Source organism: Halorarum salinum, from assembly GCF_013402875.1.
GTDB lineage: Archaea > Halobacteriota > Halobacteria > Halobacteriales > Haloferacaceae > Halorarum > Halorarum salinum.
In genome coordinates, this window is sequence record NZ_CP058579.1 from 3567578 (window position 1) to 3791832 (window position 224255).

Consider the following 224255-nt stretch of genomic DNA (forward strand, 5'->3'; position numbering starts at 1 on the left):
CGCGGTCGAGACGGTTCCGAGCCCCAGGACGACGGCCCAGCCGAACCGGGTCGTCGGGAGCGAGAGCGTGCCCGTGAACGCGCCGGCGAGCCCCGTCGAGACGGCCGCCGCGGGCGCGACGTAGGCGGTCAACACGCGCTCGTCCGCCGTCCGGAGCGCGACCCGCGAGGCGGTGATGTAACAGGCGTACAGCACCGCGGCCGCGAGCGTCGCCGCCGCGCCGAGCGGGTCGAACGCGGCGGTCCCGGTCCACGAGACGAGGGCCACGCCGGCGATGGTGAGCACCGCGGCGAGGACGGTCCGCCCGCCGACCCGCTCGTCGAGCGCCGTCGCGGCGAGCGCGACGACGAACAGCGGATACGTGTACAGTAGCACGGCGGCGAGACCGGCCGACGTCCGCTCGACGCCGACGAAGAAGCCGTAGCTGACCCCAGCGTAGCCGAGCGCGCCGAGCGCGGCGGCGACGAGGCCGTCCCGCGTCGGGAGCCGGAGCCGCGGGTGCGGCGGCGACGCGAGCAGTCGGTGGGCCGCCAGCCCGAGCCAGACGACGAGCCCCCCGACGAGAAACCGGAGCGTGAGCGCGGCCGGCACCGACAGCCCCGCCCGGAAGGCGAACTCGCCGAGGATTCCGAGCGTCGCGAAACAGACCGCAGAGAGGAGGACGAATAGCGTGCCGACGGTCCGCTCCTCGAGACGACCCATTCGTCGCCCACGAGGCGGGGGCAGGCTAAATCCCTCGCGGTCCCGGGACGCGTTACCGCGACCGGCCGTGGCGTGGCTACTCCGTCGAGTCGGCACGATCCCCGCAGAATCCCCCTACCCCAGGAGGGAACCGAACTGGCCCACGCGCCGCTCCAGGTCGAAGTGGGGATCCACGTCGGCCCCGACCACGCGGTCGAGCGTCAACTCGACGTCCACCCCCGCGCCCTCCGCGGCCTCGCGGAGGGCCGCGATCGAGTCACGCTTCAGGGTGAGCTTCGGGAGCGCGCCGAGCAGGAGCGCGACGGCGATGCCGCCCTCCCCGCGGGGGAAGGCGTCGTGGACGCGGCCGAACTCGGGGTCCGTACCGGCCGGTCCGGTCGCCTCCCGCGGGGTGACGCGGAGACAGCGCGGGCAGATCGCGGCCGCCGCGGCGCCGTCGGGGGCGTGTTCCCGCAGCGCTTCCGGGACGGCGAAGGCGACGAGTTCGACGTCGCAGTGGGGGCAGGTCGGCATGGAGTGTGGTCGGCGGTGGGGGAACGAAAAGGCGGGGGTCGGACGTCGGTCGGTAACGGACCAGTTCAGTCGTCGGCGTTGACCTGTCCGGGTTCCCGTACCTCCTCGGGGTCGCGGACGGCCTCCTCCTCGGCCTCTTCGGCCTCCTTCTCCTCCTTCTTGGCCTTGATCTTCTTGAGGCGGAAGATCTCCTCGCGCTCCTGCTCCTCCAGTTTCTGCTCGATGAACTCCTGGTTCTCGTACAGGGACGGCAGCAGCGTGAACTCCAGGGCGTTGACCCGGCGCTTGGTGGTCTCGATCTCGGTGAGCATCTTCTTCATCGCCGTCTCCACCTCGGCGGCGAGGATGATGCTCTCGAGGAGTTCCTCGTACGCGTCGGCCGCCTCGTCGATGCGGGCCGAGGAGCCGAGCAGGCCGTAGCCCCGCTCGTCGAGGCTCTTTCGCACCTTCGAGGACTCGATCTGCGGGACGACGACGCCCATGATGTTCTTCGACTGGGTGGTGATCTCGGGGTGCTCCTTCAGCGCCGCCGCCGCGCCCCGGACCGCCACGTCGCCCTCCATCGCCCGGGCCTTGTCGATGGTCTCCTGGGCGTCCTCGTAGTCGGCCTCGAGCTTCGAACGGACGTCCTGGGCCTGGTCGAGGATGTCCATGAACTCCATGATGAGCCCGTCACGCTTCTGCTCTAGCGTGTCGTGGCCCCGCTCGGAGAGTTCGATGCGGTCCTCGATCTCCATCAGGTTCTTGCGAGTCGGCTTGACGTCCTCGGCCATGGCTCTTGGTCGGAAGTTGCCGGCGGAGGGTGTTAACCCTTGTTAGTCCGTCCGCGATTCGCGGGAGTCGGAGCCACGACCGCGGTCAGTGCTCGGTCGGTGACTACTTCGAAAGCCCCCGGGCGCTCGACCGTCCGCGGTACGCTCTGTGCTCCTCGTCGCTCGCGTTGCTCGCTCCTGCGGTGCTTGAGGCACCGGGGCCGGATCGAGCGCCCGGCCCCTTTCAGTCCCGCCCGGTGGGACGGTCGGTCGCCATCGCGGTGGCTCCCCACGCCTCCCCGGCGGGCGCGGCTCGCTCCCGTTCGGTCGCTCGCGTGTGCGCCCGCCGCATCCCGTCGACCGTCGGCCTTCGGCCAGCGACGGTTGAGCAGTGGATCCGGCGAGCGGTGGCTTTTCGGCCCGGCCGCGGGACGTCACCCGTATGACCCCTCCACCTCGCCTGGTCCACCTCTCGGACCTGGAGACGCTGTTCGACCGGCCCGCCGACGCCGGTCGACTCGCCGGCGCCGTCGGGGAACTCCGGGACGGGCGGACCGTCGTCGTCGGGACGGGCGACACGACCGCGCTCGGGGCGCTCGCGCTCGCGACCGAGGCGGGCCGCGGCCACGGTCGCCCGTTCCTCGACGCCGTCTCGCCGGTCGCGAGCACCTTCGGCAACCACGACTTCGACGAGGGGCCGGCCCGGGCCGCCGAGTGGGCGCGCGACACGCCCGGCACGCACCTCGCGGCGAACCTCGAAGGGCTGGACGGCGACGCCTACGAACCGAGCGCGCTCGTCGACGTCGCCGGCACGCGGGTCGGACTCGTCGGCGTGGTCAACCCGGAGACGCCGGAGATGTGCCACGCCGTCGAGTCGCTGGCGTTCACCGATCCCGTCGCGGCGGTCCGCGGGGAGGCGGCCGAACTCCGCCGACGGGGTGCCGAGTTCGTCGTCGTCCTCTCCCACTGCGGGGACGGCGACGCCGACGTCGCCCGCGGGACCGACGTGGACGCGGTGCTCGGCGGCCACGACCACGAACTCGTCGCCGAGCGGGTCGACGGGACGCTCGTCGCGCGCACCCGCGGGGGCCAGGCCAACGAGTACGAGGTCGTGACGCTCGGCGGGGAGCCGACGGCGGACGTTCGGACCCCGACCGACGCGCCGGTCGACGCGGCGATCGAGGCGGAGTACCGCGAGCGCCGGGCGGCCGCCGGCGTCGACGAGTCGGTGCGTTCGTTCGCCGGGCCGCTCTCGACGGCGGAGGTCGGCCGCGCCGCGGCGGCGGCGTATCGCGACCGCGGCGGGGCGGACGTCGGTCTGATCGCCGCCGGGTCGGTCCGGGCCGGCCTGCCCGCGGCGGCGACCGTCGGCGACCTGCTCGGCGTCGTTCCGTTCCCCTCCCACCTCCACACGCTCGCGGTCCGCGGCGGGGACCTCGCCGCCGCGGTCCGCCTCGGTCGGGACTCGCCCGACGACACGCACGGACACGTGTTCGCCGTCGGCGCGTCGGTACGTGAGGACGGGACGGTCGCGGTCGACGGCGAGCCGGTGTCCCCCGACCGGACCTACCGCGTCGCCTGCACGAGCTACCTCACGGAGGTCGCCCCGCTCGCGGGGTTCGAACCGGACGCGGTCGTCGACGACCGGGGGCTCCAGTACGAGCACCTCCTCGCGCACGCGCGGGACGGGGAGTTCGGTCGCGACGCGGGGTGATCGGCGGCGAGCGATCGTCTCGCCCGACTGCCGACAGTGGGGGCGAGCGGTAGTCGGGCTACGTCGCCGAACCGAGCTACCGGCGGGGTGGGAACGGATGCCCTCGCGGCCGTGCGGTCGCCACCACGGTACTCGCGGCGCTGTCCACGAGAGAGGAACCGACCGGAATCGACGAAAACTCGAACCCGACTAGTCCGCGGTGACTTCCTCGGCCGACCCCTCGCCCGAGACGTCCTCGCGGTAGTGCTCCTCGATGAGGTCCTCGCCGATGCGGTTGAGTTCCTCCTTCGGCAGCGTCGAGAGGAGGTCCCAGCCGATCTCGAGCGTCTCGTCGATGGTGCGGTCCGTGTCGTACCCCTGCTGGACGAACTCCGCCTCGAAGCGGTCCGCGAAGTCGAGGTACTTGTTGTCGCGCTCGGAGAGCGCCTCGCGGCCGACGATGTTCACGAGGTCGCGCAGGTCCTCGCCCTCCGCGTACGCCGCGTACATCTGGTCGGAGACGTCGCCGTGGTCCTCGCGGGTGAGGCCCTCGCCGATGCCGTCGTCCATCAGCCGCGAGAGGCTCGGGAGCACCTGCACCGGCGGCTTGAGACCCTGACTGTGCAGGTCGCGGTCGACGTAGATCTGCCCCTCCGTGATGTACCCCGTCAGGTCGGGGATGGGATGGGTGTCGTCGTCGCCCGGCATCGTCAGGATGGGGATCTGCGTCACCGATCCCTCCCGGCCCTCGATCCGTCCGGCGCGCTCGTAGAGCTGCGCCAGGTCGGTGTACATGTACCCGGGGTAGCCACGCCGCCCCGGAACCTCCTCGCGGGCCGCCCCGATCTCGCGGAGCGCCTCGCAGTAGTTGGTCATGTCCGTCAGGATGACGAGCACGTGGTACCCCTTGTCGAACGCGAGGTACTCCGCGGTCGTGAGGGCCATCCGCGGTGTGACCGTCCGCTCGACGGCGGGGTCGTCCGCGAGGTTCGTGAAGACGACCGAGCGCTCCAGCGCGCCGGTGCGCTCGAAGTCCTGCATGAACTCGTTGGCCTCCTCCTGGGTGATGCCCATCGCGCCGAAGATGACCGCGAACTCGGATGCCTCCTCGCCCTCCTCGGCGGCCTCCTCCGGCACGGTCGCCTGCCGCGCGATCTGGAGCGCGAGGTCGTTGTGCGGGAGCCCCGACGCCGAGAAGATGGGGAGCTTCTGGCCCCGCACCAGCGTGTTCATGCCGTCGATCGACGACACGCCCGTCTGGATGAACTCCTCGGGGTACTCCCGGGAGACGGGGTTGATGGCGGCGCCGACGATGTCGCGCCGCTCGTCCGGGACGATGTCCGGGCCGCCGTCGATCGGCTGGCCGGAGCCGTCGAGCACCCGCCCGAGGAGGTCCTCGGTGACGGGCATCTTCAGCGTCTCGCCCAGGAAGCGGACGGACGCGTTGCGGTCGATGCCGGTGGTCCCCTCGAACACCTGGATGGCGACGAGCCCCTCCTCGCTCTCGAGGACCTGGCCGCGCTTGGTTTCGCCTTCGGGCGTCTCGATCTCGACGATCTCGTCGTAGCCGACGGGCTCGTCGACCTCGGCGTACACCAGCGGGCCGCTGATCTCCGTGATGGTTTGATACTCTTTCATTGGTCTAGTAGAGCGCCTGGAGCTGCTCTTCGATCTCCGCCTCGAGTTCCTCGACGTACTCCTCCCAGTTCGCCTGGGTGGCGATGCGGTTCAGCCGCGGCGCGGCGTCGATGCTCTGGATCTCCTCGACCGGGACGCCGGCGTCGAGGGCGTCGAACGCCTCGTCGTTGAACGTCTGGATGGCGGTGAGGATCGCGTACGTCTTCTCGGGGGGACAGTACATGTCCTCGTCGACGAACGCGTTCTGCTGGAGGTAGCCCTCGCGGAGGTAGCGGGCCACCTCGAGGGTGAGCTGCTGGTCCTCCGGCAGGGCGTCCTTCCCGACGAGCTGGACGATCTCCTGCAGTTCGCCCTCCTCGTCGAGGGTGTCGACGGCCCACTGGCGCTTGTCGGGCCAGTCCTCGGCGACCTCCTCCTGGAACCACGGGTCGAGCTGGTCCTGGTACAGCGAGTAGGACTCGTTCCAGTTGATCGCCGGGAAGTGCCGGCGCTCGGCCAGGTCGGCGTCCAGCGCCCAGAACGTCTTCACGATGCGCAGCGTGTTCTGGGTGACCGGCTCGGAGAAGTCGCCGCCGGGCGGCGAGACCGCCCCGATGACCGAGACGGAGCCCTCCGTGCCGTTGATGTTCTCGAAGTAGCCGGCGCGCTCGTAGAACTCCGCGAGGCGTGCGGCCAGGTACGCGGGGTAGCCCTCCTCGCCGGGCATCTCCTCCAGCCGGGAGGAGATCTCGCGCATCGCCTCGGCCCACCGCGAGGTGGAGTCGGCCATGAGCGCCACGTCGTAGCCCATGTCGCGGTAGTACTCCGCGATGGTGATGCCCGTGTACACGCAGGACTCCCGGGCCGCGACGGGCATGTTCGACGTGTTGGCGATGAGGCTCGTCCGGGCCATCAGCGGGTTTCCGTTCGCCGGGTCCTCCAGTTCGGGGAAGTCCTCGATGACCTCGGTCATCTCGTTGCCGCGCTCGCCGCAGCCGACGTAGACGATGATGTCCGCGTCCGCGAACTTGGCGAGGCTGTGCTGGGTGACCGTCTTCCCGGAGCCGAACGGCCCGGGGATGGCGGCCGTCCCGCCCTTCGCGATGGGGAACAGGCCGTCGAGGATGCGCTGGCCCGACACCAGCGGGGTGCGCGGGGTGCGCTTCTCGAGGGTCGGCCGCTGCTCGCGCACCGGCCACTCCTGGTGCATCGTGATCTCCTCGCCGTTCTCGAGGGTGACGACCGGTTCGTCCACGGTGGACGGACCGGACTCGGCGCTCTCGACGACGCCGCCCTCCGAGCCGGGGGGCACCATCACCTTGTGGTCGATGGTCACCGTCTCGGGGACGATCCCGACGACGTCGCCGGGTTCGACCTCGTCGCCGGCCTCGACCTCGGGGGTGAACTCCCACTCCTTCTCAAGGTCGATGCCCGGGGCGTCGACCCCCCGGTCGAGGAACGCGCTGTCCATCTTCTCCTCGAGCACGTCGAGCGGGCGCTGCACGCCGTCGTAGATGGCGTCCAGCATGCCCGGGCCGAGGTCGACCGAGAGCGGTTCGCCCGTGTTCTCGACGGGCTCGCCGGGGCCGACCCCCGAGGTCTCCTCGTACACCTGGATGGTCGTGACGTCGCCTTCAATCTCGATGACCTCGCCCATCAGCCCTTCGTCGCCGACGTAGACGACGTCGTTCATGCGAGCGTCGAGGTCGACGGCCGTCACGACCGGACCACTCACGCTGTTTATGCGTCCGGTCCCTTCCGTGACTTCCGGTTCGGTTGCTTGACTCATGTGTTAGTTGTCCTCGTCGTCGTCCTCCGCCATCAGGTCGATCCCGATGGCGCGTTTGATCTGTTCGCGCAGGCCGCTCCCGGCGCCGCCGCCGAGCGTGACGAGCACGGGTTCGACGCTCCCCTCGGCGGACTGCCGAACGGACCGCGAGAGGTGGTCGAGGTCCTCGTCGCGCATCACGACGATGCCGACGTCCTCGGCCGCGAGCGTGCGCTCGACGGCGTCGTCGAGCGACTCGTCCTTCTCGTCGTCGGCGACGTTCTCACACCGCCGCACGCCGGCGAGCCGGAAGCCGGTCGTGAACTCGGGGCTGCCGATGACAGCGATCTCCTGACTCATAGGATCACCAGTTCCTCCTCGATCTCCTCCTCGGAGAGGCCGGCCTCCTTCCCGCGGGCGATGGCGCGGATGTTGTCCACCTCGCGCTCCTTGGCGAGGATGTACGACACCACGGGCGTCACCGACAGCGGGTAGACGTGGCCGAGCGAGTCCGCGTACTCGAGCAGCGCGGCCTCCAGCGCGTGTTCGAAGGCGATGAGGCTCTCCGCCTCCTCCAGCTCCGTCAGCGCCGACGAGAGGTCCTCGCCGTAGCGGCTCTCGCGGATGCGCTGGAGCAGCTCGTCGCGGTTGCTCGCGAGCGCGCGCAGTTCGTCGGCCGAGAACAGGACGCCGCCCTCGATGAAGTACTCCGAGGGGTCGACGTCCGCACCCGACCGGGCGAGCCGGAGCGCGTTGATCGCGTTCCGGAAGTCGATCTCCGACTCCAGGAACTCGCGGTACTCCGAGAGCGCCTCGCCGGAGAGGTCGCTCGTCGAGAGCAGTTCGTAGTACGCGCGGTCGACCGCGTTCTCGAGCGGGACCAGCACGCCGGTGGACTCGTAGTCGCCGTACGCGTCCTCGAGGCCCGGACCGAACGGCGTGTCCGAGAGCACCTCGACGGCCTCCTCGATGGAGCCCGCGTCGAGCAGCCGCCCGATGCGGCGCTCGTCGAACTCGCCGGCGCGGATGAGGTCCGCCTCCACCGACTCGCGCTCGGCGTCGGCGTAGAGCCCGCGCAGGACTGTCTTCACGTTCCACGCGTCGAACTTGCGCAGGTAGCGGGCCACCTGCTCGTACAGCCGCCCCTCACACCAGTCGAGGATGTCCTCGAACTGCTCCGCCAGGTTCCGGTTCAGCGCGTACTCGATGAGGTCGACGCCGGAGTAACGGGCGCCCAGCTCGTTCACCTGGTCCTCGTAGGCGGACTCCTCCATGAAGCGGGCGATCTCCGCGGGGCTCATCCGGACCAGCTTCCGGTAGTCGTCGTCGTCGTACAGCGCGCCGCGTCGCGAACGGACGCGGGCGTTCACGTACTCGGGGTTGGACGTGCCGGCGCGGCTACTCATCGTCGAACAGTCGGTCGCTCAGCTCCTTGAGGTTGTCCTCCCAGACGCCCTCGAGGACCGAGTCGAACGTGTTGTTGACCCGGACGCGGGACTCCTCGCTCTCGACGATCACGCCGCCGAGACAGTCCCGTTCGCCGGCGAACGACCAGCCCTCGTACCCCGAGAGCAGGTCGGTCAGCAGTTCCTCGTCCTCCGCGCGGCCGTAGACGGCGACCGACTCGTCGTCGTCGAACTCCCCGGCCGCCTCCTCGAGCAGCGCGCGGGTCAGCTCCTCGCGCCGTTCGCCCTCCAGCCCAGCGATCGCCGCCTCGACCTCCTCGTGGACGGTCTCGAGGGCGTCGCGTCGGGCCTCCAGGCGCTCCTGTTTGGCCTCGAGCTTCGCGCTGGAGAGCGACTGCTCGCGCTCCTGGGCGATCTTCCGCTCGACGGTCGCCTCGCGCTCCTCGCGGACGCGTTCGGCCTCCGCCTCGGCCTCGGCGACGATCTCGCCGGCGCGTTCCTCGCCCTCTTCGCGGATTTCCTCCGCACGCGCGCGGGCTTCCTCTCGAATGTCCTCGGCGACTGTTTCCAGACTCATTGATGAAAGAGGCGGGGCGGTCTTAGCCGACCAGGAAGATGGTGACCAGCGCGAGGATGACGAGCGTCTCCGGCAGGACCGTGAAGATCAGGCCGGTGACGAACAGGTCCTCGTCCTCGGCGACGGCGCCGACCGCCGCCGAACCGATGCCGCGCTCGGCGTACCCCGCGCCGAACGCCGCGAGACCGACCGCGAGCGCAGCGGCGGAGTTCTCCGGGATCGCCGGGCTACTTTCCTGCAGTACAACGTTGGCCAGCTCTGGAATGGTGTCGATCATTGGTTTCTAACGGCGGTTGCCTTGTCTCCGGACAGTCGAAATTTGCACCTACGGAGGCCATAAAGCTTCCCAATCGCGCCGACCGAGACGGCCGAATACGCGGGTCTCGCGGCCCGCTGCCCGTGCGAGAGAATACCAAATGCCGCCCGTCGGGGCTACTCCTCGACGGTGTGTTTCCGCTCCCGACCGAACGGGGTGTACGCCGTGCCGCCGCCGTCGAAGAACTTCGAGAAGAACTCGTAGTACTCGAGACGGACGGCCTGCAGGCCGGCGGAGGTGACCCCCAGCGCCAGCACGAGCAGGTGGCCGATGACGAGGATGACGAGCCCGCCGACGAGCGAGCCGATCCCCCCGTGCATCAGGCCGCCGAACATGACCTCGGTCACCTCGTGGCCGTGGTACATCTCGCCGACCTCGTACATGTGGGTCGTGCCGAAGTGCCACTCCGCGCCGTCGCCGGAGCCGGTGACGAACACGCCGAAGAACAGGAGGTTGACGACGAACGCCATCCCCGCCTTCGCGAGCAGCACCGCGGCGATCCGGGTGTACGAGAGCACGTTCACCAGCACGTCGAAGATCTCGAGCAGTTCGGCCGGTTCGGCCGTCGCGAGCAGCACCGCGCCCAGGCCGAGCATGCCGAGCCCGAGCCAGCCGACCGGCTCGGAGAAGCCCGAGAAGCCGAGCTGGAACGCCGCGCCGTGCCCGGAGTCGAACACCTGGAACAGGAAGCCGGGCTTCTTGCTCTGGAACAGCGTGCTGAACACGAACAGCCACATGCCGTTCATGCCGAGGATCCACGAGCCCTTCTCGGTCAGGGCGGTGCCGAGCCCGTGGAACTCGAGCTCCTCGAGGAAGCCGAAGACGTAGCCGACGTTGAGGTGGAGCAGCGCGAGCAGCGTGCTCACGACGAGCCACGTCTGGGCCCAGTAGACGTCGGCGGGCTGGAGCCCCTTGTGGAGGGGCGCGCTGCCGCCCCAGAGGGCGTCCGCGATCAGGTGGAGCCCGAAGAGCTCGCCGTAGAGGACGCCGAACAGCATCGTGAACAGGCCGGCGGCGATCGTCACCCCGCCCATGCTCTTGAACGCCTGCGAGTCGAAGTTGCTGTAGAGGTAGTAGCCGATGAGGGTGTAGAGGATCCCGTAGCCGAGGTCGCCGATCATGAACCCGAAGAACGCCGGGAACGTGAGGAACAGGACGACGGTCGGGTCGAACTCCGAGTACTTCGGCCGGCCGACCGCCCGTACCAGCACCTCGAACGGGCTGACGATGCCGGGGTTGTCCTGCACGACCGGCGGGTCGTCGTTCCGCATGACGACCGTGCCGCCGGAGCCGTCCGCGACCGCGCGCTGGGGCTCCTCCTCGGCGGCCTCCTCCGTCTCGTCGTCGGACTTCGGTTCGCCGGCCTCGGTGGGCACGTCCTCCCGGACCTGCACCTCGCCGTCCGCGCCGAAGGCGGCCCGCTCCAGCTCCTCGACCTCGGCGTGGCTCCCGACCGCGTCCTCGATCGCGCCCGCGAACTCGGCGTAGCGCTCGGTGGGGATCCACCCCTCCGCGACGAACGCGTTCTCGGTCGTCGCGAACGAGAGCGGCGCCTCGGTCTTCTGGACCTCGATGGAGAGCTGTTCCTCCGCGGCGAGCAGGAAGCCGGCGGCCTCCTCCTTCACCGATTCGAGTCGCTCGTCGAGGTCCGCGAGCTCCGTCTCCAGTTCGGTGCGTCGGGACTCCAGGTCGTCGAGGTGGCCCTCGGGGCTCACCCGTTCGCCCTCGACGGCCGGCACCTCGACGGCCGCGAACTCGGCGCTCACCAGCGCGTCGGTCAGCGCGTCCGCGTCCGCGGCGGGTTCGGGCCGGGCGAACACGGCGAGCGTGTCGTCCTCGCCCTCGTACACCTCGAACTCGCCGAGCGCGTCGACCTCGCGGACCGCGCGCTCGACGGCGTCCCGGTCGCCCTCGCCGACGGCGACCTGCAGGCTGTCGTACCCCTGCAGGAGGTCGAGGTCGATCCCCAGGTCCGCGAACGGCTCGACGGCGTCGATCCGGTCCTCCACGTCGCGGAGTTCGGACCGGATCCCGTCGCGCCGGTCGTCGAGGTCGTTCACGCGGTCGCGAACGTCGGCGAGGTCCTCCCGGAGGGCCTCGTCGGTGAGCACGCGGGCCTCGCCGGCGTCGTCCTCGTCCACCTCGAGGATGGACTCGATGGAGCGGACGGTGACCAGCTTGTCGGCGGCGTCCTCGGCGCCCTCGATCGGGTTGCCGGGCCGGAAGCCCTCCCAGGAGCCGTCGTAGTCGGTGACGTGCAGTAGGTTCAGGTCGTGGACGGCCTCGATGACCGGCTCCATGACGCCGCGGGAGCCGGTCACCGACACCTTGCTCATCCGTTCAGGTCTGAGCATGTACCCCCTCCTCGAACCGTTCGACGGCGAACTCGACGGCCTCCCCGGTCCGCTCCTCGGCCTCCTCGACGAGCCGGGCGCGCTCGCGTCTTCCCTCCTCGAGGATCTCCTCGCGCCGTCGTTCTATCTCCTCGCGGGCCTCCGAGAGCCGGGCCTCCTCCAGCTCGTCGGCCTCCCGCTCGGCCTCGGAGACGATCTCGTCGGCGCGCTCGCGGGCCTCGGAGATCCGTTGCTCGCGGTCCGCCTCCGCCTCGGCGACGATGGCTTCGGCGTCCGCTTCGGCCTCCTTCACACGTTCGAGAACTTCGGGTCTCGGCATAGATACTCGTCGTCTCGAATTGTACTACCTGCGTATAAGGTGTTTGCGGAACTCCGCGAAGGGACGGCGACGGGGGGAGTCGGACGGGACGAGTCCGGGTCGGGTGTCGAGTCGATTCTGATTCGTGAATCCCGATGGTTTCGGAGACGGTCCGGTCGTCGCGGAGCAGTTCTCGGAAGCCCCCGCGGCTCATCGACCGAGTTGCCCGCCGCAGCACAGGTGCCGAAAGTCCCACCCGCAGCAACGGCAGCCACACGCCTCCCAAACCGATTTCGCCCCTCGACTCGCTCGCTCACTCCGTTCGCTCGGCTCGCCTGCGGTGCTCATCCCTCGCGCGCATCCGGCGGGCACGGAGGCCCGCCGGCACGCGCCACCGCACTCGGCCGGTCCACGCGGCGCGCGGCGGCCGCGCGGAGCGCGGCCGCTCGTGCGAGGGACGAGTTCGCGACCGGAGGGAGGGAACTCGTCGGCTGGGGAGGGCGTGGCTGCGGTCGGGCAGGACTGAAAGGGGCCGTGGTTCTCGGCGAACGCGGACCCGGCAAGCACCGCAGGAGCGAGCAACGCGAGCGGCGAGGAGCGCAGCCGTGGTCCCCGGAGCCGAGAACCGCGGGGGCTTTCGAAGACTTCCCCACGACGGCCGAATCACCCACTGACACCGACGGCTGCGGAGGCTTTCGGGACACGATCGCACGGCGCGAACGAACCGACCGAAACGGACGAATACGATGCTCTGCCGTCGGAAAAGCCGACTGGGAGCAGGGGAGCCGACCGACTCAGCCCCACCGCCCGCGAACGCCCTCGACGGCCTCGACGACGCGACCCCGGGCGAGCGTGAGTTCCGCGAGCCCCCAGCCGAGGAGCACCAGCGCGCCCGCCGCGGCCGAGGCGAACGCCCACGGCCCCATCCACGCCGGGCGGATCCACGGCGTGACGTGGGCCCAGGTCGTCGCGAACTCCGCCGCGAGCCCCGCCAGCGGCGTCCCCGCGAACGTGTTCTGGACGGTCGCCGCGAACGTCGACGAGTCGCCGGTGCCGGCGATGAGCCCGGCGCTCCCGTACACCCGATAGCTGCCACGCACGCCTTGGTCGGACATCGTCGGGCCGTTCGAGCCGCCGCCGTGGGCGACCCGCTCCGCGTCGTACGGCCCCCAGGTCGCGTAGTACTCCCACACGATCTCGCCCTTCGGGGTCACCTCGATGACCCGGTGGTTCAGCGAGTCGGTGATGAGCGTGTTCCCGTTCGGCAGGCGATCGGCGTCACGCGGCCACGAGAGCTGGCCGGCGCCCACCTCCCAGACGAGTTCCCACTCGCCGTCGCGCCGCTCGTACTCGACCACGCGGTCGTTCTCCGAGTCGGCGACGAGGATGACGGGGTTCCCCTCCTCGCTCACCAGCCAGTCGGGGTTGTGCTGTTCGTTCAGCGTGTCGTGGTCGTCGTCGGAGCCGAGCCGGTAGTCGATCTCGTCCGTGGACCGGTTGATGACGATGGCCTGGTCGAAGTTGCGCGGCGAGACGAGGTACTGGCCCTCGTCGATGCGCTCGACGTCGTTGACGTGGGTCCAGTCCTCGCTGTACCCGCCGTCGGTCGACTCGGGGTAGTGGTCACGGAAGTGCCACTCCCAGTCGACCTCGTCGGTGCTCCGGTTGTAGACGAACACCCGGTCGTCCGACCGGCCCGCCGACTCGTTCCACTGACGCATGTTCGCGATCAGCAGGTCGCCGTTCGGCAGCTTCTCGACGTCGTGGGTGTCGGTGAGGTCGAACCGCTCCTCCCAGACTCGCTCGCGGGTGTCCGGGTCGAGTTCGAAGACGACGGTGCCGTCCGGGTTCGTGGAGACGACGAGGAGGTTCCCGTTCTCCAGCGGGTCCACGTCGTAGAACCAGTTCGCGCCCCGCTCGGTGCCGTTGTACACCCACTCTGTCGTCCCGTTGGCACTGGTGGAGACGAGGCGGGCCGGCTTCTTCGTCGACCCCTGCCCCTCGAAGTGGAAGCCCTGGATGCCGACGACGGTGGAACCGTTCGCCTCCGACTCGACGGTCCCGGGTTCGAGGCCGACCGTGCCCGGCGTCCCGGCGTCGCCGGGTGCGACGGCCTGGCCGAGCGCGGGGAGGAACAGTCCGAGCACGCAGAGGAGCGCGAGCGTTCGCGCGAGACGGCGGCGGGAGACCGTGGAGGCGTCCATCGTTTCTCCGACGGAAGCCGCCGGATGAAACTCTTGTGCTTGCCGCTCAGAGCGTCGCCCTGAGGATGCCGCCCGTCCGGACCACGAAGTAGGCGACGAACGCGGCCGCGAGCACCCAGTGGCCGGGCCGCACGTCCTCGAACTCGCCGGCGGCGGCCTTGACGATCGGGTAGGAGATGATGCCGGCGGCGATGCCGTACGCGATGGAGTAGGTGAACGGCATCACGAGCATCGTCAGCCCCGCGGGGACCGCGTGGGTGTAGTCGGCCCAGTCGATCTCGACGAGGTTCCGCAGCATCAGCACCGCGATGACGACGAGCGCGATGTGGCTCGCGTACAGCGGGACCGCCGAGGCGAGCGGGACGATCGCGAGCGAACCGACGAACAGGATCGCGACGACGAGCGCGGTCATCCCGGTTCGCCCGCCCTCCTCGACGCCGGTCGCCGACTCGATGTACGTCGTGACCGTCGAGGTGCCGAGGATGCCCCCGACGGTCGTCCCGATCGCGTCCGCCATCAGCGGCTTGTCGATGTCCGGCAGGTTGCCGTCCTCGTCGAGGAAGCCGGCGATCTGCGAGACGCCAGTGAGCGTGCCGGCGGTGTCGAAGAAGTCGACGAAGAAGAACGTGAACACGACGAGCGCGAACCCGAGCGCGTCGACGTTCTCGAACCCGGAGAGGAACGCCCCGACCAGCGGCGAGATGTCGTACCCCGCCGCGGAGTAGGTGAGCGACTCGACCGACGGCGCGAGCGACGCGTCCGCGATGGTGACGCCCATGTTCTCCTGCAGTCGCTGGGGCGAGTACGCGGAGTACCCGAGCCCCGAGACGACCGCCCCCAGCACCGAGGTGCCGAGGATGCCGAAGACGATGCTTCCGGGGATGCCCCGGGCGTAGAGCGCGAACGTGAACAGCAGGCCGACGACCCCGACGACCGCGACGGGGTCCTGGGCGAACACGGGCGAGAGCTGGATGTACGTCACCGGCTCGGAGGCGATGACCCGCATCGCGTCGAGCCCGATGATGGCGAGGAACAGCCCGATCCCGCCCCCGACGGCGAACTTCACCGGCTGTGGGAACACCCTGATGATGTACTCACGCGCGCCGGCCGCCGTGAGCAGCATGAAGACGACCCCCTCGACCACCACCGCCGCGAGCGCGGTGTTCCACGGGATGCCGAGCCCGAGCACGACCGTGAACGCGAAGAAGGCGTTCAGCCCCAGGCCGGGCGCCTGTCCGAACGGCCGGTTCGCGTACAGCGCCATGACGAACGTCGCCACCGCGGCCGAGATGAGCGTCACCACCGCGAGCATCTGCTGGACCTCCGCGAAGCTCCGCCCGACGTCCGGTCCGGGCCCCTCGACGATGGCCACCGCCAGGATGCTCGGGTTCACGATGACGATGTAGCTCATCGTCAGGAACGTCGTTACCCCCGCGAGCAGTTCCGTGGGCAGGTCGGTGCCGTGTTCCTCGAAGCCGAAGTAGTTCGACAGCGAGTCTGTCAACCCCATACCGCACGCTCGTGTACACCATTCTTAAGCGTTGATGTATGCATCGGGCAACAATACACAGGCGTGCTCAAAACACCCGTCACGTTTCACCTGAACCGGCAGGGAACGGCACGTTCGTGGGTACCCACCTCCGACCCCGACGCCGGCTACTCGAACTGGGCGAGCGCGCCGACCGGGGCGTCGGTCATCGCCTTCGCGCGGTCGGTCCCCTCCTCGCCGACGGCGATGAGCGCGAACACGCCCACGACGTCCGCGTCGGCCTGCGTGGCGATGTCGAGAAGCAACTCCTGGGTCTCGCCCGACCGGATCAGGTCGTCGACGACGAGGACGCGATCGCCGGCGTCGAGCGCCCCGGCGGGGAGGTAGTAGGTGAGTTCGATGCCGGAGGCGAGCCGCTGGCGCGACTCGATGAACTCCTCGACGGCCGTCTCCTTCGACTTCTTCGCGTACGCGAGTCGCGCGTCGAAGTGCGACGCCATCGCGGCGCCCAGCGTGATGCCGTCCGTCGCGGCCGTGAGCACCACGTCGGGCGCCTCCAGGTCGAGCGACGCCGCGGCGACGGGGCCGACCAGGTCGAGGAACGGCTGGTCGAAGACGACCCCCGAGTTGTCGACGTACCCCTCCTCGTCGAAGGTGACCCGCGCCTCCAGTTCGTCGGCGAGCGCCTCCCGACCGACGCCGCGGACGACCTCGTTCGCCCGTTCGGCGCCGGGGAGGACGTGGCCGTTGACGTAGCGGTTCAGGTCACCCGCCGGCAGGCCGGTGACCTCGGCGAGTTCCTCGTAGGTCCGCGTCTCCTTCAGCGTCCGGAGGACGGCGACCGCCTGTAGCTGGAGGGCGGCCTTCTCGGCTCTGTTCATGGAGATATGCTAGTTCGTGCAAGTATGAACACTTCGAAATCGGGTCGGATATAGATGGGCAGAATTGTGGAGCACCGGCCCGCACGTCCGGGCCGTCGGCCCGGACGCCGCGCTCGCGTCCCGTCGGACCCGCGACCCGTTCCCTCGTCCCGTCGCGGCGTCAGTCGTCCGCGTCCGCCAGCAGTTCGGAGGCGGTGAGCAGCGCCTCGAGATCGACGTCGTGGTCCGCGAGCAGGTCGCTCGCCCCCTCCTCGCGGTCGACGACGACGAGCACGCGGTTCACGGTCGCGCCGGCCTCCCTGAGCGCCTCGACGGCGTCCAGCGCGGACCGGCCGGTCGTGGCGATGTCCTCGACGACGACGACCTCCTCGCCCTCCGCCAGTTCGCCCTCGATCCGGTTCCCGGTGCCGTACTCCTTGGCCGCCTTGCGCGCGATGACGTACGGCAGGTCGGCCTCGACGGCGGTCGCGGCCGCGAGGGGGACCCCGCCGAGCGCGACGCCGGCGAGTTTCGTCCCGTCCGCTCGCCCGGCGAACGCCCGCGCGATCAGTTCCAGGCACCGCGGGTCGGTCTCGAAGCGGTACTTGTCCACGTAGTAGTCGCTGGTGCCGCCGTGGGAGAGTTCGAACTCCCCGAACAGCACGGCGTCGGCGTCCCGGAGCGCCGCGAGCAGGTCGGATCGGTCGGCGTCGGTCATGTCACGACTCCCGGCGGGACGGGGCGAAAAACTGCCGGTCCGTGCCGCTCACCCCGCTGCCTCGCACCGCTCGACGACGCTCGCCGGGATGGGGGCGTCCACCTCGTAGGTGCTCACCGTCTCGGTCGCACGTCTGTCGTCGAAGACGACCGTGTAGGTCGCGCCCTGGCGCGGGCACGCCAGCGCCGAGTCCCCGGTCACCGCGGCGGTCCCCGGGCCGGTCCGAACCGCCTCCCAGGTGACCTCGTTGCCCGCTTCGTCGACGACGAGCACCCGGTCGGCGTTCGGGACCGTCCCGTCGTCGTGGATGATGACCACCGCGGGCGTGTCGCCGTTCCGGTCGACCGTGAACGAGAAGCCGTCGGGGGCGACGTAGGACGACTCGCCCACGCCGGTCGCGACCGCGCCGCCGATTGCGGCGACGGAGACGGCCGAGGCGAGCATGAGTCCGAGCGCGAGTGCCGGGAGGTTGGCGCGCGCGCGGCCTCGCAACGAGACCTTGGACTCGTCGTCCTCCCCTTTCTCGAGGTCCCACTCCTCCTCCATGCCGGAACGGGGGCGGTCGGTGGCTAAAACTCGTCGCCCCGGCTCTCACGGCTGAGAACTGGCGGCCGGCGGACGTCGACCCCGCGAGCCGAGCGCGGTCACCACGGTTCGGCCTTCAGCCCGGCCGCGTACGCCAGGACGTTCGTCCCGACGTGGAGCAGCGGCGTGACCACCACGACGACCGCGATGCGCGCGAACGAGAACGTCTCCACGAACCACGCCGGCGAGAGGAGCGCCGCGAGCGCGAGCGCGCCGACGACGAAGTCGAGCTGGTCGAGCAGGGGGAACGAGGCGCCCCGCTCGCGGCCGGTGCGTCGTTTGAGGAACGATGCGGCGATGTCGCCGAGCATCGCCCCCAGCGCGAGCCCGACCGCGGCGGCGAGCGGGACCCCCGGCAGCTCGATGCCGAGCGCGGCTCCGGTCGGCCCCGCGACACGGTCGAGCAGGAGCGCGAGCGCGACGCCGGCCAGCACCCCGATCGCGGTGCCGCGCCACGTCTTCCCGTCGCCGAGGAGGCGCCGCCCCCGCCAGGTCCGCCCCCCGTCGATGGGGCGACCGCCCCCCGCGAGGACGGCCGCGTTGTTGGGGACGTAGGCGGGCAGCATCGCCCACAGCGCGCCCGCGACGAGTTGGAACATGGTCGACGTGTCTCCGTAGTTGGGTTTTGTCTCTTCGGTTTCCCGCGGGGCGGGAGGGTCGTCCGAGGCGGACGATCGGCCGAAGCGGACGACCGGCCGAAGCGGACGACCGGCCGAAGCGGACGATCGATCGGACCGGACGACGGGCCGAAGCGGACGACCGCACGGGCGGCCCGGTACGCCTTTGCCGGGCCACCCCCACCCCGACGTATGGTCACGGACCCCCAGCGGGCGTGTTTCGAGGCGGGCATCAAGTTCGGGTCGCTCTACCACCAGTTCGCCGGGACGCCCGTCTCCCCCGACAGCGCCCGGTCGCTGGAGCGGGCGATGGCCGAGGCGATCGAGAACCAGCCGTACTGCGAGTCCGTCACGGTCCGCATCGACGACGACGCGGTGGTCGAGGCCATCGACCACGAGAACGGGTACGCGGAACTGACGGGCCGCCTGATGGACGTCGAGATGCGTATCGAGTACGGGGGCGTCGCCGTCCGGACGCGCATGGAGATGGAGGACGGCTACCCCCTGATGAAACTGGTCGGCGTGGACGACGATGACGGCTCCGAGACGGCCTGAGCCCGCGCGCTTCACTTTCACTTTCGGGCGACCGTTTAAACGCGAACGGCCCGAACCGTTCGACATGGGACAGACGACGTTCGACGACGACGAGCTGTTCGGCGAGGCGGCCGACGAGGCCCGCGCCGACGTCGAGGAGCACCTCCGGAACGCGAAGGCGACCCTCCCCACCGCCGACGCCGTGTGGGACACCGACGCCGACAACGTGCTCGGCGCGCTCAACGGCCTGCGGTCGGCGCTCGACACGGGCGACGCGACCGAGGAGCTCCGCCAGGCGAAGAAGCGCTACGTGATGGCCGAGCGCGCCGGCGCGTTCGAGGACGACGAGGAACTGGCCGGCGAGATCGAGGAGGTCGCCGACCTCGTCGGCACCGTGGAGGACGCCCACGAGCAGGTCGGCGAACTCACGAGCACCGTGCCGGGGCTCCGGGGCCGGTTGGAGGAGATACACGCCGAGGGCGCCGACGCGGACGTCGACGACGCCGACGGCGAGGAAGCCGAGGCGTAACGACGGACGCCCGGAGCGCGACCCGGGGCCGCGCTCCGTCTACCGCTCCCGGACGGCCGCGAGCACCTCGGCCAGCGCGTCGCCCGCGCGGTCGAGCAGCTCGCCCCCGAGTTCGTCGTCCCCCGCGCCCGGGTCGCCGACGACCCCGTTCCCCGTGAACTCGTCGCTGTCGTGTGCGAGGTTCACCCCGCGAACCCACTCCCCCCAGCGGTCCGACCCGCCCGCCCGCGCCTCCGCCACCCTGTCCTCCCGCACGAGGTTCGGCGCGACCCGCCGGAGCAGCGCGGTCTCCAGTTTCCCGCCGTGGCCCATCTCCGAGGAGTGCTCGCCGACGGCCTCGAACCAGGTGAACGCGACCACGTAGGCCGTGGTCCCGGCGTCGCGGGAGACGCGGCGGGCGACCTCCGCGAGCGCCTCGACGTTCCCGCCGTGGCCGTTCACCAGCACGACGCGGTCGACGCCGTGGTGGGCGAGGCTCTCGACCGTCTCGCGGACGTACGCGCGGAAGGTGTCGGGCGACACCCAGAGCGTCCCGTCGAACGCGCGGTGCTCCTCGGCGACGCCGACGTGGACCGGCGGCGCGACGGCGACCCCCTCCCCCGCGAGGTCGGCTGCCGCCTCGGCGACGGCGATCGCGTTCAGCGTGTCGGTGCCCAGCGGCGCGTGGGGCCCGTGCTGTTCGGTGCTCCCGACCGGGAGGAGCGCGGCGTCGGGGGCGGCCTCGCGGACGTCGGTCCAGGTCGCCTCGGTCAGCTTCATGTGTGGCTCTGTGACCCCGGGCGACTTGTAGCCCGGCGGTCGCTCCGGGTCGGTACGCCGCGCCCGGTCGGCACGTCACGCCAGGTAGGTACATCACACCCAGTAGCGTACGTCGTGCTCGCGTCCCCCACCGCGCTCGGACCGTCCACTCTCGTACCGTCCAGCCACCGGGTCGCGGACGCCGTTCGCCCGGGGGTCGCCCAAACCCGTTGGGATTATGACCGGCCGGGGAGAAGACGAACCGATGGGAATCCTCGAGGACAAGGCGCGGGCGCGCCTCTTCTACAGGTACTTCTCGAAGATCTACGACACGGTCAACCCCTACGTCTGGGACGACCGCATGCGGAACCGGGCGCTCGAGTGGTTCGACGCCGACCGCGACGACCGCGTGCTCGACGTCGGCTCCGGCACCGGCTTCGCGACCGAGGGACTGTTGAACCACGTCGACGAGGTCCACGCGCTCGACCAGTCGACGGGCCAGATGGAGCAGGCGTTCCGGAAGTTCGGCAAGCGCGGAAAGGTCCGGTTCGTCCGCGGCGACGCCGAACGGCTTCCGTTCGCGGACGACAGCTTCGACAAGCTCTGGTCGTCGGGCTCCATCGAGTACTGGCCCAACCCCGTCGACGCGCTCGCGGAGTTCCGCCGGGTCACCAGGCCCGGGGGCACGGTGCTCGTCGTCGGCCCCGACTACCCGAAAACGAAGCCGTTCCAGGTGCTCGCCGACGCGATCATGCTGTTCTACGACGCCGAGGAAGCCGAGCGAATGTTCCGCGAGGCGGGCTTCACGGAGATGAACCACTACATCCAGCAGCGACACAGGGGCGCCCCCCGCGCGATCACGACCGTCGCTACCGTCCCCGGGGACGACGCGGCCGAACCCGGGGAGCCGGTCGAGGCGACCGAGGCGGCCGAGGTAGAGGCGGCGGAAGCGGGGGGCGCGGACGCCCCGTCCGAGGACTGAGGGGACCGATCGGCACCCTACCGGGCGTCGGCCCTCGCTACCCGACTCAGCCGACGGCGGCGAGTCGGACGAGCCGTGCGTCCCCCGCGTACACGCCGACGGTCACGCGGTCGCCGGGATCGATCGCCGGCGAGTTCGTACCGGCCGGTTCGAGGCTCGCCCGCTCGCCGGCGGTCCACCGCGGGTCCGCCGCCCCGTTGAACGGGCCGGTCGGCCCGGGGACGAACCCCCGCGCGGAGAAGAAGGGGACCGGCGGCTGGTGGGCGAGCGCGTCGCCGTCGACGCGCACCCGGAGCCGTAGCTCCCGGACGTCGAGCGCCTCCCCGCCGCCGTGTTCGAAGACGAGCGTCCCGTCCTCGATCGAGAGCGACAGGCTCGCGGACGGGGGTGGGTCCCCGACCGAGTCCGCCGCATCGAACGCGGCCGCGCCGACGATCGCCGAGAGGCCGACGGCCACGACCAGGAGGAGGGCGACGCCGACCGCCGGCGCGGAGGCACGCGAAGACACGGGGGGACTGGTCGCCCCATCCGCGAAAAGGGTTGGCGTGGCGACCGGGTTGCACGGTCGAGTGTCGCCCCGACCGGTTCGACGGCGTCCCGCCGCGGACGGTCCGCTACGAGCCGTTCTCGGTCCCGTTCGGGGCGTACGCGTCCTCGACCGTCAGGGGATCCCCGGAGGTCAGTTCGATGGTCGCGAGGTCCTCCGAGTGCTCGTCGATGGCGGTCACGACGAACGTCCCCCGGGGGGCCACCGTCCAGAGCACGCCGTCCGCGCCGGTGGTGCCGATCTCGCTGCTCCCCTCGCCGCTCCGGGCGATCCGAACGGCGGCGTCCACCGGCTCGCCGGAGTCGGGGTCGACGACCTCGACGCGGAGCGGTCCACCGGCGTACGTCCGGTTCACGCGGATCGTCAGGTCGATGGTCCGCTCCCGCACGTCGCCGGTCGAGACGTTCCCCAGATCGATCCGCTGGTACTCCTTGAACACGCGTTCGCTCCCGCCGTCGACGAACGCGGTGAGCCGACCGCCCGGGAAGGGCACGTCGAACACGAACGTCGGTCCGGAGCCCTGGCCGTTCGCGTTCGTCTGGACGTCCCAGATCTCGGGGTAGCTTCGCGCGGTCACGTTCTGGGCGATCTCGTCCGCGGGACCGCCGCCGTTCGGACGGAGGTCCGCCCGGTACACCTCCCGCACGTACTCGTCCTCGACGACGGTCGTGAGAACGACGCTCTCACCGCTCGCCGCGGCATACACGCGGGTCGGGGGGGCGTCGCCGCGAATCGCCAACGTCGCCCGCTCCCGGACCGGGCCGCCGAACGTCCGGAGGTCGTACCGGAGCGCCTCGACGCGGCTCCCCTCGAGTATGCCGTCCTCGGTCCCGTCGGCTAGCTGGTCGAGCGTGTCGAGTCGCCGCTCCAGCGCCTCGGCCTCGACCTGTACGCTGGCGAGCCGAACGTACAGCGTCCTGGCGTCGATCTCGCCGGCCGCGTACGCCGAGATGGCGATCCGCTGTTCGGTCCGGAGGGTGACGACGCGCTTCTCCAGTTCGTTCATCCCGTCGAGGATGCGGCGCTGTCGTTCGTCGGTGGTCTCGGCGGCGGTGACGTGCTGCCGGAGCGCGATGGTCTCCATCCGCTCGGCGGAGACGTTCACGTCGATCCCGACCGCGACGCCGGCGTCCAGGCGGACCTGGTCGATGTCCGCGCTGGACGCGCTCCCGTTCGGCAGGCCGAGGACCCGGTTCGCGCCGCTGACGTTGGCGGCGTTCGCGGCCGGGCGGGCAGCGTTCGGCGCGGGGTGGTCGACGTCCGATGCGCGCTCGTCGGCGACCGCGCCGGGTTCGCCCGGCTCGGTCGTCGGGAGGGCGTCCGGCCCGCCGGCGGCACCGGCGCCGGCGACCGCGGCGCAGACGAGGAGGAGGGCGGCGAGGGCGGGGGCGGCTCTCATCGGGGCCGGCTTTCGCCGCCAGGGATAAAAAACCGCGCGACACGACCGTTCGTCCGCCGCGGCATGGAAAGCGTTTTGCCGGGGCGCCGTGACCGACCCCACGAATGCGGCACGTTGCCCTCCTCCTCGCCGCCATCTGTCTTCTCGCACCGCTCGCGGGTGCCCTCCCGGCCACCGGGGCCGTGGACCACCACGGGAACGGACAGCCTGCCGTCTCGACGCCGTTCGAGGACACGCGAACGACCTTCACCGTCTCGCTGCGGGAGAACGGCGACGCGCGGTGGACCGTCGCGGTCGCGTACCGTCTAGAAGACGATCGAAGCCGTGACGCGTTCGACGCCTACGCCGATGCGTACGAGACCGAGGGCTCGACGACCGGCCCGACCGTGGACATGTTCCGGAACGCCGCGTCGGCCGCGTCGGACGCCACCGGGCGCGACATGACCGTCAGGAACGTGAACCGAACGGCCGGCTTCGAGAACGAGACCACGGGCGTCCTCCGGCTCCGCTTCACGTGGACGAACTTCCTCCGGTCCGAGTCCGAGGGGGTCCTCGTCCTCGACGACGTGTTCCGGGCCGCCCCGGAGGAGACGTGGTTCAGGACCCTCGAGCCGAGCCAGCGGCTCGTCATCGAGCCGCCTCCGGGCTACGACGCGACCAGCGTCGCCGTCCCCCGTAACCGGATCGTGAGCCAGAACATCATCGTCGACCAGCCCGCCACGTTCGCATCGGGCGACATCTCCGTGACGTACGAGCGGTCGGAGCTCTGGTGGGAGGACTCGCAGGTCCTCGTCGGCTCCGCCGGCCTGCTCGTCCTGCTCGTCGCGGCCGCGTACCTCGTCTCCCGACGGCGAACGGACGGTGCCGACGCCGCGGTGACGTCGCTCCCGCCCGCCGGCTCCTCCGGCGCCGGCGTGACTCGCGCGGGCGTCGACGGGGAGGCGGGCGACGAGGAGACGGAAACGGAGACCGGTCCGTCGACGGTCGGGAGCGTCGGGCCGGCCGACCCCGAACCGAACCTGGACCTCCTGTCGGACGAGGAGCGCGTCGAACGCCTCCTCGAACGCAACGGCGGCCGGATGCGGCAGGCCGACATCGTGTCCGAGACGGGGTGGTCGGACGCGAAGGTGTCCCAGCTCCTCTCGGCGATGGCCGAGGACGGCGACGTCGAGAAGCTCCGGCTCGGCCGGGAGAACCTCATCTCGCTCCCGGACGACGACGGGACGGACGGCGGGGACGGCGGTTCCGGAGGCGATGGCGACGGGGACGGCGACGGATCCGGGAGCGGACGCCGCTTCGGACTCTGAGTCGGCCCCCGGGTGCTGGAGGGTCGTCGCTCGCCCGTCGTCGCGCACCGACCCGAACCCGCGCGTGAGGGGTTTCGAAAGGATTTACCGCCGACCGCGGCAATCCACCGGCGATGAAGATACTCGTAACCGTCAAGGAGGTCGGCGAGGCCGCCGACGACTTCGAGATCGAGGGACTCGACGTCGGCGAGCGGTTCCTTGAGTACGACCTCAACGAGTGGGACGACTACGCCATCGAGGCCGGCGTCCAGCTCGCCGAGGAGTTCGACGACGTCGAGGTCGTCTCCGCGACCATCGGCCCCGAGCGGAGCGAGGAGACCATCCGCATGGCGCTCGCGAAGGGGGTCGACCGCGCGGTGCGCGTCTGGGACGACGACGTCGCGGCCGCGGACCTCGACGTGGCCGCGAAGACCCGACTTCTCGCGGCGGTCGTCGAGGAGGAGGAGCCGGACCTCGTCCTCTCCGGCGTCCAGGCCAACGACGACAACTTCGGCGCGACGGGCGTCTCGCTCGCGGACGAGGTCGGCTTCGAGTGGGCCGCGGTCGTGAACCACCTGGAGATGGCGGAGGACTTCTCGACCGCCAGCCTCCACCGCGAACTGGAGGGCGGCATCGAGGAGCTGACGGAGGTCGATCTCCCGGCCGTGCTCACCATCCAGACGGGCCTGAACGAGCCGCGGTACGCCAGCCTGCGCGGCATCCGACAGGCGCAGTCGAAGGAGATCGCCCCGAAGACGCTCGCGGACCTCGGGCTCGACGCGAGCGCCGTCGAGTCGCCGATCGAACGCACGGCGATGTACGAGCCCGAGAGCGAGTCGGACGCGACCTACTTCGAGGGGGACGCCGACGAGCAGGCCGCACGGTTGGCCGACGTGCTCCGGGAGAAGGGGGTGGTCGGGCGATGAAGCCCGAACCAGTCACCGACGGCGGCGAGGCGGAGGGAGACGTGCTCGCGGTCGCGGAGCACCGCCGCGGCGACCTCCGGGACGTGAGCTTCGAGGCGATCACCGCCGGCCGGCAACTGGCCGACGACCTGGGCGGGGAGCTCCACATCGCGGTGATCGCGGGGAACGTCGACGGCTTCGCGGAGACGCTCAACCGCGAGGGCGTCGACACGATCCACACCGTCGACGCCGGCGAGGAGTTCAACCACGACCTCTACGCGGGCGCGGTCGAGTCGCTGTTCGAGGAGGTCGAACCGGCCGCGCTGCTGGCGCCGAACTCGGTCAACGGACTCGACTACGCGCCGGCGGTCGCGAACGCGCTCGACCTGCCGTACGTCGCGGACGCGGTCGACTTCGCCTACGACGGCGGCTTCGAGGCGACCCGTGAGATGTACGGCTCGAAGGTCGAGACGACCGTCGCCGTCTCCGAGGAGCCGTTCGCGGTCACCGTCCGCGGCGGGGAGTGGCCCGGCGCCGAGGGCGCCGGCGACGCCGCGGTCGAGCCGTTCGAGTACGAGTTCGACGGGGACGCCGCGGGTTCGCGAGTGGTCGGCTTCGAGGAGGTCGCGGGCGGCGACGTCGACATCGCCGAGGCGGAGTTCCTCGTCTCCATCGGCCGCGGTATCGAGGAGGAGGAGAACCTCGAACTCATCCAGGAACTCGTCGAGGTCACCGGTGCGACGCTCTCCTCGTCGCGGCCCATCGTCGACAACGGCTGGCTGCCGAAGAACCGGCAGGTCGGCCAGTCGGGCAAGCAGGTGACCCCCGACGTCTATCTGGCCATCGGCATCTCGGGGGCCGTCCAGCACGTCGCGGGGATGAAGGGCGCGGAGACGATCGTCGCGGTCAACACCGACCCGAACGCGCCCATCTTCGACATCGCGGACTACGGCGTCGTCGGCGACCTGTTCGACGTCGTCCCCGCACTGATAAGTGAATTCAAGTGAACACAACGTGACCCCCGTTCGATAGGGGCTACGACGTTAGTATTGGTCTTAATTACGGAGTAGTGTCCGTATCTGGGTCAAGCGTAGGAGATGGCTCAACATGGAAAACTCGTACAGAAGACGACGGGGACACGCCTCTTCTGGTAAATGAAGACCAGGCAGATCCGGATCGTGGGGGTGTCACCTAAGTCTTCTACGTTTTCACTCGTTTCCCGTTGTGCTGAACGACGATTTCGTCTATTTGATTATTACCCTCACCGACGTCAATTTCTGCGGTATACTCAACTATTAGCGAGCAATCTTTTGGAGATTCGGTGTTTGGAATTGTCTTGATGGTAATATAGAGCGTCGTACTGTCCAGTGCAACGTCCCCTAACTTCGCCGTTCGTCGTGGTTCCCCGTCCGATATCGCCCCTCGAACGCGTATCTGTGACCCCGTTTGTTCGAGTCCGGCACTGTTGCTGTCCTCCACGTCCTCCCCGTCGAGACATTCGTACCCGCGAACGGTGAACTCCGTATCCCATCGGGAATCTTCACTTCGATCCCCTCCACAGCCAGCGAGGAAGAGCACTCCCAACCCCCATCGTCTCAGTACTTGTCTTCGATTCATGATGAATTGTTAAAAAGGGACGGATTAACCTTTTCTGCTGTCGATGGAACGACGAACCGAATGCTCGTCCGTCGGTCGTGACTCTCCGTCCGAGGAACGCCGACCTCCACGCCGGAACACGGTGGAGCGGACGGTCGCATTCGGTACCCTCTTTGGGCCCCCACCCCGACGCGGGTGTAATGGAGTACCTGGAGCGCCGGGTCGCGATGGTGAACGACCGGCTGGCGGAGGTGACCGGCTCGGTCGAGCCCGCGGAACTCTCCGCGGAGCTGGAGCACGTCGCGCTCGCCGGCGGGAAGCGCGTCCGCCCGACCGTCACGCTCCTGGTCTGTGAGACGGCCGGGGGCGACCCCGCCGACGCGGTGGACTTCGCGGTCGGCGCCGAACTGGTCCACAACGCCTCGCTCGTGGTCGACGACATCATCGACCGCTCGGACGTCCGGCGTGGCACCCCGAGCGCCTGGGCCGAGTTCGGCTACGGGCCCGCCATCGTCGCCTCCGACGGCCTGCTCGGCGAGGCGTTCGGCCTCTTCTCGCGGAACGAGCGCGCGATGCAGGTCGTCGCGGAGGCGATGGTCGAACTCGGCGAGGGCGAGGCGACCGAACTCGTCGCCCGGCCGACGAACGAGGCGGAGTACATGGAACTGGCCCGTCGGAAGACCGGGGCGCTGTTCCGGGCCGCGGCGGAACTGGGCGCGATCGCCGCAGGCGCGGACGCGTTCACCGTCGAGTCGTTCGGCGAGTACGCCGAGCGCGTCGGCGTCGCCTTCCAGATCCGCGACGACGTGCTCGACGCGACGGCGGACGCGGCGGAACTCGGCAAGCCGACCGGCCAGGACGAGGCGGAGGACCGCCCGTCGCTGCTACAGGTGACGGACCTGTCCCACGAGGAGGCCGACGAGCGGGCACGCGAGGAGGCCGACCGCGCGCTGGAGGCGCTGGAGACGGCGACCATCGAGGACTCCGAGGCGTCCGGCTACCTGCGGGACCTGGCGGAGTTCGTGGTCGTTCGGGAGCGGTAAACGAACCTCTCGCACGAACCTCTTTTGCGGGGGCGTGTCCTCGCGCGTCGGCTCCGCCGACGCGCTGTGGCCAGACCCCCGCAAAACCCGTTCATGCCAAAAGCCGCTCGCTCGGTACAACCACTGGTGTGACGATGGGGATCCGGCTATCGTAGCGATGGATGCTCGTCAGCCGTCGTGTGCCACGGCGGGTTCTCCGTGAATCGAGGTGCTGGAGCGGGGGTATCGGGTGCAGACGTTCGGTCCTCCGGCCGAGAAGATAGTGGGAGAGCAGCTGGCGAGCGACGAACCCCGACCAGGAGATCAGTCATTCCGATACCCACCGCGAGCGAGGGAGGCGTGGCGAAGCCACGCCGACCGTGGCTCGCGGCCTTTTGGCATGAACGGGTTTTGCGGGGGTTCGACGAGCGAGGGCGGCCTCCGGCCGCCCGAGCGAGGAGCGACCCCCGCAAAAGAGGTTCCTAGTAGAACTCGCGAACGAGGTCCATCGCGCCCTCGGGGGCGCCGTCGTCGACCTCGTGCATCGGCGAGTCGAGCCCGTGCTGGGCCTCGTACGGGACGGAGTCCTCGTCCTGATAGAGGACGCCCATGTACTCCTTGTCCGCGTCGAGAACCCTCTCCTTGGCCGCCTCGCGGTCGGTCGGGTCGTAGTCCTCCTCGTCGAGGTCGACCAGCGAGTCGCGGAAGTAGTCGTAGGTGTCCACGTCGTTGAACGTCACGCACGGAGAGAACACGTTGACGAACCCGAAGCCGTCGTGCTCGACGGCCCGCTGGACGATCTCCTGGTGGCGGAGCGCGTCGCTGGAGAACGACTGTGCGATGAACGTCGCGCCCGAGGCGAGCGCGAGCGCGAGCGGGTTGACCGGGGGCTGCTTGGGCCCCTCGGGCGTCGTCGCCGTCTCGAAGTCCTCGCGCGAGGTCGGGGACGCCTGGCCCTTCGTCAGCCCGTAGATGCGGTTGTCCATCACGACGTAGGACATGTCGACGTTCCGGCGGACGGCGTGGACGAAGTGGCCCGCGCCGATGGAGTAGCCGTCGCCGTCGCCGCCGGCGACCATCACTTCCAGTTCCGGGTTCGCCATCTTGACGCCGGCGCCGACCGGGAGCGCCCGGCCGTGGACGCCGTGGATGGCGTAGCTGTGCATGTACGTGCCGATCTTGCCCGAACAGCCGATGCCGGCGACGACGAACGTGTTGTCGGGGTCGTTCCCCGTCTCCGCGAGCGCCTTCATCATGCCGTTCATCGTGCCGAAGTCCCCGCACCCGGGGCACCACGTCGGCTGCTTGTCGGACTTGAAGTCCGTGAATCTGACCTGGGAACTCATGCGCTGAGGGTCTCCTTGATGTCCGTCGCCAGTTCGTCCGCCTTGAAGCGGACGCCGTTGTACTTGTTGATTCGTTTCACGCGGGTAAGCGTGTCGTGTTCGAGCACGTCCGCGAACTGCCCGGTCGCGTTGCACTCGACCACGACGACCTCCTCCGCGGCCTCGAACTCCTCCGAGAGGTCGGGTCGCGGGAAGATGTACGGCACGGAGAGCACCCGCACGTCGACGCCGTCCTCCTCGAGGAACGCGAGCGCCTCGACGAGCGCGCCCTCGTTCGAGCCCCAGGAGACGACGAGGTTCTCCGCGTCGGGGTTCCCGAACTCGCGGGGACTCCAGTCCTCGCGCTCCCGGGCGGTCGCGACCTTCCGGTCGCGCTTGTCGACCTGCTTCACCCGCATCTCGGTGTCCTCGGTTCGGCGCCCGAGTTCGTCGTGTTCGAGGCCGGTTGACATGTGCGCGCCGCCAGCGGTTCCCGGGAACGCGCGCGGGCTGACGCCGTCCTCGGTGAGTTCGTGGGGCTTGAACTGCTCCTGTTCGGTCTGGTGGTCGCCGATCGACTCCTCGTCCACGACGTTGCCGCGCTCGATCTCGACCGCGTCCATGTCGAACGCGTCCGGCTCGAACGTCTGTTCGGTGACCGCGAGCGCGAGGTCCGAGGTGAGGTACACCGGCGTCTGGTACTGCTCGGCGAGGTTGAACGCCTCGACGGTCTTCCAGAAGCACTCCGCGACGGTCGTCGGGGCGAGGATGAACCGCGGGACCTCGCCGTGCCCGCCGTGCAACAGGGTGTTGAGGTCGCCCTGTTCCTGCTTGGTCGGCATCCCGGTCGAGGGGCCCGAGCGCATCACGTCACAGATCACCAGCGGCGTCTCGGAGGTCGCAATCAGCCCGAACGTCTCGGTCATCAGGTCGATGCCGGGTCCGGAGGTCGCGGTCATCGAGCGGGCGCCGGAGCGGGCCGCGCCGAGCGCGAGGTTGATGGCGGCGAGTTCGTCCTCGGCCTGCACCACGTGGCCGCCGAACCGCTCGATGCGGCCGGTCAGGTACGTCATCACGTCGGTCGCCGGCGTGATGGGGTAGCCGGCGTAGAACTTGCAGCCGGCGGCAATGGCGCCCATCCCGATGGCCTCGTCGCCGTTCAGGAGGACGTAGTCGTTGTCGGTCGTGTCGAGGTCGTAGCCCAGGTCGTCCTCGTCGTACTCCTCGGTGACGTAGTCGAGGCCCTTCCGGGCTGCCTCCTTGTTGTTCTCGACGATCGCCTGCCCCTTGTCGCCGAAGCGCTTCTTCAGCGAGGAGTCGAGGTTCTCGATGGGGAAGCTCGTGACCGCGCACGCCGCGCCCAGCGCGACGACGTTGCGCATGATGGCCCCGCCGGCCTCCTCCGCGAGCCCCTTCAGCGGGACGTCGAGCCCGACCATCTCGTCGGGGATCTCGACGTCCTGCATCGTGGTGCGCTCGCCGTCGTAGATGATCACCGACCCCTCGTGGAGTTCCTCGAGGTTCTCGTCGATGGTCCGCGGCGTGAGCGCGATGAGCACGTCGAGGCGGTCGACGACCGACTGGACCCGGTCGACGGAGGTCCGCACCTTGTAGGCGGTGTAGCCGCCCCGGATCCGGGATGCGAAGTCCTTCGAGGTGAACACGTGTCGGCCCGCCCGGGAGAGCGCCTGCGCGAAGATCTTCCCGGTCGAGTCGATCCCATCGCCGGCCTCCCCGCCGATGGCCCAGTTGAAGTCCGCTGGCATACTAGTCGATGGTTCCCGCGGTCGGAGGAAAAGCCTTCTGAAAGGGGGACCGTCGGCCTCCACGTAGACGTTGCCACTCGACGGAATACCGGCCGGTTCGTCGTCATCCGTCGAATCACCCGTCCCACGGGGGGCCGAAAACCGAACGTTCGTCGGCTTTTTCCGCGTATGCGCGCAAACACGCACGCGTAGACGCATTCGCGAGCGTCGTCCGCCCGTCCGCCACCCGGAATTCTCCGGAACCATCGGCTCCTCCTCGCTTCACGCTCGATCCGTTCCCGTTCCGTATTCGACCCGTCCCGCACGGCAGCCGTTCTGTTCTACCAGTTCCCGCACGACACCGATCGCTCCCCGTGTGGTACCGTTCCCCCTCCGGTGCACCGAAGCACGCGTCCGCGCGAGAGCGACACCTTCCCGTACCCCCGGTCCGAATTGGGGGCATGGACGCCACCATCACGGTCCGCTCGGTCGAGGACGTCGGCCCCGACACGGTCGCAGTCGTGTTCGACGCGCCGTCGGAGTTCGACGCGAAGCCCGGACAGTTCGCCCGCCTCACCGCCGAGGTGGACGGCGAACCAGAGTCGCGCTTCTACACGGTCTCCTCGCCGGACACGGAGGGGACCTTCGAGACGACCGTGGGCCTCGACGGCGGCGACTTCTCGGCGAAACTCGCGTCGCTGGAGTCGGGAGACACCGTGGAGCTTTCGGGTCCGTTCGGCGACGACTACTACGAGGGGGAGCCGCGCGCGCTCGTCCTCGCCGGCGGGCCCGGGATCGGTCCCGCGGTCGCCATCGCGGAGGCGGCGCTCGACGCCGGCAACGAGGCGGCGGTGGTCTACCGCGACGACGATCCGGCCCACACGGAGCGGCTGGACGCCATCCGCGAGCGCGGCGCCAGCGTCGTCGTCACCGACGACGGGATCGAGGACGCCGTCGCGGACGCGGTCACGGGCGTCGAGGGGGAGCGCGCGTTCGTGTACGGCTTCTCGGAGTTCGTCGACGAGGCCTCCGAGGCGCTTGTCGCGGCCGGCGTCGACGTCGCGGACGCGAAGGTCGAGAGTTTCGGGTAGCACGCGGTTCGTACGGAGGGGCCGCCCCTCGAAGGACGACGGTCGGGAGCGTCGGGGGTACTGTTGTGACGACCTCGAAAGCCCGGCCCCTTTCAGTCCCGCCCCGTGGGACGGACGGGCGAGCGTCACGGTGTGTCCCCAGGCCTCCCCGGCGGGCGCGGCCCGCTCCCTTCGCGGGACTCGCTCCGCTCGACCCGCGTGCTCTCGTTCGCTCCGCTCGCGAGAACTGCGGTCGCTCGCGTGTGCGCCCGCCGCATCCCGTCGACCGTCGGCCGGCAAACGCACGAGAGAGTACCGACGGCGGTCACGATTCGAAACCGACGAACGCAGCTAGCTCAGACCAGCGAGGCGCCGTCGAACTCCGTCCGGCTGTACTCCAGGTCCATCAGCTCCAGGATCGTCGGGGCGATGTCGAGCAGGTCCGCGTCGGTGACGGTCGCCTCGGGGTCGTCGACGAACAGCGTCGCGTTGTCGAAGCTGTGCATCCCGTTGCGGGGCCCCTGCGAGAAGACGCCGTCGTCGTGGGGCTTGAACTTCGACTTGAGGTCGAAGCCGTCGTTCGGGATCACGACGAGGTCCGGCGCGATGTCGTCGTGCTCGCCGCGGAACGCCTCCTCCTTCTCCACGACGCGGGCGGCGACCTTCCTCCCGTTCGGTCCCTCCAGCGCCTCGAGGTCCGCCTTCAGTTCCTCGCGGGTCGCCTCGTACTCGGACTCGGGCACCGACCCGCGGGGCTCGCGCCCCTCGAGGTTCAGGTAGAACCGGCCGGGGATGAGCGAGTACGCCCGCGCGTCGTCGGCGATGTCGCCGAGTTCGTCGTGGTCGTCGTCCTCGAACGAGAGCCATCCCTCGTCCTGGAGCCACCGGTTCAGTTCGACCTCGTAGTCCAGCGAGGTGAACCCGTGGTCGGAGGCGACGACGAGCGTCACGTCGTCGGCGAGCGCCTCCCGGATGCGGCCGACGTACTCGTCGATCCGCTCGTAGAACCCGATGAACTCGTCGTGATACCGGCCGTCCTCCTCGTAGTCCTTGAACAGGAAGTGGTTCACCCGGTCGGTCGTCATGAACACGCCGAAGAACAGGTCCCAGTCGTCCTCCTCGATGTAGTGTTCGAACGCCTCCATCCGCGCCTCGACGGTCTCGTAGGCGTTCTCCAGGAACTCGGACTTGTCGTCCCTGTGGCCGAGTTTGGCGTTCGTGTCGATGCGGTAGTTCGTCGATTCGAGGTACTCCCTGAGTTCGTCGGGGTAGGCGGCCTTGTCGACGCCCGGCGAGAGGAACCCCGAGACCATCCGCTGGACGTTCCGCTGGGGCGGGAACGTCACCGGCACGTTCATCACCGTGGCGTCGAGCCCCTCCTCGGCGACGCGGTCCCAGAGGCGGGTGGCCTGCACGTCGCGGCCCATCGGCACGTACGTGTCGTAGGACCCGACTTCGCGGTCCTGGAACCCGTACACGCCCGTCTCGCCCGGGTTCACCCCCGTCGTCAGCGCGGGCCAGCACGCCGAGGACTCCGGCGGCACGATGGAGTCGATGGCGCCGCTCGACCCCTCCCTCGCCAGCGCGGCGAAGTTGGGGAACTCCTCCGGGTGGTCGTCGAGCAGCGAATACGGCACGCCGTCGATTCCGACGAACGCGACGCGCGGGTTGTCGGCCCCGCGAAGCCGGTCGAACAGTCCCATACACCCCGCCTCTCCCCCGACGAATAAAGTCCTTCAGGTTCGATGCGAGATTAGGCGGCGGTTAGCGCCGTCCGAAACGGGGCGCCGGGCGACCGACCCGCCCCCGGGTCGCCCCGCCGCGATCCGAACCGTTTACGCGACCGGAGCCGAGGCGTCGGCTTCGGGGCCGTCGCCACCGTCGCCCAGCACGTCCTCTACGACGCCTCGAACGACTCGTCCGGCGAGTCCCTCGGCGACGTCGTCCACGGCGTCTCGCCGGTCGCGGCGTTCGCGAGCGCGACCGCCGTGGGGCTGGTGGGGACGGGCGACGACCTCTCCGGGGCGAGGTGTTCGCGGCGTACGCGTGAACGACGAGGCTTTGGGGGCTCCCGCACAACGCCCGCCGTGAGCCGAAACGTCCCGGAGACGCCCGTCGACGGCGGGGGAGAGCGCGACGACGGCGACGCCGACGCCGTCGACCGGCCCCCGCGGGCCGCGATGCTCGAGGCGCTGTCCGTCAGGCGGAACGCGCTGGTCGGGGTCGGCGTCGGACTGCTGTTCGCGCTCGGCGTCTATCTGGTCCGGACGTTCGAACTGCTCGGTCCAGTGGTTGAGACGCGCGAGTATCCGGTGCTCGGCCCGGAGGGGTACTTCGTCCTGCTCGCGTTCGTGCTCGCGGCCGCGGTCGCGATCCTCGTGGCGACGGGGCTCACCGTCGTCTCGCTCGTCCTGCTCGTTCGCAGGGAGACGTAAGCGCCGGCTCAGTCCTCGAACTCGCGGGGGTCGCCGACCAGCGCGGAGAGTCGCTCCGCGCCGGCACGGGTCCCCTTCGCGAGCACGACGTCCCCGGGCACGAGTTCGGTGTCCGCGCTGGGGGAGACGACCCACTCCCCGTTCCCGTCTTCGTCGTTCCCGCCCTCGCCGTCCCGCCCCTCGTCCGCGTCGCCGGCTGCGGCCCCTCGCGGGGGGCGGCGGACGGCGATGACGCGCATCCCGGTCTCCTGCTTGACGGTCCGCTCGCCGAGCGTCGCGCCCGCGAGTTCGGCGTTCGGGGCGACCTCCAGCCTGACGATGACCTCGTCGGAGGCCTCGACCGCCTCGGCGACGACGGGGTGTGCGTCCAGCCCCCTGAGCACCCCCTCGCTGATCTCGAGGGCGGCGTCGCTGATGACCTCCGTGGCCGACGCGAGGTGGACGAGCCCCCTGAGCGACACGGGGTCCTCCACGCCCGCCGCCGCCCGGAGCGTCCACGCCTCGAACCGGGACTTGAGCGCGTCGACCTCGGCCTCCAGTTCGACGACCTCGCCCGCGACCGCCTCGCTGTCGAACAGCACCGAGCCGTACGCGAGGTCGACGGCGAGTTCGCTCATGTTCTTCATCAGCACCACGGAGTCGACGGCGCGTTCGAGGTCCTCGACGCTCGGCGCCGGCGGTTCGGGCCGCTCGTAGGCTCGCCCCGTGGCGACCTCGAACACCTCCCCCAGCCCCTCCTCGACCCCGCGGAGGAACAGCGTGTCGCCGGCCCGGAGGACGGTCTCGGCGCCCGGGTTCAACAGCCAGTCGGAGCCCCGCCGGACCGCGATGACGCGGACGCCGGTCTCCGTCTCGACGTTGGCGTCGGCGAGCGTCCGCCCGGCGTACGCGGAGTCGGGCGAGAGCTCCGCCCGAACGAGCGTCTCGACCGCCTCGGGGAGCGCCGCGCGGATCGCGTCCGGGAGGCCGACCTCCTCCAGCACCACCTTCGCGATGTCGCCGGCCGCGTCGCTGATCTTCTCGGCGGCGCCGACGACGCCGAGCACCGGCGCCAGCACCTCGACGTCCTCGGGGGAGCGCGCGGCCATCATGACGCTCATCCGGGCCTGTAGCTGGAGTTCGTCCATCCGCGACTCCAGTTCCAGCACCTCCGCGGCCAGGTCGTCGCTCCCGTGCAGGACCGCCGAGTACGAGAGGTCGATGAGTAGCTCGGCCGTGTCCTTCATCTCGGCCAGCACGGCCTTCACGCTCGTCGGCTCGTACTCGACGCGCTCCTCGGGAGTCATCCTTCGGGGAGGAGTTCGGCGGGCGGGTGGAAAAGGGTTGCTCGCGCGACCACCCCGGCCCGACCGCGGTTCGCGGGCCGGCCCGCGGACGCGAGCCCCGGCCGGGGACGCGGGGCTAAACGCCACGCCGTTTCCCGCCCGCGACTTTTACGTGACCGTCCCCTACCCCCTCCGATGGCACCGGAACTCTCGCTCGAGGCGGACTGGAACGGTCTCTACCTGAACGGCGAATGGGTTCCCTCGGAGGGCGGCGAGGGGATCGCGGTCGAGGACCCGTCGACCCGCGAGGAGATCGCGCGCGTCCCGTCCGGGGTCGAGGCGGACGTCGACGCCGCCTACGAGGCCGCCGCGGACGCGCAAGCCGAGTGGGCCGACGCCCCGCCGGCCGAGCGCGAACGGGTCGCACAGGCGTTCGCGCGGGCGCTCCACGAGCACGAGGACGAGATCGTCGACCTGCTGGCCCACGAGGCGGGCGGGTCGCGCGTCATGGGCGAGACGTCGGTTCGGATCGCGGCCGACCAGGCCGCGGAGGCGGCGACGTTCCCCCGCCGGATGAAGGGTGAACAGGCCGGCTCCAACGTCCCCGGCAAGGAGAACCTCGTCCGGCGCGAACCGGCGGGCGTCGTCACCGTCGTCTCGCCGTGGAACTTCCCGCTCAACCTCTCCGGGCGGGCGGTCGCGCCCGCCATCGCCGCCGGCAACGCGGTCGTGCTCAAGCCCGCGACGAACACGCCGATCACGGGCGGGCTCCTCATCGCGAAACTGTACGAGGAGGCCGGGCTCCCGCCGGGCGTGCTCAACGTCGTGACCGGCCGCGGCTCGGAGATCGGCGACCGCGTCGTCGGCCACCCCGAGAGCGACGTCGTCGCGTTCACCGGCTCGACCCCGGTCGGCCGCGGCGTCGCCGCGACCGCCGGTGAGAACCTGGCGTCCGCCGCCCTGGAACTGGGCGGCAACAACGGACACGTCGTCACCGCCGACGCCGACGTCGAGGCGGCGGTCGACTCGGCCGTCTTCGGCTCGTTCGTCCACCAGGGCCAGGTGTGCATCTCGATCAACCGCCACATCGTCCACGAGGACGTATACGACGAGTACGTCGACCTGATGACCGAGCGAGCCGAGTCGCTCCCCGTAGGGAGCGCCCACGACCCCGACACGGTCGTCGGACCCATCATCGACGAGTCCCAGCGCGACGAGATGCTCGGCTACGTCGAGGAGACGGTCGAGGCGGGCGCGACGCTGGAGACCGGCGGCGAGACCGTCGGGATGGACGGGGTCGACGACTCGCTGCTCGTCGCGCCGACGGTGCTCTCCGAGGTGACCAACGACATGTCCGCCGCGTGCTTCGAGCACTTCGGACCGATCGCCCCGGTCATCCCGTTCTCGGACGTCGACGAGGCGGTCGAGATCCACGACGACACGGAGTACGGCCTCTCGGGGTCGGTCCACGCCGGCGACGTCGGCACCGGGCTGGAGATCGCGGAGCGGCTGGAGACCGGCATGGTCCACGTCAACGACCAGCCTGTGAACGACGAGGCGCACGTCCCGTTCGGCGGCACGGACGCCTCGGGGGTCGGCGGCTACAACAGCACCGACATCCTCGAGGAGGTTACCGAGAAGAAGTGGATCTCCCTCCAGCACGAACCGCGGGAGTACCCCTTCTGAGCGGGCGGTCGCCCCCTCCGGGGCGCCGGCGTCGAGGCGCCGAATCCCGACCCGTCGGCCGCCGACGGGCCGAGGTCCGACCCGCCGGCCGCCGGCGCCGTAACTCGACGCGGCCGATCACCGTCCCTCGACGCGAGACCGGGCTCGCGACCGCCGTCGTAGCAAAATGTTCATGCTTCGTTCGTCGGTAGCTCTCCCCATGTCAACGACCGTCGGCGTCCACGGCTCCGTCGGCGAACTGTTCCCGCCGGCCGTCCTGCGCGACGCGCTCGACCCGTCCGGCGAAGGTGACGACCCGGCGTACAAGCGCGCCCTCTCGGACGTCCGGGTGGTGGAGACGGCGGACGAACTCGCGGGGTGTGACGCGCTCGTCACCTTCGCGTACGACGACTCGTTCCTGACCTCGGACCTCTCCTGGATCCACTCGATCCAGGCCGGGGTCGACCGGTTCCCGTTCGAGGAACTCGAGCGACGGGGGATCAGCCTCACTAACAGCACCGGCATCCACGGCGACGCCGTCGGCGAGACGGTCGCCGGGTACATGCTCGAGTTCGCCCGGCGCCTCCACCGCCACCGGGACCGGGAACCTCGGCGCGAGTGGCGCTACCCCGACTGGGACGAGGCGTTCACCCTCTCGGGGGAGTCGGTCTGCGTCGTCGGACTCGGAACGCTCGGGCGGGGAATCGCGGCGCGCGCGGACGCGCTCGGCGCCGACGTCGTCGGCGTCAGGCGGACCCCGACCCCGGTCGAACACGTGCGAACCGTCCACACGCCGGACGGGATCCACGACGCGGTCGCGGACGCCCGGTTCGTCGCGGTCGCCACGCCGCTCACCGACCGGACGCGCGGGCTGGTCGGGGCCGACGAACTCGCGGCGATGCGCGAGGACGCCTACCTCCTGAACGTCTCGCGCGGCGGCGTCGTCGACGACGCGGCGCTGCTCGACGCGCTCCGGGACGGCGGGCTCGCGGGGGCCGCGCTGGACGTCTTCGAGACGGAGCCGCTCCCGGAGGGCTCGCCGTTCTGGGACATGGAGAACGTGATCGTCACGTCCCACGCGGCCGCGGCGAACCGCGACTACTACCGGCGCGTCGCCGCGCTGGTGCGCGAGAACGTCCGGCGGCTCGCCGCGGGCGAGCCGCTCGCGAACCGGGTGCTCTGAGGGCGGGGACCGGTCGGGCGAACCGCCTCAGGAGAAGCCGTCCTCGAACGCCTCGACCTCCTTCTCCCTGTCCGCGCGTCGGTCGGTCCGGTCGCGGTCGTCCGGGGCGGGCCCGTCGGTCCCGGAGTCGGACTGCCCGATCGCGACGGCGACGGCCAGCACCGCCGCGCCGAGGAGACCCGCCGCGTACCACGCGTACGCCGTCCCGCCGACGAGGAGCAAGCCGAGGCCGAGCAGCAGACAGGCTGCCGCCGCTTTCCCGAAGACGTTGAGCCGTGGAGGGTCGTCGGTCGACATGCGTTCACCTCCCTCCCGATCGGATAAATATCTTGTCGGCGTCGCTCCACGAACCGTACTCCGCTCCCGACCGCCTCACGAACCGTCTCCCGCCCGTCGACGCGCTTCAGTCCCTGAACAGCCGGTAGGAGGTCCGCCCGACCGCGACGTCCTTCTCCTCGCCATCCGGGTCGACGCTGGAGACGACGGTGTCGGTGTAGCCCATCGACCCGCCCGCCCGGAGCACCTCGGCCTCGACGCGGAGGTCGTCGGTCGCGGGCCTGAGGTAGGTGACGTTCAGGTCCGTCGTCGCCAGCGACCCCTCGACCGGGTCCTCGAACGTGGAGCGGAGCGCGAAGCCGGAGGCGGTGTCCACGAGCGTCGCGGCGATGCCGCCGTGGATGGAGCCGACCGGCGAGCCGGGGTTCACGAGCTTCTCGTCGTACGGGACGGACATGACGATGCGGCCGCGGTCGAGGTCCTCGACCCGCAGGTTCAGCCACGAGAGGAAGCCGTGGCTCTCGATGAACGACTGGAGGAGGTCCACGTCGTCGGCGTCCATCCCGGGAAACACGTCGTCGCTCATGCCCGAACCGGGGACCGCACGCTACTTCACGGTTCGGAAACCGCGTTCGAACGCCCCTCCGCGTCCCGGTCGGGGGCCGGCTAGTCGTCGCCCTCGCGGACGTCGCGCTCGCCCGATTCGTCGCCGCTCGCCCCGGCGGGGTTCGTCCCGCCGACGCTTCCCTCGCCGCTTCCGTCCTTGGCGTCCCCCTTGCCGGTCCGTCCGAAGGTGCTCGCCACGCTTCCCGGCCGCTCGTCCCCCTCGCCGAACCCGGCCGAGAGGATGCGGGTGAGCGCGTCCTCGACGCGTTCGTCGGTCTCCGTGACGTCGTCGGGGTCCGCCTCGATGACGAAGCCGGTCGTGATGTTGGGCGCCGTCGGGAGGAACACCACGTCGCGGCCGTCGGCCGTGGTCTTGCCGGTCTTGAACGCGGTCATGCGCATCCCGTCCCACGGCTCGATCCTGACGGGCTTCTGGAGCTCCTCCGTTCCCGTCAGGGCGGTCTCGACGGCGAGCTTCGAGGCGTTGTACAGCACGCGGATGATGGGGACCCGGTTGATGGCGTCGTCGACCACGTCCTCGGCGAACCGGCCGGCGGTCGTCCGCATCATGTACCCGGCGGCGAACACGACGAGGACGAACACCGTGAGCACGATGACGACCTGGAAGAAGTTGACGACGACGCTGATGAACCAGTCCTGCATCCAGTTCGGCGGGTTCGTCCACTCGATTCGGGGGACGACGGGCAGGCCCAGTATCTGGAGGTAGAGCCAGTTCGCGACGAACAGGATGACGAGGAGCGGGAGGACGACGACGAGCCCGCTCGCGAAGTCCCGCTTCCACGTGGACATTGTTGGTCTCGACTTCGAATGGGGTACGGGGGCTTATCATCCCTTCTACATTCGGTCGCGGCGCCGGCGGAGTCGTGGACTCACACGCCCGCTACGGCCCGGAGCGCGAACAGCAGGTTCTCCTTGCGCTCGCGCACGCGGCGGTAGAAGTACGAGAGCCACTTCCCGCCGTACGGGGCGTACTGCCACACCTCAACGCCCTCGCGGGCCAGGTCCCGCTGTGCGTCCTCGCGCACGCCCATCAGCATCTGCACCTCGAACTCGCTCCCGTACTCGGCGTGGAGTTCGCGCGCGTAGGCGACCATCGCCGGGTCGTGGCTGCCGACCGCGATGCCCGCGTCGCGCCGCGAGAACAGGAGCTCCAGCCCCTCGCGGTACGCCTCGTTCACGTCCGCCTTGTCGGTGTAGGCGATCGAATGGTCCTCGTCGTACGCGCCCTTCACGAGCCTGATCTTTCCGGGAACGTCCACGAGGCGGTCGAGGTCCTGCCTGGTGCGCCGGAGGTTCGCCTGGACGCAGAGACCCACGCCGCCGCCGTGCTCGCGCGCGAGCCCCTCGAAGGCGTCGAGCGTCGCGTCGGTCGTGGTCGCGTCCTCCATGTCGCACCAGACGAACACGTCGTGCTCCCGCCCGGCCTCGACGACGCGTCGGTAGTTCTCGCGGAACACGTCCTCGCCGACGTCGAGCCCGAGCTGGGAGGGTTTCACGGAGACGCAGGCGTCGAGGTCGGTGCCGCCGATGTCCGCGATCAGGCGCTCGTAGGCGGCCGCGTCCTCGTCGGCGGGGCCGCGCTCGCGGTAGTGCTCGCCGAGCAGGTTGAGGATGAGATTCACGCCGTCCTCGTTGCACTGTCGGGCGTGTTCGAACGCCGCGGCGGCGGTGTCGCCCGCGACGAACCGACTCGCGATGGGCGGGATCATCTGGTCGCACGCTTGCCACCCTCCCGTCTTGAGTGTTGGCGGTCCGCGATTCGCCTGCGGTGAGATCGTGTTTCGCGCGCTACGCTCGGGGCCGTCTCGAGGGACGAACTAGCCTCGACGCCGGAGTCGCGCGGCGATCGGTCCCGACACGACCGGGCGCCGACCGACCCATATTTACCCCCGCCCGCCCGACTGCCGACCGAATGGACGACCCGGTGCTGCTCACGGGTGCGGGCGGTCGCGTCGGCCAGGCCATCCTCGCGGGGATCGGCCCCGACTACGACTGGCGCCTGCTCGACCGGGAGCCCCTGAGCGAGGACGAACTCCCCCACGGCGTCGCCAGCGACGACGTGGTCGTCGCGGACGTCACCGACGAGGAGGCCGTCCGGGGGGCCGTCGAGGGGGTCGGTGCGGTCATCCACCTCGCGGGCGACCCCCGTCCGAACGCCCCCTGGGACTCGGTGCTCCGGAACAACATCGACGGCACCCACGCCCTGTTCGAGGCCGCGGTCGACGTCGGCGTCCGGAAGGTCGCGTTCGCCTCCTCGAACCACGCGGTCGGCGCCTACGAGACCGACGACCGGACGCCCGGGATGTACCGCCGGGACGACGATTACCGGCTCGACGGCACCGAACTGCCCCGCCCGTCGAACCTCTACGGCGTCTCGAAGGCCGCCGGCGAGACGCTGGGACGCTACTACCACGACCACGACGGCCTCTCGGTCGTCTGCGTCCGCATCGGGAACCTCACGAAGTCACACCCGCCCAAGGAGTACGAGCGGGGCCAGGCGATGTGGCTCTCCCACCGGGACTGTGCGCACCTGTTCGACCGCTGTCTCCGCGCGGAGTACGGCTACGAGATCGTCTACGGCATCTCCGACAACGACCGGAAGTACTACTCGCTGGCGCGCGCACGCGAGGTGCTCGGCTACGACCCCCAGGACAACTCCGCCGAGTACACCTTCGAAGGGGAACCGCGCGGCGGCAACGATCTCGAAGATTGATCTCCGAGTCGGATCGACGACCTCCCGAACCGTCGCCGGAGTCCCGACTGACTGCCGCGCCGCGGGGCATTGACGGGACCGACGGCTATCCCGCCGTCGGCACGCGAGGACCTGTCGGCGTGTCGTCCTCGTCCGGATCGCCGCGGTTGAGGATCGCGTCGCGGACGCGCTCGAACGCCGACCTGTCCACACTGATGATCTGGTGACGCATCCGTACGCCCATGTTAGTAGGTAGCACACTTGGGTCTTGGGGAGCGAGACTCGAGGGACGAGTTCGCCGTCCCAACCGACCTCGGCGTCGTCTTCGGAATCCCGCTACCCGTCCACGTCCCGTTCCTCGAACAGTCCGGCCACGTCCTCCGCCTCGCGCCGCTTCCGCTCGACGTGGCCCTCCAGCCGGTCGAACACGAACGCCCGCGTCGGCTCCCCCGCCAGGAAGTCGTACAGCATCGCGGCGAACCGGGAGCGGCCCGTTCCACGTTCCTCGCGGGCGTAGTCGATGGCGTCCGCGAGGACGCCCTCGTCGAACCCGTACTCCTCTGCGAGCACCTCGGCCGCGACCGCGGCGGCGTCGAGTTCGAGGTCCGGATACGCCAGCACCTCGCCCTCGTGGGTGAGCGGAACCGGCGGCGCCCGCTCGATCCGCTCCGGGTCGCGCTCGAGCGCCCGGAGGAACGGCCGGACCGTCGCGAGGTCGATGCCGCGGTACTCCCCCGGGAGGGAGTCGAGATATCCCAGCGCGCTCCCCGCGAGCCCGACCGCGCCGCTCCAGTTCCGGTTTCGCGCGTGGTGGACCGCCGCGGTCAACTGGACGAGGCCGTGGAGCAGCCGTTCGTCGTCGCTTCCCCCCTCGAGCGGGAGCCAGACGGCCTCCCACGGGTCGTGGGCGGCGTGGAACTCCCCGGCGTCGTACAGCGCGACGCCCGCCCGGAGCGCGCGGCGGAACTCGGTCACCCTCGGCGGTTGGTCGGGGACCGCCATATGCGTGTCCCCGGGCGGCGTCCTCGACCCGGTTCACGGCGGTTCGGCCCGAAAACCGACGCGGCCGACTCGCTACGCTCGTCGGCGTGGCGTCGGTAAAACGGAACGTCCCGACGGAGATTTGAACTCCGGTCACTGGCTCCGCAAGCCAATAGGATGGTCCACTACCCTATCGGGACTCGTCCCTTGCTACTCCGGACCGACTTAAGACCGTTACGATACGGGGGCCCCGTGCCCCCGAGGCACAAACGACCCTTTGTGCCAACGGGGTTGTTTTCTCGGTGGCGACCCTCGGAACGGACATGTATCGACGAGGCTTCCTCTCGGGAACGGTGGCGGTGAGCGTCCTCGGCGCCGCGAGCGGCTGTCTCGACGGCGGGACCGGCGGGGGGGTGGACGACCCGGACGACGGGGACGGAACGGACGCCCCCGCAGACGGAGGGAATTCCACCCCCTCCGACGACGACTCCACCCCCGCGGAAACCGGGACCGACGGGTCGACGCTCACCATCGCCGACCGCGAGTTCGTCCCGACGGGCGACTGCGGTTCCGACGACGCGGGGACGGCCCGGGTCGAGTTCGACGGGAACGAAGCAACCGTCACGGGCTGTATCACGGGGAGGAACGGCTGCCAGCGGGCGACGCTCGGCGACGTCGAGTACGACGCGGAGACCGACGCCGTGACCGTGGTCGTCACGACGACGGCGGGCGAGGAGACGCCGGACGCCTGTACCCAGCAACTGGTCCATCGCGCGTACGAGGTCACGCTCTCGTTCCGCGAGCGGCTACCGAGCGAACTCGTCGTGTTTCACGAGTCGATGGACGAACGGACCGAAGCCGGACGCGCGACGAGCGACTGACCGACAGGGTACCGACCGAGGGTTTATGCCCGAGGGCGCGACCACGGTCGGCCATGCTCGCGTCCCACCCCCGGCGTGACTCCGACCCCCGTCGTCCCCGGACCGGATCGGCGATCCTCCGATTCGGCCCGCGGACTCCCGGGATCCGTCCTCCGATCCGCCGGACCAGTCCGAGGTTCACGCGGACGAATCCCCCGCCCGACCGTGGCGTCGAGAACCCGGTCCGTGACCGGGTCGACCGTCGCGGGTACCCGCCCGGGACCCCGGCGGCACCGGCCGAACGGCAACCCTTAAGCGACGCGTCCGCCCACAACGGGACAGGATTATGGGCGACATAGAGGACGTCTACGAGGACGTGGAGACCGACGTCCCCTTCGAGGAGTTCGAGGCCGCCGTCGAGGACAAGGTCGAGCAGATGGGCGGGCTGGCCGACGAGGAGACGGCCGCGATGCTCATCGCCCACGAACTCCGCGACGAGGAGGTGAACTCGATCGCCGACATCAAGCCGGGGATGGACGACGTGAAGTTCCTCGCGAAGGTGATGAAGGTCGGCGAGGTCCGCACGTTCGAGCGGGACGGCGAGGACGATGACGGCCACGTGCTCAACGTGGAGGTCGCCGACGAGTCCGGCCGCGTCACCGCCTCGATGTGGGACGGGATGGCCGTCGACGCCGCCGAGACGCTGAGCCAGGGCGACGTGCTCCGGATCATGGGGCGACCGAAGGAGGGGTACAGCGGCCTGGAGGTCGCCGTCGACAAGGCCGAGCCGGACGAGGACGCCGAGGTCGACGTGGAGGCGACCGACGAGTACCGGGTGGAGGACCTCTCGCTCGGCGTCTCGGACGTGAACCTCCTCGGGAAGGTGCTCGACACCGACTCCATCCGGACGTTCGACCGCGACGACGGCACCGAGGGCCGCGTCGCGAACCTCACGGTCGGCGACGAAACCGGCCGCATCCGGGTCACCCTCTGGGACGAACGGGCGGACCGGGCCGAGGACCTCGACGCCGGAACCGTCGTCGAGGTCGTGGACGGCTACGTCCGCGAGCGCGACGGCTCGCTGGAACTCCACGTCGGCAATCGAGGCGCCGTCGAGGAGACCGACGCCGACGTGGAGTACGTCCCCGAGACGACCGACATCGCGGCGCTCGAACTGGGCGACACCGTCGACGTCGCCGGCGGCGTCATCGAGACGGACGAGAAGCGCACCTTCGACCGTGACGACGGCTCGGAGGGGCAGGTCCGGAACGTCCGCATCAAGGACGAGACGGGCGAGATCCGCGTCGCGCTGTGGGGCGAGAAGGCCGACGCGGGGATCGACCTCGCGGACCGGGTCGTCTTCACCGACGTCGAGATCCAGGACGGCTGGCAGGACGACCTCGAGGCGTCGGCGGGCTGGCGGTCGACCGTCTCGGTGCTGGACGGCGACGCGCCGGCCGCGCCGTCCACGTCGCGCGGGTCGGCCGGCGGCGGTGCCGACTCCGGCTCCGGGGACCGCGACGCCGGCCAGGGCGGGCTCTCCTCGTTCGCCGACGAGGCCGCCGCGACGGACGCCGCGTCGGCCGACTCGGCGGCGGCCGACGCCGATGGAACCACCGACGGCGGCGACGCGGTCGCCGACGGAGCCGACGGGGGCGGCGGGGGCGGCGTCGTGGAGTTCACCGGGACGGTCGTGCAGGCCGGCGACCCGGTCATCCTCGACAACGGTTCGGAGACGCGGAGCGTCGACACGGGTGCGAAGCTCCGGCTGGGGGAGGAGGTGACCGTCCGGGGGACCGAGCAGGACGGCGCCATCGACGCCGAGGACGTGTTCTAGCCCTCCCGGACGCCCGGAATCCGGACGGGATCCGGACCGTGTCAACGGAAAGCGTTATACTGGCCACAGACCGGCGTATGTGTATGAGTGTCGAGCTTCCGTTCGCGCCCGTCGACGAGGTCATCCGCCGTAACGCGGGCGACCTCCGGGTGAGCGCCGACGCCGCCGAGGAACTCGCCCGGCGCATCCAGACGCGCGGCGCGGAACTCGCCGTCGCCGCCGCCGACCGGGCGGACGAGGACGGGCGCAAGACCTTGATGCCGGGCGATTTCGGGGTCGAACGGCTCGTCGATCGGGAGGAACTCACGCTGCCCATCGCTCCGGTCGACCGCATCGCCCGGCTCGACATCGACGGCGCATACCGGGTCTCCATGGACGCCCGGGTCGCGCTCGCGGACATCCTCGAGGACTACGCCGACAACGTCGCGCGGGCGGCCGCCATCCTCGCGCGCCACGCCGACCGCAGGACCGTACAGGGCGAGGACATCGAGACGTACTTCGCGCTCTTCGAGTAGATGCGCTTCGGCTACAGCGAGACCTGTCTCGACCACGACACCGGCGCCCGCCACCCGGAGAACCCCGATCGCCTGCGGGCCATCCGGGAGGGGCTGAAGCGGAAGCACGGCGTCGAGTACGTCGAGGCCGACCCGGCCTCCCGCGAGGCCGTCGGAGCGGTTCACGAGGAGGAGTACGTCGAGGAGGTCTCGTCCTTCTGCGAGTCGGGCGGCGGCAACTGGGACCCCGACACGGTCGCGAGCGGGAACACCTGGGCGGCGGCGCTCGCCGCCGCCGGACAGGCGCAGTGGGCCGGCGAGCGCGCGCTCGCCGGCGAGGACGGCCGGAAGACCCCGTTCGCGCTCGGCCGCCCGCCGGGCCATCACGCGGTCGCGGACGACGCGATGGGCTTTTGCTTCGTGAACAACGTCGCCGTGGCGGCCCAGTCCGCGCTCGACGACGACGACGCGGACGCGGACCGGATCGCCGTCTTCGACTGGGACGTCCACCACGGCAACGGCACCCAGGACATCTTCTACGAGCGGGGCGACGTGTTCTACGCCTCCATCCACGAGGACGGGCTCTACCCCGGCACCGGCGACGCCGCCGAGACCGGGATCGGCGACGGCGCGGGCACGACCCTGAACGCCTCGCTCGGCGCGGGCGCGGCCGACGCGGACTACCTCGCGGTCGTCGAGGACGCCGTCGGGCCGGCCATCGAGCGGTTCGACCCCGACCTGCTCCTCGTGAGCGCGGGGTTCGACGCACACCGGCACGACCCCATCTCGCGGATGCGCGTCTCGACGGAGGGGTACGCGCTCATGACCGACCGGATGCGCGGGCTGGCCGACCGGACCGGCGCCGGACTCGCGTTCGTGCTGGAGGGCGGCTACGGGCTCGACACGCTCGCGGAGGGGGTCGCGACCGTCCACGAGACGTTCGACGGCCGGCCGCCCATCGAACCCGACGAGGGGCCGAAGGAGGGAACGGAGGCGGTCGTCGACGACCTCCGGGACCGGCTCGACCTCTAGACGCGGGCTTCTAGACGTGCGGCTCGAAGTACGCCCGCAGCTCGTCCCCGAACTCGCCGTCGAGCCCCGCGAGTTCCTCGCCCGCGAGCACGTCGTAGCCGGCGCGGAGCGCCGTCTCCACCCGGGCCCCGAGGGCCGCCTCGAACAGCAGATCCGAGTCGAGCAGCGCCGCCGCGTCCCGCTCCTCGCGCTCGCGCTCGACCACGTAGCGGCCGTCGGCGACGAACGGGCCGTAGGCGTCGGCGTCGGCGTACTTCCGGTAGAACCCCTCGGCGTGGTCGCGGACGTGGACCGGCGGCCCCTCGTGGCGCTCGACCGCCGGCAGGGTCCGGTGGGCCAGTTCGAACAGGAGCAGGGCCCGCCGGCCGTCGTCGGGTTCCGTCGCGGCGGTCGTCGACCGGACGACCTCGAACCCCCGGCCGGACAGTTCCCGTTCGAGGCCGTCGAGCGACCGGCGGAGTTGCGGGTAGAGCTGGTCGTCCACGACGTCCGGGGCGTCGAAGGCGACGGCGACCGGCGCCGTCCCGCGGCGTCGAACGTGTTCGTGCACCTCCTCGGCGGACATCGGCGGGCGCTCGGGCGGGAAGAAGACCGACTCGCGCGGGTCGGCGAGCAGGTCGCGGGCGTGGTGCTGGAAGCGGGCGAGGTTGTCCCGCGAGAGCACGGCGGCGACGTTGCGCTCGGGGTCGGTCGGGTCGACGACGACGAGCGGGTCGTCGAAGGAGGCGCGGCCGTGGCCCTCCGGGTCGAACTCGACCGGCGGCGTCCAGTCGGCGGCGGCCCCGACCGTCGCGCGGAACGAGCCGTGTTCGAGCACCAGCAGCTCGGCGAGGTAGCCCGAGAATCCCTCCGTCCGCAGGTCGCTGCCGTAGACGCCGATCCCCTTGAGGAATCGTTTGAACGCCCGAACCTCCCCCGAAAGGGCGTCGTCGAGCCTGGCGGCGAGGTAGGCGTTGTGGAACGGCGTCCGGTCGACCGACGAGCGGATGTCGGCCGCGCTCTCCACGTCGTAGCAGGGGACCAGGTCGACGTCGAACCCCTCGTACTCGCCCTTCACGTACGGGTGTTCGGCGTACTCCTCGCGTCCGTCGGGGAGCGTCGCGTGGCCGACCCGGAGGCCGTACGTCTCCAGGTCGGAGGTGGGGATCGAGGTCGGGAAGCGGACGAAGACGTCGATGTCCCGGTCCCCGGCGAGCCACGTCCCCCGCGCGGTCGAGCCGACCTGCAGCACGTCCGCCTCGTCGGCCGGTTCCGGGAGGTCGGCGACGGCGGCCGTCGCGCGGGCCACGAGGTCGCTCGCGGCCGCCCGCAACCGCTCGCGCTCGGCGGCGTCGGGCGTCACCCGCTCGCGTACGCGGGTGACGAGCGCGTCGAGGTCCGTGTCGGTCATGTCCCCCCGTTCAGGCCCGGCCGTTACGAGCGTGTCGGTCCCATCGGGGGGAAACGAAAGCCCTATCAAATGCAGCGCGGTACGTGAGAGTGCCTGCCGAAGTAGCTCAGCTGGTAGAGCACCTCGCTGTTAACGAGGTTGTCCCAGGTTCGAGTCCTGGCTTCGGCGCTTCTCCTCACGGTCGCGGTGTCGAGCTATGCCGACGTGTTCGAAGAGGGCAAGGTACTTGACCGTCTCCGCGGAACTGCCGTACCGAGGGCCCTTAGCTCAGTCCGGTCCAGAGCGCCCTGCTCATAACGGGGTGGTCGAGGGTTCGAATCCCTCAGGGCCCAGTTCTGCGGTCCCCTTGACCGACTGATCGCTTCAAGCCGTCGTCCGATCCGGGGCTAGAAGTACGTGTCCCGGACCGTCCGCGCGAGCAACCCGTCCCGCTCGAACGCGACGTAGACGACCACGAACGCACCGTCGGCGGGCCGCAGGACGAACACCTCGCGTTCGGGCGGATGCTCGGCCCCGTCGTCCACGTCGTCCGCGTCGTCCGCGTCGTACCCGCCTCCGCCGTCCCCGTTCGCGTCCTCGATCGCCCCCTCGTTCACCCGCTCGACGAGCGGTTCGATCGGCGTCGTCCCGTTCCGGAACTCGGCCAGCAGGTCCCGCGCGCCGGCGTCGGCGAAGACGTACAGCGCCCCGTTCGTCTCGCCGTCCGTGTTCCGGGTCACCCGCGAGCCCATCGCGTCTCCGGCGGCGCGAGCGTCCCGCCACGCGTCGCGGGCCGCCTCGAAGAGGTTCTCCACGTCGTCGGCGTACCAGTACCGGTCCCGCCGGCGGACGGAGACGGATTCGAACCGCGCCTCGCCGCCGGCCCAGGCGAGCTCCGCGTCCACGACGAAGCCCGGTTCGAGCGCGGCGACCGCGTCCGCGAGGCTCCCGCCGTAGTCCGTCGCGGCCACCTGGACGGGCTCGTAGGCGTCCGCCGGGTCCTCGACTGGCGCGAGGTCGGCCAGCGTGACCGCCCCCTCCCCGCGCGAGAGCACGCGGTATCGTCCGTCCGTGGTCGCCTCCATGCCACGACCGAGCGGCCCGGGGCACAAGCGCGTGTCGTTTCGAACCGAGGGGAGGCCCCGACGCGTCGACGCCGACCGCGAGCGACACGGCTTACCGTCCGCGAGGACACGATGGAGTCGTGCCGTCGTTCCGCTTTCGCGACCGCGCCGTCGTCGTGCCCGCCGCCGACGCGATCGTCTGTGCCGACCTCCACGTCGGGCGGGGCGAGGCCTCCGACGTGGAGTACCCCGTCGGGGAGACGGCGGACCTCCGCGGACGGCTCCGGGAACTCCTCTCCGAGCACTCGCCGGGCGAGGTGGCGTTCGCCGGCGACGTCCTTCACCGGTTCCGTCGAGCGTCGGTCCGGACCGATCGGGCGCTCTCGGCGCTCGCCGACGCGTGTCGGGACGCGGGCGCGAGGCCGGTGCTGGTCGCCGGCAATCACGACGCGATGCTCCCCGAGGTGTGGGACGGGCCCGTCCACGACGCGTACGCGCTCGAGGCGGACGGCGAACGGGTCGTCGTCCGCCACGGCCACGAGGCGCCGCCCCCCGACGAGACCGCCGACTGCTACGTCGTCGGCCACGACCACCCGACAATCTCGGTCGAGGGGCACCGACGGCCCTGCTTCCTGTTCGGCCCGGAGCAGTTCCGGGACGCCGACGTGCTGATGCTCCCGTCGTTCACGCGGCTGGCCCCGGGCGTCCAGGTGAACGGCATGGGGACCAGCGACTTCGACTCGCCGTTCGTGACCGACGCCGACGCGCTCAGGCCCGTCGTCCGTGACCCGGACGCGGGCGAGACGGTGACGTTCCCGCCGCTCGGGGCGTTCAGGCGGATGCTGTGAGTCGCGCCGAGGGTCGCGGGCCGACGGGCGGACCTGGCGACTGCGGCGAGTCGAAGACCTGACGGCCACGGCGAACCGTGCCGATTGCAGCGACCGGAACGGATACGGAGCACCCGCCGCATGCTCGGGTATGACACGGGCCGAGGAGGGGGACGCGCCGGCGGACCCGATGGGGGACGTGTACCGCGTGCTCGACCGGGACGGGAATCCGGTCGAGCAGGTGCCCGACGTGGACGACGCGACCCTTCTCGACGTCTACCGCGACATGCGGGCCGCCCGTCGGTTCGACGAGCGGGCGGTCAGCCTCCAGCGGCAGGGACGCATCGGAACGTACGCGGCCATCGCCGGACAGGAGGCCGTCTCCGTCGCGGGCACCCACGCGCTCCGGTCCGACGACCCGGTGTTCTACCAGTACCGCGAACACGGCGCGGTGATCGCCCGCGGGTTCCCGCCGGGCTATCTTGCGTACTGGATGGGCCACGAGGGGGGGACCGCCGAGCTCGCGGACGTCGACGTGTTCCCCCTGAACATCGGCGTCGCCGCGCACCTCCCCCACGCCGTCGGCGCGGCGATGGCGTTCGACCACCGGGACGAGGACCGCGTCGTCGCGGCCCACTTCGGCGACGGCGCGACCTCGGAGGGCGACTTCCACGAGGCGCTCAACTTCGCGGGCGTCTTCGACGCGCCGAACGTCTTCCTCTGTACGAACAACCAGTGGGCCATCTCGGTCCCGCGCGAACGACAGACCGCGTCCGACACCATCGCCGAGAAGGCCGTCGCGTACGGCTTCGAGGGCGTCCGCGTCGACGGGATGGACCCGCTCGCCGTCTACGACGTGACGCGGCGCGCGGCGGCGAAGGCCCGGGCGGACGACGGGGACGCGGACCACCGCCCGACGCTCGTCGAGTGTGTCGCGTACCGCTTCGGCGCACACACCACCGCCGACGACCCGTCGGCGTACCGGGAGGAGGCCGAACTCGACCGGTGGAAACGGTGGGACCCGATCCCCCGGTTCGAGGCGTTCCTCCGCGGACGGGGACTGCTGGACGACGAACGGGTCGAGGCGATCGGGGCCGACGCCGACGAGCGGGTGGCCGAGGTGATCGAAGCGGCCGAGTCGGTCGAGGCGGACCCCGCGTCCATGTTCGAGCACGTGTACGCGGAGCCGACCCCGGAGCTTCGGCGCCAGCGCGACGAGTTCCTGGACGCCCTCCAGCGTCACGGCCGCGACGCCTTCGAGCGGGAGGGCTGAGTCCGGACGGCCGCCGGTTCCACGACCGCGCCGGCTCACCGCGGGCGGGCGCCGAACGGAAGCCACTATGCCCGGGGCGCCGAACGCCGCCGCATGGAGACGACGCAGGCGTTCCGCGGGCTCGACTGCACGGGCTGTGGCGCGTCGTTCGACGCGAACGAGCACGGGCGCTGTCCCGAGTGCGGAGGGTCGCTCGACCCGGCGTACGACTACGACGCGGTCGAACCCGGTGACCTCCTCGGCCGGACGTCCGACGACGGTCCGGGACACTGGCGGTACGACGCGCTGCTCCCGTTCCCGGCAACGGGCGGCCTGTCGGCGAACGAGGGCGACACGCCGCTGGTCCGGACCGATCGACTCGCCGAGGAGCTCGGCGTCGCGGCCGCGTACGTGAAGGACGAGGGCCGAAACCCGACGGGGACGGTGCTCGACCGCGGGATGAGCGTCGTCGCGACCGCCGCGGCCGACAGGGGGCTGGAACCGCTCGCGCTCGCGGCCGCCGGCAACGCGGGACAGTCGGCGGCGGCCTACGCCGGGCGGGCCGACCTCCGATCGTACGCGTTCGTCCCCTCGCGAACGGCCTTCTCGAACAAGGCCATGGTGAACGTCCACGGCGGCGACATGCGGGTCGTCGGCGGGCGCTACGCCGACGCCGCCGCGGCGGTGGACGACCAGCTGGAGACGGAGTACCACTCGCTCCAGGAGTTCACGACGCCGTACCGCCACGAGGGGGCGAAGACGATCGCCTTCGAACTGTTCGCGGACGTCGGCGTCCCCGACGCCGTCGTCGTTCCGGTCGGGACCGGCGAGTTGCTCGTCGGGGTCGTGAAGGGCTTCCGGGAACTCCGGGCGGTCGGCGCGACGGAGTCGCTCCCCTCGGTGTACGCCGTCCAGCCGGAGGGCTGCGCGCCCATCGCGACCGCGTGGCAGGCCGGCGCCGACGCCGTCGAGGCGTGGACCCGCCCGGACACCATCGTGGGCGAACTGGAGATCGAGGAACCGGCGGGCGGTGACCGCGCGCTCGCCGCGCTCGCGGACGCGGACGGTGACGCGTTCGCGGTCCCCGACGCCGACGCGCTCGAGAGCGCAGTCACCGTCGCACAGTCCGAGGTCCTCGAAGTCGGCGGCCCCGGCGGAGTCGCGCTCGCCGGCGCGTGGCGACTGGCCGAGGAGGGGGATCTGGACGCGGCGGAGGAGGTGGTCGTCGTGAACCCCGACGCCGGCGGAAAGACGCCCGACGTGTTGCGCAGCCACCTGATGGGGAAGGGCATCTGAGCCGTGCCCACGGCCGCAGCCGACTGCCCCGGCCGCTCGTCGTCCGCGGGTCGACGGTCGGCCGACCCCGCCGTTCGGTCCGCCACACATAAGGATTAGACCCGACTAATTCGGGGTATGCTGAGCGACGTGATGGAGGACTACCTCAAGGCGATCTACGTCCTCCAGACGGAGGAGGGGCCGCCGGTTTCCACCTCCGCCATCGCCGAACGAGTCGGCAAGACCCCGCCGACGGTGACGAGCATGCTCGACACGCTGGCCGAGCGAGGCCTCGTCGAACGGGAGAAGTACAAGGGTGCCGAGCTGACGGCCGAGGGCCGGACCGTCGCGCTGGAGGTGATCCGCCACCACCGGCTGCTGGAGGCGTACCTCGCCGAACACCTCGACTACTCCTGGAGCGAGGTACACGAGGAGGCCGACGCCCTCGAACACCACATCAGCGAGGAGTTCGAGCGGCGGGTCGCGGAGGCGCTCGGGAACCCGAGCGTCGATCCACACGGCGATCCGATCCCGGGCGTCGACCTCGAACCGCCGGGGGACGCCGAGACGCACCCGCTCACCGACTTCGAGGTCGGTGACCGTGTCGTCATCGCGCGGGTGAGCGACCGCGACGACGAGGAGCTCGAGTACCTCGACCGGGCGGGCATCACCCCGGGGACCGTCGTCACCGTCGTCGACGTGGCGCCGTTCGGAATGGTGACCGTCGACGTCGACGGGGACGAGCAGAGCCTACCCGAACCGATCGCCACGTCGGTTCGGGTACGGACCGACGCCCGTGAAAGCTCCACCCCGAAGACGACCGACGCGTGACCGGCTACCCGGAACTCGTCGTCGTCGCGGCGATCGCACAGCTCGCGGTCCTCCCAGGCGAGAAGGTGCAGTTCATCATCGCCGGGCTGTCGACCCGGTACCGTCCGGCTATCGTCGTGGCGGCCGCGGCGACGGCGTTCGCCGCCTGGACCGCCGTCGAGATCGCCTTCGGCGCGGCCGTCCAGGAGGTGCTCCCGCCGGTCGCCCTCGACGCGGTCACAGCGGGGCTGTTCCTCCTCTTCGCGGTGCTGCTGCTCCGATCGGCGCCGGCAGCCGACGCCGGACCACACGCCGCGGAAACCGACGGCGGCGACGCGGCGCTGCCGAGCGTCGACGGCGGGACGACCGTCCTCGGCCGCGAGGTGTCGGGGCGGGTCGGGAGCTTCGTCTCCATCTTCACCCTGCTGGCAGCCGGCGAGTTCGGCGACAAGACCCAGCTCGTCACCATCGGGCTCGCCGCCCAGTACGGCGCGAGTTCGGCCATCTGGGTCGGCGAGATGCTCGTCATCGTCCCGGTGAGCCTCGCGAACGCGTACCTCTTCCACCGGTTCTCCCACCGGTTCGACGTCCGGAAGGCCTATCTGGTCGGCGCGATGCTGTTCGCCTTCTTCGGGTTCGACGCGGTGCTGACCGTCCTCACGGGGTTCTCCGTCTGGGAGACGATCGTGGGCGGCGCATCGCAGGCGGTCCTCGGCCCCCTGTGAGTGCGGGTCGCGCCGCTTAAGTCGGCGGTCTCCGTCCGCCGTGACGTGTCGGTGACCGCCGTCTCACTGCTCGCGGGTGGCCTCTTCGGGCTGGCGCTGGCCGCGCCGCCGGGACCGATGAACGCCGTCATCGCCGAGGAGAGCGTCGTCCGGGGGTGGGCCGCCGGGGCGAAGGCGGGCCTGGGCGCGGCGACGGCGGACGGCGTCTTCTTCCTCCTCGCGCTCGTCGGCGTCGTCGGCGTCGTCGAGCGATACCCGGCGCTCCGCGGGGTCATGGTCGGCGCCGGCGGCGTCCTGATGTGCTACTACGCGGTCGGCGCGGCGCGGTCGCTCCGGAGCTCCTTCGTCGACGGAGACTCGGCGTCCGACGCGTCGGCCGGGTTCCGGAAGGCGTTCGTCCTCGCGCTGACGAACCCCTACCAGGTGCTGTTCTGGCTCACCGTCGGCGTCGGACTGCTCGAACCCGGAACGGTGGACGTGTTCGCGGAGGCCGGCGTCGCGTCGCTCGCCGGGTCGGTCGTCGTCCAGACCGGGAGCCCCGCGCTCGTCGTCGGCTTCTTCGGCGGCATCGGGCTGTGGATCGTCGGCTTCCCCGCCGCGCTAGTGGCCGCACGGCAACGGGTCGAGGCGCTCGCGCCGGCCGTCGCCGGGCTCTCGGCGCTGGTGCTCGCCGGGTTCGGCGTCGCGTTCCTGCTCGACGCGGCGGGGACGCTCGGCGGGGTCGTCGGGTGACGGGCGGCGTCGCCGGGACGCCGTCGGGGCGCTGGGGCTGACAGGCGGCGGTCGTCGGTCCGGACGCGCCTCGACCGCGCAACCGCGTGCGGCGCGCCCGGCGGTTCTCATCGCATGGGCCGTCTGGTTCGGTATCCGGTTTGAACCTTCGGCGATTCTTCAACGCTCGGCTGCCGTTCGGTTCGGTCGTCGTTGAGCAGTTCCCGACAGCCGCGGCCCCTTTCAGTCCCGCCCGCACCGCCGCCTCACCCTCCCCAGCCTCCTGCGCTCCTCGCGTTCGCTCGCTACGCTCGCTCACGCTCCGGTTCTCGTCCCTCGCGCGTCGTTGGCCGCGCACGTGGCGCGGCCGCCGCGCGCCGTTCGTGGGAGTCCCGAGTCGCCTCGTCGGCGGCACAGTCGGAGACCGTGAGCCGAGAAGCCCCGTCCGCGGACGGGAAACCCTTTGGCCGGTGATTGCGAGGTGCCGGTATGTTCGGGAAAACGACGTGGATCAAGCTCCCGCGGAACGTGCTCGTGGGTCACGGCGTCGTGGACCAGGTGGGCGCGGCCGTCGAGGAGCTATCGCTCGCGGGGCGCCCCCTACTGGTGACCAGTCCCTCGCCGGACGACATCGCCGGCGACCGCGTCCGCGCGCAGTTCGAGGACGTCGCCACGACGACCGTCGACGAGGCGGGCTTCTCGGCGGTCGGCGAGGTGATCGAGGCGGCCGAGGCGGCCGACGCGACGTTCCTCGTCGCGCTCGGCGGCGGCAAACCGATCGACATCGCGAAGATGGCCGCCGACGAACTCGGCCTGGGCTTCGTCTCGGTCCCCACGGCGGCGAGCCACGACGGCATCGTCTCCGGGCGCTCCTCCATCCCGGAAGGGGACACCCGCCACTCGGTCGCCGCGGACCCGCCGCTCGCGGTCATCGCCGACACCGAGCTGATGGCCAACGCGCCGTGGGAGCTGACGACGGCGGGCTGTGCCGACATCATCTCCAACTACACTGCCGTGAAGGACTGGCGGCTCGCCCGACGGCTCAAGAACGTCGAGTACTCCGAGTACGCGGCCGCGCTCTCGGAGATGACCGCGGAGATGCTCGTCGACAACGCCGACTCGATCAAGCAGGGGTTGGAGGAGTCGGCCTGGGTCGTCTCGAAGGCGCTCGTCTCCTCGGGCGTCGCGATGTCCATCGCCGAGTCGTCCCGCCCCGCCTCGGGGGCCGAACACCTCTTCTCCCACCAGCTCGACCGCATCGCCCCGGGCGCGGCGCTCCACGGCCATCAGGTCGGCGTCGGCTCCATCGTGACCGAGTTCCTCCACACCGGCGAGAACGGGGCCTGGCGGGACATCCGCGACGCGCTCCGTGCCATCGGCGCACCCACCACCGCCGCCGAACTCGGCGTCGACGACGACACGGTGATCGAGGCGCTCACCACCGCCCACGAGATCCGGGACCGCTACACGATCCTCTCGGGCGGGGTGAGCGAGGACGCCGCGCGGGAGGTCGCCTCCTTCACCGGCGTCGTCTGAACGGGCCTGCCGCGCCCGCGTTCTCGGCGCGGCCGGACGGCTCCCCCTCGCCGGCGCGTCCGCACAGCCGTTCGATCCGCGAGGCCAGCGACGGGTGCCGCGAGAGCCACCCGCCGTCGGTGACGTGGCCCTCGTCCGCGAGCGCGACGAGCGCGGCGGCCAGCGCGGCGCCGTCCCCGCGCTCGCGGGCGAACCGGTCCGCGTCGTGTTCCGTCCAGCGCGAGACGTGGACCGTGAGGGCCGCCGCCGGGGGAACGAGCGCCACGCCGACCACGAAGCCCGGGTCGGACGAGAGCGTCGCGCCGACCGCCCAGGCGAGCGCGAACGCCACGGGGACGACGACCCGCAGCGGGACGTGCCGCCGCGCGAGGTGTCCGTACTCGTGGCTGACCACGCCCGCGGCCTCGTCCGGGTCGAGGTTCGAGAGGAGTCGCTCGGAGACGAACACCCGGCCGCGAGCCGGAGAGAGTCCCGCCGCGAACGCGACCGGGCCGCGCCCGCCCGCGAGGACGCGAACGCGGTCGGCCGGGACTCCGGCGCGAGCGACCGCGTCGGCGACGGCCCGGTCGAGCGCCGGGTCCAGCGACCGGGTCGGCTCGGTCCGGCCGACGACCGCGGGCGTGATGCCGGTCCCGACGACGCCGGCAAGCACGAGCGCCCACAGCTCCCACCACTCGAGGACCCACGCGGCGACGGACGCGAGCGCCGCGATCATCGGCCGACGGGGACGGAAAGTCCTGGCCGGAGAGACGACACGCGGTGGAGTCGCGCGGGCGACGTTGTAGGCTTTTCCCCGCTACGGCGGGAAGATCCCGACCGCCGGTACAGCAGTTCGTCGGGGTGTTCGTGGATCCAGCGCGCGTCGGCACGCGGTCCGTTCAACGGACCGGATGCCGGAGCGTTTCGCCGGCGACGGCCCGTCGCCCGTTCGGCCGGAAGACCGGAACCCGAAGACGAAAGGCGCCCCGTTCCATATCGCCGACAATGGCAACTACCGACGTCGGTGGACTCCGCGGCGCGGTGAAGGCCCACCCCCGGACGTTCGTCGCGGCGGTGTCGATCGTGGGATACGGGCTGGTGATCGGCACCTTCGCGGGGGTCGTCCCGGCGTCGGTGTTCCCCTCGCTCACGCGGGGGGAGGTCGACCTCCTCAGCCACGCCATCGCTGCGGTGAACACGGTGACGACCGTCCTGCTGGCGCTCGGCTGGCGGTGGATCCGCGCGGACGAGGTCCGAAAGCACGCCGCCGCCATGACCGCCTCCTTCGGGCTCATCATGCTGTTCCTCGTCCTGTACCTGACGAGGGTCGGCGGCGGGCCCGGGGAGAAGCGGCTGGTCGTCGAGTCGGGAATGTTCCTCGGGCAGTTCGCCGGCCTCGTAAGCGGCGCGTACCTGGCAATGCTCGCGATCCACATCCTCCTCTCGGTCGTCTCCGTCCCGGTGGTGCTGTACGCCATCACCCTCGGACTCACCCACTCGACCGCCGAACTCCGGGGTACGCCACACGCCCGCGTGGGGCGGATCGCGGCCGGGGCGTGGATCCTCTCGCTCGTGCTCGGAGTGGTGACCTACCTCCTGTTGAACTGGGTGTACGCCTACGAGTTCGTGCAGGTGTCGTACTGAGGCGTCGTGTAGCCGGGGGTGGTCGGACTCAGGCGCGGCGGAGGTCCTCGACGTCGGCGGCGGTCGGGACGCCGTCCTGGGGTGCGCGTTCGGGGAGGACGATGGCGTTCTCCCTCCCGACCGTCACCCGGACGATGCGTCCGTCGTCCTCCAGTTCCCCCAGGATGCGGCTGATCGTCGAACTCGACAGGTCCGTGAACTCGGTGAACGATTTCTGGGGGAGCGCGCCGTCGTGGTGCGCGACGAGGCGGGGGAAGAACTCCTCGGGGGGCATGCCGAGTTCCACGACGAAGTCCCGCCGGGAGGACAGCGCGTCGGGGTCGTACTCGGGGAGCGGGGCCCCGAATCCCGCGTCGCGCCCGTTCGACGAGCGAGCCCGGCTCCCGACGGAGTCCGTCGTACGGGCGGCCGGCGCGGTCTCCGTCGAGGACGTTCCGAACACGATTCGCCGGATGCTGTCCAGCGGGGATTCCATCCGTCCTTCCCGTGTCCGTACGCCCGGTAGTAGGTTACTCCTAACCAATTAGGGACGCGGTTACCCGGAGCTCCGGACCGGCTCCCGAAACGCTTTCCGTGGCGACGCGGAGCCTCACGCGATGACCGACCTCTCGACGCGGCCGGGCTGGATCGGCGAGACGTTCACGAGCGACGCGGGCTGGGACCTCCTCGAGGAGCTGGTCGACCTCGGCAACCGGATGGCCGGACGGCCCGGCGAGCGTGCCGCGCTCGAACGCGTCCGCGACGCGCTCGAGGGGGCGGGCTGCCGGGACGCGAGGATCGAGGAGTTCGACCTGCAGGGCTGGGTGCGCGGCTCCTCGCGCATCGACGCGCCCGGCGGCGAGCAGGACTGCATCTCCCTCCCGCGCTCGTCGGCCGGCGAGGCGACCGGCGAGTTCGCCGACCTCGGCTACGGCCTCCCGGACGACTTCGCGGACGCGGAGCTCGACGGGAAGGTGGCGATGGTCTCCTCGACGGTGCCGGACCACTACGAGCGGTTCATCCACCGGCGTGAGAAGTACTACTACGCGGTCCAGGCCGGCGCGGCGGGGTTCGTCTTCCGGAACCACGTCGAGGGCTGTCTCCCGCCGACGGGGTCGGTCGGCACGCCGGACGCCCCCATCGGCGACGTCCCGGCGGTGGGCGTCTCCGCGGAGGTCGGCGCGCGACTCGCGCGGCGCGCGGAGGGCGAGGACGTCACGGTCGCCGTCGACTGCGAGACCCCGGCGGCGACGAGCGGAAACGCGATGGCCGAACTGGGACCCGACACCGACGACGAACTGCTGGTCACCTCCCACGCCGACGCCCACGACGTCGCCGAGGGAGCGATGGACAACGGCGCCGGGACCGCGACGATCGTCGAGGTCGCGAACGCCCTCGCGAACCACGAGGACGCGCTCGACACGCGCGTCAGGTTCGTCGCCTTCGGCGCCGAGGAGGTCGGGCTGGTCGGCTCGTCGGTCGAGGCCGACCGGACGGATCACGACGCCGTGAAGGCGGTCGTCAACGTCGACTCGAACGTCTTCGGCCGGACCCTCAAACTCCACACCCACGGGTTCGACGACCTGACCGCCGCAGCGGATCGCGTCGGGGAGCGGTTCGATCACCCCGTCGAGGCCATCCCAGAACAGAACCCCCACAGCGACCACTGGCCGTTCGTGCAGGCGGGCGTGCCGGGCTACATGGTCTCGGGGAAGACGGAGGGGCGCGGCCGGGGCTGGGGCCACACCTTCGCGGACACGCTCGACAAACTGGAGGTCAGGAACCTCCGCGAGCAGGCCGTCCTCCTCGCCGCGCTCGTCGCCGACCTCGCGGACGACGACACCGACGTCGCGAGGCAAGATCCCGCCGACGTCGCCGCCGCGGTCGAGGCCCAGGACCTCGCCGAGGGTATGAAGGTGACCGGCGACTGGCCCTACGACGCGGACGGGAACCTGCTGGGGTAGCGACCGGTCGACCGTAACTGCGACGTTCTCCCGACGTTCCGCCCGACGACGCTCGACCGACCATCGCCACGGGCGGGAGTGGAAGGGGCCGCGGCTGTCGGGGAAGGCGCGGACCGACGAGCACCGCAACCGAGGGAGCGAACGGAGCGAGCGACCGAGGTGAGGAGCGCCGCGGCCGCACCGAGCCGACAGCCGCGGGGGCTTCCGCGGTCGTCACCTGCCGGGACCGAACCGCCACGCGGTCTGATCCACCCGTGAACGAGACGCGACGAGGGAACCGGACCCACGCCGATTTAAGTCCCGGCCCACGAAACGGCCGACGATGAGCGAACTCCGGGTCGCGCTCGCCGGCGACGACGGGACGGTCCGCGACGCCGTCGAGGCGGCGGGCGGGGCGGTCGTCCCGTCCGACGAGGCCGACGCGCTGGTGACGTTCGGCGAGCGCGCGCTCGTCGACGCCGCGCTCGCCGGGCCGGCGGCGCCGCTCTTCCCGGTTGCGGGCGGGGAGGGCCGCCACTCCGTGCCGAAGCCGGAACTCGCCGCCGCGCTGGACGCGCTGGCCGACGGCGACGTTCGGCGGGAGTCCCACCCCGCGCTCTCGGTGAGGGTGGGGGGAGACGAAACCGCCCGCGCGCTGCTCGACGCCTCGCTGATGACCAGCGAACCGGCCCGCATCTCCGAGTACTCCGTCCACGCCGCCGGGGAGGAGGTCGACCGCTTCAGATCGGACGGCGTCGTCGTCGCCACGCCCGCCGGGTCCGCCGGCTACGCGCGGGCGGCCGGCGGGCCGGTGCTCGCGCCGGGGACGGGCCTCGGCCTCGTGCCGGTGTCGCCGTTCGCGACGAACGCGGAGACGCGGGTGTTCGACGGCGACGTGACGCTCGTGGTCGAACGCGACGAGAGCGACGTGAGCCTCGTCGCCGACGACCGGGTGGTCGGGTCCGTCCCGGCCGCCACGCCCGTCGAGGTGGCCGCCGACGGGGCGGTCGAACTGCTCCGGGTTCCGGGCGTCGGCACGTCCAGGTAGTCCCGCCGGGCCACGGACGCCGAGCGGAGCGGGGCGAGACGGGAGGAGGGGCCGTTCCGGGCCCCCCGAGCCGGCCGTTCCGGGTCGCCCGGATTGGAAACCTTCTAATGAGTCGTCCCCGCAGTACCCCGTATGCAACCGCTACCGCTGGAGTTCCTCGTCCCGGTCGGGGCGCTGGAGGTCGTCGCGGGGGTCCTGCCGTTCGCCGTCCTCGTGGTGGTGCTTGCGAACCTCCTGACCCGGGTGCTCGCCCAGCGCACGTACGTCAGGCAGGCAGACGAGGGCGAGGACGACGAGGCCGTCTCGCGGTACCTCCCGCACGAGGCGACGAACGTCCTGCTCGTGGCGCTCGCGTTCGCCATGACGATCGTCCAGCCCCACGGGGGGCTGGTGCTGGCGACGCTCGTCGTCGGCCTGTTCGTCTCGGACTTCTTCGAGTTCGAGGCCCGCCGCGTCGAGGCGCGCAACGGCATGGAGATCGAGAAGCCCAAGAGCGCCATCTTCGCCTCCGCGCTCGTGCTGGCGTACGCCGCCTTCCAGGCGCTGTTCTTCCTCGTCGAGCCCTACTGGGGACAGGTCGTCTGAGCCCGTCCCGCGATTCCTCCGTTCCACCCCACGACTCTTCGGTTCCGTCCCCGCGTCCCCGGCGAACGGGTCGCCGACCGCGACCGTTTTCCCCGGCGCTGACGACGTCGTCGTATGACCGACTCCGCGCTCGTGATCGGCGGCACGCGCTTCATCGGCCGACACGTCGTCGAGGACCTGCTCGAGCACGGCTACGAGGTGACCACCTTCAACCGCGGGAACCACGGGAACCCCTTCGCCGACCGCGAGGCGGTGGACCGCGTCGAGGGCGACCGCAGGGACGACACCGACCTCCGGACGGCGAAGCTCTCGGTCGAACCCGACGTGGTCGTCGACTGCGTGGCGTACTACCCAGCGGACGTCGAGGCGGCCGTCGACGTCTTCTCGGACGTGGACGGCTACGTGTACGTCTCATCGGGATCGGCGTACGCCGCCGAGGAGGTTCCCAAGCGCGAGGGGGAGACGGAACTGTGTGACTGTACGCCCGAACGGGCCGAGGACGACTCGATGGACAGCTACGGGCCGCGCAAGGCCGAGGGCGACCGGATCGTCGCCCGGGCGGGCGGGGACGGCGTGAACGCGATGGCCGTCCGGCCGTGCGTCGTCTACGGCCCGCACGACTACACCGAGCGGCTCGACTACTGGATCGACCGGGTGCTCACGTACGACCGGGTGGTCGTCCCCGGCGACGGGCAGCACCTCTGGCACCGCGCGTACGTCGAGGACGTCGCCGCCGCGCTGCGGGTCGTCGCCGAGGGGGGCGACCCCGGCGAGGCGTACAACGTCGGCGACCGGCGGCTGGTCACGATGGAGGAGATGGTCGACGTGATCGCCGAGGCGGCGGGGACCGGGTGCGAGGTCGTCCGCGCGAGCGAGCGCGAACTCTCGGCGGGCGGGCTCTCCACCTCCGACTTCGTCCTCTACCGGGAGTACCCGCACGTGCTGGACACGAACAAGTTGGCTGAACTCGGGTGGGAGTCGACGCCGGTGGCGGAGGCGATGGCACGGACCGTGGCCGAGCACCGCGAGTCCGACCGCGACGGCGCCGAACACGACCCCGGGCGGGAGGCGGAGGAGCGCGTCCTCGGCGTGCTGGACACCGTCTGAGCCGCCGGCCGGCCGGCCGCGACTGCGGGTGACGAGCGGGCGGCACGGGAAATCCCGTACCGAAACTTACATGATACGCATCGGTGAATTCACTCCCGATACCGATGCGTCCACGGCGAGCCCTCGCGTCGTTCGTCGGCGCCGCGGCGATGGTCCTCGGCCTCCTCGACGCGCTCGGTCCCCCCTTCTCGCCGTCGGGGGCGGCGCTGTTCGTCGCGGGGGTCGTCGGCTACCCCGACACGAGGGCGACGCTCGAGGACGCCGTCGGCGTCGAACTCGGCGCGTGGACCGTGACCGCGCTGTTCCTCGCCTGCTGGCTCCTCAGCGTGGGCCTGCTCGTCGTCGGCTAGGCCGTTCCGCGCGAGCGGCGTCGCCGACCTCGCGAGGCGCCGCTCGTGGCGTCGTTCGGCGCGGGTCCGGCGTCGGCCGCCTCAGGAGGACGCCGCGTCCTCGCGCTCCCAGTCCATCCCCGTGACCTCCTCCTCCAGCCACTCGCGGAACCAGCGGACGCGCTTGAGGCGCTCGTGGGCGATGGACTCGGCCGTGTCCGACTCGACGCGGGCGACGTGGTCCTCGCCGCGTTCGAGCACCCGCTGGACCATCTGTGCGGCGTCCATGTGCGTCCGGGCCTCGTAGCCCATCCGGAGCAGCATCAGCGCCGTGCCGTTCGCGCCGACCTTGTCGAGCAGGTCCGCCTCGATGAGACACCGGGCCTCGAGCGAGAGGTCCGAGAGCGGCCCCTGGTAGGAGTGGTCCGTCACCGCCGTGCACACCTCCTCCACGAACGACTCCGGGAAGTCGCCGTGGCTCGTCAGGTACTCGCGGGCGACGCGGGCGCCCTCCTCGGCGTGGACGTCCTGGTCGGCCTCCAGTTTCGACACGTCGTGGAACAGCGCGGCGACGCGCACCACGTCGGCGTCGGCGCCCTCGCGCGCGGCGATGCGCCCGGCGAGCGCGACGACGTTGCGGATGTGGTTGAACCGGTACTCGGCGGAGTGCCAGGGGTACCAGCGCATCCGCCCCCCGTCGTCCTCGGACTCGACGGAGGCCGAGAGGTACTCGCGGACGAACCGCTCCATCGCCTCGAACTCCTCGTCGGTGACCTGCGACCCCTTTATCTCGACGCCCACGGCGGACACCTCCGTGCTCGCGGCGGGCCCGTACGGACGAGCGTAGTTCTCATTACGCGTAAGTGAGGTGTGTTTCGTTCTTAGGCGTTACGACACTCACGGTTCCCGCCCGCGCGGGCGGCTGCCGCCGAGCGAACCCCTAAATAGCAGGCCGGACTCCCCTCGGGCGTGACCGAGCAACGCTACCTGGCGGACAGCACGGTCCGGACGTTCGAGGCGAGCGTGGAGCGTACCCTCGAGGACCGGGTCGTCCTCGACGGCACCCACTTCTACCCGACGGGCGGCGGCCAGCCGAACGACACCGGGAGCCTCTCGTTCGAGGGCGGCGAGGCCGCGGTGGTCGACGTCCGGAAGCAGGACACGATCTACCACCGCCTCGACGGCGACGTCCCGGCCGAGGGGGCCACCGTGACGGGCGAACTCGACTGGAACCGGCGGCACGCCCACATGCGGTACCACACCGCCCAGCACCTGCTCTCGGCGGTGCTCCTCGACGGGTTCGACGCGCAGACGGTGGGCAACCAGCTGTACGCCGACCGCGCGCGACTCGACGCCGACCACCCGAAGTTCTCGGAGACCGACCTCGCGGACGTGGAGGCGCGCATGAACGAACTCGTCGAGGACGGCCTCGCCGTCGACGCGTACACGATGGACCGCGACGTCGCGGAGGCGGAACTCGACGCCGAGCGGACCCGCATCGACCTGCTCCCGTCCTCGATCTCGGAGCTGCGGATCGTCGAGATCGGCGGCGACGGCCCGGACGACCCCTTCGACCGGACCGCCTGCGCCGGCACCCACGTCGCCGACACCGGGGAGGTGGGCGAGGTGACGGTGACGGGGCGGACGACGCAGGGGAGCGACACGGAGCGCGTCGAGTTCACGCTCGGGTAGCCCGGGACGACGGCTTGTTTTCACGCCTGATAGGCGGGGGCGAACCCATATATGTCGGTTCGGGGAAGCGACGGGTAGCGGCACAGGGAGTGCGGACGAACAGGATGCTCAACCCGAAGGACTACGACCGGACGGAGTTGCGGGCGCTGGCGGGAGCGACAGCGCCGCCGCGCGACGGCCCCGCGGAGGACCGGTGGGCGACGCCGGACGACTTCCTCGTCGGGGCCGACGCGCGCGTCAGGCAGGGGCAGCTCGAGGACGCGTTCGTCCTCGCGGCCGCCGGCGACGGCGCGGTCAGGCCCTACCTGACGGGGCTGCCCGACTCCGGGGTCGGCACGCGGCTCGCGCTCGACTGGCTCCGGTTCCTCGTGACCGTCGGCGGTCGCGAGGGCGCCCGCGAGGCGCTCGCCTACTACGGACGGGTCGACTGGCTGGGCGCCGACGCCGAGGAGGCGCTCGCGACCCACCTCGAGGCGTTCTCCGGCGGCGAGAGCCGCCCGCTCGGTCCCGGCCACCATCGGACGAGCCTGTTGTTCCTCGCCCGCCTCGCCGCGCTCCGATAACCATGGCAGCAGAATCCGACGCGAACGACGACGGCATCGAATCGGACGAACCGACCCCGGTCGGCGTGAAGCTCGGCTCCACCCGGACGGTACTCACGTACCCCGACGGGAACGGCGGCGTCCACGCCGAGCGCTCGCTCACCTGCCTCGCGACGTACGAGGACGCCATCACCGGCGACGAGAAGGCGCTGTTCGGCGAGCGCGCCGCCGCGGAGTACCCCGACTGCGTTGAGTACATGCTCCGCTCGGGGCTCCCGGAGGACGACGAGCGCGCGGCGCTCGCGGACCGCTACTTCCGCGAACTGCTCTCGGCGAACGGCGTCCCCGAGGAGAGCGCGGTGGTGTACGCCGTCCCGACGATGGAGAACGACGAGGGGCTCGAGAACCTCACCGACGTCATCGAGTCCTCGCCGATCGGCGCGGCCGGGATGCGCTCGTACCCCGAGTCGCTCTGCGGGGCCATCCCCGCGCTCGGCGACGGCGTCGAGGCCGTCGACGAGGTGTTCCTCGCGGTCAACATGGGCTCGACGAACCTGGAGGCATCGGCGTACCGCCGGGGCGACCAGCTCGTCCCGTTCTCGACCGGCTCGGTCACCGGAAACGACGTGGACCGGCGCATCGTGGCGAACGTCGAGGAGGAGACGCAGGGGAGGGTCCACGTCGACCTCACGACCGCCCGCGAGTACAAGGAGGAGCACGGCGACTTCGAGTCCTTCGAGCCGTTCTCGGACGTCGTCCAGCAGCCCGGCGGCGGCTCCCACGAGTTCACCATCGAGGACGGCGTCCAGGACGCGCTGAACTGGTACCTCGACGCCGCGGTCGACGCAGTGGCCAACGAGTTCCTCCCGGACCTCGCGAACGACTTCATGAAGCCGTACCAGCTCGCGCTCGCGAACCCCATCGCGCTCACCGGCGGGATGGCCTGCATCCCCGGCATGACCGGGGAGTTCGAGCGTCGCCTCTCGGCCGAACTGGACCGCGAGGTGGCGGTGGTCTCGCCCGACGAGCCGGACCTCGCGGCCGCCGAGGGCGCCCACCGCATCGCCGAACGGCTCGCCGGCCGCTAGGCCGATGCCCGGGGCAGTCGGGTCCGGCGACGCGGACCGGGGGCCGGACGCGGACCCGAACCGGGACCGGGAGCTCGCGGCGCTCCTCTACGACGGCGAGTCCGTCGAGGCGGCGGTCCCCGTCGAGGACGGCCGGCTGGTTCGTACGAGCCACCGGCTGCTGGCGCACACGCCCGAGGGGGACGGTCGAACGCTGGCCGTGGTCCAGCGGCCGAACGTCGAGGGCGTCACGGTCGCCGCGTCCGGCAGCGGCTGGCTCGTCTCGCCGGCGGTGAAGACGCTGCTGGCCGGCGGCCTGTTGCTCGGCGCGGGCCTGACCGTCCCCGTGGACGGGTTCGCGGACGCCGCCCCGTCCGGGTCCGGCGCGAACGCCGCCGGGCTCGGCGGGACGATGGCGGTGCTCGCCGGCGTCCTCGAGGCGGTCGCGCTCGTGGACGAGGCGCTCCGGGTGCTCGGCGCGACCACGCTGCTCGTCGGGGTGGCGCTGCTGGGGCTGTATCTGCGGTCGCGGGAACGGGAGTTCGTCGTCGCGGTCGCCGGCGGTGACGACCTCCGCGTGCCGGCCGGCACGGGGTCGGAGTCGGACGCCGGACGGATCGAGCCCTGAAAGCAAAGAGGGGGACCGCCGTGCCGTCGGGCGTCGCCGGGCCGGCCGCCTACAGTTCGCCCAGCTTCCGGAGGAGCTGGCCGCGGTAGCGCTCGTCGGCCACGACGCCCTTGATCTCGAGGACGTTCCGCTCTAGCTTGTCGAGCGCGACGTGGAAGGCGTGCTCCGCGCCGTACCCCTCGCCCGAGCCGGCGACCTGCCCGTGGGTCGTCCGCAGGCGGATTTGACACTGGATGAGCGGCGTGCCCCGGAGCTTCTCCTTGTGCTCGTGGAAGCGGACGTGCGCGTGGAGCACCCGCATCTCCTGGTACTTCTCGGCGACCTGCCCGATGGACTCGCGGACGTCCTCGCGGGTGATGGTGTCCATCAGGTCGACGCTCGTGATCTGGACGTCCATCGCGTCCTCCTCGGTGAACGTGAGCGCGCGGAGCACGTCCGTGATGGTGACGACGCCGGCGACCAGGCCGTCCTCCCCCTCCGGGGTGACGACGAGGCCGCTCACGTCCTGCTTCCGCATCGTCTCGACGGCCGAGCGGACCGACGTCCCCGGCGTCGTCGTGAACACCGGGCTCGACATCATGTCGTAGACGGGCAGGTCGAGCATCCGGTCGAGGTCGCCGCTCCTGTCGCCCTTCCCCTGTCGCTCGTCCTCGCGGACGACGAAGTCCACGATGTCGTGGGTGGTGAGGATGCCGGAGAGGTTCCCGTCGTCGTCGACGACCGGGAGCCGGGAGATGCCGTGCTCGCGGAGGCGGTTGATCGCCTGCCCGACGTGGGCGTCCTCGGTGACGGTGACGACGTCGGTGGTGTAGATGTCGTCCACGTCGAGCGCGACGAGGTTGTCGAGCACCGCGTCGAGGATCGCGTCGGCCGTGACGATGCCGTAGCGGCGCTCCCCCTCGTACACGGGCGCGACCCTCACGCCGCCCTCGACGAGGACGCGCGCGACCTCCCGCACGTCCTCGCGGCGGTCGACCTCCGGGGCGTGTTTCATCAGCGCACCCGCCTTCGTGTCGTCGTCGACGCGCGAGCGGACCAGGTCCCGCTCGTCGATGATCCCCACGTACTCGCCGTCCTCGACCACGACGATGCCCTTCGGGTTCTCGCGTTCGAAGAGGGAGCGGATCTTTCCGAGTCGTTCGTCCGACTCCACCTCGACGAACTCCGGCACGGCGATGTCTTCGATGTCCATAACTCCGTCGTGGGGGTTGGCTCGCCTCCGTCTTGAAGGTTGGTCCGGCGCCGTCCGTGGCGTACGGCGGCTCAGAGCCAGCGACCCGGCCCGCCGACGCGACGGCGCCCGGCCGAGCGGACGTGGGCCACGACCGCGGCGGGGACCCCCCGGCGGGCCAGCGTGACACAGAGCGCCGCGAGCAGCGCGCCCGCGACGACGTCGGTCGCCCAGTGGATGCCGAGATACATCGTCGCGACCACGATGCTCCCCGCGAGCACGGGCGCGACGACCGCCCAGGCCGGGTAGGTGTCGCGGGTCCGGACCGCGAACGCGGCGACCGTGAGCGACAGCGAGGTGTGCAGCGACGGGAACACGTTCGTGTTCGTGTTCACCTGCGCGACCAGTTCCATGTACTGCGGATACGTCGAGTACAGCAGCGGCTCCACCTGGTCGGCGAGGAGGTTCCGCGGCCCGTAGGCGACGAACACCGCGTAACAGACGAGTCCGATGACGTAGTTCAACCCGTAGGCGACGGCGAGCTCGCGGAGGTGGCGCGGGTCCGGGTGGAGCAGGTACGCGAGCAGCGGGAAGACGAGCACGAACGTGTAGCCGAACACGTACGTCGCGGAGAAGTACGCCGTCGCCGCCGGCGTGGCGAACGTCTGGAGCCACGGGACGAACCCGCCCTCGATCGCGTGGATGTAGCCGGTGATGTTCACGCCGACGAGCCACGCGACCTTCGGGACGTGATCGCGGACGACCGCGTTGACCGCGAGCGCCGCGCCGAGCGCGACGAACGCCGGGGCGACCTCGTGGACGCGGGCCCGCCCGTCGCGACGAAGCAGTTCGAGCCTGCCGCCCCTGACGAGCATGGCCGCGCCCCCGATACACAGCACCGTCACGACGACGACCACCTGCAGGAGGACCGTGGTGAGGATGCTCATCAGTCCCGGAGTCGACCCTCCTCGTCGTAGCGGAAGCCGGCCTCTCGGAAGGCCTCCTTCGCGCGCTCGACGTCCAGTTCGCCGCCCTCGCCGAAGAACTCCGCCTCGCGCGTCTCGGCGTCCCATCGGAGTTCGGGCGCCTCCCACGCGGTCCCGGCGAGCGGGGTCGCCGCCGGGACCGCGTAGCCGCCGAACTGGTCCGCCACCACCCGCCCGGAGTCGAGCAGGTCCGACACCGTCCGTCTGAACCGGGTGTTCGACAGCGGCGACCGGCGCACGTTGAACCCGAGGTGATAGAACGACCACGACCGCGAGGAGACGAGGCGCACGTCGCCCGTCCGGCCGATCCGCGGCACCGTGGCCGGTCGGAGCCGGGAGATCGTGGCGTCGACGTCCCCCGCCGTGACGAGCTCCACCGCGGTCGAGTCCGACGGGGCTCGCTGGACGACCAGTTCGTCGAACGCCGGCTTCCCGTGGAACCGCTCCGGGACGTCGGCCGGCGGACGCTCGGCGGCGAGGAAGTGGTCGGGGTTCCGCGAGAGCGCGACCGACTCGCCCCCGCTCGCGCGTTCGAAGCGGACGGGGCCGCTCCCCACCGGCTCCGGGTTCGCCCACACCAGCGCCTCGGTGACCCCGTCGGTGTCGAGCCCCGGGACGTTCACCTCGTTCGCCCGTTCCTGCCAGACGTGCGCCGGGAGCACGGGCACTGTGAGCGCCCGGACCGCGACCGACCGGCTCGGGGTGGCGAAGCCGAGTTTGACCGTCCGGTCGTCGAGCGCACCCGCCGACTCGACGAGCGACGCGCGCCCGCGGAACCGGGGGGCGGGGACCGGCGAGTCCAGGTTTCCCATCGAGGTGTCGGCGAGGAAGTGGTAGGTGAACGCGACGTCGGCGGCCGTGATCGGCTCCCCGTCGTGCCAGGTGAGCCCGTCGCGGAGGGTGACCGTCGCCGTCGTCGCCGGCCCGTCCGTCTCCGTCCCGCCGCCCGATCCGGCCGTCCCGCCGCTTCCCCAGTTCCAGTCGACCGCGAGCCACGGGTTGAACTCGCCTGCGTACTGCCTCGCGAGCGGGTCGTAGAGGAGCCCCGTGAACGTGCCCGAGCCGCGGAACTCCACGGCGATGGGGTTCCTGTTCTCCGTGATCCGGCCGTCCGTCGTCGCGAGCGTGAACCGCGTCGGCTCCTCGTTCCCGTCCGGGGACTCACCCGGGTCGTCGGCGCCGCCGTCGCCGTCGGTGTCGTCCGACTCCGACGACCCCACGCCGGTCCAGTCGCCGTCCGTCCCGTCATCGGTTCGATCGAGACTCAAGAGCCCGAGCGGCGTGTCGAAGCCGCCGGTCGTCCGAAGCCAGCCCTCGTACCTGCCGGCGCGGACCGCGGAGAGTTCGTCCGGGAACGCGAGCACGGAGAAGGGGGCGATCTCCGAGAGCGTGTGCTGGAGTTCGACGGCCGCATCGAGGCGGTCCTCCCCCGTCGTCGTGCGCTGCCGCTCGAGCAGTTCGTCGACGGAGGGGTCGCTGGTGCCGAACGGGTTCTGCCAGCCCGGTTCGCCGAAGAACCGCGAGTGCAACAGCGGGTAGAGGTCGTCGGGGTCGACCGCGTTCCGCGTCGGATACTGGCCGACGTAGACGTCGAACTCGTTGTTGATGAGCACCTGCCGGTACAGCTCCTCGACGGCGACGGGCGTCACGCGGGCGCCGACGCCGGCCGCGTCGAGGTTCTCCCGGAGCGCCCGGGCGATCCGGATCGCCACGGGGTCCGCGTCCGCCGGCGGCGCCTTGATCTCGAGCGAGAGCCGTTCGCCCGCGTCGCGGCCTGCGGCACCCCTGATCTGGTCGAGACACCCGGCCGCGGACGTGACGCCGCCGGTGGCGGCGACCGCGGCGAGGAATCGGCGGCGCGTGGACCTCGGAGAGACAGGCGACATCGCGTTGTCGGACTGTTGCCGGCAGAGGCGTTTAATGATTCCGTGACCGGTTCGCCCGAATCCGGCGGGCGGCCAGGGTGCGATCCCATCCCGGACCCGGTTCGAGGCGTCGTTGCGGTCGACGAGGACCGCGGGTCGACGTTCGACGGCGGTCGCGCGGGCAGCCCGCCCGCTCCGCGCCGACTCCATGGGTCAGACGTTCACGAGTAGCGTGGTAAGCCGAACGTAGTCACAAGCGTTTTTCCGTCAGTTCGCAACTGTACCGACGATGAACATCGACGACCGGCGTCGGGTGGTCCTCGCGACGGCGACGCTGCTGGCGGCCGCGGTCCTCGTCGGGGGGTTCGCGTCCGCCCAGCTCTCGGGCGACGGGGTCCGCGGCGATCCGGCGGTCGAACAGGCGTTCCGTTCCGGGGACACGGGACAGGTCGTGGCCGAGCGCGACGACGTCACCGTCGTCGGGACCGACTCCACCGCGTTCGTGGGCGACGAGGGGTCCGGACCCCGGAAGCTCGCCGAAATCGTCGCGTTCGCTCCCGACGGGAGCATCTACTACTACGACAGGAGGCACACGCGCTACTGGGACGTCGATCCGGTCGAGGGGACCGACGCGACCGTCGAGTTCGTCTACTCCGACCACCTCGACGCCGACGAGTGCGGGTCCGAGACGGTGTGTACCAGGAACGGCGTCGAGCGAGTGAACCTCACGACCGGGGAGCGGCGGTCGGTGTACAGCCGCATCACGCCCGGGAAGCACTCGACGCGGTGGCACGACGTGGACCGCATCGACGACGAACGGCTCCTCGTCGCGGACATCGACCGGGACCGCGCGTACGTCGTCAACACCACGACCGGCCTGGTCGAGTGGGAGTGGGACGCCCAGGACCGGTTCGACCCCGAGAGCGGCGGCCCGTACCCGGATGACTGGACCCACATCAACGACGTCGAGTACGTCGAGATCGACGGACGGGAGACGGTGATGGTGAGCATCCGGAACCACGACCAGGTCGCGTTCGTCGACGTGGAGCGCGGATTCCGCGAGGACTGGACGCTCGGGAGCGACGACGACCTGGACGTCCTCTACGAGCAGCACAACCCCGACTTCATCCCGGCCGACCGGGGCGGGCCCGCGGTGCTGGTCGCCGACTCCGAGCGCGGTCGGGTCGTCGAGTACCAGCGGGAGGACGGCGAGTGGGAGCAGTCCTGGCAGTGGTCCGACCAGCGGCTGACCTGGCCGCGCGACGCCGACCGCCTGCCGAACGGCCACACCCTGATCACGGACTCGAACGGCGACCGCGTGCTGGAGATCGACCGGGAGGGCGAGATCGTCTGGAGCGCGGACGTCGGCTTCCCGTACGAGTCCGAGCGGCTCGGCACCGGCGACGAGAGCGCGGGCGGCGAGAGCGCCGCGTCGCTCGGGCTCGAGAGCCGGCAGCCGCCGGCCGCGCGCGGCGAGGGCGACCTCGTCTCGCGGGCCGCGGCGACGCTTCCGCCGTCGGTCGTGAACGCGATCGCCTACGTGCTGCCGCCGTGGGTGGGCATCCCCCAGGTGCTCGCCGCGCTGGTGCTGCTCGTGGCCGCACCGTGGTGGCTCCTGGCCGAGTACCGCCGGAGTTCGTACGATCTGTCGCTCCGGTCGCCGCTCTCGGTGCGGCGACGATGAGCGACGACTCCACGGGGACGGGCGACGGTTCGTCGCCGACCGGCGACCGATCCGCGGTCCGCCCGCTCCGAGCGTTCGCCGGCGCGCGCCGGCTGCCCGAGGCCCCGCTCACGCGCGCGGACGCGCCGTGGCTGGGCGGCGTGCTCGTGGTGGGGGCCGCGGTCGCGGCGACGTACGTGCTCACGAACCCCTACCCCGCGTTCGGCGCGGGGCTCTTCACGGTCATCGCCGACGCGATACGCGAGTCCGGGTACGGCCTCCCGACGAGCGTCCCGGGGTACTCCGAGGAGCCGGTCCCGGTGGCGTACCCGCCGCTCGGGTTCTACGCGCTCGCGGTGCTGCGGGACCTCGGCGCGGATCCCTTCGCCGCTGCTCGGTTCGTCCCGCCGCTCGTCACCGCCGCCGCGCTCGTCCCGGCGTACCTGCTCGGGCGCGACCTGCTCGACGGGCGGGCGCGGGGCTGTGCGGCCGCCCTGCTGCTGGGGGTCAACTCGCAGGTGCTGAAGTGGCACGTCTCGGCCGGCGGGGTGGTCCGTGCGCCCGCCTTCCTGTTCGCGCTGGCGAGTGCGTACGCCGGGCTCCGACTGTTCCGCGACCGCGAGGCCGCGTGGCTCCCGGTCTCGGTCGCGACGTTCACGCTCACGGTCCTGACCCACCCGACGTACACGCTGTTCGTCGTGCTCACCTACCTGCTGTTCTGGGTCGGCTACGACCGATCGCTCGCCGGACTGCTCCGGGGTGCCGCCGTCGGCTTCGGCGGGTTGCTCCTCTCCGCCCCGTGGTGGCTGTCCGTCGCCGGGCGCCACGGGCCGACCGTGTTCGCCGCCGCCGCGGGCACGCACGGCGGGATCGGCGGCGGGCTGCTCGAGGCGATCACCCCCTGGTCGCTCGTCCCGGTCGCCGCCGCCGTCCTGCTGGCGCTCGCCGGGTGGCGCGTGCTGCCCGCCTGGGTCGTCCTCGCCAGGATCGCGTTCGCCCAGTCGCGGTTCGTCTACGCCGTCGGCGCGTTCGCGCTCGTCGCCCTCGCGGTCGAACTCGCGCCGCGGCTCCCCGACCCGTTCCCCGGCCGCCCCGGGGCGCGAAGGGCGGTCGCGGTCGCGGCGCTCGTCTGCATCGCGACCGTCGGCGTCGGCGGGCTGGGCTACTCCTTTTCGAGCGCCGCCGACCCGACCACCCCCTCGTTCGTCGACGACGACGACGTGGAGGCGATGGAGTGGGCCGCCGCCGAGACCGAACCGGACGCGACGTTCGTCGTGCTCGGCGACGCCGCGGAGTGGTTCCCCGCCGTGGCCGACCGGACCATCCTCGTCGCGCCGTGGGGCGCCGAGTGGCGAACCCCGGAGACGTACGAGCAGCACCTGGGGGCGTTCGAGAACGCCTCGGCCTGCGGGACCGCCGCCTGCCTCGACTACCACCTCTCGGCGGTCGAACCCGAACCCCGACCGGACTACCTCTACGTCCCCCGCGGCGGCTACACGATTCGGGGGAGCCGCACCGTCCAGTTCGGGACGCTGGAGCGGTCGCTCGAACACGCCGGCGGCTACGAGCGGGCGTACGCGAACGACGGCGTCGTCGTCTACCGCGTCGTGAACGGGACCGACTGACCGGACGGACCGGCCGGGCGCGACCGGCCGACCGGACGCGCCGGGACGCCGTCCGTCGACGGTTCGCCGACGGGGGCGCCGCCGATCGCCCGAGACCCCACCACGGGTCGCCGGGGCTCGACGGTGGAGCGGGCCACGACCGTTTCGAGGGGAAACCGCGCGTAAGGCGTTCCTAACGCCCGGGATGGCTACAAACGGTTATCCGCTCCGGCGGCCTACGTGGAACCAGTAATGGCACCCTCGTCGCACGACACCTGGTTCAAGAACGCCGTCGTGTACGCGCTGGACGTCGAGGCGTTCAACGATTCGAACGGGGACGGCGTCGGCGACTTCCCGGGGCTAATGGAGAAACTCGACTACCTCGACAGGCTCGGCGTCTCCGCGCTGTGGCTCCTCCCGTTCTACCCGACGCCGAACCGGGACAACGGCTACGACGTGAAGGACTACTACGGCGTCGACCCCAGGCTCGGCACGCTCGGCGACTTCGTGGAGTTCATGGACGAGGCGGACGCCCACGGCATCCGCGTCATCGCCGACCTGGTCGTGAACCACACGTCCGACGAGCACCCCTGGTTCCGGAAGGCGCGCTCGGACCCCGAGTCGCCGTACCGCGACTACTACGTCTGGATCGACGAACCGCCGCCGGAGGACCCCGAGCGGGGCACGGTGTTCCCCGGCGAGGTCGAGGACGAACGGGTGTGGACCTACGACGAGGAGGCGGAGGCGTACTACTACCACCGGTTCTACCCGTTCCAGCCGGACCTGAACCTCGCGAACCCGGACGTCCGCTCGGAGATCTACCGCATCATGAAGTTCTGGCTCGAACTCGGGGTGGCCGGCTTCCGCATCGACGCCGCCACGCTGATGATCCAGCCGAAACCCCCGAGCGTCGAGAAGCTGGACGACCCCCACGAGGTGCTGCGGAGCCTCAAGCGCCACGCCGTCTCCCGGCGGACGGACGCCGTCCTGCTCGCCGAGGCGGACGACGCGCCCGGGGAGCTGGAGTCGTACTTCGGGGACGGCGCCGAGATGGACCTGCTGATGAACTTCGTGCTCAACGCCCACATGATCGCCGCGCTCGCGACCGAGCGGGCGGCGCCGCTGGTCGAAGGGCTCGAACGCCTCCCGCCGGCCGACGTCGGCCAGTGGATGAACTTCCTGCGCAACTACGACGAGCTCAACATCGGACGGCTCCCGCCGGACGTGCGGGCGGAGGTGTTCGACCGGTTCGCGCCCGAACCGAACATGCGCATCTACGGCCGCGGCATCCGCCGGCGGCTCGCGCCGATGCTGGAGGGCGACGAACGGCGGATCAAGCTCGCGTTCAGCCTGCTGTTCTCGATGCCGGGGACGCCGATGCTGCTGTACGGCGACGAGATCGGGATGGGCGAGGACCTCTCGCTGCCCGGCCGGACGTCGGTCCGCACGCCGATGCAGTGGACCGACGAGGAGAACGCCGGCTTCTCGACGGCCCCCGCCGAGGAGCTCGTGCTCCCGGTCGTCTCCGGCGGCCCGTTCGGCTACGGGACGGTGAACGTCGCCACCCAGCGCGCCGAGGCGGAGTCGCTGCTCAACTGGATGGAGCGACTCATCGCGACCCGGCGCGAGAGCAGGGAGATCGGCGAGGGAACCTTCTCCGTCATCGGCGCCGAGAACCCGTGTGCGTTCGCCCACCGCTACGACTACAACGGGAACTCGGTCGTCTGCGTGCACAACCTCGCCGACGAGACGTGTTCGCTCGAGTTCGACCTGGAACTCGTCCAGGGGGACGCGCTGTACCCGCTGCTCGGCACCGCCGAGCACACCCGCCACGACGACGGGACCTGCCGGGTCACCCTCGACGGCTACGGCTACATCTGGCTCAGGCTCCACCGGACGGGCGCAGGGTCGAGCGTCACCCCGCCCGGGTAGGACGGGCGAGCGGCCGGGTGGTCGGACCGGGGCCGCCCGGGGCGGAAGCCGGACGGAGCGGGGTCACTCGAGCCGATAGACCCTCGCCTCGTACGGTCGCAGGTCGAAGCCGTCGGGCCCCTCGGGGCGCTCGACCTCGTAGTTCGAGATGAGCAGTTCCGCCCCGTCGTACGCCACGGATCCGGGCAGGTCGAACCGGGGCTCGCCGTCGAAGAAGTTCAGGACGACGAGCGCCCCGACGTCCTCGAGGGTCCGCCGGTAGGCGTAGATCTCGGGGTGGTCGGGCAGGAGGGGTTCGTAGTCGCCGTAGACGAGCACCGGCGCGTCGTGGCGCAGGTCGATCAGGCGGCGGTAGTAGTGCCACACCGAGTCCGGGTCGGCCCGGGCGCTCTCGACGTTCACCTCGGTGTAGTTCGGGTTGACGGTCAGCCAAGGCTCCCTGTCGGTGAACCCGGCGTTCGGGGCGTCCGACCACTGCATCGGCGTGCGGGCGTTGTCGCGGCTCCCGTACCGCACCGCGTCCCCGATGTCCTCGAAGTTCTCCACGTCGTCGCGTTCGAGCATCCGCTCGACGTACCGGAGCGTCTCCACGTCGACGAACTTGCCGGCGCTCTCGAACGGGACGTTCGTCATGCCGATCTCCTCTCCCTGGTAGACGAACGGCGACCCGCGGAGCGTGTGGAGGAACGTGGCGAGCATCGTCGCGGACTCGACGCGGTACGCCTCGTCGCCGAACCGCGAGACCATGCGGGGCTGGTCGTGGTTGTTGAGATACAGCGCGTTCCACCCCTCCCCGGCGAGCCCCGTCTGCCAGCGCGTGAACGTCTCCCTGAAGTCGTCGAGCGACCAGTCGCGGAAGTTCCACGGGTCATCCGGTCCCTCGTCGAGGCGCATGTGCTCGAAGTGGAACGCCATGTCGAGGGGGCCGTCCCGGCCGACGTACTCCCGCGCGTCCTCGACCGAGATTCCGGGCATCTCGCCGACGGTCACGACGTCGTACTCGGAGAGCACCCGCTCGTCCATCTCCCGGAGGTACTCGCAGGCGTGGGGTCCGTTGATGAAGTGCTCGCTCCCCGTGACGACCGCGGAGGGGTCGCCGTCCGGGAGCCCGTCCGCCTTCGAGATGAAGTTGATGACGTCCATCCGAAAGCCGTCGATGTCCCGGTCGAGCCACCAGCGCATGATCCCGTACACGTCCTCGCGCACCGCCGGGTTCCGCCAGTTCAGGTCCGGCTGTTTCCCGTCGAACAGGTGGAGGTAGTACTCGCCCCGGCGCTCGTCGTAGGTCCAGGCCGGCCCGCCGAACAGCGAGTCCCAGTTGTTGGGGAGCGCGTCCGGGTCGTAGGGGTCGCCGGAACCGGCCTCCGGATCGCCCTCGCGCCAGATGTAGTAGTCCGTGTACGGGTCGACCTCCCGCCGTGACTTCTCGAACCACTCGTGCTCGTCGGAGGTGTGGTTGACCACGAGGTCCATGACGAGCCGCATGTCCCGCTCGTGGAGGCCGTCCCGGAGCCGTTCCCAGTCGTCCATCGTGCCGTACTCGTCGAGGATGTCGCGGTAGTCGCGGATGTCGTAGCCGAAGTCGGCCTGCGGGGAGTCGTACACCGGCGTCAGCCAGACGACGTCGACGCCGAGGTCGTCCAGGTAGTCCAGTTTCCGGACGATTCCGGGGAGGTCGCCGACGCCGTTGTCGTTCGAGTCGTAGAAGCTCCGCGGGTAGATCTCGTAGAACACTGACTCCTTCCACCACGTTCGTTCGCTCTCTGCGACGCTCGCGGTGCTCGTGGACGTCGGGGAGGACGTTGAGTTCATTCGACTCCGGTTACGGGCCCGAGACACGAAAGCGTTGAGTCGGCCGCTCGGTCCCGCGTTCCGGAGGTCGAAGGTGCCGATGTGGTCCGGGTCGGGCCCCGGAAGCCAACCTGGGACGCGTCCGCGTCTCGCCCGATCAGCCGTTCCGCACGAACGTCGCGGATCCGTCCTGTTCGACGCTGACGCGGTACCCCTCGTAACTGAACGCCACCTCCACATCGGCCCCCGGCCTGGGCGGGTCCGAGAAGACGCGGTCGAGGACGTGGTCGATGCAGTCGTAGATGGCCTCCAACTCGTCTACCTCCTTCCCCTCCAGTTCCGCGATCACCTCGGACACCTGTACCGCCGGATTCGCCCCGTCCCGCTCCAGTTCACGTCGGACGACGTCGCTCTCGGCGTTCTCGCGCATCGCCACACGGTTTAACGGAGTCGCCAAAACGGATGTCGGCACGATAGCGACCGGGTCGTGACCGATCGCGGACGGCGGCCCCGCGGCGCTCACTCCGTGGAGATGACGACCTCCTCGGTCGCGGTGGCCCCGTCGTCGTCGGTGACCCGCAGCGCCATGGACAGCTCACCGCAGTACGACAGCGACGCCTCGACGGTCTCGCCGCCCTCCTCGAACTCGTCGGTGCCGTCGACGTCCCACTCGTAGCGCACGATCTCGCCGTCCGGGTCGCTCGATGCGGACGCGTCGAGCACGACCGTGTCCCCCTCCGAGAAGTCGACGTCCTCCGCGTCCGCCGGGTCCGTCCCGATGACCGCCTCCGGGGGTTCGTTGTCCGCCCCGTCGTCCTCGCCGTCCGATCCGTCTTCCTCGTCCCCGTCGTCACCGTCCTCGCCTTCGTCACCGTCCTCGTCGTCCCCGTCGTCGATCGCCGATTCGTCCAGGAGTTCCTCCCAGAGGAGGCTCCTGACGATCCGCCTGTGCCACCGGATCCTCGTCGAGAGTTCCGGCTCGCTGGAGACGGTCTCGGCCAGGAACGCGACGGCGTCGGTGTCGCGTGCCGCCTTGTGGACGAGCATGTTCGGCGTCTCGCTGGGCGGCAGGGAGAACGGTGCCACGGTGAAGTCGTACGCGGAGTCCGAGACGTGGTTCTCGTTCAACTGGTCGGCCGCCTCCTCGGCCTCCCGCTCGGCCTCGGCGTCGCGCGAGTGGAAGATCGCCTGCCCGACGCCGTCCTCGACGTCCCCGTCGTACAGGTTCCGGGACTCGTGGAGGTCGATGACGACGTCCGGCTCGAAGCGTTCGAGGACCCCCCAGATCGCCCGCGCGAGTTCGGTCGTCGGCTCCTCGCCGGTCGGGAACTGCCGGTTCAGGTCGGTCCCGTCGTCCCCGATCCGTGACCCGCTCTCGATGGCCGTGACGTTGGCCCGCGGGACGGTGACGAGGCGACCTCGTACGATGTCCATGTCCGACACGCTCGCTGCGGCCTCGTAGCCCGCGACCTCGTTCCCGTGGAGCCCCCCGACGACCAGCACGGTGGGGCCGTCGGCGTCCGCGGTCCGGACGGTCCCGGTCGTCTCGTACTCCGTCCCCTCGAGAATCGTGAACGAGTCCTCGGAGGTTTCGGCGTTCGCGCGGTCGGATGCGCCGACGATACCCAGTCCGCCGAGGGCGACCCCCGCGGCCGCGGCGAGCAACGGTCTCCGCTCCGTCTCCGGTTGCATGACGGGTACAGGAGGGGACGTTTAGCGATTAACTATACGCCGTGTAACGACCACTTAACGCCGTATTAAGCCGGGGCTAAACGCGTACGGCGTCCCGGCGCCGGCGGGGGACCGACCGTCGACGCCCACGCGCGAGCGCGTTCGCCGGCCGTGGCGGACCGCGTCCGCCGGCGTACGGGCGACGGTGGAGGGGCTAACAAAGTACGCCCCGCGTGTGGCGTCCGACGATGAACGCACAGGACGTCGAGACCCGCTGTCGAGCCATCGTCGACGAGCTCTCGCGGACGGTCATCGTGGACGACGAGGTCCTGCGGACGGTGCTGACCGGGCTGCTCGCGGGCGGTCACGTCATGCTCGAGGACGTCCCCGGCACGGGGAAGACGCTCACCGCTCGGACGCTCGCGGACGCGCTGGGGCTCTCCTTCTCGCGCGTCCAGTTCACCCCTGACCTCCTCCCCTCGGACGTCACCGGGACCGACGTGTTCGACGAGGGGAGCCGGGAGTTTGAGTTCCGGCCCGGGCCGCTGTTCGCGAACGTCGTGCTCGCCGACGAGATCAACCGCGCCTCCCCGAAGACCCAGTCGGCGCTGCTGGAGGCGATGGAGGAGGAGCAGGTCACGGTGGGCGGCGAGACGCACCCGCTCCCGACGCCCTTCTTCGTCGTCGCGACGGGCAACCCGGTGGAGTCGGAGGGCACCTTCGAGCTCCCGGCGGCACAGCGGGACCGGTTCATGCTCGAGACGAGCATCGGCTACCCCGACATGGACGGCGAACTCGAACTGATCGACAGGCGGGCGAGCCGGCGGGCGACGCGGCCGAGCACGGAGCAGGTCTGCACGGCCGGGGAGGTCGAGGAACTCCGCGAGGCGCCCGAGGACGTCCACGTCGAACCGCCGGTGAGGCGGTACGTCGCCTCCGTCACGCGGGCGACGCGCGAGGACGACCGCGTCGCCACGGGCGTCTCGCCGCGCGGGACCGAGCGGCTGTTCGAGGCCGCGCGGGCGAGGGCGGCGATCGGCGGCCGGGAGTACGTCTCCCCCGACGAGGTGAAGGACGTGGCCCCGGCCGCGCTCGCCCACCGGCTCATCCTGACCGCCGAAGCCCGCATCGAGGGCGTCGGCAAGCGGGAGGTCGTCGACGACGTGCTCTCGACGGTCGAGGTGCCGAAGCTCTCGGGGGCCGAACGTCGCTGAGCGGAACGTCCGAAACGTCCGTCCGACGGGGCGCCGCCGAAACCGCACGCTCACTGGCGGAGCGCCAGGACGAGCACGAGGCCGGCGACGAGGAGGGCGGTAAAGCCTGTCAGCGAGAGCTCGCGGATCCCGAGCCGGTCGACGCCGAGCGCCGCGAGGAACGCGCCGACTCCGACGGCCAGGCTCCCGCCGCCGTGGACCAGCTCCGCGCGGTACGTGCTCGCCCCTCGCCCCACCTGGGCACCCAGCGAAACCGCCTGCTCCCCGAGGTCCCACGCGAGGACCGCCGCCAGACCGGCGAGGAGTAAGGTCCCGAGCGTCGCGCCGTGAACGACGCCGCTCGTGAGCACGCCGACGAACAGCAGCGCCGTCCCGGCCGTCACGAGCGTGCGCTCCCTGCCCGCTCGGACTGGGAGGAGGCCGGCGAGGAGCACGGCCAGGCCGACCAGCCCCGGCGCGAGTTCGAGCCGGTGGATCATCGCCGGCGGACGCGTGAGCGCGACGGCGACCGCCGTCGCGATCAGCGACGCGCCGACGACCGCGAACAGTCCCCCGACGACGCCCGCCGGCGCCCCGTCGACCCGGGAGCGACGCCGCCAGGCCGCGTACCCGGCGGCGACGAACACGATGCCGGCCACCTCCACCAGCAAGGCCTGCCACTGCTCGGGGGTGTCGATCAGGAGCGCGACGGACGCGACGCCCGCCGCGACCGCGAGGACGCTCCCCGGGACGGTGGGGCGGAGGTCCGGCCGCTCGACCGGACGGTCGGCCGAGCGCGGGGCGGACGCGGTCACGCCGATCCCCCCGCGGCCGCGGCCAGCGCCGTCCGGAGGTCCTCGCCGGCCGCCCAGTCGACGACCGGCACGCCGGTCCGCCGGAGCGTCCGGAGCCGGCGCGAGCGCTCGACGCCCGCCAGCCGGGTTCCGACCGTCTCCGGCGCGGTGGTGTCGGGGCTGACGACGTACACGGGATGTCCGGCGGCCTCGAGCGATCGAACGGCGCCGAGGACGCCGTCGTCGGCGAGCGGGCTCACCAGCGTCACCTGGGTCCCCGGGTCGAGTCGCTCCCGCAGTTCGGCGGCCTGGCGCCCGCGGGCCCCCCGGGCGGTCCCGTCCCTCCGCCCGCCGTCCGACAGCGTGGCCACGCCGTCGGGGAGCCGTGCCGGGCTCGCTTCCTCGTCCGACCCGCGGTCGCCGCTCCGGTTTCCGTCCACCCCGCCCGTACGTCCGGCGTTCTCCCCGGTGGGCCACCCGTTCCGACCCGCACGTCCCGGTCCGCCGGGGCTCGATCCGTCCCCGGGGCCGTCCGCCGTGCCGAACGCCGGGTGCGTGTCGAGCGCGTGCCGGAGGCGGTCGAGGTGGGCGGTCCCGCCGGACGGCGGGATCCAGCAGTGACGGTCCCCGAGCGTCGCGAGCCCGACCTCGTGGTTCGCCGCCTCCAGGGCGCTCGCCAGCCTGTCCGCCGCGAGGACCCCCCGGGCGAGCGCGTGGGGGTTCGAACGCGCGTCGACGTCCGCGGTCGGATCGACGTCGGAGCCGGAGGCCGGATCGGTCGACCCCGAACGCCCGTCGGGGGCGTCCGGCCCGCTCGCCCCCGCGGCCGGCGGGGAGCCGACGTCGAGACAGAGGACCACCGAGGCCGACCGTTCCTCCCTGTACTCGACCGTCGCCAGTTCGCCCGTCCGGGCGAAGCGCCGCCAGTCGACCCGGTTCATCGGGTCGCCCGGCCGGTACTCCCGCGTCCGGTGGAACTCGATGCCGCTCCCGCCGTCGTCGGTGACGAGTTCGCCGGGGCGGTTGCGCGTCAGTTCCCGGAGCGCCGCGGCGGGTACCGGCGCCCCGCAGTCGACGACCGTCGGATGGGCGGCGGCCGTCCGCAGTTCGGTCGCGCCGCTGGCGTCCCGCGAGACGACGGTCGCCGGCTCGAAGCGGTGTTTCCCGGGCCGCGCCTCGACCGAGTAGCGGAACGTCGCCTCGCCGCCCGGGGGCAGCGCCGTCGCGTGTCGCGGCGTCCCGTCGACCACGGGGAGCAGCGACGGCACGCCGTCGACGACCCGGAGGTCCGGGAGCGACCGGTCCCCCTCGTTCCTGACGGTCACCGTCACGTCGACCCGGTCGCCCTCGGCGGGCGAGTCCGGGGCGGTCGTCCGCTCGACGGCGAGGTCCGGCTCCGGCGACGGGGGGACGAGCCGCGGGTAGGCCGCGAACCCGACGCCGAGCGCCGCGAGGAGCAGCACGTCGGGGCGCTGTGCCAGCAGGCCGACGGCGCCGGCGAACAGGGAGACGGCGACGACGCCGCGCCAGCGTCCCGTCGCGGACGGCGCGGTCACGTCCGATCCCCCTCCAGCGACTGGAGCGCCGCGACCGCCGTCCGGACCCGCCGCCGGAACCAGTGGTCGCCGGCGAGGAGCGTCCCGAGCTTCCGCTTGAGCGGCGGGTCCTCGAGGGTCGCCGTCGCGAGGAACGCCGCCGCGTCCGCGTCGTCGGTCCACTCGCCGCGTTCCACGCGCTCGCGGGCGGCGCTCCGGGAGCACCGATCCCGCTCCGCGACCGCGCTCACCGCGGCCCGTCGGAGCCGCCCGTGGACCCGCCCGTGTTCCGCGGTCGTCCGGAGTGGCGGGAGCGCGTCGAGCGCCGCGTCGACCTCCCTCCCCATCGACGCGGGGGCGACGCCCTCGACGGCCGGGGGGGTCGCCTCCGCGACGCCGGTGGCGGCCCGCGCGAGCAGGACCGCGACGGTCGCGGCGAGCGCGAACGCGGCGAACGCGGCGACGAGGAGGTAGTCGTTTCCGAGCCGCGCGACCACGGCCGCCGTCGGGACGAGGTCCGCGACGACAGGGGAGACGAGGACGAACGCGGCGAACGCGAGCGCGGCGAACGCGAGCGCGCGCGAGACGGGCCGTTCCGGGGTCATGGGCTCCCGCCCCCGCGGTCGTCGGCGTCGATCGGAACGTCGAGGCGGCGGCCCGTCCGCCTCGCGACCCGCTCGTGTCGCTCCGTGACCGGCCGCCCGCCGTACCGCACTTCCCGGAACGCCTCGGTGAGCGCGTCCACCGCGTCGGGGTCGAACCCGGCCCGGACGGCCGCGGCCGCACACTCGCCGGGGGTCATCGCGGCGGGGCGATCGGGGTCGAGCGTGCGGACCATCCCGACCCAGGCCCGGTCGACGGCGTTCGACGGCGGCCCGTCGAGCCAGTCGTCGGTCGCGGAGCCGTCCTCGACCGCCGGATCGGGGTCGGCGAGGAGGGCCCGCAGTCGATCCCGGTATCGGTGGACGAGCCAACCCGCCGCGAGCAACGCGGCGAGGAGCAGGAGGTACGGGAGGAGCGCGAGGAGGCGCCCGAGGAGGGAGAGGTCGCCCGGCGTCTCCCCCGGGAGGCCGCTCGCGCCGCTGCTCCCGTCGGAACCGCCGCTGCTCGACTCCGAGGCCGCGCTGCTTCCGGCCGGCCGGGATCGGTCGTCCGCGGAGTCCCTCGGGCGATCGGCGGCGACCTCCTCGTCCGCGTCGGAGCGCCCCGGGTCGGCCGCCTCGTCGCCGTCTGGGTCGGACCGCTCGGCGGCGCCGTCCGAGCCGTCGGGGTCGCCGGCGCTCATCTCCCGAACGATCGTCGCCGCGTCGTCCTGGCCGATCGGGAGGCGGTCGTAGTCGAGGTCGATGACGTCGTCGGCGTCCGTGCTCGTCGCCGACTCGAACGTCGTCGCCGCGACGCCGAGCGCGCCGATCGCGACCATCGCCATCGCGAGGTTCAGAATCGCGTCCCTGTTCATGGTGCGGAGGAGCGTCGCATCGTCCGATGGTAACTCCCGGCCGGGGATTTGTTATGGAGCACCAAGGTCCGGCGGCGGGGCGGTTGGCCGAGGCTTCGGGGGCGGGCCACGCGCCCGAAGCAGGTCGGGACTTCAGGGGACCGACGTCCCGGTCCGCCGGCGTCGCCCGCGTCGTGTGAGCCCGGGGACGGCCGGGTCGCGGTCCGGGCGGTAAGGATCGACCTTCTTCCCTTTACCCGGAGGTAACCCCTCCCTAGCGGGGCCGACGGCGAATCCGACGTGGAAAACGGGACCCGCGCCCACGCGGGGTGCGCGGTTTCGACGACCTCCCAGTCCGTCGACGGCCGGCCAGGTCGCGTGCCGGCCGCCCGCTACTACGGGGCGGTCGGCGTCGCCCCTTCCTCCCGGAGGAGGTCGACGAGGTCCGTGACCGGGAGCGGGTCGACCGGGACCAGGTCGCCGTCGTACGTGTAGTGGACGTGAGCGTCGACGGTCCGGTCCGTGAACCACTCGTCGAGCACCCGGTGGTAGACGCTGACCTGCTTGCGGTACTCCCCGTGGGCCCGTCGGGTCGTGTCGGTCTTGAAGTCGACGACCTCGACCGTCCCCGGTCGGACGTGGACGAGGTCCGCCAGCCCCGAGAGGACGACGCGCTCCCCGTCGACCTCGAGCGGCAGGACGATCTCCTCCTCCGGGCGGAGTTCGCCCCCGAGCGAGTCGAGGAGGTCGACGACGTGGCCCGCGTCCGGCTCCAGCCGGGCCGGCGGGTCGTCGGTCTCGCCCAGCGCGTACCGCTCCGCGAACTCGTGGACGTCGGTCCCGTAGGCCGCGCCGCGTCCGTCCGCCGTCCCGGAGAACGCCTCCTCGCGCATCAGCGTGTGGGGCGTGTACCCGACCGGTCCCTCCGGCGTCGGCACGGAGAACCCGAGGGTCGCCTGTTCGGTCCCCCCGGCGTCGGCGCGCCGGACGGTCGGCTCGACCGTCCCGATATCGACCGGCAGTTCCTCGAGGAACGCGTTCGGCTCCCCGCCCGCGGCGAACACGAGGTGCCGTTCGGCGCGCGTCAGCGCGACGTACAGCAGCCGGCGCTCCTCGTCGTACTCGGTCGGCAGACAGCGCCGCAGGGCGTCGGTCCGCCAGTCGTGGTAGACGTGCGGGTGGCCGTGGTCCTCGGCGTACACCCGCCGAGCGCGGAGGCCGAGGGGATCCTCGAACGTGATCGTCCCCGCGCCGCCGCCGCCCGGGGGGAACCGGTTCGCGTTCATGTTCGCCAGCACGACGATCGGGTGTTCGAGCCCCTTCGTCGCGTGAATCGTTCTGACCGTCACCGAGTCGGCGCCGGCGCCCGCGCTCACCTCGCGGGTGGCGCCCGACTCGACGCCCCGCTCGAGGAACCGGATCAGGTCCCCGCGTGTCATCGTCGTCGCGGCGCGGACCGACTCGACCGCGTCGAGCACCGTCGCCGCCACCCCGCCGTCGTACCCGTACCGGGAGAACACCCGCCGCGCGACGCCGCCGACGCCGTTGGCGCCCGCGAGTTCCGTGCGGAACGCGCGCATGTTCCCGGGATAGGTCCCCTCCTCGAGCACGTGCCGGACCTCCTCGAAGGAGTAGCCCGCCTCCTCCAGCACGACGGCCCAGCCGCGGTCGGCGTCCGACTCGAGGATCCGGAGCCAGGCGAGGAGGAGCTTCGCCTGGTCGGTCCGGAACAGTTCGACGCCGCCCTCGTAGGCCATCGGCAGGTCGTACTCTCGGGCGACCTCCAGGAGCTCCCGGCCGTAGTCGCGGGTCCTGGTCAGCACCGCGACGTCGCCGTACCCCGGGGCCACCAGTTCCCCGTCCCGCTCGATCGCGTACGCCTCGTCTCCGACGATGGACTGGACCTTCGCCAGCACCGCCTCGTGTTCGTCCTCGTGGCTGATCGCCTCGATGCGGGAGTTCCCGAACGCGGCGTTCGACTCGAGCGGGACGATCCGGTCGCGGACGGCCGCCGGGTCCACCTCGTCGCCACCGGTCGCGGGCGTCACCAGCGCGCGTTCCGCGAAGTCGATGATCGCCTGCGTCGAGCGGTAGTTCTCGACGAGTTCCAGCCGGGACACCCCGTCGATCGGGAGCCCCACCCGCTCGCGGTCGTCGTTCAGTTCGGCGGCGAACCGTTCGAGGCGGGCCTCGAACTCGGCCACGTTCTCGACGGCGGCGTACTGGAACGAGTAGATGCTCTGCTTCCAGTCGCCGACCACGCAGAGGTTGTCCGTCCCCGCGAGCAGCAGCGCGAGCTTGAACTGGATCTCGCTGGAGTCCTGGAACTCGTCGACCATCACGTGCTCGAAGGCGAGCTCCTCGCGGAGGTCGTGGTCCTCGCACAGCAGGACGAACGCGAACAGCTGCAGGAAGCCGAACGTGAGGTAGTTCCGTCGCAGCGCGAACGCGAGGTAGCCGCGGTAGACGTCGTGGACGAACGACTTCAGGGCCTCGCGGTCGTCCTCGAACAGCAGTTCCGCGGTCCCGTCCGGGACCCGCTTGGTTCCCTCTCCCCTGAGTTCCGCCCGCGACGGCGCGTCGGCCCTGTAGCACTTCCCCCGCCCGTAGCTCCCGAGCCGCTCGCGGATCCGGGACTGCTTTCCCCCGCCGTTCCGTGGCCGGTTCCCCGCCTCGAACGTCTCCGCGAACGCCTCGAAGTCGCCGTCGAGGTGGCGCTCGCCGTTCCGGTACCAGCCCTCCTCGGTCGGGAAGACGCCCTTCGCGGCCAGCTGGTTCACCAGCCCCAGCAGCTCCGTCGGCTCCTCGACGACGCGCAGGAACGGCTCGTGTTCGGGGTGGTCGTCGGCGAACCGGCCGTAGAACTCGCGGAACAGCTCCCGCTCGACGGTCTCGTCGTCGACCAGCCGGGTCGCGCGGGTGATGCGGTCGTCGATGCCGAGCAACGTCGGCGCGTGGACGCCGTGTTCCAGCAGGACGTCGTGGCAGAGGCCGTGGAACGTCCCGATGGGGGCGTCCCGGAGTTCGCGCACGCCGTAGTCGCTGTGGGCGACGATGCGGTCCCGCATCTCGGTCGCGGCGTTGTTCGTGAACGTGACGAGCAGCACGTCGTCGGGTTCCACGTCCCCGCCGTCGACGAGGTTCGCGTACCGTCGGGTGATCGTGAACGTCTTCCCGGTTCCGGGGCCGGCGTCGACGAGGTGGACCCCCTCCGTGCTCTCGATCAGCCGTCGTTGCTGGCCGTTGGGTTCGGTCATCGGTCCCCCAGGAGCAGGTCGCGGTGGCTCAGGCGGCGCTCGTTCGGCTCCGGGCCCAGGTCGTGGACGGGGAACCGCTCCTCGCCGGCCCGCCGGCGGTTCAGTTCAGCCAGCCGCTCGTCGACGAACGACTCGAAGGCGTCGAGGTCGTCGGCGAAGTAGTTCCGGGCACGGAGCCGGTACAGGTGCCGGAGCGCCTGCTCACAGCCCTTCTCCACGTACTTGTAGTCGCCGACGGCCCGCTTCGTCGCCTCGGTCAGCTCCCGCCGGAGCCGCGAGTCCACGAACGCCGCCTTCCCGCGGACGGCGGGGACGCCGGCCGCGTCGAGGACCTCGCGGTAGGTCCCGTACTCGACCTTCGAGAACGTCTTCGTGCAGGCGTTCGGGGCGTCCTCCCGCAGTTCCTCGAAGACGGACTCGCGCGCGGCGTGGTCGGCGAAGGGTCGCGGGTGGTACGTCACCGTCGTGAGACACTCCGAGCGGTCGGGGTCGCCCCGAACCGCGTCGTCGAGCGTCTCGAGGAAGTGGAGGAAGGTGAACTCGAGCCGTTCCCCCGGGCGTCGGCTCCGCAGGTAGGTGAGATACAGCAGCGCCTGGAAGTTCGGCCGCCCGTCCGGCGGGTCGAGCGACGATCCGCTCACCACCCGGCGGGCGGACTTCCGCGAACCGCTCTTGTAGTCGAGCAGGCGCCCGGGCCCGTGGACGAGGTCGACGAACCCCTTCAGGCCGAGGTCGGGGTCCTCGAACCACCGCTCCGTGTGGGCGCCCTCGACCGGGAGGTCGAAGTGGTCGGCGACGTCGTTTCCGGGCGACCAGCTTCCCGGCCCCACGAGGTCGTCGCCCTCCGGCGGGTGCTCCGCGAGGTACCCCCGGATGGTCTCCAGGCCGAGCCTGTATCGCGTCCGACGGACGTCGCGGTGGGCCTCGGCGAGGAACGGCCCGACCTCGGCGAGCATCAGGTCGACCGTCTCCTCGAGGAAAGCGTCGTCGACGGCGTCGGGGTGGTGGACGGCACACTCCGCGAAGTCGTGGAACAGGGTCCCCTCCCTGAAGTAGTCCCGCTCGGGCGAGTCGAGCAGGCGGTCGAAGAAGTAGTCCCGCGGGCAGTTGACGTAGGCGTTCAGGCTCGACTGGCTGACCGTCTCGACGGGATCCGCCGGGGCGTCGAGTTCCTCGGTCTCGAAGCCGTCCGACCGCGTCCGGCGCGGGGGCGAGCGTCGAACCGACTCGAGGTCGCCGAAGCGCTCGAACTCGCCGTCGAGCAGTTCCTCGAAGTAGAGACAGGGGGAGACGGGCGAGCCCCCCTCCGTGTCCCGCACGAGGTAGTGCTGGTCGACGCCGCTCTGTAGCAGGAGCTGGAACGCCCGCAGGTTCCGCTCGTACTCCCGCTCCTCGTCGACCCAGGGGCGCCGCGGCGACGAGCGGGTCCAGCCGTCGTCGAGGCCGAGGAAGAGGACGACCGGGCGGTCGACGTGGGCGGCCGACTTCGCGTCCGCGAGGAGCACGCCCTCGTTCTCGCGCTCGACGGGCACCTCGTAGGACTCGAGGTAGAACCGGAGGCGGTCGACGCCCGCCTCCGTGACGGGGTCGTCCGCGATCCCCAGTTCCGCCAGTTCGGCCCGGAGCCTCCCGAGGGTCGTCCCAGCCAGGTCCTCGTAGGCGCCCAGCGCCGACGCGAACGTGTGGTCCCTCGGGGTGTCGCGCAGGTCGAACAGCGGGTCGAGCGCCGGATCGTCGAGGTCGTCGAGCCGCTTCCGGTCGTGTGCGACGGGGACGTCGATGCCCAGTCGGGCGAGCAGCGGCCGGACCGTCGCGACGCGCGTGTCGCGGCCGGCGTGGGTCCACCGGAGGAGCCGGACCACGCAGCGGCGGTCGGGGTCGTCGAAGAACCCCGGCCCGCCGTAGTACGGGATCCCCTCGGCGTCGAACGCGGACTCGACGAGCCTCGAGTACTCGCTCCCCTCCTCCAGCACCACGGCGACGTCGGCGGCGTTCTCGACCGTGACGGCCTCCAGCAGCGTGTCGACGATCGCGGCCGCGGAGTCGAGGATCCGGAACCGCGGGCGGTCGAACGCCTCGTCGGTGAACGGGTCGACCGCGTGATGCTCGGAGGGCAGGACGGAGCGTTCGAGCGACGTGAGCTGACCCGACCCGACGACGGCCACCGACTCGCCGCCGTCGACGACGAACTCCGAGAGCCGGCCGGAGGTGGTCTCCAGCCCGGAGAGGTGGTCGACGGCGCGCCGATGCCGCTCGTCGTCGAACCGGGGGTACTCCAGCACCGCGTCGGGCCGCCCCTGGTGCTCCCAGCACTGGAGGACGTTCCCGACCGCGTGGGCGGCGTCCTTCCAGTCGAGGTCAGTCTCCGAGACGAGTTCGAGGAAGGCGAGGCGGTCCTCGGCCTCCTCGCGCCGGCCGGCGGCGAGCCGTCGGGGGGTGACCGCGAAGGGGCCGAACTGCGGCCGGTCGAGCCGCCGGTTCAGGGCGCTCGCGAGCGGGGCGTCCGGGACGACGACGAGGTCGTGGCCCGCACACTCGTCGTAGAGGTCGTCGACGGGTTTCGCACGGGCGATCGGCACGTAGTCGTGGTTTCATCCATCCGTGATAAATCTGGTCGACAGGTGGTCGGCGTCCGGTCGACGGGTTCGGCGGGGGCCGGGCGGGGTCGGCCGTCGTCGGAAGTCGTCGAAGGAATCGAAGGCGGTCGATGGGATGGAGAGGAATCGAAGGCGGTCGACGGAGACGGGGGCGTTCGGCGGGGGCGAGACGGCCGCTATCCCGCGAAGTCGCCGAGCCCGGACTGGTCGCCGACGTCGACCTCCTCCAGCAGGTCCGCCGAATCGTTCCCCGGATCGTCGACGCGCTTCGACACGGGGTAGGCGTGTAACTCGTCGCTCGGGTACGGCTTCAACACCGACCGGAGTTCGTCGGGTGACTCCTCGGAGAGCCACCGCTCCTCGTTCCCCTCCTCGAGGATGACGGGCATCCGGTCGTGGATGGGTTCGACCACCTCGTTCGCGTCGGTCGTGAGGACGGTGCAGGTGACGCGCGGGTCGCCCTCCGCGGGCGTCCACGTCTCCCAGAGGCCGGCGTAGGCGAACGGTGATCGGTCGGGACGCTCGATGCGGTAGGGTTGCTTCGACCCGCGGGTTCCCTGCCACTCGTAGAACCTGTCGGCGGGGACGAGACACCGGCGGGACTCGAACGCGTCACGGAACATGGGCTTCTCGGCGACCGTCTCCGAGCGCGCGTTGATGGGCCGGGGGACGTCCTCGGGGTCGTCCGCCCACTGGGGGAGCAAGCCCCACTCCAGAAGGTCGAACTCGTGGGGGACGTCGTTCCGGACGACGAGGAGGTCGTCCCGGGGGGCGACGTTGTACCGCGGCCGGATGGTGACGCCCTCGGCCGGTCGGGCGTCGAACCGTTCCTCCAGGACGGCGAGGTCGACGGCGAGCGAGGTGCGGCCGCACATGTCGTGTGATTCGGCCGCCGACGGCGTAAACGTGTGCGTCGCACGGAACGGGTGACGCATTTATCGGTCATGGGAGTGATGAACAGGTGTATGCCCGAAGAAGTACTGTTCAAATCCGAGAGCGGCCAGAGTCGAGAAGAGATCGCGTCGTACCTCCGGACGGTCGCGGATCGGCTCGACGGCGGGGACGCGGTCACGCTGACGGCGGGTGGCGACTCCGTGACGCTGGACCCGCCCTCCAGCCCGACCTTCGAAGTCAAGGCCGAACGCGAGGGGCCGACGGACGGTCCCGGCGAACTGAGCATCGAATTCGAACTCGAATGGGACGAGAACGGCGACGACGGGGATGGAACGAGCGGACGGTTAGAGATCGAGTGAGAGTGGCGCAGACGGGGGTCACGTTTGGTCCTCCCTCGGGGACGACCGCTCCGTCCCGAGGAGATGCGTATCAAGGCCTGGGTTGCCTGACTGGCGAGGCGTCGGGCGATCGCGCCGCGTTTATCAGCGATGTATGAGCCCCAGTAACCGGCTTCGAACGTCGTCGGCGGAGTCGTACGTCTGGTTGTCTGTTGGGGCGAGCACTTCCTCGAGGGACGCCTCCCCGCGCTGCGTTTCGATCTCGTAGTCGCCGTAGGCCTCGACCAGTTCATCCGTCGTCGTTGGATAGTCGTGGGTTTCGAGCACTTCATCGAGGTCACCTAGCCGCTCGCCAGGGTCGCCTCGCATCGGTTCGTCTTCATCGGCGCGGTTACGTGCTTCCTCCACCTCCCGCTTTTGCTGGCGTCGCTCTTCGTCGTCCGCTTGCTTGTCTCGGCCCTGTTTGTCGTCTGCCATCCCGCGCAATAGGAGACCGACTCGGATAACGGTGTGGTCACTCGCGGACGTGGGCGGCGCGACCTCGGCCGACCGATCCCACCCGGACCGGCGGGCGAACGACGCCCGGACGCGGACGTACGGCGGAACCGTTCGAGAAGCGGGCGAATCTCGTCGGGTTCACGGCAACGCGGACACGAGCAACGGATGATACGGTGGAACGGATTCGAACCGGCGGTGGGTAGCTTACGAGGAATGCGCCGCAGTCGGTGCCCTGGAAACTGTCCGCAAAGCGAATGGGTCGGGGCGGATTCGAACCGCCGGCCTGCTCCGTGTGAAGGAGCCGTCATAACCGGACTAGACCACCGACCCGGTACCCCGAACTATCCCAGTGGGAGACTTAACCCTTACCTCTCGGTCGCGTCCCCGGCACCTCGTCCGGCACCGCCGCGGGCGGCCCTCGGAACGTCGGTCGCTCCCCGAGTTACCGTTCGTGATGCTCCCGGCGGGCGCGGCGCCGCCCGGGACTGTCAGTCGTGGTCGGCCGAGTCGCCGAGCTCCTCCAGCAGCACCTGGCCGTCCTCGCCGTCCGTGATGGACTCGAGCGTCCGGAGCGTCGCCTCGTCCTCCTCGAGGTTCCGCTCAAGGCTGTCGATCACCTCGTCCGGGACGTCGAGGTGGTCCCCGATTTCGAGCAGCCGCTCGTAGGCCGTTATCTCCATCTGCTCGATCTGTCGGGCCGTCCCGACGTAGAACAGGGGCCTGATCTGGTCGTTCAGCACGACGTTGTTGAACCGTTCCTTCTCCTCGACGAGCCCCTCGAGCGCCGGCGCCGACTGGGAGTTCCGCGTCGACCGGGAGTCCGGCGTTCGACCGAGCACCTCGAGCACCTCTTCGAGCCGCTCGGCGTGCGTCCGCGTCTCCGTCTCGTGTTCGGCGAGAACCTCCCTGAGCGTCTCGCGGGCGTCCGTCTCCTGGAGGCCGTCGAGGGCGTCGACGCCGGCGTCCCGCTCTAGCGTCGCCAGTTCGTCGGCGACCCGGGTTTCGACGGCGTACAGTCCTTGGATCTCGAAGAGGAACAGGTCGTGCAGGGTTTCGACGTTCATGGTCGGGCGTTGGAAAGGTGGTGTCGTGTGCTGTCCGGGAAGCCGAAGGTGGCGGTGGTCGTGCGGGCTATCAGAAGGACCGGTGCGTCCGGTCGAGGTCCTCGATGTTCTCGTCGCCGCGGTCGCTGTACCGCGGGCGGCCGACCGCGTTACGGCCCACGCCGTTGAGGATGGCGAGCTGGAGCTCGTCCACCGTCTCGTACGTCTCCATGCCCGATGTGCGGAGGATGTCCTCGATCCGGTCAGTCCCCCGCGGGTACCTGACTTCCCGGTCCCCGAACTCGCCGATGAGCTCCGCGGTCGTCATCGGCATGCGCCCGGGATCGAGGAGCTCGTCGACGTCCTCCATCCCGAGGGAACGCAGGTTCGACGCGGCCTCCGACTCGCGCTGGTCCATTACGACTAGGACCACGGTAGCGATGCTGAAGAGAGTTCGGCCCGATATCGCAATCTCGATACGGGGTCCGTCCGCCCAGGAACCGGTCCGCGCCCACGGCCGTTCCTGCGCTCGTGGCGCCGGTCGCCGCGACCCCCAACAATGGCTTTCGAGCTCCGTGGTGAACCCTGAGTACGTGGCGCTCCGACAGCCGGCACCGATGAACGACGCACGCGGACGGACCACCACGTCGCGCGGCTCGCCGACGTACGTCGCCTGGCCGCCGGGGAGCCACGACGGCGCGGAGCCACCCGCACCGACGTGACCGAATCCATCGAGAACCCGGCGACGGGCGAACGCATCGAGTTCAGGGGGGCGACCGACGGGGCGCTTCGGTTCGACTACTACCTGGAGCCGGGCGGGTACGCGATGGGGAAGGTCGACCATGTCCATCCGCGCCAGGAGGAGCGGTTCACGATCGAGTCGGGTCGGCTCGGCGTCAGGATCGACGGCGACGAGTGGACGGCGACGCCGGGGTCGCGGTTCGCGATCCTCGCCGGAACGCCCCACACCGTCTGGAACGACGCGCCGACCGAGACGCACGCGGTCATCGAGATGCGGCCCGCGCTGGACGCCAGAACGCTCTTCGAGACGATGTATGGGCTCGCCCGCGACGGGAAGACGCGACGCTGGGGGCTTCCGGGGCCGCTCCAGCTCGCGGTCGTCGCGGACGAGTTCCGGGAGGAACTGGCGTTCGCCGGCGTCCCCGTTCCGATCCAACGCGCGCTCGCCTCCGGCGTCTCGACCGTCGGTCGACGCGTCGGGTGTCAGGGGCGCTATTCACGCTACAGCGGACTTCCCGTGGAATCGAAGTGACCGCTGGGACGGCGACGTCGGGTGACCGCGCCCGGCGGGACGAACCGTGGGAACCGCGACGCCGAGCTGGGGCCGCCGTCCGACTCAGTACGTCGGCCGGTCCTCGGGTTCGCCGTCGCGCCGGTTCACCACGCGTGCGAAGGTGAACAGCGCGTCCGAGAGCCGGTTGAGATAGGCGATGGCCTCCCCGTTCACCTCCTCGTCGTTCGCGAGCGCGACCGCCCGGCGCTCGGCCCGGCGACAGACCGCCCGGGCGTGGTGGAGGGTCGCCCCGGCGTCGCTCCCGGACGGGAGCACGAAGTGGGTGAGCGGCTCCAGCTCCTCGTCGAGTTCGTCGATCCAGTCCTCCAGTCGTTCGGTGTGTTCCTCCCTCACCACCGGGTCGTCCCCGTCGGGATCCGGGTTCGCGAAGTCCGCCTGGACGACGTGGAGGTGGTTCTGGACCGTTCGAAGCATCCGGTCCACGTCCTCGTATCCGGTCGGCCTGACGGTCCCGACGAGCGCGTTCGCCTCGTCGACGGTGCCGTACGCCTCGATCCGGGGCGACGTCTTCGAGACGCGGGACATGTCCTTGAGGTCCGTCTTCCCCTCGTCGCCCCGTCCCGTGTACACCTTCATGACGACGCCAGCGTCGAGTCGACGTACTCGAGGACGTTCGCGGACTCGTTCATCGTCACGCCGCGCTCCTCGTCGACGAGCACCGGAACGGCGCGCTGTCCGCTCACGCGCTTGACCCCGTCGCGTTCGGAGTGGAGCGCCGCCACCCACTCCGTCTCGTAGTCGATCTCCGCCGCCTCGAGCGCGTCGTGGACCTTCTCACACCACGGACAGCCGTCCAGCGCGTACAGCGTGATGGACATGTCGCTGGGTTGGGCGAGCGCGGGGAAGTAGCTTCGCCCGAGGGACGGGACCGGCGCGCGAGGGCTGTTCCGTGTCCCGGCGCGGAAGCCCCCGGTTCGACGCCGACCCCGGCACGCCCCCGGAGCGCACCTCCGGAGGCGCGCCCGATCCATCACGGCGCCGCTCCGGGGCGCGACGGAACGCGGTCTCCCCCTACCGAACGCGAGAACAGTCAGCCCCGCGTCGGACGGAGGTCCGACTTCTCCCCATGCTTTTTCCGATCGAAATGAAAGGTTCGGCGAGGGATGGACCCGGATTCCGAATCGACGGACGCGTCCGACGTGAGGGCGCTGCGCGAGCGGTCGCTCCCCGCAGACGTCGAACGTCTCGTCGAGCGCTACCTCGAGACGGTTCCGGAGCGCGGGCGGTACGTCTGGGGGTGGCTCGACGACGCGCTCCCGACGTTCCGTCTGAGTTCGGTCCCCCCGAGCCTGACGGAGCCGGCGGACGAGGCGCGACTCCTCCTGCTGGTGTACGTGACCGCGCTCAACGACCTCGCCGACCGCCGGGAGGACGACGCGGCGTTCGAGGCCGCCGCCGCCGTCCCGCGGCGCGACCGCGAGCCGAGCGCCGGTTCCGACCCGGCGGTCCGGGTCGCGGCCGACGCGTGGACGGCCCTGCTCGACCACCTCGAGGGGGCGCCGCGCGCGGACGCCCGCCTGGACACGCTCGTCCGCGACGTCCGGTGGGCCTGCGCCGGCCTCCGACACGGCGCCCACGCGGCGGCGAACCCGGCCGCGGTGACCTACGAGGAGTGTCTCCACGCGCAGGCGCCGACGATGTGCATGGACCCGCTCGCGACGGTGGATCTCACGTACTCGCCGACGTTCGACCCCACGGAGGAGCCCGCCGTTCGGGAGGCGGTCGCGCTCGCCGAGTCGGTCGCGCGCGTCGGCAACTGGCTCACGACCTGGGAGCGCGAACTCGCGGAGGGCGACCTCGCGAACGGGGTCGTGGTGAAGGCCGTCGAGGACGGGGTCGTGACCCCCGAGGCGGCGAGGGCCGCCCGGACCGACCCGTCGACGCGGCCGTCGTTCCGCGACCGGATCGTCGATCGAGGCGTCGAACGCGCCGTCGCCCGCGACTGGCGGCGTCGATTTCGCCGGGTCACGGGGGCGTCCTGGAGCGTCGACACCGTCGACCTGGAGGGGTACGTGTCCGCGATGGCCGGCATCCGGCGGCGGCAGGACGCCGGGCGGGGGCGCAAGTGAACGACCGCCCGTTTCCGGATCGGATCGCAGCGGGCCGGATGGACGCCGTGCCGCGTTCCCGTTCCCGAACCGTGAAGTGACCGCTCTCCGAGGCCGTCCGCATGGACGAACGGATCGATCTCGAGGAGTTCTACGACCTCCGCCTCCTCACCGACCTCGCGCTCTCGCCCGACGGCGACCGGCTCGCGTTCCTCGCGAGCGAGTCGGACCCCGACGCCGACGAGTCCCGGACCGGCCTGTACGTCGTCCCGACCGACGGCTCGCGGGACCCGCACAGGCTCACGCGCGCCTCCGCCGCCTCCGCGCCGACGTGGGGGCCCGACGGCGACACCCTGGGCTTTCTCGCCGCCCGCGAGACGGACCTCGACCGGCGGGCGGGTCGGAGCGGGGACGACCACGACGGGAGCGAGGGCGCAGACGGATCCGACGACGGCGAGGACGGCGGGTCGAACTGGGGCGGCGGCCGGACCGACGACGACCCGAGGTCGCAGGTGTGGACGTTCGACCTGGCTCGGGGCGGCGACGCCCGCCAGGAGACCGACTTCGAGCGCGGCGTCCGCGAGTTCGACTTCGGCCCCGAGGGGGACCGCCTCGTCGTCTCCGCGCGCGACCCGACCGACGAGGAGGCGGAGTACCTTGACCGGCGCGAGGAGGACGGGCCGATCGAGGTCACGCGACTGCAGCACAAGTACGACGGCGCCGGCTGGCTGGACGACGTGACGACGTACCTGTTCGTGGTCGACCGGGAGTCGGGCGAGACCGAGCGGCTCGACGATGCCTACGGCGCCGGCTCCGGCGAACCCCTGATGGGGCTCCAGCCGGCGTGGGGGGCGACCGACCGCATCGCGTTCTGCCGGTCGAGCGCCGACGACCCGGACGACGACGGGGCGGTCGACGTGTTCACCGTCGCCCCGGACGGCGCCGACCTCCGGCGGCTCACCGACGCGTCGCTGCGCTGCTCGGTCCCGACGTGGAGCCCCGACGGCACCCGCCTGGCGTTCGCCGGGGGGAACCCGGAGAACTGGTACGAGCCGACCGAGGTGTACGCCGCGTCGGACGAGGCGGGCGCGGATCGCGAGTCGCTCTCGGCGTCCCTCGACCGGACGCTCCCGCTCGGCGGCGGCCGACCGGCCTGGCTGGACGACGAGCACGTGGTCTCGCCCATCGCCGACGAGGCGTGGACCCGCCTGGCGGTGCTCCCGCTGGACGGCGAGCCCCGGCGGGCCTACGAGCGGCAGGGTCGCCACCGCACCGTCTCGGCGTTCGACCTCGCCGGCGACACGGTCGCGCTGGGGCTCACGACCGCCGACGACACCCCGCAAGCGTTCGCGCTCGACGCGGGCGAACTCCGCGACGGCGGGACGGGGGAACCCATCCGCCGGCTGACGAGCCTCAACGCCGACTGGGTCGCGGACGCCCCGCTTCCCGACTGTGACGTCGTGGGCTACGAGAACTCCGACGGCGAGCGGGTCGAGGCGGTGGTGTACTACCCGACCGGCTTCGACCCCGACGAGGACGGTCCCGCGCCCGCCGTCTGTTCCATCCACGGCGGGCCGATGAGCTACGACGCGCCGGGATTCCGCTTCGCCAACGCCTACTGGACGGGCCGGGGGTACGTCGTCGTCAAACCGAACTACCGCGGATCGACCTCGTACGGCCGCGAGTTCTCGGAGTCGCTGAAGGGGAGCCGGGGCGACCTCGAGTCCGACGACGTCGTCTCGGCGATGGACCACCTCGTCGCCGCCGGCGTCGCGGACCCGGACCGACTGTTCTGTACCGGCTTCAGCTACGGCGGCATCACGACCGCCCACGTGGTCACCCGGACCGACGAGTTCGCCGCCGCCGCGCCCGAACACGGCATCTACGACTTCTACTCGAACTTCGGCACCGACGACAACCACAACTGGCACGAGTGGGAGTTCGGGATGCCATGGGAGAACGAGGCGACGTACCGCGACGTCTCCTCGATCACCCGGGTCGACGAGATCGACACGCCGCTGCTGATCACGGCGGGCGAGGAGGACTGGCGCTGCCCGCCGACGCAGGCCGAACAGCTCTACGTCAGCGTCCGGAAGCGGGGCGTCGACGCGAAACTGGTGATCTACCCGAACGAGCACCACGACGTCGGGAAGCCGAAGCGGGCGACCCACCGGCTGGAGGAGTTGACCGAGTGGTTCCGGAGGCACGACCCGGGCGTGACCAAAGGCGAGGAACTCGGCCGAAGCGGCGGGCGGTAGACCGACGGCCTGATCGCCCGTCGTCGCCCCTGCCGACGACGGACGACGTCGATCCGATGGCGACTCGCCCACCTCCTGCAGCCGTTCGTTCACGGGCGTTCAGTATCGCCGCGGCAAACCGGCGACGACTGACCACGTTCGAACGAAACCGCCCTATTTCCTCCGTTGCTACGAAAGTTCGGAGATAGGACGAACGTATTTGATGAGATGAAATAGATATTATCGTGTTTGTCCCGTTATCGGGCAAACTTTATCTGGAATCGGAAACGAGTAGGTTCCATGTCAGCCACCGAAACGTGGACCGACCCGAACAGCTGCCCGTTCTGTGGCGGCCGGCTGAGTTCGCCCGGCGCAGGGTTCGTCGACCACATCGACGAGGCGCCCGAGTGCGCGTCCCGCTTCGAGCAGTGGCGGGACCGCATCGGGGACGACATCCAGGGAGACTGGAGCGGGTGACCGGCGGCGGGACGGACGCCCCCGACGCCGGGCCGGCGGAGCCGCGCCGCCCGTTCGGAACCGACGCGGACGAACTCGCGTCGACCCACGGGCGGGCGACGGCGTTCGTCCGGTCGGTCGTCGACCGGAGCGGGGCCGAGGGCGTCGTCGTGGTGCTCCGCGGCGGCCTCGACTCGACCGTGGCGGCGACGGTCGCGGTCGACGCGCTCGGCGCGGACGACGTCGTCGGGCTCGTGTTGCCCTGCTCGCTCAGCAGCGAGGCGGACGCCCGCGACGCCGAGGCGGTTGCGGACCTGCTCGGCATCGAGGCCGTCGACGTCCAGCTCCGGCCGCTGTTCGAGGCGTTCCGGGGGACCGTCGGGGCCGAACTTGCCCCGTCGGCCGACACCGTCGCCACGATGAACGTCGTCGCCCGGCTCAGGATGACCTGCGCCTACTACCTCGCGAACGCCACCGGCCGGCTGGTCGTCGGGTCGGTCACGCGGACTGACCGCCTGCTGGGGGATCCGACGAAGTACGGGGACGGCGCGGCCGACCTCCACCCGCTGGGGAGCCTGTTCGAGACGGAGGTTCGAGCGCTGGCGGAACGCCTCGACGTCCCCGAGTTCGTCGCGGAGAAGCCCTCGCGGGGTAACCTGTGGACCGGGTACGCCGACGAACGGAGCCTCGACGCCCCGGTGGAGACGGTCGACCGGGTGCTCGCCGCCGCGGTCGAGTCGAACCTGGACGTCGACGCGACCGCGGCGGCGCTCGGGGTCGAGGCGGACCTCGTCGAACGGGTGATCGCCCGGCACGCCGGGAGCCGACACAAGCGGCGTCGCCCCCTGCGCCCCGGCCCCGACGGGGTGGGGTGGACGGGGAGCTGACCGACGTCGACGGGGCTCGAACGGGCGAGCGGTCGACGAGGTTCCGGAACCATCACTCGTTCCGCTCAGAACGAAAGATACGGTCAGTTGTCTTCGCGTGCGGACCCCGATGATTGTCCCGTTCCACAGATACTTATACGAACGGCCATCAGTTCGAGTGTGAACCGGATCGAGTTGAACGGGATCCAGCGGGAGATACTCGCGGCCCTGATCGAGGAGCACCGGGCGACGGAATCGCCCGTGAGGGGGGAGGTCATCGCGGAAGCGGTCGGGCGGACGGCGGGGAGCATCCGCAACCAGATCCAGAGCCTCACGGCGCTCGGCCTGGTGAACGGGATCCCCGGCCCGAAGGGCGGCTACAAGCCGACCCATGAGGCGTACGACGTCCTCGACTACCAGGACCTCGAGGACCCCCAGCGGCTCATCGTCGCGCGCGACTACGAGCGCGTCACCGTGACCGTCGACGAGATCGACCTCACCGACGTCCACGACCCGGATCGCTGCCGGGCGCGGGTCCGCTTCGAGCGGCCCGTCGAGGGGTTCTCGGTCGGTGACCCGATCGTGGTCGGACCGACGCCGGTCTCGAAGCTCGTCATCGTGGGGGAGATCGAGTCGATCGACGACGACGGCACCGGCGTCCTCCTCGACGTCGGCGAGATGGAGGCGCCGTTCCCGGCGGAGTAGCCGTCGGGCGATCGAACGGCGGAGGGGCGGCCGACGTTCGAGCCGGAGGGGATCGGACCGGGGGCCACCGCACCCGTCGACCCCGCGGCGAGTCGTCACTCCGGATGTCGCTCGAACGCCTCGCGGACGTCGGCCGGGATCGGCGTCGGCGCCCCCTCGTCGTCCAGCGCGACCTGCACCGACTCGGCGGTCGCCGCCGTCTCGCCGTCCAGTCGGAGGTCGTACGACAGCGTCGCGCTCGTCGTGCCCAGGTCGACCACCGCCAGTTCCACGGTGACCTCGCCGAGGCGGTCGATCGAGCGTCGGAACTCGATCGAGAGCGACGCGAGCGCGACGTTCGCGTCCGCCAGGTCCCTGCCGACGGCCTCGCGGAAGAACGCCGTCCGCGCGTGCTCGAGGTAGGTGGCGTACACCGCGTTGTTGACGTGGCCCATCGGGTCGAGGTCGCGGTACCGGGGCTGAACGGTCGTCTCGAAGGTCACGGCCGGGGCGTCGGCCGGCGGGGGCTTTTGCCTACCGTTCCGACGGCGAGAGCCCGAACCGGTCCGCGACCACGGAGGCGGCGTACAGCCCGCTCACCCCGACCGCGATGACGAGCGCGTCCGCCAGCGTGGGGAGCAGACCGAGCGAGACGATGAGCGTCGTCGCGCAGGCGGGCGCGTGTCTGGTGTCCGTGAGCGCCATCCCGGCCGTGGTGAGGACGACGGAGGCGACGGCGCTCGCGATCAGGTGGGCCGCGACCGTCCCGCCCGCCGCGAAGCCACCGAAGATCCCGCTGCCGGCCGCGAGCGAGTGGTACGAGGCGAGTCCGGCGAGGACGCCGACCGCGTGCCCGCCGAGCAGTTCGCGGTCGGTCGTCGACCCCGGATCGGCCGCCAGGAGGTACGCGGAGGGGCCGAGGCTCGGGAAGACGAGCGGTCGGCCCGTGATCCAGGCGAGCGTCCCGGCGACCGCGAGCAGGGCGCCGGCGTACGTCGCCTCCGTCACGGTTCGCTGCACGTCCGGGGGTGGCTCGCGGCGGAGGATGAACGCGTCGGTTTCCGCGGGGCTACCGCCCCACAATCGGAGTCTTGAAACGTTCGCCGGAGCTACGTCGACGTATGAGCCTCGAGCTGGAACACGACTGCCCGCGCTGTGGGGGGTCGCGGACGTTCTGGCGGACCGCCAGCATGCAACTGCACCTCGGCGAGAAGACGAAGTGGCGCTGCCCGGAGTGCGACTACGGCTTCGTCCGCATCGACGACGGGGCCGACATCGACTCCTCCCGCGCCGACGCGTAATCGCCCCGACATCCGGTCGCCGCCCCCGTTCTTCCGCGCCCGTCCCGTTCCCGAGTCATCGCGGGTCACACCTGCAGGTCCGCGAGTCGTCACGGATCATCCCGGCAGCAGGTCCCCGAGCGCCGCGCCGACCGACATCGGCACCAGCACGGCGAGCACGTTCCCCAGCGCGAACGCCGGGTCCGCCCACGTGATGCGCCCCCAGACGGTCAGGCCGACCGTGGCGGTCAGCGTCGCGACGCCGAGGACGCCGACGAGTCGCCGCGGTACCACGCCGAGGATGGGCTCGTCGACGCGGACGTCCTGGAAGTCCGCCACGTAGATGATGCCGACGACGACCGCGACGGTGAACGCCGCCGTCCCGACCATGTACGCGGGGTTCGCCGCGAGGTACGTGCCGACCTCCTGGGTCCCGCCCTCGACGAGCATCGGCGCGCCGAAGATGACGCTCCCCAGCAGCGCCTCCGCGAGGTCGCTCCTGTCGAAGCCGCGGACGACGCGGCCGAACACCGTCGGCCGCGAGAGCCGCGTCGCGGTCCGCATCGCGGCCCGCACCTCACGGACCTCCTCGGGTTCGTCGACCGTCTCCTCCAGCGTCTCTAGCTGGTCGAGCAGGTCCTCGACCGTGGGTTCCTCGGACGCGTCCTCGCCACCGTCGGTCGTTCCCCCGCCCGGGTCGAGCGTGCTCTCGCCGCCCTCCGGAGCCGCCGGGTCCGACGGCGCCCGGCCCGGACCGGCGCTACCGTCGTCTAGTCCGCCGTCCATACTCGGTCGCCTCGCCCCCGGCCGACGTAGTTCCGCCGGTCGGGCGGCCGTCGACCCCTCCCTGTTCGGGGACGGACTCCGATCGACGTCCGAGGACACCGAGCAGCAGCCGAGCGAGGCGTTCAGGTCGGGGTGACCGAGACCTCGCCGTCGCTTCGAACGTGGACGTCGTAGCCGCAGTAGGTGAAGGAAACGGCTCCGATCGCCGGCGAGTCCTCCCGGGTAGACGAACGGAAGAGCGAATCCAGCGCGTCGGGGTCGACGACGGAGTTGAGCGGGGGAGACAGGTCGGTGGGGCACGTCCCCTCGCGGTCGGCGATCAGATCGACGACGTCCAGACTCGGTCGATCCGTCGCGGTAGCGGTCGGGCGTACCGTACGTGGCTCTTGCATCGACGTTCCCTCTCGCCGCTTCGGGGACTCAAGTTCACCGTCGAACTGTTCCCCCCTTTATGTCGGGGCGGGCGTTCGACCACGCGACGGCTCCGACGGGCGAACCGCCTCGCGTCAGTCCTCCCGGAACAGTTGCCCGAACACCTTCGCCGTGGCCCTTCGGAGGTGCGTCGAGAGCGTCGACGGCGAGATGTCGAGTTCGGCGGCCACCTCCTCGGCGCTGGCGCCGTCCGTCTCGTAGTACCCCATTCGCGTCGCGGTGCGGGCGACTTCCCGCTGGCGGTCCGTCAGCCCCGCCGTGCTGCTCCGTCCGTCCGGCAGCTCGGTCATCGCGCCCGTACTGTACAGTTTGTTGATCTCGAAGCGTACCCCCTCCCCGCGGCAGTACTCCCAGTACGCGCCGAGTTTCGCCTTGTCGGGGGAGTGTAGTCGGAAGGTCCACCCTCGTTCGGCGTTCGTCGCGGAGAGGACGCGCACGCCCAGGTCGATCGTCTTGGGCGTGAGAACTTTGACGCAGGGTCGAAAGCGGATCCGATAGACCCGACACTCGGCGATCGACACCGGAACGTGCCACTCGCGCACGGTGCGGTCGTCCGCGAGCGCCGATTCGAAGGCCCCGAAGTCGGGGCCCTTCACGGAGTAAAACAGGGTGGGCGCCTGCGGATCTGAGAGCGGCTGTGACTCCAACTCGACGGTCACGTCCGAGACGGCGTCGATGGTCGGGGCCAGCGGGAGGTCGGGATGGGTGACGGTGATCTCGGCGATGTAGCTTTCGCTCACGGGTTCCCCACTGTACCCGTCATGCCGACGCCGCGGTAAGGGTTTCGTCGTGGAGCGTCCTCGGGAGGGTTCCGGCGAGTTCGAGGCGTGCTCGCGGCGAAGCGGCGGTTCGGGGAGGCCCCGCCCGGGCGACGGGACCTCGACTCTCGCCGCGCGGGTTTCGTCGCCGTTCCGGGCCGCTCACTCGTCCGACTCCGACGGGAGGGGTCCCTCGCGGGGCCGATAGCTCCGTCGTTCACGTCCCGTTCGCTCTCGTGGTGGCGACGTAGTTCCGCCGGTCGGCACGGGACCGCCAGCCGACGGTACCGAACGTGACCGATCGGGTCCCAGGTGCTCGCGGTGGCACAAAGGGTCGTTTGGCCCTACACGAACTACTTGGCCGCGGTCGGTGTAGCACCGGTATGCGACGACGGACGTTCCAGGCCGCCGTCGGTGCCGGACTGCTGTCGCTTCCGGGTTGTCTGTCGGCGGCCGGCGGCGACGGGAGACCGGACGGCGACGGAACCGACACTCCCGACGGCGACGGAACTCCGGACGACGACGGGACCGGAACCCCCGGCGAACCCGGGGACCGTCGCTACGAGGAGTGTCCCCGGGAGGTGATCCCGTACGACCAGTTCCCCGAGGAGGTTCGGGCCGAGATCGACGCCGCCCTCGACGGTCGTTACGAGTCCGACCGGGTGTTCCTCCGGGAGGCGATGGACGTCGACGGGTCGTACGTCTCCGTCGAGGAGACGTACTACGACCCGACCCTGGCCGTCGAAGGCGACCGGGAGGTGCTCGAACTCAGACCCGTCGAACCGAAGGCGCTCCCGAACCCCCGCCCCGTGAGCGTGGAACAGACGCGGGACGGCAAGCGGACGGTGACGGTCGAACTCGTGGCCGACGACGGGACGGTCCTGATCGACGAGTCCCGTGACCTGTGGCCGGGTGGCGAGGTCGAGTTCGGGCGGACGCACCGGGTCGGAACCCACGAACTGCGGATCACCGTCACGGACGGCGGTCGCGTCGAGGACGAAGTCACCGATCCGGTTCGGATCGGCGAGTCCCACTTCGACGTGCTCGCGGTCGTCGAACCGGACGACGTCTCCCTGACCGGGACCGTGGCCGACCTGGGGTACTGTCGGTTCGACGCGGAGAACGACGGGTAACCGACTGCGACGATCGCGTTCGGTCGCCCGGCACGAGGCCGCCGGTAGCGGTCGGGAGGAGGCGAGCGATTGGGTGGGACCGGACGGACGGTCGGGCTCGGGTTTCCGCCCGGCCGTTCGAGGTCGATCCGGTGTCCGACCTCCGTTCGGTCAGTCGTCCGACTCCGACGGCACGGGCTCCTCGTCGGACTCCGCGGGGGCGGACTCCTCGCCCGTTCCCCCGGAGGAGATGGGGTCCGACTGCTCGTCGCTGAAGCCCTCCGAGGACTCGATGCGCTCGCGCGCCTCGGGGTCGAACCGCGTCTCGATCTCCTGGAACCGGTCGACGAACGAGAGCTCGTGGTGGCTCTCGGTCTCGTGGCCGAGGTACCGCTCCTCGAGGTCGAACTGCGCCTCCTCGTCGGCCTCCGCGAGCTTCGCGAAGTCCTCGTACACGCTGTGGGCGCCCGAGTGGAGCCCGAACAGCGTGATGAAGATGTACTCGTAGCCGAGGTCGCCCAGTTCCCGGAACGTGAGCGGGTCGTCCTCCTCGCTCCACGCGAACGAGGAGGAGTAGTTGAACGCCAGCTTCAGCTCCGGGTGCGTCTCGTGGATCGTCTCGGCGTACGCGACCGCGTCCTCGCGCGATGGGTCGGGCATCTCCGGCCAGACCAGGTCGACGCCGGCGTCGGCGTAGATGCGGCCGCGTTCGAGGTGCTCCTCCCAGTCGCCGTTCGCGGAGCCGTAGGCGTCGGTGCGGGCGATGACGACGGTGTCCTCGGACTGCCGGGCGTCGACGGCGGCCTCGAACCGGGAGCGGGCCTCCTCGCGGGACACGATCCGCTTGCCCGCGATGTGGCCACAGCGCTTGGGCGTCGTCTGGTCCTCGATGTGGACGGCGGCGACGCCGGCCTTCTCGTACTCGCGCACGGCCCGACGGACGTTGTGCGTGCCGCCGTAGCCGGTGTCGCAGTCGGCGACGACGGGGAGCGTCGTCGCCTCGACGATGCGCTTCGCGTTCTCGACCATCTCGGTCATCGTCACCATCTCCAGGTCCGGGAAGCCGAACTGGCCGAGGACCGTCGAGTAGCCGCTCATGTAGGCGGCGTCGAGCCCCGCCATCTCGGCGAGGCGGGCGTCGAGCGCGTGGTACAGCCCGGGCGCGAAGACGAACTCCTGTTCGTCGAGCTTCTCGCGCAGTTCGCGGCCCTTCGGGTTGTCGACGTCGCGGACGTACGTGTCGGTTTCGAGTTCGGTGGGGTTCATTCGGCGTCCTCCATGAGATCGAGTTCGAACGGGTCGGGTCGTCGCGGGCGGCCGGGTCGAGGGCCGCGTTCCCCCGACCGGTCGCGCCCGCCGAGGTCGGGGACCAGCGGCGCCCCCTCCTCGTCGGTCCGGGCGGCCTGCCGGTCGGTCGGTGCGGGGCGAGTCATCCGCGTCGCCCCCGCGTCGCGGTCGGGCCGCTTCGCTCGGCGTCGAAGCGGCTCGGTTCTCGGTCGTCGGTGCGGTCGATGTCGGTCGTGGGGTTCAGGTCGAAGGTCAACTGCATTCTCGTTCGGGTGGTGTCGGTGGTTCGGGTTCGTCCGGTCGTGCGGTGCGTGCGTCGGCGGAACGGGTGTGTACGCCCATCGGTTGCACCTCGTCAGGGAAGTCCGGGGAGCGGAAGATAAAGGTAATGAACGATAATGATAATATTCTTTAATGGGTTTTGGGTCCTGAAGGTCGTTTTATTGGGAACCGGTAGCACGCGGCTCGCTGCTTCGGCGGATTCGGCCTCCGCTCCGGGACGACCGGACGCGAACTCCGGAAAACGACTACGAGGCTGGCGCCCCGAGTTCGACCATGACCGACGACGAACGCGGCCACGAGGGGGACCCGGCCGACACGGTCGGGTCGTATCGGCTCGCGCCCCCCGGGCCGTTCGGCGACCCGTGGACGGCGGTCCGTCTCGGCCCGGATTCGCTGACGCTCGTCGGGGAGGGCGGGGAGACGACGGTCCCCTACTCCGACCTGCGGGGCGTCGAGTCGGTGTCGGTCAGGGACGTACACGACGCGAAGCGGATCTCGCTGGACCTCGTGATCCTCGGGTCGTACCTCGTGTTGACCGGCGGGGTCGAACTCGCGCGCCGCCTCTCGGACCGCGATCTCGTCACGCCCGCGGGGCTCACCAGGTACGCGAACGAGGTGGTCGCGAGAGAGCCGCTCGTCCGCCTTCGCCTCGACACGGACGACGGGTCCCACTTCCTCTACGCGGGCGAGGCGACGGGGGAGGAACTCGCGTGCGTGCTGGAAGCGCACGTGAATCGGGACGGCGAGCGGACGGGGGACGGCGAACGGGAGGGCGCCGGAGGGACTGCGGGGACCTGACCCGGGAGGGACGCCGTCGGCAGACTACTCCCCGTCGAGCGCCCGCCAGGAGAGCCGCGGGTTCCGGGCGGCGCCCGCCTGGTCGATGCGACGGGCAGTGGTCTTCGAGGGGGCCGACGCCAGTTCCCCGTCGGCGTCCGCGGCCGCGGCGTTGAACGCCGCCGCCAGGTCCTCCAGCGAGGACTTGCTCTCGGCCTCCGTCGGCTCGGTGAGCATCGCCTCGGGCACCATCTCGGGCCACTTCGTCGTCGGCGGGTGGACGCCGTAATCGAGCATCCGCTTTGCCACGTCGGCGGCGTCGCGGTCGCCGGCGGTCGCGGCGAACTCGTGGTGGAACGGGCCGTACGGCACGTCGAACTCGACGAGTTCCGCGAGGTAGTTCGCGTTGAGCACCGCCTTCGCGGAGGCGTCGAGCAGTCCCTCGTGGCCGAGGCGGTGGATGTACGCGTACGCCTTCACGAGCACGAGCCAGTTCCCCTGGAAGCCGTGGACCTTCCCCACGGAGCGCTCGGGGTCGAACAGTTCGTACTCGACCTCGTCGCCCCCGTCGCCGGCGTCCCCGTCGGCCGCGGTCGGCGCCTCGCGGACCTGCGGTCGCGGGAGGAACTCGGCCAACTCCTCGACGACCCCGACCGGGCCCGCGCCCGGACCGCCGCCGCCGTGGGGGGTCGCGAACGTCTTGTGGACGTTGTAGTGCATGACGTCGAACCCCATGTCCCCGGGGCGGGCCCGGCCCAGCAGCGCGTTGAGGTTCGCGCCGTCGTAGTAGAGCAGGCCGCCCGCGTCGTGGACGATCCCGGCGATCTCCTCGATGTCGCGCTCGAACAGCCCCACCGTGTTCGGGTTCGTGAGCATGAGCGCCGCGGTGTCCTCGGAGACGGCGGCCGCCAGCGCCTCGACGTCGACCCGGCCGTCCTCGTCCGAGGGGAGTTCGACCACGTCGTAGCCCGCCATCGCGGCGGTCGCGAAGTTCGTCCCGTGTGCGGAGGCGGGGACGACGACCTCGTTCCGGTCGTTCCCGTTCGCGTCGTGGTACGCCTTCGCGACCGTGATGCCGGCGAACTCGCCGGCCGCGCCCGCCGGCGGCTGGAGCGTCACGGCGTCCATCCCGCCGACCTCCGCGAGGTACTCCTGCAGGCCGTGGAGCAGTTCCAGGGTGCCCTGGACCGTCGAGGGGTCGCGGTCGGGGTGGACCGCCGCGTTCGGGTCGGCCGCGACGACCTCCGTGAACGTCGGGTTGTACTTCATCGTACACGAGCCCAGCGGGTAGGGCCCGGACTCGACGCTCCAGTTCATCTGGGAGAGCCGGGTGTAGTGGCGGGCCAGCTCCGGCTCCGAGAGCTCCGGCAGTTCTAGCGAGTCCCGCGTCAGCCCGTCGGGGAGGATCGAGCCCTCGCCCGGGTCGACCTCCTTCCCGTCCTTCTCGGAGAGCAGCGGCTCGTAGCGCTCGTCGTCGCCGTAGCGGGCCTGATCGTGGTTCACGCGAGGCACCCCCGTGCCGAGCGTGAAGTAGACCGGACCGGCGTCCGGGCGTGATTCATCGGCCCGTCACCTCCGCGAACGCCGCGACCAGCCCGTCGGCCTCCCCGGCGTTCAGGTCGGTGACACAGACCTGCAGCGTGTCGTCGTCGAGGACGTGGACCGCGTAGCCGGCCTCCCGGAGGCCCTCGGCGACGGCGGGCGCCCCGTCGACGCCGACCGCGAACTCGCGGACGTGGTGGCGGTCGTGCAGCGGCGCGGTCACGCCCTCGATCCCGTCCAGGTCGGCGGCGAGGTCGCGGGCGTTCCGGACGCAGTCCTCCGCGAGGTCCGCGAGCCCGGACGCCCCGAGCATCGCGAGGTGCATCGCGGTCCGGAGCGCGACCCACGCCTGGTTCGTGCAGATGTTCGAGGTCGCCCGCTGCTTGCGGATGTGCTGCTCTCTGGTCTGGAGCGTCAGGGTGTACGCGCGCATCCCGGCGGCGTCCTCGCTCGCGCCGACGAGCCGACCGGGCACCTGCCGGAGGAACTTCTCGCGGCAGGCGAACAGCCCGAGCCCCATCCCGTAGGCCGTCGGGAGGCCGAGCGCGCCCGCCTCGCCGACGACCACGTCCGCCCCGACCGACGCCGGTTCCCGGAGCAGACCGAGCGCGACGACGTCGCTGCCGACGCAGAACAGCGCGTCGTGGTCGTCCACGAGGTCCCCGACCGCGTCGAGGCCCTCCTCGATGGCGCCCGTGACCGTCGGGTTCTCCGCGTAGACGAAACAGACGTCCCCGTCGAGGCGCTCCGCGAGCGCGTCGAGGTCGACGTTCCCGTCGTCGTACGGGTACGTCTCCACCGAGAGCGGCGAGCCGTCGACGTAGTTGTCGAGCGTCGAGCGCTTCCCGTCCCGGAGCGCCTCCGGCACGAGCACGACGTCGCCCGAGGTCGAGCGCACGCGCTCGGAGAGCAAAGCAGCCTCGGCGAGCGCGGTCGCCGCGTCGTACATCGAGCAGTTGGCGACCGGGAGCCCCGTCAGCTCCACCAGCATCGACTGGTACTCGAACAGCGCCTGCAGGAACCCCTGGGTGATCTCCGGCTGGTACTGGGTGTAGCTCGTGAGGAACTCCGAGCGCGAGGAGAGGTCGTCGACGAGCGCCGGCACGTAGTGGCCGTAGTGGCCGCGCCCGAGGAACTCGACGAGGTCGTCGTTGCGGGCGAACGTCCGCCGGAGGTCGGCGACGACGTCCCGCTCGCTCCGAGCGGGGACGTCGAACTCCCCGTCGAAGGCGACCGACTCGGGGATGTCGAACAGGTCGGCCTCCGAGTCGGCGCCGACGGCCTCCAGCATCTCCGCGGTCGTCCCGGGCGTGTGCGGGGCGAAGGGGGTGCCCGTCGTCCGTCCGCTCATCGCCGCCGGCCACCTCCGATTCCACGTCCGTGCCGTCCGGGGACCGCCTCGCGTCCACGTCTGTCCATGGGTTTGCCTACGACCGGGCGGTCAAGAGTCGTTCGTTCCCGGACGGAGGTACCGGGGGAGCCACACGGAACGAGGGGACGAGCGCGGGGACGGACGGGACCGCGCCCGGCGCCATTTTTCTATATATACTATTGAGTAACGCAATAGTTTTGCCGTTACGCTTATCACTCGATCGCGGCAAGTTCGCGCGAATGCACGTTCAGGAACTCGCCGACCGTCGACTGTTTTCGAGCGAGCGGTCCGCTCACGACCTCGCCTACGAGACCCTCACGGGGGACGAGCGGTGCGTCGCCCGCTTCGATCGACCGCGGAGCGCGGTTCCCCGGCGGCTCGCCGTCGTCTCCGACCCCCACGTCGCCGGAGACGAGCGCGGGACGTGGAAGCTGTTCCACCGAACCCGCGAACGGTTCCGGGCGACGCTCGCCGACGTCGAGGCGCTCGGGGTCGACGCCCTCGTCGTCCCCGGCGACCTCACGAAGGACGGGGAGGCCGAGAACCTCGACTGGACGGAGGCGGCGCTCGACGACGTCGACGTTCCGGTCCTCGCAGTTCCCGGCAACCACGACGTGAAGGGGTTCCCCGTCTCGGCGTTCGAGGAACGGTTCACCGAGGACGGGTTCCCGGTCCGCCTGCGCCTCGACGGCCTCGACGTCGTCGGCCTGAACAGTGCGATGTGCCCGGACGAGGGAGATGACCCCGAACTGGACGTCGTCTCCGAGGACCAGTTGGAGTGGCTCGAGGCGACGCTGCCGGACGCGACCGATCCGATCGTCGTGACCCACCACAACCTGCCGGGGCTCGAAGCACACGTCGGCGGCGACGGCTGGGCCCCCCACCCGCCGGTCGGGAACGCCGACGCCCTGGCGGAGGTCCTCTCGGCCCACGACGTCCCCCTCCACCTCTCGGGGCACGTCCACCTCCTGTCGCTCACCCGACCCCGGGGCGTCCGCGGCCTGATCGCGCCGTCGCTCGCCTCGTTTCCCCAGTCGTACCTCCTCCTGGACGTCGACGCGACCGGCACGACGGTACGGTGTCGGACCGCCGCGACCAGGGCGGACGTCGAGGAGTCCTACGAGGAGGGACTGGCCCACTCCCCGCGCAGCACCGTCATCTCCGAACTCAACGCCGAACAGCTCCGGCGCCTGCCGCTCGTCGACGAGCGCACGGACCCCACGCCGGAGATCGACCCGATCCGGACGGACGGACCGGACGCTGGCCCCGACGGCGGGGCGTCCTGACGGGGGCTGTCGTCCCCAGTTGGACCGCGGCCCGTCGGTGCACTCGGGGCCGAACGGCCGCCACGCGTCGGTACCGCTACGGGACGATGACGGCCCGCCCCTCGATCTCGCCGTGTTCGAGCCGCTCCGCGACCTCGTTCACCTCGTCGAGCCCGTACCGCGTCGTCCGCAGTTCGACCGCCCCCCGCTCGACGAGCGCGACGAGTTCCTGGAGTTCGGCGTACCGCCCGACGAGCGTCCCGCGGTACGCGATCTCGCCGTCGACGAGCGACTGGGCCGGCTCGTGGACGTGCCCGCCGTAGCCGACGACGTGGTGTGAGCCGCCCTGGGCGAGGACGTCGGGCGCGAGCGCCGTCGTCTCGTCGGCGCCGACGAAGTCGAGCACCTGGTGGGCGCCGACGCCGTCCGTGAAGTCGTCGACGACCGCGGCCACGTCCTCGGCGGTCGGGTCGACCGTGAGGTCCGCGCCGAGTTCCGCGGCCAGATCGCGCGCTTCCGGTTTCACGTCGAGCGCGACGACGTCCGCGGCGCTCATCGCGTCGAGACACTGGAGGCCGATGTGGCCGAGCCCGCCGATCCCCACGACGACCGCGGCGTCGCCGGGGTTGAGTTCGCGGGTCGCCTTCTTGACGGCGTGGTAGGCGGTGATTCCCGCGTCCGCGTGGGGCGCGACGTCCGTCGTATCGACGCCGTCCGGGAGGGGGACGACCGCGCGCTCGTTCGTCAGGAGGAACTCGGCGAAGCCGCCGTCGGTGGTGAGGCCCGGGAACTGGACGTTCTCGCAGTACATGTCCTCGCCCTGCCGACACGGGCGGCACGTCCCGCACGTCATCACCGGGTGGCAGACGACCGGGTCGCCGACCTCGACGGTCGTCACCGACTCGCCGACCTCCGCCACCCTCCCCGCGTTCTCGTGGCCGAGCGTCATCGGGAGCTCCTGGGGGACGTACTCGGTCCACATCCCCTCGATGACGTGGTTGTCCGTCTGGCACCACCCCGCCCCCTCGATCTCGACGACGACCCCGCCGGGCTCGGTCGGCGTCGGCCGGTCGACCTCGTCGATGCTGAGGGCCTCGCTCATGTCGTCGGTGTAGGCGTGGAGTCTCGCGGCCTGCATGTCAACTAGTGACACACGAGGGACCAAAGTCGTTGTCACGGCTCGCTGTCAGTTCCCGGGCGCGGGCGCCCCGGGCGGGGACCCCCCGACGAAAGTATCATGATAATTGGGAACAATTAGCGAACGGGATGTACGAGCACGAAGGGGAGGACGTCTTCGTCGTCGACTCCCACATCCACCTGTGGGACGCGAGCGAGGAGAACGTGAAGTCGGACGGCGGTGAACAGTTCATCCAGTGCTTCTACGACTACCACACGGGATTCACGCCGGAGGGGGAACAGTGGTCCCTCGAGGAGTACCGGAAGTACGGACCCGAGCGGATGGCGAGGGACCTCTTCGGGAACGCCGCGGTGGACATGGGCATCTTCCAGCCGACGTACCTGAACGACTTCTATCACACCGGGTTCAACACCGTCGACGACAACGCCGAACTGGCCGAGCAGTATCCGGAGCGCTTCCTGCTCAACGGCCGGTTCGACCCGCGCGACGGCGAGCCGGGGCTCCGCGAGCTCGAGCGCCAGAAGGAGGAGTACGACGTCCAGGGCGTGAAACTGTACACCGCCGAGTGGCGCGGGGACTCGAAGGGATGGCGGCTCGACTCCGAGGAGGCGTTCGAGTTCCTCGACAAGTGTGCGGAACTCGGCATCGAGAACATCCACCCGCACAAGGGGCCGACGATCCGCCCGCTGAACCGCGACGCCTTCGACGTCGGCGACGTCGACGACGCCGCCACCTCGTTCCCGGAACTGAACTTCGTCGTCGAGCACGTCGGGCTCCCGCGGCTGGACGACTTCTGCTGGATCGCCGCCCAGGAGCCGAACGTCTACGGCGGCCTCGCGGTCGCTGCGCCGCTGGCGGTCCACCGCCCGCGGAAGTTCGGCGAGATCATGGGCGAGCTCCTCTTCTGGCTCGGGGAGGACCGCCTGCTGTTCGGCTCGGACTACGCCCTGTGGAACCCCGACTGGCTCGTCGAGACCGTGATGAACGCCGAGCTCACCGAGGAGCAGCGCGACGAGTACGGCGTCGAGTTCGACCTCGAGACGAAGCGGAAGATCATGGGCGAGAACGCCGCCGAACTCTACGACATCGACATCGAGGAGAGGAAACGCCGGTTCGAGGACGACGCGGCGAGCCGCGAGTTCGGGATCGGCGACGGCTACGCCGCCGCCGACTGATGGGCGCCGACGCACGGCCCGCCGTCACCAGCGAGCGGGCGCGACGACGGCTCCGGCGGGTCACGGACCCGGAGCTCGACGAGTCGATCGTCGACCTCGGCTACCTCGACGAGGTCGCCGTCGACGGCGGCCGCGTGGCGGTGTCGTTCACGCTGCCGACCGCGTGGTGTTCGCCCGCGTTCGCCTGGATGATGGCGACGGACGTCCGGGACGAACTGGACGCGCTACGGGACGTCCGTGACGTCCGGGTGAACCTCCGCGATCACGTGCACGCCGACGAGATAACGACGGGCGTGAACGACCGCCGCTCGTTCGCCGAGACGTTTCCCGACGCCGAGGACGGCGTCTCGGCGGTCCGGGCGAAGCTGGACGACAAGGCACGGCTCGCCCGCCAGCACGAGGCGGTCGGGGCGCTCCTCGAAGCCGGCCTGTCGCGGGAGCAGATCGTGTCGCTCACCCCGGCCGACCTCGACGGGGTCGGCCGCCCCGCCGCGGACGTGGCCGGGGCGCCGGACCGGTCGCCCGATGGGGACCGTGAGTCGCCGGACGACGACTTGGCGTGCCTGGCGCTCCGCGACGGAGCGGTTCACGTCGCCGTCGAGGCGGGGCCGCTCGTTCGGTACCTCGAGAAGGCGCGGGAGACCGGGTTCCTCGCGGACGTGGACGACCCCCTGTTCGGGACGCCGGACGGGGAGGCGCTCACCGCCGAGCGGTTCGACGACGTCCGTGCCCGTACCAGGCTGGCGTCGGTGAACATGAGCGGGCAAGGCGGGGTCTGTGACGCGCTCAACGAAGCACGTCGGTCGAAACTCGGCCGGAAGGAGCGGTGAACGCGGGCGGGGACGCGCTCCGCGAGGGACCGACTGCCCTACCGCTCCTCCACCCGCCCTACGTCTCCTCGATCATCCCCCGCGCGTCGTCGTCGCTCACGTCCATGTCGTGTTTCTCCTGCGCGTGCCGCTTGACGATGGAGACGACCTCGCTTTCGTCCTCGGACTGTACCATGAAGCCGTCGTCCTGCCCGCAGTTTACCTTGTACGCCATCGTGGTGCACCCACCGCCACGTTCGTCCGAGCCCGCAATAGCTATACGGAGGGTACTCGCGGGAAAGACGGCCGTTCGTTCACCGCGGTGACGCGAACGGGACTCGCCGGGGGAACGACGCCGGAAACCGCGGGAGGCCCGGACGTAAGCGGTCCCTGTGCCGGCCGAACGGCGGCCTACCTCGACCCGGCGAACCGTACGGACCGGCGCGTCCGGCCGGGCGCGGCCGCGAGCCGGCCGTATCTGGTCACTCGATCTGGTCGCGGTAGTCGTCGGGGGAGAGCAGGTCCTCCAGTTCCGACTCGTCGGACGGGTCGACCTCCAGCATCCACCCGTCGCCGAACGGGTCCTCGTTGACCAGTTCCGGCTCGTCGAACAGCGCCTCGTTGACGGCGACGACCTCCCCGGAGACGGGGGCGTACAGGTCCGAGACGGCCTTGATCGACTCGACCACGCCGAACTCCTCGCCCGCGGCGAGTTCCTCGCCCTCGTCGGGCAGTTCGACGAACACCACGTCGCCGAGTTCGTCCTGGGCGAAGTCGGTGATGCCGACGCGGTGGGGCGGTTCGGTCGAGACCCACTCGTGGGACTCGCGGTACCGGTTTCCGTCGGGCACGTCGAAGCTCATCGTGTCTCGGGTCGAGGTTCACGGGAGTCGGCCAAAAAGCCCCACCTTCCCGGAGCGGGGTCGACGGCCCGCAGCGCCGGTTCGGCGGTCGGTCTGACCACACGGCCGGCCGTTCGGACCGGCGGAGCGCTTTTGGACGACCCGTACGATGGTTGTCACGTGAGCTACTCGAAGGAGAACTACGGCGACGTCGAACCGCAGGCGCCCGGCATGCACTTCCTCCGGGACGCGCTGGACTGCGAACGCCTCGGGCTCACCGTCGTCGAGGGCGACGGGGAGTGGAGCGGGATGGAACACGACCACGCGGAGGAGGACCACGAGGAGGTGTATCTCCTGATGGAGGGCTCGGGGACCCTCACCGTCGACGGCGAGGACGTCGACCTCGACCCGGGCGACGCGGTCCGCGTCGCGCCCTCGTCGACCCGGACGTACGAGTTCGACGAGCGGAGCCGGATGGTCGTCGTCGGCGCCCCCTGAGAGTCCGGGGACCTCGGCGGGGCCAGCGGTAGGAAGAACTATCGCCGCCGCGGTCACTCGAACGGCGTATCGACGACGGTCGCCCGCTTCTCCTCGCCCCTGACGACGACGTGCACCGGCGCTCCCGGGTCGGCGAGGTCGGTCGGGACGTAGCCGAGCGCGACCGCCTTGCCGAGCGTGGGGCTCATCGTGCCGCTGGTGACCCGGCCGACGACGTCGCCCTCCTCGTCGGTGACGTCGTAGCCGTGGCGGGCGACCCCCCGCTCCCGCAGTTCGATGCCGACGAACGACTCCTCGATCCCGCCCCCCTTCTGCTCGCCCAGCGCGTCGCGGCCGACGAACTCCGTGTCGAGGTCGACGACGAACCCGATGCCTGCCTCGTAGGGGGTGTGCGGTTCCTCCCCGGGGTGGAAGTCCTGCCCGGAGAGGAGGAACCCCTGCTCGATGCGGAGCGTGTCGCGGGCGCCGAGCCCGCAGGGCTGGCACTCCGCCGCGAACGCCGACCAGACCGCCTCCGCGTCGCCCCACGGGCAGACCAGTTCGAAGCCGTCCTCGCCGGTGTAGCCGGTCCGGGCCACCCAGCACTCGACGCCCGCGACGCGGGCAAACGTCGCCGTGAACTTCGAGAGGTCGAGGACGTCCGCGTCGGCCTCGTCCGCGACCAGGTCCGGCGCGTCGGGGCCCTGGACCGCGAGCATCGCCCAGTCCTCCGTGACGTTCCGCACCTCGGCGTCGAGGTCGGCGTCGTCGCGGTGGGTGACCCACCGGTCGTACGCCTCCTCGTCGTGCCCAGCGTTCGGGACGAACAGGTACGCGTCTTCCCCGCCCTCATCGGGCAATCGGTAGACGACCGTGTCGTCCAGCATGACGCCGTCCTCGCGGCAGATGGCCGAGTACTGCGCGTCGCCCGGTTCCAGCGCGGTGACGTCGTTGGTGGTGAGCCGCCCCATCAGCGCCGTGGCGTCCGGCCCGACGACCTCGATCTCGCCCATGTGGGAGACGTCGAAGACGCCGGCCGCCTCGCGCACGGCCTCGTGCTCCACCCTGATGGAGTCGAACTCCACCGGCATGTCCCAGCCGCCGAACTCGGTGAACGACGCGCCGCGTTCGGCGTGGACGTCGCGCAGCGGCGGCTTCCGTAAGGTCATGGTCGAACCGTCGACAGGCGGCAAGTAATGTCTTTTTACTCGCTCCGACGCCGGCGCTGCCGTCGGCGCGGCGCGGGTCAGGCGTCCCGCATCGAGGCTGGCCGGGGCGTCACGTACGGGACCCGGGAGGTCAGGAGGTAGGCGCTCTTCCGTACGGCGCCCTTGGCGTACTGACGCGCGCTGCGGTGGATCGGCGTCCGCCGGCCCCGGATCCGGGTCTCGCCGACGCGGAACGCCTCGACCACGTCGTCGACGGCGATCTCGGCGGGCGGCGTCCCCGGGTCGACGTCGGGGAGCCCGAGTTCCGTGTACGCCCGGCCGACGTTACGGATGTGGTGAGCGTCGCTCGCCCCGAGCTTCGAGTACCCGCGCCGCTCGGCGAACGCGTTCGCCCGGCGGTTCCGATAGCCCGTGAACACCATCGAGTTGTACACCTCGATGCCGTCGCAGTCCCCGATCCAGCGTTTCCGCACCCCGTGGCGGCTCCGCTGGAACGGGTGGGGGACGACGCCGACCCCGCCGAGGTCGCGCACGGTCTCGATGGTCTCCTCGAGCGGCCGCCCCTTCCTCGGCCGCTCCTCGACGCCGATGGCGAGCAGGTGGCCGGCCGCGGTCGAGACCTCGACGCCCGGGATGCCGACCAGCCCGTACTCGTCCGCCAGCTCCGCCGCGTGCAGCGACTCGTCGATCGAGTCGTGGTCCGTGACGACGACCCCGTCGAGGCCGATGTCGCTGGCGTGCTCGAGGATGAGTTCGACCGGTTCGCGACCGTCGTAGGAGCCCTCCGAGTGGACGTGCGGGTCGATCCGGAGCACGGCCCCCTCCCCCGTCATGTGACCGGCGTACCGGCTCCAGCGTTAAGAACTCGCCCATCCGTCCCCCGGAACGGTCCGGACGGCGACGCGAGGGCGGGGACGCGCCCGACCGCGTCGAGTCGGCCGCCTCCCGCCGTCCCGAACGACGGGGGCGACTCGGACCCACCTCGGCCGCGGGGTCGGAGGAGACCGGCAGGGTCGGTCAGGACCGCTTTCTCTCCTTGAGCTGATCGATCGTCGACTCCACCGCGGTCCGTTTCTCGCCGATCGTCGCGCCCACGAGCGCGCCGACGCCGGCGGCCGTGCTGGCGGCGTTCCGACCGATCAGGCCGCCGAGCGCACCGCCGACGGCCGCACCCATGGCCGCGAACTTCGCACGACTCAACGCACGCGTGATTCGATCTCTCATGGTTCAACGTCGTGAATATCGACCATAAAGCTACTCCAGCCCCGTCACGTCGCGCGAGGTGGAGGGACGGTCGAGCGAGCCCGAAGCGCCTCCCGCAGTTCGACGAGCGGTCGCGGTCAGTCCGCGCTCGCCTCGCCCGTGGCACCGCTCGCCGCGTCCGGCGGGACGGTGCCGTCGGGGTTCCAGCCCCGCTGGTCGTAGTAGGCGTCGAGCGCGTCGTGGAACCCGTCGAGCGAGTACGGCAGCGTGTCGTCCGCGCGGGAGAACCCGCGCTCGTTGTTGAACCGTCGCTCCAGCGTGACGACCCGGTCGCCGACCGCGAGCAGGTCGTCGTAGTCGGCCTCGAACAGCGCCTCGAAGCGCTCGGGCGTCATCATGCCGCGCGAGAACCGGCAGACGATGCCGCAGTCCTCCAGCGCGCGGGTGTTCTCGACCTCCACCAGGCGTTCGACCTTCTCGGGCGGGAGCCCCTCGGGGTCGAACGCCTCCTCCTTCGAGACGAGCGGGTACTCGTAGGCGTAGAACGTCGCGTACATGTGGTCGGCGCCCCGGTTCGCGACCGCGAACGAGAGCCCCTGGCCGTTGAGCGTGCGGCCGTCGTGGGCCGGGAAGTCCATCCCCTTCACCGTCCAGTTGTCGACGCCGAGTTCGCCGTGGACGCGGTCGACGCCCTCCGCCAGCGTGTCGCCGATCCCCTCCCGGTGGGCGATCTTGTCGACCAGTTCGTGGATCAACTCCGTGTCGCCGAAGGCGTCCTCGCTGGCCAGGTACGCGGCGACGGTGTCGCCCGCCGAGATGGTGTCGAGGCCGTAGCGGTCGCACTGCTCGTTCGAGCGCATCACCTCGACGATGTCGTCCTCGTCGCAGTTTCCGCCGAACGACATCACCGTCTCGAACTCGGGACCCTCGGTCTCGACGCCCGCCGCCTCGTCCTTCGTCGGAAGCTTGCAGGCGAACGCGCACTGCGAGCAGGTCCCCTTCTTGAACTTCTTGGACTCCACCGCGTCGCCGTTGATGGACTCGGCCCTCTCGTAGGACGTCTCCGAGAAGTAGCGCGTCGGGAACGCCTCCACCTCGTTCGCGAGGTCGGTGACGCTGGTGGTGCCCTGGCGCTTCATGATGTGTTCGCTCGTCGCGGCCTCGCGGTGGACGTCCATCGCCGTCGCGTCGACGTCGATCTCGGGGGCTGCGTCGCCCTCGAAGGTGAGCGCCTTCACGTTCTTCGCGCCGAGGACGGCGCCGATGCCGCCGCGGCCGAACGCCCGCGACTCCGAGGTCATGACCGAGGCGAACCGGACCTGGTTCTCCCCTGCGGGGCCGATGCAGGCGAGGTGTTCGGCCTCCAGGTCGTGTTCGGCCTCGGCCCACTCGGTCACCTCGGGGACCTCGGCGCCGGCGAGGTCGGGGACGGGTTCGAACTCGACCCCGTCGTCCCGGACGTGGACCGCGAGCAGTTCGTCGGCGGCGCCGACGAGTTCGACGGCCGCGTTGCCGGTCCCGGCGAAGTTCCGCGAGAGGAAGCCGCCGGCGTTCGACGAGAGCAGGCCGCCGGTGAGCGGCGAGAGCGCGGTGGCCGCCATCCGACCGGTGAAGCTCATGCGGCTGGCCTGCATCGGTCCGGTCGAGAGGTAGACGCGGTTCTCCGGTCCGAACGGGTCGGCGTCGAACGGGATGCGGTCGTACGCGAGCGCCGTGTTGACGCCCCGACCGCCGATGAATCGTGCGAGCGTGTCGTCGACGTCCTCGGTCGTCGCCTCCCGTGCGTCGAGGTCGACGGTCAGGAGTGGCCCTTCGGCGTGGAGCATGTGTCGGGTGGTGGGACCGGAAGGTCAAAAAGGACTACCCCGCGAGGGGAGGTTCGTTCCCGTCGCATGGTTTCCGGAAGTCCCCGGGGCGCTCGGCTCGTGCCCGGTTCAGCCGTCGTGGCGCAGTCGTCGAAAGCCCCCGCGGGCTGGACTCGGTGCGGCCGCCGTCGTTCGCGTGAGCCTCGCGCGGGCCGGACGCGCACTACCCGGGACCTCCGGTCCCGGGAGGTGCTCCGAGAATCTTCGATTCTCGGCGTGACGAGACGGCGAGGCCGTCTCGAACCATCACGCTCGCTCGCTTCTCTCGCTCGCGTGACCGAGGCGCTGCCGCCGCGCGCCGCGTGGTTGGACCCCCGAGGAGCGGCGGGTCTGGGCGGCCCCCGGAACGCCCGCCGGCGAACCTGCCAGCAACGTTTCGGGACGGGCCAACGATTATACCGGTACTCGCCGGAGGTCCCCGCATGGATCTGGGCATCGACGGCGACGCGGCGCTCGTGACCGCCTCGAGCGGGGGGCTCGGAAAGGCATCGGCGCGGGCGCTCGTCCGCGAGGGGGCGAACGTGGCGATCAACGGCCGGACCGAGTCGACGCTGGAGTCGGCCGCGGCCGACCTCCGCGGGGAGGCGGCCGGGGACGCGAGGGTCGTGCCGATCGCAGGCGATCTGACCGACCCCGACGGCGTGCGGAACCTCGTGTCGACGACGGCAGAGGAGTTCGGGGGGCTGGACCACCTGGTGACGAGCGCCGGGGGCCCGCCGTCGGGCGCGTTCCTCGACACCACCGACGGGGACTGGTACGACGCGTACGACCTGCTCGTCATGAGCGTCGTTCGGACGGTCCGGGAGGCGGCCCCCCACCTCCGCGCGGACGGCGGTGGGACCGTCGTGACCGTCGCGTCGCGGACCGTGAAGGAGGCGGTCGACAGCATGGTCCTCTCGAACTCGGTGCGGGCGGGCGTGGTCGGCCTGGAGAAGACGCTCTCGAAGGAGCTCGCCCCGGAGGTGCGCGCGAACGCAGTCCTCCCGGGGTCACACGACACCGAGCGCGTGCGCAACCTCGTCGACCAGGCGGTCGAACGGGGAGATTACGAGTCCGCCGACGAGGCGAGCGCCGCGCGCGTCGCGGAGGTCCCGCTGGACCGCCTCGGGACGACCGAGGAGTTCGGGGCCACCGTCGCGTTCCTCTCCTCGCCGAAGTCCGGCTTCGTCAACGGGACCGCGCTCCCCATCGACGGCGGGTCGATCGGGTCGAACCTCTGAGATGTCGGGAGCGCCCACCGACGCCGACGCGCTCGACGGACGACTGCACGGCGACCTCCCGGTGACCGACGCCGGGAGCGCCGCCGCCATCGTCGCCGACGACGCGACGGTGCTCACAAGCGGGTTCGGCAGCGTCGGCTACCCGAAACTCGTGCCGCTCGCGCTGGCCGACTCGGACCGCGACCTCTCGCTCACGCTCGTGAGCAGCGGCAACGTCGGCGAGGAGATCGACGTCTCGCTCGTCGAGTCGGGCGCGGTCGCCCGCCGCTCGACGTACCAGTCCTCGTCGGTCGCCCGCGCGGCCACGAACGACCGCGAGGTCGCGTTCACCGACCGGAACGCCTCCGCCATCGGCGACGAGGTCCAGTACGGCGGGATGGTCGACCCCGACGTGGCGGTCGTCGAGGCGGTCGCGGTCGGCGAGGACTGGTTCGTCCCCTCGACGTCGCTCGGGGCGACGCCGGCGTTCGTCGAGGCCGCCGACGAGCTGATCGTCGAGGTGAACCGGGCCCAGCCGCTCGGACTCGCGGCGCTCCACGACGTCCACCGCCCCGACGCGCCGCCGGACCGCGGCCCGATTCCGCTCTCCGGTCCCGGGGACCGCATCGGCACCGCCCACGTGGCGTTCGACCCCGGGAAGCTCGTCGCCGTCGTGGAGACGGACCGACCCGACTCGACGTACACCTTCCGCGATCCGACCGACGACGACCTGGCCATCGCCGCGAACCTCGGCACGTTCCTCGCGGCGGAGATGGAGCGCTCGCCGGCGTTCGAGGACGCCGTCCACCTCCAGTTCGGCGTCGGCTCGCTCGGCAACGCGCTGATGGGCGAGCTGATGGACCTCGAGTTCGGCGGCCGCGACGTCGTCTACTTCGGCGAACTCATCCAGGACGGCCTGCTCGACATGCTCGACGCCGGCCGGCTCGAGTGCGCGAGCGCGACCTCGCTCGCGCTCACCGCGGAGGGGCAGGAGCGCCTGTTCGCGGACGTCGAGCGGTACGCCGAGGACGTCGTGCTCCGCCCGGCCGACGTCTCGAACCACGCGGGGCTCATCGACCGGTTCGGCGTCGTCGGCGTCAACAGCGCCATCGAGGTGGACGTCTACGGCAACGTCAACTCGACCCACGTCGGCGGCACGCGGATGATAAACGGAGTCGGCGGCTCGGCCGACTACAACAGGAACTCGCTGGTGACCGTCTGCGCGCTCCCCTCGACGCTGAAGGGCGGCGAGGTGTCCCGGGTCGTCCCGATGACGTTCCACGTCGACCACACCGAACATGACGTCGACGTGTTCGTCACCGAGCAGGGCGTCGCCGACGTGCGTGGCCGCTCGCCCGTCGAGTGCGCGCAACTGATCATCGAGCAGTGTGCCCACCCCGACGTCCGACCGGATCTGCGCGCGTACCTCAGGGACGCCCGCGAGGGGGGCGGCCACATCCCCCACGACGTGAAGCGCGCGGCCGAGTGGGACGGGTAGGCGTCCGCCTCCGCGACGCGGTCGTCCGAGAACGTTTCGACGGTTCGGGGACGGCGTCGCCCCCGGCCGTCGGTCGGAGCCGCCGCCGGCGAACCCCCCTACGGGGTCAGCCGGCGAGGAAGAAGAGGTACAGCCAGTAGACGTAGCCGCCGGTGAGCACGAGGGCGACGATCCCCTCGAGGACCTTCGTGTAGGAGTCGCCGTGCGTCTCCCGGAACTCCTGGACGAGCCGGAACCGGTCGTAGACGGGCAGCAGCGGATCCGGCAGGACCTCCTCGAGTCCGCCGACGTTCTCGACGTCGGCGTGCTCCTCGGCCGCCTCGGCCGTCTTGGAGTCGCTCATTGGCCCACCCCCTTCAGGAACGGCAGTTTCATGCCGCGCGTGATCACCTTCTCGGCGACGAACACGGCCGCGAAGACGGCCACGCCGGCGAGCTTCGCCAGTTCACCGGGGTAGACCATCACGAGCACGCCGAGCACGGTCAGCGCGACCCGGAGCAGCACCCGGCGCCCCACCCGCATCTCGAACGGGTAGTTCAGCCCGTAGATCATCGCGATGCCGCCCATCAGCACCAGCGCGCCGGCGATCAGCGTCGGCAGCCCGAGCGACATCGAGACGATCGCCGGGTTGTAGACGAACGCGACAGGGAGAACGAAGAGCGGCGCGGCGATCTTGATCGCGGCCCCGCAGACGCGCCAGAAGTTCGCCTCCGCGATGCCGGCGGTGACCACGGCCGCCGTCGCGACCGGCGGGGTGATCCCCGCGAGGATGGCCGCGTAGAAGACGGTGTAGTGGGCCGTGATGGCGGGGACGGCGAAGTCCGAGATGAGCGTCGGCGCGATGAGGATGGCGACGATGACGTAGGCCGCGACCGTCGGCATCCCCACGCCCATCACGATGCTCACGACCATCGCGAGCAGCACGGCGAACAGCAGGACGCCGCCGGAGAGGTCCATGAGCAGCAGGGCGATCTTGTTCGGGACGCCGGTGACGCTGAAGATGTCGATGACGCCGTTGACCGCCACCAGGATGATGGCGATGGGCGCGAGGATGATCGCGCCGCGCCGGAACCCGAGCACCGTGTTCCAGAACTGGTCGACCAGTTCGGAGCCGGGACCCGTCTCGGAGCCGTCGAGCGCCCGCTGGATCGGCGGGACGGCGACGCCGAAGACGACCATCGCGACGATGGTGTACAGCGCCGAGGTCATCACCGTGTACTGGAGGATCCCGAGGAGGTAGATCAACACGAGGAACGGGACGCCGAACCGGACCGCCTCGAACAGCTTCTCGTCGTTCGTGAGTTCGTCGTCGAAGAACTCGGAGAACTCCATCTCCTGGTCGCTCGTGTCGCTGATCGCGGTGTAGTGGACCGCGATGCCGATGCAGGCGACGAGGATGGCCGCCGGGACCAGCCCCGCGACGACGATGTCGATGTAGGCGACCCCCAGGTACGAGGCCATCACGAACGCCGAGGCGCCCATGACCGGCGGGAGCACCTGCCCGGACGTCGACGCGACCGACTCGATGCCGGCCGCCCGGTAGCCCTTCATGCCGCTGTCCTTCATCGTCGGGATGGTGAACGACCCGGTCATCGCGGCGTTCGCGGTGTAGGAACCGTTGATCGACCCGATGACCGCCGACGCCAGCACCGCCGTCTGGGCGACGCCCGACTCGATGTACTTGCCCGACTGGATGGCGACCCGGAGGATCAGATCGAACGCCCCGTAGCCGAACAGCAGGCCCGCATAGAGGAGGAACGGCGCGATCCACGCGGCCGTCAGCTGCGTGAGGCTCCCGTAGAACCCGTAGAGGTCGGTGACCAGCGACTGGAGGAGCGTCAGCTCCGTCATCCCGCCGTGGTTGAGGATCCCGGGCGCGTGGTTGCCGAAGACGCCGTAGATCATCGCGCCGCCCACGAGGCCGAGGAAGAGGTTCCCGAACTCGCGCCAGGTGAGATACAGGATGGAGACGATGATGATCCGCGCGAGCTGGTACTCGTGCTCGAGCGCGTACCCCTGCTGCATGACGTACACCCGGTCGAAGTTGGCCGCGAAGTAGAGCGAGGCCGAGATGAGGATGATCGACGCCGGCAACAGCACCGCCGCGTCGATCCTGTCGCCCGCCTCGAGCGCCTGTCGGGTCTGGTCGATCGCGTAGACGGTGAGGATGCCGCCGACGAAGATCACGCCGTACTGGACGCGAGACATGGTCTGGGTGTACGCCCAGAAGAGGACGATCCCCCAGAACAGGATCGCGCTCACGGTGACGCTAACGTCCAGGCCGCGTAGGGTATTGGATACGAGAGTACTCCGTTGGTCTGTCTCTGAACTCATTCGTTAGTGGTTGAATCGCGTCGTATGTTAACTTACCCTCGACGGGGAGGGTCGTCGAACGGTCGGTGCAGGAGACCCGGGCGGACTCTCGGGCCGGTCTACTCGCCCACGGTCAGGCTGTCGTCCCAGGCGTCCTTGTCCTGGAAGTACTGGGCCGCCCCCGGGTGGAACGGGTACTGGTCGCCCTCGAGCGCGGCGCCGAGCAGGTCCTCGGTGGACTCGACGGTGATGAACTGGTTCTCCGCCTCGGTGACGGTGTCGTTGTGCTCGTCGACGACGCGGCACAGTTCGTACACCGCGTCGGCGTTCGCGTCGGGGTGGAAGACGTAGGTGACCTGCAGGTCCCAGGTGAACACCTCGTCGGTGCCGATGTCCTGTTGCCAGTTGAACTCGTCGACGGAGATGTCCGAGGAGCCCGCGCCCGCGTACTGCTCGGCGGACTGGCGGAGCGCGTCGGTCGGTTCGACGTACTTGACGTCGACCCGCGCGTCGTACTCGGTCACCCAGCCGGTGTGGCCGGCGCCCGGGGTGCCGTACGCGATGGCGGCGTCGATGCGGCCCTCCTCCATGGCGCCCGGCGCGTCGCTGACGCCCATGTTCTGGATGTTCATCTGGTCGTAGACGTCCGCGGTCGGGTCCTGCGACCAGACGTCGAGCGTCGTCGCGCGCGTCGAGAACCCGGGCTCGGCCGGGTAGACGTTCTTGCCCGCGAGGTCGTCGAACGTCTCGATGTCGGTGTCCGACCGTGCGACGACGTAGATGCTGTACGGGAACGCGAAGAACCCCTGATACGGGACCGAGTCGACCGACTGCTCGGAGAAGTCCCCCCGGTCGTTCGCCGCCTTCGTCATCGAGTTGTTGTCGACGATGCCGGCGTCGAACTGGTCCTGGTCGAGCCGGTACAGGGTGCCGATGTACCCCGGACTCTCGACGGTCGAGTAGTCGAGCGAGTCGCTGTTCTGGCTGACCGCACGCTCGACGGCGAGGCCGACGTCGCGCGTCCCGCCGGTCGACGTGCCGACCCTGAGCGAGAGGTCCCCGCTGCCGCCGCCGTTGCCGCCGCCGTTGCCGCCGCCGTTACCGTCGCCGTTACCGCCGCCGTTCCCGTCGCCGTTGCCGCCGCCGTTTCCTCCGCCGTTGCCGCCGTCCCCGCCGCAGCCGGCGAGGCCGACTACGCCCGCTGTCGCGCTTCCGTACAGGAACTGTCGCCGGCGGATGGGATCATCTGCCATAGTCATCCGTGTCGAATGGGGGCATCTATAACAATCCTTTCGTTGGCTGCGCGAAACTAGCGGTAAAAATAACAACATACACATTTATCGTGACAGCTACGGCCCGATTCGTGTCCGATCCGCATCCAGTTAGCGTCCGGTAACGAAGGATTGAAGGGCCGTAACCTGAGGATGGACCGCGACAGCCGACCGATTTCCGAACCCACAGAACATGAAATCTCCATTACCATCTCCGATCGTGAAAATCGTCTTATAGGAAAACGGAGGGTGGGTTCCGACGTGCTCAGCGGGTGACGGGCGCGTCGACCGACCCGATGGACTCCACGACTGCTCGGACGTGGTCGCCGGGTTCGATCGGGGCCGCGCCGGGCGTCCCGGTGCTGAACAGGTCGCCCGGGCGGAGCGTCATCACGTCCGAGTGGAACGAGACGATCTCCCGGGGCGGGAACAGCATGTTCTCGATCCCGTTCTCCGCCTCGACGGCGTCGTTGACCTCCGTCCGCACCGAGAGCTCGCTCAGTCCGATCGGCTCCTCCGGGACCGCGATCGTCGGCCCGACGACGAGGAACGAGTCGTAGCTCTTCGCGCGCGTCAGGAACCGCGGGTTGCGCTGGAGCACGTCCTCGGCGGTCATGTCGATGACCGGGAGGAAACCGGCGATCACGTCGTCGACCTCGTCCCCCGCGACGGAGCGACACTCGCGGCCGATCAGCACGGCGAGTTCGGCCTCGGCGGTGACCCGCTCGCTCTGCTCGGTCGGCGGCAGTCGGATCGGGCCGCCCGGCCCCCGCAGGACCGTGTTCGGCTTCATGAAGCTCGCGGGCTCCTGGGGGCGGTCCTCGTCGAGGTCGCCGGCGTGCTCCTCGTAGTTCAGGCCGATGCCCCAGAGCTTCCCGAAGCGTTCGAGCGGCGCGCCGAACGTGAGGTCCCCGGCGGGGACCCGGTCGGCGGTCGCCCCGTCCGGGTCGCCGAGCGTGCCCGCGGCCGCGTGCGGGAGCGCCTCGCGGACGCTCCCCAGGTCGGGGTTCGCGGCGCCGAGCGGGACGAACCCCTCGTCGTCGCCGAGCAGCGGGTCGCCGGTCGCCGTGCGTGCGAGGTACTTCATCGTCATTCCCGGTCCGTCCAGAAGTCGAACGAGCGCCCCGGCGCGAACACGTCCAAGCCGACCGCCAGTTCGTCGCCCGTGTTCTCGACGCGGTGAGTCTCCCAGGACTCCAGCAGCACGGAGTCGTACTGCTCCAGCGTCACCTCGTCGTCCTCGGTCGCGACGGTGAGTTCGCCGCGCAGGCAGAGACACACCTGCTCGTTCTCGTGGTCGTGCATCGGGGAGCTGTGGCCCGGCGGCTTCTCGAACCACTCGAACGCGAACCGCTCGCTGCCGGCCAGCGAGACGCGCCGCCAGCCCTCCTCCGGCTCGTACGTCTCCGCGTCGTCGAAGTCGACCGGCCTCATAGGTTCGCGCCCGTGGAGCCGCCGTCGATGGGGAGCGCGGTCCCGTTGACGAAGCCGGACTTCGGCGAGGAGAGGAACGCGACGGTGTTGCCCAGTTCCATCGGGTCGCCGATGCGTTCGAGCGGGTTGCCCGCCCAGTCGCTCAGCCCCTCCTCGTAGGAGTCGTAGTCGCCGCGGTCGACCGCCTGGTTCACGAGGTCCTGGATGCGGGAGGTCTCGTGCGGGCCGGGGAGCACGGTGTTGGCGCGCACCTCCGGCGCGAACTCCTTCGAGAGCGTCTTCTCGAGCCCCACGACGCTCATCCGCACCGAGTTCGAGAGCACGAGGCTGTCGAGCGCCTCCTTCACGCTGCGGGAGGTGATGTTGACGATGGTGCCGCCGTCGCCGTCCTGCAGGTGCGGGTGGGCCTCTCGAGCCAGCCGGACGACGCTCATGACGAGCAGGTCGTACGCGTCGTACCAGTCCTCGTCGTCCGTCTCCAGGAACGCACCGGAGGGCGGTCCGCCCGCGCTCGTCACCAGGTGGTCCAGCCCCCCGAACTCCTCCACCGTCGTCTCCACCAGCGCGGCGACGTCGTCCTCGTCGGTCAGGTCGCCGGGCTGGGCGACGACCTCGCCGGTCGCCTCCGCCTCGATCTCGGACGTCGCCTCGGCCAGTCGCTCCTCGTCGCGCCCGTTGACGACCACGTTCACGCCCTCGCGGGCGAGCGCCGTCGCCGACGCCTTCCCGAGGCCGCTGCTGGATGCCGTGACGAGCGCCGCGTTGCCGTCTATCTCTAGGTCCATGTGATGGGACACCGGATATGACGGGGAAAGATTTTCCCTAGGGGCAAGCGGACTCGGTTCCGACGGCGCCGCGACCGCGCCCGGGCGCCGACGCCGCTACTCCGTCCGGAACGAACGCGTCCCGTCCTCGAACCGGAGCTCCTCGCGATCGAGCACGCGGGCGCCCTCCGGGAGTTCGTCCAGAAGCGGCTCCGAGACGTGGAACTCCGTGAGGTCCTGCGTGTTCTTCACCCAGACGATGCGTACCGTCTCCGGGTCGTAGCCGCCGAGGGCGGCCAGCGAGGTCCGCAGCGCGAACTCGTCGTCGGGCGCGACGACGGGGAGCTTCGCCTTCGCGAGCGACCCGCTCGTCAGCGCGTTCGCGTACGTCTTCTTCGCGTCGAGCTGGTCGACCGCGGCCCGTCGGGTGACGTCCGCGAGCCCGATGCCGTTGCCGTTCCCCTTCGTTCCCTCGGTGAGCCCCCGGGCGTAGATCAGCTTGATCGCGGGTCTCTCGGGGTCGTCCGTGTTGAGCACGCGGTACCGGCCGATGACGTTCGTGTCCATCCCGGCGCCCGAGATCTCCTTGCCGAGTTCGTCGACGACGAGGAGGTCGACCTCCTCGACCGGGAGCGTCGCCATCTCGTCGTACGCCCGTTCGAGCAGCGCCGGCTCGCGCTCGGTGAACTCGGCCGCCGGGATCGCCTCGACGTGGGCCGTCTCCTCCCGGAAGTTCTCCACGAGCGCGACGCCTCCGAGCAGCGGGGCCGACTCCCGGATGGTCGCGAGCGCGGGCTCGAGCGTCTCCAGGTACCCCTCCTTGATCGCCGTCGAGTGGAACGACTTCGCCCCGCGCTGCTTGCCGAGGCCGACGACGGTCATCTTGCAGAGCCCGCTCTCCAGGCGCCCGCTGAAGTTGGTGTGCGCCTTGACGCGGTTGATCACCAGGACGGCGTCGGCCTCGAGGGCGGCCGCCGAGAAGTACACCGTCGCGGTCGTGTCGCCGACCTCGATCTCGCCGACCGGGTCGGCGTCCATCCGCGCGTCGATGGGGACGCCCAGCCGCTCCTCGGTGACGCCGAGCACCTCGAGCACCTCGCGCTGCCCCTCGGGGGTCGCGCCGCCGTGGCTCCCCATCGCGGGGACGACGACGGGGTCGAAGCCCCGCTCCTCGAGCTCCGCGATCGTCGCCTCGACCACGTCGTCGATGCCGTGGATACCCCTGCTGCCGGCGCCGACGGCGACGGTCGCGCCCGGTTCGAGCCCCTCGAACTCGAGCCGGTCCAGCTCCGACCGCGTCGTCGCCGCGGGGTCCGCGACGGTCTCCGTCTCCGGTTCGTGGCGAACGCGCGCGAACGACGGCAGCGGCTGGGGCTCGATCAGCCCGTCGACGTCGGATCGCTCCGGGAAGTCCATGCGCGACCCGAGGGGAGCGGGGGGTGTAAATCGTGTGCTGGAGCAAGTTTTGCTCCCACGCGCGGGTATAACGACGAGTGGGTCGCCGTTCCCCCATGGAAATCGCCGAGGTCGAATCCTACCCGATCAAGATCCCGCTCGACTCGCCGGTCTCGTTCTCCAACCGGACGATCACGTTCCGCGACCACGTGATCACGCACGTCCGGACCACGGACGGCCTGGAGGGCGTCGGCTACTCGCTGGGCTACGAGGGCGCGCCGCTGCTCGCGCAGGCGGTCGAGACGATGCTCGAACCGCTGCTGGTCGGCGAGGATCCCCGCGACACCGAGCGTCTGTGGCGCGAGATGTACGACGGCAACATCCAGATCGGCCGGACCGGCGTCATGCTACGCGCCATCTCCAGCGTCGACATCGCGCTGTGGGACCTGAAGGCGAAGGCGGCCGACCAGCCGCTGTACAAGCTGCTCGGCGGGTACGCCGACGCGGTCCCCTCCTACGGGAGCGGCGGCTACTACCGCGACGACAAGGGCCACGATGGCCTCCGCGCGGAGATGCGCCGCTACCTCGACGAGGGCCACGACGTGGTGAAGATGAAGGTCGGGCGACGCTCCGTCCCAGAGGAGGTCGAGCGCGTGGCGGCGGTCCGCGACGAGATCGGCCCGGACCGGACGCTCCTGCTGGACGCGAACGGCGTGTGGGAGACGACGCCCGAGGCGGTCAGGGCCTGCCGCGCGTTCGAGCCGTACGACCCCTACTTCATCGAGGAGCCGGTGATGATCGACCGCGTCGAGACGATGGCCGAGGTGAACGACGCCATCGACTACCCCGTCGCGACGGGGGAGCTGGAGGGGACCCGGCACAACTTCGCGCGGCTGTCGGACACGGGCGCGGCGGGGGTCCTCCAGCCGGACGCGACGGTGTGTGGCGGCATCACGGAGTGGCTGAAGATCGCCCACTTCGCGGCGGCCCACGACGTGCCGGTCGCGCCCCACTACAACTGGAACCTCCACGCGTCGCTGCTGGGCGGCGTCGAGAACGGTCTCTGGGTGGAGTACTTCTACCGCGACATGGACGTGAAGGCGTTCGACGACGTGGTGGCGGAGCCGCTGGGGCCGGGCGACGACGGCATGATCGAACTCCCGGACAGGCCGGGCCACGGGGTCGTGCTGGACGAGGACGCGCTCGAACGGTTCGAGTGGACGTGATGTTCTAGGCGTTACGGGTTCTCCGTTTCTTTGGTCGGTGTTCTTGCAGAAGTCGAGGGGACGACGATGATGCTCTCGAAAGCCCCCGCGGCTGTCGACTCCCGCGGGCCGCTCTGCGCTCCTCGGTCGCTCACTTCGTTCGCTCCCTGTGGTGCTTGAGGGCCCGGGGTTCGCCGACAGCCGCGGCCCCTTTCAGTCCCACCCACCGCACCGCCCCGCACCTCGCCCTCCCCAGCCTCCTGCGCTCCTCGCCTCGGTCGCTCACTCCGTTCGCTCCATCGGCTGCGGTGCTCGTCCCTCGCGCGCGTCGTGCTCGCCCCACGAGGGGGCTCGCGTCGCGCGCGCCGGCAGGCTGGTTCGTATGCCGACCGACGCCGAAAAAATCCGTTCGCGAAACGCCGTGGACCCGACTCAGTCGAACCCGTCCGTGCCGGGCACGAGGTGCTCCTCGACGACGTCCTCGTCGAGTTCGACGCCGAGGCCGGGTTCGGTCGGCACGTCGACGTAGCCGTCCTCGATGACCGGCTCCTCGCGGGTGAGCAGGTCGTCCCACCAGTCGACCTCGAGCGCGTGGTACTCCAGCACGTCGGCGTTCGGAATCGCGGCGCAGAGGTGGACGCAGGCCATCGTCCCGACCGGGCTGCAGACGTTGTGCGGCGAGAACGGGATGTAGCGCTCCTCCGCGCGGTCCGCGACGCGCTTGGACTCCGCCAGACCCCCGAGCGTCGTCGGGTCCGGGGTCGCGACGTCCACCGCGTAGTCGTCGAGCAGTTCGGTCAGTTCGTGGACGCGGAACCGGTTCTCGCCGGTCGCGGTCGGGGTGGCGGTCGCCCGGGCGACCTCCCGCTGGGCGCGCGTCTCCTCCGGCGGCACCGGGTCCTCGAGCCACATCAGGTCGTAGGGTTCGAGCTTCCGCGCCAGGCGCTTGGCGCTCTCGACGGTGTAGTCCCAGTGGCAGTCGAACGCGAGGTCGACGTCGTAGCCGACCGCCTCCCGGACCGCGTCGACGACCTCGACCTTGTGCCGGACGGCGGCGTTCGAGAGCCGGCCGTTGGCGGGGTCCGGGTCGTTGTCCATCTCCATGTCGAGGTCGAACTTGATGGCGGTGAATCCCATGTCGAGCACGCGCTCGGCCTCGGCCGCGTACGCCTCGGGCGTGTACGCCTCCTCGTCCGCGTACTCGGTGAACCCGCCCTCGTCGACGGCGTACGCCTCGCCCGCGTGGCAGTCGCAGTAGATGCGCACCCGGTCGCGGTACTTCGAGCCGAGCAACTGGTAGACGGGGACGTCGAGAATCTTCCCCGCGACGTCCCACAGCGCGATCTCGATGCCCGACGCCGCGGTGACGACCTTCCCGGTCGTGCCGCCGTGGCCCGACATCTCCTGCACGATGAGCCGGAACAGTCGCTCCACGTCCAGCGGGTTCTCCCCGACGAGGAAGCGGTTGGTGTACTCGATGATCTCGGGGACGCCGCCGCCCCGGTACGACTCGCCGACGCCCGTCACGCCCGCGTCGGTGTGCACCTTCACCAGGTTCCACTCGAAGTTCCCCTCGACCGCCGCGGACTCGATCCCGGTGATCTCGACGTCCGCCCCCTCCGGCCGCTCCGTCGCATGGTTGGAGTAATCCCTCATTCGGTAGTGGCTCCCACGGGCCCGGGCTTATGGCCTTGGGTTCCGCGAAATATCTCTTCGACGCGAGCGCGTCGCCCGGACGGACGGCGAACCGGTCAGACGACCTGGTTCCGCAGGTCGCGGTGCTCGCCGTCCGCCTCGACGTGCTCGAGGTTCTCGATGAGTATCCCCGCGACCCGCTCCCAGTACTTCGGCGTGTGGCCCGCCGCGTGGGGGGTGAGAAAGACGTTCTCCATCGACCAGAGCGGGTGGTCCTCCGGCAGCGGCTCCGGGTCCGTCACGTCGAGGGCGGCGCCGTGGATCCGGTTCCACCGCAGCGCGTCGACCAGCGCGTCCGTGTCGAGGACCCCGCCGCGGGCGACGTTGACGACGACCGCGTCCGGCGGGAGCGTCCGCAGTTCCTCCGCGCCGACGAGCCCCTCCGTCGTCCCGGTGAGCGGGCACGCGAGCACGAGCACGTCGGTCCGCGCCAGCGCGTCCGCGAACTCCGCCTCGCCGTACCCGATCACCTCGTCGGTCGGGCCGCCCTTCCCCGGCGAGTAGCGGACGCCGACGGTCTCGACGCCGAACGGCTCCAGCCGACGGACGATCGCCTCGCCGATGGCCCCCAGGCCGACGACGGTGACGGTCCGCCCCTCGAGCTCCCCGAACGACTGGAACCGGCGCCACTCGCGGCGCCGCTGCCGGCGGAGCCCCTCGTCGAGCCGTCTGGTGAACATCAGCAGCCACCCGATCACGTGTTCGGCCATGTTCGGGCCGTGGACCCCCGAGGCGTTCGTGACCGCAACCCCGGCGTCCTCGAAGGCGTCCAGCGGGAGGTGGTTGACCCCCGCCGTCGTGCAGGCGAACAGTTCGAGCCGCGGAGCGGCTCGGACCGTCTCCGCGTCGAGCGCCTTCCCGGTGACGACCTCCGCACGCGGGACGAGTTCCCGCACCTCGGCCGGCATGCGGGCGTGCTCGACCGTCGCGTCCGGCAGCCCGTCCCGGAGGATCTCCACGTAGTCGGCGGCCGGGACGGCGTGCGCGTCGTCGTCGAGCACGACGATGTGGGGCGTGTCCGTGTCCATGGCTGAGCGGCGGTCCGCGTCGGGACCGTCCGGCCGGAACGTACTCGGCCGGGCGTACAAGTACCCGCGGGGTCCGGCAACGGGCGCGGGCCGAACCCCGGACGGGGATCACGATTTCGCGCCCGGCGGGGCGGCTCACGCGTCGGCTCGAACGGGCGGCGCGCGGTGGACCAGGAACAGGCAGCCGATGCCGGCGGCCGCCGCGAGCACGCTCGTCGCGACGCCGACCGACCGGACCGCCGACGCGAACCCGAGCCGCGGCGCCGCGAGCGCGATGGCCCCGCCCATGAGGATCGGCGCGAGCGTCGCGCTCAGGCGCCCGACGCCCTCCCCCACGCTCACCAGGCCGCCGCGCCGGGCCGGGTCGGCCATGTTCGTGATGACGCTCCGGTACAGCGAGAGGACGACCCCGAACCCAGTGCCCATCGTGACCGCGCCGACGAACGCGGCGACGAGCGTCCCAGCGACGAACACGAGGCTGAGCCCGACGGCCATCGCGACGTTCATCGCCACGAGCGGCCACAGCCGGCTGTCGAACCGCTCGGTGATGCGGCCGGCCTGGCTCGCGGCGAGCGCGAAGCTGAGGCTACTGAGCGCCGCGAGGACGCCCGCCTGGACCGGCGTGCCGCCGACGAGGTCGACGACGACGATCGAGTTGTACGTGAGGAACCCGAGCCAGACGAACATCGGCGTCCCGCGCGCGACGACCATCGCCCAGGCGCGCCGCTGGGAGACGAGCGCCCACAGCTCCCGGAGCTGCGTCCGGACGTCCCGCCCGTCGTCATCGGCGTCGGCCTCGGGGTCGACCGGCTCCTCGAACCACAGGTACACGACCGCCGCGATGGGGAACGCGACAGCGTACAGCAGGAACGGGTACTGCCACGCGAGCACGACCAGCGCGCCCGCCGCGAGCGGGAACGCCGTCTGGGCCACGCCGGTCCCCGTGAAGCGGAGCCCCTGCGCGGTCGCCTCCTTCGTCCCGGTGTAGAGGTCGCCGATGCTCGTGATGATGATCGGGGTGAGCGCGGCGAAGCCGACGCCCTGGAGCATCCGCAGCCCGAGCGCGACGCGGAAGTCCGTCGTGAGCGCGATGGCGGACCCGGCCGCGCCGAACCACAGGAGCCCGAAGAGGATGACGGGGCGTCGCCCGAGCCGGTCGGCGATCACGCCCGCGACGGGGATCACGACGACGGCGGGGCCGGTGAACGCCGACATCAGCAGGCCCACGTTCGCCGTCGTCGTCCCGAGCGGGTCGACGAGCGAGCCGAGCACCGGCGAGAGGAGCGCCGTTCCCAGCGCCGGGAGCACGTTCGCGAGGAGCAACAGCTGGAACGGCCGCTCGCGGAGCACCTCGGCGTCGCTCCCGACGATCGACGAGAGGGGTGCCACGGCGTCAGCGCCCCCGGCCCGGCCCCTCGGCGATCCCCCTCCGGGAGTCGCCCCGACCCGAACGCGAGGCGGTTCCGCCCGAGTTACCTGTCAAGGTTCTCCAGAACCGCGTCCGAGAGGTGGTCCCCGAACGGGAGCGAGCAGGTGAGCCCGGGCGAGACGGCGTTGAGGACGTGCGTGGAGTCGCCGGCGTGCTCGAACAGCGGGTCCTTGACCAGGTCGCCGTCCTCGCTCACGAGCTGTGCCCGGATGCCGGCGTAGCTCCTCGTGAAGTCGTCGGCCTCGGCCCCGGGGACGAGCCGCCGCGCGGCCTCGACGAACTTCCCCTTCCGGTAGGACCTGTTGAGTTCGTCCCATCCGACCTTCAGTATCTTCGGGTCGGCCATCAGCCGCCGGAAGCCGCGGTAGCCGAGCGTCTCCGCGAGTTCGCGTGGGTTCACGTCGGTGTTCCCGTAGGCCTCGCGGCCGAACGCCAGCACCGCGTTCGGCCCGACGATGACCTTGCCGTCGGTGCGCCGGGTGAAGTGGACGCCGAGGAACGGCAGGTCCGGGTCCGGCGTCGGGTAGATCATCGTCTCGCAGAGGTGGCGCCGCTCGGGGACGACCTCGTAGTACTCCCCGCGGAACGGGACGACCTGGAGCCCCTCGCCGACGCCGAACTCCGCGGCGACGTGGTCGGCGTGGAGCCCGGCGGCGTTGACGACGTACCCCGCCCGTAGCTCCCCGGAGGTGGTGTCGAGCCGGAAGCCGTCGAGGTCCCGCCGGACGTCGTCGACGCGGGTGCCGGTGTAGAGGTCGACGCCGCGGTCCGCGAGATCGCGGGCGAGCGAGTAGACGTACTGCTGGGAGTCGATGGAGGCCGCCCCCGGCGCGTACAGCGCCGCCTGCCCCGTCGCGTGCGGCTCGTGTTCGGCGATGGCGTCCGGCTCGTACAGGAGTTCGGTCCCGACTCCGTTCTCGGTCGCCCGCTCCTGCATGGTCTCGAGGTGCGCCTCCTCGCGGTCGTTCCGGGCGACGACGAGGACGCCGAAATCCTCGATCGGAACGCCGTGTTCGGCCGCGTACTCCTTCATCCGGCGGGTCCCTTCGGTGGCGAACCTCGCCTTCAGCGAGCCGGGTTCGTAGTTGAACCCCGGGTGGAGTACCCCCGAGTTGCGGCCGCTCTGGTGGGCCGCGAGGTGGTGCTCCTTCTCGACGACGGCGACGTCGAGGTCCGACTTCGACGCGAGCGACCGCGCCACCGAACAGCCGACGCAGCCGCCGCCGACGACGACGATGTCGTGAGCGGTCATGCGTCGGGGTCCGGGACGAAGGTTGATAACCCCTGACTTGTCGGGGACTTTCGCGACGGCCGGTCCGACCCGTGGGCCGCGGTCCGGCCGTCGGGGTCGTCCGCCGACGACGGGTGAGCGCGTTCCGCGCCGTCAGCGGGAACTCACGTGGGCGGCCACGTCGAGCAGCCGGTTGGAGAAGCCGTACTCGTTGTCGTACCAGGCGAGCACCTTCGCCAGGCCGTCCTCGCCCACGACGTTCGTCGAGTTCAGGTCGACGTACGAGGAGAACGGCAGCCCCAGGATGTCGCGCGAGACGACTTCGTCGTCGGTGTAGCCCAGCACGCCCGCGAGCGGCCCGTCGTCCGCGGCCGCCCGGAAGGCGTCGTTGATCTCCTCGGCGCCCGGCGAACCCTCGAGATCGACCACGAAGTCCGTGACCGAGCCGTTCGGCACGGGGACGCGCATCGCCATCCCGTCGAGTTTCCCCTCGAGGCCGGGCAGGATCTCGGTCGTCGCCTTCGCCGCGCCGGTCGAGGTCGGCACGATGTTCTCGGCGGCCGCGCGGCCGCGGCGGGTCTTCCCCTTCGGCCCGTCGACGAGGTTCTGGGAGCCGGTGTAGGCGTGGACCGTCGTGAGCATGCCGTGGGCGAGGCCGAACTCGTCGTCGAGCACCTTCGCGACCGGCGTCACGGAGTTGGTCGTACAGGAGGCGTTCGAGACGACCGACTCGCCGTCGTACTCCCCGTGGTTGACGCCGTAGACGAGCTGTTTGACCGGGGTCTCGCCCTTCGGCGGCGCGGAGACGACGACCACGTCCGCGCCCGCCTCCACGTGCCGGGCGGCGTCCTCGTGGGTCCGGAACACGCCGGTGCACTCGAGCACCACGTCCGCGTCGAGTTCGTCCCACGGGAGCTCCCCGGGGTCCTGCTCGTCGAGCACCGGCACCGCCGTGTCGCCGAGGACGAGCTCCCCGCTCGCGTCGTCGTAGGACAGCCCGTCGAGCCGACCCATGACCGAGTCGTAGCTCGCGAGGTAGCGCATCTCCTCGCCGTCCATCACGTCGTTGACGCCGACGAGTTCGATCCGCGGGTCCGACCGCACTGCCCGGAACACGTTCCGGCCGATGCGGCCGAAGCCGTTCAGGCCGACCCGGACGGGGTCGGCGACGTCCGCGTCCGCGGCGAGGTTCGATTTACTCATGTTCGAATAACCGACGCGGTCGGACTTAAATTGTCGTCATGGCGGGGCGGCGGCCCGCGGCACGCGGGGGTGACCCGCGGGACGCCGCCCGGTCAGGGCCAGATCCCGCGCGCCTCGTGCGCGCGACCGACCCTGTCGAGCGCGACGACGTACGCCGCGTCGCGCCACGTCACGCCGCGCTCCTCGACCACCGCCTCGACAGCCTCCCACGCGGCCGTCATCTCCGACTCGAGTTCGCGGTGGACCCGTTCGAGCGACCACGACCGCCGGTTGATGTCCTGGAGCCACTCGAAGTACGAGACGGTGACGCCGCCGGCGTTCGCCAGGATGTCGGGGACGACGGGGACGTCCCGTTCCGCGAGGATGGCGTCGGCCGCGCTCGTCGTCGGCCCGTTCGCCCCCTCGACGACCATCGTCGCCCGCACGTCGTCGGCGTTCGCCCCGGTGAGGACGTTGCCGACCGCCGCGGGGATCAGCACGTCGACGTCGAGTTCGAGCAGTTCCGCGTTGGTGACGGTGCCCTCCGCGTGCGTCTCGGCGTACCTCGTCACGGCTTCGGGCTCCTCGTCGTGGGAGGGGATCTCGTGGATCGGAATCCCCACCGGGTCGTAGGCGGCCCCGTTGACGTCGCTGATCGCGACGACGGTCGCTCCCCAGTCGTCGAGCAGGCGGGCGGCGTTCGCGCCGACGCTGCCGAACCCCTGTACGGCGACGGTCGTCCCCTCGAGGGGGTAGCCGTAGTGCTTGCACGCCTCGCGGGTGACGATGGCGACGCTGCGGCCGGGCGCCTCCTCGCGCCCCTCCGACCCGCCCACCACCGGCGGCTTGCCCGTGACGACGCCGGGGAGCGTCTCGCCCTGCTGCATGCTGTAGGCGTCCATCAGCCACGCCATCGTCTGCGCGTCGGTGCCCATGTCCGGCGCGGGGATGTCCTTGTTCGGGCCGATCGCGTCGCGGATCTCCTCGGTGAACCGACGGGTGAGCCGTTCGCGCTCGGTCCTGCTCAGGTCCTTGGGGTCGACGACGACGCCCCCCTTCGCGCCGCCGAACGGGAGGTCCATCACGGCGCACTTCCAGGTCATCCACATCGAGAGGCCGACGCACTCCTCCCGGGTGACGCCCGGGTGGTAGCGCAGGCCGCCCTTGTACGGCCCGCGGACGCTGTCGTGCTGGACGCGGTAGCCGGTGTACACCGACAGGCTCCCGTCGTCGCGGACGACCGGGACGTGGACCTCGTGGACGTGCGCGGGGTGTTTCAGGCGCTCGACGATGTTCGGGTCGACCTCGAGGAGGTCGGCCGCGTGTTCGAGCTGTCGGATCGCCGTCCGCTGTGCCGGTTCCTCGGACCGTTCCCCGCCGTCCGGGAGGGCCCCGGTCGCGGTGGCATCTCCTGTCATACGTTCGAGCCGGCGTTCACTCGAGCGACATCGCCCTGTTCTGCATCTCCGCCCCGCAGTCCGGACACTGTCCGGGGTGCGAGTCGGCCGTCACGATCGTCCCGCACTGCAGGCACTCGTACGCCGACTCGACTCCCTCGTCGGTTGGAACGTCGAACATCGGTGGGACATCGGCGTTCGATATAAATAATAGATGGGTTATTAGGTCGATTGAACGTAATAATATACCATGCCGTTCCGCCATACGACCCGCCATCAGGACGAGTCACGCTGGAAGCGGCCCGAGGGTCACGAGTAGGTACTCCATCAGGCCCGTTTCTAGCGAAACTGCATCCGAAGGAGGGGCTTTCAATTGGGCCGGGGGAGAAGGCTTATCGGGGTTAACGGGCAAGTCCGGAGCATGCGAGACGACCGCGACGACCCCTTCGGCGACATCTTCGACGAGATCGAGCGGATGATGAACCAGATGACGGGCGCCGGCACCCACGGCGGTGACAGCGGGTTCGGCACCGAGACGCACGTCTCGGTCCAGCACGAGGACGAGGAGGTGCGACTCCTCGCGGACCTCCCGGGCGTCGGGAAGGACGACATCGACCTGAAGTGCGACGGCCGGACGCTCACGATCAGCGCCCGCAGCGAGACGCGCCGGTACGACGAGCGCGTCAGGCTCCCGGTCCGCGTCGACGAGCACTCCGCGTCGGCGTCGTTCAACAACGGCGTCCTCGAGGTCACGTTCGACGCGATGGAGCCGTCGGCCGACATCGACGTCGAGTAGCCCGCGGGAACCCGAACCGCCGGCCGTCCCCGCGCCGCCGGAGCGGTCCGGGTCTACCCCCCGGCGCCGTCAGCGCCGCCCCGCCGTCCGCCACACCAGGTCGGCGAGGTCCTCGTCGAACCCCTCCTCGTACTTCGTCGCCTCGTCCACGGTCGGACGCGCGTTCGTCTCGGAGACGACCACCCTCCCGTCCGTCTCCAGCAGGTCCACGCCGAGCAGCGGGATCGAGAGCGTCGCAGCGGCACGCTCGGCCAGCCGGCGGCGTTCCGCCGGGAGCGAGACGCCCTCGGCGACGGCGCCGCGGTGGACGTTGTGTTTCCACTTCCCGGCGTCCGTCCCCGCCGCCGGGAGTCGCCGCTCGACCGCCCCCGCGTACTCGCCGTCGACCACCATCACCCGGTAGTCGCGCGCGTTCGGGAGGAACTCCTGGAGGAGGTACGACCTGTCGCCGGTGGCGCGGTAGTCGTGGACCAGGTCGAGGTAGTCCGTCGCGCCGAGCAGCGAGTCCGGGTCGGCCGCCTTCGTCACGCCGACGCCGCGTGTCGTGGAGTTCGGCTTGAGGACGACGGGATAGCCGAGCGACTCGGCCGCGGCGAGCACCGCGTCCTCGTCGGCGGGGTTGGAGACGAGCGTCGTCTCGGGCACGGGCAGGCCCGCGTCCGAGAGCGCCGTGAGCACGCCGGCCTTGTTCCGGGAGTCCAGCACCGCGTCGCGGCCGTTCACCCACGGGACGTCGAGGGCGGCGTCGACGACCGCGCCCTCCATCAGCCGCGAGGGGTACACCCAGCCGACGTCGGCGTCGGGGAACGATTCGACGCAGTCCTCCCCGGTGACCGGCAGCACCCGCTCGTCCGGCCGGACGTGGACCACGTCGATGCCGCGCCCGGCGAACCGTTCACGGAGGCGCTCGAACGTCTCCGCCCGCGTCGTCACGGCGAGCCGGAGGTCGGTGTCGCTCACGGTGACACGGTGGGAACCGGGGGAGCATAAGCGCCGCCGGTGGCGCGGGGTCGACGCCCTACCCCCAGGAGGTTCACCCGGACCGTCCGTCCCCGTCGACTTCCCGCCCCGCGGCGGCCGAACGGACGCCGAAACGCGCGGTGTCGGCGCGTTCCGACCCTGGGGGCCGACAGCCTCTTGCCGTTCCCGGGCCAACCTCGGTTCCCTATGCTCGGAGCCTACGCGGTCGGGAAGAAGGCGGTCAAGTTCGGGTACAAGCGGTACGGCGTCCCGGGCGCGGTCGCCTCGGGCGGGGTGGCGCTGGCCGGCTACCTCGTCGTCCGGCGCGCCCTGAGGTCGTCGACCGACTCGGAGGACGTCGATTCGGCGATCGACGTCGGGACGATCAAGTCCGCCGTCGAGGAGGGAGGCCTCGGCGCAGTGACCGACAGGGGAACGCTCGACGACGCGATAGACGAGAACGAACTGGGCACGTCCATCGACGTGGAGGAGGTCCAGTCGTCCGCGGAGGACGAGGCGGACGAGGTACGGGACGGGGACGGAACGAGCGGCGAGACGTAGACGGGCGTCCGACCTGCCGGCGCCGCCCGACGCTCCCGCCGCTGAGCCGTCGGGGTCGAGGACCGGTCCGCCCCGCTCACCCGCGGTCGTACGTGACGGTCCGGCCCCAGCTGCTCTTCTTCCCCCAGAGGCCCGAGCGCATGCACTCGAGTTCGACGATCTGGGAGTTGTCGACGAAGAGGTTGACGTTCGGCCCGAAGTTCTTGACGTACCACTCGAACACCGGCGGGTCGGCGGCCTCGAACACGCAGTGCTCGATGCCGACCTCGTTCGCGATCGCGAACGCGACGTCGGTGCGCCACTCGCGGACGCGCTCGGTGATCCCCTCGGACTCGACCATGATCTTGTACGCGCCGGCCTCGAGGTGACGCTCCGCCTCGGCGATGGCGCTCGCGGGGTCGATCGCCTCCTCGCTCTCGAGTTCCTCGACGCTCGATGCCCCGCCGGCGCCGAACTGGACGTTGATCTCCGGCTTGGGCTTCAGGCCGTGGTCGGCGACGAGTTCGGTCAGCCCGACCATGTCCTCGACGTCGACCGCGAGGAACCCGCTGGAGATCTCGACGATGTCGAAGCCGAGGTCGCCGGCCTCCTCGACGTACCGTTCGACCTCGTCGTGGTCCCGGACGAGGACGTTCTCGATGAAGCCGCCGGTCGACACCTCGACGTCGAACTCGTGGCAGACGTCGAGGAGTTCCCGGACGGCGTCCTCGGGCATCAGCGCGAACGACCCGCCGGAGAACTTGTAGATGTCGACGTACCGGCCCATCGTCTCGAGGATGTCGCGGAGTTCCCGGGGACCCATCGGGTCGTAGTACGGGCCGCGTATCTCGGTGATCCCCTTCTCGCGCGGTTTGTCCGGCCGGTGGTTCCGGTGCAGGAAGCTGAACGCTAGGTCCGAATCGGTCATGGTCACAGTGACGTTCGCTCGCCGATTCCTTAGTGATACGCCATGCACGCGCCGGTCGGCCCGGCGCTGTCCGATCGTGCCGCCGTCCCGGTCAGTCGAGCAGGACGACGAGATCGGCGACGTCGTGGTCCTCGAGGCTCCGGATCGTCTCGACGATCTCGGCCCGACGGGCCTCGTCGTAACGCCCCTCGGCCATCGTCGTGAACTTCGCCTCGACCTGCTCCCAGGACATCGGCTTGGACGGGTGGCCGCCGAACGCGTCCTTCTCGATCCGATGGACCGTGCCGTCCGCGAGCTCGACCTCGATGCGGGCCGGCATCTCGCCGTCCTCGAACCGTTCGGTCAGCGCGGGGTCCTCCTCGACCTCGACCCGTCGGAGGAGCGTCTGTACCGCGCCGCGTCGGATCCGCTCGGACTCGTAGGCCGTGGCCGTCATCTCGCGGTCGAGGAGCGACGCGGCGAGCATGTACGGCAGCGAGTGGTCCGCCTGGGCCTTCGTCTCCACCTCGTAGCGCGACCCCTCGCCGCCGCCGATGATGAGCTTCGCGCCGGCGAACGTCTCGAGGCGGATGGCCTCGACGTCCTCGTGATCGATTCGCTCCCGTTCGGCGAGTTCGATGATCCCCTCCACGGCCGACTGCGCGTACGTCTCGGCGACGTAGCGCTTCGTCATCGTGTCGAACACGTGCTCACATCCCGGGTCGAGGTCCACCTCGAACGGCCCGGAGACGACCTCCTTCCATCCCTTCTGGCCCTCGAACAGGTTCACCGGCCCCTCCATCCCGTTCCGGGCGAGCAGCACCGAGAAGACGGCGTTCCGGGCGGCGTTCGCGCTGGCGATCCCCTTCCACTCGTTTATCCCGCCCGTCCGGGTGACCCGGAGCGCGTTGTGGGCCGTCCCCGCGATGCCGATGGCGTTCCGGAGTTGGTCGTGCGAGAGGTCGAGTACCGCCCCGGCGCCCGCGGCCGCGGAGATCACCGTGTGGGTGACGTGGTCAAAGCCCCGGTCCCGAACCGGCGCGTTCCACGCGAGTTCGCCCTGGATCTCGTAGGCGACGCCGATGGCTTCGAGGAGTTCCCGCCCGGACGCGTCCGCGACCTCGCCACAGGCGACGACGCTCGCGACGTTGTCGCTCGGATGCGGCGTCTCCCCCGGCGCGAGGAACGAGTCCATGAAGTCCAGATAGCGCGTGAGCGCCGTGTTGTACATCGCCGCCTCCGCCGGCGGGACGGTCTCCTCGCGGCCCCAGAGGTGACACGGGCCGCCGTGCCCGAACTCCGTGACGGTCGCCGCGACGGCGTCGACCGGTTCCGCGCCGAGCGCTCCGACGCCGATGCCGACCGAATCGAGCACGCGCTTCTTGAGCTCCTCCCGCACGTCCGACGACAGGGAGTCGTACGAGACGGAGCGGACGAACCCCGCCAGTTCCGCCGTCGTGGTCATGGCCCCGTATTGGGTCGCGACGAGGAAAGCGGTACCGGCGGCTCGGACGCCGACCGTCGACCGACTGTCGACGCTGCGAGTCGACGGTCACGTCCACGAGCGGGGTTCCCGCCCCCACGGACGACCGTCTCGGTCGAGTCCCTCACGGCAGAAGTGACTGGGACGTTCGTGGTAATCGTATCGCGCAGTTGGTGCTCGGTCCGGTGCTCCTGGCCGTCCCCGTCGTGGCGTTCCTCGGCGAACTCGCCCCCGCGCCGGTCGTGTTAGCGGCCGTCCCTGTTGCGATCCTCGGGGCGCCGGCACGAGAAACAGCTATTTTCCGATCGTTTCAACGGTCACCCGATGGATCCGAAACCGTTGCGCCCGATCCTCCCGTCGACGCGACGGGACTGGGTTTACCTACTCGGCACCCTGGTCGTGCTCCTCGTCTGGGTGCTGTTTCTCCTCGTAGACCTGTCGATCCAGGTCACGATCGGACTCGTCCTGGCGATCTTCGTCCTGACGGTCGTGATCGCCTTCGCCGTCGACTGACTTCGGCCGTGGGCGACTTCCGGTCGACGGGGACGTCTGCCGGCAGGGAACTCCGAACCGTCGTGGTAGGATGCGGGCGATCGCGTCAGGAGGGACTCGTCGATCCGCGAGGAGGTCGGGTACACGGATGGTCGAAGCCGACCGACGGGGAAACGGGAGGCCGCTACCGGTCCACGCGATACCTGACTCGAGGAGACGTACTACCTTCCGGTTCCATGCGCGCACCTATAGTTTATGGTACAGGAGGTCGAACTTGCACGTTGGTAGGCCAACTGCTGACAAATCACACGGGAGTATACCAATGCCACTATACGACGTTCTCGGAATGGGGTTACTGTTCGTCGGAGCCGTCCTGATCGTCAACGGACTGTGGCTCCTGGGGAAGGGATCCGATCGGGACACGTCCATCCTGAACTTCTTCGTCGGGGCGCTCACGTTCCTGATCGCGATGTGGTGGGCGTTCGGCGGGGACGCCTCCGAGGGGACCGCGTTCAACGCCGCCGGGACGCTCCTGTTCGCGTTCACGTACCTCTGGGTGGGGAGCAACGCGTACATCGGCCAGGAGGACCAGCGCTCGCTGGGTTGGTACTGCATCTTCGTCACCGTCGTCACCGTCCCGACCGGCTGGCTCGTCCTCCTGAGCGGGGACCTCGGGCTCGCGGCCCTCTGGTGGATCTGGGGGGTCCTCTGGGCCACGTTCTGGATCCTGCTCGCCCTCGAGCGCACGGAGTACACTTCTCCCATCGCGTGGTACACCGTCGTCGTCGGCATCGTCACCGGTGCCGCGGGCTACCTGATGGCGGCGGGGTTCTGGCCCTGGCTCCCCGCGTAACCGCCCCCGTCACGCCCCGCCGGAGCCTACGACGGGAGGCCGGTCACCAGCCACGCCAGGCCGATGGCGACCAGCGCCCCGATCAGGTTGACGGTGGCGTAGCCGATCGATTTTCCCCTCGCGCCGGTCTCCCAGAGCCGAACGGTGTCGAACGAGAACGACGAGAACGTCGTGAACGAGCCGCAGACCCCGGTTCCGACGAACAGCAGGACGTCCTCGCCCGCGCCGAGGAACGTGACGAGACCGAGGACGAAGCTCCCCACGACGTTCACCGTCAGCGTCCCCAGCGGGAACGCCTCGACGTCGACGTACTCGCCGACCAGGTAGCGAAGGACCGCGCCGAGCATCCCGCCCGCCCCGACGAGATACGCCTGATGCTCCACGGGTCACTCCACCTCCAGTTGCGCCGCGAGTTCCGCGCCCAGCAGCACGCCGCCGAAGCCGAACGCGTAGCTGGCGACCACGTTGAGTACGCCGAACGGGAGCGCCGCCTGCATGGTCTGGAGCGCGAACGTGCTGTACGTGGTGAACGACGACAGGAGCCCGGTCGCCGCGACGAGGTGCGTCTTCTCCGACAGCAGTTCCGTGTAGATCGCCTCGTAGAGGATGAAGCCGAGCAGGAAGCTCCCGAGCGAGTTCGCGAGGAACGTGCCGGCGAGTCCGGGGAACACGAGCGCGAGAAGGTGCCGCAGGGTCGCACCCACGAACCCCCCGATCGCGATCAACGCGAGCGTTTCCAGACGAACGAGCGGGTGCGACTGGGCCATCGTCGGTGTCTCCAGGGATGTGTCCATTTCGACAAGGGGGATAAAAGAGTTGCCGCGCTCGGCGCGCTCGCACTGCCGGGCGCGAGTGGGCGGCCGAGCACGCCGGTCGGCGGGCACGTCACCGCACGACCGTGACGGGTACGGGCGAACGGCGGACGACAGTCTCCGCGACGCTCCCGAGGAGCACGCGCGAGACGCCGGAGCGCCCGTGGCTCCCCACGACGACGTGATCGACGTCGTGCTCCTCCACGTAGTCGAGGATGGTTCGGGCCGGACGGCCGAGCTCGACGGCCGTCGAGAGCGCCACGCCCCGTTCGTCGGCGAGGTGCCGCGCACGCTCGAGCAGCGCCTCGGCCTCCTCGGTGGCGGTCTCGAACCAGTCCCCGTCCCACGGGCCGCTGAACCCGACTTCGGGGTCGACGTCCGCTTCGAAGGGGTGGACGACGTGTAGGGCGGTGATGTCAGCGTCCGGGAACGTCGACAGCGCGTACTCCAGCGCTTCGGTCGCGAGGTCCGCGTCCTCCAGCGGAACGAGGATGTGGGACGTCACGATCGGACGTACGGGTTCCGACCGTAAAGTACCGTCAGTAGTCGGTCGGCGAGCCTCGGAAGGGGCCGGCCGACGGCGATCCGTAGCGTGTCATCCGTTCCAGCCCAGCCCCTGTCCGCCGTAGTACGCGTTCCAAGCGTCCAGCACGGCGCGGAGGGCCTCGTCGAAGGAGCGGTCGGTCTCCCCGCCGTCGGACGCTTCCGCCGCGGCGATCTCCCGGACGCGCCGGACCAGCCCCCCGTCGACGTCGACCCGTCGTTCGCCCTCCAGGTCGGCCATCCGGACGTTCGCGTCGCTCCGGTCCGCGGTGAGGCGGCGTGCAGCGTCGCGCCAGGTCGTCCCGCCATCCGCGTCGAATCGGTCCCACACCCTCACCAGCACCTCCACGCGCCAGTCGACGGGGTACTGGCCCGCGTCGACGGTCTCGTCGAGGTGGTGGTCGACGGCGTACGTGAGCTTCCAGACCGTCTCGCGGCTCACCTCGACGTCCATTCCGTCCCCCTCCACGGCCGGGCCGTCCCTCCGACGTCGCCCGACGGAGTCACGCCGTCGACGCCGGAGGTCGGCGATCCCCGCGGGTGGTCTCCGGTGTTCATGGGTCGAACGGGTACGTGAGGGGGGTCGGGTAGGGGCTCCCCTCGGCGGTGTCGAGTCGCAGCGCGACCGTGAAGCGATCGAGTCCGACCTCCAGGCTCGCGAACAGCAACAGTTCGACGAGTTCCCGGTCGGTGAACTCCCCCTGGAGGTCCTCGAAGAACTCGTCGGACAGTCGGTGGGGGTCCCGCGAGAGCAGGTCGGCGACCCGAACCGCGAGTTCCTCGCGCCGCGTGAGCGCGTCGGTCCCGACGTCCTCGCCCAGGACTGCGTCCTCCCGGGGCGCCACGTCGTCGCGAACACCCCGGGTTCGCACCGTCGCACAGTAGGCACACCGGTGGACGACAGCCACGCGGAGTCGCATCAACTCGAGCAACGCCGGGTCGAGCGAGTCGCTCGCGGGGAAGGCCTCGAGCGTCGACGCGATCCGCTTGAACAGCCGGGGCTGATGTGCCATGGCTCCGAAGAACGCCGCGTCCTCGTACCACCCCTCCTCCGCTTCCCGCAGGAGTTCGTTCACCGCCTCGTCGTCGGATTCGCCGGGGGTGACGATGTCAAGTCTGGATGCCATGTCGTCACGTACCGATTGGCGGGGATCGCCCTAAAACTACATCCCGCCCCGGGCGGACCGTCGTCCCGACGCGCCGCCGGACACTCCGACGCACCACCGGATCGCTGGCTGGACGGGCCACCGGATTGCCCTTCGACGCGCCGCGTGCTAGGCACGCTCCGGCGCGAGGAACATCCGGTACTCGAGCGCGTCCTTGTCGTCGCCGACGACGAGGGAGTTCACCTTCTCGAACCGGCGGCCGTCGACGTCGGTCGCCCCGACGTCGTAGAGGCCGTCGGCGAGCCACTGGACGGTGCCGGCCTCGGTCGCGGGCGCGCGCAGGACGACCCCGTCGTACTCCGGGGAGCGCTCCAGCACCTCGGTCAGCGCGTCGTGAAGCTCCCCGACGTCGGTCGACCCGTCGACCAGGACGCCACGGTACGCGCTCCCCCGGTATCTGATCTCCCCCTCCGGGTCCCCGCCGTCGTCGGCCGAACCGTCGTACAGGTCGGCGCCGTGGACCCGCCGGTGGAGCGCCTCCGTGCGCGGTTCGAGCCGCGCGTGCCACTCGGCCGCGCTCTCGCCCGGTCTACACCGGACCCGGAACCGGTCCGGGCCGTCGCGCCGGAGCAACCCGTACGCGACGAGCGACGCCAGGCGGTCCGGGAGGTCCCGCGTTCCGCGGTCCCGGCCGTCGGCCTCGTGCGCATCCAGCCATTGCGCCAGTTCCCGCGCCGCGAACGGCTCGTCGCCGAACCGGTCCCAGATCCGGTGGTACAGCGGGACGGCCTCGTCGACGTCGTCGGGGAGTCCGTTCGAATCCATTCCTCGCGGTACATGACGTGTAAATCGGGGTTAACAGTTGCGTCGGGCAGGAGCCCGCGGTCGCCCTCGCGTCGACGTGCCGCGTCCCCCGTATCGACGTGGTCCGTACCCGGTCCGAACGGGGCCATAGAACGACGCTATTTTCTGACGGAAACAGCTGACGATTCCGTTTCCCTCCGCGCCTTACGCGTGTTACGGCGTGACAACTCGAAGATTCAATTGGGATTTCGTAAGTGAACGGGCCGATGCTCAATTATAATTGATTTGGAGTCCAATGTTACCACGGCCCATGCCAGAGACCGTATTCGAGGTTGACGTCGACGCCCCCATCGACGAGCAACCGGACCCGATCGTGAACCGATGGCACCCCGACGTTCCCCCTGCCGCGTCCGTCGAACCCGGCGAGAAGTTCCGCGTCGAGTGTCTCGACTGGACGGGGAACCAGGTCGTGAACGACGACAGCGCGAACGACATTCGGGACATGCGTCTCGACCCGAACCACCACCTGAGCGGACCGATCGAGGTCCAGGGCGCCGAACCCGGTGACGTGCTGGTCGTCGACATCCTCGACCTCGGCCCGTTCCCGGACAACGAGTGGGGTTTCACCGGCATCTTCGAGCTGGAGAACGGCGGCGGGTTCCTGACCGACCACTTCCCCAACGCCCGGAAGGCGATCTGGGACACCGACGGCGTCCTCACGTCGTCCCGGCACATCCCGGACGTCCGGTTCCCGGGCTGTGTCCACCCCGGCATCGTGGGGACGGCGCCGTCCCACGAACTGCTCGAGCAGTGGAACGAGCGCGAGCAGGCGCTCATCGACGCGGGGCCGGACTCGCCACAGGGAGTCAACCACGAGACCGGCGAGGACCAGCCGCCCCTCGCGCTCCCGCCGGAGCCGAACGAGGTCATTCTGGGCGACATGCCCGAGGAGGACGTGGAGGAGGCCGCAGAGGAGGCAGCACGCACCATTCCCCCGCGCGAGAACGCCGGCAACTGCGACATCAAGAACCTGGGCCGGGGGTCGCGCAACTACCTCCCGGTGTTCGTGGAGGGTGCCAACTTCATCACGGGCGACCTCCACTTCTCGCAGGGCGACGGCGAGATCACCTTCTGTGGTGCCATCGAGATCGCCGGGTGGATCGACCTCAAGGTCGATCTCATCAAGGGTGGGATGGAGCGGTTCGGGATCGACCACGCCATGTTCAAGCCCGGGTACCAGGACCCCGACTTCGCGAGCTACCTCGTCTTCGAGGGCTACTCGGTCGACGAGGACGGGACCCAGTTCTACAAGAACTCCACCGTCGGGATGCGTCGGGCCTGCCTCGACGCGATCGACTACCTGAAGAACTTCGGGTACACCGGCGAGCAGGCGTACACCATCCTGAGCACGGTGCCGGTCGAGAGCCGGATCGCAGGGATCGTCGACCTCCCCAACTCCTGTGTGACCGTCTCCGTGCCGACCGAGGTGTTCGACTTCGATCCGGCGCCGGAGGGACTCGAGGACCCGCACACCGTCTCGGAGGGCGACCTCGCGCAGCCGTCGTAGGACGAACACGCGATGACCGTGGTCGGCCCCCGGTCGGCCTCGGTTTTTCGGCCGGATCACCGACTGTCAGCGGAGCACGGGTCGGGACGCGTTTACGACGAGTGCCCGAGCGTCCACGGGTAGCCTTCGGTGCTCTGGAGGGCCCCTGGGCCCCCGTGGTCGTGGTCGTGGCCGCCCTCGTCGGCGTCGGGGGCGGCGGCGACGACGTCGTCGACGCGGAGGATCGTTCTCGCGGCCTCCTCGGCCCCCGCGAGCGCCCGTTGCTTGACGAGGAACGGTTCGAGGACGCCGCCCGAGGCCATCTCCCCGACCTCCCCCTCGACGGCGTCTATCCCCGCGCCGGACTCGCCCAGGTGGTGACGTCGATGTAGTTCCACGAGCGCGTCGATCGGGTCCAGCCCGGCGCTCTCGGCGAGCGTCCGCGGGACGCTCTCGAGCGCGTCGGCGAACGCCTCGATCGCGAGCTGTTCGCGCCCCTCGACGGAGTCGGCGTGCTCGCGCAGCACGCGGGCGAGTTCGACCTCGGTCGCGCCGCCGCCGGCGAGGAGGCGTCGCTCCTCGACGGCCAGCGCGACCACGTCGATACAGCTCTCCACGACGCGTTTCGTCTCCTCGACGACGTGCTCCGAGCCGCCCCGGAGGACGAGCGAGTACTGCCTCGAGCGGGGGCACTCGCTCACGACGGTCAGGTCGGCCCCGGCGACCGTCCGCCGTTCGACGAGGCCCGCGCGGCCGACGTCTGCCTCGACGAGTTCGCCGGTCGACATGACGAGCGCTCCGCCGGTCGAGCGGGCCAGTTTGTGCATCTCGTCCTGGCGGGTCCGCTCCAACGCGAGGACGCCCTCGCGCGCGAGGAGGCTACGCAGCCCGTCGTCGATCGACTTCTGGCAGAACACCACGTCGGCACCGACCCGCGACAGGTGCTCGACCGCATCGGCGTAGACCGCGTCCTCGTGTTCGAGCAACGCCCGTCGTCCCTCCGGTGACTCGAACGTGAGGTGGGAGACGGCGTCGGACGTCTCGACGGTCATCTCGTCGTCGACGAACGCGATCCGGGCGTCCTCGATGCGCGTCGGGAGGCGGGCGTCGAACGTCTCGAGCGACGTCGACGAGCGCTCCATGTCGATGACGACGCCCTCGACGAACTCCGAGTCCCCCGGCGACCCGCCGATCACCGTCTGGAGGACGACGTTGTCGTGAACGGCGGCCCCGTCGTCGGCGACGGCGAGCACGGCATCGACGGCGAGCCCCGAAAGGGCGTCGGCGGTGCGCTCGTCCCACTTGCCCGTGACCGCCGTCCGACCGACGTCCACGAGTCGGGTGCGGTCGTCGACGTCCACCTCGACGACGAGGTCCGTCATCGCCTCGGTCGCCCTCGACGCGGCATCCCGGTAGCCGTCGATGATGCTGGTCTGATGTACGCCCCGGTCGAGGAGTACCTCGGCCCTCCCGAGGAGTTCCCCCGTCAACATCGCGGTGGTGGTCGTTCCGTCGTTCACCCGGTCCTTCTGCTCGGTCGCGACGTCGACGATCAACCGGGCGACCGGATGGTCGATGTCCATTTTCTCCAGGATCCGAGCCCCGTCGTTGGTGACGATCACCGTTCCCGACGCGCCCACGAGCATCTTGTCCATTCCTCTGGGACCCAGCGTCGTCCGGATTACCTCGGCGAGCGCCTTCCCCGCCGCGATGTTCGTCCCCAGAGCGTCACGCCCTTCCGTTCGGTGACCGTCATCGCTCGAGATCCGATGAAACCATCCTTGCTCGGTTCGGGACATGGTTTGCCAACTATCATGTACCTTCGTTCGAATTCTACAAAAAGATACACCTCGCGTGGCACCGCGTCGTCGCACGCCGCGCGGACGGAAACGAGAGGTTTTACGCCCACGGCCGGTAGTCGGGCGCATGAGCGACACCGAGCCCGCCGAGCGCGTGCCGGCGGACTGTCCAGGCTGCGGCGACCGGACCCCCCACGAGGTGCTGAAACCGGGAGGCCACGCCACCGTGCGCTGTACGGAGTGTGGCCACACCCACAAGATCGAGGTCGAGCGGCCCGAGACCGCGGAGGTCGACGTCGTCGTCTCCCAGGAGGACGAGTCGTACCCGACGACCCTGACCGCGAACCCCGAGGAGACCGTCGCGATCGCCGACGAGTTCGTCGTCGAGACCGAGGAGGCCATCCAGCAGGTCCGCGTCACCGCCGTCGAACTCGACGGCGAGCGACGGGTCGAGGAGGCACCGCTCGGCGAGGTGGGGACGGTGTGGACCCGCGTCGTCGACAACGTCGGCGTCAACGTCACCGTCCACCCGAACGGCGGCCGCCGCGAGGAGACGCGGAGCCTGAAGGTGTACGTCCCGGGCGACTTCGAGTTCACCGTCGGCGAGGTCGAGCGCTTCGGCGACGACGAGTTCGAGATCGAGGGCGTGCAGGTGCGCGACGACTCGGAGGGCTACCGCCGGGAGAAGTTCGACCACGAGGGCGACGTGGTGTTCGCCAAGGACGTGAAGCGGGTGTACGCCCGCGACGAGACCTCGACGGCCTGGTCCGCCTGGTAGCCGACCGTCCGGTCCGTCCGCTAGCGTGGTCGCCGTCGACGCCCGCACCGGCCGCCGGCGTTCGCCGGTTCCGGACGGGCGGGGGCCGTCACCGGTCCCCGACGGGCGGACCCCTCACTCGTCCGGGAGGGCGCCGGCGAGCGCGAGCACCCGGTCGACGGCCGTCCCCGCGTCGGGCGCGAGGACCCGCGTGACGGCCTCCTTGCCGACGTCGCCGCGGTCGTAGACGGCGGCCGGCGTCCCGTCGGCGCGCCCGACCGCCCGGCGCGCGAGCCACCCCATGGTGCTCCCCTCCACGTCCGGGTCGGGTTCCTCCGTCCGGTCGAGTTCGACCGCGGGGCCGTCGAGCGCGCCGAGCGCCCGCTCGACACGGTCGTCGAACCGGCAGTTGACGGCGAACCGGAGCGACGGGTCGAACTCCCGGGCCGAGAGCAGGAAGCGCGCGACGTGGCTCGACGCCCCGAACCTGACGCCGCGGTTGGGCTTGACCCCTGACAGGGTCCGGGTGATCCGCCCCTCGACTGCGGCGGTCTCCCCGGGGTCCTCGGCGTAGGGCGTCGCCGCGACGACGTTCATCCCCACCTCGGGCACGAGCGGCGAGACGTCGGCCTCGACGAACCGCCGGACTACCTCCTCGACCGCCTCCCCCGTGGGCTGGCGGGCCGCCCGGTCGCGCAGCGCGACCAGGTGGTGGACCGACCCCGGCCCCTCCCCCACGTCGAGGTGGTAGCGGACGGCCCGTTCCAGGAACGAGACGCCCTCGGCGACGGCGTCGACGAGCGGGTCGCCGTGCGCGAGGCGGGTCGCGATCGCGCTCGCGAGCGTACAGCCGGAGCCGTGGGTCGCGTCGGTGTCGACGCGGGGGTGCTCGAACGTCTCGACGCCCTCGGGCGCGACGAGCACGTCCCGGACGCGGTCGCCGGGGACGTGTCCCCCCTTGACCAGCGCCGCGTCCACCCCGGTTTCGAGCAGCGCCTCCCCGGCCTCGACCGCGCTCGCGCGGTCCTCGACGTCGACCCCCGTCAGCACCTCGGCCTCGTCGGCGTTGGGCGTCGCGAGCGTCGCGTGCGCGAGCAGCGTCTCGTACTCGTCCTCGGCGTCGGGGTCGAGCAGCCGGTCGCCGGTGGCCGCGACCATCACGGGATCGACGACCAGCGGCGCGTCGAGGTCGGCGGCGACGTCGGCGACCGACGCGACGATGGGCTCGGTCGCGAGCATCCCCGTCTTCACGGCGCGGACGTCGAAGTCGGACAACACGGCGTCGATCTGCGCCTCGATCTCCGCGACGGGGAGGACGTGCGAGGACTCGACGCCGCGCGTGTTCTGGGCCGTGACGGCCGTGACGGCGCTCGTGCCGAACGCGCCGCCCGCCTCCATCGTCTTGAGGTCCGCCTGGATGCCGGCGCCGCCGCCGGAGTCGCTGCCGGCGATCGTGAGCGCGACCGGCCGCGCGTCGGGTGCTGGGTTCCGCGCCATATAACCCATTTGTACAAGCCCGTCATAACACTTTTCGGGTTCTCCGACGACTCCGCCCGTGTGACCTTCACGGACGACATCGGCGGGGAGGCCGACGAGGTCTGGACGGCCATCCTCGAGCATCCGATGGTGAGCCGACTCGGCGAGGGGACGCTCGACGAGGAGCCGTTCCGGTACTGGGTGCGCCAGGACTACGTGTACCTGAAAGAGTACGCCAGGCTGTTCGCGCTGGGCGCCGCGAACGCGCCCACGCTCGAGCACATGAGGACGTTCGCGGACCTCCTCGACTCGACGGTCGACGTCGAGATGGACCTCCACCGCTCGTACGCGGCCGAGTTCGGCATCGACGAGGCTGAGCTCGAGGCCACGACCCCCTCGCCCACGACGCGCGCGTACACCGACTTCCTGGTGCGCACCGCGGCGCTCGGGACGTTCGGCGACCTCGTGGCCGCGCTCCTGCCCTGCATGTGGGGGTTCAACGAGACCGGAAAGCGCCTCGCCGCGGCGGGCGCGCCGGACGACGAGCGGTACGCGGAGTGGATCGAGACGTACTCGGGCGAGGAGTTCACGGAGCTCACGGGGTGGTGCAAGGGGCTGATGGACGAGGTCGCCGCCGACGCGACCGGGAGCGACCGCGAGCGCTACCGCGAACTGTTCCTGACGTCGGCGCGCTACGAGTACCGGTTCTGGGACGCCGCGTGGCGGCAGGAGGGGTGGGAGCTGTGACGGCCGACACGTTCGACCGATACGCCGCCGACCGGGCGGACGCACGCTTCACGGACTGGCTGCGGGAGCGCTCGGAACCCGACTGGACCGAGGCCGTCGAGCACGGGTTCGTGGCGGAACTCGCCGACGGCACGGTCGACGACGCGGTCTTCCGGCGCTACCTCGTGCAGGACTACGCCTTCGTCGGGGCGCTCGTCGGCGCGTTCGGCCACGCGGTCGGACAGGCGCCGACCATGGACGCGAAGGGTTCGTTGACGGAGTTCCTCGGGACGCTGACCGACGAGGAGAACGACTACTTCGAGCGGTCGTTCGACGCGCTGGGCGTGCCCGACGACGAGCGAGCGGATCCGGAGCGGGCCGACGTCACGGAGGCGTTCGAGGACCTGCTGGTCCGGGCCGCGCTCCAGGGCGACTACGAGGAGACACTCGCGGTGCTCGTGCCGGCCGAGTGGATCTACCTGTCGTGGGCCTCCGGAACAGGGGGGACGCCCGACGAGTTCTACCTGTCCGAGTGGATCGGGCTCCACCAGGACCCCGCGTTCGAGGCGTTCGTCGACTGGCTGCGGGGCGAACTCGACCGGTACGGTCCCGCGCTCGACGAGCGACGCCGGCGCCGCGTCGAGCGGCTGTTCCGGCGGACCGTCGCCCTGGAAGTTCAGTTCTTCGACGCGGCCTACGAGTGACCCCCCCCCTCGCCCCCGTGACGGGATGTGCCGGGCATCCCCCTCGATGCCTCTCCGGGCCCACGAGCGAGGGTTCCACGCCGCGGGGGTTCGTCTACGCCGAGTCCTCGGCCGCCGCGACGAGGTTGGCGGCGAGTTCCGCGGCCTCGGCCGCCGTCTCGCCGAACACGTACGTGATCGGTTCGATGCCGAAGGCGCCGCGGTGGTAGACCACGGGCGGGACGCCGCGGTCGCGGAACAGCCCCCGCAGCCGCTCGCCGCGGTCGTCGTAGTCGGCGTCGAACTCGAGCGGGTCGACGCCCAGCCCCCGGGCGGCCGCGAGCAGGTCCTCGCGCGTGGCGACGTTCACCGCCCCCCGAACGGCCGGGTCGGCGTCGTTCGCGGCGAGGATCGCCGTCGCCACGTGCCGGGACGCCCCGAACTCCGGGTTCGCGGGCACCTCGACGCGCCCGTCGACGGCGTAGATCCGCCCCGGGACCGCCGCGACGCCGGTCGGGTCGGCCGCGTCCGGGAGCGCCGTCCCCGCGTTCGTCCCGACGTTCGGCACGTAGCCGGCCATCCCCGGCGCGGTCGCGAGGATCCGCGTCGCCTCCCGGACGCTGGCCAGCGCGTCGCGCTCCTCCTCGACCTCCGCGTCGACGCCGCGCACGCAGAGGTCACAGCCCAGACCGCGCAGCGCCGGCATCTCCGCCTCGTGGAGTTCGCAGATCGGCCCCCGGTCCTCGAACTCGCGGATCAGTTCGAGGAGTTCGGCCAGCGCGTCGTACCCGTCCATGCTACCGGACGCCAGCCCGTCGGCGATCCGGTCGGCCGTCGCGGCGGTCCGGGGGTTCTCGCGGAACCGCTCCTCGACGGTCGCCCGACCACTCACGTACTTGCTGACGGCCGCCTGGGTCACTCCGAGGTGGTCCGCGATCTCCTGCTGGGTGAGCCCCCGCTCCCTGAGTCGGGCGGCGAGCATCGCCCGCACCGTCGGGAGGAGGCGCTCGACGACGATCTCGCTCGGGAGGACCAGCGACATGGCCCCGGGTTCGCCCGAGGGCGCTATAAGTCCCCTGACCGCGGGTATAACGCTGTGATATAACCTGGTTTTATCACGGCCCGGGGGCAAGCCCGGGCCGATGAGCACGCGGAGGGACGGCCGATGGTGAGCGGCGGGATCGCGCTCGGACTGACGGCGGCCACGCTCGCGGCCCTCACGGCGGCCGGGTTGTGGCACTCGCGGGGGCGGATCGGCTCGGTCGAGGACTTCATCGTCGCCCGCGACTCGGCGGGCCGGGGCCCGACGACGGCCACGCTCGTCGCGTCCGTGATGGGCGTCTGGATCCTGCTCGCGCCCGCCGAGGCGGGCGCGGCGTTCGGCGGCGTCGCCGCGGTGGCGGGGTACGCCGTCGGCGAGGCGATCCCGATGCTGGCGTACGCGCGGCTCGGCCCGCGCATCCGGGAGTTGATCCCCGAAGGGCACTCGCTGACCGAGTACGCGCTCGCCCGGTACGGGCCGGCGATGTACGCGTTCGTCCTGCTGGTGAGTCTCTTCTACATGTTCGTCTTCCTCGCGGCGGAGCTGACGGGGATCACGAGCGCGCTCCAGTTGATCGCCGGCGTGCCGCGGTGGCAGACCGCCGCGCTCGTCGGCGGGTTCGTACTGATCTACACCGCCTACGGCGGACTGCGGGCGAGCATCTTCACCGACACCGTCCAGGCGGTGCTGATCGTCCCGCTGCTCGTCGCGAGCGCGGTCGGCGCGCTGGTCGCGCTCGGGGGGACCGGCGCCGTGGCCGAACGGGTGGTCGCGGCCGACCCGTCGCTGCTCGATCCCACGTTCCTCACCGGCCTCCGTTTCGGGTTCTGGGTCGCGATCGCCGTCCTCGGCGCGGAGCTGGTCAACCAGACGTGGTGGCAGCGGATCTACGCCGCCCGGAACGCGGAGACGCTCCGGGCGGGGTTCCGGACCGCCGCCGTCACCAACTTCCTGATCGTCCTGCTCGCGGGGCTGTTCGGCGTCGCCGCCCGCGGCTTCGTCGACGTCGTCGTCGACCCCGCGAGCGACTCGTACAACGCCAGCATCGCCTTCTTCGTGCTGTTGAACGAGGCGTTCCCCGAGTGGCTCGTCCTCGTCGTGGTCGTGCTCGCGCTCCTGCTCGTGGTGAGCACCGCGGACACGCTGTTCAACGCGATGGCCAGCATCGTCACCGCGGACCTCCCGCGGCTGGTCGAGGGGACGACCGACCGGACGCTCACGTTGGCAGCCCGGGCGCTCACCGTCGTCGTCGCGCTCGCGGCCGTCTACGTGAGCCTCCGCGCCCGGAGCGTGCTGCGGCTGTTCCTGCTCGCGGACCTGCTTGGAGTCGCCGTGATGGTACCCCTGCTCTCCGGGCTCTACTCCAGGCGGCCGACCGGGCCGGGGGTGCTCTGTGCGAGCCTCGTCGGGCTCGTCGTCGGCCTCGCGTACTTCCCGAGCCCGCTCGTCCGGTCGGCGCTCGCGGGCCTCCCCGTCGTCGGGCCGGCGCTTCCGGCCCCCGACTACCTCCCGGCGTTCGTCGGCGCGGCGGCCGCCTCGACCCTGCTCACCGTCGTCGCCGCGCGGCTCTCGAGCGCGCGGTTCGACCTCGACCGCCTGTCGCGCGAGATCCGTCGGCTGGACGAACCCGCGACGGACGGCGGCGAGGACGTGACCGACCGGTGACCGCCCCGTCCCGACGCGCGTCGTCGTGGCCGCCGATCCGCCCTCGCGGCCGCCGATCCGTGGCCGCGACCGTTCGGCGGGTGTAGTCGGTGGTACCACCGTGTGGGAAGGCTTTTACTCGCCAGCCGCGACGACGGAGTCGATGAGCGCACGACGGGGGATCGAGCGGGCGGGAGGCGGACTGTGGAGGGACGGATGAGCCCCGGGAGCCGGGGACACGACGTCACCGCCGTGACGGAGGGGAGCTGGCGGGCATACCTCGCGGACATGGGGCCGTCGTGGATCGCCGGGGCGATCGCGGCCGGGCCGGCGACCATGGCGAGCCTCGTCACGGCCGGGGCGACGTTCGGCTACGCCCTCCTGTGGATCGTCCTCCTGTCGGCCGTGCTCGGCGCGTCGGCCCAGTACCTCGCGATGCGGCTGGGGCTGCTCACCGAGGCGGGGATCGTGACGATCGTCGAGCGCCACCTCGGCGAGGGCTGGGCGTGGGTGCTCGTGATCGACGCCGTGCTCGCGGCGGGGCTCGCTCAACTGGTGATCATGAAGAGCGTCGCCGACATCAGCGCGACCGTCACGGGGGTCGACGCCCGGATCTGGGGCGTCGGGTGGGCGGTGATCCTCGCGCTCGGGCTGGCCGGGCGCGGCTACCGGTTCGTCGAACTCCTCGCGAAGCTCCTCGTGACCGCCGTCGTCGTCGCCTTCCTCGCGTCGCTGTTCGTCGTGCCGATCGACCCGGCCGGCGCCGCGGCGGGGCTCGTCCCCCGGATCCCGGCGGGCGTCGACGGCGCGATCGTCGCGGCCGGGATCCTCGGCGGCGCGGTCCACATCACCCTGATCACGATGCACTCCTACACGATGCGCGCCAGGGGCTGGACGGCGCGGGACTACGGGCTGGCGACGTTCGACGTCGGGGCGTCGATGCTCGTCGCGTTCGGCGTCTACAGCCTCGCCATCTTCCTCGTCGCCGCGGCGGCCCTGCACTCGCCCGACGTGACCGCGGGCGAACTCACGGCGGTGTCGGCGGCGCAGGCGCTCGGTCCGCTGGTCGGCTCGAGCGCCAGGTGGCTGTTCCTCCTCGGGCTCTGGGGCGCTGCAGTCTCCACGTTAGGGGGCAACACCGTCGTCCCGCCCTACCTGATCGCCGACAAACTCGGGTGGGGCACCGACGTCTCCGACGGCCGGTACCGGGCGCTGCTCGCCGCGGTGGCGCTCCTCTCGGGGTTGGGCGCGTTCCTCGGCGGGGTGTTCTTCCCCCTGCTGGTGCTCGTGCTGGCGTTCGGCCTCGTCGGCACGCCGTTCGCCATCGCGGTGGTCCTCTACCTCCTCAACAGCGACGCGGTGCCCGAGCGGAACTCGACGCTCGCGAACCTCGGCGGGGTCGTCCTCCTCGCCGTCACGGCGATCCTCGCCGGCAACTTCGTGGGGTCGCAGGCGCTCCCGGAGCTGGGCGACCCGATCCCGACGTTCGTCGCCGCCTTCGCCGCCGCGCTCGGCGCGGCCACCCTCGTGCTGATCGGCACCTACGTCCGCGAATCGTTCAGGGGGGCCGCGGCGCGATGACCGACCCGCCGTTCCCCCTCTCGGGGACGACGCTCGTCACGGGGCCGTCGAACGTCGGCAAGACCCGGCTGACGGCCCGCGCGATCGAGGCCTGGGTGGATCGTCACGGGGTCGACGGCGTCGTCGTCCTCGATTTCGGTCCCGAACTCGAACACGAGGGGCGGGTGCTGGGCGGCCGGCTCTCGCGGTTCGGGGCGCTCCCGGACGGCGTCTGGCAGGGCGTCCTCGAGGCCCACGCGCCCCGCGCCGAGGGCGGGACCGTCGAGGAGTCCGTCCGGCTCGCGGAGGACAACGGGGTCCGCGCCCGACGGCTCCTCGAGGGAGCGCCGGCCGACCCGCGCGCGGTGTTCGTCAACGACGCCACCATCCCGTTCCAGCACGAGCGGGGCGCGGTGCGGCTGCTTACGGACTACTGCGACCGCGCGGAGGCGGCGGTGTTGAACGCCTTCGAGAGCGACGAACTCGGTACCGACGATCCCGTCTCCGTCCGGGAGCGCGCGGCGCTCGCGGCGCTGCGCGAGCGGGCCGACCGGGTCGTTCGACTCGACGACGGGGACGGCTGAGCGAGCCGAGCGCGTTCCGCCCGGAGCGGCGAGAGGAGTTTTCCGGGTCGCGTACCTACACCGCACATGGACTTCGAGGCGGCACGCGAGCGGATGGTGGACCGACTCGTCTCCGCCGGCCGGGTCGAGCGGGAGGCGACCGCCGAGGCGATGCGGGCCGTCCCGCGCCACGAGTTCGTCCCGCCGGGGCGCCGGGACGCGGCCTACGAGGACCGCCCGCTGCCCATCGGCGAGGGCCAGACCGTGAGCGCCCCGCACATGGTCGGGGTGATGTGTGACCTCCTCGCGCCCGACGCCGACGACGAGGTGCTCGAGATCGGTACCGGCTGTGGCTACCACGCCGCCGTGACCGCGGAACTCGTCGACCGGGGGACCCTCTACTCGGTCGAGTACCACGAGTCGCTCGCGGAGGAGGCCCGGGAGGCGCTGGCCGGACTCGGATACGGGAACGTCGAGATCAGAGCCGGCGACGGTCACGAGGGGTGGTCCGAGAACGCCCCCTACGACGGCGCGTACCTCACCTGTGCCGCGCCGACCGTCCCGGACGCCGTCCTGGAGCAGGTCGGCGTCGGCGGGACCGTGGTCGCCCCCGTCGGCGACCGGCGGCAGGAACTGGTCACGCTCGACGTGACGCCCGACGGGGGCGACCGTGAGCGCCACGGCGGCGTCCGGTTCGTCCCGATGCGGGGCGAGTGAGTGCGGTTTCCCGCCCCGCATCGGGACGAACCTCGCTGTCAGGGCCCTTGCGGGGCATCCGTGGCACCCGCGATCGCGCGTTTCGGAGGGCACCCCCCGCCCGATCGGTTCGGTAGTACGGGTTCGACCGATTCCCGGTTCCGCGGTCCGCGAGACGTTCAGCGACGCCTCCTTGAACGACCGTGTTCGCATTAGCCGGGTCCATGCGTAGCCGAACCTCGCAATCGGTTCCGGCGATGGTCGCGTCGGGATGGCCGAAACGGTTCGAGACCTGGTTGGTTTGTATTTTTGAACTATATATGATATGAATCTCGCCGTTCCGTACTCCGCGGACCTCGTACCGGACCCGGCGCTCGTGTTGGCGAGCGTGCCGCACACATCCACGGTGCACAGTCGGCGAGAACGAGCGCACGTCGACGCGACAGTTCCGGAACTCGGCGAGGAAGGGCTCGTGGAATCCCCGTGTTCTCGCCGGAAGGGTCGGCAGGGAGCGAGCGGTTCGTGGTGGCCCCGACGGCGACGGACGGCCGGAACCGGCCCTCGCCGAGTCGGATCACGGTCCCGTCCGACCGGGAATGTGATCCCGGCTAGCGTCGTCACCAGCCGTCGGTCGACTCTCCACATCCAGTTCCAGCACGGTGGACCGACGGCGTTCGATACCGGATACGTCAAACGCCGGATCTGTATTGGAAGGAGGTAGTATGACCGAGCGGACGCGGGTGTCAAGCGTCATCACGGTCCGGCTGTCGCCGCTTTCCGCCTCATCGTTCGATCCTACCTGAACTCCGCCTCGCCGTCGTGTAGTAGCCGGGACAGTCGGTGCCTTTGGGTTCAGAGGTGCCGTCAGCTCGATTCCAGCCAACCACGGGAAAACCGTCCGTACCGACGGTACGTCGGGCTATGACGAAGGGACCACGCGTCGTAACGGGAGTCCTCAGTCAGCCGTTGATAGGAGGTCGTCGAGCGTTCCGGTTTCGCCGAGTTCGACGAGTGCACGATCGAGGAGTTCTCGAACGACGAACTCCTCGTAGTGCTGGGTCTCACAGTACTCACACGGTTTCATCTCCCGAGCTACCGCCTCGAGTTCGGTTCCGTGCTTCTCGGTAAGCGTCCCGATCAGAGCGGCCAGCTCCTCGGTGGTCGTCCTTCGTGCCGACGCAAGTCGGTCACCACTACTCGCCGGGAGCTCGTAGGAGAACATTCGCGTGTTCGATCCGTAGTACTTCCGCGTCCCGCCACCGGCCTCCTCGAGGCGAGCGATCTCGACCATATCAGCGTCCTTCAGGACGTTCACGTGGTGGCGTACCGTCGTCTCGGCCTTCTCCTCGCCGCGACGGCCCAGCTCGTCGTGGATTTCCTCGATCGTCATCTCCGTATCGGCGAGCATGTCGAGGATTTTCGCCCGCACGTCGTTCTCGAGTGCTTTCGCTTTCTCCGGGTCCGTCGTCACGACTTCCCTGATCGGCACGTCAGATTCGAGGAGCGCCATGTTCTCGTGACGCCGTACGTGGACGAAGACGGAAAGAGTAACGCCACGTTCCTAACGGTGGTTTCATCGTTCTAATACCGCTATGATACTCGTCGTAATGGTTTTCAGCGTCGCACGGTAAGCCTCCGCCGCGATGGGGACGCCACGAAAACGGTTCGACGTCGGCGGAATGTCCTGTTCGTTCTGCGCCGAGAGCATCGAGAAGGCGTACGGCCGGACCGGCGGCGTCGAGGACGTCGACGTGAGCCTCGCCCACGAGGAAGTGCTCGTCCGCTATGATGACGCGATCCTGAGCGAGGTCGAGCTCAAGGATACGCTCCGCGACCTCGGGTACACGATTCGCGACCCGGACAGGGAGAAGCGATTCGAGGAACGACAGGCCGAGCTCGCCGACGGGAAGCGACGACTCCTCCTCGCCGGCGGTGCGTCCATCGTCACTGCCGGGCTGATGCTCTGGATGATCGTCGTCCTTGGGCGGTTCGAGTCGACGTCGCTCGCGATGGATCTCGTGACGCTCGGGCTCGCACTCGGCACGATGTTCGGCCCCGGTCGCTACATCCTCGATAAAGCGTACAACAGCCTCCGCCGGGGCATCTTCAACCAGCACGTCCTGCTCGAGGCGGGTGCGTTCGCGGGCCTGCTCGGCGGGTTTCTCGGCCTCTTCGTCTTCCCGAGCTTCCCGACCGTGCACTTCTTCGCCGTCTCCGTGTTCATCACCGCCTATCACGTCCTCTCGGAATACACCAGCCTGCTCGTCCGGACGCGAGCCTCCCAGGCCGTCCGGCGTCTGCTCGACCTGCGACCGGACACCGCTCGGCGCGTCACCGACGCTGGCGCCGAGGAGGTCCCGATCGACGAACTGAACGTCGGCGACCGTGTCCGGGTTACGCCCGGAGAGACCATCCCCGTCGACGGCACGGTCGTCGATGGGGAATCCACCGTCGACGAGTCGGTCGCGACCGGCGAACCCATCCCCGAAGAGAAACGGCCCGGCGACGACGTGATCGGTGGAAGCGTCAACGAGACCGGAATCCTCCTCGTCGAAGTCACCGCGACCGGCGAGGACGCGTTCCTCACTCAGATCGCCCGCGAAATCGAGGAGGCCCGCGCGATGAAGCCGAGCATCATCCGGCTCGCCGACCGCGTCCTGAAGTACTTCGTTCCCGGCGTGTCGACGATCGCCGTCCTCTCGTTCCTGTTCTGGATTCTCGTCCCGACGGTCGTTCCCGGGACGCTCCTCGGCACGGGCCCACAGGTACGGACCGGAGCCTTCGCCGCGCTCGCGGTTCTCGTCCTCGGGTATCCGTGCGCCCTCGGCATGGCAACGCCGCTGGCCCTGATTCGGGGTGGCGGGAAAGCCGCGAACCGAGGCGTCCTGATGCGGAGCGGCGATGCCTTCCAGATCTTCCCCGACGTCGACCACATCGTCCTCGACAAGACGGGCACCATCACGGCTGGGACGCCAGCGGTCGCCGAAGTCGTGGCGCTTGCAGCCACCGAGGAGGACGTGGTCGCGACGGCGGCAAGCGCGGAGGCGTTCAGCGAACATCCCCTCGCCGACGCCATCCTCGGGTACGCCGACGAACGCGGCGTTGAGTACGTCGATCCTGACTCGTTCGACTCGGTGACCGGCGAGGGCGTCCTGGCGACGGTTGAGGGGACGGAGGTGCTGGTTGGAAAGCCCGGCTGGCTGACGACCGAGGGTATCAACCTCTCGGCGGCCGGCGACGGGATCGAGCGCCTCCAGCAGCAGGGCCTGACCGTGTCCGGTATCGCTCGTGATGGAACCCTCGTCGGTCTCGTCGGCATCGGTGACGAGATCAAGGCCGATGCTGCCGCGACGGTTCAACGGACGACCGACGCGGGGATTACCCCCGTGATGATCACCGGGGACAACGAGCGCACTGCCGAGGCAGTCGCGGCTGAGGTAGGTGTCGACCAGGTGATGGCCGGCGTCCTGCCGGACGAGAAACGTGACGAGATCGGCAGACTCCAGGAGGGAGGGCATCGTGTGGCGATGGTCGGCGACGGGATCAACGATGCGCCTGCCCTCACGCAAGCCGACATCGGGATCGCCATCGGTGCAGGTACCGACGTCGCCATCGAGAGCGCGGACATCGTCCTGATGGGCGACCGGCTCGGCGGCGTGATGGATGCCTACGGGATCGGGACCGAAAGCTACCGAAAGACGCGTCAGAACCTGCTGGCGGCGTTCACGTTCAACGGCGTCGGCGTCGCCGCCGCGACGACCGGCCTCGTGCATCCGGCGTTCGCGATGATCGCGATGGTGCTGTCGGTGACGGCCGTCCTCGCCAACAGCTTCGGTGGCCGGCTGCTCGCCGGCGGGACGTCACCGCCGACTTCACCGTAGGCGGGGAGAGCTCAGCGGTCGGACGAGAGGAGACGCCGACCGGCTAGGCCGTTACGTCGTAGCCGGCGTCTCGAATCGCTACAGTGAGGTCGTCTACCGTGTCCTCGTCGACGACGACTTCCACAGCATCGCCCTCGCGGTCGGCTTCGACGCGAGTGACTCCCTCGACGGTTTTGAGCGCGTTCTCGACGTTCCGCTCACAGCCGTTACAGGACATCCCGGTGACTGCGATCGTTCTTCGCTCCACGTCCGGATGCTACACGCTCCGATGACAAGACCATTACGGCAACGATGATATCGGTACAACGTCCTTAGGGAGGAATCAAGAGTTGCTGCGCGGAGGAAACGATGGCACGTAGCTGGACCGTATTTCTCGCCACCTAGTGGTGGAGGCGCTCCGAAACGTTCGGCGATGATTCCGTCAGATGACCACGGCAAATCGCCATTCGAGACCCAGCTTCGCGATGGTTCCTCCGTGTTCGGCCGTCCGACGCAACCTGTCGAGAGCTTGCGTGAGTTGGTGATTACCCTCCGTCGATTCGAACAGCCCGTCCGCATCGACGGGTGGTCGATCTTCCGCCTCGCCCAGCACGACCCGCTTCCGCTCTAGATCGACGTCGATGGCCTCCGCTCGGATGACCTGCGTTCGCCTGGGGCTCGTCCGCAGGGGACTCGTGATGTGCGTCGGTTCGAGGCTGCCGGCTGCAACTTCCGGGAAACGAGCGCGTGGCCCACAGCGACGGGGATGGCGTGGACGACATGTCCCACGAGGCTCAGGACCGTGCCCGGGATCGCGACGTTCGGGAACGGCGGTGCGGCCGGGAAGCCGACGGCGGACAGCCAGATCGGCATCACGAGAACGGCGAGGAGCGCGGTGGTCAAAACGCCGTAGCCGACGCCGAGGGCGAGACTCCCGCCGAGCCGCCGCGCCGGGTCACGGAACGGCTCGAACTGGACGAGCGCCACGTACGCGAACCCGAGGACGACCCCGTGGAAGAGGTGGAGCGCCCACCCCGCGGCGAGGGCCGGTCCCTCGATGCCGTACATCGGGGGAATCGCCATCTCCGGGAGCGGTGGTGGCATCGCGAACTGCATCATCAATCCGAAGAAGACGCTCCCGACGAGGCCACCGACCGCCCCCGCCACCCATTCGCTCGAAGAAACCGTGCTGATCCCAGTTGCGGTCCTCGTTTCCGTAGCCATCGTCGTGTGAATGCCCCACACGACCATTTCGGCCCGGCGTCCATCGCTCTAATCTGAGCCGTCGGTAAGTGGGTTACCTCGCGGAAACCGTGGATAGCACGTCGTCCGCCCGGCGACGAACGGTCCGAATGTGCGCTCGAGTTCAACGGCGCCGGCCACGAGGGTGAAGGGCTAGCCTGGCAAACCGGCTGATCGCGGCGGCCGATCGCAAACTTCCTGCGCCTCGGACGGGGTAGCGGGAGTTTTTCATCCCTCGTCAGAGGCCCCGTCCGAGGACTGTTTCCGGTCTCCAGACTGCTTTACATCTATACTTGCGTAACAGTAACTGGATTACCCAAGCTCACCGGGATCGGTTCGATTTCTGTCACGGTGACGACGCGTCGCACGCAACGCGTCGAACGCGCCGCGACGCTCATCGAACAGCATCACAGCATCGGCCTTGCGTGTCGAATCGCCAACAGCGCTCCCGATAGGCGTCTTGGAACGCTCGTCGATGAGTGAGGTCAGGACCGGTCGTCGAAGCGAACGATTTCCGGGCGCCCCCGAAGAGCCGCCGTGGAGCAGCCGAAGCGACCGGTTAGTTCGACATCGCGGCGACGCCCGTCAACGACGCGGACGTCCACGCTGCCGGTACTCGATCGGGACCGTCCCACCCGTTTCCGCCGCCTCGTACGTCGCCTCGATGGCCTCCAGGTCCGCCAACCCGTCGGGCTCGGGCGTCTCGTCCGAGAGGACGCAGTGTGCGAAGTAGTCGAACTCCTCTGCGACCTCGTCGACCGGTGGACCGGTGTGCTCCGTGGACACGTCCCCGCACTCGACGAGGAGCACGGAGAACGTGCTTGCCCAGTCCGCCCGCGATCGCCGCGTATTCCGGATGGAACGCCGGTGGCGTGGCGACGTACACGGCGTCGTACTCTCCCTCGGGCTCCCCTCTGTCGAACGAGTCGTACCCGAGGGCGTGCTCGACGCCGAACTCCGCGGCCGTGTCCTCGGCCCTCCCGGGCGACCCGCTCACTACCGTCGTCGGCTCGCAGAACGTCGCCCCCGCGATCGCCGGCAACGCTCGCTCCCGGGCGAACCCGCCCAGCCCCACGATCGCGAACCTGTTCGGTCCACCCCCGTCTAGCCGCTGCCAATCCCGCTCGGTGAACCGCTCGAAGTGCCCCTCGACTCGCATGGTGAACGCACCGACGAGGCGCGCCAAAGCGATTCGGCTCGAACGGCGGCGTCGTCCATGTCGAAGGGAGCACACGAGGCGAACCGGATCCCGATCGGAAACCTGCGGCTCGCGGACGTCGACGATACCCTCGCGAGGACCGGAGCGTGCGGTTTCCCACGAGTCGGGTGCTCGTCCGCGAATGACGGGTGCGAGGGATTCGAGCGTTGCCGAGGCGTGTTCGCTCTTCGCGTGCAGTTCCGACGAGGCGATCATCGAGAGCCCCCACGCTGTGACGTCGTGAGAGCGGACGGTTTCTGACCGGCACCGAAGCCAGCCCGACCGTGTTCGATGCCAGCGTGAGGCGCAGTCACCCGTGTACTGCCCTCGAAGGTCTCGATGGTACGGCTACTCCGGGCGGACTTGCTCCGTCCGAAATCGGGCCTAGTTATATCGCCGCACGGCGAGTAGGCATACGCGGTATGTCCTTCGATCCCGACGCGGTCGAAACGATAGCGTTCGACTCCTACGGGACGATCGTGGACGTCGATGGCGTCGAAGAACCCCTGTCGAACTACGTCGAGAACCCCGGAACGGTCGCCGAACTCTGGCGCGACCGCTCGCTGACCTACGCGATGGTGGCGAACGCCATCGAGGAGTACGACTCGTTCTACGAGATGAACCGCCACGCCCTCCGGTACGCGCTCGAGGCAGTGGACGTCGACCTCGACGAGGACGACCGCGCGGAGATCCTCTCGACGTACCACGAACTGCCCGTCTTCGACGACGTACGCGACGGGATGAGACGGCTGGACGAAGCCGGCTACGACTGCTACGTCGTCTCGAACGGCAACGAGGAGATGCTGGAGTCGATGGTCGAGCAGGCGGAACTGGGTGACCTCATCGCGGACACGATCAGCGCCGACGAAGTCGAGCGGTTCAAGCCGGAAGCCGACCTGTACCGCCATGCCCTCGACCGGATCGGCATCCCTGCCGAGCGGGTCGCCTACGTGGCAGCCGGCTGGTGGGACGTGCCGGGTGCGATCCACGTCGGCATGCAGGGGGTCTGGATCAACCGAGGGAACGCGCACTGGGGGCCGTACGATACGGAGCCCGCGCTAACGATCGAGACGTTCCACGACCTCGCCGACGCGCTGGAATCGTAGCTTTCACGGGGGACGTGCAGGGATCGGTGCTGCCGGTCCCGACTCTCGTTCGATCCGACCCTCCCGCGGGCCGTGTCCGCTCGAATCACCGGAGGCGCCGTACGCCTCGTCGTACGCCGGCTTATGATTCGCGGAACCGGCTCGACGTTCGAACGAACGTGCCGCCCCACCGGACCGGGGCCACCGCCCGCATCGGAATCGCGTTGCCGTGCCGACCACACCGCGTGGGTGACGTGCCGGTTTCTCGCCGTTTTATTCACTTCCGGACCAAGCGCCACTCATGCTCGAACTACGGCGATCGGCGTACGACGAGATCGTGTACCGGGGGTACGACGGCGGGGCCGAGGAGGTGTGCGGCGTTCTCGCGGGCACGTACGACGACGAGGCGAGCGTCGTGGACGCGGCGTATCCGGCCGAGAACGTCGCGGAGACGCCGGAGATTCGATACGCGATGGATCCCGAGGAGCAGTTCGCGATCACCGAGGCCGTCGAGGAAGCCGGACTGGAGGTCGTGGGGTTCTATCACACGCACCCGGCCGGGCCGACCGAACCGAGCGAAACGGACGCCCGGCGGGCGACCTGGCCGGGGTACTCGTACGCCATCTGCGCGTTCGACGGCTACCCGTTCCTGGGGTCGTGGCGGTGGCGCGGCGAGGACGACGGGTTCGAACGGGAGACGGTCGCGGTCTCCTCCGGCGGCAGGCGGTGATTACCGACTCGAGCGTCCGTCAGTCGCCCCCGACGTTGGGCTCTTCCTCCCTCGGAATGGCACACGAGGCCGAGTACTCCACGTCGTGGACGGAGTCGATCGCCGGGTCCTCGCCGCAGACGGGACAGTCGTCCTTCTTCGTAATCTCGACGGCGTCGAACTCCATCTCGAGCGCGTCGTAGAACACCATCCGACCGTCGAGGAGTTCCCCGACCCCGAGCACGGCCTTGACGGCCTCCGTCGCCTGGATGCACCCGACGGCCCCCGGCAGTACGCCGAGGACGCCGGCGGTCGCACAGTCGGGGACCATCCCGGCGGGCGGCGCCTCGGGGAACATGCACCGGTAACACGGCGAGTCGTCGGTCCCCGCGAACGTGGTGATCTGCCCCTCGAACCGGAAGATCGAGCCGTGGGAGAACGGGACCCCGGCGAGCGTGCAGGCGTCGTTGACCAGGTACCGCGTCCGGAAGTTGTCCGTCCCGTCGATCACGAAGTCGTACCCGTCGATGAGCTCCTCGACGTCGTCGGGTTCGACCCTGAGACCGTGGGGTTCGACCGTGACGTCCGGGTTGAGTGCGGCGACGAAGTCGGCGGCGCTGTCGACCTTCTTCCGGCCAACGTCGTCGGTGCCGTGGATCACCTGCCGCTGCAGGTTCGATCGCTCCACCTCGTCGTCGTCCGCGATCCCGAGCGTCCCGACCCCGGCGGCGGCGAGATACTGGATGATGGGGGCGCCTAGCCCGCCCGCACCGAGCACGAGCATCTCCGAGTCGAGGAGGTCGCTCTGCCCCTCGGGACCGACGTCGTCCATGATGATGTGCCGGGAGTAGCGATCCAGTTGTTCCGAGTCGAGGTCGAGACCGCTCATGGACGTGACGTTGGGAGTACCTCCCGATAAGCGCGTCGGAGCGGTGCGTCCCTGCCGCCGTTCCGAACGCCCACCGTCGCCGTTCCCGTCGGTCAGCTCACGCCGGTCCGCTCGGACTCCGCCTCCGCTTGCCGGTGGCGGTCGTCTTTTACCGAAAGTGGGTGTAGGACGAACCATGGCGAAACTCAAAGTCCCGGCCGTACTGGGCGACGGTGGCTCCACGACCGTCGAGGTACCGGGGGAGACGCTGGCGGAGGTGTTACGGAATCACGCCGAGGAACACGGCGAGGGGCTCCGGAACAGCGTCGTCGAGGACGGCGAGATCAAGGAGTTCATCAACGTCTACGTGGACGGGGCCGAGGTTTCGGGTCTCGACACGGCGGTCGAGGACGACGCGCAGGTCCGGATCATCCCGGCCGCGAGCGGCGGACGGTAAGTCGCGAAGTGATCGAACCCCTTTCCGAGGTGCCGTCACGGCTTCCCCCAGCGCCGCGTCCCCAGGTTAGTTCCGATCAGTTCAGATAGTCCTCCCACAGCGGGACGTCCGCGTACTTGTCGCCGCGGTCACACAGCATGACGACGACCGCGTCGTCGGCCGTGAGTTCACCGTCGTCGTCGAGCTGGTGGACCGCCTGGACGCCGGCCCCGCTCGACGTTCCGACCACGAACTGGTCGTCCACTCGGAGGTGCTCGCGAACCGTGTCCCCGTCGTGCTGACCGGGATCGACGACGTCGACCCGTCGGTCCGCGTACCGATCGCGGAGCTCGCGGGCACGCGCATAGGCGTCCCCGGTTCCGACGTACTCCGTCCGGTCGAGCACCGACTCGTCGTACGTCTCGGGGCGGTAGTGGTCGCCCGTCCCGAGATATTTGAGCCCGTCGATGGCGTGGAGCGGCTCTGCCGGTTCGAACCCGACGACCGTGACGTCGCCGCGTTCGTGGAGGCCCCTGCCGGTTCCGGTGACCGTTCCACCCGTCCCTGCGCCGGCCACGAAGTGGGTCACCTCGCCGTCCGTCTGGTCCCAGATTTCGGGGGCCGTCGTCCGTTCGTGGGTTCCGGGATTGTCCGGGTTCGCGTACTGGTTCGGCCGATAGTAGCGGTCCGGACGCGACGCGACCAGTTCCTCGCACCGCTCTATGACGGCGTCGTACCCGAGGTGGGCGTCGACGAAGTGGATCTCCGCCCCAGTCTCCCGGACGGCCTCGACCTTCCCCCCGCTCGCGTTGTCCGGCATCACGATCTCGACGTCGTACCCCCTCGCCGTCGCGAGCCTGGCGAGTTCGCTCCCCGTGTTCCCGCTCGTGGGTTCGATCAGCGTCCGGTCGGAGGTGAGTTCCCCGCGCCCCTCGGCGCCGTCAAGCATTCCCTTGGCGATGCGCGATTTCACCGAACCGCCGCCGTGATCGGCCCGATACAGGTTGAACCACTCCGCCTTCGCGTACACGGTCGCCGGAACGTCGACGTCGAGTTCGAGTAGCGGCGTCTCGCCGATGGTCTCCTCGTCGATGCCGACGGCGGACTCCGACATGAGGCGCGCTTCGGGCCCGGGCACCAAGGCTCTGGCGTCTCCGGCGTCGCTCCCCTCCGAGATAGCGGTCGGCTCTGCACGCTCCGAAACGGGTATGCCGCCGAGGTCCTTACCCGGGGTGCATGAGCCAGCCGAACTGGGAGGACGTCGTCGACCTTCCCGACGAACTCGACGACGAGACCGCCGACGACCTGCTCGGGGACGCCGAATCGGTACAGGACATGACCGGGGAAGTCTGCCCGTACCCCCAGGTCGAGGCCAAGAAGGCCATCCAGGGCCTCGGATCCGGTGAACTCCTCGTTCAGGAGACCGACCACGTCCCGAGCACCGAGAACGTCCCGAAGGCGGTCGGGGACCAGGCGGACGCACACGTCTGGAAGAGCGGCGACGGCCGGTACCGCATCTACCTCCGGAAGCGATGACGATGGTCGAGGAGATCACCACCGAGGACGTGAAAGCGAAGGTGGACGCGGGGGAGGACGTCCAGATCATCGACATCCGCGACCCCGACCAGTTCGCGGCGGGGCACGTTCCCGGCGCCGTGAACGTACCCATGTCGGAGCTCCCGTCGCGCGTCGACGAGATCGAGTGGGGCGACGACGTCGTCGTCGCCTGCCCGATCGGCCAGTCGTCGGTGCAGGCGGCGCGGCTCATCGGGAGCTACGAAGGGGTCGAGGACGACGACGCCGTCCGAAGCATGGCCGGGGGCTACGACGCCTGGGAGTACGAACTCGAATCCGACGAGTAACGTTCCCGGGACCGCCCCGTCCGTCGCGTCGGCCTGCCGTGAAGCCTCCTTCATCGAGATCGGTCAGGGGTTCCCCCCGAACCGTCCTAGACGCGGCTGGGAGACGACATACGCGCACGGACGGATCGATGGCATCCTCGAGAATCCCCGTTGAGCATCCGAGAACCGCGGCGAGGCGCCACTTCGCATTCCCCATCCAGGGAGTAACGAAGCAGTCCATCCGGTGGTCGATGAAGGCGACTATCGGTAAACATCGCTGATATCTGGAGCGTGCGTGCCAAGCGCGGATCCGTGACCGTCGAACTGGACACATCGGCGGGCAGTAAGGGCTACCGGAAGCACGATTACGACTGCGTTACCCGTGTGTTCTCCGGATACGTTCGAGCCGTTTCCGTCAGGGGAGCATCCTCCGTCGATTCCCCTACGAAAGCGTTTGGGAAACGGCGTCTTACACACCCCAACACCTGGCTCGGTTTACGCGACGGAACGACGGACGTACGACGTGAGGTTCCTAATGACGGAGAAACCCAGCACGGGCGGCCAGTTCACGCGGCACTCGCTTCTCGCGGCTGGAGATGGCGCTCGGATCGATCGTGGGACGCGCTGAAACCTCCGGACGAGTCTCGGGGACGAACGGGTCCGTCGACGTCCGGAACGATGAAGCCGGACGCACCGTCGTCGCGAGACGGGAGCCGGGAAGGACGTTCTACCGGGTCTTGCCCGGCCCGCGACGGCTGAGTCCGCAGGTGTTCGGGACGCCCGAGAACCCCCGATTCGGGAGCGACCTGCTCGAAGCGCGGATCGAGCAGGCGAAGGGCTCCCCCGAACCGCTCGGGAACGCCGTTCCGAAACTGCTGGAGGACCTGCCGCCGCTCGTCGCCGCGCCGGAGGCGGCGCGCGAGGAGGTCGGCGGCGAGGACGAACTCGTCCACGAGGTGTTCACCGAACCGACGCTGTACAGCGACGAGGCGGAGGTGACCGACGGCGAGTTCGAGATCAGCCATCGGGACCGCCGGCCGTACGACCTCCGTGGCCCGCCGGGTGAGACGCCGGATACGGTGGAACTCGACGCGCGGTTCACGGACCCCGCGGGGAACGAGTACGAACTCGAGTTCGATCACGTCGTCCAGCCGCCCGTTCCGGGTCCGAAACCGGCGGCGGAGTCCTGATCGACGCCTGGCACCACGGGCAAACCGGGACCGGCTCACCGCTGATGCCCGAGATCTACGCGTACGGCCCGTTCTGGGGGTCGGCGACGTGATCGTCAACGGCGAGGTGGCCACCGAGGACGGCTTCCGCGTGATGCACTTCATGACGACCCAGACCATCCGAGACGAGCGGTACCGGCTGGCCATCGACGGGGAGTTGCCGCTCGCCCCGGAGAACACCATCGCCGGGCGAGTCCACCACACCCACGGGGTCGTGCTGCCGATCATGCCCACCGACGAGGGGCCGGCGTTCCAACCGGTGCCGACGGCGTTGGAGCTCCCGAACGGCGGGACGCAGTCGTTCATTCACGCGATGTGGGAACGGGAGGAGCTGGTCGAAGCGCCGTTCGCGGGCTGGTCGGCACCGACGGCGGAGGACGGAGGCGACGGAACCGAGGGGACGGGGACGGAGGGAAGCGCCGACTTCGGGCTCGGCGGCGACGCTCAAGCCTGGGAGGGGCAAGCGCCAGCCGACATCGAGGGCGAGGGAAACCCGACGCTGACGTTGGAAGCCGGCACGGCGTACGCGCTCGTCTGGGAGAACCTCGACGGCATCCAGCACGGCTTCGCCATCGAGGATCGGAACGGGGAGGACCTCCTCGCCACCGACTTGGTTGGGGAGCAGGGCGCCACCCAGACGGTCGAGTTCACCGCCTCCGAGGAGATGGCCGAGTACCACTGCCAGGTCCACCCGGACTCGATGCGAGGTGGGATCGAACTCTAGCGTCGACCCGCCGTCCCATCGGGAGCCGGGCGGTGACTCCGAGGAGGGTCCGTCGCCCGCGTCGACTCTCGTCCCCCCGAGCGGCGCTCAAATCGCACAGCCGACCTCGCGGTAGAGCCAGTGGGTCATCACGTACGTCCCGAGGACGATCCCCGCGCCAGCGAGGATCGAGTGGACCGACAGGAGCGCCACGCCGCTGAACAGGTTCGCGATGTTGCAACCGGGTGCGAGCCGCGAGCCGACCCCCATGAGGAAGCCGCCGACGACCGGGTTCGGGAGCCGTTCGAGCTTCGGCCACCGGAGTCGAAAGTCGCCCGAGGCTTTGGCCGCCAGGAAGGAGCCGACGACGACCGAGAGGATCATGAGCATGTCCACCGTCACGGCGACGCCCTCCCCGCGGAACAGGACCGAGCCCCAGTACTCGATCCCCTCGACGTTCAGGCCACCCCGCGCGAGGATCCACCCCGCCCACTTCGCTTCGCTCCCGGTGATCGCCCAGGCGCCGTACACCCAGAACCAGACGCTCGCGACGAGCGCGAGGCCGACGCCGGCGGTCCGCGCGTCCCACGGGTCCCGCAGGCGGGCCTTGAGGTCGCGGTCGTCCGTCCGGAACCCCCGGAGGTAGCTCCGGAGGCCGCCGCCGATCGATCGCAGTCCCACCCCCATCGCGGCGAGGCTCCGCCCGGTCGGCGTCACCTGCGCGCGTTCGTCGGCGAACACGCCGGTCCGGCCGTTCGGTTCGTCGGGCAACCGCCGCCGTCCGAGGATCAAGGCGTACACCAGCACGGCCGCGGCGGCGATGCCGACGCCCGTGACCGCGGGTGGCCACGGGAGCTGGAGGTAGAGCGTCGACCCCTCGCCGAACCGGAGCGGCTCGAAGTAGACGGAGCGCAGCGTCGGGAACGAGAACGCGACGACGACGTAGCCGACCCCCATGAACAACAGCGTGATCCAGAACTGGACGTATCCCTGTCCGGCGCGGTACAGCGTCCCCGACGCGCACCCGCCGGCCATCGTCATCCCGACTCCGAAGACGAACCCGCCGATCAACGACGCGAGCCCCCACGGCGGGATCCAGAACCCGCGGAAGTACCCCAGCGTCGCCTGGAGACTCCAGAACGACGTCATCACGAGCACCCCCGCCAGCACGCCCTTGAGGACGCGAGTGTCCTTGAACGCGATGAAGTCCCGGAACGCGCTCACGAAACAGAAGCGCGACTTCTGGAGGAGGACCCCGAACGCGAGGCCGACGCCGATGGAGAGCACGACGTACGCTGTCGGCGAGATTGCCGGCATACGGGACGGTTAGGAACCGACACGCCTCGTGCTACCGGAACCGCACACGCTTGCCAGTTCCGAGATTTAGTGGCACGTATTGCCCCTTTCAGGAACAACTGGCAACGGGGAGGCACTCCGGTGTGCATAACTCCCTTGGAGCGTGACGTTCCGCATATGAGCGATCGTTCCGGGAACGACCCTCTACGTCCGAACCGGGGTGAGGGAACCGGGCCGAAGGACGTGTCACGTCGCCGCCTTCTCGCCGGTTCGGCCGCGGCGGGCGCCGCGGCCAGCGCCGGATGTTCGGGTCGGCTCCCGGGCGGTGGAGAGGGCGGGAGTTCGGAAACGGTGTTCGTGTTCAACACGGGCGATCTGACCGTGAGCGTCATCGACGCGGCGGCCGACGAGCTCGTGACGACTCAGTACCTCGGTGCGACCGCGTCGTTCCCGTCGAACCAGTTCGCACCGTCGCTGACGGACTCCCCGGAGGACGTCCTGTGGCTCAACGTCGACGACGGCGTCCGGGCGATGAACGCGACCTCGCTCTCGGAGGACGTCGCCTTCGAAACCGGATCGGGTGCCAACTGGCAGGAGGTGACCCCCGACGGCGAACACCTCGTCGTGAGCGCCCGCGAACCGATCCACAAGCAGTTCAAACTCGACGCCAACCCGGCCTCCGACTCGTTCGGGGAGGCCGTCGCGGAGATCGACCGCAAGCCCGAAGGTGGCCGCGGCGACAACGAAGGGCCGGGACCGTGTGACGTGAGTGTCCTCCCGGACGGGAGCTACGCCTACGTCCCCGACATCTACGCGGACACCCTCTCTGTCATCGACGTCGACTCGTTCGAGATCGTGAACCAGGTGTCGGTGTCCCCGGCGGACAGGGCGGACGCCGTCCGCCCCTGGATGGACACGGTCGACTGGAACGGCGACCGACTGCTCGTGGAGAACAACGAGGGGGAGACCGGAACGGAGAGCATCTGGGACGTCAGCGACCCGACGGCCCCCGAGGAGGTCGTTCGGCTGACCGGCGACGACGGCCTCGGGAAACTCCCGCTCACCAGCGAGATCGGCCCGGACTCGGAGGTCGGATACGTGTTCACGGCCGAGTCGAACGACGTCACCGTGATCGACCTCGCGGCGGGCGAGGTGACGGATCGCCTCGACCTCGGCGGCTCGGCGTTCGTCGGGACGTGGGGGCCGAACCGCGAGAAACTGTACGTGCCGGTCCAGACGAGCGACGAGGTCAAGGTCATCGACCACGCGGCCGGCGAGATCACCGGGACGATCGGCGTCGGATCGGAGCCGTACGGCGCGACGGCTGGAACCGTTCGGCCGGAGACCGACGCGGCGGCGAACCTCCTGGCGACGATGTCGAAGCTCGGTCTCGAGTTCTCGGAGGGGGGGACGTCGTACTGCATCGGCGAGTGCGCGTGCGGCCATCGGCTGTAGATGACCGAAACGAACGGCGAGCGAGCGACCGGAAACGACGGCGAGCGGACGGGTAGGGACGGTAGCGACCCCGGAACGGTCACGCGTCGTTCCGTACTGGCCGCCACTGCGGGGGCGGGCCTCGCGAGCACGGCCGGCTGTGCGGGCGTGACCACGCCCGCCGACGTGTCCAACGCCGCCTCGATCGCCGGCAACGTCGGCTACTTTGTGGGGCCACAGGAGGTGGCCGACACGGACGGAGTGTTCCTCGACGCGCGATCACGGCAGCAGTACCGGAACGAACACGTGTACGGCGCCAGGTTGGCGCCGGTCGAGGCCCTCACGGCGCGTCGGGAGACTGACGCCGGGTTCGTTCCGGACCCCGACTCGCTGGCGGCCGCGCTCGGTGAAACGGGGGTTGCCCCGACCGACGACGTCGTGGTGTACGGGAGCAGCGTCGGGTCCCGCGTCACTCGCGTCGTCTTCGCGCTCGAGTATCTCGGCCACAGGGGCGACGTGTTCGTCCTCAACGGCGGGTACGACTCCTGGAACGGGAGGGTCGGGAGCGGGATTCGTGAGCCGCGGACGCGTTCCTACGAGCCGGACCCGCGGTCGGATCTCGTCGCGACCCGCGACTGGCTCGCCGACCGGGTCGGGTCGTTCAACGCGGACGGCCCCGGATTGGTCGACGTCAGACCGCCCGAGGCGTACCTCGCGGCGCGCGGGTCCGACGTGCTCGTCCGGTCCAACGAACGGCAGGGCCACCTCCCCGGCGCGATCGACGTCCACTGGACGGGGAACGTCGACGGCAGTCGGCTCGCCGACCCCGGAACGCTCGCCGGACTGTATTTCAACTCCGCGGAGCTCGACACCGGAGGACCGATCGTCGTCTACGGCCAGGGGAACGTCGACCCCACGAACACGTGGGTAACGCTTCGAGCGCTCGGCGCGGAGGGTGTTCGGCTGTACGACGGCGGATTCGCCGAGTGGGCTAACGTGCCCGCGGAGCTCCGCGGTCGGTGCCCGGTCGAGACGAAGACGACTGCCGTCGTCGAGACGAGCGGGGGCCTCGGCGGGAACGACGACGGTGGCTTCTCGTGTACCGGCTGATGGATCCCGACGGTCACGCGTCCGGATGACGCTCCTCGCGGTCCCCTGTTCCGGCGCCGACACGGTCGCGATACTGGACGCCGACCACGGCGAGTTCCTCGGCGACGTCGAGGTCGGGAGCCACCCGGTCCACCTCGCGACCGTCGGGAACTGCGTCTTCGTCGCGACGATGGGCGAACGGTCGGTCGACGTCATCGCCGACGGCGACGTGACCCGGATCGAGACCGGCGTCCTCGGCCCGTCCCACTTTGCGGCCGTCGGGGAGACCGTCTTCGCGCCCTGTACGGGTGGGGATGTGGTCGCCGTGCTGGATGCGACCGATCGGACGCCGTGCGGCAGGATCGCCGTCGGCGGGGAACCGCACGACGTCGTCGTCCACGACGGCGCGGTGTTCGTCGGGAGTCGCGCCGACGGGACCGTCAGCGTCGTCGATCCGGACTCGATGGCGGTGCTCGCGACCCACGAGTTCGGGGACGAGGCACGAATCCAGGGGCTGGCCAGCACAGCCGACCGGGCGTACGCGGTCGACCAGCGCGGCGAGCGCGTCGTCGCGCTGGATCGTGACGGTCCGGAAGCGGTCGCATCGGTCGGTGCGAACCCGTACGAGGTCGTCGTCCACGGGGGGAGGGTGTACGTTCCGGGACGCGACGACGGGACGGTGACCGAGCTCACCGCGGACCTCGGGAGTCGAACCCGACGCCGACTCGGCGGCCGACCGGTCGACGTCGTCGCGCACGACGATGAACGGTGGGTGCTCGACCGGGAGCGGCCGGTACTCGGGGAGCTGTCGACCGGGGACGACGTTTCCCTTCCCGCACCGTCGTTCGCCGCCGCGGGCGATCCGGACGCGTTCGGCCGGGTGTATCTGACCCACTACGACGACGACGCGGTCAGCGCTGTCGACCTCGACGAGCGAGCCGTCGTCTGGACGACGGACCTCCCGGCCGGCCCGTTCGAGCCGCTCGTCGTGTAACCGCTATCGAACTGCGGGAGTCCAATTCCAGGAACGGTTCGTCACGGAACCCCCCGTTCGCGGTGACCAGGACGACGCCTGGCTGGTCGACGACGTACTTCCGTCCCCTCTCCGGGAGCAACGGCGAAATCAGTCGGCGCAAACGGACCCTCCACGATCGGTTTCGACCCGATACCGTGCCCCGTTGGGCCGGCGGTACGGCCGCTGGCGCGTGATTCGTCCGTAGGCATCCCTCCCGTGTCATGTGGTACCGCGGCCCCCTTAGGCCTCGGGTCCGGTGGGAGGGTCGTGTCCGGGTTGGCCGGGTCCACGCGAAGGCGAACCTCGCGATCGGGGTTCGGCGTTGGTCGCCTCGGCGTGGCAAAAACGGTTCCGGAACTGGTTGATTCATCTTCTTCCTTCATACGTTATGCTTCCGTCGCTGCGTCGGTTCCCGAGGTTCCTGGTGGACTCGACGGCCGTACCGATGACGGTGCCGCCTGCACCCACGGCGTACCGTCGACGGGAACGAGCGCGCCGTGAACGCGACGGTACTCGGGGATCAGCGGAGGAACCGCCCTCGTTTTCGTGGGAGCGAACGGGAGGTTGAGCGGGCGGTTCGTCGCGGACGCGGCGGCGACGGACGGCCGGGAGCGGTCGTCGTCGAGGCGGATTCCGGTCTCGTCGATGCGACGTGATCCGGTCGACGCCGTCCGCCGGCCGTCGGCGTTCTGCATCCGGTTCCGTACGGTGGATCGTCGGTGACCGATAGCGACACCTATAGAATATATTTATTATATAGTGATTTGATGTATATGGCCGGAGGCTGATCCGGCACGGAAGTGCCCGGCCGGTACCGACGGACGAAACCGGTCGACGGCTCGAGCCGACCGACGAACGGCCGGCGTTCATCCGTTCGACCCGTCGATGGTGGCACCGGCACCAACCACCCGAAGCACGACCCGCTCGGATCGGACGGCGGCCGGATCGAAGCGCACGAACCCGAGCCGGACGCGGCGGTCGTCCGCCCGACCGAACTCCCCACCGGTATCGGCGGATCGACGGCCGGTCCGACGCGACGGGCGTGGGTGTCGGACGGGTGGACTTTTCACCGCCGTTCGCCACCGTCGACCCATGCCGATGCGAGAGCGGACCGGCCTCGACGCGGCCGCGCTGCTGGTCCTCCGAGCGGCGAACGAGACGGGCGTGCTCGACGCGCTCGTGGAGCGCGCCGGGACCCCGGCGGAGGTCGCGGCGGAGACGGACGTGACGGAGGCGGCGGCCGAGCGAACCGTCGGAATCCTCGCCGACCTCGGGTTCCTGAAGCGGGTCGGCGGGGAGTACGAACCGACCAACCGGGCGCTCGGGCTGCTCGCGAAACGGGACGTCCGTTCGGTCGGCGCCGTGCCCCACGCGCTGGACGTCGCGGACGCGCTGGTCGCGCTCCCCGGGACGATGGAGACGGGCGTTCCCCCGGAGGCGCCCGAGGACGCGACGGCGAACCGGCTCGGCGCGCACGCGGCCACCGACGAGTCGGTCGTCAGGGCCTGCGTCACCGCGGCGGTCCGCGCGGCGCCGGACGCGGAGCGCGTCCTCGACCTGTGTGGCGGGTCGGGGACGTACGCCGCCGAGTTCGCCGACCGGGGTCGCGACGTGACGCTCGTCGACTCCCCGGCGGTCGTGGAGGCGGTCGCGCCGCTGCACGATCGCCCCGACGTCCGCCTCCACGACGGCCCGCCGACGACGCTCGAGGGGTCGTTCGACCTGGCGTTCGGGGCCCGCGTCGCGGGCGGGATGGACCCGACCGAGATCGGCTCGCTCCTCGAGGCCGCCCGCGACGCGCTCGCACCCGGCGGGACGCTGTGTCTCGCGGACGTGCTCGCCGACGGGAGCGACGCGGCCGTGACCGCCGATGCCGTCGGGCTGGCGACCGGTCACGGCGGGGCCTACGACGCCGAGCGGTATCGCGAGTGGTTCGAGGAGGCCGGGTTCGTCGACGTGCGGATCGAACCGGTCCCGGGAACCGACCGACGCGCGGTGAGCGCCGTCGCGTAGGCGCGCGACCCGCGTCGACGACCGTGTGTCGGCGACGGTCCCGCCGTCGTCGATTCGGAAGGCGTGCCGCGACCGGGGAGGCGGTGCGGAGGTTTATTTCGCGATCACGCTGGCGGAGGGGTTCGCCAGGTTATTACCCCTCAGCGCCCTCGTTCCGCCCGCTTTGGCTCACGAGGAACGCACGGGAGGGGTGGATCCAGCCCCGTCGGAGTTCACCCCGTCGCGCGGGACCGACGCCCCCTCGAACTCCGGCGGAGGCGATCGCGACGCCACGGAGGACGCGCTCCACCACCACACCGCCCTGCTCTACGGGAACCAGCGACAGCAGTTCGACGCGGTCGTCCCGATCGTCCGGGACGGACTCGAACGGGGCGAACGCTGTCTGTACATCTGTGACGACAACGACGAGGAGGCGGTCACGGCGGCGATGCGGGCGGCCGGCATCGACGTCGAGGCCGCCGTCGAGGCGGGCGACCTCTCGGTCCACTCGGCGGAGGACCCGTTCCTCTCGGACGGCGAGTTCGAGCCGGCCGACACCGTCGAGTTCGCCACCGACGCGATCCGCGAGGCGACCGAAGTGAACGGCTACGACGCGGTCCGGATCGTCGGGGAGATGACGTGGGTGCTCGACGGCGAGCACAGCCTCGACCACATGGTCGAGTACGAACACGAACTCAACGACGTCTTCGGGTCGCGTCCGGTCACCGGGGTCTGTCAGTACAACGTCAGCAGGTTCGACCCGGAGCTGCTGAACCAGATCATCCGCGCGCACCCGACCCTCGTCTACGACGGGACGGTCGGACGCGACTTCTACTACGTCCCGGAGAACGCCGTCGGCGGCGAAAGCGGGTCCGCGAGCGACGACGGGCCGGGGGGGACGCTGCTCGAGCGGGTCAGCGCCTTCGAGACGCTCGAACGGCGCGAGCGGGCGCTGAGCGCGCTCAACGATGCCACGGAGGAGCTGATGGGTCGGGAGCTAGGGAACCTCCCCGAACGCGCCGCCGACGTCGTCCGGCAGGTGCTCGACGTCCCGTTCGCGTCCGTCTGGCGCTACGACGGGGCGACCGGCGACCTGGAACTGGACGCGACGAGTGCCGACCCGGAACTCGGCACCGCGGGCGGGGACGGCCGGACGGTCACCCCGCTCGCCGAACGGTACCGGGACCGCGCGTGGAACGCCTTCGTCACCGGGGAGACCGAGGTGCACGCCGACCCGTCGACGGCGTCCGATCGGGCGGCCCCGAACCCCCGCCTCCGGAGCGGGGTGATCGTTCCGCTCGGCAGGCACGGCGTCTTCTGTGCCGAGACGACGCGACCCGACGGGGTCGACGACCCGCTGGTCGACCTCGCGAACACCGTCGGGACGACGCTCACGGCCGCCCTGGACCGCGCGGACCGCGAGGAGACGCTCGCGGAACAGAACGAACAGCTGGAGCGGTTGAACCGAATCAACCGGGTCATCCGCGGAATCGGCGAGGCGCTCGTGGACGCCGACACGCGAGCGGAGATCGAACGACTCGTCTGCGAGCGGCTGGCGGCGTCGGACCCCTACGAGTTCGTCTGGATCGGCGACCTGAACCGTGAGGACGACGCGATCACGCCACGCGCCACCGCGGGGGATCGCGACGGCTACCTCGACGACGTCGGGGTCACCTCGGGCGAGGGACCGACCGGGCGGGGCCCGATACGTGCCGCCGTGGAGGACAGGAGCGTCCAGGTCGTCCAGGACGTGCTGATCGAGCCCGCGTTCGAGCCCTGGCGGGAGTCCACCCTCGAACACGACCTCCGGTCCTGCATCAGCGTCCCGCTGGCCTACGAGGAGTCGTGCTACGGGTCGCTGACGCTGTACGCGGCCTCGCCGAACGTCTTCGACGACCTGGAGCGATCGGTGCTGGGGGAACTCGGGGAGACGATCGCCCACGCCATCGAGGCCGTCGAAACGAGACGGGCGCTCCTGTCCGACGCCGTCACCGAACTCACGATCGCCGTCGACGGGACCGACGACGTGCTGGCCGACCTCGCGCGTGTGATCGACGCCGAACTCGCCGTCGACGGCTTCGTGGGGGACCCGGCCGAACCGGCACGCGTGTTCTTCACGATCCCCGGCGTCGATCCCGACGGGGTTCTCGACCGGAGCGAGTCGCTCCCGGGACTGTCCGACGTCCGCGTCGAGGGGGAGACCGACGCCGGACACGCGTTCTCCGCGACAGTGAGCGGGCCGACGCTCGCCTCGCGCGTCGTCGACAACCACGCGGCGATCCGCTCGCTCGGCGTGACCGCCGACGGCGCCACCGCCGTCGTCGATCTCCCCGTGACCAGCAGCGTCCGTAGCTTCCTCGAAGCGCTCCGGGCGAGCTATCCGACCGTCGAACTCGTGGCGCGTCGGAACCGCGACCGCTCGATGCGGACGCGTCGCGACGTGCGCGAGGCCGTCGCGGACCGCCTCACCGACCGCCAGCGCGAGGTCCTGGAGACGGCGTACTTGAGCGGGTTCTTCGAGTCGCCGCGCGCACGAACCGGACGGGAACTCTCCCGGACGCTCGACGTCTCACAGTCGACGTTCTCCCACCACCTCCGCGAGGCCGAGCGCAAGGTGTTCGAACTGGTGCTCGACTACTGCTGACCGCGCGTACCGGTCGCCACTCGAACACGTCTGCCGACGTCCCCGCTTCGCCCGTGTCCGGAGGGGGCGTCGTGGACTCACCCGTCGCGTGGGCTCTGTATCGTCGCGGGGACTCTAGATGTTTCGCCCTCGTCGCGCTGCGGGCGAACGTCTTCGAAATCACGCTTTCACGTTTGCGTCGTTCACCCCCTCGTATGACGTTCGATCCAGCGAGACGTGACGTGCACGGTCGCCAGGGGGTGTTCCCCGCGCATCGGAAGAACCGAGTGCAGTCGAGCCTCGCCGGTGGACCGGTCCGTGTATCTACCGATCAGGACTCCGACATATACTCCGTCCTGGCCGGCGCGAGCCCCGGGCCAGGGACCACGGTCCCGGCACCCGGCGTGACACGTGGGGGGCCCCGGCGTCACGTCGGGAAGCCGGTTCGCTCGAGCGGGAGGACGGCGGACGTGCCCGAGGGAGCGCTCACCCATGGCTGATTCCGCCGTCCGCGCTGACTCGTCGTTCGACGACCTCTTGACCCTCCTGGCGAGCGGGTACCGCCGTCGACTGCTCGTTTCGCTGCAGGAGCAGGACCCGCAGGACGACCCGCGCGTTCCGGCGGACGTCCCCGTCGGGGGTGAGGAGCGGGACGCCCTGATGATCCGCGCGTCCCACTCGCACCTGCCGAAACTCGAGGAGGCCGGCGTCATCGAGTGGGATCGGACGTCCGACCACGTCGGGCGGGGACCGAACTTCGGGGACGTCGAGCCGATTCTGGACGTCCTGCGTGATCACGCCGACGACCTCCCCGAGGACTGTCTCTAGAATGCCCGGTAAACCGGGATGCTATCGGCCCCTGCAAGGAACGGGTCGACCCGGCGTGGCCGATCCGATCGGGCCGGCCGTTCCGATCGATCCAGGTCGACTCCGCGTTTCCACGGGGAATCAGCGGGCGAGAGCGCGCGAGCGCCCACGACGGACGCGCACCGGGGCAACGACCACACGCCTCCGTCCGCCGGGCCCACAAGCGCACCGTTGATTACCGCGCGGCACTGTGCTCGTGCATGGACAGTCCGGACCCGGAACTGCTCCGGGAGGACATGCTCGACGGCCTGGAGTACGTGCTCGAGGACCCGCCGAGCGACGCCGTCAGGGAGGCGATCGGCGCGGTCCCGCGCGAGGAGTTCGTCGCGGAGGCGCCCTACGCCAACCGGACGGGCGAGCAGGGCGGCACCGTCGTGCTCGCCCCCGGGACGGTCGCGCGACTGCACGACGCGCTCGACGCGCGGCCGGACGACGACGTGCTCGTCGTCGGCGCGGGCGTCGGCTACACGGCGGCCGTCCTCGCCGAGATCGTCGGGGCGAACCACGTCCACGCCATCGACATCGCGCGGGCGATGGTGTACGAGGCGCGGGCGAACCTCTCGGCGGCGGGGTACGACGCCGTACTCGTCGACCGCGGCGACGGCGCGCGTGGGCTCCCGGCGTACGCCCCGTTCGACCGGGTGCTCGTGGAGGCCGCCGCCGTCGAACCGCCGCGCGCGCTCGTCGACCAGTTAGTCCCCGACGGGCGACTGGTCATGCCGCTCGGTCGCGGCCCGAAGCAGACGCTCGCCGCGGTCGAACCCGACGACTCCGGTGGGTACGAGGTCGTCGACGAGCGCGGGCGAGTGACCCTCCGGCCGCTGCTCGTCGAGGGCGAGCAGGCGGACGCGCCGGTCCGGAACCGGACCGCCCGCGAGGACGCCGAGTTCGCCCAGCAGGGCTACTTCGCGCGGACCGGCTGGGAACACGAGTGGATCGACTGGGACGACCGGCTGGAAGGGACCGACCGGTGAGCAGGACCGACCGGTGAACGGAATCGATTCACGAGCGGAGTCGACCGGCGAGCCGCGGACCCGGTAGATGGCCGGGCCGACCCGTGACCGAACCGGTTGCCCCCCATCTGGGGGACCAGCAAACACCAGGTACGCACGCGTCACAGCCCAGCGGCGGGTACGCCCGGGGATGACATTAAGTAACGAGGTCGCAAACCATCACCCGATATGGTAGACTCGTCAACCGATTCCCCCGACACCTCCCGGCGGGCGCTCCTGAAGTACTCGGCCGCGGTCGGCGCGGCCGCCCTCGCCGGCTGTTCGACGACCGACGACGGCGGCGACGGGACCGGAACCGACGCCGGCGGCGACCCGGGCGACGGGACCGGAACGACCACCGATTCGGGCGACGGCGGCGGCGGCGACGGCGGGCCGTACCGGATCGGCATGATCGACTCGCTCACCGGGTCGCTGTCGGCGTTCGGCGAGCGCAACCAGCGCGGCAAGGACCTCGCGCTCTCGCGCGTCAACGACGTCGGAATCGACGGCCGCGAACTCGAGATCCTCGTGGAGGACTCCGAGAGCGAGAGCCAGCCCGGCGTCTCGGCCGCCCAGAGCCTCGTCAACCAGGAGGGCGTCCCGTTCCTCATCGGAGCGGTCGGCTCGGGGGTCTCGCTGGCCATCTACGAGAGCGTCGTCCAGGACACCGACGTCGTCCAGTTGAGCCAGAACTCCACGGGGCTCGAACTGACGGACCACCCGGACCTCCTCCGGATGTCCCCGTCCGGGATGGCCCAGTCGATCGCGCTGTCGGACATCATCGCCGAGGACGGCCACGACAGCGTGGCGGTCACCTACGTCAACAACAACTACGGGCAGAGCCTCACCGACGCGTTCGTCGAGGAGTGGGACGGCGAGGTGGCCTACGAGCAGTCCCACGACCAGGAGCAGCAGTCCTACTCCAACGTCGTCGCCGGGATGAACGACTCGGGCGCGGACGCCTGGCTGTTCGTCACCTACCAGCAGGAGTTCTCGACGATGGTCCAGGAGATCTACTCGAACGGGTACGAGGCGCAGTTCTACGGCGCCGACTCGGTCCAGGCGGACTCGGTGCTCGAGAACACGCCCGAGGGGAGCATGGACGGGATGAAGCTCGTCGTCCCCTCAGCGCCCGTCGACCAGGAGAACTACCAGGAGTTCGCCTCGGCGTTCCAGGACGAGTACGACCGCGAGCCCACGTCGTGGGCGGCGTTCGCCTACGACTGCGTCGTCACCGCGGCGCTGTCGATCCAGGCGGCCGACGAGTTCACCGGGTCGGCGCTCGGCGAGGTCGTCAGGGACGTCACCCGGCCCGAGGGCGAGCAGGTCACGTCGTTCGAGGCGGCCAGCGGGATCCTCGCGGACGGCGGGTCGGCCACCGACGTCGACTACCAGGGGGTCAGCGGCCCGATCGACTTCGACGAGAACGGTGATCCGGTGGGGTACCTGCAGATCCTGACGGTCCAGGGCCACAGCTACGAGGGAACCGGCTTCGTCTCCTCGTAGCCCCGATGTCGCTCCTCGAGTACCTGGCGAACGGGCTCGTCTTTAGCAGCATCATCGTCCTCGGCAGCATCGGCCTGTCGCTGGTGTACAGCATCGCCGACTTCGCCAACTTCGCGCACGGCGACACGATGACGGTCGGCGCGTACGCGTCGTTCGCCGCCTTCGGCGCCGTGGGGGCGCTCGCCCCGGGGGTTCTGGGGCTGCCCGCCGGCTTCTTCCTCGCGGCACTGGTCGGGGTCGCGACCGCGGCGCTCGTCGCGGTGGTCACCGAGCGGTTCGTCTACCGGCCGCTCGACACGGACTCGATCGGCCTGCTGATCACGTCGATCGGCGTGGCGTTCGTCTACCGGGCGCTCGTCCGCATCCGCTACGGGGCGGACTTCCGTCGGTACGACGTCGAGCCCCTCCGTCCGATCGAGTGGCTCGTCCCGTACGGAGTCCGGGTGACCGAACACGACGTCGCCATCGTGGTCTCCGCGGCCCTCCTCGTCGGCGGCCTGCACGTCCTGCTCCAGTACACCGACCTCGGGCGGAAGATGCGCGCGATGGCGGACAACCCCGACCTCGCGCGGGTCAGCGGGATCCGCACCCGGCGGATCACGCTCGTCACCTGGGTCGTCGGGGCCGGCCTCGCCGGCGCGGGCGGCGCCTTCCTCGGCCTGTACAACCAGCTCTCGCCGCGTATGGGGTTCAACGTGCTGCTGGTCATCTTCGCGGCGGTGATCCTCGGCGGCATCGGCTCGGTCTACGGCGCGATGCTCGGGGGATTCCTCATCGGGATGGTCAACCAGTTCATGCCCGCGCTGTCGGACCTCGGGGCGCTGCTCCCGCTGGTTCCCGACGGCGTCGCCGTCCCGATCGGCATCGAGTACGCCAACGCCGTCGCGTTCCTCATCATGGTGGCCGTGCTGCTCGTCCGACCGCGCGGGATCGCGGGGGAGGCGACCTGACGTGGCCGCGATCGCCGACCCCCGCGGGTACTGGGGGACGCTGACCCGGCCCGAACGGGTGGTCGCCGCCGCGCTGGGCGTCGTAGCCGTCGCGTCGCTCGCCGGCGTGGTCGTCGGCGCGCTCGCTCCCGCCTACTTCCTGTACCTCGTCGGGCTGGGGGGGATGTACGCGCTGTTGTCGTTCGGCCTGAACGCCCAGTGGGGGTTCACCGGCCTGATCAACTTCAGCGTCGCCGCCTTCTTCGGGATCGGCGCGTACGGCGCCGCGCTCGCGACGGGCGACTCCTCGCCGCTGGCCGGCGGTCTGAACCCGATCGTCGGGCTCCTGATCGGGGTCGTCCTCGCGGCCGCCCTCGCGGTGGCGATCGGGATCCCGACGCTCAGGCTCCGGGCCGACTACCTCGCCATCGCCTCGCTCGGCCTCGCGGAGGTCCTCCGCCTCGTGTTCCTCAACGAGCGTCAGTGGACGAACGGGAGCGCCGGCGTCCGGGGGATCCCCCGGTTCTTCGAGGGGTGGCCGGTCGTCGAGACGCTGCCGACGGCGCTCCCGGGGATCCGCATGGAGCTCGTCCCCGGGTCGCCGGTGTTCTTCGAGACGCCGTTCTACCGGGCGCTGCTCAACGTCGTCCTCGTGTTCGCGTTCGTCGCCGGGAGCTTCGCGGTGTTGCGCCGCGTCCACCGCTCGCCCTGGGGGCGGGTGCTCCGGACCATCCGGTCGGACGAGGACCTCGCGGAGGCGCTCGGCAAGGACACGTACGCGTACAAGATGCAGGCGTTCGTCCTCGGCAGCGTCGTCATGGCGCTCGCCGGCGTGTTCTACGCCCACCTCAACCTCTACGTCGAGCCCGGCGCCCTCGACCCCATCACGACGTTCTACGTCTGGGTCGCGGTGATGCTCGGCGGGAGCGGCTCGAACCGCGGTGCGCTCCTCGGCGGGTTCGTCATCGTGGCGATCCGCGAGGGGACGCGGTTCGTCAACGACTTCGCGTGGGTACCGATCGACGGCGGCCCGCTCCGACTCCTGCTCATCGGCCTCCTGATCGTGCTCGTGATGCGGTTCCGACCGGAGGGGATCCTGCCGCCACAGCGCGAACTCATCTGGCCGGGCGCCGTCGACGATCGGCCGGCACGGCGCGACGGCGGGGGTGGGAACGATGCCTGAGCCGAGCGGCGCCCCGCGTGACCGATCCGACCCCGCGCGGCCCGACGGGGGAACGCCGGGTCGCGACGACGTCCTGCGGGTGGAGAACCTCCGCAAGACGTTCGGCGGACTCGTCGCGGCCGACGACGCCACGTTCGGGGTCGAACGGGGGACGATCACCGGCCTCATCGGCCCGAACGGCGCCGGCAAGTCGACGGTGTTCGACCTCGTCTCCGGCTTCCACGAACCGGACGCGGGCCGCGTCGCCGTCGACGGGACGGACGTGACCGGGATGGCCCCCCACGCGATCGCCGAGCGCGGGCTGATACGGACGTTCCAGACGCCCCGAAAGCTCGAGGGGATGACCGTCCGCGAGGCGATGCTCGTCGGGCCGCAGGGCCAGCCCGGCGAGTCCTTCGTGAAGCTGTTCACCTCGCCCGGCGAGGTCGGGGCCCGGGAATCGCGGAACCTCGAACGCGCACGGAAGATCCTGGAGGAGTTCGGGATCGGCCACCTGGCGACCCAGCCCGCGACGGACCTGTCGGGCGGCCAGATGAAGCTCGTCGAACTCGCGCGGGCGATGCTCGCCGAGCCCGAGATCCTGCTGCTCGACGAACCGGTCGCCGGCGTGAACCCGACGCTCACGAAGGACCTGGCCGCCCAGATCCGGCGGCTCCACGGGGCCGGGACCACCTTCCTGATCATCGAGCACGACATGGACTTCATCATGGATTTGGCGGACCCCATCGTCGTGTTAAACCAGGGTCGAGTCCTCACGGAGGGGAGCCCCGACGCGGTCCGCGCGGACGACCGCGTCGTCGACGCGTACCTCGGGGGTGGCGCGTGAGCGACGACGCCGCGCTGGAACTGGTCGACGTCGACGGCGGCTACGGCGAGACGCAGGTGCTCGACGGCTGCTCGCTCCGCCTCGAGGACGGCGAGATCGTCTGTCTCATCGGACCGAACGGCGCCGGCAAGTCCACCGTCCTCAAGACCGCGTTCGGGATGCTCGACCCCTGGTCCGGGCAGGTCCGCTATCGCGGCCGCGAGATCGGCGGGGCGGCCCCGGAGGACGTCGTTCGGATGGGGATCGGCTACGTCCCCCAGACCGAGAACGTGTTCGGCTCGCTCACCGTCGAGGAGAACCTCCGCATGGGCGGGGTCGCCCGCTCGGGGGGGCTCGGGGAGGTGATGGAGGGGCTGTACGACCGGTTCGAGGTCCTCGACGAGAAGCGGGACGCGAAGGCCCGGACGCTCTCCGGGGGCCAGCGGCAGGTGCTCGCGTTCGCGCGCGCGCTGGTGATGGAGCCCGACGTCCTCCTGATCGACGAGCCCTCCGCCGGCCTCGCGCCCAACACCGCCGACGAGGTGTTCGCGGACGTCCGGGCGGTCAACGAGATGGACACGGCCATCCTCATGGTCGAGCAGAACGCGCGGAAGGGGCTCTCCGTCTCCGACCGCGGCTACGTCCTCGACCAGGGGACGGTCCGGTTCGCCGACGACGCCGGGGCGCTCCTGGACGACGACGAGGTGGGGAGACTGTACCTCGGCGGGTAACTTCGGGCACGAACTCACTCGGCGACGACCAGCACCTTCGTGTTCCCCCGATGGTCGGCGTGTGACCCGCCGGCGGGCGGCTTGACGTCGATCTCCAGCGTCCCCTCCGCCTGGTTCGGGCCGAGCGACGGCGACACCGTCACGGTGGCTCGCCCGTCGGCGTCCGTTCGCGCCGTCGCGACGCCGTCGAGGTCCGCGGTGCCTCCCGAGACCACGACCGTCGCGTCCGAGACCGTGCGGCCGTCCGCGTCGACGACGGTCACGGCCAGTTCCCGTTCGCCCGGCGTCGTCACTTCGGGCTCCGGTCGGGCGTCGAGTTCGGTGATCGCGAGCCCCTCGATCCCGGAGACCATGTTCAGCATGACGCTCAGGCTGGCGACGCCCACGACGAGCGCGATGACGAGCCTGACCGGCAACCCCTCGATCGCACGTTCGTCCCGATACAGTTCCGTGAGCCTGTCGAGCATACCCCGGCCTGGTCCCGTCTCCCTACTTGAACTCTCGCGTGAGGGTTCTTGAACGATGACGGGACCACCGCCCCCGTGCACGTCATCGGCCGAACGGGAACGGAGGGGACCGGTGGAGAGGCGCCGTCCGGGGGCGGGGGACCGACCGGCGAACTGGGGCGGTACCTGGCCCGGGACGGGAGCGAGGGCGGGCGCGTCCGGATCGACCTCGATCGCCCGCACGCGGGGGTGGTGGTCGGGAAGCGAGGGACCGGGAAATCGTACACCCTCGGCGTGCTCGTCGAGGAGGTCGCCGACACCCGCGGGCTCGCTCCGGTGGTCGTGGACCCCATGGGCGCGTTCGCCGGGGTGGTCGAGGGCGGCGGGACGGTCCACCGCCGCCCCCGGGTTCGGGCCGACACGCTCCCGCCGTCGACGTGGCCGGGGCTGTTCGGCCTCGACGCCGACGGGGCCGTCGGCGGACTCGTGTGGCGGGCGTTCGTCGACGCCGACACACTGGCGGGTGCACGGGCCAGAGTCCGCGGGGCGGACGCCGACCGCGCGACGCGACGGGCGGCGGGGAACCACCTCGCGCTGGCGGACTCGTGGGGCGTGTTCAGCCCCGACGGCCTCACCGCCCGCCACCTCGCCGAGGGGGAGCCGACGGTCCTCGACTGTGCCGCGCTCCCGGCCCCGGCGATGAACGCCGTCTGTCTCGCGGTCGCCTCGGGGCTGGTACGACGCGCGCGTCCGGGGCGAACTCGACCGGCTGCCGTGGCTGTTCGTGGACGAGGCCCACGCCTGCTTCGACGGGGTCGCGGCGCCGGCGCTCCGGACGGTGCTCACTCGCGGCCGCGCGCCGGGCGTCTCCCTCGTCTGTGCGACCCAGCGTCCGGGGTCGCTCCCCCCGGTCGCGCTCTCGCAGTCGGACCTCCTCGTCGCCCATCGACTCACGACGCGGTCGGACGTCGAGGCGCTCGTCGACTCCCATCCGGCGTTGCTCGCGGGCGACCTGGCCGACCGCCTGCCGACGGGGGTCGGCGAGGCACTGGTCGTCGACGACGCGACGGAGTCGACACACGCCGTCCGGATTCGCGAACGGGAGACCCGACACGACGGGGGCTCACCCCGCGTCTCGTCGGTCGCGGGCGTCGGGCCGGCGACGGGGGGTTCGACCGGGGCCGGCTCCGGCGACCGGCGCGACGTGGACGACGCGTGAGCGGAAACGGGAGCGGCGTACGGACGCACGATACCCCGGACCCGCTCGGCTTCGCCCCGGTGCGGACGCGTTACCGTCCGCCCGACTCCGTCAGATCACCGGACCGAGGCGTCGCCGTTCGCCACGCGAGAATCGGCGGGGTACGCTTATCCCGACGCGCGAACCGACTCCGCCGATGAACGACGACGTGAGCGGATGGCCGAGCGCGCTGCTCGGCGAGGTGTACGCGGAACTGACCGGACGAACCGTCGCCGTGGACGAGACGGAGGCGACGGGCGTCGTCCCCACCATCACCCGCGTCGACGACCGGGGGCGGTACGTCCTCGTGACGGTCCGGGTCCCGCGGTCGACCTCGCGCGTCGAGACGGACTCGCTGACGGTGGACCGCGAGGCGTTGCTCGCGGAGGCGCGCGACCGGGAACGCATCCGCCTCGAGGAGTAGGAGGGCCCGCTCCGGTCGGCTCAGCCGTCGGGGCGGACGGTCCACGGACCGCTCACGAGCAGGTAGCCGACGACGCCGGCGAACACGACGACGTAGTAGAGCCACGTCGGGAGGCCGAACACGCGGAACCCGAACGAGACCACGAGGACCCAGGCGACCACGACGGCGAGGTCTCGCAGGAGAACCCCCAGGCCGGTGCCCTCGAGGGTTGTCGCGAGCCGATCGCGGAGCGGCGAATCGGACTGGAACACGCGTCCGAGTACGACCCGTTCGACGATAAATCCCGGCCTCAAAAGTGGAGGTCGTAGGCGTCGAGGAGGTGGTGGGCGGCGGTCCCCCACACGAAGTCGGCCTCGGACCACCACGAGCGGGCGTTGTTGATGCTCGCCACCAGGAGGCCATCGTCCGGGTTCTCCGGGTCCGCGTGGAAGGCCGCCGACCCGCTGTCGCCGTCGACGATGCCGTGCTCGTCGCCCCACTTGAGCTGGCCGGGCTTGCAGACCTCACCCGTGTAGCAGGTCAGGCCGTCGATGCCCTGGATCTCCCCCGAGGTCGTGTCCGAGAGCGCACCGACCTTGGTGAGCGGCTTCCCACGCGCCATCAGGTCGGCCAGACCGATCTTCGTGAACTGGCCGAGGACCCGCGAGGGCGACGCCCGTTCGATCGCCGACGCCGGGCGGTACTCCTCGACCGGACTGACCCGGACGACGTCCGCGGTGGGGTACCCCCGGTCGACCGTCCCGACCCGGCGTTCCTCCCCGTCGTGGCGGACCGAGAGCGGGTCGCCCCGGTGTTCGGTCTCCTTGGTCCCGGACGCGCCGAACACGTGGTTCGACGTGGCGAAGTACCGCGATCCGTCCCCGTCGTAGAGGGCCGGCGTCAGCGTCCCGAACGAGTCCTCGCTGAGACAGACGACGCCGCCGGGGACGTCGCCGTCGTCCAGTTCCGACACCTGATACGCGTCCGAGAGGTCCGTTTCACCCCCGGGTTTCGGGGGGATGGGGTCGACGACGTTCAGGTCGAGGCGGACGTCGCCGGTCAGGTCCTCGAGCGTCTCCAGGACGCTCTCGTCGGTCGAGTCGACCGAGATCGTCGCCGCCGAATCCGCGAACGTCCCGGGGACGACGAACGACCCGACGAGCGGCGCGAGGCCCGCCGCGAGCACCCTCTCCTGTACCTCGAACGCGAGCTGGAGGCTCTCGTACCACTCGATCGGCACCTCCTTGGTCCGCGGTTCGAGCGCGTCGGCGTCCGGCTCCGGCCTGGCCAGCGCGTACGTGATGGTCTCGGTCTCCCCGGACGAGACGTACTCGGCGCCGAACCCCAAGACGAGGGCCGCGCTCGTCCCGAGGGCCGTCCCCGCCCTGAGCAGTTCTCGTCGCCGCGCGTGGGTCACTTCGTCGTCGGTACCTTCTGAGTCGCCGGCGTCAGGGCGCTCTTCGGTCGTCACTCGGTTAATCATTGGACGCCGGGGTTAATTTGCTTATCCCGACGTTCGCAGGGCGAGCGGCCGGGAATCGAACCTGTTCGAGCGGAAACCGGTTCGGGGGCCGACGGGTCGTCCGGCGCCGGCCCGGGCGAACCCCGGCACTGGTCGTTCGCGTCGCCGACCGATCGACTCGTCGCTCGCCGGTCGATCGTAACAGAAAGCGCCCGGAGCGGGATTTGAACCCGCGTCACGACCGTGACAGGGTCGTATGATGGGCCACTACACCATCCGGGCTTGCTGCAATCCTGAGTATCGGAGGTACGTAATTAAGGCTTGTTATCCATCGTCGCCGTGTCCCCCGATACCGTGCGTCGCAACCTTCAAGGACGACGCCCCCGTTGGCCGATCCGTGTACCTGCGGTCCGACTAGCGTTGCGTCCCGAGCGAACTTGACAAGCGTTAAATGTCTGAGCCGTATATACCGCCGTAGTATCTCGTGACAACTTCTCCCCAGCGGCACAGGCCGACGCCCAACGCGAGCACCACCGAGACATGGTAAACGTAAGTGAACACGACCTGGTTCCGGACCACAGCGTCCTCGACGACCCCGAGCGCGTCGAGGAGGTCCTCGAGGAGTACAACGTCAAGAAAACCGACCTGCCCAAGATCACGCGGACGGACCCGGCGCTGCCCGACGAGGCCGAGATCGGGGACGTCGTCCGCATCGAACGGGACTCCCGCACCACCGATCACGCCGTCATTTACCGGCTGGTGGTAGAGTGAACCGAGCGACCAGACGGGAGGTCTCCCGGGAGTACTTCTCCCAGGAGCGGCTGGCGGCCCACCACTTCCGGTCGTTCAACAACTTCCTCTCGCGTGGCATGCAGCGCGTCGTCGACGAGAAGGAGACCATCGACACGGACATCGGCGACAAGGAGGGCCAGGAGCCGGTGTTCGTCGAACTCGGCGACGTGCGCATCACGACTCCGCGCGTCCGCGAGGCCGACGGCTCCGAGGAGCTGCTCTACCCGCAGGAGGCGCGGCTCCGCAACATCACCTACTCCGCGCCGGTGTTCATGGAGATGAAGATCATCCGCGGGGGCGAGGAGGAGCCCGAGACGGTCGTCGACCAGACCGAGACGAAGGTCGGCCGGATGCCGATCATGGTCGGCTCCGAGCGGTGTAACATCTCGGGCTTCTCCGACGAGGAGCTCGTCGAGATCGGCGAGGACCCCGTCGACCCCGGCGGCTACTTCATCGTCAACGGCTCCGAGCGCGTGCTGATGACCTCGGAGGACCTCGCGCCCAACAAGATCCTCGCCGAGTACGACTCGAAGTACGGCGACGAGATCCAGGTGGCGAAGACGTTCTCCCAGCGTCGCGGCTACCGCGCGCTCGTGCTGTGCGAGCGCAACCGGGAGGGGATCCTCGAGGTGTCGTTCCCCTCCGTGTCGGGGTCGGTGAACTTCGTCACGCTCGTCCGGGCGCTCGGGCTCGAGTCCGACGAGGAGATCGTCCACCGCGTCTCCGACGACCCGGAGATCGTGAAGTACATGCTGGAGAACCTGGAGGAGGCCGAGGTCCAGACCGAGGAGGGGGCGATCGAGACCCTCGGCGAGCGCGTCGCCTCGGGCCAGGGGAAGAACTACCAGCTCAAGCGGGCGAACTACGTCATCGACCGCTACCTCCTCCCGCACCTCCACGAGGAGGGCATCGAGGACGAGGAGACCCGCAGCAACAAGGCGTTCTACCTCTGTCGCATGGCCGAGGCCTGCTTCGAACTCGCGCTCGGCCGCCGCGAGTCCGACGACAAGGACCACTACGCCAACAAGCGCCTCAAGGTCTCGGGCGACCTGATGACGGACCTGTTCCGGACGGCGCTCAACAAGCTGTCGCGGGACGTGAAGTACCAGCTCGAGCGCGCGAACATGCGGAACCGGCAGCTCACCGTCAACACGGTGGTCCGCTCCGACGTGCTCACCGAACGGCTCGAACACCCGATCGCCACGGGGAACTGGGTCGGCGGCCGCTCGGGCGTCTCCCAGCTCGTCGACCGGACGGACTACATGGGCGTGTTGTCGCACCTGCGAAGGCTCCGCTCGCCGCTCAGCCGGTCCCAGCCCCACTTCGAGGCGCGCGACCTGCACGCGACCCAGTGGGGTCGCATCTGCCCGTCGGAGACCCCCGAGGGTCCCAACTGCGGGCTCGTGAAGAACTTCGCGCAGGCGATGGAGCTGTCACAGAACGTCGAGGACGAACAGGGACTGAAACGAGAACTCGCGTCCATGGGCGTCGAGGGGATGCCCGGAATCGAGGGCGTCGACCGCGCGTCCGCGGACGACTGATACACATGGCTCAGGCACGAGAAGCGAAAGTCTACGTCAACGGGAGCCTGGTCGGGACCCACCCCGACCCGAACGAGCTCGCAGCACAGATCCGGGAGGCCCGACGCCGGGGCGACGTCTCCGACATGGTGAACGTGTCGGTTCGCGAACGCACCGGCGAGGTCATCGTGAACGCCGACGCCGGGCGCGCCCGGCGGCCGCTCATCGTCGTCGAGGACGGCGAACCGCTGCTCGACGACGAGCACGTCGAGGCGATGAACGACGGGGAGATCGAGTTCGAGGACCTCGTCGAGTACGGCCTCGTCGAGTTCATCGACGCCGAGGAGGAGGAGAACATCCTCGTCGCGGTCGACGAGGGCGACATCACCGAGAACACGACCCACCTCGAGATCGACCCGCAGCTCATCTTCGGCATCGGCGCGGGCATGATCCCGTACCCCGAACACAACGCCAGCCCGCGCATCACGATGGGCGCCGGGATGATGAAGCAGTCGCTCGGGCTGCCGTCGGCCAACTACCGCATCCGGCCCGACACCCGGCAGCACCTGATGCACTACCCGCAGCTGTCGATGGTGAAGACCCAGACGACCGAGCAGATCGGCTTCGACGAGCGCCCCGCGGCGCAGAACTTCGTCGTCGCCGTCATGTCCTACGAGGGGTTCAACATCGAGGACGCCCTCGTCATGAACAAGGGCTCGGTCGAGCGCGCGATGGCCCGTTCGCACTTCTTCCGGACCTACGAGGGCGAGGAGCGGCGCTACCCCGGCGGCCAGGAGGACCGGTTCGAGATCCCCTCCCAGGACGTGCGCGGCGCCCGCGGCGAGGACGCATACACGCACCTCGACGAGGACGGCCTCGTCAACCCGGAGACGACGGTCGACGAGAACTCGGTCCTGCTCGGGAAGACGAGCCCCCCGCGGTTCCTCGAGGAGCCGGACGACATGGGCGGGCTCTCCCCGCAGAAGCGCCGCGAGACGTCCGTCACGATGCGCTCGGGCGAGGACGGCGTCGTCGACACGGTGACGCTGATGGAGGGCGAGGACGGCTCGAAGCTCTCGAAGGTCTCGGTCCGGGACGAGCGCATCCCCGAACTCGGGGACAAGTTCGCGTCCCGGCACGGCCAGAAGGGCGTCGTGGGCCACCTCGCGCCCCAGGAGGACATGCCGTTCACCGAGGACGGCGTCGTCCCCGACCTGGTGCTCAACCCGCACGCGCTCCCGTCGCGCATGACGGTCGGCCACGTGCTGGAGATGCTCGGCGGCAAGGTCGGCGCGCTGGAGGGCCGGCGCGTCGACGGCACCGCATTCCAGGGCGAGGACGAGGAGTCGCTCCGCGACTCGCTGGAGGAGCACGGCTACAAGTCCTCCGGGAAGGAGGTCATGTACTCGGGCGTCACCGGCGAGAAGATCGAGGCGGAGATCTTCGTCGGCACCATCTTCTACCACAAGCTGTACCACATGGTGTCGAACAAGCTGCACGCCCGCTCGCGCGGGCCGGTGCAGGTGCTCACCCGCCAGCCGACCGAGGGGCGCGCCCGCGAGGGCGGCCTCCGCGTCGGCGAGATGGAGCGTGAGGTGCTCATCGGGCACGGCGCCGCGATGGCGCTGAAGGAGCGCCTGCTCGACGCCTCCGACCGGGAGGAGGTGTACATCTCCGAGGAGACGGGGATGGTCGCGGTCGAGGACCGCGAGCAGCGCCGCATCTACGACCCCATCACGGGCGACGAGGACAACATCCACGAGATCGAGGTCAGCTACGCCTTCAAACTCCTGCTGGACGAGATGAAGGCGCTCGGCATCCGACCGACGCTGGAACTGGAGGACGCAGTATAACAATGGCTGGTCAGACACCCAAGGAGATCGGGGCCATCAAGTTCGGCCTGATGGACCCGGAGACGTACCGCGACATGTCCGCCACGAAGGTGATCACGGCGGACACGTACGACGACGACGGCTACCCCATCGACATGGGGCTCATGGACCCGCGGCTGGGCGTCATCGACCCCGGCCTCGAGTGCCGCACGTGCGGCCAGCACTCCGGGTCGTGTAACGGCCACTTCGGCCACATCGAACTCGCCGCGCCCGTCATCCACGTCGGCTTCACGAAGCTCATCCGGCGGCTGCTCCGGTCGACGTGCCGGGAGTGCGGCCGCCTCGCGCTCACCGACGACGAGAAGGAGGAGTACAGGGAGAACCTCCAGCGGACGAAGGACCTGGGCGGCGACCCGACGGACGTGCTGAAGGCCGCGGTGCGGCAGGCCCGCAAGGCGTCGACGTGCCCGTACTGTAGCGCCCCGCAGGCCGACATCAAACACGAGAAGCCGACCACCTACTACGAGGTCCAGGACGTGCTCTCGGGCGAGTACTCCGAACTCATCGCCCGGGCGATGCAGCCGGACGAGGACGACGAGGAGGACGAGGGGATGGCCCCGCCCGAACTCGCCGAGGAGACGGGCATCGACCTCTCGCGGATCAACGACATCCTCTCGGGCGAGTTCCGCCCGCGCACGGAGGACCGGAAGGCGCTGGAGAAGGCGCTCGACGTCGACCTCACCGTCGAGGACATGAACAAGCTGATGCCCTCGGACATCCGCGACTGGTTCGAGGACATCCCGGACGGGGACCTGGAGGCGCTCGGCATCGACCCCGTCGGGTCGCGGCCCGAGTGGATGATCCTCACGGTGCTCCCGGTCCCGCCGGTGACCGCCCGGCCGTCCATCACGCTCGACAACGGACAGCGCTCCGAGGACGACCTCACCCACAAGCTGGTCGACATCATCCGCATCAACCAGCGGTTCATGGAGAACCGCGAGGCCGGCGCGCCACAGCTCATCATCGAGGACCTGTGGGAGCTGCTCCAGTACCACGTCACGACGTTCGTGGACAACGAGATCTCCGGCACCCCGCCCGCACGCCACCGCTCGGGCCGCCCGCTGAAGACGCTCTCCCAGCGCCTGAAGGGCAAGGAGGGGCGCTTCCGCGGCTCGCTGTCGGGCAAGCGCGTGAACTTCTCCGCCCGGACCGTCATCAGCCCGGACCCGACGCTCTCGCTCAACGAGGTCGGCGTCCCGGAGCGCGTCGCCAGCGAGATGACGCAGGTGATGAACGTCTCCGAGCGGAACGTCGACCGCGCGCGGCGCTACGTCGCCAACGGCCCCGAGGGCCACCCCGGGGCGAACTACGTGAAGCGACCCGACGGTCGCCGCCTGAAGGTGACCGAGAAGAACTGCGAGGAGCTCGCCGAGAAGGTCGAGGCCGGCTGGGAGGTGAACCGCCACCTCGTCGACGGCGACATCGTCGTGTTCAACCGGCAGCCGTCGCTCCACCGGATGTCGATCATGGCCCACGAGGTGGTCGTGATGCCGTACAAGACGTTCCGGCTCAACACCGTCGTCTGTCCGCCGTACAACGCCGACTTCGACGGCGACGAGATGAACATGCACGCGCTCCAGAACGAGGAGGCCCGCGCGGAGGCCCGCGTGCTCATGCGCGTGCAAGAGCAGATCCTCTCGCCGCGCTTCGGCGAGAACATCATCGGGGCGATCCAGGACCACATCTCCGGGACGTACCTCCTCACCCACGAGAACCCCGAGTTCACCGAGACGCAGGCGCTCGACCTGCTTCGGGCCACCTCGGTCGACGAGCTGCCCGACGCGGACGGCGAGAACGACGCCGGGGAACCGATCTGGACCGGCCGAACGGTGTTCTCGGAGCTGCTGCCCGACGACCTGAACCTCGAGTTCACGTCCTCGGCGGGCGACACCGTCCGAATCGAGGACGGCCAGCTCGTCGAGGGGACCATCGACGAGGACGCCGTCGGCGCGTTCGGCGGCGAGGTCGTCGACACGCTCACGAAGATGTACTCCGAGACCCGCGCTCGCGTGTTCATCAACGAGGTCGCCTCGCTCGCGATGCGGGCGATCATGCACTTCGGCTTCTCGCTCGGGATCGACGACGAGTCCATCCCGCCGCAGGCGAACGAGCAGGTGGACGAGGCGATCGACAGCGCCTACGAGCGCGTCCAGGAGCTCATCTCGACGTACGAGACCGGCGACCTCGAGTCGCTGCCGGGCCGCACCGTCGACGAGACGCTGGAGATGAAGATCATGCAGACGCTCGGGAAGGCGCGCGACTCCGCCGGCGAGATCGCGGAGGACCACTTCGCGGACGACAACCCGGCGGTCATCATGGCCCGCTCGGGCGCCCGCGGGTCGATGCTGAACCTCACCCAGATGGCCGGCTGCGTCGGCCAGCAGGCGGTGCGGGGCGAGCGCATCAACCGCGGCTACGAGGACCGCACGCTCGCCCACTACGAGGAGCACGACCTCTCGGCGGACGCCCACGGCTTCGTGGAGAACTCCTACCGCGGCGGGCTCACCCCGCGGGAGTTCTTCTTCCACGCGATGGGCGGCCGCGAGGGGCTGGTCGACACGGCGGTCCGGACCTCCAAGTCCGGCTACCTCCAGCGCCGTCTCATCAACGCGCTCTCGGAACTGGAGGCGCAGTACGACGGCACCGTCCGGGACACCTCGGACAACATCGTCCAGTTCGAGTTCGGCGAGGACGGCACCTCGCCGGTGAAGGTGTCCTCCTCCGAGGAGAACGCCATCGACGTCGAGCGGATCGCCGACCGGGTCGTCGACGCCGAGTTCGACACGGCAGAGCAGAAGGCGCGGTTCCTCGGCCGCGAGGAGCCGCCGACGAACCTCTCGGAGTACGCCGGGCCGGGCCTCGACAAGGCCGGCGGCGTGGGGGTGGAGTCGGATGACTGAGAGCGTCGGCCGGTTCGTTGACGCCCACGACTACGTCACCGAGGACGCCGCGCTGGTCGTCGAGGACACCGAACTCCCCCGGCGGCTGAAGGACCGCGTGTACGACACCATCGACGCCCGCGAGGGCGTCACGACCGAGCAGGCCGACGAGATCGCCCAGGCGGTCGAGTCGCGCTACCTCGACACGCGGGTCGACCCGCTCGACCCCGTGGGGACGGTCTCCGCACAGTCCATCGGCGAGCCGGGGACCCAGATGACGATGAACACGTTCCACTACGCGGGCGTCGCGGAGATGGACGTGACCCAGGGGCTCCCCCGGCTCATCGAGCTGGTGGACGCCCGGAAGACGCCGGACACGCCGATCATGATCGTCCGGCTCGACGAGGAGCACGCGACCGACCGCGAGAAGGCCCACGAGGTCGTCTGGCAGATCGAGTCGACGAAGATCCTCGCGCTCGGGGACGTCTCCACGAACGTCGCGGACATGCTCGTCTCCGTCGACCTCAACGAGGAGACGCTGCTCGAGCGGTGGCCCACCTACGACGACGCGACCGAGGTCGCCGGCGAGGTGGCCGACACCATCGAGGACGCGCTGGGCGTCCAGACCCGCCAGGCCGGCACGGACATCGAGTTCGGCCCGGACGAGCCGAGCTACCGCCGGCTGCTCCAGCTCGTCGAGGAGCTGCGCGACATCGTGTTCAAGGGGATCGAGGAGGTCACCCGCGTCGTCATCCGCAAGGAGGAGTCCGACGACGGCGACGAGGAGTTCGTCCTCTACACCGAGGGGTCGGCGTTCGCCGACGCCCTCGAGATCGAGGGCGTGGACGCCTCCCGGACGACGTGTAACAACATCCACGAGATCTACCGGACGCTCGGCGTCGAGGCCGCCCGCGAGTCCATCATCAACGAGACGATGGAGACGCTCGAGGAGCAGGGGCTCGACGACGTGAACGTCCGGCACCTGATGCTCGTCGCGGACATCATGACCACCCGCGGCACCGTCGAGTCCATCGGCCGGCACGGCATCTCCGGCTCGAAGGAGTCCGTGCTGGCGCGCGCGGCGTTCGAGGTCACTGTGAACCACCTGCTCGACGCGGCCATCATGGGCGAGGAGGACGACCTCGACGGCGTCATCGAGAACGTCATCGTCGGCAAGCCGGTCTCGATCGGCACCGGCGACGTGAACCTGCGGATGGGCTCGACGTCCACCACCCGCTCGGCCGACGACTGAATGCGCGTCGAGCTCTCGGACGAGGCCCGCCGGTACATCGGGACGTTCGACGAGCTGACCGGCGTCGGCCCCCTCGACTGCCTCCTGCAGGACGGGGGCGACCGCGTCGTCTTCCTCCTGCCGGCGGGCGAGATGGCGGAGGCCATCGGCCCGGACGGGCGGACCGTCCGCCGGGTCGAGGAGCGGCTCGACGCCGACGTGGACCTCGTCGAGGACGCCGACACCCCGGAGGCGTTCGTCGCGAACGCGCTCGCCCCGGCGGCGGTCCGCGGCGTCACGGTCTCGACCCAGAACGACACCGTCGCGTACGTCGAGGTTCCCGAACGCGACCGCGGGGTCGCCATCGGATCGAAGGGTCGAACCATCGAGACGGCCCGCACGCTGGCGAAGCGGCACTTCGACGTCGACGACGTACAGCTGGCCTAATCCGTCGCGATCCGGGTAGGCGGCGACTGTTTTTCACGCTACGTGCCGTCTCCCGTAGCGATGGGACCGACCGTCGAGGCGGCCGCCCGACTCCTCCGGACCCTCCCGACGGGGCAGGCGACCGACCCGGTTCCCGAACCGGTCGACGACGCCGCGGTCGCGCTCGCCGAGGCGCTCGCCTCCGCCGGCTGGTTCGTCGTCGTCGCGGCGATCGTCTACGCGGTCGGTCGGTTCCTCGTCGTCCCGGTGGCCGTGCGGGCCGTGCGGGCGCGGAACCGGAACAACCCCACGGTGGTCGACGCGGCCGAGACGTACCTCGACGGCCTGCTGCTCGTCGTGGCCGCGCTCGTCGGCGTCGTCGCCGCGGGCTACGGCGGCGTGCTCTCGGACTCGGCGGTCGTCGTCGCCGCCGCGACGCTCGTGCTCGGCATCGCGGGCCAGGAGCTCATCGGCTCGCTCGTGAGCGGCCTCTTTCTCGTCTCCGACCCGGAGTTCAACGTCGGCGACTGGGTGGAGTGGCCCGACGGCGAGGGCCGCATCGAGCGGGTCGGCTTCCGGGTGACCCGCGTCCGGACGGCGGCGAACGAGGTGGTGACCGTTCCGAACACGGCGCTGACGACCGACGCCCTCACGCGGCCGTACGGGCACGACCGGGTGCGGGTCACCGAGGAGGTGACGGTGGCGTTCGGGGACGTGGACGCGACGCGGCGGGCGCTCGCCGAGGTGGCCGAGCGAGCCGCGGGGGTGCTCGACTCGCCGGCCCCCCGGACGACCGTCTCGGCCGTCGGCGACGACGGCGCGACCGTCGCGGTCGACTTCTGGATCGGGGAGCCGACGTTCACGTCGGTCGCTGACGCCCGGTCGACGGTCCGCGTGCGGGCGATCCGACGGCTCGAAGCCGGGGGCGTCAGACTCGGCCCGCCGGCCGGCCGCGAACTCGAGGGCCGACTGACCGTCGACCGCGGGGACGGCTGACCGTCGATCACGGGGGCGGGACCGTCAGCCGCATGACGGCCGACCGAAGGGACGGCCGCGTTCGGGTTCCCACTTCAACGTTCCCACGGCCACTTATCGGTCGGCGGGACGTACCCCGGAACGGACCGCCAATGACCGCTACCCTCAGCGAGTACGGCATCGAGACGGAGGATCGCGACGAGCTGGTGACCGAACTGCGCGACGTCCACGGCGAACAGGTGGGCGAGAGCGGGAAGTCGCTCGTGTTCGCGCTCGAGGACGGCCACGTGCTCGACGAGTGGGCGAGCGAGCTGAACGTCGACCGCGAGGAACTCGTCGCGCGAATGCGCGAGCTGGCCGACGAGGCGACCGACTACAACTGGGGCACGTACGAGCCGTTCGTCGTCAGGAAGTGACGCCCGGCGTGGGTCAGGCCTCTCCGAGCGCGTACACGTCTCCCGCCTGCGTGGCGACGAAGACGACCCCGTCGACGGCCGCGACCGGGGCGGAGACGCCGGCCAGGACGACGTCGGTGTAGTTCCGCTCCCGCGTCCCGAACGACCACAGTTCGTCGCCGTCGGCCAGTCCGAACGCGTGGACCGCGCGTCTGGCGGCGACGTAGCAGGCGTCCCCGGCGACGAACGGCGCCGTGGGCTCGGCGGCGACGGGCGCTCGCCAGCGCTCCGAGCGGTCCGCCCGCTCCAGCGCGACGAGCGCGCCTTCCACGGGCGCAATGACGGCGTCGTCCGCGACCGCGGGCGACCCCGCGACCGGGCCGCCTGCGTCGGTCGTCCACGACGGCTCGCCCGAGGCCGCGTCGAACGCCGAGAGCGTCCCGGACTCGTCGCCGACGAGGACGTCCGACCCGGCGACGGTCGGGGCGGCGGTCGCCCGTCCGTCCAGGTCCGTCCGCCGGCGCTCCTCCCCGGTTTCGGCGTCGTACGCGACCAGGGCGTTCGTCTCGCCGCCGGCGGCGTGGACGGTCCCGTCGCGGACCGCCGGCGTGGAGGCGTACTCGCCGAGGTCGGCCCGCCAGCGCTCGGCCCCGTCGTGGTCGACCGCCACGACGGTCTCGTTCTCGTACCCGCCCCCGAGGAAGACGCCGCCGTCGGTGACGGTCGGCGACGAGGTGACGTCCAGTTCCGTGGCGGCCCGCCACAGGACCTCGCCGGAGTCGGCGTCCACCGCCGCGAGCCCCCGGTCGACGCCCTCCCCGCCGTTCCAGACCGTGGCGTACACGGTCCCGTCGTGGACCGCGGGCGTCGACTCCCCGTCGTGGCCGACGCGCGTCCGCCAGTTCGGGTCGCCGTCCTCCCGGTCGAGCGAGACGAGGGTTCCGGCGAAGAGGACGAAGACGGCGTCCCCGGTCACGACCGGCTGTCCGGCGTCGTACTTCGCGGGCGTGCGTCGCCAGTACGGTTCGACGTCCGCCGTCGGGCCGGACGGGTCGACCGCGCCGCCGTTGCGGGCGTCGGCCTGGAACTGGCCGACCGTCGATCGGCCGTCTGCAGGGCGGTTCTCGACGGGCGTGCCGGTCGGGGTCGGGGACGCTCCGAACCCGACACAGCCGCTCGCGGCGGCCGCGGTCGGGAGGGCCGCCGCGGACCCGAGGGTTCGGAGGTACCGTCTGCGGGAGACCATACCCGGAGGTTCCGGCCGTCCGGTAAGTGCCTTCTCCTCGTTCGTCGGGGATCTCCGCCGGGTCCATCACCGCGCGGCGGCGTGTGTGGCTGCGAGCCCCGACGTGGCGGCTACTCGCGCCGGCCGGGCCGTTCGTCCACGACGATCCCGATCGCGACCGAAAGAGCTCCCACGGCGGCGAGCGCGGCCGAGAGGTGGCGTTGGTTCACGGGTCGTCCCGGGCGAGGGAACGGGGAAATCGCTTCCGGAACCGCGCCGGAACGACGCCTTCAACGCGCCGCATTCGAGCGGAGCGTCCGTCTCCGCCCGTAACGTCGGGGTCGAAACGGCCTCAGATCGGTCGAGAGGTACCGCTACTCCGTTCTCGTGGCGTCTCGCCGGTCGCGAAAGGGAACCCTTACGTAGCTCGGTCCGGAACCCACGGGCACGATGGCGAACGGCAAATACGCCGCGCGGAAGCTCAAGAAGGACCGCCAGAAGCGACGGTGGTCCGACTCGGAGTACGCGCGACGCGAGCGCGGTCTCGGCGAGAAGTCCGACCCCCTCGAGGGCGCCCCGCAGGGGCGGGGCATCGTCCTCGAGAAGGTGGGGATCGAAGCGAAACAGCCCAACTCGGCGATCCGGAAGTGCGTCCGGGTCCAGCTCATCAAGAACGGGAAGCAGGTCACCGCGTTCTGTCCCGGCGACGGCGCCATCTCGTTCATCGACGAGCACGACGAGGTCACCATCGCCGGCATCGGCGGCGCGAAGGGCCGCGCGATGGGCGACCTCTCGGGCGTGAACTACAAGGTGGAGAAGGTGAACGGCGTCGCGATGCTCGAACTCGTGCGCGGGAACGCCGAGAAGCCGGTGCGCTGACCATGTCGGAGGAGGAAACCCCCGAACCCGAGGCGCCCGCCGACAGCGAGGGCGCCGCCGACAACGCACAGCTGTTCGGCGTCTGGGACGTCTCCGAGATCGAGTACAGCGACCCCTCGACGCGGCCGTACATCAACGTCACCCCCATCGCGCACACGATGGGCCGGCACGCGTCCAAGCAGTTCCGCAAGTCCGAGATCTCGATCGTCGAGCGGCTCATCAACCGCCTGATGCAGAGCGAGGACAACACGGGCAAGAAGCAGCAGGCGACCCGCATCGTCCGGGACGCCTTCGACATCGTCCACGACCGCACCGACGAGAACCCGGTTCAGACCCTCGTGGAGGCCGTCGAGAACGCCGCCCCGCGTGAGGAGACGGTCCGCCTGAAGTACGGCGGCATCTCCGTGCCGAAGGCCGTCGACGTCGCGCCCCAGCGCCGCGTCGACCAGGCGCTGAAGTTCATCGGCGACGGCGTCGAGTCGACGACGTACAAGTCGACGACCACCGCCGCCGAGGCGCTCGCCGACCTGCTGGTCGGCGCCGCCCGCTACGACGTGCAGTCGTACCCCATCTCGCAGAAGGAGGAGCGGGAGCGGGTCGCGGCCGCCGCTCGCTGAGTTCGGTCTCTCCCTTTCGGCTCCGTTGGGACCGCCCCCGGATTCCCGGATCGGTCGCCCGCTACCGCGGGAAACCGGAGGGGGCGACCCGCTGGAACCATCGTCGAACGGTGTGTTCGACGCCCCCGCTTGTGGACATCGACGAGCTACCTCTCGCCCCACCGCTGAACGGCTAACATGCAGGCGAAAACTGCGGCGTTCACCGCTCTCTGGGCCCCAACTTCCGGAATCGGGGACCGTCCGATGGAGGTGGTTCCGAAGAACCGGCGACAACAGCGGAGACTTTTAGATCGGGCTCCGAAACGGGCATGTGACCGTAACCACTCGTCTTAGTTCGCAGTTGTAATGGTGGTACATCCGTCGTGTGACTCACAGCCGATCTCGATCGGAGCCGAATGAGTGGCGAGGACAGCACGGATTCAGAGGAGGTCAGCGTATCGCCGGATCAGGCCGCGTCCGGCGCGCCTGCGTCCGGCAGGGCGGTCCCGAATCGCTTCACGGCCAACGAGATCTTCGAGCGGGTTCTCGCGAGCGCCGCCGAGGAGATCGTAGCCGGTAAACAGCGCCTCTTCTTCAGCGGGATGACCGCCGGATTCGCGATCGTGCTCACGTTTCTCGGACACGCGGTCGGCGCGGGGATCTTCCCCGACGACAGGTTCCTGAGCGCGATCCTCTATCCGATCGGATTCGTCTACATCATCATGGGCCACTACCAGTTGTACACCGAGAACACGCCGCCGCCGGTCGCGCTCGTGCTGGCCCGGCGCGCGAGTTACCCGCTGTTGTTGCGCGTCTGGATCGTCGTGTTGATCGGGAACGTCGTGGGTGCGGGGCTCGGCGCGTTCCTCCTCGCGTACAGCCACGTTCTCTCGCCGGAAGCGATGCAGGCCGGCGTCGAATTCACCACCGCCGGACTCGATCACGGGTGGTGGACGGTGTTCACCAAAGCCCTCTTTGCCGGTTGGCTGGTCGCCGGCGTCGTGGGCTCGACCACGCGGCGCAGGATACGGTTTCTCGGCTGGCCCTGATATACGTCATGTTTCATATGATCGCTGCGGCCGGACTCTACCACGTCATTACGGCCGCGGGAGAGGTGTTCTTCTTCCCGTTCGTCACCGACTCGGGGCCGTCCGCCGTTCTCTACGGGTACTGGCTACCGGTGTTTCTCGGAAACACCATCGGCGGCGTGTTCCTGTTCGCGCTGACGAACTACGCCCAGACCGAGCAGCCACGCTTCCACGACGTTCGGGTGCTAACCGTACACGAACTGCTCTTCAGTTGGCGCGGTGGGCCGGAAATGCTGCCCTCCTCCACGGAGGAACCTGACTCCGGGACCGACTGACTGCCTCCGTTTTCGAACCGAGTCGGCGACGGTGGGAAACGACTCGCGGGAGAGCGGGTTCGATCCCTCTCGTGCTCCTCGAACGGCGTCGTTCGGCGGATCCACGTAGCGCTGTTCACGCCAACTCGGACGTTCGGGACGGGTGGTACCGGTAACGGGACGATCGCGAAAGCCCCTGCCGCTACGCTCCGGAGGCGCGTTCGTCGTCGGGGTCGCGGGACGGGCGGGGATTTCGAGGTGAATCCGTCGTCGGCCGCGGTCGATCCGACTCGAACCCCCGGGGATCGGCGGGAAACCCACAAGACACTTCCCGGCCTCCCGCGAGCACCCGAGCGTGAACCCCCGCGTTCCCCTCCTCCTCGTGGCGCTCGCCCTCCTCGTCGGCCTGGCCGGCTGCTCGGCGGCCGGCTCGATCGACATGACGCCGGCGAGCGACGCGGAACTCGCCGACCACGCCAGCAGGTCGCTCCCGACCAGCGACGACCCGCGGGCGGCGGTGCGGCGCGACCTCGTCCGCGGCGCCGTCCGGAACGGCTCCGCGACTGCGAACGACACCAGGCCGCCCGTCGACCCGGACGGCCTCCCGTTCGCCGTCGACGGCGCGTACCACGACCTCTCCGTCGAGGAGACCGGGAACCACACCGAGACGCGGGTGAGCCTCGAGGTCGACTACAACGGGACGACCGACGGCGAGGCGGTCGCCCACGACGACCTCCCGCCGGCCGACCGGGCGCTGGTCGACGCGGTGCTCCCGCCGCGGGACGGCTACCGGACCGAGGAGTACGACCTCGGGACGGGGACCCTGTACACCGACGAGGAGGCGGCCGAGTCCGTGCTGCTCGGCGGCGGGTACGACGCCGTCGAGTACGACGGCGAGCGCTACCCGATCCGCGTCGAGGACGGCGGGCCCCGGACCGTCACGCGTTACCGATACACCGCGACCGAAGTAGCCCCCAGCGCCGAGGCGTACGGCGGGGACCTGCGCGAGACGAAGGCGTTCACGCTCTCGGGGCTCCCGGACGCCGAGGCGGAGATCGTCGGGGAGGCCGTCGACGGGAGCTACTACGCGGAGTCGGACGACGACGAGGCGTTCGCCTCGCTGCTCGACCGCTTCCGGAGCCACGAGGCCGTGGAGTCCGACGAGTACGCCGGGTCGTGGATCGTCCGCTACGAGGGGGAGATCTACTGGGCACGGCTCCACTACGAGGAGTTCCCGATGGAGCGGAGGTAGGTCCCGTGGGATACGACCACGCCGACCCCGACCGCGCCGGCGGGGTGCACCACGTCGAACTGTACGCGTCCGACCTCGACGCGTCGGTCGACTTCTGGGGCTGGCTGCTCGGCGAACTCGGCTACGGGGTGAAGAACGACTGGGACGGCGGGCGCTCGTGGATACACGGCCCGACGTACGTCGTGCTCGTGGAGGCGAGCGACCCCGAGCACCCGTTCGACCGCGGCGCCGCCGGCCTCAACCACCTCGCGTTCCACGCCGCCTCGCGCGAGCAGGTGGACGACCTCGCGGCGGGCGTCCGCGAGCGCGAGGACGCGAGCGTGCTGTACGAGGACCGCCACCCTTACGCGGGCGGCTACTACGCGCTGTACTGCGAGGACCCCGAGGGGATCAAGGTCGAGGTCGTCGGCCCCGAGTGACCCCGCCCGCGAGGCGGAGCACGGTCCGGGGCCGCGTACGGCCCGGCCCGCTTCCGTCCGCCGACGTCACGACAGGTCCGGTAGCCCTGCCTCGATCTCGCCGCGCCGCCCCTCGAGCCACTCGGGGAGGACCAGCCGCTCGCCGAGTTCGTCGAGGTCCTCGTCGACCGTGTACCCCGGACCCTTCGTCGCGAACTCGAACAGCACGCCCCCGGCCGTCCGCGCGTACACCGATCTGAACCACTTCCGATCGATGATCTCGGTCGGCCGGAGCCCGTGGTCGAGCAGGACGTCGCGCCAGGCCGACTGCTCGTCCTCGGTCACCTGGAACGCGACGTGATGGACGGTCCCGGCGCCGGGAAGCCCCCGCGGGGCCTGCGGGTCCTCGAGGACGTCGACGACGTACCCGAGGTCGCCCCCGGCCTCGTACCGTCGGCGGCCGTGCTCTGCCCCGGTCTCCCGGTACCCCATCTCCTCCAGGAGCTCCGCGGTGGCGCCGGCGCTCGTGAGCGAGAGGGTCACGCCGAAGAACCCCCGGATGGCGCGGTCCGCCGGGACGGGCCCGTCGGGCGGGTCCCCGTCGGGGGCGTCCGCGCGGGCCACGAGCTCCAGCGGGAGCCCGTCCGGGTCCTCGAACGGGAGGACCTCGTCGCCGAACCCGTCGCGCGGGTCGCCGACGTCGACCCCGGCCTCGGCGAGCCGATCGGCCCAGTAGTCCGTCGAGCCCGCCGGAACCAGGAACTGCGTGGTGCTGACCTGGCCCGTCCCCACGCGGCCGGCGCGAGCACCGGGGTACGGGAAGAACGTCATGCTGGTCCCGGGCGACCCCCCGCGGTCGCCGTAGAACAGGTGGTACACCGACACGTCGTCCTGGTTCACGCTCCGCTTGACCAGGCGAAGCCCGAGCACGTCGGCGTAGAACTCCAGGTTCCGTCGGGGATCGCTCCCGATCGCCGTCACGTGGTGGATACCGGGGATGGGCCCTGGCATGGGATCACGTACGCGGCCATCGGTCAATAACGCTGGGTCGAGTCCACGGCGGGAGTGACCGCGGACGCCGGGTCGCGTCCGTCTACTGGCCGTAGCTCTCGAACTGCTCGATCGCCGTGTCGAGTTCGGACTCCGGGAGCTCCGTCGGCTCCCCCACCGAGCGCGCCCGCAGGTACAGCTCCGCGAGGCTCTCGACGTGGTGGGTGTGCTCGACCGCGCTCCCGACGTCGTCGGCGACGACGACGAGCCCGTGGTTCTCGATGAAGCACGCCGTCGCGTCGGCGCCCTCCAGCGCGGCGACGACGTTGGCCGCCAGCTCCTCGGTGCCGTACGGCGCGTACTCGGCGACCGGGACGCGCTTGCCGACCGCGACGATCATGTAGTGGATCGGCGGAAGCGGCTCGTGGAGGACGGCCATCGTCGTCGCCATCGGCGAGTGGGTGTGGACGATGGCGCCCGGCTCCGCGGCGTGCCCGCGGTAGATGTGCCGGTGCATCGGCACCTCGCTGGACGGCTTCATCGCCCCGGCGACCCGCTCGCCGTCGAGGTCGACCACGGGGACGTCGCCGGCGTCGAACGCGTCGTAGGCGACGCCGGTTGGCGTGACGGCGAACCGGTCGCCGCGCCTGACGCTGAGGTTCCCCGTCCGGCCGGGCGTCAGCCCGGCAAGGTCGGGCGCGTGCTCCACCACGGCGTTCCGTTCGGCCTCGAGTGTCACAGTACCACTTCCGTCAGCGCCGTGAAATCGGTGATGGTGTGGTCCGGCCGCCGCCAGTCCGGCAGGTCGCCCGCCTCCTCCGGGCCGTTGAACAGGACCGTCTCCAGGCCGACCGCGTTCGCCCCCTCGACGTCCGACTCGGGCGAGTTTCCGACCATCAGCGCTTCGCTCGGCCGACAGTCGAGCCGCGCGAGCGGGAGCGTGAACATCACCGAGGCGGGCTTCTCCCGGCCGGTCTCCTCCGAGGTCAACAGCAGGTCGACGTGCTCCTCGATGCCGAGCCGGTGGAGCTTCTTCAACTGGATGCGGGTGGTGAGGTTCGTGACGACGGCCACGGCCACCCCCGCCCCCCGGATCGCCGCGAGGGCGTCGACAACGCCCTCGAACAGCGACATCCCGTCGACGTAGGCGTCCCAGTACGCCTCGCCCAGCCGCAGGGCGTCCTCCGAGCGGTGGGTACCCGCGTGAAGGTGGATGGCGCGCTTGAAGTAGAGGAACCGCTCGTGGGCGGAGGCCGTCCCGGCGAGTTCGCGTTTCACCTCGCGGCGCCCCTCCCGGTAGAGCGCGTCGAACCCGTCGCGGTCGAGGTCGTAGCCGAGGTCGCGGAACGTCTCGAACGCCGCCCGCTTGCCGGCCTCGTTGCAGGGCGGGTACGGGTACAGCGTGTCGTCGAGGTCGAACAGCACAGCCTCGAAAGTCATACCGCCGCGTCCGCGGCGGAGAGGTAAAAAGCCCCCTCGGACGGCGCGGTCACGGGGCCGGTCACCCCGTCGCGACCGCCGTCGGCTCAGGCCGAGTCCCGAGCGAACGTGGCGCTCCCGAAGGCGACCGCCGCGCCGCCGACGAGGAGCGCGACCCCGGTACCCGTCACGAGCAACAGCGGGACGAAGTCGCCCGCCGCGTACCGGAGGAACACGCCCGCCGCGAGCGCGAGCGCCAGGGCGCCGAGGGTCGCGAACGCGCCCGCGACGCCCGGCCGCCAGCCGTCCGGCGCGCCGTGGGCCCTCGTCCACGAGGCCGCCAGCGCCGAGAGGAGCGCGAGGACGCCGAGGAACGTCGCGAACGCCGCGTCGTAGGCCGCGGAACTCGTGAACGGCGGCAGGACCGCCTCCAGCGCGTCGAACGCGACGATCGTGAGGTAGCCCGGGATCGCGAACGGCGGGAGGGGGACGGCGTACAGCAGGCCGTACAGGCCGGCGATGACGGCGCCGGCCGCGACGCCGTCGCGGAGGAGGGTTCGGGGCGCGAACGGCTCCCGAACGCTCGCCGATGCGGGGGTCGACGGAGTGGCCGCGGTCGTCGGGACCATACCCCCGGGTTGTGGCGGCTGCACCAAATAGCTGCAGGTCGGTTACATCGGTCGGCTGACTCGCCCGGAAAGCGGATTCACTGGGCCTGTTGAAACCCTCAAGCGATGATAGGTTTCAGTGACCGTGCTGACTACAGGGCGCGTATCGGTCACGGAGCGCACTCGGATTCAGCGTTACGTACAGAGGAGATACCTACCGTTGAGTGGCGTCCGCGTCGTACAGGGGAGAGCGGTCCCGCCGGGCGCGACGGGGTGAGGGGAGGACGTCGGTGTCGGTGAGCGCGGCGGCGGCCTCGACGGTGTTGACGAGGCGCATCGTGCGCGCCATCGGGCCGACGCAGTACGGTGAGGGCGAGAGTACGCTCGCCTTCTCCCTCGCGGAGTCGGAGTCGGAGTCCACGTCGCCCGTGAGGCGGTCGAGTACCGCCTGCACGTCCGCGTCCGGTTCGTCGGCCATCGTCGAAGGTCGCACACGGCGACAGAGAATCGGCGGACGAAGTGGCGAAGGCGGTCGATAGATCATACTGTTTTTACCACTCTCTGTTATTGTTTTTATCCAATGAGGTCCCCGACACGACGCGCGGCGCTCGCCGTCTGCGTCGCCCTCCTTCTCGTCACCGCCGGCTGTAATGGCGGGACGACCCCAACCAGCACCGCTCCGACGACCACTGGCACGCCCACGACGACTGGCACGTGGTCGCCGAATGCCACCGTGGAGCAGTATCCACCGGGCGTCGCGGCGAACGGCACACTCACGAACGCATCGAGACTCGTCAACGCGCACTTCAACGCGACCGCGAACAAATCGTTGGAGCTCACTTATAAGGGAGTGTACTCGGATCAGCGCTTCGTCAACCGCTACGCACACGGCACGAACCAGACGCCGTACTACAGCACGCTCAACAGGACGCACACCTCCGACAGCGACCACAGCATCCGAAGGGCGGGAGAGTCGTACCAGACGGGCTCACATGGCTACATCAAGGATGACGGTGGCACTAAGACGGATTACACCGTCACACAGGACCCCAGCAGCGGCGGCTCCAGTTGGCTGGACCTCGCACCATACACCGCACAGCGGACTATGTGGGGCCATCTCTCCACCGGGAACTACACTGTCAACGGCACCGTCGAACGAGATGGGCAGACGTTTGTCCAACTCACCGCCAACGGGTCCACACCACCGGACAAGCTTCCATCGTACGAGGGGACGGCGCTCGTCACGCCCGACGGCGTCGTCTACAACATCGATGCGTCCTTTGGTCCACCCGACAATGAATACGATGAGTCGATTTCACTCGACACCGACGTGAAATGGTCGGGGGCGCCGCCATGGGTTGCTGACCTCCCACAGCTCTCGCTGTCGGTGGTTCAGGACGGGCGCGCGCTCGAAATTCGGAACACTGGTGGGGCGGCCCTTCCGGCGAACGTATCGTTTGATGTCTACGTGAGAAATACGACTACTGAAACGGTGGAGGACTCAGACCGCTCTACGGCTGACGCGAACGGGACCGTCATCACGGATGCGCGACTCGAACCCGGTGACGCCGTCTACGTGACCGCTGAGATCGACGGGAACTCCTCATCGTTCACACTCCACGACGAACCAACTCGGGGGGACTACACCTTCGGGTTCGCCGGCCTCCGCGGTACGCACGAGCACATTAGCTACCGGTTGGTAACGGGCGTTAAGACCTCCCAGTACGAGTGAGAGACTACAGACCGCGCCGACCTGCTCGCCCACTCGCTCGCTCCGGAGAATCGGACAATCCCCTGAGCGATTGACCCTCTGTATGCAGCAGGAGGTTCCTGAGGGACGTTTGCGAGGTTTCTACCGGTGGTGGACTCGACGCAATGCGTCAGCAGTTGCTGTCCCCGAGATACGGATGTACTTCTGTGCAGTCGCCAGATCACTCCACCCCATCAGGGCCTGTAACGGCACCGGGGCGACGCCTTTGTACGCATGGTAGCTGGCGGCGGTTGCTCGCAGACAGTGTGGATAGACGCGTCCCGGGAGATCAGCCTCGCTGGCCGCAGCCTGTACTCGTCTATTGATCGTTGACCGTGAACGGGGAAATGCATCGTATCTGGAAGCAAAGCGTTCGAAACACAGCTCCAGCCGGAGCGAGAGATCGAACGGAATGAGTCGAGCCGAGGCGACGGTCTTCGGGTGCCACCGAGACGCGATGGCATCCGCGACGGACAGATCATCGTTATGGGTGGCTTCCTGTCGGGCCTGTCGTCGGCAGTACCCACACCGGCACGACTCGTGCTGTGGGATGCGAATCGTTCGGCGGTTCCAGTTCACCCATGCGGTCTGAAAATGTGCGATCTCGCCCGCTCGCAACCCCAGTCGGCCTGCGGGGAGACAGATGAATCGCGCCTCGAAATCGTACGGTTCCGGGAGTGCCGAGCACGCTTCAAGTAGGAGTTCGAACTGCCGGTCTGTGAGGACGTCCTCGTGAGTGTGCCTGGTGGTCAGGGCTCTCCGGTGTCGGTCCGCCCATTCAGTCGCAGGTTGGTTGTGATGGGACACCCGGTGCCATGTTCATGCTGGCGGATTGGAAGTATCGTTCGGTCGTGCTGAATAGAGCGCGCGTATCTCCCGCCATCGTATCGCGTTGTTAGTCTGTCCGGATGACGTCACCTGAGTCATTGTCTTTAAATTCTGCCCCGCCGCAGTCTGGGCATTCATCCTGGAGCGGCACTAACTCCTCGTCGTCGGGAGTCGCCCGCACGAACTCCCCGCAGGCTGTGCACATCACCATTTCCACTTACACCACCTCCGCGATCGAGTAGGCAATCTCGACGAGGGACCTCAGATGGGTGGTGCTCTGCGTCGATGACACGAGGTTCGCGTCCGAATCGTACTCGATGAGGTCTCCCGCCGCGAGTTTCGGCAGATGGCTATGATGGAGTTCGATAGATATCGTCTCGACCGAATCTGACTCGTGGGCATCGGACCCGACCGCGTTGGTCCGAGTGCCGATTTCTCGCGCTAACTCGTCGACTGTTAGCGGCTCGCTCCGGTCCGAGACGATTGTAATGGTCTCCTGGCGGTACGGATGTCCGAGGTTCCTAAGTATCGTCGTGGTCCGTTGTCTCACGTCCATCTGTACGGCCCATAGTAGGCTTGTTGCCTTCAGAATTAACCCTGTTCACACAGGGGATATACGACCCATCGAGTAACGTGGGCTCGAATTGGACTACTCCTCGTCGTTCCGAGCGAGTCCAAGAGCCTCCAACATTACCTTCTCCATCCCGCGCCGGATTCGTTCGGACATCGCTTGCTGGGTGATACCGAGTTCGTCGGCCAACTCGCTCATCGAAGTTTCACGAGGGGTGCTGAAGTAGCCGTATCGGGCGGCGAGCACGAGGGCCTCGCGTTGGTCCGCGGTGAGTCCGAACTCGCGGGCGCGTTCGGAGCGGTCGGTCAGCGAGTAGATCTGCCGCATTTCGACGGTGATGTCGTGCTCCATGCAGTAGTTGTAGAACCGGCCGAGGTGGTCGTGGTCGGGAAAGCGGACGAGAAATTCCATCTGGGCCTGGCCGACGTCGCCCTCCAGAATCGCGCCCTCGGCTTCGACGATCCCCTGGATGAGCATGCCCTGGTCGGGTTTCCATTCGACGCGGTAGAGCGCCGTGTTCTCGAACTGGTCGAGGAGGTCAAAGTCCGTGACCAGGGGGCTCGCCGCAAGGTCTCCCTCGAAACTGGCGATATCGCCCCCATGAACCCAGAAGTAGGGCATGAGCGCGTCCTCTGTCGGGACGATCCGCTCGAACTCCAGGGTCATACTAGGATTCTCACGGACCAGCTGTCCAATGGGGAGTACCTTGGAATCGACCACGAACGAGGCGAGGACAGTCATCTGTGCGGTGAACCAGGCCCTGGAGGCGGGAAAAGGTGTCCCGAGCAGTTTTCACTCAGTAGTATCTGGTGAGTATAGCCTCTATATCTCGAACGCCGGTTCTGACAGCTTCTGGAGAGATCTATCCGGAGCGTGCAAGATACAGGGCGCGTATCTTGTAGGGGAGCCATGTTCAGATCGGAGCAGTCGAATCGGTAAGTGCAGGGAAAGCATTAACCGAGGCACCTTCATTTCGTACACGTCACCTATCTGTCATTCCCTCCCGTTTGTGCTGATTCTACTCGTCGTTAGCAGCGGTTGGATGACGACGACTGGGCCCGTCGAGTCAACATCGACCCTCTTCGAGCAGACGCTATGGGACGCGCCCGAAGGAGAGGGGCGAATCACCGTCTCGACACCTACGTAGTGCTTGACCACACCGATGCTCAATTTCTTTACAGGTAGTTGTGAAATAACGGGCATGAACCGTCGCACAATCCTCGGGACTACAGGTGGCCTGTTGATGACGCTCTCGGGGTGCAGTGATAGACTCTCGGCCTCATCCGATACCGATACACGGACTTCGTCCACGGCGACCGGGACGCCGACCACCCCGTGCGACCGGGAACTCAAGCACATCACCACCGAGAGGACGGTCGAAACCGGGACGCTGGAGGGGTTCGAACTCACGCTCTCCGAAGGATCGGTTCCACTCGCCGGGACGCTCACGGTCCGCTTGACGAACACGACGGACGAGGAGCGGGATTCAGGGATCAAATCGAAGTACGACGTTCAGCGACGGACGGACGCGGGGTGGCGGTCCGTGTTCCGGTACGACGGTCCCGGCTGGGAGGACCTGGCCGTCGGTCACGACCCCGGGGAGGGCTACCGGTGGGAGCTGACGCTCACCGAGGACGGGCTCACGCGACCCCGAGAGGAGGAACTCGGGCCCGCGTACTACGTCTGTGACCCAATTGAGGCGGGAGTGTACAGATTCCTCTACTTTGGCATCTCCTCGCCGAGCGCGAGGCGGTCCGCGCTCGGTAGGGAGTTTACCGTCATAAGAGATTGAGCGGTGACGACATCGGTTTCATCCGAACGGTCCACTCGCTTCCGGGCCGACCTTGGACCGCGAAACCGTAGCCCGACCGACTTGACCGAAACCACTGGGAAGATGCGAGCGTGTTTTCTCCGCCGTCTCGCTCAGCAGGGATCTGGCCAATGTCTGTGATGAATACACAGACCTTCTTAGCGACTGTTTCGTCGCTGGTGGCCTGAAACGAACACCGGCCGGCTACTGCATACATCCTCTGTATCTTGCACGAGTTTCTGTCATCAGCTGAGGGTTTCAACAGAGCCGATTCGCTCGGGCCGCAGGTACGACCGGTGGACGCTGCCGGCCGGGTCGCTCGACGGGTCAGTCCGCCGCCGCCGGCCCGTCACCCGACCCGTCCGCGTCGACCGCGTACAGCCGGGTCGCCTCCACGAGCGCCTTCCGGTGCTCCGATTCGGTGGGGTCGGCCGCCAGCGAGCGGAACAGCCGCCTGAACGCGGGCAGGTCCACCTCCGGCGCGTCGTCCGCGGCCGCGTGCGCGAGGTCGTACAGCCGGTGGTCGGACGCGACGAGGTCGTGGCGGTCGCACATCGCCAGCGCGAACGCGGCGTTGACGGCGGTGATGTCGGGGTCGGTCGCGCCCGTCAGCAGCCGCGAGTCGGGGTGGTGGTGCTCGCGGGGCCGGTCGGCGACCGCCGCGGCCAGCTGCGACTCGAAGAACGTGACGAGTTTCCCGGCCGGTCCCACCGAGAGGGTGATGTCGTCGGCGTAGATGTCCTTCATGTGGTTGGCGATCTGATAGCAGTGGGCCAGTCGGCGACGCTCGATGGAGTGGCCCGAGAGTGCGAGGAACAGCGCCTCGTCGGTCGACTGGACGTGTGAGGGGTGTCCCTCCTCGTAGCGGGCCATGTGGGCGAACTCGTGGAGCGCGAGTTCGCGGGCCATCGCGCTCGTCGCGGCCTTCCGCGAGATGTTCAGCACGTGCCGGTCGTCGTAGTGGCCGGCCCAGGTCCGCTCCTCGGGGTTCCCCCGGACGCGGACGTGGACCGGCAGGTCGAGGTCGTGCTCGGTCTCGAAGAGGGACGCGGCCCCCAGGAAGGGGTCGACGGGACCGTCGCCCCGCAGTCGTACGTCCATTCGAGTGGAGTACACGGGCCGAATCGATTTGACTCTTCCCCCGCCAGATGCCCCGTGCTGCCGTCCCCGTACCGGTCGCGCCCGTCCACGGGGACCGACCGTCGTCCGGCGAGGTCCGGCGCCGAGCGCGATCGGACGCCCGCGGCGGTCGGACGCCGAAGGGTGGTCGGCCGCGGGGGACCGTCCGACGGGAGGCGGTCGGGTACGCGAATCGTTATCATGCGGCTGGAGACGCCCGCAGACGCCGCTTTCGGCGTCGGCAAAGCACTACCCTTTTGACCGGGCGTACAGTAGCGCCCGGTAATGGGCCGACGAAAGAAAATCGTACAGGAATGTGAGACGCTGATGGACAATCCGGAGCAGATCCGGAACATCGCCATCGCGGCTCACGTGGACCACGGCAAGACGACCCTCTCCGACAACCTCCTCGCTGGCGCGGGCATGATCTCGGAGGACACCGCGGGCGAGCAGCTCGCGATGGACACCGAGGAGGACGAGCAGGAGCGGGGCATCACCATCGACGCGGCGAACGTCTCGATGACCCACGAGTACGAGGGGGAAAACCACCTCATCAACCTCATCGACACGCCCGGCCACGTCGACTTCGGCGGCGACGTGACCCGCGCGATGCGCGCCGTCGACGGCGCGCTCGTGGTCGTCGACGCGGTCGAGGGCGCGATGCCCCAGACCGAGACGGTGCTGCGGCAGGCGCTCCGCGAGGGCGTAAAGCCCGCGCTGTTCATCAACAAGGTCGACCGCCTCATCAACGAGCTCCAGGAGGGGCCCCAGGAGATGCAAGAGCGGCTCCTCGACGTCATCACCGACGTGAACGAGCTCATCCGCGGGATGACCGAGGAGATGGACGACATCACCGAGGACTGGACGGTCTCCGTCGAGGAGGGCACCGTCGCGTTCGGCTCGGCGCTGTACAAGTGGGGCGTCTCGATGCCCTCGATGGAGGCGACCGGCATCTCCTTCGGCGAGGTCATCGACATGGAGCGGAACGACGAGCGCGACGAGCTCCACGCGCAGACCCCGCTCTCGGACGTCGTGCTCGACATGGTCGCCGAGCACTTCCCAAACCCGCTCAAGGCCCAGCCGTTCCGCGTGCCGCGCATCTGGCGCGGCGACGCCGAGTCCGACGTCGCCGAGGACATGCGGACGGTCGACCGCGGGGGCGACATCGTCTTCATGTGCACCGACATCGGGATGGACCCCCACGCGGGCGAGATCGCGACCGGCCGCGTCTTCTCGGGCACCCTCGAGAAGGGCCAGGAGCTGTACGTCTCCGGGACGGCGGGCCGGAACCGCGTCCAGTCGGTCGGCATCTACATGGGCGGCGAGCGCGAAGAGCTCGACCGCGGCGTCCCCGCGGGCAACATCGCCGCCGTCACCGGCCTGAAGGACGCCATCGCCGGCTCCACCGTCTCCGACGTGGAGATGACGCCGTTCGAGTCGATCGAGCACATCTCCGAGCCGGTCATCACGAAGTCCGTCGAGGCACAGAACATGGACGACCTGCCGAAGCTCATCCAGACGCTCCAGCAGGTCGCCAAGGAGGACCCGACCATCCGCGTGGAGATCAACGAGGACACCGGCGAGCACCTCATCTCCGGGCAGGGCGAGCTCCACCTCGAGGTCATCACCCAGCGCATCCAGAAGAACCAGGGCATCCCGGTCACGACCGGCGAGCCCATCGTCGTGTTCCGCGAGCAGCCGCAGGAGGCCTCCCGCGAGGTCGAGGGCGTCTCGCCGAACCGGCACAACAAGTTCTACATCACGGTCGAGCCGATGGCCCAGGGGATCGTCGACGCCATCCAGCTCGGCGAGGCGACGATGGACATGCCCGAACTCGAGCGCCGCGAGGCGCTCCAGGAGGCCGGCATGGACAAGGACACCTCCCAGAACGTCGAGCACATCCACGGGACGAACGTCCTCATCGACGAGACGAAGGGGATCCAGCACCTGAACGAGACGATGGAGCTCGTCATCGAGGGCCTCGAGGAGGCGCTCGACGACGGCCCGCTCGCGGCCGAGCCCGTCCAGGGCGCGCTGTTCCGACTCCACGACGCCCGGCTCCACGAGGACACCATCCACCGCGGCCCGGCCCAGGTCATCCCGGCGGTGCGCGACGCGGTCCACCGCGCGCTCATCGACGGCGAGGTCCGGCTCCTCGAGCCGATCCAGGACGTCCGCATCGACGTGCCCAACGAGTACATGGGCGACGCCTCCGGCGAGATCCAGGGTCGCCGCGGCCGCGTCGACGACATGTACCAGGAGGGCGACCTCATGGTCATCGAGGGCATCGCGCCCGTCGAGGAGATGATCGGCTTCTCCAGCGACATCCGCAGCGCGACGGAGGGTCGCGCCTCGTGGAACACGGAGAACGCAGGCTTCCGCGTGCTGGTCGACAACCTCCAGCGCGAGACGATCATGGAGATCCGCGAGCGGAAGGGCATGAAGCTGGAGCTGCCCCAGTCGATCGACTACATCTAGGCGTACCGGTGCGGGCCGCTTCCCGTCAGTGCGGCCGCGACCCGCACGCCGTTTCGGCCCCGTCGGCCCCGATTTCTCCGGTCGTTCCCGACGTGCAACCGGGCCAGTGCGATCGCTCGTCCGATACGGAAGAATCGCTCCGGAGAGGGTTGCACGGTCGATTTAACGGTGATATAATAACTACAGCGGGCCGAGAGGTCGGCTACGGGTCATGTCCATCCGGACTCGACGCACGGTCCTCGCATCGCTAGGCGCGCTCGCGGGTGTGAGCGTCGCCGGTCAATCACTCGCCGCGGACGGAACGAACGAGGCCGGTTCCGACGCGAGCGAGCCCTCCGAGCAGTCCCTCGACTGGTCGACCCGCCGCGCCGGACCAGGTCGGACGGGGAGCGTCCCCGCCGACGCCGCCCCGGGCGGCGAGTACGCCGCCGAAGCGTGGACGGCGGGATCGGGGGAGTTCGTCTTCGTGGAGGAACCGATCGTCGCCGACGGCACCGTCTACCGCCCGTTCATGATCGACGACGTGTCGTTCCGCGGCGGCGTCGTCGCGTTCGACGCCGAGACGGGCGAGGAACGCTGGCGACACGTCTCGGCCTACTACTCGCAGAATGACGGCTGGCCGACCGGAATCGGGCGCGTCAACTCGGCGCCGACGGTCGCCGCCGGTCGGCTCTACCTGACGAGCAGAGCCGGAACCAGCGACGCCGAATACGGCGGCCTCCACGCGCTCGACGCGGAGACGGGGGAGGTGGCGTGGAGCGAGACCGATCGGGGGTGGAACGGATCCCCGCTGTACGCCGACGGTACCCTGTACGTCACAGCCGCCCCCGGGGAGGACGTCCACGCGCTGGACCCGGCGACCGGCGAGACACGCTGGCGCACCGACGACTCGTACTCCAGCGGGTACGTCGGGTTCGCGGACGACACGCTCCTCGGGAGCCGCTACCCCGCCTCCGGGGACGCCGACGCGGACCCCGAGGTCGTCGGCTGGAACCCCGACGACGGGAGCATCCGGTGGGCCACGACGGCCGACGAGGACGTTCCCGTCGGGGGCGGCGCCATCGAGGGCGACGCCGTCTTCTCCACCGTCGGAGCCACACCCGACGACGAGGACCGGGCAAACGAGGTGGTAGCGTGGTCTCCGAGGGAGGGGAGCGTACGCTGGCGGACGACGCTCACGCCCGACGGCGAGGACCCCGAACCGCTCGTCAGCGCCCCGGCCGTCGCCGACGGGACCGTCTACGTCCACGTCGGCCCCAGAACCAGCCGCCGGGACCAGCACGAGCGGAGCCGCGACCCCCTGTCGACCGCGTACGCGCTCGACGCTGCGACGGGAGAGATCGAGTGGACGTACGACGCGCCGACCGTCCTCCTCGGCGACCCCAGCGTCGCCGGCGACACGGTGTACGTCGGCGGCCACGCCGTCCAGAAGAAGGAGAAGCAGGGACCCTCCACCATCCGCCGGTACCCCACCGTCCACGCGCTGGCCGCGGGGGACGGTAGCGAGCGCTGGAGCTACCTCCTCCGGGCCGAGAGCGACGACGTCAGGATGGCGATGACGCCCGCCGTCGCCGACGGCCGCGTGTACGCCGGGATCCACGACTACGGGTACGAGCAGTCCGACGGCGTCTTCGCGCTGGAGGCGAGCGACGTCGCGCCCGACTCGGCGAACCTGCCGATCTCCTCGGACGCGCCGGTCGCCCGTATCGCGACCGACCCCGAGGACGCCGAGAGCCGGACCCTCGACGGCGGGACCACCGTCACGCTGGACGGCTCCGCCTCTGCGGGCGAGGTGGAGACCTACGAGTGGCGGGTCG

At 70.3% G+C, this 224255-nt stretch carries 222 protein-coding genes, 5 tRNA genes and 2 pseudogenes (2 of these 229 running past the window's edge); 109 read left to right on the forward strand and 120 right to left on the reverse strand.

Annotated features, from left to right (window positions below; translation table 11 throughout):
• From HUG12_RS18040 to HUG12_RS18050, 3 genes are all read right to left on the reverse strand, one after another.
• A protein-coding gene (locus HUG12_RS18040; protein ID WP_179270107.1) for a DMT family transporter crosses the window boundary here: on the reverse strand, positions 1–702 show its 5' portion. 195 nt of this gene lie to the left of the window's left edge; 702 of the gene's 897 nt are visible here — the first part of the coding sequence; its start codon is at positions 700–702; its stop codon lies beyond the left edge, outside the window.
• A gap of 114 nt (positions 703–816) precedes the next feature.
• Positions 817–1215, reverse strand: a complete 399-nt coding sequence (locus tag HUG12_RS18045) for a DUF6276 family protein (protein WP_179270108.1) — start codon at positions 1213–1215, stop codon at positions 817–819.
• A gap of 65 nt (positions 1216–1280) precedes the next feature.
• On the reverse strand, positions 1281–1988 hold the full coding sequence (locus HUG12_RS18050) for a V-type ATP synthase subunit D (protein ID WP_179270109.1): 708 nt from the start codon (positions 1986–1988) through the stop codon (positions 1281–1283).
• Positions 1989–2409: 421 nt separating this feature from the next.
• Between HUG12_RS18050 and HUG12_RS18055 the strand changes: the two genes are divergently transcribed.
• On the forward strand, positions 2410–3681 hold the full coding sequence (locus HUG12_RS18055) for a bifunctional metallophosphatase/5'-nucleotidase (RefSeq protein ID WP_179270110.1): 1272 nt from the start codon (positions 2410–2412) through the stop codon (positions 3679–3681).
• A gap of 189 nt (positions 3682–3870) precedes the next feature.
• On the opposite strand, the gene HUG12_RS18060 is transcribed toward HUG12_RS18055, so the two are convergent.
• From HUG12_RS18060 to HUG12_RS18125, 14 genes are all read right to left on the reverse strand, one after another.
• Positions 3871–5298 (reverse strand): ATP synthase subunit B, encoded by a 1428-nt coding sequence (locus HUG12_RS18060; RefSeq protein ID WP_179270111.1) that lies wholly within the window; start codon positions 5296–5298, stop codon positions 3871–3873.
• A 4-nt stretch (positions 5299–5302) separates the two neighbouring features.
• A complete protein-coding gene (locus HUG12_RS18065) occupies positions 5303–7066 on the reverse strand; it encodes an ATP synthase subunit A (protein WP_179270112.1) in 1764 nt (587 codons plus the stop codon).
• A 3-nt stretch (positions 7067–7069) separates the two neighbouring features.
• Positions 7070–7405 carry a V-type ATP synthase subunit F gene (locus HUG12_RS18070; protein ID WP_179270113.1) on the reverse strand — a complete coding sequence of 112 codons (336 nt, stop codon included), beginning with the start codon at positions 7403–7405 and terminating at the stop codon, positions 7070–7072.
• A complete protein-coding gene (locus HUG12_RS18075; protein ID WP_179270114.1) occupies positions 7402–8451 on the reverse strand; it encodes a V-type ATP synthase subunit C in 1050 nt (349 codons plus the stop codon). Before HUG12_RS18075 ends, HUG12_RS18070 begins: the two co-directional genes overlap by 4 nt.
• Positions 8444–9028 (reverse strand): V-type ATP synthase subunit E, encoded by a 585-nt coding sequence (locus HUG12_RS18080; RefSeq protein ID WP_179270115.1) that lies wholly within the window; start codon positions 9026–9028, stop codon positions 8444–8446. Before HUG12_RS18080 ends, HUG12_RS18075 begins: the two co-directional genes overlap by 8 nt.
• 22 nt (positions 9029–9050) lie before the next feature.
• Positions 9051–9305, reverse strand: coding sequence for a F0F1 ATP synthase subunit C (locus HUG12_RS18085; RefSeq protein ID WP_179270116.1), 255 nt, complete (start codon positions 9303–9305; stop codon positions 9051–9053).
• Between the two features lie 155 nt (positions 9306–9460).
• Entirely contained in the window at positions 9461–11698 is a 2238-nt protein-coding gene (locus tag HUG12_RS18090) for a V-type ATP synthase subunit I (protein ID WP_179270117.1), read from the reverse strand.
• Complete coding sequence (gene ahaH, locus HUG12_RS18095; RefSeq protein ID WP_179270118.1) at positions 11685–12017, reverse strand: ATP synthase archaeal subunit H; 333 nt, start codon at positions 12015–12017, stop codon at positions 11685–11687. The genes HUG12_RS18090 and ahaH overlap by 14 nt, the downstream gene beginning before the upstream one ends.
• Positions 12018–12790: 773 nt before the next feature.
• Positions 12791–14200, reverse strand: coding sequence for an aryl-sulfate sulfotransferase (locus tag HUG12_RS18100; protein ID WP_179270119.1), 1410 nt, complete (start codon positions 14198–14200; stop codon positions 12791–12793).
• Between the two features lie 46 nt (positions 14201–14246).
• Entirely contained in the window at positions 14247–15710 is a 1464-nt protein-coding gene (locus HUG12_RS18105; RefSeq protein ID WP_179270120.1) for an NCS2 family permease, read from the reverse strand.
• 146 nt (positions 15711–15856) lie between these two features.
• Entirely contained in the window at positions 15857–16570 is a 714-nt protein-coding gene (locus tag HUG12_RS18110) for a phosphoribosyltransferase family protein (protein ID WP_179270121.1), read from the reverse strand.
• A 160-nt stretch (positions 16571–16730) separates the two neighbouring features.
• On the reverse strand, positions 16731–17267 hold the full coding sequence (pyrE, locus tag HUG12_RS18115) for an orotate phosphoribosyltransferase (protein ID WP_179270122.1): 537 nt from the start codon (positions 17265–17267) through the stop codon (positions 16731–16733).
• Positions 17268–17315: 48 nt separating this feature from the next.
• On the reverse strand, positions 17316–17813 hold the full coding sequence (locus tag HUG12_RS18120; RefSeq protein WP_179270123.1) for a hypothetical protein: 498 nt from the start codon (positions 17811–17813) through the stop codon (positions 17316–17318).
• 98 nt (positions 17814–17911) lie between these two features.
• The gene (locus HUG12_RS18125; protein WP_179270124.1) at positions 17912–18451 is read right to left on the reverse strand and encodes a CDP-2,3-bis-(O-geranylgeranyl)-sn-glycerol synthase; all 540 of its coding nucleotides are present in this window, start codon (positions 18449–18451) and stop codon (positions 17912–17914) included.
• Positions 18452–18661: 210 nt separating this feature from the next.
• Between HUG12_RS18125 and HUG12_RS18130 the strand changes: the two genes are divergently transcribed.
• Positions 18662–19024, forward strand: a complete 363-nt coding sequence (locus HUG12_RS18130; protein ID WP_179270125.1) for a dihydroneopterin aldolase family protein — start codon at positions 18662–18664, stop codon at positions 19022–19024.
• Positions 19025–19088: 64 nt separating this feature from the next.
• Positions 19089–19532 carry a DUF5790 family protein gene (locus HUG12_RS18135; RefSeq protein WP_179270126.1) on the forward strand — a complete coding sequence of 148 codons (444 nt, stop codon included), beginning with the start codon at positions 19089–19091 and terminating at the stop codon, positions 19530–19532.
• A gap of 39 nt (positions 19533–19571) precedes the next feature.
• Here HUG12_RS18135 and HUG12_RS18140 read toward each other — a convergent pair whose 3' ends face one another.
• Positions 19572–20291, reverse strand: coding sequence for a creatininase family protein (locus HUG12_RS18140; RefSeq protein ID WP_179270127.1), 720 nt, complete (start codon positions 20289–20291; stop codon positions 19572–19574).
• A gap of 244 nt (positions 20292–20535) precedes the next feature.
• Here HUG12_RS18140 and HUG12_RS18145 point away from each other — a divergent pair, with 244 nt between their 5' ends.
• The gene (locus HUG12_RS18145; protein WP_179270128.1) at positions 20536–21252 is read left to right on the forward strand and encodes a methyltransferase domain-containing protein; all 717 of its coding nucleotides are present in this window, start codon (positions 20536–20538) and stop codon (positions 21250–21252) included.
• A gap of 46 nt (positions 21253–21298) precedes the next feature.
• Here the strand turns inward: HUG12_RS18145 and HUG12_RS18150 are convergent, their stop codons facing one another.
• Together HUG12_RS18150 and HUG12_RS18155 are read right to left on the reverse strand one after the other, a co-directional pair.
• Entirely contained in the window at positions 21299–21760 is a 462-nt protein-coding gene (locus HUG12_RS18150) for a type IV pilin N-terminal domain-containing protein (RefSeq protein ID WP_179270129.1), read from the reverse strand.
• A gap of 106 nt (positions 21761–21866) precedes the next feature.
• On the reverse strand, positions 21867–23198 hold the full coding sequence (locus tag HUG12_RS18155) for a DUF7096 domain-containing protein (RefSeq protein WP_179270130.1): 1332 nt from the start codon (positions 23196–23198) through the stop codon (positions 21867–21869).
• 104 nt (positions 23199–23302) lie between these two features.
• On the opposite strand from HUG12_RS18155, the gene HUG12_RS18160 reads away from it, so the two are divergent.
• The 3 genes from HUG12_RS18160 to HUG12_RS18170 all read left to right on the forward strand — a co-directional run bounded on the left by HUG12_RS18160 (position 23303) and on the right by HUG12_RS18170 (position 26396).
• Positions 23303–24505: a helix-turn-helix transcriptional regulator gene (locus tag HUG12_RS18160; protein WP_179270131.1), complete on the forward strand. Its 1203-nt coding sequence runs from the start codon at positions 23303–23305 to the stop codon at positions 24503–24505.
• Between the two features lie 113 nt (positions 24506–24618).
• Positions 24619–25410, forward strand: coding sequence for an electron transfer flavoprotein subunit beta/FixA family protein (locus HUG12_RS18165; protein ID WP_179270132.1), 792 nt, complete (start codon positions 24619–24621; stop codon positions 25408–25410).
• Positions 25407–26396 carry an electron transfer flavoprotein subunit alpha/FixB family protein gene (locus HUG12_RS18170; protein ID WP_179270133.1) on the forward strand — a complete coding sequence of 330 codons (990 nt, stop codon included), beginning with the start codon at positions 25407–25409 and terminating at the stop codon, positions 26394–26396. Before HUG12_RS18165 ends, HUG12_RS18170 begins: the two co-directional genes overlap by 4 nt.
• Before the next feature lie 193 nt (positions 26397–26589).
• Here the strand turns inward: HUG12_RS18170 and HUG12_RS18175 are convergent, their stop codons facing one another.
• Positions 26590–27006 (reverse strand): hypothetical protein, encoded by a 417-nt coding sequence (locus HUG12_RS18175; RefSeq protein ID WP_179270134.1) that lies wholly within the window; start codon positions 27004–27006, stop codon positions 26590–26592.
• Positions 27007–27185: 179 nt separating this feature from the next.
• Here HUG12_RS18175 and HUG12_RS18180 point away from each other — a divergent pair, with 179 nt between their 5' ends.
• Positions 27186–28028, forward strand: coding sequence for a polyprenyl synthetase family protein (locus HUG12_RS18180; protein WP_179270135.1), 843 nt, complete (start codon positions 27186–27188; stop codon positions 28026–28028).
• A 461-nt stretch (positions 28029–28489) separates the two neighbouring features.
• On the opposite strand, the gene HUG12_RS18185 is transcribed toward HUG12_RS18180, so the two are convergent.
• Together HUG12_RS18185 and HUG12_RS18190 are read right to left on the reverse strand one after the other, a co-directional pair.
• Positions 28490–29353, reverse strand: coding sequence for a 2-oxoacid:ferredoxin oxidoreductase subunit beta (locus HUG12_RS18185; protein ID WP_179270136.1), 864 nt, complete (start codon positions 29351–29353; stop codon positions 28490–28492).
• Positions 29350–31098 carry a 2-oxoacid:acceptor oxidoreductase subunit alpha gene (locus tag HUG12_RS18190; protein WP_179270137.1) on the reverse strand — a complete coding sequence of 583 codons (1749 nt, stop codon included), beginning with the start codon at positions 31096–31098 and terminating at the stop codon, positions 29350–29352. Before HUG12_RS18190 ends, HUG12_RS18185 begins: the two co-directional genes overlap by 4 nt.
• Before the next feature lie 440 nt (positions 31099–31538).
• Between HUG12_RS18190 and HUG12_RS18195 the strand changes: the two genes are divergently transcribed.
• Positions 31539–32168, forward strand: a complete 630-nt coding sequence (locus tag HUG12_RS18195; protein ID WP_179270138.1) for an FAD-dependent oxidoreductase — start codon at positions 31539–31541, stop codon at positions 32166–32168.
• A gap of 335 nt (positions 32169–32503) precedes the next feature.
• Here the strand turns inward: HUG12_RS18195 and HUG12_RS18200 are convergent, their stop codons facing one another.
• Complete coding sequence (locus HUG12_RS18200) at positions 32504–33850, reverse strand: alkaline phosphatase family protein (RefSeq protein WP_179270139.1); 1347 nt, start codon at positions 33848–33850, stop codon at positions 32504–32506.
• Positions 33851–34327: 477 nt separating this feature from the next.
• Between HUG12_RS18200 and HUG12_RS18205 the strand changes: the two genes are divergently transcribed.
• The gene (locus HUG12_RS18205) at positions 34328–34582 is read left to right on the forward strand and encodes a DUF7536 family protein (protein WP_179270692.1); all 255 of its coding nucleotides are present in this window, start codon (positions 34328–34330) and stop codon (positions 34580–34582) included.
• 8 nt (positions 34583–34590) lie between these two features.
• Here the strand turns inward: HUG12_RS18205 and HUG12_RS18210 are convergent, their stop codons facing one another.
• Positions 34591–35868, reverse strand: a complete 1278-nt coding sequence (locus tag HUG12_RS18210) for a potassium channel family protein (protein ID WP_179270140.1) — start codon at positions 35866–35868, stop codon at positions 34591–34593.
• Between the two features lie 174 nt (positions 35869–36042).
• Here HUG12_RS18210 and HUG12_RS18215 point away from each other — a divergent pair, with 174 nt between their 5' ends.
• Together HUG12_RS18215 and ddh are read left to right on the forward strand one after the other, a co-directional pair.
• Positions 36043–37533, forward strand: coding sequence for an aldehyde dehydrogenase family protein (locus tag HUG12_RS18215; RefSeq protein ID WP_179270141.1), 1491 nt, complete (start codon positions 36043–36045; stop codon positions 37531–37533).
• A gap of 199 nt (positions 37534–37732) precedes the next feature.
• Complete coding sequence (gene ddh, locus HUG12_RS18220) at positions 37733–38695, forward strand: D-2-hydroxyacid dehydrogenase (RefSeq protein WP_179270142.1); 963 nt, start codon at positions 37733–37735, stop codon at positions 38693–38695.
• A 27-nt stretch (positions 38696–38722) separates the two neighbouring features.
• Here the strand turns inward: ddh and HUG12_RS18225 are convergent, their stop codons facing one another.
• The 4 genes from HUG12_RS18225 to HUG12_RS18240 all read right to left on the reverse strand — a co-directional run bounded on the left by HUG12_RS18225 (position 38723) and on the right by HUG12_RS18240 (position 41307).
• Complete coding sequence (locus tag HUG12_RS18225) at positions 38723–38992, reverse strand: hypothetical protein (protein ID WP_179270143.1); 270 nt, start codon at positions 38990–38992, stop codon at positions 38723–38725.
• 106 nt (positions 38993–39098) lie between these two features.
• Positions 39099–39557 carry a PaaI family thioesterase gene (locus HUG12_RS18230; RefSeq protein WP_218836352.1) on the reverse strand — a complete coding sequence of 153 codons (459 nt, stop codon included), beginning with the start codon at positions 39555–39557 and terminating at the stop codon, positions 39099–39101.
• Between the two features lie 80 nt (positions 39558–39637).
• Complete coding sequence (locus tag HUG12_RS18235) at positions 39638–40387, reverse strand: DUF502 domain-containing protein (RefSeq protein WP_179270144.1); 750 nt, start codon at positions 40385–40387, stop codon at positions 39638–39640.
• Positions 40388–40467: 80 nt separating this feature from the next.
• Positions 40468–41307: a proline dehydrogenase family protein gene (locus tag HUG12_RS18240; RefSeq protein ID WP_179270145.1), complete on the reverse strand. Its 840-nt coding sequence runs from the start codon at positions 41305–41307 to the stop codon at positions 40468–40470.
• 203 nt (positions 41308–41510) lie between these two features.
• On the opposite strand from HUG12_RS18240, the gene azf reads away from it, so the two are divergent.
• On the forward strand, positions 41511–42311 hold the full coding sequence (azf, locus tag HUG12_RS18245) for an NAD-dependent glucose-6-phosphate dehydrogenase Azf (protein ID WP_179270146.1): 801 nt from the start codon (positions 41511–41513) through the stop codon (positions 42309–42311).
• An 85-nt stretch (positions 42312–42396) separates the two neighbouring features.
• Here azf and HUG12_RS21925 read toward each other — a convergent pair whose 3' ends face one another.
• From HUG12_RS21925 to HUG12_RS18255, 3 genes are all read right to left on the reverse strand, one after another.
• On the reverse strand, positions 42397–42522 hold the full coding sequence (locus tag HUG12_RS21925) for a hypothetical protein (protein WP_281362312.1): 126 nt from the start codon (positions 42520–42522) through the stop codon (positions 42397–42399).
• Positions 42523–42626: 104 nt separating this feature from the next.
• On the reverse strand, positions 42627–43292 hold the full coding sequence (locus HUG12_RS18250) for a DUF309 domain-containing protein (protein ID WP_179270147.1): 666 nt from the start codon (positions 43290–43292) through the stop codon (positions 42627–42629).
• Positions 43293–43398: 106 nt separating this feature from the next.
• Positions 43399–43471: transfer RNA gene (locus tag HUG12_RS18255), tRNA-Arg, on the reverse strand.
• Between the two features lie 123 nt (positions 43472–43594).
• Between HUG12_RS18255 and HUG12_RS18260 the strand changes: the two genes are divergently transcribed.
• The 4 genes from HUG12_RS18260 to HUG12_RS18275 all read left to right on the forward strand — a co-directional run bounded on the left by HUG12_RS18260 (position 43595) and on the right by HUG12_RS18275 (position 47494).
• Positions 43595–44152 carry a hypothetical protein gene (locus HUG12_RS18260; protein WP_179270148.1) on the forward strand — a complete coding sequence of 186 codons (558 nt, stop codon included), beginning with the start codon at positions 43595–43597 and terminating at the stop codon, positions 44150–44152.
• Between the two features lie 325 nt (positions 44153–44477).
• Positions 44478–45968 carry a single-stranded DNA binding protein gene (locus HUG12_RS18265; protein ID WP_179270149.1) on the forward strand — a complete coding sequence of 497 codons (1491 nt, stop codon included), beginning with the start codon at positions 44478–44480 and terminating at the stop codon, positions 45966–45968.
• A gap of 83 nt (positions 45969–46051) precedes the next feature.
• Complete coding sequence (locus tag HUG12_RS18270; RefSeq protein WP_179270150.1) at positions 46052–46483, forward strand: histone; 432 nt, start codon at positions 46052–46054, stop codon at positions 46481–46483.
• Positions 46484–47494, forward strand: coding sequence for a histone deacetylase family protein (locus tag HUG12_RS18275; RefSeq protein WP_179270151.1), 1011 nt, complete (start codon positions 46484–46486; stop codon positions 47492–47494). It abuts the gene before it with no gap.
• Between the two features lie 10 nt (positions 47495–47504).
• On the opposite strand, the gene cca is transcribed toward HUG12_RS18275, so the two are convergent.
• A complete protein-coding gene (gene cca, locus HUG12_RS18280) occupies positions 47505–48884 on the reverse strand; it encodes a CCA tRNA nucleotidyltransferase (RefSeq protein ID WP_179270152.1) in 1380 nt (459 codons plus the stop codon).
• Positions 48885–48979: 95 nt separating this feature from the next.
• On the opposite strand from cca, the gene HUG12_RS18285 reads away from it, so the two are divergent.
• Both HUG12_RS18285 and HUG12_RS18290 read left to right on the forward strand, forming a co-directional pair.
• Positions 48980–49052: transfer RNA gene (locus HUG12_RS18285), tRNA-Asn, on the forward strand.
• Between the two features lie 88 nt (positions 49053–49140).
• Positions 49141–49216: transfer RNA gene (locus tag HUG12_RS18290), tRNA-Ile, on the forward strand.
• Between the two features lie 54 nt (positions 49217–49270).
• Here HUG12_RS18290 and HUG12_RS18295 read toward each other — a convergent pair.
• Entirely contained in the window at positions 49271–49948 is a 678-nt protein-coding gene (locus HUG12_RS18295) for a DUF6663 family protein (RefSeq protein WP_179270153.1), read from the reverse strand.
• Positions 49949–50067: 119 nt separating this feature from the next.
• Here HUG12_RS18295 and HUG12_RS18300 point away from each other — a divergent pair, with 119 nt between their 5' ends.
• From HUG12_RS18300 to HUG12_RS18330, 7 genes are all read left to right on the forward strand, one after another.
• The gene (locus tag HUG12_RS18300; protein ID WP_179270154.1) at positions 50068–50775 is read left to right on the forward strand and encodes a metallophosphoesterase; all 708 of its coding nucleotides are present in this window, start codon (positions 50068–50070) and stop codon (positions 50773–50775) included.
• Between the two features lie 130 nt (positions 50776–50905).
• Complete coding sequence (pdhA, locus tag HUG12_RS18305) at positions 50906–52027, forward strand: pyruvate dehydrogenase (acetyl-transferring) E1 component subunit alpha (RefSeq protein WP_179270155.1); 1122 nt, start codon at positions 50906–50908, stop codon at positions 52025–52027.
• Positions 52028–52120: 93 nt separating this feature from the next.
• The gene (locus HUG12_RS18310; protein WP_179270156.1) at positions 52121–53302 is read left to right on the forward strand and encodes a threonine synthase; all 1182 of its coding nucleotides are present in this window, start codon (positions 52121–52123) and stop codon (positions 53300–53302) included.
• Between the two features lie 117 nt (positions 53303–53419).
• Positions 53420–54112 (forward strand): metal-dependent transcriptional regulator, encoded by a 693-nt coding sequence (locus tag HUG12_RS18315; RefSeq protein ID WP_179270157.1) that lies wholly within the window; start codon positions 53420–53422, stop codon positions 54110–54112.
• Positions 54109–54816: a TMEM165/GDT1 family protein gene (locus HUG12_RS18320; RefSeq protein ID WP_179270158.1), complete on the forward strand. Its 708-nt coding sequence runs from the start codon at positions 54109–54111 to the stop codon at positions 54814–54816. The genes HUG12_RS18315 and HUG12_RS18320 overlap by 4 nt, the downstream gene beginning before the upstream one ends.
• A gap of 45 nt (positions 54817–54861) precedes the next feature.
• Positions 54862–55548, forward strand: coding sequence for a LysE family translocator (locus HUG12_RS18325; RefSeq protein WP_179270159.1), 687 nt, complete (start codon positions 54862–54864; stop codon positions 55546–55548).
• 468 nt (positions 55549–56016) lie between these two features.
• A complete protein-coding gene (locus tag HUG12_RS18330) occupies positions 56017–57063 on the forward strand; it encodes an NAD(P)-dependent glycerol-1-phosphate dehydrogenase (protein WP_179270160.1) in 1047 nt (348 codons plus the stop codon).
• Here HUG12_RS18330 and HUG12_RS18335 read toward each other — a convergent pair.
• Entirely contained in the window at positions 57047–57778 is a 732-nt protein-coding gene (locus HUG12_RS18335; RefSeq protein WP_179270161.1) for a M48 family metallopeptidase, read from the reverse strand. The two genes, HUG12_RS18330 and HUG12_RS18335, sit on opposite strands and share 17 nt — an antisense overlap.
• A gap of 269 nt (positions 57779–58047) precedes the next feature.
• Between HUG12_RS18335 and HUG12_RS18340 the strand changes: the two genes are divergently transcribed.
• Positions 58048–58686 carry a DUF420 domain-containing protein gene (locus tag HUG12_RS18340; protein ID WP_179270162.1) on the forward strand — a complete coding sequence of 213 codons (639 nt, stop codon included), beginning with the start codon at positions 58048–58050 and terminating at the stop codon, positions 58684–58686.
• 28 nt (positions 58687–58714) lie between these two features.
• Here the strand turns inward: HUG12_RS18340 and HUG12_RS18345 are convergent, their stop codons facing one another.
• On the reverse strand, positions 58715–59161 hold the full coding sequence (locus HUG12_RS18345; protein WP_179270163.1) for a helix-turn-helix transcriptional regulator: 447 nt from the start codon (positions 59159–59161) through the stop codon (positions 58715–58717).
• Between the two features lie 121 nt (positions 59162–59282).
• On the opposite strand from HUG12_RS18345, the gene HUG12_RS18350 reads away from it, so the two are divergent.
• The 5 genes from HUG12_RS18350 (at position 59283) to HUG12_RS18370 (ending at position 63698) form a co-directional block, all read left to right on the forward strand.
• On the forward strand, positions 59283–60629 hold the full coding sequence (locus HUG12_RS18350; RefSeq protein ID WP_179270164.1) for a M28 family peptidase: 1347 nt from the start codon (positions 59283–59285) through the stop codon (positions 60627–60629).
• A gap of 322 nt (positions 60630–60951) precedes the next feature.
• Positions 60952–61656: an NAD(+)/NADH kinase gene (locus HUG12_RS18355; protein WP_179270165.1), complete on the forward strand. Its 705-nt coding sequence runs from the start codon at positions 60952–60954 to the stop codon at positions 61654–61656.
• Positions 61657–61788: 132 nt separating this feature from the next.
• Positions 61789–62241 carry a DUF7313 family protein gene (locus HUG12_RS18360; RefSeq protein ID WP_179270166.1) on the forward strand — a complete coding sequence of 151 codons (453 nt, stop codon included), beginning with the start codon at positions 61789–61791 and terminating at the stop codon, positions 62239–62241.
• A gap of 114 nt (positions 62242–62355) precedes the next feature.
• On the forward strand, positions 62356–63348 hold the full coding sequence (locus HUG12_RS18365) for an NAD-dependent epimerase/dehydratase family protein (RefSeq protein WP_179270167.1): 993 nt from the start codon (positions 62356–62358) through the stop codon (positions 63346–63348).
• A 104-nt stretch (positions 63349–63452) separates the two neighbouring features.
• Complete coding sequence (locus HUG12_RS18370; protein WP_179270168.1) at positions 63453–63698, forward strand: hypothetical protein; 246 nt, start codon at positions 63453–63455, stop codon at positions 63696–63698.
• Between the two features lie 81 nt (positions 63699–63779).
• Here the strand turns inward: HUG12_RS18370 and HUG12_RS18375 are convergent, their stop codons facing one another.
• Positions 63780–64478, reverse strand: coding sequence for an HD domain-containing protein (locus HUG12_RS18375; RefSeq protein ID WP_179270169.1), 699 nt, complete (start codon positions 64476–64478; stop codon positions 63780–63782).
• A 168-nt stretch (positions 64479–64646) separates the two neighbouring features.
• On the opposite strand from HUG12_RS18375, the gene HUG12_RS18380 reads away from it, so the two are divergent.
• From HUG12_RS18380 to HUG12_RS18395, 4 genes are all read left to right on the forward strand, one after another.
• Positions 64647–65369: an alanyl-tRNA editing protein gene (locus HUG12_RS18380; protein WP_179270170.1), complete on the forward strand. Its 723-nt coding sequence runs from the start codon at positions 64647–64649 to the stop codon at positions 65367–65369.
• Positions 65370–65473: 104 nt separating this feature from the next.
• Positions 65474–65932 carry a FlaD/FlaE family flagellar protein gene (locus HUG12_RS18385; RefSeq protein ID WP_179270171.1) on the forward strand — a complete coding sequence of 153 codons (459 nt, stop codon included), beginning with the start codon at positions 65474–65476 and terminating at the stop codon, positions 65930–65932.
• A 2-nt stretch (positions 65933–65934) separates the two neighbouring features.
• Positions 65935–66999: a hypothetical protein gene (locus HUG12_RS18390; RefSeq protein WP_179270172.1), complete on the forward strand. Its 1065-nt coding sequence runs from the start codon at positions 65935–65937 to the stop codon at positions 66997–66999.
• A gap of 4 nt (positions 67000–67003) precedes the next feature.
• Entirely contained in the window at positions 67004–67606 is a 603-nt protein-coding gene (locus HUG12_RS18395) for a hypothetical protein (protein ID WP_179270173.1), read from the forward strand.
• Positions 67607–67655: 49 nt separating this feature from the next.
• On the opposite strand, the gene HUG12_RS18400 is transcribed toward HUG12_RS18395, so the two are convergent.
• From HUG12_RS18400 to HUG12_RS18410, 3 genes are all read right to left on the reverse strand, one after another.
• On the reverse strand, positions 67656–68798 hold the full coding sequence (locus HUG12_RS18400) for a CBS domain-containing protein (RefSeq protein ID WP_179270174.1): 1143 nt from the start codon (positions 68796–68798) through the stop codon (positions 67656–67658).
• A gap of 71 nt (positions 68799–68869) precedes the next feature.
• Positions 68870–69724, reverse strand: coding sequence for a phosphatase PAP2 family protein (locus HUG12_RS18405; RefSeq protein ID WP_179270175.1), 855 nt, complete (start codon positions 69722–69724; stop codon positions 68870–68872).
• Positions 69724–71649, reverse strand: coding sequence for an ABC transporter substrate-binding protein (locus HUG12_RS18410; RefSeq protein WP_179270176.1), 1926 nt, complete (start codon positions 71647–71649; stop codon positions 69724–69726). Before HUG12_RS18410 ends, HUG12_RS18405 begins: the two co-directional genes overlap by 1 nt.
• Before the next feature lie 268 nt (positions 71650–71917).
• Between HUG12_RS18410 and HUG12_RS18415 the strand changes: the two genes are divergently transcribed.
• The 3 genes from HUG12_RS18415 (at position 71918) to HUG12_RS18425 (ending at position 76827) form a co-directional block, all read left to right on the forward strand.
• A complete protein-coding gene (locus HUG12_RS18415; RefSeq protein WP_179270177.1) occupies positions 71918–73312 on the forward strand; it encodes an aryl-sulfate sulfotransferase in 1395 nt (464 codons plus the stop codon).
• A complete protein-coding gene (locus HUG12_RS18420) occupies positions 73309–74916 on the forward strand; it encodes a glycosyltransferase family 39 protein (RefSeq protein ID WP_179270178.1) in 1608 nt (535 codons plus the stop codon). Before HUG12_RS18415 ends, HUG12_RS18420 begins: the two co-directional genes overlap by 4 nt.
• 231 nt (positions 74917–75147) lie before the next feature.
• On the forward strand, positions 75148–76827 hold the full coding sequence (locus HUG12_RS18425) for an alpha-amylase family protein (protein WP_179270179.1): 1680 nt from the start codon (positions 75148–75150) through the stop codon (positions 76825–76827).
• 63 nt (positions 76828–76890) lie between these two features.
• On the opposite strand, the gene HUG12_RS18430 is transcribed toward HUG12_RS18425, so the two are convergent.
• The 3 genes from HUG12_RS18430 to HUG12_RS18440 form a co-directional block, all read right to left on the reverse strand.
• On the reverse strand, positions 76891–78639 hold the full coding sequence (locus HUG12_RS18430) for a glycoside hydrolase family 13 protein (RefSeq protein WP_179270180.1): 1749 nt from the start codon (positions 78637–78639) through the stop codon (positions 76891–76893).
• 136 nt (positions 78640–78775) lie between these two features.
• A complete protein-coding gene (locus HUG12_RS18435) occupies positions 78776–79048 on the reverse strand; it encodes a HalOD1 output domain-containing protein (protein WP_179270181.1) in 273 nt (90 codons plus the stop codon).
• Between the two features lie 89 nt (positions 79049–79137).
• Positions 79138–80310 (reverse strand): PKD domain-containing protein, encoded by a 1173-nt coding sequence (locus tag HUG12_RS18440; RefSeq protein ID WP_179270182.1) that lies wholly within the window; start codon positions 80308–80310, stop codon positions 79138–79140.
• Between the two features lie 227 nt (positions 80311–80537).
• Between HUG12_RS18440 and HUG12_RS18445 the strand changes: the two genes are divergently transcribed.
• Complete coding sequence (locus tag HUG12_RS18445; RefSeq protein ID WP_179270183.1) at positions 80538–81503, forward strand: AAA family ATPase; 966 nt, start codon at positions 80538–80540, stop codon at positions 81501–81503.
• A gap of 50 nt (positions 81504–81553) precedes the next feature.
• Here HUG12_RS18445 and HUG12_RS18450 read toward each other — a convergent pair whose 3' ends face one another.
• The 7 genes from HUG12_RS18450 to HUG12_RS18480 all read right to left on the reverse strand — a co-directional run bounded on the left by HUG12_RS18450 (position 81554) and on the right by HUG12_RS18480 (position 91978).
• The gene (locus tag HUG12_RS18450) at positions 81554–82297 is read right to left on the reverse strand and encodes a DUF7519 family protein (protein WP_179270184.1); all 744 of its coding nucleotides are present in this window, start codon (positions 82295–82297) and stop codon (positions 81554–81556) included.
• Positions 82294–83832, reverse strand: coding sequence for a DUF58 domain-containing protein (locus tag HUG12_RS18455; protein WP_179270185.1), 1539 nt, complete (start codon positions 83830–83832; stop codon positions 82294–82296). The genes HUG12_RS18450 and HUG12_RS18455 overlap by 4 nt, the downstream gene beginning before the upstream one ends.
• On the reverse strand, positions 83829–84416 hold the full coding sequence (locus HUG12_RS18460; protein ID WP_179270186.1) for a DUF7269 family protein: 588 nt from the start codon (positions 84414–84416) through the stop codon (positions 83829–83831). The genes HUG12_RS18455 and HUG12_RS18460 overlap by 4 nt, the downstream gene beginning before the upstream one ends.
• Positions 84413–85270: a DUF4129 domain-containing protein gene (locus tag HUG12_RS18465; protein WP_179270187.1), complete on the reverse strand. Its 858-nt coding sequence runs from the start codon at positions 85268–85270 to the stop codon at positions 84413–84415. Before HUG12_RS18465 ends, HUG12_RS18460 begins: the two co-directional genes overlap by 4 nt.
• Before the next feature lie 374 nt (positions 85271–85644).
• Positions 85645–88506, reverse strand: a complete 2862-nt coding sequence (locus HUG12_RS18470) for a UvrD-helicase domain-containing protein (RefSeq protein ID WP_179270188.1) — start codon at positions 88504–88506, stop codon at positions 85645–85647.
• Positions 88503–91085 (reverse strand): PD-(D/E)XK nuclease family protein, encoded by a 2583-nt coding sequence (locus tag HUG12_RS18475; RefSeq protein WP_179270189.1) that lies wholly within the window; start codon positions 91083–91085, stop codon positions 88503–88505. The genes HUG12_RS18470 and HUG12_RS18475 overlap by 4 nt, the downstream gene beginning before the upstream one ends.
• Before the next feature lie 194 nt (positions 91086–91279).
• Complete coding sequence (locus tag HUG12_RS18480) at positions 91280–91978, reverse strand: SOS response-associated peptidase (RefSeq protein WP_179270190.1); 699 nt, start codon at positions 91976–91978, stop codon at positions 91280–91282.
• A 90-nt stretch (positions 91979–92068) separates the two neighbouring features.
• On the opposite strand from HUG12_RS18480, the gene HUG12_RS18485 reads away from it, so the two are divergent.
• Positions 92069–92356 (forward strand): amphi-Trp domain-containing protein, encoded by a 288-nt coding sequence (locus HUG12_RS18485; RefSeq protein ID WP_179270191.1) that lies wholly within the window; start codon positions 92069–92071, stop codon positions 92354–92356.
• 123 nt (positions 92357–92479) lie between these two features.
• On the opposite strand, the gene HUG12_RS18490 is transcribed toward HUG12_RS18485, so the two are convergent.
• The 4 genes from HUG12_RS18490 to HUG12_RS18505 all read right to left on the reverse strand — a co-directional run bounded on the left by HUG12_RS18490 (position 92480) and on the right by HUG12_RS18505 (position 94294).
• Positions 92480–92812: a DUF5789 family protein gene (locus tag HUG12_RS18490; protein WP_179270192.1), complete on the reverse strand. Its 333-nt coding sequence runs from the start codon at positions 92810–92812 to the stop codon at positions 92480–92482.
• Between the two features lie 276 nt (positions 92813–93088).
• A tRNA-Val gene (locus HUG12_RS18495) sits at positions 93089–93163 on the reverse strand.
• A 158-nt stretch (positions 93164–93321) separates the two neighbouring features.
• Positions 93322–93897, reverse strand: coding sequence for a YciE/YciF ferroxidase family protein (locus HUG12_RS18500; RefSeq protein ID WP_179270193.1), 576 nt, complete (start codon positions 93895–93897; stop codon positions 93322–93324).
• A 70-nt stretch (positions 93898–93967) separates the two neighbouring features.
• Positions 93968–94294: a DUF5789 family protein gene (locus HUG12_RS18505; RefSeq protein WP_179270194.1), complete on the reverse strand. Its 327-nt coding sequence runs from the start codon at positions 94292–94294 to the stop codon at positions 93968–93970.
• Between the two features lie 300 nt (positions 94295–94594).
• Here HUG12_RS18505 and HUG12_RS18510 point away from each other — a divergent pair, with 300 nt between their 5' ends.
• A complete protein-coding gene (locus HUG12_RS18510) occupies positions 94595–95149 on the forward strand; it encodes a cupin domain-containing protein (protein ID WP_179270195.1) in 555 nt (184 codons plus the stop codon).
• Positions 95150–95233: 84 nt separating this feature from the next.
• Here the strand turns inward: HUG12_RS18510 and HUG12_RS18515 are convergent, their stop codons facing one another.
• Positions 95234–95767, reverse strand: a complete 534-nt coding sequence (locus tag HUG12_RS18515) for a cob(I)yrinic acid a,c-diamide adenosyltransferase (RefSeq protein ID WP_179270196.1) — start codon at positions 95765–95767, stop codon at positions 95234–95236.
• Entirely contained in the window at positions 95764–96009 is a 246-nt protein-coding gene (locus HUG12_RS18520) for a glutathione S-transferase N-terminal domain-containing protein (RefSeq protein ID WP_179270197.1), read from the reverse strand. The genes HUG12_RS18515 and HUG12_RS18520 overlap by 4 nt, the downstream gene beginning before the upstream one ends.
• 285 nt (positions 96010–96294) lie before the next feature.
• On the opposite strand from HUG12_RS18520, the gene HUG12_RS18525 reads away from it, so the two are divergent.
• The 5 genes from HUG12_RS18525 (at position 96295) to HUG12_RS18545 (ending at position 101503) form a co-directional block, all read left to right on the forward strand.
• A complete protein-coding gene (locus tag HUG12_RS18525; protein ID WP_179270198.1) occupies positions 96295–97260 on the forward strand; it encodes a terpene synthase family protein in 966 nt (321 codons plus the stop codon).
• A 101-nt stretch (positions 97261–97361) separates the two neighbouring features.
• Positions 97362–99497: a S9 family peptidase gene (locus HUG12_RS18530; protein ID WP_179270199.1), complete on the forward strand. Its 2136-nt coding sequence runs from the start codon at positions 97362–97364 to the stop codon at positions 99495–99497.
• Between the two features lie 279 nt (positions 99498–99776).
• Positions 99777–99953: a DUF7501 family protein gene (locus HUG12_RS18535; RefSeq protein WP_179270200.1), complete on the forward strand. Its 177-nt coding sequence runs from the start codon at positions 99777–99779 to the stop codon at positions 99951–99953.
• Positions 99950–100819, forward strand: coding sequence for an NAD(+) synthase (nadE, locus tag HUG12_RS18540; RefSeq protein WP_179270201.1), 870 nt, complete (start codon positions 99950–99952; stop codon positions 100817–100819). Before HUG12_RS18535 ends, nadE begins: the two co-directional genes overlap by 4 nt.
• Before the next feature lie 159 nt (positions 100820–100978).
• Positions 100979–101503 (forward strand): HTH domain-containing protein, encoded by a 525-nt coding sequence (locus HUG12_RS18545; protein ID WP_179270202.1) that lies wholly within the window; start codon positions 100979–100981, stop codon positions 101501–101503.
• A gap of 95 nt (positions 101504–101598) precedes the next feature.
• On the opposite strand, the gene HUG12_RS18550 is transcribed toward HUG12_RS18545, so the two are convergent.
• Together HUG12_RS18550 and HUG12_RS18555 are read right to left on the reverse strand one after the other, a co-directional pair.
• Positions 101599–101985 (reverse strand): acyl-CoA thioesterase, encoded by a 387-nt coding sequence (locus tag HUG12_RS18550; RefSeq protein ID WP_179270203.1) that lies wholly within the window; start codon positions 101983–101985, stop codon positions 101599–101601.
• Between the two features lie 31 nt (positions 101986–102016).
• On the reverse strand, positions 102017–102502 hold the full coding sequence (locus HUG12_RS18555) for an HPP family protein (RefSeq protein ID WP_179270204.1): 486 nt from the start codon (positions 102500–102502) through the stop codon (positions 102017–102019).
• Positions 102503–102603: 101 nt separating this feature from the next.
• Here HUG12_RS18555 and HUG12_RS18560 point away from each other — a divergent pair, with 101 nt between their 5' ends.
• Entirely contained in the window at positions 102604–102783 is a 180-nt protein-coding gene (locus tag HUG12_RS18560; protein WP_179270205.1) for a DUF7838 family putative zinc beta-ribbon protein, read from the forward strand.
• Between the two features lie 96 nt (positions 102784–102879).
• Here HUG12_RS18560 and HUG12_RS18565 read toward each other — a convergent pair whose 3' ends face one another.
• The 3 genes from HUG12_RS18565 to HUG12_RS18575 all read right to left on the reverse strand — a co-directional run bounded on the left by HUG12_RS18565 (position 102880) and on the right by HUG12_RS18575 (position 104720).
• Positions 102880–103548, reverse strand: a complete 669-nt coding sequence (locus HUG12_RS18565) for a DUF2391 family protein (RefSeq protein WP_179270206.1) — start codon at positions 103546–103548, stop codon at positions 102880–102882.
• Positions 103549–103670: 122 nt separating this feature from the next.
• A complete protein-coding gene (locus HUG12_RS18570) occupies positions 103671–103940 on the reverse strand; it encodes a HalOD1 output domain-containing protein (protein WP_179270207.1) in 270 nt (89 codons plus the stop codon).
• 114 nt (positions 103941–104054) lie between these two features.
• Positions 104055–104720, reverse strand: a complete 666-nt coding sequence (locus tag HUG12_RS18575; RefSeq protein ID WP_179270208.1) for a helix-turn-helix domain-containing protein — start codon at positions 104718–104720, stop codon at positions 104055–104057.
• A gap of 401 nt (positions 104721–105121) precedes the next feature.
• Between HUG12_RS18575 and HUG12_RS18580 the strand changes: the two genes are divergently transcribed.
• Complete coding sequence (locus HUG12_RS18580; protein WP_179270209.1) at positions 105122–105871, forward strand: hypothetical protein; 750 nt, start codon at positions 105122–105124, stop codon at positions 105869–105871.
• Positions 105872–106021: 150 nt separating this feature from the next.
• On the opposite strand, the gene aceA is transcribed toward HUG12_RS18580, so the two are convergent.
• Complete coding sequence (aceA, locus tag HUG12_RS18585) at positions 106022–107116, reverse strand: isocitrate lyase (RefSeq protein WP_179270210.1); 1095 nt, start codon at positions 107114–107116, stop codon at positions 106022–106024.
• Positions 107113–107283: a hypothetical protein gene (locus tag HUG12_RS18590; protein WP_179270211.1), complete on the reverse strand. Its 171-nt coding sequence runs from the start codon at positions 107281–107283 to the stop codon at positions 107113–107115. The genes aceA and HUG12_RS18590 overlap by 4 nt, the downstream gene beginning before the upstream one ends.
• A 409-nt stretch (positions 107284–107692) precedes the next feature.
• Here HUG12_RS18590 and HUG12_RS18595 point away from each other — a divergent pair, with 409 nt between their 5' ends.
• Positions 107693–108217 carry a hypothetical protein gene (locus HUG12_RS18595; RefSeq protein ID WP_179270212.1) on the forward strand — a complete coding sequence of 175 codons (525 nt, stop codon included), beginning with the start codon at positions 107693–107695 and terminating at the stop codon, positions 108215–108217.
• Positions 108218–108241: 24 nt separating this feature from the next.
• Here HUG12_RS18595 and gcvPB read toward each other — a convergent pair whose 3' ends face one another.
• A complete protein-coding gene (gene gcvPB, locus HUG12_RS18600) occupies positions 108242–109699 on the reverse strand; it encodes an aminomethyl-transferring glycine dehydrogenase subunit GcvPB (protein ID WP_179270213.1) in 1458 nt (485 codons plus the stop codon).
• A 55-nt stretch (positions 109700–109754) separates the two neighbouring features.
• Positions 109755–111089 carry an aminomethyl-transferring glycine dehydrogenase subunit GcvPA gene (gene gcvPA, locus HUG12_RS18605; RefSeq protein ID WP_179270214.1) on the reverse strand — a complete coding sequence of 445 codons (1335 nt, stop codon included), beginning with the start codon at positions 111087–111089 and terminating at the stop codon, positions 109755–109757.
• A 260-nt stretch (positions 111090–111349) separates the two neighbouring features.
• Between gcvPA and HUG12_RS18610 the strand changes: the two genes are divergently transcribed.
• Positions 111350–112396 (forward strand): metallophosphoesterase family protein, encoded by a 1047-nt coding sequence (locus tag HUG12_RS18610; protein WP_179270215.1) that lies wholly within the window; start codon positions 111350–111352, stop codon positions 112394–112396.
• 76 nt (positions 112397–112472) lie between these two features.
• Here the strand turns inward: HUG12_RS18610 and HUG12_RS18615 are convergent, their stop codons facing one another.
• Positions 112473–113513 (reverse strand): NAD(P)-dependent alcohol dehydrogenase, encoded by a 1041-nt coding sequence (locus tag HUG12_RS18615; protein WP_179270216.1) that lies wholly within the window; start codon positions 113511–113513, stop codon positions 112473–112475.
• Between the two features lie 128 nt (positions 113514–113641).
• Between HUG12_RS18615 and HUG12_RS18620 the strand changes: the two genes are divergently transcribed.
• Both HUG12_RS18620 and HUG12_RS18625 read left to right on the forward strand, forming a co-directional pair.
• Entirely contained in the window at positions 113642–114688 is a 1047-nt protein-coding gene (locus HUG12_RS18620) for an amidohydrolase family protein (RefSeq protein WP_179270217.1), read from the forward strand.
• Positions 114688–115518: an iron-sulfur cluster assembly protein gene (locus HUG12_RS18625; RefSeq protein WP_179270218.1), complete on the forward strand. Its 831-nt coding sequence runs from the start codon at positions 114688–114690 to the stop codon at positions 115516–115518. Before HUG12_RS18620 ends, HUG12_RS18625 begins: the two co-directional genes overlap by 1 nt.
• Before the next feature lie 58 nt (positions 115519–115576).
• Here the strand turns inward: HUG12_RS18625 and HUG12_RS18630 are convergent, their stop codons facing one another.
• Together HUG12_RS18630 and gcvH are read right to left on the reverse strand one after the other, a co-directional pair.
• Positions 115577–115732 carry a DUF1059 domain-containing protein gene (locus HUG12_RS18630; RefSeq protein WP_179270219.1) on the reverse strand — a complete coding sequence of 52 codons (156 nt, stop codon included), beginning with the start codon at positions 115730–115732 and terminating at the stop codon, positions 115577–115579.
• Positions 115733–115979: 247 nt separating this feature from the next.
• On the reverse strand, positions 115980–116360 hold the full coding sequence (gcvH, locus tag HUG12_RS18635; RefSeq protein ID WP_179270220.1) for a glycine cleavage system protein GcvH: 381 nt from the start codon (positions 116358–116360) through the stop codon (positions 115980–115982).
• A gap of 159 nt (positions 116361–116519) precedes the next feature.
• Here gcvH and HUG12_RS18640 point away from each other — a divergent pair, with 159 nt between their 5' ends.
• Positions 116520–116837 carry a cupin domain-containing protein gene (locus HUG12_RS18640; protein ID WP_394354268.1) on the forward strand — a complete coding sequence of 106 codons (318 nt, stop codon included), beginning with the start codon at positions 116520–116522 and terminating at the stop codon, positions 116835–116837.
• 53 nt (positions 116838–116890) lie between these two features.
• On the opposite strand, the gene gcvT is transcribed toward HUG12_RS18640, so the two are convergent.
• The 4 genes from gcvT to HUG12_RS18660 form a co-directional block, all read right to left on the reverse strand.
• On the reverse strand, positions 116891–117985 hold the full coding sequence (gene gcvT / locus HUG12_RS18645) for a glycine cleavage system aminomethyltransferase GcvT (RefSeq protein ID WP_179270221.1): 1095 nt from the start codon (positions 117983–117985) through the stop codon (positions 116891–116893).
• A 77-nt stretch (positions 117986–118062) separates the two neighbouring features.
• Positions 118063–118818 carry a PHP-associated domain-containing protein gene (locus tag HUG12_RS18650; protein WP_179270222.1) on the reverse strand — a complete coding sequence of 252 codons (756 nt, stop codon included), beginning with the start codon at positions 118816–118818 and terminating at the stop codon, positions 118063–118065.
• Positions 118819–119002: 184 nt separating this feature from the next.
• Positions 119003–119209 (reverse strand): hypothetical protein, encoded by a 207-nt coding sequence (locus tag HUG12_RS18655; RefSeq protein ID WP_179270223.1) that lies wholly within the window; start codon positions 119207–119209, stop codon positions 119003–119005.
• Between the two features lie 116 nt (positions 119210–119325).
• Positions 119326–121014, reverse strand: coding sequence for an aldehyde ferredoxin oxidoreductase family protein (locus tag HUG12_RS18660; RefSeq protein ID WP_179270224.1), 1689 nt, complete (start codon positions 121012–121014; stop codon positions 119326–119328).
• 461 nt (positions 121015–121475) lie between these two features.
• Here HUG12_RS18660 and HUG12_RS18665 point away from each other — a divergent pair, with 461 nt between their 5' ends.
• A complete protein-coding gene (locus tag HUG12_RS18665; RefSeq protein ID WP_179270225.1) occupies positions 121476–122273 on the forward strand; it encodes an SDR family oxidoreductase in 798 nt (265 codons plus the stop codon).
• A gap of 1 nt (position 122274) precedes the next feature.
• Positions 122275–123750, forward strand: coding sequence for an acetyl-CoA hydrolase/transferase C-terminal domain-containing protein (locus HUG12_RS18670; protein WP_179270226.1), 1476 nt, complete (start codon positions 122275–122277; stop codon positions 123748–123750).
• 106 nt (positions 123751–123856) lie between these two features.
• Here the strand turns inward: HUG12_RS18670 and HUG12_RS18675 are convergent, their stop codons facing one another.
• The 7 genes from HUG12_RS18675 to HUG12_RS18705 all read right to left on the reverse strand — a co-directional run bounded on the left by HUG12_RS18675 (position 123857) and on the right by HUG12_RS18705 (position 130948).
• Positions 123857–124093, reverse strand: a complete 237-nt coding sequence (locus tag HUG12_RS18675) for a hypothetical protein (RefSeq protein ID WP_179270227.1) — start codon at positions 124091–124093, stop codon at positions 123857–123859.
• Positions 124090–126084 (reverse strand): TRAP transporter permease, encoded by a 1995-nt coding sequence (locus HUG12_RS18680; protein ID WP_179270228.1) that lies wholly within the window; start codon positions 126082–126084, stop codon positions 124090–124092. Before HUG12_RS18680 ends, HUG12_RS18675 begins: the two co-directional genes overlap by 4 nt.
• A 98-nt stretch (positions 126085–126182) precedes the next feature.
• Entirely contained in the window at positions 126183–127316 is a 1134-nt protein-coding gene (locus HUG12_RS18685; protein WP_179270229.1) for a TAXI family TRAP transporter solute-binding subunit, read from the reverse strand.
• A gap of 283 nt (positions 127317–127599) precedes the next feature.
• Positions 127600–128421, reverse strand: coding sequence for a fumarylacetoacetate hydrolase family protein (locus HUG12_RS18690; RefSeq protein WP_179270230.1), 822 nt, complete (start codon positions 128419–128421; stop codon positions 127600–127602).
• A gap of 2 nt (positions 128422–128423) precedes the next feature.
• On the reverse strand, positions 128424–128768 hold the full coding sequence (locus HUG12_RS18695) for a cupin domain-containing protein (RefSeq protein ID WP_179270231.1): 345 nt from the start codon (positions 128766–128768) through the stop codon (positions 128424–128426).
• Positions 128765–129553, reverse strand: a complete 789-nt coding sequence (locus tag HUG12_RS18700) for an SDR family oxidoreductase (protein ID WP_179270232.1) — start codon at positions 129551–129553, stop codon at positions 128765–128767. Before HUG12_RS18700 ends, HUG12_RS18695 begins: the two co-directional genes overlap by 4 nt.
• 96 nt (positions 129554–129649) lie before the next feature.
• Positions 129650–130948 carry a DUF362 domain-containing protein gene (locus HUG12_RS18705; protein ID WP_179270233.1) on the reverse strand — a complete coding sequence of 433 codons (1299 nt, stop codon included), beginning with the start codon at positions 130946–130948 and terminating at the stop codon, positions 129650–129652.
• Positions 130949–131043: 95 nt separating this feature from the next.
• Between HUG12_RS18705 and HUG12_RS18710 the strand changes: the two genes are divergently transcribed.
• Positions 131044–132153, forward strand: coding sequence for a mandelate racemase/muconate lactonizing enzyme family protein (locus HUG12_RS18710; protein ID WP_179270234.1), 1110 nt, complete (start codon positions 131044–131046; stop codon positions 132151–132153).
• 411 nt (positions 132154–132564) lie between these two features.
• On the opposite strand, the gene HUG12_RS18715 is transcribed toward HUG12_RS18710, so the two are convergent.
• The 7 genes from HUG12_RS18715 to HUG12_RS18745 form a co-directional block, all read right to left on the reverse strand.
• Complete coding sequence (locus HUG12_RS18715; protein WP_179270235.1) at positions 132565–133788, reverse strand: mandelate racemase/muconate lactonizing enzyme family protein; 1224 nt, start codon at positions 133786–133788, stop codon at positions 132565–132567.
• Between the two features lie 95 nt (positions 133789–133883).
• A complete protein-coding gene (locus HUG12_RS18720) occupies positions 133884–134855 on the reverse strand; it encodes a D-2-hydroxyacid dehydrogenase (RefSeq protein WP_179270236.1) in 972 nt (323 codons plus the stop codon).
• Positions 134856–134990: 135 nt separating this feature from the next.
• Positions 134991–136244, reverse strand: coding sequence for an MFS transporter (locus HUG12_RS18725; protein WP_179270237.1), 1254 nt, complete (start codon positions 136242–136244; stop codon positions 134991–134993).
• Between the two features lie 83 nt (positions 136245–136327).
• Complete coding sequence (gene lhgO, locus HUG12_RS18730; protein WP_179270238.1) at positions 136328–137536, reverse strand: L-2-hydroxyglutarate oxidase; 1209 nt, start codon at positions 137534–137536, stop codon at positions 136328–136330.
• A gap of 132 nt (positions 137537–137668) precedes the next feature.
• A complete protein-coding gene (gap, locus tag HUG12_RS18735; protein WP_179270239.1) occupies positions 137669–138718 on the reverse strand; it encodes a type I glyceraldehyde-3-phosphate dehydrogenase in 1050 nt (349 codons plus the stop codon).
• Between the two features lie 92 nt (positions 138719–138810).
• A complete protein-coding gene (gene gdhB, locus HUG12_RS18740) occupies positions 138811–140115 on the reverse strand; it encodes a glutamate dehydrogenase GdhB (RefSeq protein ID WP_179270240.1) in 1305 nt (434 codons plus the stop codon).
• Positions 140116–140131: 16 nt separating this feature from the next.
• On the reverse strand, positions 140132–140275 hold the full coding sequence (locus HUG12_RS18745) for a rubrerythrin-like domain-containing protein (RefSeq protein WP_179270241.1): 144 nt from the start codon (positions 140273–140275) through the stop codon (positions 140132–140134).
• A 240-nt stretch (positions 140276–140515) separates the two neighbouring features.
• Here HUG12_RS18745 and HUG12_RS18750 point away from each other — a divergent pair, with 240 nt between their 5' ends.
• Positions 140516–140890, forward strand: coding sequence for an Hsp20/alpha crystallin family protein (locus HUG12_RS18750; protein ID WP_179270242.1), 375 nt, complete (start codon positions 140516–140518; stop codon positions 140888–140890).
• Between the two features lie 69 nt (positions 140891–140959).
• Here the strand turns inward: HUG12_RS18750 and HUG12_RS18755 are convergent, their stop codons facing one another.
• The gene (locus HUG12_RS18755; protein ID WP_179270243.1) at positions 140960–141850 is read right to left on the reverse strand and encodes an ATP-grasp domain-containing protein; all 891 of its coding nucleotides are present in this window, start codon (positions 141848–141850) and stop codon (positions 140960–140962) included.
• A gap of 207 nt (positions 141851–142057) precedes the next feature.
• Between HUG12_RS18755 and HUG12_RS18760 the strand changes: the two genes are divergently transcribed.
• On the forward strand, positions 142058–142411 hold the full coding sequence (locus HUG12_RS18760; RefSeq protein ID WP_179270244.1) for a hypothetical protein: 354 nt from the start codon (positions 142058–142060) through the stop codon (positions 142409–142411).
• Positions 142412–142487: 76 nt separating this feature from the next.
• Here HUG12_RS18760 and HUG12_RS18765 read toward each other — a convergent pair whose 3' ends face one another.
• Both HUG12_RS18765 and HUG12_RS18770 read right to left on the reverse strand, forming a co-directional pair.
• On the reverse strand, positions 142488–143318 hold the full coding sequence (locus HUG12_RS18765; RefSeq protein WP_179270245.1) for a phosphosulfolactate synthase: 831 nt from the start codon (positions 143316–143318) through the stop codon (positions 142488–142490).
• 91 nt (positions 143319–143409) lie between these two features.
• On the reverse strand, positions 143410–144762 hold the full coding sequence (locus HUG12_RS18770) for an MmgE/PrpD family protein (protein ID WP_179270246.1): 1353 nt from the start codon (positions 144760–144762) through the stop codon (positions 143410–143412).
• A gap of 342 nt (positions 144763–145104) precedes the next feature.
• Between HUG12_RS18770 and HUG12_RS18775 the strand changes: the two genes are divergently transcribed.
• Positions 145105–145293, forward strand: a complete 189-nt coding sequence (locus HUG12_RS18775) for a hypothetical protein (protein WP_179270247.1) — start codon at positions 145105–145107, stop codon at positions 145291–145293.
• 301 nt (positions 145294–145594) lie between these two features.
• The gene (locus HUG12_RS18780; protein ID WP_218836353.1) at positions 145595–146125 is read left to right on the forward strand and encodes an AmiS/UreI family transporter; all 531 of its coding nucleotides are present in this window, start codon (positions 145595–145597) and stop codon (positions 146123–146125) included.
• Between the two features lie 26 nt (positions 146126–146151).
• Here HUG12_RS18780 and crcB read toward each other — a convergent pair whose 3' ends face one another.
• The 6 genes from crcB to HUG12_RS18810 form a co-directional block, all read right to left on the reverse strand.
• Entirely contained in the window at positions 146152–146472 is a 321-nt protein-coding gene (crcB, locus tag HUG12_RS18785; RefSeq protein WP_345777011.1) for a fluoride efflux transporter CrcB, read from the reverse strand.
• A gap of 39 nt (positions 146473–146511) precedes the next feature.
• Positions 146512–146892: a fluoride efflux transporter FluC gene (locus HUG12_RS18790; protein WP_179270696.1), complete on the reverse strand. Its 381-nt coding sequence runs from the start codon at positions 146890–146892 to the stop codon at positions 146512–146514.
• Between the two features lie 118 nt (positions 146893–147010).
• On the reverse strand, positions 147011–147442 hold the full coding sequence (locus HUG12_RS18795; RefSeq protein ID WP_179270249.1) for a universal stress protein: 432 nt from the start codon (positions 147440–147442) through the stop codon (positions 147011–147013).
• A gap of 90 nt (positions 147443–147532) precedes the next feature.
• Positions 147533–147949 (reverse strand): hypothetical protein, encoded by a 417-nt coding sequence (locus HUG12_RS18800; RefSeq protein ID WP_179270250.1) that lies wholly within the window; start codon positions 147947–147949, stop codon positions 147533–147535.
• Positions 147950–148034: 85 nt separating this feature from the next.
• Positions 148035–148607, reverse strand: coding sequence for a carboxymuconolactone decarboxylase family protein (locus HUG12_RS18805; protein WP_179270251.1), 573 nt, complete (start codon positions 148605–148607; stop codon positions 148035–148037).
• A 147-nt stretch (positions 148608–148754) separates the two neighbouring features.
• Positions 148755–149411 (reverse strand): hypothetical protein, encoded by a 657-nt coding sequence (locus HUG12_RS18810; RefSeq protein ID WP_179270252.1) that lies wholly within the window; start codon positions 149409–149411, stop codon positions 148755–148757.
• A gap of 289 nt (positions 149412–149700) precedes the next feature.
• On the opposite strand from HUG12_RS18810, the gene fmdA reads away from it, so the two are divergent.
• Complete coding sequence (gene fmdA / locus HUG12_RS18815; RefSeq protein WP_179270253.1) at positions 149701–150957, forward strand: formamidase; 1257 nt, start codon at positions 149701–149703, stop codon at positions 150955–150957.
• 92 nt (positions 150958–151049) lie between these two features.
• Here the strand turns inward: fmdA and thsA are convergent, their stop codons facing one another.
• Complete coding sequence (gene thsA, locus HUG12_RS18820) at positions 151050–152864, reverse strand: thermosome subunit alpha (RefSeq protein WP_321169607.1); 1815 nt, start codon at positions 152862–152864, stop codon at positions 151050–151052.
• On the opposite strand from thsA, the gene HUG12_RS18825 reads away from it, so the two are divergent.
• On the forward strand, positions 152863–153513 hold the full coding sequence (locus tag HUG12_RS18825; protein ID WP_179270255.1) for an HVO_0476 family zinc finger protein: 651 nt from the start codon (positions 152863–152865) through the stop codon (positions 153511–153513). The genes thsA and HUG12_RS18825 overlap by 2 nt on opposite strands.
• A gap of 114 nt (positions 153514–153627) precedes the next feature.
• On the opposite strand, the gene thiD is transcribed toward HUG12_RS18825, so the two are convergent.
• A complete protein-coding gene (gene thiD, locus HUG12_RS18830; protein WP_179270256.1) occupies positions 153628–154989 on the reverse strand; it encodes a bifunctional hydroxymethylpyrimidine kinase/phosphomethylpyrimidine kinase in 1362 nt (453 codons plus the stop codon).
• A gap of 60 nt (positions 154990–155049) precedes the next feature.
• Here thiD and tenA point away from each other — a divergent pair, with 60 nt between their 5' ends.
• Positions 155050–155715, forward strand: coding sequence for a thiaminase II (gene tenA / locus HUG12_RS18835; protein ID WP_179270257.1), 666 nt, complete (start codon positions 155050–155052; stop codon positions 155713–155715).
• Positions 155712–156398 carry a TenA family protein gene (locus HUG12_RS18840; protein WP_179270258.1) on the forward strand — a complete coding sequence of 229 codons (687 nt, stop codon included), beginning with the start codon at positions 155712–155714 and terminating at the stop codon, positions 156396–156398. The genes tenA and HUG12_RS18840 overlap by 4 nt, the downstream gene beginning before the upstream one ends.
• Positions 156399–156492: 94 nt before the next feature.
• On the opposite strand, the gene HUG12_RS18845 is transcribed toward HUG12_RS18840, so the two are convergent.
• Complete coding sequence (locus HUG12_RS18845) at positions 156493–157419, reverse strand: thiamine-phosphate synthase family protein (RefSeq protein ID WP_179270259.1); 927 nt, start codon at positions 157417–157419, stop codon at positions 156493–156495.
• Between the two features lie 123 nt (positions 157420–157542).
• On the opposite strand from HUG12_RS18845, the gene HUG12_RS18850 reads away from it, so the two are divergent.
• The 4 genes from HUG12_RS18850 (at position 157543) to HUG12_RS18865 (ending at position 161903) form a co-directional block, all read left to right on the forward strand.
• Positions 157543–159084: a sodium:solute symporter family transporter gene (locus tag HUG12_RS18850; RefSeq protein ID WP_179270260.1), complete on the forward strand. Its 1542-nt coding sequence runs from the start codon at positions 157543–157545 to the stop codon at positions 159082–159084.
• A gap of 267 nt (positions 159085–159351) precedes the next feature.
• Complete coding sequence (locus HUG12_RS18855; RefSeq protein ID WP_218836493.1) at positions 159352–160644, forward strand: NRAMP family divalent metal transporter; 1293 nt, start codon at positions 159352–159354, stop codon at positions 160642–160644.
• Positions 160641–161207: a hypothetical protein gene (locus tag HUG12_RS18860; protein WP_179270262.1), complete on the forward strand. Its 567-nt coding sequence runs from the start codon at positions 160641–160643 to the stop codon at positions 161205–161207. Before HUG12_RS18855 ends, HUG12_RS18860 begins: the two co-directional genes overlap by 4 nt.
• Before the next feature lie 66 nt (positions 161208–161273).
• Entirely contained in the window at positions 161274–161903 is a 630-nt protein-coding gene (locus tag HUG12_RS18865; RefSeq protein WP_179270263.1) for a protein-L-isoaspartate(D-aspartate) O-methyltransferase, read from the forward strand.
• A gap of 934 nt (positions 161904–162837) precedes the next feature.
• On the opposite strand, the gene HUG12_RS18870 is transcribed toward HUG12_RS18865, so the two are convergent.
• Positions 162838–163392: an ArsR/SmtB family transcription factor gene (locus tag HUG12_RS18870; RefSeq protein WP_179270264.1), complete on the reverse strand. Its 555-nt coding sequence runs from the start codon at positions 163390–163392 to the stop codon at positions 162838–162840.
• A 133-nt stretch (positions 163393–163525) separates the two neighbouring features.
• Here HUG12_RS18870 and HUG12_RS18875 point away from each other — a divergent pair, with 133 nt between their 5' ends.
• Entirely contained in the window at positions 163526–165763 is a 2238-nt protein-coding gene (locus HUG12_RS18875; RefSeq protein ID WP_179270265.1) for a heavy metal translocating P-type ATPase, read from the forward strand.
• Between the two features lie 43 nt (positions 165764–165806).
• On the opposite strand, the gene HUG12_RS18880 is transcribed toward HUG12_RS18875, so the two are convergent.
• The 4 genes and pseudogenes from HUG12_RS18880 to HUG12_RS22070 form a co-directional block, all read right to left on the reverse strand.
• Positions 165807–166010, reverse strand: a complete 204-nt coding sequence (locus HUG12_RS18880) for a heavy-metal-associated domain-containing protein (RefSeq protein WP_179270266.1) — start codon at positions 166008–166010, stop codon at positions 165807–165809.
• 359 nt (positions 166011–166369) lie between these two features.
• Entirely contained in the window at positions 166370–166993 is a 624-nt protein-coding gene (locus tag HUG12_RS18885) for a hypothetical protein (RefSeq protein WP_321169609.1), read from the reverse strand.
• Positions 166994–167569: 576 nt separating this feature from the next.
• Positions 167570–167794, reverse strand: a complete 225-nt coding sequence (locus HUG12_RS21775; protein WP_246308089.1) for a hypothetical protein — start codon at positions 167792–167794, stop codon at positions 167570–167572.
• Positions 167795–167855: 61 nt separating this feature from the next.
• A pseudogene (locus tag HUG12_RS22070) lies at positions 167856–168398 on the reverse strand (Gfo/Idh/MocA family oxidoreductase); the annotation flags it as partial.
• Positions 168399–168604: 206 nt separating this feature from the next.
• On the opposite strand from HUG12_RS22070, the gene HUG12_RS18895 reads away from it, so the two are divergent.
• Both HUG12_RS18895 and HUG12_RS18900 read left to right on the forward strand, forming a co-directional pair.
• Positions 168605–169288, forward strand: a complete 684-nt coding sequence (locus HUG12_RS18895; protein ID WP_179270267.1) for a haloacid dehalogenase type II — start codon at positions 168605–168607, stop codon at positions 169286–169288.
• A gap of 280 nt (positions 169289–169568) precedes the next feature.
• Positions 169569–169997, forward strand: coding sequence for a desampylase (locus tag HUG12_RS18900; RefSeq protein WP_179270268.1), 429 nt, complete (start codon positions 169569–169571; stop codon positions 169995–169997).
• A gap of 19 nt (positions 169998–170016) precedes the next feature.
• On the opposite strand, the gene ubaA is transcribed toward HUG12_RS18900, so the two are convergent.
• Positions 170017–170865, reverse strand: coding sequence for an SAMP-activating enzyme E1 (gene ubaA / locus HUG12_RS18905; protein ID WP_179270269.1), 849 nt, complete (start codon positions 170863–170865; stop codon positions 170017–170019).
• Positions 170866–171040: 175 nt separating this feature from the next.
• Between ubaA and HUG12_RS18910 the strand changes: the two genes are divergently transcribed.
• Entirely contained in the window at positions 171041–171301 is a 261-nt protein-coding gene (locus HUG12_RS18910) for a MoaD/ThiS family protein (RefSeq protein ID WP_179270270.1), read from the forward strand.
• A 76-nt stretch (positions 171302–171377) separates the two neighbouring features.
• Here HUG12_RS18910 and HUG12_RS18915 read toward each other — a convergent pair whose 3' ends face one another.
• Positions 171378–172394, reverse strand: coding sequence for a PLP-dependent cysteine synthase family protein (locus tag HUG12_RS18915; RefSeq protein ID WP_179270271.1), 1017 nt, complete (start codon positions 172392–172394; stop codon positions 171378–171380).
• Positions 172395–172516: 122 nt separating this feature from the next.
• Here HUG12_RS18915 and HUG12_RS18920 point away from each other — a divergent pair, with 122 nt between their 5' ends.
• The 4 genes from HUG12_RS18920 (at position 172517) to HUG12_RS21785 (ending at position 175074) form a co-directional block, all read left to right on the forward strand.
• Positions 172517–172816, forward strand: a complete 300-nt coding sequence (locus HUG12_RS18920) for a sulfurtransferase TusA family protein (RefSeq protein WP_179270272.1) — start codon at positions 172517–172519, stop codon at positions 172814–172816.
• Positions 172817–172818: 2 nt separating this feature from the next.
• A complete protein-coding gene (locus HUG12_RS18925; protein ID WP_179270273.1) occupies positions 172819–173142 on the forward strand; it encodes a rhodanese-like domain-containing protein in 324 nt (107 codons plus the stop codon).
• Between the two features lie 716 nt (positions 173143–173858).
• The gene (locus tag HUG12_RS21780) at positions 173859–174311 is read left to right on the forward strand and encodes a hypothetical protein (RefSeq protein WP_246308090.1); all 453 of its coding nucleotides are present in this window, start codon (positions 173859–173861) and stop codon (positions 174309–174311) included.
• Between the two features lie 88 nt (positions 174312–174399).
• On the forward strand, positions 174400–175074 hold the full coding sequence (locus tag HUG12_RS21785) for a cupredoxin domain-containing protein (RefSeq protein ID WP_246308091.1): 675 nt from the start codon (positions 174400–174402) through the stop codon (positions 175072–175074).
• 87 nt (positions 175075–175161) lie between these two features.
• Here the strand turns inward: HUG12_RS21785 and HUG12_RS18935 are convergent, their stop codons facing one another.
• The gene (locus tag HUG12_RS18935; protein ID WP_179270274.1) at positions 175162–176370 is read right to left on the reverse strand and encodes a YeeE/YedE family protein; all 1209 of its coding nucleotides are present in this window, start codon (positions 176368–176370) and stop codon (positions 175162–175164) included.
• A 330-nt stretch (positions 176371–176700) separates the two neighbouring features.
• Between HUG12_RS18935 and HUG12_RS18940 the strand changes: the two genes are divergently transcribed.
• The 12 genes from HUG12_RS18940 to HUG12_RS18995 all read left to right on the forward strand — a co-directional run bounded on the left by HUG12_RS18940 (position 176701) and on the right by HUG12_RS18995 (position 191515).
• Positions 176701–177804 carry a beta-propeller fold lactonase family protein gene (locus tag HUG12_RS18940; protein WP_179270275.1) on the forward strand — a complete coding sequence of 368 codons (1104 nt, stop codon included), beginning with the start codon at positions 176701–176703 and terminating at the stop codon, positions 177802–177804.
• On the forward strand, positions 177805–178893 hold the full coding sequence (locus HUG12_RS18945) for a sulfurtransferase (protein ID WP_179270276.1): 1089 nt from the start codon (positions 177805–177807) through the stop codon (positions 178891–178893).
• A gap of 25 nt (positions 178894–178918) precedes the next feature.
• Complete coding sequence (locus tag HUG12_RS18950) at positions 178919–179866, forward strand: YncE family protein (protein ID WP_179270277.1); 948 nt, start codon at positions 178919–178921, stop codon at positions 179864–179866.
• A gap of 1113 nt (positions 179867–180979) precedes the next feature.
• Entirely contained in the window at positions 180980–181900 is a 921-nt protein-coding gene (locus HUG12_RS18955) for a methyltransferase domain-containing protein (RefSeq protein WP_179270278.1), read from the forward strand.
• 190 nt (positions 181901–182090) lie between these two features.
• Positions 182091–184523: an MEDS domain-containing protein gene (locus HUG12_RS18960; protein ID WP_179270279.1), complete on the forward strand. Its 2433-nt coding sequence runs from the start codon at positions 182091–182093 to the stop codon at positions 184521–184523.
• A gap of 471 nt (positions 184524–184994) precedes the next feature.
• Complete coding sequence (locus HUG12_RS18965) at positions 184995–185330, forward strand: DUF7344 domain-containing protein (RefSeq protein ID WP_179270280.1); 336 nt, start codon at positions 184995–184997, stop codon at positions 185328–185330.
• A 239-nt stretch (positions 185331–185569) separates the two neighbouring features.
• On the forward strand, positions 185570–186343 hold the full coding sequence (locus tag HUG12_RS18970; RefSeq protein WP_246308092.1) for a protein-L-isoaspartate O-methyltransferase family protein: 774 nt from the start codon (positions 185570–185572) through the stop codon (positions 186341–186343).
• A 207-nt stretch (positions 186344–186550) separates the two neighbouring features.
• On the forward strand, positions 186551–187867 hold the full coding sequence (locus HUG12_RS18975) for an ABC transporter substrate-binding protein (protein ID WP_179270281.1): 1317 nt from the start codon (positions 186551–186553) through the stop codon (positions 187865–187867).
• Between the two features lie 5 nt (positions 187868–187872).
• On the forward strand, positions 187873–188817 hold the full coding sequence (locus HUG12_RS18980) for a branched-chain amino acid ABC transporter permease (RefSeq protein ID WP_179270282.1): 945 nt from the start codon (positions 187873–187875) through the stop codon (positions 188815–188817).
• Between the two features lies 1 nt (position 188818).
• A complete protein-coding gene (locus HUG12_RS18985) occupies positions 188819–189979 on the forward strand; it encodes a branched-chain amino acid ABC transporter permease (RefSeq protein WP_179270283.1) in 1161 nt (386 codons plus the stop codon).
• Positions 189972–190805, forward strand: a complete 834-nt coding sequence (locus tag HUG12_RS18990; protein WP_179270284.1) for an ABC transporter ATP-binding protein — start codon at positions 189972–189974, stop codon at positions 190803–190805. Before HUG12_RS18985 ends, HUG12_RS18990 begins: the two co-directional genes overlap by 8 nt.
• Entirely contained in the window at positions 190802–191515 is a 714-nt protein-coding gene (locus HUG12_RS18995) for an ABC transporter ATP-binding protein (protein ID WP_179270285.1), read from the forward strand. The genes HUG12_RS18990 and HUG12_RS18995 overlap by 4 nt, the downstream gene beginning before the upstream one ends.
• A gap of 14 nt (positions 191516–191529) precedes the next feature.
• Here HUG12_RS18995 and HUG12_RS19000 read toward each other — a convergent pair whose 3' ends face one another.
• Complete coding sequence (locus HUG12_RS19000) at positions 191530–191982, reverse strand: Ig-like domain-containing protein (RefSeq protein WP_179270286.1); 453 nt, start codon at positions 191980–191982, stop codon at positions 191530–191532.
• 75 nt (positions 191983–192057) lie between these two features.
• Here HUG12_RS19000 and HUG12_RS19005 point away from each other — a divergent pair.
• Together HUG12_RS19005 and HUG12_RS19010 are read left to right on the forward strand one after the other, a co-directional pair.
• Positions 192058–193180, forward strand: a pseudogene (locus HUG12_RS19005) (ATP-binding protein).
• Positions 193181–193355: 175 nt separating this feature from the next.
• Positions 193356–193622, forward strand: a complete 267-nt coding sequence (locus HUG12_RS19010) for a hypothetical protein (protein WP_179270287.1) — start codon at positions 193356–193358, stop codon at positions 193620–193622.
• 20 nt (positions 193623–193642) lie between these two features.
• Here the strand turns inward: HUG12_RS19010 and HUG12_RS19015 are convergent, their stop codons facing one another.
• The 3 genes from HUG12_RS19015 to HUG12_RS19025 form a co-directional block, all read right to left on the reverse strand.
• Positions 193643–193873, reverse strand: a complete 231-nt coding sequence (locus HUG12_RS19015; protein WP_179266823.1) for a hypothetical protein — start codon at positions 193871–193873, stop codon at positions 193643–193645.
• 38 nt (positions 193874–193911) lie between these two features.
• Positions 193912–195072 carry a hypothetical protein gene (locus HUG12_RS19020; protein ID WP_179270288.1) on the reverse strand — a complete coding sequence of 387 codons (1161 nt, stop codon included), beginning with the start codon at positions 195070–195072 and terminating at the stop codon, positions 193912–193914.
• Positions 195073–195272: 200 nt separating this feature from the next.
• Positions 195273–195345 (reverse strand) — tRNA-Asp (locus tag HUG12_RS19025).
• A 258-nt stretch (positions 195346–195603) separates the two neighbouring features.
• On the opposite strand from HUG12_RS19025, the gene HUG12_RS19030 reads away from it, so the two are divergent.
• The 8 genes from HUG12_RS19030 to HUG12_RS19065 all read left to right on the forward strand — a co-directional run bounded on the left by HUG12_RS19030 (position 195604) and on the right by HUG12_RS19065 (position 205194).
• Complete coding sequence (locus HUG12_RS19030) at positions 195604–195834, forward strand: DNA-directed RNA polymerase subunit H (protein WP_179270289.1); 231 nt, start codon at positions 195604–195606, stop codon at positions 195832–195834.
• On the forward strand, positions 195831–197396 hold the full coding sequence (locus HUG12_RS19035) for a DNA-directed RNA polymerase subunit B'' (protein ID WP_179270290.1): 1566 nt from the start codon (positions 195831–195833) through the stop codon (positions 197394–197396). The genes HUG12_RS19030 and HUG12_RS19035 overlap by 4 nt, the downstream gene beginning before the upstream one ends.
• A 5-nt stretch (positions 197397–197401) precedes the next feature.
• Positions 197402–199228 (forward strand): DNA-directed RNA polymerase subunit B, encoded by a 1827-nt coding sequence (gene rpoB, locus HUG12_RS19040; protein WP_179270291.1) that lies wholly within the window; start codon positions 197402–197404, stop codon positions 199226–199228.
• A gap of 2 nt (positions 199229–199230) precedes the next feature.
• Entirely contained in the window at positions 199231–202167 is a 2937-nt protein-coding gene (locus HUG12_RS19045; RefSeq protein WP_179270292.1) for a DNA-directed RNA polymerase subunit A', read from the forward strand.
• Complete coding sequence (rpoA2, locus tag HUG12_RS19050) at positions 202160–203398, forward strand: DNA-directed RNA polymerase subunit A'' (RefSeq protein ID WP_179270293.1); 1239 nt, start codon at positions 202160–202162, stop codon at positions 203396–203398. Before HUG12_RS19045 ends, rpoA2 begins: the two co-directional genes overlap by 8 nt.
• Positions 203399–203824, forward strand: coding sequence for a NusA-like transcription termination signal-binding factor (locus HUG12_RS19055; RefSeq protein ID WP_179270294.1), 426 nt, complete (start codon positions 203399–203401; stop codon positions 203822–203824).
• Between the two features lie 60 nt (positions 203825–203884).
• On the forward strand, positions 203885–204799 hold the full coding sequence (locus HUG12_RS19060) for a mechanosensitive ion channel family protein (protein WP_179270295.1): 915 nt from the start codon (positions 203885–203887) through the stop codon (positions 204797–204799).
• 131 nt (positions 204800–204930) lie between these two features.
• Positions 204931–205194 carry a hypothetical protein gene (locus HUG12_RS19065; protein WP_179270296.1) on the forward strand — a complete coding sequence of 88 codons (264 nt, stop codon included), beginning with the start codon at positions 204931–204933 and terminating at the stop codon, positions 205192–205194.
• A 13-nt stretch (positions 205195–205207) separates the two neighbouring features.
• Here HUG12_RS19065 and HUG12_RS19070 read toward each other — a convergent pair whose 3' ends face one another.
• Positions 205208–206419: an outer membrane protein assembly factor BamB family protein gene (locus tag HUG12_RS19070; RefSeq protein ID WP_179270297.1), complete on the reverse strand. Its 1212-nt coding sequence runs from the start codon at positions 206417–206419 to the stop codon at positions 205208–205210.
• Between the two features lie 429 nt (positions 206420–206848).
• Between HUG12_RS19070 and HUG12_RS19075 the strand changes: the two genes are divergently transcribed.
• From HUG12_RS19075 to HUG12_RS19095, 6 genes are all read left to right on the forward strand, one after another.
• Positions 206849–207277 carry a 30S ribosomal protein S12 gene (locus HUG12_RS19075; RefSeq protein WP_179270298.1) on the forward strand — a complete coding sequence of 143 codons (429 nt, stop codon included), beginning with the start codon at positions 206849–206851 and terminating at the stop codon, positions 207275–207277.
• Between the two features lie 2 nt (positions 207278–207279).
• Positions 207280–207894 carry a 30S ribosomal protein S7 gene (locus HUG12_RS19080; RefSeq protein WP_179270299.1) on the forward strand — a complete coding sequence of 205 codons (615 nt, stop codon included), beginning with the start codon at positions 207280–207282 and terminating at the stop codon, positions 207892–207894.
• A 395-nt stretch (positions 207895–208289) separates the two neighbouring features.
• Positions 208290–208922, forward strand: a complete 633-nt coding sequence (locus tag HUG12_RS19085; protein ID WP_218836356.1) for a formate/nitrite transporter family protein — start codon at positions 208290–208292, stop codon at positions 208920–208922.
• A 17-nt stretch (positions 208923–208939) separates the two neighbouring features.
• Positions 208940–209236 (forward strand): formate/nitrite transporter family protein, encoded by a 297-nt coding sequence (locus HUG12_RS21535; protein WP_218836357.1) that lies wholly within the window; start codon positions 208940–208942, stop codon positions 209234–209236.
• 334 nt (positions 209237–209570) lie between these two features.
• Positions 209571–210467 (forward strand): hypothetical protein, encoded by an 897-nt coding sequence (locus HUG12_RS21790; protein WP_179270300.1) that lies wholly within the window; start codon positions 209571–209573, stop codon positions 210465–210467.
• Positions 210468–210472: 5 nt separating this feature from the next.
• A complete protein-coding gene (locus HUG12_RS19095) occupies positions 210473–210886 on the forward strand; it encodes a VOC family protein (protein ID WP_179270301.1) in 414 nt (137 codons plus the stop codon).
• Between the two features lie 66 nt (positions 210887–210952).
• Here the strand turns inward: HUG12_RS19095 and HUG12_RS19100 are convergent, their stop codons facing one another.
• From HUG12_RS19100 to HUG12_RS19120, 5 genes are all read right to left on the reverse strand, one after another.
• Positions 210953–211876: a ring-cleaving dioxygenase gene (locus tag HUG12_RS19100; protein WP_179270302.1), complete on the reverse strand. Its 924-nt coding sequence runs from the start codon at positions 211874–211876 to the stop codon at positions 210953–210955.
• Positions 211877–211958: 82 nt separating this feature from the next.
• Positions 211959–212594 carry a class II aldolase/adducin family protein gene (locus HUG12_RS19105; protein WP_179270303.1) on the reverse strand — a complete coding sequence of 212 codons (636 nt, stop codon included), beginning with the start codon at positions 212592–212594 and terminating at the stop codon, positions 211959–211961.
• Positions 212591–213295, reverse strand: a complete 705-nt coding sequence (locus HUG12_RS19110) for an HAD family hydrolase (protein WP_179270304.1) — start codon at positions 213293–213295, stop codon at positions 212591–212593. Before HUG12_RS19110 ends, HUG12_RS19105 begins: the two co-directional genes overlap by 4 nt.
• An 86-nt stretch (positions 213296–213381) precedes the next feature.
• On the reverse strand, positions 213382–213903 hold the full coding sequence (locus HUG12_RS19115) for a hypothetical protein (protein WP_179270305.1): 522 nt from the start codon (positions 213901–213903) through the stop codon (positions 213382–213384).
• Between the two features lie 193 nt (positions 213904–214096).
• Positions 214097–214360: a Rossmann-fold NAD(P)-binding domain-containing protein gene (locus HUG12_RS19120; RefSeq protein WP_246308093.1), complete on the reverse strand. Its 264-nt coding sequence runs from the start codon at positions 214358–214360 to the stop codon at positions 214097–214099.
• A 102-nt stretch (positions 214361–214462) separates the two neighbouring features.
• Between HUG12_RS19120 and HUG12_RS19125 the strand changes: the two genes are divergently transcribed.
• Complete coding sequence (locus HUG12_RS19125; protein WP_179270307.1) at positions 214463–215614, forward strand: hypothetical protein; 1152 nt, start codon at positions 214463–214465, stop codon at positions 215612–215614.
• A 120-nt stretch (positions 215615–215734) separates the two neighbouring features.
• On the opposite strand, the gene HUG12_RS22075 is transcribed toward HUG12_RS19125, so the two are convergent.
• From HUG12_RS22075 to HUG12_RS19140, 3 genes are all read right to left on the reverse strand, one after another.
• Positions 215735–216439: a tyrosine-type recombinase/integrase gene (locus HUG12_RS22075; RefSeq protein ID WP_218836358.1), complete on the reverse strand. Its 705-nt coding sequence runs from the start codon at positions 216437–216439 to the stop codon at positions 215735–215737.
• A 238-nt stretch (positions 216440–216677) separates the two neighbouring features.
• Entirely contained in the window at positions 216678–217016 is a 339-nt protein-coding gene (locus HUG12_RS19135; protein ID WP_179270308.1) for a DUF7344 domain-containing protein, read from the reverse strand.
• A gap of 93 nt (positions 217017–217109) precedes the next feature.
• Positions 217110–217772 carry a helix-turn-helix domain-containing protein gene (locus tag HUG12_RS19140; protein WP_179270309.1) on the reverse strand — a complete coding sequence of 221 codons (663 nt, stop codon included), beginning with the start codon at positions 217770–217772 and terminating at the stop codon, positions 217110–217112.
• Between the two features lie 409 nt (positions 217773–218181).
• On the opposite strand from HUG12_RS19140, the gene HUG12_RS19145 reads away from it, so the two are divergent.
• On the forward strand, positions 218182–218823 hold the full coding sequence (locus HUG12_RS19145; protein WP_179270310.1) for a hypothetical protein: 642 nt from the start codon (positions 218182–218184) through the stop codon (positions 218821–218823).
• A 345-nt stretch (positions 218824–219168) separates the two neighbouring features.
• Here HUG12_RS19145 and HUG12_RS19150 read toward each other — a convergent pair whose 3' ends face one another.
• A complete protein-coding gene (locus tag HUG12_RS19150; protein WP_179270311.1) occupies positions 219169–219942 on the reverse strand; it encodes a DUF5781 family protein in 774 nt (257 codons plus the stop codon).
• Between the two features lie 303 nt (positions 219943–220245).
• Between HUG12_RS19150 and HUG12_RS19155 the strand changes: the two genes are divergently transcribed.
• Positions 220246–222438, forward strand: a complete 2193-nt coding sequence (locus HUG12_RS19155; RefSeq protein WP_179270312.1) for an elongation factor EF-2 — start codon at positions 220246–220248, stop codon at positions 222436–222438.
• Between the two features lie 211 nt (positions 222439–222649).
• Positions 222650–224255, forward strand: the 5' portion of a protein-coding gene (locus HUG12_RS19160; protein ID WP_179270313.1) for a PQQ-binding-like beta-propeller repeat protein. 146 nt of this gene lie beyond the right edge of the window; only the first 1606 of its 1752 coding nucleotides appear in the window; the start codon lies at positions 222650–222652; its stop codon lies beyond the right edge, outside the window.

Coding starts and splice junctions, on each gene's coding strand:
- HUG12_RS18045 (WP_179270108.1), bottom strand. CDS start 1,215: ATGCCGACCTGCCCCCACTGCGACGTCGAACTCGTCGCCTTCGCCGTC.
- HUG12_RS18050 (WP_179270109.1), bottom strand. CDS start 1,988: ATGGCCGAGGACGTCAAGCCGACTCGCAAGAACCTGATGGAGATCGAG.
- HUG12_RS18055 (WP_179270110.1), top strand. CDS start 2,410: ATGACCCCTCCACCTCGCCTGGTCCACCTCTCGGACCTGGAGACGCTG.
- HUG12_RS18060 (WP_179270111.1), bottom strand. CDS start 5,298: ATGAAAGAGTATCAAACCATCACGGAGATCAGCGGCCCGCTGGTGTAC.
- HUG12_RS18065 (WP_179270112.1), bottom strand. CDS start 7,066: ATGAGTCAAGCAACCGAACCGGAAGTCACGGAAGGGACCGGACGCATA.
- HUG12_RS18070 (WP_179270113.1), bottom strand. CDS start 7,405: ATGAGTCAGGAGATCGCTGTCATCGGCAGCCCCGAGTTCACGACCGGC.
- HUG12_RS18075 (WP_179270114.1), bottom strand. CDS start 8,451: ATGAGTAGCCGCGCCGGCACGTCCAACCCCGAGTACGTGAACGCCCGC.
- HUG12_RS18080 (WP_179270115.1), bottom strand. CDS start 9,028: ATGAGTCTGGAAACAGTCGCCGAGGACATTCGAGAGGAAGCCCGCGCG.
- HUG12_RS18085 (WP_179270116.1), bottom strand. CDS start 9,305: ATGATCGACACCATTCCAGAGCTGGCCAACGTTGTACTGCAGGAAAGT.
- HUG12_RS18090 (WP_179270117.1), bottom strand. CDS start 11,698: ATGCTCAGACCTGAACGGATGAGCAAGGTGTCGGTGACCGGCTCCCGC.
- ahaH (WP_179270118.1), bottom strand. CDS start 12,017: ATGCCGAGACCCGAAGTTCTCGAACGTGTGAAGGAGGCCGAAGCGGAC.
- HUG12_RS18100 (WP_179270119.1), bottom strand. CDS start 14,200: ATGGACGCCTCCACGGTCTCCCGCCGCCGTCTCGCGCGAACGCTCGCG.
- HUG12_RS18105 (WP_179270120.1), bottom strand. CDS start 15,710: ATGGGGTTGACAGACTCGCTGTCGAACTACTTCGGCTTCGAGGAACAC.
- HUG12_RS18110 (WP_179270121.1), bottom strand. CDS start 16,570: ATGAACAGAGCCGAGAAGGCCGCCCTCCAGCTACAGGCGGTCGCCGTC.
- pyrE (WP_179270122.1), bottom strand. CDS start 17,267: ATGACCGACGCCGACCGATCCGACCTGCTCGCGGCGCTCCGGGACGCC.
- HUG12_RS18120 (WP_179270123.1), bottom strand. CDS start 17,813: ATGGAGGAGGAGTGGGACCTCGAGAAAGGGGAGGACGACGAGTCCAAG.
- HUG12_RS18125 (WP_179270124.1), bottom strand. CDS start 18,451: ATGTTCCAACTCGTCGCGGGCGCGCTGTGGGCGATGCTGCCCGCCTAC.
- HUG12_RS18130 (WP_179270125.1), top strand. CDS start 18,662: ATGGTCACGGACCCCCAGCGGGCGTGTTTCGAGGCGGGCATCAAGTTC.
- HUG12_RS18135 (WP_179270126.1), top strand. CDS start 19,089: ATGGGACAGACGACGTTCGACGACGACGAGCTGTTCGGCGAGGCGGCC.
- HUG12_RS18140 (WP_179270127.1), bottom strand. CDS start 20,291: ATGAAGCTGACCGAGGCGACCTGGACCGACGTCCGCGAGGCCGCCCCC.
- HUG12_RS18145 (WP_179270128.1), top strand. CDS start 20,536: ATGGGAATCCTCGAGGACAAGGCGCGGGCGCGCCTCTTCTACAGGTAC.
- HUG12_RS18155 (WP_179270130.1), bottom strand. CDS start 23,198: ATGAGAGCCGCCCCCGCCCTCGCCGCCCTCCTCCTCGTCTGCGCCGCG.
- HUG12_RS18160 (WP_179270131.1), top strand. CDS start 23,303: ATGCGGCACGTTGCCCTCCTCCTCGCCGCCATCTGTCTTCTCGCACCG.
- HUG12_RS18165 (WP_179270132.1), top strand. CDS start 24,619: ATGAAGATACTCGTAACCGTCAAGGAGGTCGGCGAGGCCGCCGACGAC.
- HUG12_RS18170 (WP_179270133.1), top strand. CDS start 25,407: ATGAAGCCCGAACCAGTCACCGACGGCGGCGAGGCGGAGGGAGACGTG.
- HUG12_RS18175 (WP_179270134.1), bottom strand. CDS start 27,006: ATGAATCGAAGACAAGTACTGAGACGATGGGGGTTGGGAGTGCTCTTC.
- HUG12_RS18180 (WP_179270135.1), top strand. CDS start 27,186: ATGGAGTACCTGGAGCGCCGGGTCGCGATGGTGAACGACCGGCTGGCG.
- HUG12_RS18185 (WP_179270136.1), bottom strand. CDS start 29,353: ATGAGTTCCCAGGTCAGATTCACGGACTTCAAGTCCGACAAGCAGCCG.
- HUG12_RS18190 (WP_179270137.1), bottom strand. CDS start 31,098: ATGCCAGCGGACTTCAACTGGGCCATCGGCGGGGAGGCCGGCGATGGG.
- HUG12_RS18195 (WP_179270138.1), top strand. CDS start 31,539: ATGGACGCCACCATCACGGTCCGCTCGGTCGAGGACGTCGGCCCCGAC.
- HUG12_RS18200 (WP_179270139.1), bottom strand. CDS start 33,850: ATGGGACTGTTCGACCGGCTTCGCGGGGCCGACAACCCGCGCGTCGCG.
- HUG12_RS18205 (WP_179270692.1), top strand. CDS start 34,328: ATGCTCGAGGCGCTGTCCGTCAGGCGGAACGCGCTGGTCGGGGTCGGC.
- HUG12_RS18210 (WP_179270140.1), bottom strand. CDS start 35,868: ATGACTCCCGAGGAGCGCGTCGAGTACGAGCCGACGAGCGTGAAGGCC.
- HUG12_RS18215 (WP_179270141.1), top strand. CDS start 36,043: ATGGCACCGGAACTCTCGCTCGAGGCGGACTGGAACGGTCTCTACCTG.
- ddh (WP_179270142.1), top strand. CDS start 37,733: ATGTCAACGACCGTCGGCGTCCACGGCTCCGTCGGCGAACTGTTCCCG.
- HUG12_RS18225 (WP_179270143.1), bottom strand. CDS start 38,992: ATGTCGACCGACGACCCTCCACGGCTCAACGTCTTCGGGAAAGCGGCG.
- HUG12_RS18230 (WP_218836352.1), bottom strand. CDS start 39,557: ATGAGCGACGACGTGTTTCCCGGGATGGACGCCGACGACGTGGACCTC.
- HUG12_RS18235 (WP_179270144.1), bottom strand. CDS start 40,387: ATGTCCACGTGGAAGCGGGACTTCGCGAGCGGGCTCGTCGTCGTCCTC.
- HUG12_RS18240 (WP_179270145.1), bottom strand. CDS start 41,307: ATGATCCCGCCCATCGCGAGTCGGTTCGTCGCGGGCGACACCGCCGCC.
- azf (WP_179270146.1), top strand. CDS start 41,511: ATGGACGACCCGGTGCTGCTCACGGGTGCGGGCGGTCGCGTCGGCCAG.
- HUG12_RS21925 (WP_281362312.1), bottom strand. CDS start 42,522: ATGCGTCACCAGATCATCAGTGTGGACAGGTCGGCGTTCGAGCGCGTC.
- HUG12_RS18250 (WP_179270147.1), bottom strand. CDS start 43,292: ATGGCGGTCCCCGACCAACCGCCGAGGGTGACCGAGTTCCGCCGCGCG.
- HUG12_RS18260 (WP_179270148.1), top strand. CDS start 43,595: ATGTATCGACGAGGCTTCCTCTCGGGAACGGTGGCGGTGAGCGTCCTC.
- HUG12_RS18265 (WP_179270149.1), top strand. CDS start 44,478: ATGGGCGACATAGAGGACGTCTACGAGGACGTGGAGACCGACGTCCCC.
- HUG12_RS18270 (WP_179270150.1), top strand. CDS start 46,052: ATGAGTGTCGAGCTTCCGTTCGCGCCCGTCGACGAGGTCATCCGCCGT.
- HUG12_RS18275 (WP_179270151.1), top strand. CDS start 46,484: ATGCGCTTCGGCTACAGCGAGACCTGTCTCGACCACGACACCGGCGCC.
- cca (WP_179270152.1), bottom strand. CDS start 48,884: ATGACCGACACGGACCTCGACGCGCTCGTCACCCGCGTACGCGAGCGG.
- HUG12_RS18295 (WP_179270153.1), bottom strand. CDS start 49,948: ATGGAGGCGACCACGGACGGACGATACCGCGTGCTCTCGCGCGGGGAG.
- pdhA (WP_179270155.1), top strand. CDS start 50,906: ATGACACGGGCCGAGGAGGGGGACGCGCCGGCGGACCCGATGGGGGAC.
- HUG12_RS18310 (WP_179270156.1), top strand. CDS start 52,121: ATGGAGACGACGCAGGCGTTCCGCGGGCTCGACTGCACGGGCTGTGGC.
- HUG12_RS18315 (WP_179270157.1), top strand. CDS start 53,420: ATGCTGAGCGACGTGATGGAGGACTACCTCAAGGCGATCTACGTCCTC.
- HUG12_RS18330 (WP_179270160.1), top strand. CDS start 56,017: ATGTTCGGGAAAACGACGTGGATCAAGCTCCCGCGGAACGTGCTCGTG.
- HUG12_RS18335 (WP_179270161.1), bottom strand. CDS start 57,778: ATGATCGCGGCGCTCGCGTCCGTCGCCGCGTGGGTCCTCGAGTGGTGG.
- HUG12_RS18340 (WP_179270162.1), top strand. CDS start 58,048: ATGGCAACTACCGACGTCGGTGGACTCCGCGGCGCGGTGAAGGCCCAC.
- HUG12_RS18345 (WP_179270163.1), bottom strand. CDS start 59,161: ATGGAATCCCCGCTGGACAGCATCCGGCGAATCGTGTTCGGAACGTCC.
- HUG12_RS18350 (WP_179270164.1), top strand. CDS start 59,283: ATGACCGACCTCTCGACGCGGCCGGGCTGGATCGGCGAGACGTTCACG.
- HUG12_RS18355 (WP_179270165.1), top strand. CDS start 60,952: ATGAGCGAACTCCGGGTCGCGCTCGCCGGCGACGACGGGACGGTCCGC.
- HUG12_RS18360 (WP_179270166.1), top strand. CDS start 61,789: ATGCAACCGCTACCGCTGGAGTTCCTCGTCCCGGTCGGGGCGCTGGAG.
- HUG12_RS18365 (WP_179270167.1), top strand. CDS start 62,356: ATGACCGACTCCGCGCTCGTGATCGGCGGCACGCGCTTCATCGGCCGA.
- HUG12_RS18370 (WP_179270168.1), top strand. CDS start 63,453: ATGCGTCCACGGCGAGCCCTCGCGTCGTTCGTCGGCGCCGCGGCGATG.
- HUG12_RS18385 (WP_179270171.1), top strand. CDS start 65,474: ATGCTCAACCCGAAGGACTACGACCGGACGGAGTTGCGGGCGCTGGCG.
- HUG12_RS18390 (WP_179270172.1), top strand. CDS start 65,935: ATGGCAGCAGAATCCGACGCGAACGACGACGGCATCGAATCGGACGAA.
- HUG12_RS18395 (WP_179270173.1), top strand. CDS start 67,004: ATGCCCGGGGCAGTCGGGTCCGGCGACGCGGACCGGGGGCCGGACGCG.
- HUG12_RS18400 (WP_179270174.1), bottom strand. CDS start 68,798: ATGGACATCGAAGACATCGCCGTGCCGGAGTTCGTCGAGGTGGAGTCG.
- HUG12_RS18405 (WP_179270175.1), bottom strand. CDS start 69,724: ATGAGCATCCTCACCACGGTCCTCCTGCAGGTGGTCGTCGTCGTGACG.
- HUG12_RS18410 (WP_179270176.1), bottom strand. CDS start 71,649: ATGTCGCCTGTCTCTCCGAGGTCCACGCGCCGCCGATTCCTCGCCGCG.
- HUG12_RS18415 (WP_179270177.1), top strand. CDS start 71,918: ATGAACATCGACGACCGGCGTCGGGTGGTCCTCGCGACGGCGACGCTG.
- HUG12_RS18420 (WP_179270178.1), top strand. CDS start 73,309: ATGAGCGACGACTCCACGGGGACGGGCGACGGTTCGTCGCCGACCGGC.
- HUG12_RS18425 (WP_179270179.1), top strand. CDS start 75,148: ATGGCACCCTCGTCGCACGACACCTGGTTCAAGAACGCCGTCGTGTAC.
- HUG12_RS18430 (WP_179270180.1), bottom strand. CDS start 78,639: ATGAACTCAACGTCCTCCCCGACGTCCACGAGCACCGCGAGCGTCGCA.
- HUG12_RS18435 (WP_179270181.1), bottom strand. CDS start 79,048: ATGCGCGAGAACGCCGAGAGCGACGTCGTCCGACGTGAACTGGAGCGG.
- HUG12_RS18440 (WP_179270182.1), bottom strand. CDS start 80,310: ATGCAACCGGAGACGGAGCGGAGACCGTTGCTCGCCGCGGCCGCGGGG.
- HUG12_RS18445 (WP_179270183.1), top strand. CDS start 80,538: ATGAACGCACAGGACGTCGAGACCCGCTGTCGAGCCATCGTCGACGAG.
- HUG12_RS18460 (WP_179270186.1), bottom strand. CDS start 84,416: ATGACCCCGGAACGGCCCGTCTCGCGCGCGCTCGCGTTCGCCGCGCTC.
- HUG12_RS18465 (WP_179270187.1), bottom strand. CDS start 85,270: ATGAACAGGGACGCGATTCTGAACCTCGCGATGGCGATGGTCGCGATC.
- HUG12_RS18470 (WP_179270188.1), bottom strand. CDS start 88,506: ATGACCGAACCCAACGGCCAGCAACGACGGCTGATCGAGAGCACGGAG.
- HUG12_RS18480 (WP_179270190.1), bottom strand. CDS start 91,978: ATGTGCGGCCGCACCTCGCTCGCCGTCGACCTCGCCGTCCTGGAGGAA.
- HUG12_RS18485 (WP_179270191.1), top strand. CDS start 92,069: ATGCCCGAAGAAGTACTGTTCAAATCCGAGAGCGGCCAGAGTCGAGAA.
- HUG12_RS18490 (WP_179270192.1), bottom strand. CDS start 92,812: ATGGCAGACGACAAACAGGGCCGAGACAAGCAAGCGGACGACGAAGAG.
- HUG12_RS18500 (WP_179270193.1), bottom strand. CDS start 93,897: ATGAACGTCGAAACCCTGCACGACCTGTTCCTCTTCGAGATCCAAGGA.
- HUG12_RS18505 (WP_179270194.1), bottom strand. CDS start 94,294: ATGGACCAGCGCGAGTCGGAGGCCGCGTCGAACCTGCGTTCCCTCGGG.
- HUG12_RS18515 (WP_179270196.1), bottom strand. CDS start 95,767: ATGAAGGTGTACACGGGACGGGGCGACGAGGGGAAGACGGACCTCAAG.
- HUG12_RS18520 (WP_179270197.1), bottom strand. CDS start 96,009: ATGTCCATCACGCTGTACGCGCTGGACGGCTGTCCGTGGTGTGAGAAG.
- HUG12_RS18525 (WP_179270198.1), top strand. CDS start 96,295: ATGGACCCGGATTCCGAATCGACGGACGCGTCCGACGTGAGGGCGCTG.
- HUG12_RS18530 (WP_179270199.1), top strand. CDS start 97,362: ATGGACGAACGGATCGATCTCGAGGAGTTCTACGACCTCCGCCTCCTC.
- HUG12_RS18535 (WP_179270200.1), top strand. CDS start 99,777: ATGTCAGCCACCGAAACGTGGACCGACCCGAACAGCTGCCCGTTCTGT.
- HUG12_RS18560 (WP_179270205.1), top strand. CDS start 102,604: ATGAGCCTCGAGCTGGAACACGACTGCCCGCGCTGTGGGGGGTCGCGG.
- HUG12_RS18565 (WP_179270206.1), bottom strand. CDS start 103,548: ATGGACGGCGGACTAGACGACGGTAGCGCCGGTCCGGGCCGGGCGCCG.
- HUG12_RS18570 (WP_179270207.1), bottom strand. CDS start 103,940: ATGCAAGAGCCACGTACGGTACGCCCGACCGCTACCGCGACGGATCGA.
- HUG12_RS18580 (WP_179270209.1), top strand. CDS start 105,122: ATGCGACGACGGACGTTCCAGGCCGCCGTCGGTGCCGGACTGCTGTCG.
- aceA (WP_179270210.1), bottom strand. CDS start 107,116: ATGAACCCCACCGAACTCGAAACCGACACGTACGTCCGCGACGTCGAC.
- HUG12_RS18590 (WP_179270211.1), bottom strand. CDS start 107,283: ATGACTCGCCCCGCACCGACCGACCGGCAGGCCGCCCGGACCGACGAG.
- HUG12_RS18595 (WP_179270212.1), top strand. CDS start 107,693: ATGACCGACGACGAACGCGGCCACGAGGGGGACCCGGCCGACACGGTC.
- gcvPA (WP_179270214.1), bottom strand. CDS start 111,089: ATGAGCGGACGGACGACGGGCACCCCCTTCGCCCCGCACACGCCCGGG.
- HUG12_RS18610 (WP_179270215.1), top strand. CDS start 111,350: ATGCACGTTCAGGAACTCGCCGACCGTCGACTGTTTTCGAGCGAGCGG.
- HUG12_RS18615 (WP_179270216.1), bottom strand. CDS start 113,513: ATGCAGGCCGCGAGACTCCACGCCTACACCGACGACATGAGCGAGGCC.
- HUG12_RS18620 (WP_179270217.1), top strand. CDS start 113,642: ATGTACGAGCACGAAGGGGAGGACGTCTTCGTCGTCGACTCCCACATC.
- HUG12_RS18625 (WP_179270218.1), top strand. CDS start 114,688: ATGGGCGCCGACGCACGGCCCGCCGTCACCAGCGAGCGGGCGCGACGA.
- HUG12_RS18630 (WP_179270219.1), bottom strand. CDS start 115,732: ATGGCGTACAAGGTAAACTGCGGGCAGGACGACGGCTTCATGGTACAG.
- gcvH (WP_179270220.1), bottom strand. CDS start 116,360: ATGAGCTTCGACGTGCCCGACGGAAACCGGTACCGCGAGTCCCACGAG.
- gcvT (WP_179270221.1), bottom strand. CDS start 117,985: ATGACCTTACGGAAGCCGCCGCTGCGCGACGTCCACGCCGAACGCGGC.
- HUG12_RS18650 (WP_179270222.1), bottom strand. CDS start 118,818: ATGACGGGGGAGGGGGCCGTGCTCCGGATCGACCCGCACGTCCACTCG.
- HUG12_RS18655 (WP_179270223.1), bottom strand. CDS start 119,209: ATGAGAGATCGAATCACGCGTGCGTTGAGTCGTGCGAAGTTCGCGGCC.
- HUG12_RS18660 (WP_179270224.1), bottom strand. CDS start 121,014: ATGCTCCACGCCGAAGGGCCACTCCTGACCGTCGACCTCGACGCACGG.
- HUG12_RS18665 (WP_179270225.1), top strand. CDS start 121,476: ATGGATCTGGGCATCGACGGCGACGCGGCGCTCGTGACCGCCTCGAGC.
- HUG12_RS18670 (WP_179270226.1), top strand. CDS start 122,275: ATGTCGGGAGCGCCCACCGACGCCGACGCGCTCGACGGACGACTGCAC.
- HUG12_RS18675 (WP_179270227.1), bottom strand. CDS start 124,093: ATGAGCGACTCCAAGACGGCCGAGGCGGCCGAGGAGCACGCCGACGTC.
- HUG12_RS18680 (WP_179270228.1), bottom strand. CDS start 126,084: ATGAGTTCAGAGACAGACCAACGGAGTACTCTCGTATCCAATACCCTA.
- HUG12_RS18685 (WP_179270229.1), bottom strand. CDS start 127,316: ATGGCAGATGATCCCATCCGCCGGCGACAGTTCCTGTACGGAAGCGCG.
- HUG12_RS18690 (WP_179270230.1), bottom strand. CDS start 128,421: ATGAAGTACCTCGCACGCACGGCGACCGGCGACCCGCTGCTCGGCGAC.
- HUG12_RS18695 (WP_179270231.1), bottom strand. CDS start 128,768: ATGAGGCCGGTCGACTTCGACGACGCGGAGACGTACGAGCCGGAGGAG.
- HUG12_RS18700 (WP_179270232.1), bottom strand. CDS start 129,553: ATGGACCTAGAGATAGACGGCAACGCGGCGCTCGTCACGGCATCCAGC.
- HUG12_RS18705 (WP_179270233.1), bottom strand. CDS start 130,948: ATGGACTTCCCGGAGCGATCCGACGTCGACGGGCTGATCGAGCCCCAG.
- HUG12_RS18710 (WP_179270234.1), top strand. CDS start 131,044: ATGGAAATCGCCGAGGTCGAATCCTACCCGATCAAGATCCCGCTCGAC.
- HUG12_RS18715 (WP_179270235.1), bottom strand. CDS start 133,788: ATGAGGGATTACTCCAACCATGCGACGGAGCGGCCGGAGGGGGCGGAC.
- HUG12_RS18720 (WP_179270236.1), bottom strand. CDS start 134,855: ATGGACACGGACACGCCCCACATCGTCGTGCTCGACGACGACGCGCAC.
- lhgO (WP_179270238.1), bottom strand. CDS start 137,536: ATGACCGCTCACGACATCGTCGTCGTCGGCGGCGGCTGCGTCGGCTGT.
- gap (WP_179270239.1), bottom strand. CDS start 138,718: ATGAGTAAATCGAACCTCGCCGCGGACGCGGACGTCGCCGACCCCGTC.
- gdhB (WP_179270240.1), bottom strand. CDS start 140,115: ATGACAGGAGATGCCACCGCGACCGGGGCCCTCCCGGACGGCGGGGAA.
- HUG12_RS18745 (WP_179270241.1), bottom strand. CDS start 140,275: ATGTTCGACGTTCCAACCGACGAGGGAGTCGAGTCGGCGTACGAGTGC.
- HUG12_RS18750 (WP_179270242.1), top strand. CDS start 140,516: ATGCGAGACGACCGCGACGACCCCTTCGGCGACATCTTCGACGAGATC.
- HUG12_RS18760 (WP_179270244.1), top strand. CDS start 142,058: ATGCTCGGAGCCTACGCGGTCGGGAAGAAGGCGGTCAAGTTCGGGTAC.
- HUG12_RS18765 (WP_179270245.1), bottom strand. CDS start 143,318: ATGACCGATTCGGACCTAGCGTTCAGCTTCCTGCACCGGAACCACCGG.
- HUG12_RS18770 (WP_179270246.1), bottom strand. CDS start 144,762: ATGACCACGACGGCGGAACTGGCGGGGTTCGTCCGCTCCGTCTCGTAC.
- HUG12_RS18775 (WP_179270247.1), top strand. CDS start 145,105: ATGGATCCGAAACCGTTGCGCCCGATCCTCCCGTCGACGCGACGGGAC.
- HUG12_RS18780 (WP_218836353.1), top strand. CDS start 145,595: ATGCCACTATACGACGTTCTCGGAATGGGGTTACTGTTCGTCGGAGCC.
- crcB (WP_345777011.1), bottom strand. CDS start 146,472: ATGCTCGGCGCGGTCCTTCGCTACCTGGTCGGCGAGTACGTCGACGTC.
- HUG12_RS18790 (WP_179270696.1), bottom strand. CDS start 146,892: ATGGCCCAGTCGCACCCGCTCGTTCGTCTGGAAACGCTCGCGTTGATC.
- HUG12_RS18805 (WP_179270251.1), bottom strand. CDS start 148,607: ATGGCATCCAGACTTGACATCGTCACCCCCGGCGAATCCGACGACGAG.
- HUG12_RS18810 (WP_179270252.1), bottom strand. CDS start 149,411: ATGGATTCGAACGGACTCCCCGACGACGTCGACGAGGCCGTCCCGCTG.
- fmdA (WP_179270253.1), top strand. CDS start 149,701: ATGCCAGAGACCGTATTCGAGGTTGACGTCGACGCCCCCATCGACGAG.
- HUG12_RS18825 (WP_179270255.1), top strand. CDS start 152,863: ATGAGCGACACCGAGCCCGCCGAGCGCGTGCCGGCGGACTGTCCAGGC.
- thsA (WP_321169607.1), bottom strand. CDS start 152,864: ATGCGCCCGACTACCGGCCGTGGGCGTAAAACCTCTCGTTTCCGTCCG.
- thiD (WP_179270256.1), bottom strand. CDS start 154,989: ATGGCGCGGAACCCAGCACCCGACGCGCGGCCGGTCGCGCTCACGATC.
- HUG12_RS18845 (WP_179270259.1), bottom strand. CDS start 157,419: ATGTCGCTGGTCCTCCCGAGCGAGATCGTCGTCGAGCGCCTCCTCCCG.
- HUG12_RS18850 (WP_179270260.1), top strand. CDS start 157,543: ATGGTGAGCGGCGGGATCGCGCTCGGACTGACGGCGGCCACGCTCGCG.
- HUG12_RS18855 (WP_218836493.1), top strand. CDS start 159,352: ATGGGGCCGTCGTGGATCGCCGGGGCGATCGCGGCCGGGCCGGCGACC.
- HUG12_RS18860 (WP_179270262.1), top strand. CDS start 160,641: ATGACCGACCCGCCGTTCCCCCTCTCGGGGACGACGCTCGTCACGGGG.
- HUG12_RS18865 (WP_179270263.1), top strand. CDS start 161,274: ATGGACTTCGAGGCGGCACGCGAGCGGATGGTGGACCGACTCGTCTCC.
- HUG12_RS18870 (WP_179270264.1), bottom strand. CDS start 163,392: ATGGCGCTCCTCGAATCTGACGTGCCGATCAGGGAAGTCGTGACGACG.
- HUG12_RS18875 (WP_179270265.1), top strand. CDS start 163,526: ATGGGGACGCCACGAAAACGGTTCGACGTCGGCGGAATGTCCTGTTCG.
- HUG12_RS18885 (WP_321169609.1), bottom strand. CDS start 166,993: ATGGTCGTGTGGGGCATTCACACGACGATGGCTACGGAAACGAGGACC.
- HUG12_RS18895 (WP_179270267.1), top strand. CDS start 168,605: ATGTCCTTCGATCCCGACGCGGTCGAAACGATAGCGTTCGACTCCTAC.
- HUG12_RS18900 (WP_179270268.1), top strand. CDS start 169,569: ATGCTCGAACTACGGCGATCGGCGTACGACGAGATCGTGTACCGGGGG.
- ubaA (WP_179270269.1), bottom strand. CDS start 170,865: ATGAGCGGTCTCGACCTCGACTCGGAACAACTGGATCGCTACTCCCGG.
- HUG12_RS18910 (WP_179270270.1), top strand. CDS start 171,041: ATGGCGAAACTCAAAGTCCCGGCCGTACTGGGCGACGGTGGCTCCACG.
- HUG12_RS18915 (WP_179270271.1), bottom strand. CDS start 172,394: ATGTCGGAGTCCGCCGTCGGCATCGACGAGGAGACCATCGGCGAGACG.
- HUG12_RS18920 (WP_179270272.1), top strand. CDS start 172,517: ATGAGCCAGCCGAACTGGGAGGACGTCGTCGACCTTCCCGACGAACTC.
- HUG12_RS18925 (WP_179270273.1), top strand. CDS start 172,819: ATGGTCGAGGAGATCACCACCGAGGACGTGAAAGCGAAGGTGGACGCG.
- HUG12_RS18935 (WP_179270274.1), bottom strand. CDS start 176,370: ATGCCGGCAATCTCGCCGACAGCGTACGTCGTGCTCTCCATCGGCGTC.
- HUG12_RS18945 (WP_179270276.1), top strand. CDS start 177,805: ATGACCGAAACGAACGGCGAGCGAGCGACCGGAAACGACGGCGAGCGG.
- HUG12_RS18950 (WP_179270277.1), top strand. CDS start 178,919: ATGACGCTCCTCGCGGTCCCCTGTTCCGGCGCCGACACGGTCGCGATA.
- HUG12_RS18955 (WP_179270278.1), top strand. CDS start 180,980: ATGCCGATGCGAGAGCGGACCGGCCTCGACGCGGCCGCGCTGCTGGTC.
- HUG12_RS18965 (WP_179270280.1), top strand. CDS start 184,995: ATGGCTGATTCCGCCGTCCGCGCTGACTCGTCGTTCGACGACCTCTTG.
- HUG12_RS18970 (WP_246308092.1), top strand. CDS start 185,570: ATGGACAGTCCGGACCCGGAACTGCTCCGGGAGGACATGCTCGACGGC.
- HUG12_RS18975 (WP_179270281.1), top strand. CDS start 186,551: ATGGTAGACTCGTCAACCGATTCCCCCGACACCTCCCGGCGGGCGCTC.
- HUG12_RS18980 (WP_179270282.1), top strand. CDS start 187,873: ATGTCGCTCCTCGAGTACCTGGCGAACGGGCTCGTCTTTAGCAGCATC.
- HUG12_RS18990 (WP_179270284.1), top strand. CDS start 189,972: ATGCCTGAGCCGAGCGGCGCCCCGCGTGACCGATCCGACCCCGCGCGG.
- HUG12_RS19000 (WP_179270286.1), bottom strand. CDS start 191,982: ATGCTCGACAGGCTCACGGAACTGTATCGGGACGAACGTGCGATCGAG.
- HUG12_RS19010 (WP_179270287.1), top strand. CDS start 193,356: ATGAACGACGACGTGAGCGGATGGCCGAGCGCGCTGCTCGGCGAGGTG.
- HUG12_RS19030 (WP_179270289.1), top strand. CDS start 195,604: ATGGTAAACGTAAGTGAACACGACCTGGTTCCGGACCACAGCGTCCTC.
- rpoB (WP_179270291.1), top strand. CDS start 197,402: ATGGCTCAGGCACGAGAAGCGAAAGTCTACGTCAACGGGAGCCTGGTC.
- HUG12_RS19045 (WP_179270292.1), top strand. CDS start 199,231: ATGGCTGGTCAGACACCCAAGGAGATCGGGGCCATCAAGTTCGGCCTG.
- rpoA2 (WP_179270293.1), top strand. CDS start 202,160: ATGACTGAGAGCGTCGGCCGGTTCGTTGACGCCCACGACTACGTCACC.
- HUG12_RS19055 (WP_179270294.1), top strand. CDS start 203,399: ATGCGCGTCGAGCTCTCGGACGAGGCCCGCCGGTACATCGGGACGTTC.
- HUG12_RS19060 (WP_179270295.1), top strand. CDS start 203,885: ATGGGACCGACCGTCGAGGCGGCCGCCCGACTCCTCCGGACCCTCCCG.
- HUG12_RS19065 (WP_179270296.1), top strand. CDS start 204,931: ATGACCGCTACCCTCAGCGAGTACGGCATCGAGACGGAGGATCGCGAC.
- HUG12_RS19070 (WP_179270297.1), bottom strand. CDS start 206,419: ATGGTCTCCCGCAGACGGTACCTCCGAACCCTCGGGTCCGCGGCGGCC.
- HUG12_RS19075 (WP_179270298.1), top strand. CDS start 206,849: ATGGCGAACGGCAAATACGCCGCGCGGAAGCTCAAGAAGGACCGCCAG.
- HUG12_RS19080 (WP_179270299.1), top strand. CDS start 207,280: ATGTCGGAGGAGGAAACCCCCGAACCCGAGGCGCCCGCCGACAGCGAG.
- HUG12_RS19085 (WP_218836356.1), top strand. CDS start 208,290: ATGAGTGGCGAGGACAGCACGGATTCAGAGGAGGTCAGCGTATCGCCG.
- HUG12_RS21535 (WP_218836357.1), top strand. CDS start 208,940: ATGATCGCTGCGGCCGGACTCTACCACGTCATTACGGCCGCGGGAGAG.
- HUG12_RS19100 (WP_179270302.1), bottom strand. CDS start 211,876: ATGCCAGGGCCCATCCCCGGTATCCACCACGTGACGGCGATCGGGAGC.
- HUG12_RS19110 (WP_179270304.1), bottom strand. CDS start 213,295: ATGACTTTCGAGGCTGTGCTGTTCGACCTCGACGACACGCTGTACCCG.
- HUG12_RS19115 (WP_179270305.1), bottom strand. CDS start 213,903: ATGGTCCCGACGACCGCGGCCACTCCGTCGACCCCCGCATCGGCGAGC.
- HUG12_RS19120 (WP_246308093.1), bottom strand. CDS start 214,360: ATGGCCGACGAACCGGACGCGGACGTGCAGGCGGTACTCGACCGCCTC.
- HUG12_RS19125 (WP_179270307.1), top strand. CDS start 214,463: ATGAGGTCCCCGACACGACGCGCGGCGCTCGCCGTCTGCGTCGCCCTC.
- HUG12_RS19135 (WP_179270308.1), bottom strand. CDS start 217,016: ATGGACGTGAGACAACGGACCACGACGATACTTAGGAACCTCGGACAT.
- HUG12_RS19140 (WP_179270309.1), bottom strand. CDS start 217,772: ATGACTGTCCTCGCCTCGTTCGTGGTCGATTCCAAGGTACTCCCCATT.
- HUG12_RS19150 (WP_179270311.1), bottom strand. CDS start 219,942: ATGGACGTACGACTGCGGGGCGACGGTCCCGTCGACCCCTTCCTGGGG.
- HUG12_RS19155 (WP_179270312.1), top strand. CDS start 220,246: ATGGGCCGACGAAAGAAAATCGTACAGGAATGTGAGACGCTGATGGAC.